The following is a 227,825-nucleotide window of genomic DNA, read 5'->3' on the forward strand; positions in this document are numbered from 1 at the left end:
TGCCCTTCCCACGGACCCTGCCTGAGCGTGACGAATCGTCTTGTGCCCCACCACGATGGGGGTGTGCAGCTGCGCAGCGTCCCGTTCGAGGACGCCGACGTCCAGCACCTCGTCGCCGAGGTACAGGCCTACTACGTGTCCATCTACGGCGGGCCTGACGAATCCCCCATCGTCGACGGCGAGTTCGCAGCACCCCGTGGCGCCTTCGTGCTGGCCACCGACGACACCGGGCCGGTGGCCATGGGTGGATGGCGACGCAGGGACGACCTCGTGCGCCTGTTCGACGCACCTGTTGCCGAGGTCAAACGGATGTACGTCAGCCCGCGGGCCCGGCGACGTGGTGTCTCCAGGCTCGTGCTCGCCGACCTCGAACGCACCGCTCGACTCGCCGGGGTCGCAGTCATGGTCCTCGAGACGGGAATCATCCAGGGGGACGCCATCGCGTTGTACGAGTCGTGCGGCTACTCCCGGACCATCGACTTCGGCCACTACGCCGACTCCGAGCTCTCCCGCTGCTACGCCAAGAGCCTCGTGCACGCAGGAGCGACCTAGGCTCGGCTGGCTCCCGGGCGCGACGTGCCGCTCGTAGGAAAAGGAACACTCTTCGCCGTTTCACTCCACTACCGTGCCGAACGTGTCGGACCAGAAGCTCATCGACTGGGAACGGCGGACCAGCGGACCCCTGCTGGTCGCCGCCCTCTCCTTCCTCGGCGCCTACGCCTGGCCCATCCTCCAGCCACAACTGTCGCGGGCGGCTCAGACCGCCTGCTCGTTCGTGTCCTGGACGGTGTGGCTGCTCTTCGGTGCCGACCTGCTGGTCCGCTTGGCGATGTCCGAGGAACGGCGGCTGTTCCTGCGCCGCAACTGGCTCGACGTCATCACGCTGGCCGTGCCAATGCTTCGCCCGCTCAGGGCCCTGCGAGCTGTCGTGGCGCTGAACATCATCGGTCGTCGAGGTCAGTCCTTCGTGCGCGGCAGGGTGGTCGCCTACGTCGCGGCTGCGGTCGTCGTGGTCGGGTTCGTCGCTGCGTTGGCCGTGCTGGATGCCGAGCGTGGCCATCAGGGCGCCAACATCACGACGTTCGGAGATGCCTTGTGGTGGGCCGCGACGACCGTGACCACCGTGGGCTACGGAGACCAGTTCCCCACGACGCCGGAGGGCCGGTTCGTCGGCGCCGGGTTGATGATGACCGGCATCGCCCTGCTCGGCGTCATCACGGCCTCATTGGCCTCCTGGTTCGTCGAGCGGGTGGCCGAGGTCCAGGCTGCGGAGGAACGGACAGGCGAAGGGGTGAGCGATCTCGCTGCCGAAGTGCGGGCGCTCCGCGCTGAAATCATCGCGTTGCGACAGGAACAGTCCTAGCGCGGGCCGAAGATCGGCGCGGCACCTCTGCACGGGGGTTCAGGACCGCGCGGACGTGACCCGTCGCCCGCTCAGGTCGTGGCGGGTATGGGGCGGGGCCGGGTTCGGTCGCGTCGGCGCCATTCGTCGAGGGCCTCGTCGTAGGAGCCGGTGGTCAGGTCCCACTCGACCCTGGGTCTGCCGCCCTCGTTGCTGGGCCGTCCGCCATACCGGTAGGTGTGCACGATGGTGTGGTGCGCCCGGCACAACAACGCGGCATTGTCGACGTTCGTGGGGCCACCATCAGCCCAGTGCACCAGGTGGTGCGCATCCGACCACGCCGCCGGTTTCGAACAGCCCGGGAACGTGCAGTGCCGGTCCCGCAGCCACAGGTGCCGTATCTGGGCTCGGTCGAACAACCGCCGACCCATCCCCTGGTCCAGGACCTCCCCACGGCTGCCGAGCACGACTGGGATCACCTGGGCGTCGCACGCCAACCGCCGCACCGCCCCCACCGTCAGGGACTCGTCGCCGGCCGTGAGCGCGGCGCCACGGCACCGCCCCTGCAGGGCGTCCAGCCCGACCGTCACCACCAGCGACGTCTTCGCCTGACGAGGCAGGCCTTCCGGCGCGGACACCGCTCGGGTCACCAGGTCCAGCAGGGCGTCCGCGCGCCGCGCGGCGGGGGTACGCAGATCCAGCTCGCCCGTGTCCTCGTCGCGCACCGGCCTCGCCAACGCGTCCACGGCGGCATCGACGACTGCGGCGCCTTCCTCGTCCAGCAGCAGCGTGTACCGCCACATCCCGACCGGGCCGGGCCCCTTGGTCAGCGAGCGGTGGTCCCGACGGATCTGCGCGTCGCGTTCCACCGCCCCGTCCGGGCGGGCCACCTCACCGGCGTGCCGCAGGGCCACCGCGAGCCTGGCCTCGGACAACCCGCCGGCACCACGGGCGCCGGACACCAGCACCGACACCGCCCCGTCCAGACCGACCGGCTCAGCCATGGCTCGCACCGTGCGGTGGAACCGGCAGATCTGCGCCGCCTTGCCCACCGCCAACGCCTCCGCCCGCACCCCAGGGTCCGACGTGCACGCCCCCACTACCGCCTCGACGACCTCGTCGAGGGGGTGGCCCACCGGCCCCACCGACCCCACCGACCCCACCGCTCCTCCCTCAGCCACGGCCGACGCCACGACGTCGGCGTCCAGCAGGTCCCTGGTCGCCAGCAACGGCGCGACCGACCGAGCCCAGTCCACCGGCCCCAACCCCCGCTCCACCCCCAGCCCGCGGCCCTTGGCCTCGGCCAGCACCAGGACCAGCTGCGCCCTCGCCGCCGACACGACCTCGCTCAACAGGGCCAGCGCGGCACCCACCTCAGCATCACCCAAAGACCACAACCGGTCAGGCTCCCCGTGGCACAACACCTCCAGCGCCACCGCGGCCGCATCCACCACAGGGCGTCGCTGCTCACCACCGAAGGTGGGAGGAGCAAGGTCCGCGCTGATCGCCATACCAGGAACACTATCGTCGACCACCGACAACGCCCCGCATTCATCGACAGACCCAATGCCGTTGCACAGCAACGCCATTCGGGTTCTGCGTCAACGGCCGATGACCTTGCGGCCGGGCTTGCGGATCGGTCCGCTGTCGGTCGGCATGACCGCTTGGTGGCTGGCCACCTCGAGCTCGCGGATCAGGCGCTGGGCATCGAGCAACAGGGCGCCGTACGCCGGCCAGGCTCGCGGGTCCTCCAGCTCGGTCTCGCGGATGTCGTGCCCCAGCTGGTCCAGGACGGCGCCCGCCGAGTGGAGGTAGTCGGTCACCGCTCCCACCTCCTCGTCGCCGGGGAGACCGAAGTGGCTGATGGCGCCGGCGACCTTGTCGAGCGCCTCGGCGTAGCGGTCGAGGAATCGCTTGGTGGGGGTCGGCTGGCTGTCGTCCTCGTCGGCCGCGTCGACCAGCGTGCGGGCGATGCCCGACAGCTGCCACTGCGCGCGACCGATGGCATCGACGGTCCGGGCGTACCCCGCCCAGTCCACCTCCATGCCGAGCAGGTTGTCGCGAGGGTTGAACCGCATGCTCTCGCGACCGGTCTCGATCTCCTCCTGGATGGTGGGCGCGAGGCCGACGATCTCCGAGCTCGTGTCGTACCACTTCCGAGCCGCATCGGTGTCCCAGCCCTCGCGCAGCCCCGCGGCGATCTCGTTGAGCAGTGCACAGACCCGGGTCGTCAGCGACCGGATCTGGTCGCGCGGCTGCTGCACGTGCAACGGTGCGAGGACGATCGCGTTCGTCGCCACACCGATGACCCCGCCGGCGATGGTCTCGATGATCGTCAGGTAGGTGAACTCCACGTCGGTCCCACCCACGGTCAGCAGGGAGAGCAGGACCATCGTCGGGACCTGGATCCCGTGGTCACCGAGTCGACGCCAGCGCGCGAGCAGCAGGGCCAGGTAGAGCACCGGGAGCATGCTCCACCAGTGCACCCCCAGCCACGAACCGACCAGCCAGGCCGCAGACATGCCGACGACCACCGCCACGACGCGTTGGGCGCTGGCGCCCAACGACCGCACCATGGTCCTGTCCACGACGAGCAGGGCGGCCATGGGCGCGTAGAACGGGTTGGAGCTGTGCAGGACCAGGACCGCGAACTGCCACGCGAGCACCGTCGCCAGCGCCGCCTTGGCCATGAGCAGCGCGGCGTCACGCTGAGGCCCTGCGACGCGGACCGCCTGCGAGGCGGTGGTCCACCACCCGGCGACGACGGCCCGGACCCGCTCGCCCGGGCGAGGACGGTCCCGCGCTGCTGTCTCCACGCCGTCGACCCTAGGTGGGGCTCTCCCGCCCCACCAATCCACGCCGGACGGGTCGGTACCAAGCCGGACGAATCACCCCGCCCGGCTCAGGCGCCTGCCTCCACGTCGAGGGTCAGCACGAGGTGCTCACGCACGCTCTCGCGGCCGGACCGGAGACCCACGACGGTGCGCGGCCCGCTGTCGTCGACCACGAGCTCCACCGTCGAGGGGAGCAGGACCGGCTTGCGGAACCACACCTCGGAGGTGGAGGGCCCGCTCGCCTCCGGCCCGAGGGTGGCGAGGGTCCGCGCCGCCGTCCACATCCCGTGCGCGATGGCGCGCGGGAACCCCATCGCCTTCGCGCTGAGGGCGTGCAGGTGTATGGGGTTCACGTCACCGGACACCGCGGCATACGCGCGGCCCAGTCCCTCGGGCAGGCGCAGGACGCCGGCGGGAGGCCCCTGCGGCATCGGTGGGCTCGACTGCGGCGCCACGGCGTTCGCGTCGCCTCGACCGCGTCGCAGGTAGGTGCTGCGCCCCTCCCAGACCCGCTCCCCGTCGACGTCCACCTCGGTCACGAGGTCGACGAGCTGCCCCTTGGCGTGCGGGCGCAGGTCGGCGGCGTGCACGGTGACGTCGAGGCGGTCGTCCGCGGTCAGGCGACGGTGCACGGTGATGCGGTTCTCGAGGTGCACCAGTCCCGGCAGCGGCAGCGGGAAGTCACGTCCGGCCATGAGCGCGACCTGGAGAGGAAACCCCAGCACGTGCGGGTAGGTGTGCGGCAGCACGTCTCCCCCGGCGAACCGGCACAGGTGCTGGTAGTCGAGCAGGTGCGCGCGGTCGACCTGGACTGCGGCGAGGTGCAGCCCGTGCGCGGGCAGCGCCCCGCCCCGTCCACGCTGGGTGAGCGCAGCCCGGGCGAACAGCGGTCCGAGGGCAGGTGTCGACGCGACCTCGCGCAGCTCCACGTCAGGCCCCCAACAGGCTCTGGCCGCAGACACGGACGACGTTGCCGGTCACTCCCGCGTTGGCGTCCTGGCTGAACCACGCGATCGTCTCGGCGACGTCGACGGGCAGGCCGCCCTGGCTCAGCGAGTTGAGCAGGCGCCCGACCTCCCGCGTCGCGAAGGGGACCTTGGCGGTCATCTCGGTCTCGATGAACCCCGGGGCCACCGCGTTGACGGTGATGCCCCGACGGACCAGGTCGGCGTCGACCGAGAGGGCGTCGACGAGGCCGATGACCCCGGCCTTGGACGCGGCGTAGTTGGTCTGGCCACGGTTGCCCGCGATCCCCGCGATCGAGGACACGAGGACGACGTGCCCACCGTCGCGGATCCCGTTCTCCCCCAGCAGGACCTCGTTCATCCGCAGGATCGAGCCGAGGTTGACGTCGAGCACAGAGTCCCACCGGGACTCGTCCATGTTGGCGAGCAGCTTGTCGCGGGTGATCCCCGCGTTGTGGACGACGATGTCGAGGCCCCCGTGGCGGCCGGTGGCGTCCAGGATCCGCTGCCCCGCGTCGGCCGCCGTGACGTCGACCTGCAGTGCGGTTCCGCCGACCCGGTTCGCGGTGCGGGCCAGCGACTCCCCCGCCGCCGGGATGTCGACGCAGACCACGTGCGCTCCGTCGCGGGCGAGCACGTCGGCGATCGACGCGCCGATCCCCCGAGCAGCCCCGGTCACGACCGCGACCTTGCCCGCCAACGGAAGGGCCCAGTCGGCCGGCTCGGCCGGGGCGCCCGGTCCGACGCGGACGACCTGGGCGTCGACGTAGGCGGAGCGGCCGGAGAGCAGGAACCGCACCGCGGCGTCGGTGTTGGCCTCGGCGCCCTCGGCGACGAGGACGAGGTTGGCCGTGGCCCCGAAGCGCAGCTCCTTGCCGACCGAGCGGGTGATCCCCTCGAGCGCGCGACGCGACGCCGCCTGGGCGACCGACGTGGCGGACGCCGGATCCGCACCCACGACGACCACCCGGCCGGAGGCCCGCAGCGCCTTCACCGCGGGGGCGAGGACGACGCGGACGAGGTCGAGGTCTCCGGGCTCCGTGACGGTCGTGAGGTCGAGGACCACCGCGCCGAGCCTGGATCCCGCCGGCACCGCGTCGACGACCTCCACCCCCTCGCCGGAGAGCAGCGTGCGGACGTGCTCGGCCACCGGGGCGTCGGCGAGCCCGGCGACGAGGACCGGACCCTCCACGAGCGGTGCGCCGGCGGTATACCGGCGCAGGCGCACGGGCCGAGGGAGGCCCAGCTGCGCGGCGAGCTTCGTGCCCACGGCACTGTTGACGAATCCTGCGTACGCGCCGGCCATGTCAGGCCGCCTCGAGGATCGCCATGACACCCTGTCCACCGGCGGCGCAGATCGAGATCAGGCCACGCGCGCCGGATCCCTTCTCCTGCAACGACTTGGCGAGGGTCGCAACGATCCGTCCACCGGTCGCCGCGAAGGGGTGGCCGGCGGCCAGGGACGATCCGTTGATGTTGAGCCTGGTGCGGTCCAGCGCGCCGATGGGCGCGTCGAGACCGAGCCTGTCGCGGCAGAACGCCTCGCTCTCCCAGGCCGCGAGCGTGCACAGCACGGTGGCCGCGAAGGCCTCGTGGATCTCGACGAGGTCGAAGTCCTGCAGCTTCATGCCCTGGCGTTCGAGCAGGTGGGGCAGCGCGTAGGCGGGAGCCATGAGCAGTCCCTCGTGGCCGGTGACGTAGTCGACCGCTGCGGTCTGCGCGTCGACGAGGTGGGCCAGGACGGGCAGGCCGCGCTCGGCCGCCCACTCGTCGCTGCCGAGCAGCACGACGGAGGCACCGTCGGTCAGCGGCGTCGAGTTGGCTGCCGTCATGGTGGCGCCGTCGCCCCGGCCGAAGACCGGCTTGAGCTTCGCGAGCTTGTCGACCGAGGAGTCCGCGCGCAGGTTCTGGTCCCGGGTGAGGCCGAGGTAGGGCGTCAGGAGGTCGTCGAAGAAGCCGCGGTCGTAGGCCGCTGCGAGGTTCCGGTGGCTCTGCACGGCCAGCTCGTCCTGGGCCTCACGCGTCACGCCCCAGTGCGCCGCCGTCTGGGCCATGTGCTCGCCCATCGACAGGCCGGTGCGCGGCTCGACGTTGCGCGGGATCTCGGGGACGACCTGGCCGGGGCGAAGGCGCGCGACTGCCTTGAGTCGCTGGCCGGGGGTCTTCGCCCGGTTGAGCGCCAGCAGCGTCTCGCGCAGCCCCTCGTTCACGGCGATGGGCGCGTCGGAGGCCGTGTCGGTACCGCCGGCGATGCCGGACTCGACCTGACCCAGGGCGATCTTGTTCGCCACGAGGACCGTCGCCTCGAGCCCGGTGCCGCAGGCCTGCTGCACGTCGTACGCCGGAGTGGTCGGCGCGAGGCTCGAACCCAGGACGGACTCACGGGTGAGGTTGAAGTCGCGGCTGTGCTTGAGGACCGCTCCGGCAGCGACCTCGCCGACCGGCTCCCCCGCCAGCCCGAAGCGGGCCACGAGGCCTTCCAGGGACGCGGTGAGCATGTCCTGGTTGGAGGCCTTGGCGTACGTGCTGTTGGCGCGGGCGAACGGGATGCGGTTGCCACCGATGACGGCGGCGCGGCGGGGCTTCGCTGATGCGGCCACGAGGTCCTCCTGGAGGTCGAGGGTTACTGATACCGACGGTAGCAGGTACGACTGGTACCTGCTACCGTCGACAGCGTGAGCACCACCACCGACGGTCGCAGCACCCGCTGGGACGAGCACCGCGCCAGCCGGCGCCGTGAGCTCGTCGAGGCCACCCTGCGCGCCATCCGGGAGCACGGTGCCGGGGTCGGCATGGACGACATCGCGGCGGCAGCCGGCACGTCCAAGACGGTCTTCTACCGCCACTTCACCGACCGCTCCGGCCTGTATGCCGCCGTGTCGGAGAGCGTGGACGCGCGGATCCTGCGCGACCTCGGGTCCGCCATGGGGGGCGGGTCGCCCGACCTCGCCCGCGCCGGGGGGTCGCCCCGGGCGATCATCGCCGCGGCGATCGACTCCTACCTCGCCCTCGTCGAGCGCGACCCGGAGGTCTACCGCTTCGTCGTCAACGCCCCCCTGCTCGACGCCCCGTCCGGTGGCGACCCCGCCCTGGCCGTGACGAGCCACATCGCCGACCAGATGTCCGCGCTGATCGGCGCAGCCCTCGCCTCGGTCGGCCGCGACACCTCGCCCGCCGCGGTGTGGGGGGCCGGCGTCGTGGGCATGGTCCGGGCGGCTGCCGACCAGTGGCTGGCGGACCCCTCGCTGACCCGCGCCGACCTCACCGCACACCTCACCGACCTGGCCTGGGGCGGACTGTCCGCCGCCTGGCCCGACCCGTCCTGATCGTCCAAGGAGCCACCATGACCGACCTCGCCACCGAGCTGCGCCGCGCCCTCGACGGGCGGTGGGCCCACATCAAGGACGAGGCCCGCACCGACCTGTCCCCCAGCGACTTCGCCGCCCCCGAGGCGGAGCTGACCATGGAGGAGTACCGCGCGCGGGTCGCCGACCAGGTCCAGAAGATCGCCGCGACCGGTCACCCCGCGCGCGGCTTCCCCAAGGAGGCCGGCGGCAACGGCGACCTCGGCGGGTCGGTGACGGCGTTCGAGATGCTCGGCCACGCCGACCTGTCGGTCATGGTCAAGGCCGGCGTGCACTGGGGCCTCTTCGGTGGCGCGGTGGCCAACCTCGGCACCGCCGCGCACCACGCGGCATACCTGCCTCGCATCATCGACGCCACGCTCCCGGGCTGCTTCGCGATGACGGAGACCGGGCACGGCTCCGACGTGCAGTCGCTCGGCACCACGGCGACGTACGACCCCGCGACCGACGAGCTCGTCGTCAACACGCCCGACCTGCGCAGCCGCAAGGACTACATCGGCGGCGCCGCCCGCGACGGCCGGCTCGCCGCGGTCTTCGCCCAGCTCATCACCGACGGTGAGAGCCACGGCGTGCACTGCGTCCTCGTGCCCATCCGCGACGAGGACGGCACGCCCCTGCCCGGCGTCACCATCGGCGACTGCGGGGCCAAGGCGGGCCTGGCGGGCGTGGACAACGGCCGGCTGTCCTTCGACCACGTCCGGGTGCCGCGCACCAACCTGCTCAACCGGTACGGCGACATCGACGACCAGGGGCGGTACACCTCCCCCATCGAGAACTCGACCCGCCGTTTCTTCACCATGCTCGGCACCCTCGTCCGCGGCCGGGTCAGCGTCGCCGGTGCCGCGGGCTCGGCCACGCGGACCGCGCTCACCCTCGCCGTGACGTATGCCGGTCACCGCCGCCAGTTCACCCCGCCCGGCGCCGAGGACGAGGTCGTCCTGCTCGACTACCGGGCCCACCAGCGCAAGCTCCTCCCGGCCCTCGCGAAGTCCTACGCCCTCCAGCTCGCCCAGAACGAGCTCCTCTCGTTGATGCACGACGTCCAGAGCGCTCCCGACGAGGTCGACGAGCACGGCCAGCGCGAGCTCGAGGCCCGTGCCGCCGGCATCAAGGCGGTCTCCACGGCCCACGCCACCACGACCATCCAGATGTGCCGGGAGGCCTGCGGTGGCGCGGGGTACCTCGCCGTCAACCGGCTGCCCGCGCTCAAGGCCGACACCGACGTGTTCACGACCTTCGAGGGCGACAACACGGTGCTGCTCCAGCTCGTCGCCAAGGGCCTGCTGACCGACTACCGCGACAGCTTCGGCAACCTCGACACCCTTGGGATGGTGCGCTTCGGGGCCCGCCAGTTCGCCGGGGCCGTCATCGAGCGCACGGCTGCCCGCGGGTTGGTCGAGCGCCTGGTCGCCGCGGCGCCGGGACGCGACAGCGAGAAGGGGCCCACCGACCGCGGTTGGCAGCTGGCGCTGTTCGAGGACCGCGAGCGGCACCTGCTCGAGACCCTCGCCCTGCGGCTGCGCAAGGCGGGCAAGCCGGGCGCCGACCTCTTCGAGGTCTTCAACCTCGCCCAGGACCACGTCGTCGAGGCGGCCCGCGCCCACGTCGACCGCACCATCCTCGAGGCCTTTGTCGCCGGCATCGACGCCTGCGAGGACCGCACGGCGGCGGCGATGCTCTCCACCGTGTGCGACCTCTACGCGCTGAGCCAGATCGAGGCCGACAAGGGCTGGTACCTCGAGCACGGCCGGATCACCCCGGCCCGGAGCAAGCAGGTGACCGCCGCGGTCAACGACCTCTGCGCGACCCTGCGACCGCACGCCCAGGAGCTGGTCGACGCGTTCGGCATCCCAAAGGAGTGGCTGGGGACCGAGCTGCTCGCTCCGCTGGACTAGGGGGCGCGCAGCAGCGTGCGGCCGTCGTCGGTGACGGTCCAGAACGGGTTGTGGGCGACCTCCCAGGGGTGGCCCTCGGGGTCGACGAAGATGCCGGAGTACCCGCCCCATACCGTGTCGGCGCCGCCGCGGCCGATGGTGGCCCCGGCTGCGCGGGCCTCCTCGAGGACGGAGTCGACCTCTGCAGGGCTGGCGACGTTGAGCGCCAGCGTCACCCCGCCCCAGCCGCCGTCATCGGTGACCACCGAGTCCTCGGCCAGGGCGGTGCGGTCCCAGAGCGCGAGGACGATGCCACCGCACTGGAAGAACGCCACCTCGTCCTCGTCGTTGCCCCGGCGCCAGCCGAGCGCCGTGTAGAACGCCTCGGCACGGGCGAGGTCGCCCACGCCGAGGGTGACCAGCGAGATCCGCTGGTCCATCAGCCGTCCCACCACGGTCGCAGCGGAAGACCTGCCGCACCCTTGTCACCGAGCTTGACCGCCAGCACCTGGTGGAGCTGGACGACGTTGCGCTCGAACCCCAGTCGCGACCCCGCCATGTAGAGGCCCCAGACGCGGGCCGTGGCCTCGCCCACCTCCGCCACGCAGGCGTCCCAGTTGTCCCGCAGGTTGTCGCACCACCCCGCGAGGGTGCGGGCGTAGTGCTCGCGCAGGTTCTCCTCGTGGCGCACCTCGAGCCCGCCGACGTCCTGGATCGCGGCGATGATCGTGCCGGAGCCGGTCAGCTCACCGTCGGGGAACACGTAGCGGTCGATGAACGCCCCGGTGGAGGTGCGCCTGTTGTCGGGACGGGTGATGCAGTGGTTGAGCAGCAGGCCACCCGGGCGCAGCCGGTCCTCGATGAAGCGGAAGTACGACGGGTAGTTGCGCACGCCGATGTGCTCGGTGAGGCCGATCGAGGAGATCGCGTCGAAGCCCGTCTCCGCGACGTCGCGGTAGTCGGTGTGGCGGACCTCGGCCAGGTGCGCCAGCCCCTCGCGCTCGATCGCCTCCTGGGCCCACTGGGCCTGCTCGGCCGACAGGGTGGCGCCGATGACGCGGACCCCGCGCCGCGCGGCATACCGCACCATGCCGCCCCAGCCACAGCCGATGTCGAGCAACCGGTCACCGGGCTTGAGCCGCAGCTTGTCGAAGACGAGGCGGTACTTGTTCTCCTGCGCCTCCTCCAGCGTCGAGGAGTCCTGCGGGTACGCCGCGCAGGTGTACGTCATCGACGGGCCGAGGACACGCTCGTAGAACGCGTTCGAGACGTCGTAGTGATGGTGGATCGCCTCGGCGTCACGGGTCCGGGTGTGCCGCAGCCCCTCGGCGACTCGACGCCACCTCGGCAGGGACTCCTGGGGCGGCGGCGGCGGGGGCTTGAGCAGCTCCACCCCGAGCGACCGGGCGATCGCCGCAGCGGTCTTCGGCGCCGGCATCTGGAAGTGCACCTCGCCCATCGCCGCGAGCAGCGGGTAGGGGTCACCGGGGTGGACCCCGATGAGGTCGAGGTCCCCGGCGACGTAGGCGCGCGCCATACCGAGGTCCCCGGGTGCCGTCGCGAGGTAGCTGGCACCGCGCGGGGTCCGCAGGTCGAGGCCGAACTCGGCGTCCTCGGGGCCGGTACGGGAGCCGTCGTAGGCGGTGAACCGCAACGGCATCTCCCCCGAGGTCACGGCATCGAGGATCTGGGCCATCGACAGCTTTGCCGGGAGGACGTCGGAGTCGGGTCGGTTGCTCTTGAGGATCGTCATGTGCGTCGCACCGCCTTGGAGTAGAGATCGAGCAGTCGGGAACGGGGGTCGTACCTGGCCTTGAGCGCCGCGTACGTCGCGCCGCCGTAGTGCTGCCAGAACTCACCCTCGTCGTAGTAGGAGTCGGAGTAGAGGGACTTGTGGCCGTCGAGCTCGGTGACCTTCGCCTCGATGAGGCGGTTGGTCGCGCCGGGGTCGTCAGGGTCGCGGGGGACGCTGGACCAGAACCCGACGTTGACGTACGTCTCCCCGGGCCGCAGGGGGTACAGGGGCCAGCTGCCGGAGCTGCGCACGGGGCAGAGCCAGATCGGCTCGATCGGCACCTCGCGCAGGAACCACTCGACGAACTCGGCCGTGCGCCCGAGCGGCACCTCGATGTCCTGCACGACGCGTTCGCGCGGTGGCCGGCCCTTCCGGGCCTCGAGCCGGTCGGCCACGTCGAACCGGTGGTCGAGCGCGATGAGCTTCCAGTAGGACGCGCTGTTGCGGAACCGCTTCGGCCACAGCCGACGGATGCCCGGCCGCTGCACCCCGAACGCCCTGCTGCACCAGAACCAGTCGGTGTCCCAGCGCCACAGGTAGTCGTGGGTGGTGAGCAGGTCGGTGTGCGGGCGAGCACCGTCGTGCTGGATCGACCGGTAGTAGACGTCCATGCCGGTGTAGTCGCTGGGCGCCCCCGTGAGGGGTGAGCGCCGCCCCAGCGTGAGGTAGGCCTCGGTGGCCGAGAACACCACGCCGTCGAGGTAGTCGACCCGCTCCCCCTTGTGCTCCCCGGTGTCGACGACGGCACCCATCGCCGTGACGAGCGACTCGAGGTCGTGGAACCGCAGGTGCCGCAGCGCCACCGCCGCATCGACCTCCTCCAGGGAGATGCGCAGCCGGGTGGCGTACCCGAGCGTCCCGTAGGAGTTGGGGAAGCCGTGGAACAGGTCCGCGTGCTCCCCCTCGGGGCGGGCGGTCACGATCTCGCCGCTGCCCGTGAGGATGTCCATCTCGAGCACGGACTCGTGCGGCAGCCCGCTGCGGAACGACGTCGACTCGATGCCCAGTCCCGTGACTGCTCCGCCGAGGGTGATCGTCTTCAGCTGCGGGACGACGAGCGGTGCCAGCCCGTGCGCGAGCGTGGCGTCCACGAGGTCGGCGTACGTGCACATGCCCTGGACGTCGGCCGTGCGGGCGACCGGGTCGACCGACAGCACGCCACCGAGCCCGGAGACGTCCAGGCCGGGGGCGTCGGTCCTGGCCCGGGCCCGGAACAGGTTGGACGTCTTCTTCGCGAGCCGCACCGTGGCATCGGCCGGTATGGCGCGGTAGCTCGCCGCCAGCCGTGCGACGGCGGCCTCGTGCGCGGCCGCAGGCACCATCGGAAGCGGTGCCGACCGCCCCTGCCCCGTTGTCGTCGTCAAGCTGACCACGGCTCGACCTTATGCCGCGCGTGCAACAGTCGTCACGCGGGTTCTTGATCCGTGGTCACGGGGTCCCCCACCCGCACCGTGCCGCGGCGGCTCACGGCGGCATACACCCCGGGGCAGCCGCCGGCGGGGCCGATGACGTCGAGCACGACCTCCCCCACGCGCAGCACCGAGCCCACGGTCGCGGCGAGGTCGGCCGAGGCCAGCGTGACGACCACGTTGGCCCGCGTGTCGTCGCGGACGTCCTCGGCGGCGATGACCTGAACGGGTGCCTTCTTGCGGCGGTCGCCCTCCAGACCCGCGTCGTCGACGACGACGGCCTCGAGCGTGAGGCCGGGCTCGCCCTTGACGGGGTACGTGTGCAGGCTCTGGACCGTCGGCGTCGCCATCAGACCCCCTCGGGTGCCGACGCCAGGGCGGTGTCGATGGCATCGCGGAGCCGGGTGGCCGACGCACGGGTCAGCTCGACCGCGACCCGCTGCCCCGGTCCTCTCGAAGGGTCGGCCAGGTCGATGTTGAGGGTGTGCTCGGCCATGGCGTGGACGGGGTGGTCGTAGTAGACGGTCGCGTCGCTGACGTGGAACCACTGGCCTCCCGGGCCCTTGGCGCTGCCGTCGACGGACTCGGTCACGGTGGCGTACGTACACACGTCAGGCCCCTTGCGTGGAGAGGTGGGTGGCGAAGAAGGCGGCGATGCGTTCCCAGCCGTCGTTGGCGGCCTCGGGCCGGTAGGACGGTCGGTCCACCGCGAAGAACGCGTGCGGCGCGCCCTCGTAGGAGTGGAACTCGTGCGGCTTCCCCAGCTCGGTCAGGCGCGTGTCGAGCTCGGCGACGTGCTCGGGGCTGGGGGTCTTGTCGTCCGCTCCGAAGAGGCCGAGCAGCGGGGCGCGCAGTCCGGGGAGCTGGTCCACGAGGTTGGTCACCTTGAGCGGGAACCCCTCCGGCGGCGTGCCCGTGACGAACGCCCCGTAGCAGTCCACCGCCGCGTCGACGTCGAGGTGGCAGGCGGCCAGGACGCTCTGGCGGCCGCCGGAGCAGTACCCGATGACACCGACCTTCCCGTTGCTGCTCGGGAGTGACCGCAGGTGTGCCGCGGCACCACCGACGTCGCCGACGAGCCGCGCATCCGGGACCCCGCCGTTCGCCCGGGCGGTCGCGGCCGCGTCGGACGGGTCGGCGCCGGGAGCCTCGCGCCAGTAGAGGTTCGGGCAGATCGCGTCGTACCCCAGCTCGGCGAACCGGCGCACGATCTCCTTGGTGGCCCGGTCGTAGCCGGGCATGTGGTGGATCACCACGACCCCGCCGCGGGGGGCGTCGCCGTCGGGCCGGGCGAGGTAGGCCTCGATCTCGTCGCCGTCGGCGCCGGCGATCCGGATGGTTGTGGTGTGCATCGAGTCGCTCACCCTCCGGATGCTATTCCTCGGTTGCTCGCCGCCGCGCCCCTCCCCTCGTCCGGACCGCCTCCACCGGAGGACCCGCCGTCAGGGGTGGGCGGCCTGCTGCGCCACCGCCTGGCAGCTCGTCCCCGTGGTCGTGCCCTCGAAGACCTGGTCGAGGTCGATCTCCTGCTTGACGGCCACCGCCCCGAGGAGCTGGCACATGGCCTGGACCTCGTCGAGGGTCGTGGTGCCGCTGCCGGTGTCCCCGGCCAGGCTGGCCGCTCGTCTCGCGCTGTCCGCGGCGTCGCTCGCGTCGCTGGCGGCCGAGCACGAGGTGAACAGGATGATCACCAGGGCGATGACCATCCACACCGGCAGCCGGAGGGGCTCGCGCGGGGGCGACCCGAGGTCCACCGTCCGGGTGGGTGGCGGCGTGGGTGGTGTGGCTGCAGGGTGCTGGGGCTCTGGTGCGGGTGTTCCTGGCTCGGTCATGGCTTCCCCCCCGGTTCGTGGCCGCTCCCTGCGGCGGCGACGAGTATGACGCCACGAGACCGCCCGGGGATCCGGAACCGCCGCGGAACCTGCCGCGGAACCCACCCGCAACGCGTCGAAGCCCTCCCCGGAACGGGAAGGGCTTCGACGGACGGCGTGGGCGGCTGGTGCCGACCTGGTGGACGTGAAGGGACTCGAACCCATGGCCTCTCGCGTGTGAAGCGAACGCTCTAACCAACTGAGCTACACGTCCAGGTGCCCTTGCGGGCCTGCCGAAGAATAGCGGGAGCGGGTGCGATGGGCGAAATCCGGGGGTCTGTCGGGGCGTCGCCGGCGGGTCAGAGGCCGGGCAGGGAGTTCAGCCAGTCCTCGATGACGTCCGGCAGGAACCCGGGCACGCCCGACAGGAGGAACAGCCCGTAGAACACGAGCGCCACCAGCGCTGCGGTCAGGAGCCCGACGAGCCCCTTGACCCAGAGAGGCTTGGGGCCGATCCAGTCGTTCCAGTCGGCGAGGCGCGCCTTGCCCCAGTCGAGCAGCCGCTGGGCCCACTCGAACTCCGACGCCAGGATGCCGATGCCGACGAAGACGATCAGCCAGCCGGGTCCCGGAGCGGGCACGGCGATCAGTCCGGCGATGGTGACGAGGGCGCCGACGATCCCCACGACCCACTTGTAGATGCGGTGGCTGTGGGGGTTCGAGCGGATCTTGCGCCGCCACTCCCAGTCCTTCTCCCGGTCGTTCTCCCGGTCGTTCTCCCGGTCTCGTGACCGGCGTCGTTCGTCGGAGGGCGACTGCTGCTGGTCCTGCCTGGCCTCGGGGGTGCGGCCCCGTGTCTGGTCGGTCACGGATCCATTCTCTCCTGACAGAGCCGGGCGAACACCTCGGCCGCGCGCCGGGTCACCGGCCCCACCTCGAGGGTGCGGTCGTCGACGGCGTTGATCGGCAGGACGTCCTTGGTGCTGCTCGTGATGAACACCTCGTCGGCGCTGTCGAGGACGTCCAGCGGCAGGGCCTCCTCGACGACCTCCATCCCGTCCTCACGGCACCACTCGATGGTGACCTCGCGGGTGATACCGGCCAGGCAGCCGGAGTCCAGGGGCGGCGTGCGCAGCACCCCGTCGACGACGACGAAGATGTTGGACCCGGTGCACTCGCACAGCTCCCCACGGGTGTTCGCGAACACCGCCTCGATCGCCCCGCGCTCCTTGGCGTACGCGAGGGCGACGACGTTCTCGGCATACGAGGTCGTCTTGAGGCCGGCGACGGCGGAGCGCTCGTTGCGCGTCCACGGGGTGACGGCGACCGAGGCGTTCGCCGGCGGTCGCGGTTGGGCGCCGGCGGTGACGATGTACGTGAGTGGGCTGTCGTCCCGGTCGGACCCGAGTGGGCCGGCTCCTCCGGTGACGGAGTAGCGCAGCCGACCGAACTCGATCGGGTCGCCCGCGGACAGCACCGCATCGATGCCTTCGGCGAGGCGGTCGTGGTCGGCCGGCGGCAGGCCGAGCCCGGCCATCGTGCGGTCGAGCCGACGGGCGTGGCGGGTGGCCGCGAACACCTGCCCGTGGTCGACCTTCGCGGTCTCGAACGCCCCGTCCCCGACGGTCACCCCGTGGTCGAGCGCCGCGATGGACGGCTCGTCCACCCCTGTCAGCCGACCGTTGACCCAGACCCTCACGCTGCTCATGCGTCCACCCTCCCAGATGCGAGCCCGACCAGCCGTGCGGCCTTGACCCGGGTCTCCTCCCACTCACCCGCGGGGTCCGATCCCCACGTGATGCCTGCCCCGGTACCGAACCGCAACCACCGTCGTCCGTCCGCACCCCGCTCTGCCCAGAACGTCCGGATGCCGACGGCGAGATCCGCCGTGCCCGCATCGGCGTCGACCCACCCGACTGCCCCGCAGTACGGACCGCGAGGGACCGGTTCGAGGTCGGCGATGGCCTGCAGGGCAGTGTGTTTCGGTGCGCCGGACACCGACCCGGGTGGGAAGGTGGCGGCCATGACGTCCTCCCAGCTCGCCCCGGGACGCAGCTCGCCGGAGACCGTCGACACGAGGTGCACGAGACCGGGGTGCTCCTCCGGTGCGCAGAGGTGGTCGACCCGCACGGTGCCGGGGCGGCTGACGTGCGACAGGTCGTTGCGGACCAGGTCGACGATCATGACGTTCTCGGCGTAGTCCTTGGGCAGCATCGCCTCGAGGTGGGTCGCGGTGCCCTTGATGGGCCGCGACTCCAGCTGGTCACCGTCGCGCAGCAGGAACGCCTCCGGGCTCGCGCACACGACGTCGAGTCCCGCGTCCGGCACGTGGATGCGCGAGGCGTATGGCGCGGGGTTGCCCCGCGCGAGCAGCTGCGCCAGGCCGTCGAGGTCGGCCTCCTCGGCCAGCTCGTGCGACATCACCCGGCAGAGGTTGACCTGGTAGACGGTGCCGGCGGCGATGCGGTCGCGGATCTCCCGCACCCCTGCGAGGTAGCCCGCCTCGTCGAGGCTGGTGCCCCACTCCCCGCGCAGCGGCACCCACGGCACGGTGCGCGCCTTCGGCGGCTGACGCGTCACGTGGGCGAACCGCACGGCAGTGACCGACCCCTCGAACTCGGCGACCACGGCCCAGAACCCCGAGCCCAGGCCGTCGAGCGCCTCCAGCCCGGACAGGTCCCGATGCACCTCGACGGGCCCGGTCGCGACGAGCGACCCGAACCGCCCATGTCCCGATGCGGCCGCCTCCACGATGGCGATCCTAGGGCGACCTACACTCGGCGCTCATGCGCCCACTCGCAGCGGTCACCGCTGCCGCCCTCGCGGTCACGCTCACGGCCTCCTGCTCCGCGGGCGCCTCCGACGGGACCGCCACCAGCCGGACGGGCAGCCCGAGCACCCGCCCCGGCGGGACCCCGAGTGCAAGCGGCACGTCCGCCACGACCACGACGCGCGCGCCCGGGACGTCGTCGACGACGGCGTCGCCCAGCTCCACCACGGCCGCCCGGCCGAGCGACCCGAACACCCTGACGATGGCGTTCGCCGGGGACGTCCACTTCGAGGACTACCTCGCCCCCCTGGCGTCACGTCCCGACGGCCTCGCCGAGCTGCAGGACTCCCTCGGCGCCGCCGACCTCGCCATGGTCAACCTGGAGACGGCGATCACGACGCGAGGGACGAAGATCGGCAAGGAGTTCCACTTCCGGGCCCCCGCCTCGGCGCTGAGGACCGTGCAGGGCGCCGGGGTCGACGCCGTGAGCATGGCCAACAACCACGGCGTGGACTACGGACCGGTCGGGCTGCAGGACACCCTCGCCGCGAAGCGGACGAGCCCCATCCCGGTCGTGGGCATCGGCGCCGACGAGGACGAGGCCTTCGCCCCGGCGGTCCTGTCGGCCAAGGGCCTGCGGGTCGCTGTCTTCGGCGCCTCCGAGGTCTTCGAGATGACCCTCTCGCGCTACTCGGCCGGACCGGGCAAGGGCGGCATCGCCAGCGCCGCCCCGGTGACCCGGCTGCGCAGGGCCGTTGCCGCAGCGTCCAGGAAGTACGACGTGGTCGTGGTCTTCCTGCACTGGGGACTGGACTACCAGAAGTGCCCCGACCCGCTGTCCGCGGAGACCGCGCAGGTCCTCGAGGAGGCAGGAGCCGACATCATCGTCGGCGGCCACTCCCACCGGGTCAACGGCGCCGGGTGGCTCGGGCGCTCCTACGTCGCGTACGGGCTCGGCAACTTCGTGTGGTGGCGCAGCAAGGAGCCGGACTCCCGGTCCGGCGTGCTCACCTTGTCCCTGGACGTCAAGGCCGCGAAGGGCACCGGGTCGAACGGCCACAGCGTGGTGCGCACCGCGAGCTGGACGCCCATGCTCATCGGCAGTGACGGCATACCCCGTCGTCCGGGGGCTGCGGACACCAAGCGGCTCCACGGGCTCTGGGAGCAGGCGAACGCGTGCACCGGGCTCGAGTCCCGGCCGAGCTGACGTGCGCCGCGCACCCCGTGCGCGGGGAATGGATGTGACACCTCGCGGGTTGATGTAGTTGAATTCGCAACTACCTACACGAGAGGCGAGACCGATGCAGTTCGGGATCTTCACCGTCGGCGACCTGACCACCGACCCCACCACGGGCACCACCGTCAGCGAGCACCAGCGCATCAAGGACACCGTCGAGCTCGCCAAGCACGTCGAGCAGGTCGGCCTGGACGTCTTCGCGACCGGTGAGCACCACAACCCCCCGTTCGTGCCGTCCTCCCCCACCACGACGCTGGGGTTCATCGCCGCCCAGACCTCGCGGCTGCTGCTGTCCACCTCGACGACCCTCATCACGACGAACGACCCCGTGAAGATCGCCGAGGACTACGCGACGCTGCAGCACCTCGCCGACGGTCGTGTCGACCTCATGATGGGCCGCGGCAACACCGGCCCGGTGTACCCGTGGTTCGGCAAGGACATCCGCGACGGCATCGCCCTCGCCGTGGAGAACTACGCGCTGCTGCGCCGGCTCTGGACCGAGGACGTCGTCACCTGGGAGGGCAAGTACCGCACCCCGTTGCAGTCCTTCACCGCCACCCCGCGCCCGCTCGACGGCATCGCGCCGTTCGTCTGGCACGGCTCGATCCGCAGCCCCGAGATCGCCGAGCAGGCGGCCTACTACGGCGACGGCTTCTTCCACAACAACATCTTCTGGCCGATGAGCCACACCCGTCAGATGGTCGCGCTCTACCGTCGCCGCTTCGAGCACTACGGCCACGGCTCGGCCGACCAGGCCATCGTCGGCCTCGGTGGGCAGGTCTTCATGCGGGCCAACAGCCAGGACGCGGTGCGGGAGTTCCGCCCGTACTTCGACAACGCGCCCGTCTACGGCCACGGCCCGTCGCTGGAGGAGTTCAGCCGGGAGACGCCCCTCACGGTGGGTTCGCCCCAGCAGGTCATCGAGCGGTATGCCGCGATGGCCGACTCCGTCGGCGACTACCAGCGCCAGCTCTTCCTCATCGACCACGCGGGGCTGCCGCACTCGACCGTGATGGAGCAGGTCGAGATCCTCGGCACGCAGGTCGTCCCCGAGCTGCGCAGGATCGCCGCCGCCCGCAGGCCGGCCCACGTGCCGGACGCCCCGACCCACGCCAGCCGCCTCGCCGCGGCCCGATCCCTGGAGGTCTCCCGATGACGAGTCCCCTGTCGTCCCAGTCGAGCCCACGCCGGGTCGTGGTGGTCCAGGCGGGCCTCGGACAGCCGTCGTCGACCCGCCTGCTCGGCGAGCGGCTCGCCGCCGCCACCCGCGACGCGCTGCTCGAGCGCGGGCAGGAGGCGACCGTCGACGTGGTCGACCTCCGTGAGCACGCCCACGACCTGGCGAACGCGCTCCTCACCGGCTTCCCCAGCGGTGCGCTGCGTGAGGCCGTCGACGCCGTCGCCTCGGCCGACGCCGTGATCGCGGTGACGCCGGTGTTCCAGGCGTCCTACAGCGGCCTGTTCAAGACCTTCTTCGACGTCCTCGACGAGGGTTCCCTGCGGGGCACCCCGGTGCTGATGGCGGCCACCGCAGGCACTGCCCGCCACTCCCTGGTCCTCGAGCACGCGATGCGTCCGATGTTCGCCTACCTCAAGGCCGTGACGGTCCCGACGGGTGTGTTCGCGGCGTCCGAGGACTGGGGCGGTGGCGACCCGGGCCAGGGGCTGTCCACCCGTGTCGAGGTCGCCGCGGCCGAGCTCGCCGACCTCGTGTCGGGGCGTGCTGCTGCGGCGGCACCGGCCCGCAACGGCACCGAGCTCGCCGACCCGGTGCCGTTCGAGGAGCTGTTGGCCCGCTGAACCCACGCCGGGATGTCGCTTGTGCCCCGGTAGCAGCACGGAAACGCCGGTATCCGCTACGTCAGATTGCTGATGCCGCCGCGCTGCCACCGGGCGCACCCTGAGTCATCCGCAGCGAATTCCTCCGACTCGTGCCGTGGACAGGATCACCACACGGAGGTGGGCAGAGATGGCAGTCGTCAGTGCGCTGCCGGAGCCGAACGAAGGCGACCGGCACGGACCACGTGGGGAGCCCGAGCTCCGGCTCGGCCCCGAGACGCTCGCACGCATCAGCGCGGTCGCGGCGCAGCCCGGACAGGCTTGGCGCAGCGAGCCGCTCGCCCGCAAGAAGGCGTTCGCCCGGCGCCGCGGGGAGCCGGTCGCCAAGGACGCCGCGGCGCCCGACGTCGATGCGGCCCTCGAGCGGATCTTCCAGAACGCCGACTTCCTCGCCGGGGCGTGGCTGAGCACCGGCGCGACCAAGGCCGACGCCGTGGCGAAGATCAACACCACCAGCGAGCTCGGCACGGGGTTCCTCGTGTCGCCCTGGCTGCTGATGACCAACAACCACGTCATCGACTCACCCGAGACGGCCTCCGGGTCGGTGGCGTGGTTCCGCTACGTCGAGGACGCCGACGGCAACATCACCCCGCGCAAGGTCGCCCTGCAGCCCGAGCGCTGCTTCGTGACGAGCCCCCGCGATGCCCTCGACTACACGGTCGTCGCCGTGGCGCCGCTGGACGGCCAGCCCCCGGGTCAGCAGTTCGGTTCGATCCCGCTGCACGGCGGCGTGGGCAAGATCGTGGTGGGCCAGAACGTCAACGTGATCCAGCACCCGTCGGGTCGCACACGGGAGATCTGCGTCCGCAACAACCTGCTGCTCGAGGTCGTCGACGACACCTTCGTCCTCTATGGCGCCGACACGGAGCCGGGCTCGTCCGGGTCACCCGTCCTCAGCGACACGTGGGAGCTCGTGGCCCTCCACCACGCCAGCGAGCAGAAACGCAACGCGCAGAACCAGTACGTCGACGCCGAGGGCAACCTCGCCACCGACGAGACGCCGGAGTCCAAACGGGTCTGGGTCGCCAACAAGGGAATCCGGGTCTCCGCACTGGTCGCCGACCTCCGCGCGCGGACCCTCGACGAGAGCAACGGCACCGAGGCCAAGGACCTCGTCGGCCAGATGCTCGGACTGGGAGGAAACATATGAGCACCGCCCTGCTCCTCATCCACGGTCGCAGCCAGCAGATGCCTGCGGGGAGCGACCGCAGCGACGCCGCGGTCGCCGACTACGTCGCCCGCAAGAAGCGCGAGTGGCTGGCCGGGCTCGCCAAGGGGGCGACCCTCGCCGGACGGGCCCAGCCCGACGCCGGCGCCGTCTACTTCCCCTACTACGGCAACGTCCTCGCGGACCGGATCGCCGCCCACGAGAAGGCCGGTGGAACGGCGCCACAGCTCGAGGGGCTCGACGTCGCCGCCCGGGCGAAGGCCACCGGGGAAGACCTCCTGCTCGACGGCGCCGCCGAGATCGGCTTCGTCGCCTCCCGCCGGCTGGAACAGACCGACCCCGAGCTGGCCGGTGCTGCCCGGGACGTGGAGAAGGCCCGGGCCAGCGGCGAGGAGGCGTCGTGGGGCGACCTGCTGCGCCCCAAGGTCGTGCGGGAGGCGTTGCGCTTCATCAGCGACAAGACCGGTGCGCCGCAGGCGATCATCACGAGGTTCCTGTCCGACGTGGCCTACTACCTCGAGGACGACGCCATGCGGGACGCCGTCCAGGAGGTCGTGTCCGCCGCCATCGCGCAGGCCTCGGCCGACGGCCACACCGACCTCGTCGTCGTCGGCCACAGCCTCGGCAGCTGTGTGGCCTACGACGCCCTGCAGCGCTACACCCCCGGACCTCGCGTGCGGCTGCTGGTCACGGCCGGCTCCCCTGACGGGTACGCGGTCGTGAAGCGGAACCTGTGGGGCGGCGCCGAAGGGGACGCGAACCGCGGCATACCGGGGGTGATCGAACCGGTCGGTGGAACGCTCAAGTGGCTCAACGCCTACGACGAGCACGACGTCGTGGCGCTGGTGCACCCGCTGACCCCCTTGTTCGCACCGGGCAGTGACGCGATGCGGGACGAACGGGCGCAGAACCCCTCGGACCCGCACTCCATCCAGGACTACCTGTCGGACCCCGACGTCGCGGCGGCCGTCCTCGACGCGGTCGGTGCGGCGCAGGAGGCTCCATGACCTCGACCGAGGGGACGGACGTCCACACCAACAGCCTCGGTGAGCCCGAGGACGAGCCCGTGCAGACCGACAACGGCCCCAAGGAGGGCGACGGCGAGGTCCCCGACCAGGACGCGGTCGAGCTCCCCTCACCCGGCGAGCACGAGGCCGCGGGCCTGGCCGGTGCGGTCCTCGCCGAGGCCCTGCGCCACCGCGGGACCATCGAGGACCCGGTCGGCAGCAACCGGCAGCCGTTCGGGGCGCAGTACGGCTGGAACGGTGTCGCCTGGTGCAACATCTTCGTGTCCCGCGTGGGGTTCGGGGTGGCCGGCGACTACGACCTGCTCGGCAAGTTCGCCTCCACCGTGGCGTGCGCGCGGTGGTGGGACGGCCAAGGGCGGTTCGGCCACGAACCCCGTCCGGGCGCCGCGGTGTTCTTCGACTGGGACGGCGGTCGCCGGATCGACGCCATCGACCACATCGGGCTCGTCGTCGAACCCCTCGCGAACGGACGCGTCCGCACGATCGAGGGCAACGCCGCCATCCCCGGCAAGAGCGACGGCGTCTGGGTCCACGACCGCGCGACCCGCTTCATCGTGGGCTATGGCTACCCCGCGTACTCGGGAGCGGTGCCACTCACCAAGGCGGCTGCCACGCAGGGCCGTGGTGACGCCGCGACGGCCTCCCGCGGGACCGCCCGAGCCCCGGTGGGGACGCCCCCGCCGTTCCCGGGACTGATGAGGAAGGGGTCCACCGGCCCGGGGGTGCTGGCCCTCCAGCGCCGCCTCGTCCAGCGCGGGTGGGAGCTCGACGCCGACGGCGAGTTCGGGCCCGTGACCGACCGGGTCGTCCGCGGGTTCCAGCAGGACAAGGGGCTCGAGGTGGACGGTGAGGTCGGGCCGAGGACGTGGTCCGCGCTCTGGACCACTCCGGTGACCTAGGGACGGACGACCCGTGATGAGGACGCACCGCGCTTCGCACCGCACGTCACGACCTGCCCGGTCGCACGCGGCGGCGGTGCTGGCCGTCGGGGTGCTCCTGCTGGGTGGGTGCGCGGCGAGCAGTGGCTCGGGTGGTGCGACCGCAGCCGGCGACCCCGGCAACGGCTCCTCGCAGGCGTCCGGGGACAGCGAGACCTTCGACTCCCCCGAACCCGAGCCCACGACCCCGGACAGCTCCGACAGCTCGACCTCGGACGACGCCCCGGCGATCGCGGTGGCCAGGCTCCCCATCGGCGGCGATGCGCAGGACGACGGTGACGACCCCCGGCTCCAGTGCGCCCACGTCACGTGGATCGCCAGTCCCGACGGGCAGATCCCGCGGGGAACCGGCATCGAGATCACCCGGGTGCTGTTCGACCCCGCGTCGTTCGAGGCGGTCGACCAGGGGTGCGGCTCGGAACGCCCGAGCTGCCTGCACTATGTCTTCCGGACATCGGCCCTGCAGTGCGACCTCCCCGTCCGGGCCACCGGCGACGTCGCCCAGGACGCGAACCCCTCGCTCGGCTTCGCCGGCCTCGTCTTCTGTCCCGACCCGACCTCGGCGACGTGCCGGCACTTCGTCGGCGCGCTCGCGAACGAGCAGCAGCTCTCGGTGTCGCTCAACGTGCCGCAGCTGCCGCCCGGGTCCGGCGATGCCAGCACCGACACGAGCAGCGACTCGGGCACCGACAAGGGCACGGACGCCACGACCGACGGCGGATGATGGCCGCCGACGAGCCGGGCCGCGGGGTCTCGTGGGACCGCGTCTACAGCGTGGCCGGCAACATCGTGGCGCCCGCCACCGCACTGAGCACCCTGCTGTTCTACTTCGGCTACGTCTCGACCCGGGCGCAGTACCTCTACTTCGGGCTGGACGTCGACACGATCGGGCTCTCGACCCAGAGCTTCGTCATGCGCAGCCCGGGTCCGCTGCTCGTGCCGCTGCTCGTCCTGGTCCTGCTGGTGGCCGGTGCCATCGCCGCGAACCGCTGGCTCGCGCCGCGACTGACGCGACGCGCCTCGCTCGCCCTCGCCGTCGGAATGGGGCTCCTCGCCGCCGGGCTCGTGCTGCTGTTCGCCTACGCCATGGTCGGCCGGTGGCCGTACTACCCCCTGGTCACGCCAGTCCTCATGGCGCTGGGAGGCACCGTCACGGCGTACACCCTGGGGTTGCGTGGGAGCTCGATCCGGCTGCGGGTCGCCCTCTGGATCACCGTGGCGGCAGCCGTCTTCTGGGCCAACGCCACCGTGGCCCAGTGGTCGGGGACGGGACTGGCACAGGAGCAGGCGGGGCACCTCGAGGACCTCCCGCGGGTCGTCGTCGACACCCGCGAACGGTTGTACCTGCGCAGCCCCGACATCACCGAGACGGCGTTGCCGGTCGAGGAGGGACAGACCTTCCGCTACCGGTACCGAGGGCTGCGCCTGCTGGTCCAGAACGGCGACCGGATGTTCCTCGTCCCCTGCTCCGAGCAGGTCTCCCCCTGCCCGCACCGGCCCGGCAGCGCGACCATCGTCGTGCGGTGGAACGACAGCACGCGGGTCCAGTTCCTCGCCCCCTGAACGCCCCCCGGCTCAGCGGTCGCGGTTGCGGGGGTGCTGCCGGGCCCGGCGCTCGTTGCCGCGCCGGTAGTTCCCGGTCACCCGCGCCATGAGCTCCTGCGGGTCACCGCGCTGCGCGTCCTCGAGGAACTCCGCCGCGCGACGTCCGCGCAGCACGGAGGCGAGTCGGCCGTGGTGCGTCACCACGACCTCTTCGCCGCGTCGCTCGAACGCGAACCCCTCCGGTCGTCCTGCCATGCCGTGAGGGTATGGCGCGTGGCCCCCGGTGTCGCGCGGGTTTCAGAGCTTGCCGAGGATCGTCATCGTCCGCTCCCACGCTCGTCGTCGTCGCCGTCACGAGACAGGAGGTCCACACCCCTCGCCCTGATACGCGCTGCCCCATAGATTGGCTCGCATGAGTGCACTGGAGCGTTTCTCCCTCGCGGGCCGCGTCGCCGTCGTGACCGGAGGGACGCGCGGGCTCGGTGCCGGGTTCGCCGAGGCGCTCGGGGACGCCGGCGCCAGCGTGGTCCTCGTCGGACGTGACGTGTCCGCAGCGGAGGGTGTGCTCGCGACGTTGCGCGCCAAGGACATCCGCACCGAGTTCGTCGAGGCCGACGTCACCGTGCCCGACGACGTCCAACGCGTGCTCGACGCGACGCTCGCAGCCTTCGGGCGGGTCGACATCCTCGTCAACAACGCCGGTGCCTGCGTCCACGCGCCCGCCCTGGACGTCACGCCGGAGGACTGGCGGGCCGTCATGGCGGTCAACGTCGACGCCGTGTGGACCTGCTCGCAGACGTTCGGTCGTCACTTCGTCGCCGAGGGGTCCGGGTCGATCGTCAACATCGGCTCGATGTCGGGCTTCATCGTCAACCGACCACAGTGGCAGCCCGCGTACAACGCCTCGAAGGCCGCGGTCCACCACCTGACCCGCAGCCTCGCCGCCGAGTGGGCGCCGCACGGAGTCCGGGTCAACGCCCTCGCCCCCGGCTACATCAAGACCGACATGTCACCGGTCGACGACCCGAAGTTCCGCCAGCACTGGATCGAGGACGCACCGATGCGGCGCTACGGCACCGTCGAGGAGCTCGCGCCCGCCGTGGTCTTCCTCGCCAGCGACGCGTCGTCGTTCGTCACGGGGTCGGTCCTCGTGGCCGACGGCGGGTACACCACGTTCTGACCCATCCCCATCCACCCACACCGTCAGGAGAAGTCATGGCCACCACCCGCAACGCCTCGGCCCACTGGGAGGGCTCCCTCATGGAGGGTGCCGGGAGCGTCACCCTCGACTCGTCCGGCCTCGGGACGTACGACGTGACCTGGCCCTCGCGCGCGGAGGAGGCGAACGGCAGGACCAGTCCGGAGGAGCTCATCGCAGCAGCGCACTCGACCTGCTTCTCGATGGCGCTCTCGCACGGGCTGGCCCAGGCGGGCACGCCGGCCACGTCGATCGACACCACCGCGGCAGTGACGTTCCAACCGGGCACCGGCATCACCGGGGTCGCGCTCACGGTCACGGGTGTCGTCCCCGGGCTGACGGCCGAGCAGTTCGACGAGGCCGCCCAGGCCGCCAAGGCGGGGTGCCCGGTGAGCCAGGCGCTGTCGGTGCCCATCACGCTGGAGTCCAGCTTCAGCGAGTGAGCCGGCACCGGTGGACACCTGGCTGGTGACGGCGGACGGGATCGAACCTCACCCGTCCTCGGACATCGCCGCGCTGCTGGCCCGCCCCGAGGGCTTCGTCTGGGTGGACGCCCCGGACTTCGACGACGAGGTGGAGCACGTCCTGCGGGACGTGCTCCACGCGCACCCGTTGGTGCTCAAGGCCTGCCGAGAGCGCAACTTCGTCCCGACGGTCCACGGGTACGAGGACCACACCTTCGTCGTCGTGCACACGCCACTCCCCGGGGAGGGCGGGCACGTCCACATGCTCGAGCTCGACCAGCTCGTCGGTGCCCGCTACCTCGTCACCGTCCACGGCCCACGCAACCCCGCCGTCCCCGCGTCCGAGGCCACCGCCCAGACCGATGCCGTCCGCGAACGCATCGCCGCGGGACGGCTCCGGCCCACCACTCCCGGGGACCTCTCGTACGCGATCGGGTCGGCCATGGCGCGGCGGCAGAGCGAGGTGGTGCGCTCGGTGGCAGCCCGTCTCCCCGCCCTCGAGATGCAGGTCATGGGATCGGACTTCCGGCAGCCGGAGGTGCTGCTCGAGCAGCTGTTCCTCCTCCGCCACGAGCTCCTGATCTCCCGGACGCAGGCGGGGCAGGCCCACGAGATCTTCGGCAGGCTCGCCTCGCTGGACCGCTTCTCCTCCACGCAGTCCCGGCGCCATGCCCAGGACCTGAGTGAGCAGTTCGACCGGGTGCGCAGCCTCGCCGACGGCGAGAGCGCGTTCCTGTTCGGCGTCATCGAGCTCTACCAGACCCGGGTCACGACGAAGATGACCGTGGCGATGGAGCGGCTGGCGGTCATCGCCGCGATCACGCTGCCGGTCACCGCCATCGCCTCGGTCTACGGGATGAACGTGATCGTCAACCAGAGCACCCACTGGGTCCAGCTCGTCGTCGTCCTCGCCGTGATGACGTCGATCAGCCTCTGGCTGCTGCGCTGGGCCCGCCGCCAGGGCTGGTGGTGACCTCGGTCAGTCCTCGTGGAGGGTGCGGTGACGACCGCCCCGCAGGCCGCTGAGGGCCAGCACGACCCCGACGACCGCGACGACCGGGCCGATGACGGCCCACAGGGTCACGCCGCTCATCACGCTGCCGCCGAGGACGTCGATGCCCTGGAGGAACCAGACCACCCCGATGAGGACGAGGAAGGCACCGAGGGCCACGCGCACAGGCTTCATACCGCGACCCTAACCCCGCACCGCCTCCGCGGCTGGTCGGGCGCCTCTCCCTCGCGAGGCGCCCGACCAGGGCTCAGAAGTCCTCGTCGAACCCGACCGAGCCGCTGACCCCCATCTGGTAGGCGGACACGCGGCGCTCGAAGAAGTTCGACAGCTCCTGCACGTCCTGGAGCTCCATGAACGCCAGCGGGTTCTTCGAGCCGTACTCCGGCGCGAGGCCGAGCTGCTCGAGCCGTCGGTCGGCGACCGACTCGAGGTACGTGCGCATGTCCGCGGTGGACAGGCCCGCCACTCCCCCGCCGAGCAGGTCCTCGGCGAACTGCGCCTCGGCGTCCACGGCGGCCCGGATCATCGCCCGCACCTGGTCGGCGAGCTCGTCGTCGAACAGGTCGGGCTCCTCGGCCCGCACCGTGTCGACGACGTCGAACGCGAACGCCATGTGCATCGACTCGTCGCGGAACACCCAGTTGGTGCCGCTGGCCAGACCGTTGAGCAGACCCCGGGACCGCAGGAAGTAGACGTACGCGAAGGCGCCGTAGAAGAACAACCCCTCGATGCACGCGGCGAAGCAGATCAGGTTGAGCAGGAACGCCCTGCGGTGCTCACGCGTCTCGAGCTGGTCGAGCTCGAACACGGTGTCGATCCACTCGAAGCAGAAGTCCGCCTTGGCCTTGATCGACGGGATGTTGTCGACCGCGGCGAACGCCTCGTGCCGCTCCTTCTCGTCAGGCACGTAGGTGTCGAGCAGCGTCAGGTAGAACTGCACGTGCACGGCCTCCTCGAACAGCTGACGGCTGAGGTAGAGCCGTCCCTCCGGTGAGTTGACGTGCTGGTAGAGGTTGAGGACGAGGTTGTTCGCGACGATCGTGTCGCCGGTCGCGAAGAACGCCACCAAGCGGCTGACGAGGTGTCGTTCGGCCGCCGTGAGCCGCTGGAGGTCCTTGAGGTCGCTGTGCAGGTCCACCTCCTCCACGGTCCAGGTGTTCTTGATGGCGTCGCGGTACCGCTCGTAGAAGTGCGGGTAGCGCATCGGCCGCAGGGTGAGGTTCATCCCGGGGTCGAGCAGCATCTTCGTGGCGGTCGGCCCGGTCGTGGTGGTGTCGGTCGTGGTGGTCATTCGCAGGCCTCGCAGCTCTCGGGGTTCTCGAGGGAGCACGCGATGGCTGCCTCGTCGGTGACGGTGGGTGGGGCGGCGGTCAGGCCGATCGTGGCCTGCTGGATGCGCGTGGCCGGGCGGGACCTCAGGTAGTAGGTCGTCTTGAGCCCGGCCTTCCACGCGTAGAGGTACATCGAGCTGAGCTTCCCGATGGTCGGTGACGCGAGGAAGAGGTTGAGCGACTGGCTCTGGTCGATGTACGGCTGGCGCGCGGCCGCCAGCTCGATGAGCGCCTTCTGCGGCAGCTCCCACGCCGTGCGGAAGAGGTGGCGGACGTCCTCGGGGATCGCCGTGATGCCCTGCACCGACCCCTCGCTGCGCTTGATCGCCTCACGCACCTCGGGGGTCCACAGGTCGCGCGCCTTGAGCTCGCGCACCAGCGCCGTGTTGACCTGGAGGAACTCCCCCGACAGCGTCTCCCGCTTGAACAGCGTCGACACCTGCGGCTCGATGCACTCGTACACCCCGGCGATCGACGCGATGGTCGCCGTCGGCGCGATGGCGATGAGCAGGGAGTTGCGAAGACCGTTCTCCTTGATGGCCTTCCGCAGCTCCGTCCAACGTTCCGCCTGCGTCGGTGTCACGTCCCAGAGGTCCGGCTGGAGATCGCCGCGAGCCGCGCGCGTCTGCTCGTATGCAGGGTGCGGACCGTGCACGGAGGCCAGCTCGGTCGACCGCTCGAGCGCCGAGAGGTAGACCTCCTCGGCGATGCGGGTGGACAGCTCCTTGGCCTCGTCGGAGTCGAACGGCAGGCGTAGGGCGAAGAAGACGTCCTGCAGCCCCATCACCCCGAGTCCCACGGGGCGCCAGCGCGGGTTGGAGGCCGCCGACTCCTCGCTCGGGTAGTAGTTGATGTCGATGACCCGGTCGAGGTAGGTCACGGCGGTGCGGACGGTGGCGCGCAGCTTCACCCAGTCGACGGCATCGCGGCCGGTGGTGAGGTGCTGGGCGAGGTTGACCGAGCCGAGGTTGCAGACCGCGGTCTCGTCGTTGCTGGAGACCTCGATGATCTCCGTGCAGAGGTTGGACAGGTGGACCACCGGTGAGCCGACCACCTGGTCGTCGCTGGTCTGGTTGCAGGTGCGGTTGCTGGCGTCCTTGAACGTCATCCAGCCGTTGCCCGTCTGGGCGAGGGTCCGCATCATCTTGCCGTAGAGCTCGCGCGCGCTGACGGTGCGCACCACGCGGCCGTCGCGCTCCGCGGCGGCATACGCGGCCTCGAAGGCGGGGCCCCACAGGTCGGGGAGCTCGGGCACCTGGTCGGGGTCGATCAGGCTCCACTGCTCGTCCGCCTCCACCCGGCGCATGAACTCGTCGGGGATCCAGTTGGCGAGGTTGAGGTTGTGGGTGCGCCGTGCGTCCTCGCCGGTGTTGTCACGCAGCTCGAGGAACTCCTCGATGTCGGGGTGCCACGGCTCGAGGTAGACGCAGGCCGCACCCTTGCGGCGGCCGCCCTGGTTGACGGCGGAGACCGACGAGTCGAGCGTGCGCAGCCACGGGACGATGCCGTTGGAGTGGCCGTTCGTGCCCCGGATCAGGGCGCCTCGCGAGCGGACCCGGGACCACGAGATCCCAATGCCCCCGGCGAACTTCGAGAGCTTCGCGACCTGGGCGTAGCGGTCGTAGATCGACTCGAGCTGGTCCTGCGGCGAGTCCACGAGGTAGCACGAGGACATCTGGGTGTGCCGCGTGCCGGAGTTGAACAGCGTGGGCGAGCTGGGCAGGTAGGCCAGCGATGCCATCAGCCGGTAGAAGGCGATGGCCTCCTGCGGGGTGTGCGAGAGGCCGCAGGCGACGCGCAGCAGGAAGTACTGCGGGGTCTCGATGACGCTGCGGGTCTCGGGGTGCCGCAGCAGGTAGCGGTCGTACACGGTCCGCAGCCCGAAGTACTCGAAGCGACGGTCGTTCGACACGTCGACGGCGTGGTCGAGCTTGCGGGCGTTGGCCTCCACGAAGGCGGCCGTCTCGTCGCCGATGAGGCCCTCGAGGTGGCCGAGGCGGACGGCCTGGCTGAACGACGCGATCTGCTGTCCGCGCACCTCCTTGTCGATGTAGTTGGACAGCAGGCGCGCGGCGAGCCGCGAGTACTCCGGCTCGCTCGCCGTCATCTCCGCAGCGGTCTGGATGGACAGGCGGTCGAGCTCGGCGGTCGTCGCACCGTCGTAGAGGCCGCTGATCGTGCGGGTGGCGATCGCCATGGGGTCGACCTCGCCGAGGTCGTCGCACCAGCGCTCGACGGCGCGGACGATCTTCATGACGTCGACGGGTTCGCTGTCGCCGTTGCGCTTGCGCACGGCCATGCTCGTCCGACGGGTGGGGGTGGTGCTGGTGGTCGACGGGTCGACCACGGGGGTCTGGGTCATCCTGCTCTCTCCTCGCGAGCGAATCGGTGCCGCGGGCGCGAGGGGGGACGACGACGCAGCCGTGCCGGCACACCGACACGGGACTGCAGAAGCCGGGTGACCCACCCTCGAGGCCACGACTCAACCGCGCACGGTGTGCGCGGCCGCTGGCAGGTCTTCGGACTCGTGGACCCGTCGTTGCCGGCTCCCCCGACCGTCCGTGGACGGTCCTGGGACCCGGCGAGACACCTACTGGCCGTCGCTTCCCACACGCCGAGGCGTGCAGTGCTTGGTGACGACTGTCGTTCCCACTCACCGCTGCGGGGCAGTCCCGGACTCGCACCGGGTTCCCTCTTGCCCCGGGTCCCGTGTGCACGGGACCCGGACCAGCGAGACACACCATATGCGGGTGACGGGGGCGATTGACAGCACCACATGTGGGGTCCGCGTGTCGCCGCCCTACGCTTCCTCCGTGCCCGCACTCCCCCGGCCCCGGCGACCGGTCCGCCACCCGTCGGCTGCCCCTTCGACAGCCCCGGCCACCGGACGGAGGCGAGTCCTCGCGCTGGTGCTCGCCACCACCACGCTGGCCGGGTGCACCGCGACGCCCTCGCGGACCGCCGGCGGGACCGGACCCCGGGTCTCGACGCAGGCGGCATACCCGCGGCTCACGCCCTCGTGCCCGGTGGTCACGGGCACGACCCCGCCGGCGGTGACGGTGGACGAGCTCAACCGCGTCGTCGCCGGGCTCGACCTGCCCCTGTGGCAGGCCGGTGACATCGGCGCCAGCACGAGGCTGCCGGACGGTCGGATCGTGTGGGTCTTCGGCGACACCGTCCGTCGCGATGACGTCCGTCCCCGGGTCGTCGCCAACTCGATGCTGGTGACGAGCGGCCTGTGCACCTCGCAGGTGCAGACGCGGGACAGTGGTCCGGTCATCCGCGACCGCGAGGACGGTGTCGTGCACTGGCCCATGTCCGTCGCCACCCTGCGACGCGGCGATCGGACCCTGCTCGTGGTCATCTCGGCGCGCATCCGCAGAGGCACGGCCGGCGCTCTCGACTTCACGTATCTCGGCAGCAGCGCAACGGTTTTCGACGCCACGACGGCCGGGTCTCCGCAGCTGCAGAGCCAGCTCGACATCACCCCGGACAGCACGGCGGCCGACCAGGTCAACTGGGGTTCGGCGATGACGGTCCAGGGTCGGTGGATCTACGTCTACGGCACGCGGTTGCCCGGGCGGACCTCCTTCGGACGAGCCCTGTACGTCGCCCGCGCCCCGGCGGCCGACGCGCGGGACCGCGGCACCTGGCAGTTCTGGGACGGCGTGCGCTGGTCGCTCGACCCCGACTCCGCGACGGCTGTGCTCCCGGCTGAGGGTGGGGTGTCGCAGACCCTGTCGGTCGACGTCGTGGACGGGCGTTTCGTCGTCGTCTCGAAGCGCGACGGCGACCTCGGCAGCACGGTCTACTCGTGGACGTCGGGCTCGCCCACCGGGCCGTGGACCCCGAGGCGTGGGGTCCGTGCCGAGTTCCGCGACCCCGCCGGGCAGCTGCGTTACGCCCCCCTGGCCCATCCCGGCATACGGCTGGCAGATGGACGGCTCCTCATCTCGATCTCGCGCAACACCACCGACTTCGGTCGACTGCTGTCCCAGCCCACCCTGGGGCGCCCGGTGTTCGCGGAGATCGACCGCCCCTGACCGCGGCAGGACCTCGCTGCGGCCCGCGGGAAGGGACCTAGGTCTCTGCCCGGGTGTCGCCACCGACGACGACAGTGGGGTGAGCACGGCTGCACCACCGCTCTCGAGCGAGGAGCCCGACCATGTGCCCGACCGAGTCCCCGACCATGTGCCCGACCGAGTCCCCGACGTCCGCGCCCCACACCTCCTCGCGGGGAGGGCGGGCCCTCCGGCTCGTGTCGTGCGCCGCCCCCTCTGCCAGCGTCCGTGACGTCGTCGACCTCACCCCCTCCTGCACGTCGACGAGCCTCGCCGCGGCCGTCGACGCCCTCGCCGACGACCCGGGCTGCGACGCCGTCCTCGTGGCGCTGGGGGCGCACGACCGCACCGTCGTGCGCAGCCTCGTCGGTGCGGTGGAGCGCGTCCGCCGGGACCACCCCGGGACGGCCGTGGCCGTGGTGTGCCCCTCGGCGTCGCAGTCCGCTGCCCACCGACCGGGCCGGCGGGCCGACCGATGACCACGGTGCTCACCTTCCTGGGTGCCGCGGGGACGGTCACGGGCAGCAGGACCCTGGTCGAGCACTCCGGGGCCCGAACCCTCGTCGACTGCGGCCTCTACCAGGGCGAACGCCAGTGGCGGCACCGGAACTGGGATCCCTTCCCCGTCTCACCCGCAGGCATCGACGACGTGGTGCTGACCCACGCGCACCTCGACCACTGCGGCTACCTCCCTGCCCTCGTGCGCCAGGGCCTGGACGGTCCGGTGTGGTGCACGCCCGGCACCGCGGACCTCGCGCCGATCGTCCTGCGCGACAGCGCCCACCTCCTCGAGGAGGAGGCGTCCTACGCCCGCACCAGTGGCTACTCCCGGCACGACCCGCCCGTGCCGCTGTACACCGCCGGGGACGTCGAGCAGGCGCTGCGACAGTTCCGGCAGACGGGGTATGGCGTGCCGGTGGCCCTGGAGGGGGCGGGCACCCTGGTCCTCGTCCGTGCCGGACACGTCCTCGGGTCCGCCAGCGCGCACCTGACCACCGCCGACACCACGGTGCTGTTCTCCGGCGACCTGGGGCGCCCGGAGCATCCCGTCCTGCGCCCTCGGGAGCCCGCGCCGGCCGCACGCACCGTGGTGGTGGAGTCGACCTACGGCGACCGCAGCCACCCCTCCCTCGACCCCGACCACCACCTGCTCGCCGAGACGATCCGTCGCACCGTCGCGCGCGGCGGCTCGGTGCTCGTCCCCGCGTTCGCCGTCGACCGCACCGAGCTGGTCCTCAACGCCCTGAGCCTGCTCTGGCACGAGCACCGGATCCCGCAGGTCCCCGTGTACGTGGACAGTCCGATGGCCCTGAGGGTCCTCGACGTCTACCGGGACCCCCGGCACAGGGACGAGCTCCGCCTCGGCGTCAGTGACGACCTCGTGCAGCTGCCGGGGCTGCGCACCCTCCCGACCGCACAGGAGTCGGAACGGGTCAACCGCCCCAAGGAGCCGAGCATCATCGTCTCCTCGTCCGGGATGGCGTCCGGCGGGAGGGTCGTGCACCACCTCCGCACCCTCCTCCCTGACCGCCGCAACACCGTCGTCCTGACGGGCTACCAGGCCGTCGGCACGCGGGGTCGGGCGCTCGCCGAGGGCGCGCACGAGGTCAAGATCGCCGGGGCGTACGTCCGGGTGCGGGCCGAGGTCGTCCAGGACCAGGGCTTCTCGGTGCACGCCGACGCCGACGAGCTGGTCGCGTGGGTCATCGGTCTCGTCCAGCCGCCCGAGGCGGTCTTCGTGACGCACGGCGAGCCGCAGGCCGCCGCCGCGCTGGCCGACCGGTTGCGTCGGGAGACGGGTGCCACGGTCGTCGTCCCGCGCCTCGGGGAGCGCGTCGTCGTCCCCTGAGGACCGGTGGGGATCAGTGCCGGCGGTCGGGTTCGACCGCGGCGGCCGCGACCTGGTCGGGTCGGGGCACCGGGACGGCGTCGGGCGCGACGACGTGGGGCGGGACGACCAGCACGTCGCAGGGCATCCGGTCGAGGACGCCACGGGCGACGGACCCGCTGATGAGTCCTGCGAGCCGACCTTCCCCGTGGGTCCCCACGACGACCAGGTCGTGGGGTCCGGCGTGGGACAGCAGCGCCGGCACCGGTCGTTCGACCTCGACGACGACCCGGGCCAGGGAGTGGTCGGGCGACCGCTGGGCCAACAGGAGGTCGCCGTGCCGCTCCCAGACACCCCGCGCGAGCAGGTGCAGCTCGGTGTCCGTCCGCGGGACGGCGTGCACGACCGTGAGGGCCCAGCCCCGGAGCTGGGCCGCCTCGACGGCGACACGCAGCACGACGGCGGCGCTCGGTTCGTCGTCGACGCCCACGACGACCACCGGGTGCGGCCCGCCGACCCGGTGGACCGCGCCAGCCCCGGGCCTCGGGCCGGCCACGAGCACGGGGCACCGAAGGCGGCGGACGAGCTGTTCGCTGGTCGAGCCGGAGGCGAAGGCCCCGAGTCCCCCGGAGCCGTGCCGGCCCACGACGAGCAGGGCCGTCCCCCCGGCGAGCCGGTCGAGCTGGGGGGAGTCCACCTCCGTAGCGGTGAGGGCCGTGACAGGGACCCGGTCGCCCACGCGCTCGAGCGCACGACACCCGATCGCACCGGCCCACAGCGCGCCTTCGGCGCTCGCCCGGGACCAGTCGCGCAGGTCGTGCAGCCCGGCGCCGCGACCGTCCTCGACGGTGAGGACGACCAGCGGGAGCGCTCGGCGCCGAGCCTCCTCGACGGCCACGTCGACCGCCTCGACGGACTCCCAGGACCCGTCGCACCCGACGACGACCGCCAGGCCCTCCTCCGGCCGCGCCGTCATGGTGTCGCCGGGCCGGACGGCTCGCTGCGGTGGACGCCGCCGGCGACGGCGAACCGACGCCCGCTGACCTCGTCCGCCTCGACCCGCAGGAAGTGCGGCTTCACCGAGTCGTGCCACGGGAACAGCGGCAGGGACATGGCCTCGAGGACGTCGTGCAGCCGGGACACCTCGGCCGCCCGGCCCTTGACGACGACGCTCCACGCAGTGGCGGTGGCCACGTCGTACCCGTCGACCTCGAACGCCACGAGGTGGCCCAGGGCGCTCTCGAGCTTGGTGCCGGCAGCGGTGCGGATGACGATCGACGCGTGGTCGACGACGTGGTTGACCGGGAAGATCTCCGGCTGGCCGTCGATGGCCGTCGCGAGCCGTCCGACGACGGCCTCGCGCAGCAGGGCCCAGCACTCGTGCCGGGGGATCTCGTGAGTGGTGGGTGCGGTGCTCGTGGTCATGACAGCAGCGTCCTCCCGGCCCGCAACAGCCGTATGGGGCGAAGGTCCCGTGCCCACGTCCGGGACCTTCGCCCCTCCCGCCGATGCCCCCTCAGGGCGACCGTGGGCAGGCAGGAGAGAGAGAGGAGCTGGTCATGAACAGGTTGGACGAACCACCGCGGCACGCCGTGGTCGTCGGGGTCGACGGGTCGGCGGCCGCCCACCGGGCGCTGGACGTCGCCGTGGAGGAGGCCCGTCGCCTGCGTCGGCCCCTGCACGTCCTGCACGCGACAGGTGTGGGGATCGTGCCCTGGACGACCGAGCGGCTGGAGGCGCAGGACCTCGTCGCCGAGGCGGCAGCCCGTCAGGCGCGCGAGGCCGCGCCCGACCTCGAGGTGACCCGCGGGACCGTCGTCGCCGACCCGGCTGCAGCGCTCGTCGACGCCAGCCGGACGGCCGACCTCGTCGTCGTCGACTCGGGTGGTCTCGGCCGCGCCTCCGGGCTGCTCCTGGGCTCGACCAGTCGCGCCGTCGCCGCGCACGCCCGCTGCCCCGTGCTGCTGGCTCCGCACCGGGGTGACTGGAAGGCCCACGGACCGGTCGTGGTCGGCGTGGACGCCTCGGAGCAGTCGATGCCCGCTGTCGCCTGGGCGTTCGCCGAGGCCTCCTCCCGCGAGGCTCCCCTGCTCGCCGTCCACACGTGGTGGTGGGAGGAGCCCGACCCGTTCCTGTCGGGGCGCGACTGGGAGGGCGAGTGGCGCGACGTCGCCGAGTCCCAACGGCTCGAGGTCGCCGAGATGCTGGCCGGGTGGCAGGAGAAGTACCCCGACGTCCACGTCGCCACCACCCTCGTCCGCGGCCACGCCGCGACGATCCTCGCCGAGGAGTCGGGCGACGCCCAGCTGCTCGTCGTCGGGACACGCGGCCGCGGTGGCTTCCGGGGCCTGCTCCTGGGTTCGGTGAGCGCGTCGCTCGTGACGCACGCCCGGTGCCCCCTGACCGTCGTGCCGTCCAGCCATCCGGGCACCCCCTGACCACCGGGGGCGGCACCCCTGCCACCACCCGTCCACCCTTTCGGACAAGGAGCTCCCATGAACGACCTCGACACCTCCCCCGCCGTCCCCGGCGCCGTCCCTCGGGAAGGGCCGGGCACCGCATACGCCACCGACCACACGGGCCTGCGGGTCCTCGACCTGGAGGACTGCCTGACCCGTCTGGGGGCGGCCCCCGTCGGCCGCCTGGCGTTCCCACTCGACGGTGAGATCGCGGTGCTCCCCGTCAACCACCTGCTCGACGGGGTGGACATCTGCTTCCGGACCGCCGGAGGCTCCAAGATCCAGGCCGCGCTGGACGGGGACGCCGTGTCCTTCCAGGTCGACGAGTGGGACGCGGCAGCCCGTTCGGGCTGGTCCGTGCTCGTGCACGGGACGGCCGCGGTCGTCACCGACGAGGCCGAGGCCGCCCGGCTGGTCTCGCTCGCCCGTCGTCCGTGGGTCAGGCTCGACGAGCGCGAGGCGCGCTGGGTCCGGGTGTCCACCCGCCAGGTCACCGGTCGGATGCTCCTGCCCGGCTGACGTCGGTGGTGGGCTCGAAGGTTGGCTCCGTGGTGGGCTCGAAGGTTGGCTCCGTAGTGGGCTCGGTGGTGGACCCGGCCCCGCGGGTGCCTTCCCGGTCGCCTACGGGACGGCGCGCCCGCCGCGACCACCGGCGCCGTGGGTGGCGACGTAGACGGCGGCCTGCGTGCGTCGCTCCATGTTCATCTTGGCCAGGACCGACGTGACGTAGTTCTTCACCGTCTTCTCCGCCAACGACATGGCCTCGCCGATCTGGCGGTTGGTCAGCCCTGCGGCGATGTGGTCGAGGATGCGGCGCTCCTGGGGGCTGAGGGACCGCAGCCGGGGGTCGGCGTCGTGGTCCTGCGACCAGTCGGTGCGCACCCGACGTGCCCGCTCGGGGTCCAGCAGGTTCTCGCCGCGGGCGACCCGCTCGATGGCCTCGACGAGACCGTTGCCACGGATGTCCTTGAGCAGGTACCCGGCGGCACCGGCCAGGATCGCAGCCGTGAGCGCGGTGTCGTCGTCGAACGACGTCAGGATGAGCCCGGCGATGGACGGGTCGACCGACCGCACCTGGCGGCAGGCCTCGATCCCGGACCCGTCGGGGAGCCGGGCGTCGAAGATCGCCACGTCGGGGCGCAGCGCCGGGATGCGACGGGCGGCCTCCTGGGCCGACCCCGACTCCCCGATCACCGTGAAGCCCGGTGTGCCCTCGAGCAGCTCACGCAGGCCACGGCGCACGATCTCGTGGTCGTCCAGGAGGAAGATCGTCGTCATGGTGCTCCTTCGGGCGTGCTGGTGGTGGCGGCGGTGACGCCGAGACCACGATGACACCTGGCGACGCTCACGCCCGGGACCATGGTCCCCCCGGTCGGGCAGCACGACCGGCAGGGGCCGCACCGCCGCCCGTGGGGACGCTCCACGTGAGGCGGGTGCCGCACGGGTGCGCGGCACTGACGGCGCACTGACCGCCCCGAGCCGCAGCGCGCTCGGCGAGGTTGGCCAGGCCGCTGCGCCGGCCGGTCGCCGGTGCGCCGACGCCGTCGTCGACGATGACGACCTCGAGGCTCGGCCCCATCGACACCCGGACCGTCGCCGAGGTCGCCTGCGCGTGACGGGCCACGTTGGCCAGGCCCTCGCGGACCACCGCCGCCACGTCCTGCTCCTGCTCCGGGGTGATGCCCACGGCCTCACCGAACAGCTCCAGCCGCGCCGCGAAGCCCAGCACGTCGGTGTAGCTGCCGACCAGCTCCTCCAGCCGACCCCGAAGGCCGGTCGGCGCCGGGAGGGGGGTCAGCTGGTAGATGGCCTGCCTGATGTCCTTGATGGCGAGGTCGAGCTCCCCCACCGCCTCCTCGAGCCGGGACCGCACCATCGGGTGCTGCGCCAGCCGCCCGCTCGCCTGGAGGGACAGCCCCGTGGCGAAGAGCCGCTGGATCACGTGGTCGTGCATGTCCCGGGCGATGCGCTCCCGGTCCTCCAGCAGGGCGACCACGGCCCGGTCCTTCTGGGCGCTGGCCGCCACCAGCGCGAGCCCCACGTGCTGGGCGAACTCCTGCAACGGCCCGAGCACCCCGGACGCCACGTCCTGGTCGGCCGACTCCCAGCAGACCAGCAAGGCCCCCACGGGGGTGGCTCCGGCGACGATCGGCACGAGCGCGGTCGGGCCGGAGCTCTCGACCCCGGTGATGGCCACGACGTCGTCGACGATCTCCGCGACTGCGGCCTGCTGCTCCCCCGGGATGAGCAGCAGGGGCTGGCGGACGTCACGCACCTGCTCCCAGTGCGGTCCGGTCAGGGTGCCGAAATCGCCTCTCTCGTCAGGGATCTCGACGGCACCGCTGTCACGCCGGTGCACCACTCCGACCACCGGCGGCAGCCCTTCGCGCTCCAGGGCGATGGCGCAGGCCCTGGCCCCGGCCACGCGGCAGACCTGGTCGGCGACGACCCCCAGGGCGGCGGTCTCGGTCTCCCCCTCGAGCAGCGCCTGGGTCACGTCGGCCACGGCCTGCGCCCACTGGCGCTGGACCTGGGTGCGTTCGTAGAGGCGGGCGTTCTCGATGGCCACACCCGCGGCAGCGGCCAGGGCCACGACGAGCTCCTGGTCCTCGTCGGAGAACTCGGGCGCCCCCTCCTTCACCGCCAGGTACAGGTTGCCGAACACCTCGTCCCGGACGCGGATCGGTGCGCCGAGGAAGCTGCTCATCGGCGGGTGGTTGGGCGGGAACCCGTACGAGTCGGGGTGGGACGTGATGTCGGCGATCCGGCGCGGACGCGGGTCGCGGATGAGCAGGCCGAGCACGCCGTGCCCGCGGGGTGGGTCGCCGATCCGTTGCCGTTCCTCCTCCCCGAGTCCGTGGGTGATGAACTCCATCAGGTGGTCGCGATCCGGTGCCAGGACCCCCAGAGCGCCGTACCGGGCGCCCACCAGCGTGCACGCGGACCGGACGATGCGCGTGAGCACCTCGGAGAGCTCGAGCCCGGCGCTGACCGCGATGACCGCGTCCAGCAGGCCATCGGTCTGCGGTGAGGACGGGACAGGGACTGCGTGGGGTTCGCCGGGGTCCATGGCCCGAGGATAGGCCGGGCCGGCGGCGCGGGACCGGTATGCCGCGAACGGCACCGCCGCGGTGGCACACCGGCCGTGCCCGGTGCCGGACCTCGACGGGCGACGGTGGGCGGGACCTTCGCCCGTGTCGGTCCGCGCGCAGGTTCGCAGAGACTGGCCCCATGACCAACGTGCCTCGACCCAGCCACCCCGACCCGACCGCGCGAGAGGTGGTCGTCGGCCTCGTCAACGACGGCATGGCACTGGGTGTCGCCGTCCGGGGGGTCGAGCTGGCCGCGAGCCTGGGCGCCTCGATCCGGTTCGTCCAGGTCGTGCCGGTGGGGCTCGACCCCACCGAGCGGGCCGAGGCCGAGAGCGCGACGTTCGCGGCCGGGCTCAATGCGTTGCGCCACGGGAAGCACCGTGGCGTGACCTTCGAGTCACCCACCGGCGACCCCGCGGTCGTCCTCGTCGAGCGCAGCTCCAAGGCCGTCGGGCTGGTCGTGGGGCAGGACCGGAGCAGCGACGACGCGGGTCCCGGTGGGAGGCAGGTGGGTGCCTACTGCTCGGCGCACGCACGGTGCCCGGTCCACGTCGTGCCGCGTGCCGCCACATCGAACGTCAGGGACCAAAGCCACTGGGAGACAGCGGCATCCGGCTCCTAACGTCATGACTGGGCCCTTGGCGCCACGGCGCCGAGGGAGGGGTCGCTCGACCCCGTCCCAACGGCCCCAGCCATGCCTGACAAGGAGAAGACGATGTCCACCATCTCGCGCCACCGCGGATCGACCAGTACCACCAAGGCGCCTCAGGAACCCTCCCAGCAGCAGGGTCTGGGTACCGCCCTCGGACTCCTTCGCCTCGCCCTGGGATGGGTGTTCCTGTGGGCCTTCCTGGACAAGCTGTTCGCCCTCGGGTTCGCCACCGGGAGGGACGCCAAGACCGGCGTGGTCGACCGGTTCGGCGATGCCGCCTGGGTCAACGGGGGCTCACCCACCAAGGGGTTCCTGACGTTCGGGACCGCCGGACCGCTCAAGGACTTCTACGGCAGCTTCGCCGGCGCGGCCTGGGCCGACTGGCTGTTCATGCTCGGCCTGTTCGGCATCGGCGTCGCGTTGGTCCTCGGCGTGGGGATGCGCATCGCGACCGTGGCCGGCTCGGCCATGCTGGTGATGATGTGGAGCGCCTACCTGCCCCCGGACAACAACCCCTTCATGGACGACCACCTCGTGTACGCCCTGGCCCTGGTCGTCCTGCTCGCCTCGGGTGCCGGGAAGCACCTCGGTCTAGGGAGGGCGTGGAACCGCCTGACCGTCGTGCGGCACCACCGCTGGCTGCGCTAGCACCAGCCGGCTCGAGGACGACCGCGGCACCACCTCCGGTGTCGCGGTCGTCCTCCGTCCGGCTCGCGTCAGGCGCCCGCACCACCCGGCTGACCGCCCGAGGGGTCCTGGTCACCGACCACGCCACCGGTGACGACCACGCGGCGCACCCCGGCGACCGCCGACGCCATCACCTGCGCGAGGCGGGCCTCGCGCCCACCCCGCGTGCCGGACACCGTCACCTCGCCCTCGGCAACGCTCACCGACCAGCGGGCCCGGCCCAGGGCTGCGAACTCCCTCGTGAGGTGCCGGCGGATCACGCTGTCCGACGTGGTCATCGACCGCAGGATGTCGCTGCGGCTGACCATCCCGACCAGGACCCGGTCCCGGGTCACGGGAACACTCTTCCAGCCGGTGTCGGCCAACAGCTGCCCGAGCTCCGCCACGTCCGAGGTCTCCAGCACGGTCACGGGGTCGGGGGTCATCACCTCGTCCACGAGCTGTGGCCACGGCCCGGCCTCGATCTCCATGGGGCGCAGGTGCGCCCGCGGGTCCGGGGTGAGGTGCAGCCGCAGGATGTCGGCCTCGCTGACGATGCCGACCACCCGGTGGTCGGCATCGACGACGGGGAGCGCGGACAGCTTGGCCCGGGCCAGCAGCTGGATCGCCAGCTCGAGGGTGCTCCCCGTGCGGACGCTGTGGGCCGGGACGGTCATGAGCTCGCGCACCAGCATGGAGTCTCCTTCGAGGGAAGTGGTGACCCCACCCTGTCGGTCGTCCATGGAGCGGCACAGGGACCAAGTGCCCTGTGCCGACAGGGATCTCGCAGCCAACGTGGACTCCACAGAGACGAGAACCAGGAGCATTCCATGGACACCAACCACCGCACCGTGGTCGTCGGCATCGACCTGTCCCACACCAGCGAGCTGGCCCTCGAGTGGGCTGCCGTCGAAGCCGCCCGCAGCCGCTGCCGACTGCTGGTCGTGCACGCCTACTCGCTGCCGACCTACCCCGCCGTCAGGGCCGGCGTGCCCGGGGGGACGGTCGTCACCGACCTCGACGACTCCGTCCGGAGGGCAGCCGTCGACGCCGCCACCCAGGCTGCGGCACGGGTCCGCAGTGCACACCCCGGGCTCGAGGTCGCCGTGGAGACGGGCGCCGGGTCGCCGGGAGAGGCCCTGGTGGGCGCCTCGCGCGACGCCGCCCTGGTCGTGGTCGGGGCGCGCGGGCTCGGTCCCCTCCGGGGCCTGCTCATGGGTTCGGTCTCCACCCACGTCTGCGCCCACGCGCACAGCCCGGTCGTCGTGGTCCACGAGGCGGCGACCCGTTCCGTCCCGGACGCGCGGGTCGTGGTCGGCGTCGACGGCACCGAGACCTCGGTGGCCGCACTCGCCTTCGCCTTCGAGCAGGCGGCCTCCCGCGGGGTCGGGATCACCGTCGTGCACACCTGGCAGCTCGACGCCGTCGAGGGCGCCTCGGCCTCCATGGCGTGGTCGGTCGACTGGGAGCAGGCCGGTGAGCAGGAGCGGTCGGTCACGTCGGAGGCCCTCGCCGGGTTCGGGGAGCAGTACCCCGACGTCGACGTCCGACGCTCGGTCGTCCAGGGACACCCCGTCGAGGAGCTGGCCCGGCTGAGCGAGAACGCCTGCCTGCTCGTGGTGGGCACCCGTGGGCGCGGCGTCGTCTCGGGTTGGGTCAAGGGTTCGGTGTCGCAGGCCGTCGTCAGGGCGGCCCACTGCCCCGTCGCCGTGGTGCACCCCTCCGGGAGCGAGGCGTCGGAGGAGCACCAGCGGCACGGCCACAGCCCCAGGGGCATCCGGCTCCCTGTGCCACCGGTGCGCGAACGCCTCTGACCGTCAGCCGGTCGGGGCGGTCAGCTCCAGCGCGACACCGTCGGGGTCGCGGAACTCCAGGATCGACATCCGGCCCAGGTCCTTGATGTCCTCGTGGGCGACGCCGAGCTCGTCGAGGGTGGCCGCGGCCGCCTCGAGCTCCGCCAAGGACGCGACGGCGAAGGCCACGTGGTCCAGACCCACGCGGTCCTCGGAGAACTCGTCGGACTCCGGCGCGACGGGACGCAAGCCGAACAGGCCCCCGCCGAACGTGTAGATCACTCCCCCGTAGAGGAACGCGAGCTGCTCACGGGTCTGCTCGTCGGCGCCCTCGGGCACCTCCAAGGCGACGTCCCACCCGAAGACGGCGTCGTAGAACTCCTTCGACCGGGCGAGGTCGGTGACGGTGAGGCGGACGTGGGCGAATCCTTCGACGGGTACAGGCACGTGACCACCCTCGCACACACCGACATCCGGCGTATGGATCGCGTCAAGGCCCCTTGACCCTCGCCGACCGGCGCGGCGTCATGGAGGTGTGACCACCATGACGGCGTCCTCGGGCCGCCCCCTCGTCCTCGGCCTCGCGGCCGGCCTCCCGCTGCTCGCGTGCCTCGCCCTCACCACGGTGCGTGCCGAGGTCGCCAACGCGCCGGCCGTCCTGGTCCTCGTGGTCCTCGTCGTCGCGGCGGCGTCCACCGGACTGCGCTCGGCCGGGTTGCTCGCTGCTGCCTCGGCAGCCGTCTGGTTCGACGTCCTGCTGACCCGACCCTACGGACAGCTCGCGATCCACGACCGCGAGGACCTCGAGGCGATGGCCCTGCTCATGCTGGTCGGCGTGGCCGTCACCGAGCTGTCCCTGTGGGGGCGGCGGCAGCAGGCCCGCGCGAGCCGGGCCTCGGGCTTCCTGGACGGCCTCGTCGCGAGCGCCGACGCGGCCCAGGGAGCGGACCGCCCCGTCGACGTCCTCGTGGCCGACGTGTGTGAGCGGATCACCGCCGTCCTCGGGCTGGACCGGTGCCGTTTCCAGGCCGGCCCGGCAGCACCGGGGGTGCCGCGGTTGTCGCGCACCGGCGCCCTGACCGGCCGCGGCAGCAGCCACGACGTCGACCGCGACGGCCTGCCCGTGGACACGGAGGTCGCCGTGGAGGTCACCGCCGCCGGCGAGGTCCTCGGCACCTTCCTGCTCACGGCCGCCTCGCGCGTCATCCGCCCGACCCGCGACCAGCGCCGCACCGCCGTGCTGCTGGCCGACCAGGTGGCGACCGCGCTGGTGACGCGGCCCCGCCCGGACCTCAGGCGGTCGTCGGCGGCGCAGTGAGGGGATGGTGGTAGGCCAGCGAGACGAGCTCGAGGACGATCGCTGCCGGGCTGCCCGGTTCGGCGACGATGACCAGCTGCTTGCGGTTGGCGAGCAGCTGCTCGCGAACCTCGAACAACGCCCGGACGCCCGCGCTGGCGAGCTGGTGCACCCTGGTCAGGTCGATCGTCAGGGAACGCACCCCACCACGCGCAGCCCCGAGCAGTGCCGCCCTCGCGCGCTCGGCGGTGTCGAGGTCGACGGTCCCGGTGAGGCGCACGACCGGCCCCTCGTCGCAGTCGTCCACGACCACCTCGAAGTCGGCCTCGGGGAAGTCACCCTCCCGCGTCTCGTCGTGCAGGAGGCTGCGGCCCGAGGCCATCACGGCGTCTCGGTGCGCCCGGTGACGAAGGACTACGGTCGTCCCGCGGTCCCCCTCCGGGGCGTTCGCGGACTGGGGCGGGTGCAGGACCTCGGCCTCGTCGACGACCTGCGACATGAGCAGCAGGCCCCGTCCTCCCGTCGCCGCCTTCGACGGCGGCGCCTGCCAGCGCCCCTCGTCGCCGACGCGCACCGCGATTCCTCCCGTCGGCAGGACCGAGGCGATGAGGTTGAGCACCCCCGGTCGTCCCACCGGGTAGGCGTGCTCGATGACGTTGGTGACGGCCTCGGTCACGGCCAGCTCGAGGGCGAACCGGTCCGCCGCCGACGGCCCGAGCGCAGCCAGCCACGCCCCGAACGCGGCGTTGACCTGGTGCAGGCTCTCTCGCGTCGCGGTCAGGCGCAGGTCGAGGTCCTCGACCCGCTGGGCGAGGCGCTGGGCGACGAGCACCGTCACGTCGTCCTCGTGGCCGCTCCGCGTCATCAGCTCCATGGTGAGCTCGGCCACGCGGTCGGCCGCGGAGGCTGCGGCGTTCACGGGCAGGCTGCGGTTGACCATGGCGTCGGAGGCCACCTTGCTCAGCTCCCGGACGCCGTCGTCCAGGGAGTGGCCGCTGCGCTCGACGAGGCCATCGCTGTAGAGCAGGACGACCTCACCCCGGGCCAGCGTGGTGTGCGCCAGCGACTGGATCGCCCCCGTCCCCAACGGTCCCCCGGCGCCGGCATCGAGCAGGCGGGTGGTCCCGTCCTCGGCCAGCACGAGCGGAGCGGGGTGGCCGCACCGGCCGTAGACCACCTTCCCCGTCTCGGGGTCGAGCAGAACCACTGCCACGGTGGCCGCACGCATGGTCGGGTTGTGCGCCGCATACGTGTCGAGGCGGCCGAGCACCGTGTCGAGCTCGCGTTCGGTGCGCAGCAGCTCCTCGAGCACCGCCCTCAGCTGGCCCATCGCGGCAGAGGCCACGACGCCGTGCCCGACCACGTCACCCACCACGAGCGCGAGCATGCCGGAGTCGAGGACGAAGGCGTCGAACCAGTCGCCGCCGGCGGCCTGGTCGTGCGCGGCGACGAGGTAGCGCGCGGCGATCGTGGCCGTGGGCAGGACCGGCAACGACATGGACAGCAGGGCGCGCTGCAGCTCCACGACGACGTCGTGCACCGCCTCGTACCGCTCCTGCGCGTGCGCGGTGCGCAGGGCCGCCTCGTGCCGTTCGTGGACGCGTTCGGTGACGTCGACCACCGAGCACACGGCGCCGATGGTCCGGCCGTCGGCGTCGCGCCGTGGGGTGACGGTGAAGTCGACGTAGATCTCGTGGAGCTGGTCGGTGTCGTCCCGCCGGATCTGGAACCGCCACTCCGAACCGACGTGCGTCTCGCCCGAGGAGTAGACACGGTCGAGGATCTCGAGGAACTGCTGCCCCTCGAGCTCCGGCATGACCCGGCTCCACGGCTGGCCGATGAAGGCCTCGCGGCCGACGTACTGGCGGTACGGCGCGTTGGCCGCGACCGCCACGTGCTCCGGTCCCTCCCACGCGACGACCATCACGCCGAGTTGGTCGAAGACGTCCCGGACGGTGTCGGCGGCGCCCACCCGGGCGTCCGCGGCCGCGCGTTCGCGAGCCTCGGCGCTGTCCCCGGTGACAGCTCCTCCAAGGTCCTGACCTGCGCGTACATGGTCCGATCGTGCATCCACGGGGCGACAGTACCTCCCCGAGGTGGCCGAGGGGGAACTGGTCCCGGACCACGACGACGACATCCGGGCCCGCATCGCCGGGCCGTCGTCCGGAATGGCCCGGATCCGGCCCTGTGTCCCGTCCCACTGCCACTTCGCGCTCACCTGCGGCCCGGACCACGCGGACCTAGTGTGGGGAGCACCCGACCCGAGAGGCACCACCATGACCGAGCTCCACGTCGTCGCCACCATCCCTGCCAAGCCCGGGTCGGAGGAGACCGTTCGAGCCCTGCTCACCACGCTCGCCGCCGCCACCCGCGAGGAGGAGGGCTGCCTGGCCTACGACCTGTTCGAGTCCGGGGCCGCTCCCGGGACGTTCGTCACGCTGGAGCGGTGGCGCGCTCAGGCCGACCTCGACGCCCACCTCACGACGCCGCACATCGCCGAGGCCATGACCGCGAGCGCCGACCACCTCGGCGGAGACATCGCCATCCACCCCCTGAGCCCGGTCGCCTGAGGCCGGTCGACCGGACCGCACCCCTCCCGGACGCGGCGGCGTCAGCCCGGACTGACCCAGGCCGTCGCGTCCGCCGGCAGGGCGCCGTCCTCGAGCGGGATGCTCGACAGGAGGACGGTGGAGCCCTCGAGCGGTACCGACTGTCCCGAGAGGTTCACGATGCAGCGCAGGGACGCCCCCCGCTCGAAGTCCAGCACCCCTGACGACGACTCCCGCCAGGCAAGTCCCGCCGCAGCGAGCCCGGGGAGCTCGTGCCGCAGCCGAAGTGCCTCGCGGTGCAACGACAGGGTGGAGCCGGGGTCGGCGAGCTCGGCCTCGACCGTGAGGTCGCGCCAGGACTCGGGCTGCGGGAGCCACGGGTCGACGCCCTCGGGCGAGAACCCGAACGGCGGCTCGGTGCCGGACCACGGCAGCGGCACGCGGCAGCCGTCTCGACCTCGCATCTCCCCGCCGCTGCGCAGGAACATGGGGTCCTGCAGGACCTCGTCCGGCAGGTCGTCGACGTTGGGGAGGCCGAGCTCCTCACCCTGGTAGATGTAGGCGCCCCCGGGCAGCGCGAGCATGAGCATCGCGGCGGCCCGCGCCCGCCGGGTGCCCAGCTCGAGGTCGGGGACCTCGCCCTCACCATCGGTGATGAAGTACGAGCTCGTCGTCGTCCGGCCGTACCTCGTCACCGGCCGGATCTCGTCGTGGCTCGTCAGCACCCAGGTGGCGGGGATGCCCATGGGGGCGAAGGACGCGAGCGTGTCGTCGATGACCGTGCGCAGCGCGGTGGCATCCCACGGACCCTTGAGGTAGGGGAAGTTGAACGCCGTGTGCATCTCGTCGGGGCGCAGGTACTTGCTCAGCCGTTCCGGGGTGCTGACGACGGCCTCGGCGACGAACACGCGCTCCCCGTCGTAGGAGTCGGCGATCGCGCGCCAGCGGCGGAAGATCTCGTGGACGGTCTCGACGTCCCAGTGGGGGTTGTCGTCCCAGTCCACGGTGCGGAACTGCAGCACCCCGCCGTAGTCGGCGTCGGGCAGGCCGGCCTTCTTGGACATGGCCGGGGCGGCGTCGATCCGCAGGCCGTCGACCCCTCGGTCGAACCAGAACCGCAGCACGTCGTCGAAGTCGTCGAGGACGTCGGGGTTGCTCCAGTCGAGGTCCGGCTGCTCGGGGGCGAAGAGGTGCAGGTACCACTGGCCCGGGGACCCGTCCGGCTCGGTGACCCGGCTCCACGCCGGTCCACCGAAGGCGCTGATCCAGTTGTTCGGCGGCTCGTCGCCACCGTCGCCGCGGCCGTCGCGGAAGAAGTACCGCGCCCGTTCCGGTGCGCCGCGTCCTCCGGCGAGCGCCGCGAGGAACCACGGGTGCTGGTCGGAGGTGTGGTTGGGGACGAGGTCGATGATGACGCGCAGTCCGAGGGCCCGGGCGTCGCGCAGCACCGCGTCGGCGTCCTCCAGGGTCCCGAACATCGGGTGGATGTCCGTGAAGTCGCTGACGTCGTACCCACCGTCGGCCATCGGCGAGGGGAACCACGGGGAGATCCAGAGCCCGTCGACACCGAGGTCGGCGAGGTAGGGCAGGCGCTCCCGCAGCCCGGGCAGGTCGCCCTCGCCGTCACCGTTCCCGTCGGCGAAGCTGCGCGGGTACACCTGGTACATCACCGCACTGCGCCACCACGCCTCGGCCCCGTCGGGGCCCGGCGACTCGGTGCCGGAGATGTCCGCGGCGCTGCTCATGGGCTACTCCTGGAACGGATCGGGAACGGATCGGTGACGGGCCGCCCACGGCTCGCCCTCGGCTGCGGAACCGAACCTAGTGGGCACGGTCCTGCGCGGACAGGGGTATGGCGCCGCCGCGCCATACCCCTGTCCCCCCACTGGTGCGGCGCGTTGGTGGGATAACGGGCCGCGTTCGTGCACAATCGCCCTCGTCCCCTCCCCCCGGCCGAGAGTCAGGTGTTCGCGTGTCCGTTGCGCGCGTCGTGCCCGTCCCGAGCCCGGGACGGACGCCGTGAGGTCCGGCAGCCACCGCCCCACACCCGCACGCCGAGCCGCCGACGGCCACCCGGACGTCCCGCAGGGCGCCAGCGCCACCGTGCACGTCCGCGAGCCCGTGGTCAGGGTCGGCCCGGACGGGGCCCTGCGCACCTGGTTCGACGGGCTGCCCGACGGGGTCCGCCCCGTCGTGGCCCTCACCGGCCTGCTGGGCACCGTCCTCGCGCTCACCAGCACCTCCGTGGTCCTGGCCCCGTCGGGATCCAGCGTGGCGGCGTGGTGGCCGGCCGCAGGGGTCTCCGTTGCTGCGCTCCTCTGGCTGCGCGGGCGGCAGCGCTGGGTGCTCGGCGCCGGGCTGTTCGTGGTCTCCGTCATCGGCAACCTCCTCGGTGACCGGTCCCTGCCCGTCGCACTCGGGTTCGCTGCCGCGAACCTCGCCGAGACCGTCGTCGTCACCGTCCTGCTCGTCCGCGCCGGCGGGGCCCGGACCGCACTCGCGTCGATGGCCGGACTCGGTCACTTCCTCAAGGCGTGCACGGCGGGGGTCGCGGTCATCGCCGTGGGAGCCGGTGTCACCGTCCAGCTCTCCGGCACCGGGGACTTCCTCGACGTGGCCCGCGCCGTCGGCGCCTCGCACGGGGCGGCCCTCCTGCTGGTGCTGCCGTGGTTCCTCGGCGCCTCTCCGACGCCGCGCCGGCGCCGGACCGAGCGCATCACCCAGTGGCTGGCCCTGCTGGCCGTGGTCGCGCTCGTCTTCGCCCCGGGACAGAGCCTGCCACTGGCCTTCGTCCCGTTCGTCCCGCTGATGTGGGGCGCGGTGCGGATGGGCCAGCGCACGGTCTGTGCGCAGCTCGTGACGGCAGGCATCCTCGGCACCGTGCTCAGCTCCCTGGGAGGAGGGCCGTTCGCGCACATGTCGGCGGGTCGGCCGCCCGAGGTCATCACGGCCCTGGTGCAGGCGTTCGTGGTCAGCGCGGCCCTCCTCGTCCTCCCCCTGTCCGTGGCCATCCGGCAGCGCCAGGTCGCGATGACCGAGCTGGAGCGCAGCGAGGCGTTGTTCCGCCACGGCTTCAACGGCGCGCGAGTCGGCATGCTGCTGCTGCGTAGACGAGAGGGTGCCCTGCGGGTGGTCGAGCTCAATGCCGTGGCCCTGCGCCTGCTCACGGGCGACGACGGACGCACCGAGGCCGACCTGCTGGACGAGAGCTGGTCGCTGCTGCTCGACCCCGTGAGCGCCCTCGAGGTCGACTCCGTGGTCCCGGGGTCCCCCGTGTCGGTGCTCAGCGACGACGAGGCCTCACCTGGCTGGCAGGGCGAGGTGCAGGTGGCGCGTCCCTCGCGGGCCTGGCTCGAGGTGACGCTGTCCCCCCTCGACGAGTACGGCGGCGACCTCTACACGGCCCAGCTCGTCGACGTCACCGAGCGGCGCGAGGCCGAGGCCCAGCTCCGCTCGGCCCTGGACAAGGAGCGTCGGGCGGTGGAACGGCTCACCGAGCTCGACCAGGCCAAGGACGACTTCGTCACCAACATCAGCCACGAGCTGCGCACGCCGATCACCAGCGTCATCGGCTACGCGGAGATGCTCACCGAGGGTGACGCCGGGGACCTCAACCGCCTCCAGCTGAGCATGGTCGAGAAGGTCGAGCGCAACGCCGGCCGCCTGCTGTCCCTCATCGAGGACGTGCTGGCGGTGTCGCGGGTCGATGCGGGCAGCTTCTCGTTCACCCCCACCGAGGTCGACGTCGTCCACTGCTCGTGGCAGGCGTGCGAGGCCCTCGAGAAGATGGCTCGCGACGCCGAGGTCACCCTGGCCGTCGTCGCGCCCCACGACCCCGTCCTCGTCGCCGGCGACGAGGGACAGCTGGAGCGGGCCCTGCTCAACCTGGCCTCCAACGCCGTGAAGTTCACCCCCGCGGGTGGTCGGGTGACCGTGCGCGTCGACGAGACCGACGACGACACCGTGCGGATCGCGGTCGAGGACACCGGCATGGGCGTCCCCGAGGCCGAGGCGCACCGCCTGTTCGAGCGGTTCTTCCGGTCCAGCACGGCCCAGGCCGAGGCCATCCAGGGCACGGGACTCGGCCTGACCATCGTCAGCTCCATCGCGCGAGCCCACCACGGCGAGATCGACTACGCGCCGCGGCCCGGCGGCGGGTCGGTCTTCACGATCACGCTGCCCCGCATCCACGCCACCGGTGTGCGGGCGCCGGCGCGGGGCCACCTCGGCTAGACGAAGGCGCCGATGCCGGTGATCTCGCGGCCGACGATGAGGGTGTTGATCTCGCGCGTGCCCTCGTAGGAGTAGATCGCCTCCGCGTCCGCCACGAACCGGCCGACCTGGTGGTCGAGCAGGATCCCGTTGCCGCCCAACAGCTCGCGGGCATAGCCCACGGTCTCGCGCATGCGCACGGTGCAGAACGCCTTCGCCAGGGAGGCCTGGGCGTCGGTGGCCTTCCCCGCGTCCTGCAGGTGGCTCAGCTGCACGCACAGGGCTGCCGAGGCCGTCGTGTTGCCGAGCATCTGGACCAGCAGGTCCTGGATGAGCTGGAACCCACCGATCTTCTGCCCGAACTGCTCCCGCTCGGTGGCGTAGGCCAGCGCGTGCTCGTAGGCACCCAGCGCACAGCCCACCGCCATCCAGGCCACCCCGGCCCGGGTCATGAGCAGGACCCGACCGGTGTCGTCGAAGGAGTTCGCGTGCTGCAGCCGGTTTGCCTCGGGCACCCGCACCCCGTCGAGCGTGATGTGCGCGTTCTGCACGACGCGCAGCGCGATCTTGTCGCCGATCGCCTCGGTGCTGAACCCCGGGGTGTCCTTCTCGACGACGAACCCGAGCACCTCGTCGCTGGTCGTGTCGCGCGCCCAGATGATCGTCAGGTCGGCGAAGGTCGCGTTGCCGATCCACTTCTTCTCGCCGTCGAGCACCCACTCGTCGCCGTCGCGGGTGGCGGTGGTGGTCAGCCCACCGGCGGCACCCGACCCGGCGTCGGGCTCGGTGAGCCCGAAGGCACCGATCTTCTCCCACCGCGCCATGGCCGGGAGCCAGCGCCCCTTCTGCTCGTCGGACCCGCAGAGCTGGATCGAACCCATGGCCAGGCCGCTGTGGACGCCGTGGAACGTCGCGATCGACGGGTCGACCCTGGCCATCTCCATCGCGAGCATCCCGTCGAGCAGGAACCTGCGCTTGCCCCCACCGGGTCCGTCGAACGCGAGGCCTGCCGTGCCCAGGGCCGCCAGCCCCGGGATGATCTCGAACGGGAAGGTCGCGTGCACCCAGTGGTCGGTGATGATCGGTGCCACCTCGCGAGCGAGGAACTCCCTCATCCCCAGCAGGACCTCGCGCTCGTCGTCGTCGAGGTGGCCTTCGAGGCCGTAGAAGTCAGTCGTCGGTGCGCCCATGCTCCAGCACGCTAGCCGCGATCGCCCGCACGTGCCGGTCGTCGGTGCCGCAGCAGCCCCCGACCACGTCCACGGCCGGCATCCGTTGCAGCAACGCGGCATACGCCCGGCCGAGCTCGTCCGGGTCGCCGGCGTCCAGCTCCTCGGCGGCGTCGAGCTCCGCGTGGCTCATCCGGGAGGCGTTGCCGCGGAACCCGACCAGTCGGCCGACCCAGTCCCCGTCGTCGAGGGCGGGCGCGACGTGGTCGGGGTGCGCACAGTTCACCATGAAGCCCGTCGCCGACCCGTCCGTCTCGTGGTCCACCACCTCCACGGCCTCCCGCAGGCCGACGCCGCCGGGAAGGCGACCGTCGGTCTCCACCGTGAACGACACCACTGCCGGGATCCCCACGTCGCGAGCCGCCCGGACGAACCCGACCGCCTCCGCGACGTACGTGACCGTCAGCAGGGCGACCTGGTCCGCGCCCGCCTCGGCGAGCACCGCGACCTGCGGCCGGTGGTAGGACTGCGCCCCTTCGACCGTCATCTCGTGGCCCACGACGTACCCGTCGCCCCGGGGGCCGAGGACGCCGTTGACGCTGGCCGAGGGCAGCTGGACGGCGAGCTCCCGGGCGAACTGCACGGCCTCCGTGTTGACCTCGCGCAGCGCCGCCTCGTCGTACCCCAGCCGGGTGCCCCAGTCCGGGTTCGCGCGCCACGTCACCGTGTCGACGAGGAAGTGGGCTCCCGTCCCGCGGGCCAGCTCGAGGTATGGCGCCCAGTACGTCCGGAGCGCGGCCCGCCCCTGCTCGTCGTCGAGCAGCGGGAAGGCGGCGAAGTCCGGCAGGTCGAGGCCCTGGTGGAAGATCAGCGAGGTCTCGAGGCCGCCGTCGGTGAGGCGCACCCGTCCACGGTAGACCGGCCCGTCGCTCGCGTCGACGGGCTCGCGCGTCCGTTGCTGCCCCGGTGCGGCAGGATGGGTGCGCTGCCGGGATCCCACGGACTCCCAGGGAACCCACGGGAACCCACGGAACCCCGGAGGGCACACCGGCGTTGCCACCACCGAGTGACCCTGTCCGCACCAGAGCACCCGACCACGGAGATCCATGGAACCCCCCAGTACGCCGGGACGCGCCCGGCGCGTCGGTCCCACCCCACCCCACGGGGGAGTTGACGCGTGACCGCGGTGCTGTCCCTCCTGCTCGGCATCCTCGTCGTCCTGCTCATCACCGCCCTCACCGGCTACTTCGTGGCCCAGGAGTTCGCCTACATGGCCGTGGACCGGTCCCGCCTGGCCTCCCGTGCCGAGGCCGGTGACCCGGTCGCCGCCCGCGCTCTTGCGGTCACCCGGCGCACGTCCTTCATGTTGTCCGGAGCCCAGCTCGGCATCACCGTCACCGGGCTCGTGGTCGGTTACGTGGCCGAACCGCTGATCGGTGAGTCCCTCTCGGACCTGCTCGGTGGCACGCCCGTGCCGACCGGTGTCGGACTGGCCGTCGGCACGGTGATCGCCCTCGGGTTCTCCACCGTGGTGCAGATGGTCTTCGGTGAGCTCTTCCCGAAGAACCTCGCCATCGCCCGGCCCGAGCCGATCGCGCGCTGGCTGTCGCGGTCGACGACGATCTACCTCACGGTCTTCGGGTGGCTGATCCAGGTGTTCGACCGGGCGTCCAACGTCCTGCTGCGTGCCCTGGGCATCCAGCCGGTCCACGACGTCGAGCACTCCGCGAGTGCCCGCGACCTCGAGCACATCGTCGCGGAGTCGCGCGAGAGCGGCGACCTCTCCCCCGAGCTGTCGCTGCTGCTCGAACGCGTCCTCGACTTCCCCCGGCGCGACGTCGAGCACGCGATGGTCCCCCGTCCGCGGGTGGACACGGTCGACCCGCGCCACACCGTCGACGACGTCCGCAGCCTCATGGCGGCCGGCCACTCCCGCTACCCCGTGCTGGCCGAGGACGGAAACAGCGTGCTCGGGGTGGTCGAGCTGTACGACGTGCTCGCCACCTCAGGCCTCGGCGCCCGGTCGGTCACCGAGCTCATGCAGGAGCCGGTCGTGGTGCCGACGACGATGGCCCTGCCCGACGCCGTCCGCGAGCTCGTGGGGCGACGGCGTGAGCTGGCCTGCGTGATCGACGAGTACGGCTCGTTCGCCGGCATCCTCACGCTCGAGGACATGGCGGAGGAGCTCGTGGGCGAGCTGACGGACGAGCACGACGACGCCGTGTCGGAGCCGGTCCCCGCACCCGACGCGGACGGTTCGTGGCTGCTCTCCGGCGACCTGCCCCTGGACGAGGCCGAGCGCCTGCTGGGCCGAGCCCTCCCCGTCGGTGACCACGAGACCGTGTCCGGCCTCGTCATCGCCCACCACGGGGCGCTGCCGGACCCCGGTGACACCGTGGTCGTCGAGCTGCCGATCGACCCGGCCGAGCTGGCCGAGGACGGCGAGCCGACGCCCTACGTCGCCGTCATCGAGGTGCTCGAGGTCGAACGGTATGTTCCCGCGAGCGTCCGACTGCGGGTCGAGCGGGCCCCCGAGCCGCAGAGCGGCGAGGCGGATGCCGCTGGACCGCACCAGCCCGAGGAGCAGTCATGAGCAACACCTGGGTGATCCTCGCGGCCACCGTCGCCATCATCGCGCTGTCCGCGTTCTTCGTCGCGATCGAGTTCGCGCTCATGTCGGCCAAGCGGCACCGGCTCCAGGACGCGGCGCACCACAGCCGGGCCGCACGTGCCGCGCTGCGCAGCTCGCACGAGCTGACCCTGCTGCTCGCCGGCTCCCAGCTCGGCATCACCGTCTGCACCCTGGCCCTCGGTGCGATCACCAAGCCGGCGGTCCACCACTGGTTCATGCCGCCGCTGGAGGCCACCGGCCTGCCGGTCTGGGCCGCCGACGTCGTCGCCTTCGTCCTCGCCCTGGTGGTGGTGACGTTCCTGCACCTCGTCGTGGGCGAGATGGCGCCGAAGTCGTGGGCGATCGCCCACCCCGAGCGTTCCGCCACGATGCTGGCGCTGCCGATGCGGGGGTTCATGTGGGCGACCCGGCCCCTGCTGCGGTCCCTCAACGCGGTCGCCAACTGGTGCCTGCGCCGGGTCGGGGTCGAGCCGACGGACCAGGTGGCCTCGGGCCGCAGCCCCGAGGACCTGCGGTCCCTGCTGGAGCACTCCACCAGCGTCGGGACGCTCGACACGGCGTACTCCGCCCAGCTCTCCGGGGCGCTGGACCTCCAGACGCTCACGCTGGCGGACCTGGTCGACGACCACGGGGCCCTGACCTCGGTCGGGGTCGATGCGACGGCGGCCGACCTCTGGGAGACCTCGCGGCGCACCGGCCACCTCCGGGTCCTGGTCCGCGACGGACGCAGCGTCCTGGGCGTCGTCCACGTCCGCGACGCCCTCACCTCGGATCCCGGGCAACCGGTGACCGTGATCATGCGCCACCCCGAGACGATGCCACCGGGTGCCCTGGTCCACCAGGCCCTGACCCGGATGAAGCAGACCAGCACCCAGCTGGTCGTCGTGGCCGAACCGGGCGGCCCTGCGCTCGGGGTGGTCGGGGTCCCCGACATCCTGCAACGCCTGATGCCCGAACCGGCCTGACCGGCTGCGGGCTAGAACCCCGCGGGGGCGTGCGGCACGTACGGTGCCTCGAGTCTCGCGACCTCGTCGTCGGTGAGCTCCAGGTCCAGGGCTGCCACGGCGTCCTCGAGGTGGCCCGCCCGGGTCGCCCCGACGATCGGTGCGGTCACGACCGGGTTCCGCAGCACCCAGGCCAGCGCGACCTGCGCCCTGGGCACGCCCCTGGCCGCCGCCACGTCGCCCACGGCGTCGACGACGGCCCGGTCGGCCTCGCCGTACAGGGTCCGGCCGAACTCGTCGGTCTCGCTGCGACTGGTCTGCTCGCCCCACTCCCGGGTGAGCAGGCCGCGCGCCAGTGGGCTCCACGGGATGACCCCCACCCCCTGGTCGGCGCACAGCGGCAGCATCTCGCGCTCCTCCTCGCGGTTGAGGAGGTTGTAGTGGTCCTGCATCGACACGAACGGCGTCCACCCGTTGGCCCGTGCGGTCTCCTGCGCCTTGGCGAACTGCCACGCCCACATCGACGACGCCCCGAGGTAGCGCACCTTCCCCGACCGGACGACGTCGTGCAGTGCCTCCATCGTCTCCTCGACCGGCGTGTGCGGGTCCCAGCGGTGGATCTGGTAGAGGTCGACGAAGTCGGTGCCCAGGCGCGCGAGGCTGGCGTCGATGGCGGCGAGGATCGCCTTGCGGGACAGCCCGGCGCCGTTCGGCCCGTCGTGCATGCGGCCGTGCACCTTGGTCGCGACGACGAACTCGTCGCGGCGCCCGTACTCCGCCAGGGCGCGTCCGACGATCTCCTCGCTGCTGCCTGCCGAGTAGACGTTCGCGGTGTCGAAGAACGTGATCCCCGCCTCCACGGCCTGACGCAGCAGTGGCCGGCTGGCCTCCTCGTCGAGGGTCCAGGAGTGGTTGCCCCGGTCCGGCTCGCCGAAGCTCATGCACCCCAGCACGATCCGTGAGACATCCAGTCCGGTGGATCCGAGCTTCACGTACTCCATGGCGTCCTCTCCGCAGGGGCCACGGCCGGACGGCTGTGGCAGGGTCGGTCCCATCGTCACCTCGGCTGCCCCGCACCGCCACCCGGCGCCAGCCCACCACCACCCGAACCACCACCTGGAGCACCGTGATCCACCACCTCCCCGTCAGCCCCGCCACCGTCGTCGAGACCGTCTCCCGGGACAGCCCCCCGGTGCTCACGGTGCAACCCGGTGACACCGTCGTCCTGGAGTCGCTCGACTCGGGCGGCCACCTCGAGCGCCAGACCTTCCCCGGTGAGGACCGCCCGCGGATGTTCACTCCCCGCCGTGGTCACTGCCTGACCGGGCCCGTGGCCGTCGACGGAGCGCGTCCCGGCGACGTGCTCGCGGTGCACTTCTCCGCCATCGACCCCGGTCCGTGGGGCTGGACCGCCTCCGGCGGCGCCGACTCGTGGCTCAACCACCGTCTCGGACTGGGCGAGGGGCACGGTGGGCACCTCCTGTGGGAGGTCGACACCGCCGCGGGCCTGGCCCGCAGCCACCTCGGGTATGCCGTGCCGCTGGCACCGTTCCTGGGCGTCGTCGGCGTGGCGTGCGACGTCGACGGAGAGCTGTCGACCGTGCCCCCGAGGCCGGAGAGCGGCGGCAACATGGACTGCCGCGACCTCGTGGCCGGTTCGACGCTGTTCCTGCCCGTCAACGTCCCGGGCGCCCTCCTCACGGCGGGCGACGGCCACGCGGCCCAGGGCCACGGAGAGGTCGGCGGGACCGCGATCGAGTGCCCGATGACGACGACGATGGCGCTCGACGTCGTCGTCGACCCGCCGTTGCGGACCGTGCACGCGCTCACCCCGACCGCCCGGCTGACCCTGGGGTTCGACACCGACCTCAACACCGCGACCGCTGCCGCCCTCGACGCGATGGTCACGTGGATGGAGTCGCTGCTCTCGGTCACCCGCGCCGAGACCCTGGCGCTGTCGAGCGCAGCGGTCGACCTGCACGTCACCCAGGTCGCCAACCAGACCTGGGGTGTGCACGCCTCACTCGGCCACGAGGCCTTGGTGCGCGGGTGACCCTCCCGGCCCTCAGTTGAGCTTGCGGGTGCCCTCCGGCAGTCCGCCACCGGCATACACGTCCTCGGCGAGCTCGGCCAGCGCCGTCAGGGCGACGTTCTGGCTCCACGGGCCGTAGGAGACCCGGGCGACGCCCAGCTCCTGGAGGCGGGCCAGCGGCACCGAACCGGGGATGCCGATGACGTTGACCTTCTGGGGGCCGAGCTCGTCGACGAGCCGGCTCACCATGGCCTCGTCCAAGGGTCCCGGGACGAAGAACGTCGAGGCTCCGGCGTCGAGGTAGGCGCGGCCGCGCGCAGCGGCCTCGTCGAGGACCTCCTGCGGGTCGCGGTCCCCGGCCTTGACGAAGGCGTCGGTGCGGGCGTTGAGGACGAAGGGGATGCCGGCCCTCTCCCCGGCGGCGACGGCAGCCTCGACCGCACGGACCGAGTCGGCCAGCGGCTTCATCTGGTCCTCGAGGTTCGCCCCGACGATGCCGACGTCGATCGCGCGGCTCACCGTCTCCCCCGCGTCGCCGTAGCCGCCCTCGAGGTCGGCGGTCACGGGCAGGTCGACCGCGGCCGCGATCCGGCCGACGGCCTCGATCATGAGGTCGCGCGGGATCTGCTCGCCGTCGGGGTAGCCGTAGGAGGCGGCGATCGAGTGGCTGGCGGTCGCCAGCGCCTTGGTGCCGGGGGTGTCCGCGACCACCTTCGCGGTGATGACGTCCCAGACGTTGACGACGAGCAGCAGTTCGGGGTCGGTGTGGAGTCGGAGGAGCTCACGGGCCTTGTCGGCATTGGAGGTCATGACTCGAAATTACCTGAGCCAGAACGAATCGGCCTTCCGAGCGCGAACCGGGACAAGGCGACGCCCACCCCTTCCCATGGCTGGCGCGGGGCGGCTGGGCGGCGCGAGGATGACCCTCGTGGACGACCGACCCGGGCGGCGCCGCCCGACCTCCGCACCCATGCGGGTCGTGTGGGCCGTGGTCGCCTTCGCCGGGGCCGGGGTGCTGGGACTGCTGCTGGTCCTGCCCCGGACCCGGGTCCTGCGCCCACGCCGAGTCCTGGCCTGCGACCTGTGCCAGCGTCGTCACCGCCGCCTGCTCGCGGCGATGGTCGTCCTCGCCCTGCTGTCGGTCGTGGGGCTCGGGCTCCGGGTGTCGCAGAAGGCGCGGGCACTGCCGGCCTGCGTGGCACCGATCTCGATCTCGGAGGGACGGACCATCGCCGACCCGGTCATGCCGGCTCGGTCGTCGGTGCGCTCGCGCGTCAGGTCGCTGCTCACCGCCCCGGTCAGCGGGCTGGCGCTGGGGTTCGCCGAGCTCAAGGGGCGTGGGCTGTGCAGCGTCGGCGACCCACAGATCACGCTGGCCTTCATCCCGGCCGCCAAGGACCTCCCCGGCAGCATGGTCGGCGAGGTGTTCCTCGCCTCCCCCACCCCCCGCGTGAACCCGGTCCGCGCCAGGCTCCTGGCGCAGCACGAGTCCCGCCACGTGGACCAGTGGGCGGTGTTCACCCTCGTCGGTGGCATCGCCCTGCTGCCTGTCGCGTACCTCGTCGACGACACCCTGTTCCCCGGGTCGGAGAACCACTTCGAGCAGGCAGCCGGACTCGACGACGGCGGCTACCGACCGGTGCCCGACCCACCCGTCGGGCCACAACGATGGGCCGTCGGGCTGTGGGTCGGCGTGCTGCTGCTCCTCGCGCGACGCCGGATCCGCTGGGCGGTGCGCACCGCGGTCCGGCGGCGCAGCACGCACAGCCCTGGGCGCTGCCCGGTCCACACGACCGGCTGGACCTGAGGGGCTGGAGCGGTGCTACCGTCGCAGGCCACGTCGGCACGAGCGGGCGTTGCTGACGCTCGGCGGAGGAAGCCATCGCAGGAACCGCCCGTCCGTGGATCGACGTCGTCCGATGCGTGCGCCCATGAGCCCTGCTACCGTCCGAGAATCGCCCCGGACCCCGGCGGGTCCTGCATCGACCCCGCCCGTGGAAGGTCCACCTCCGATGACCGCATCTGTCGACGCCACCTCGCCGGTCCCCTTCGACCCGGGTGCCATCACCTCCACCGTTCCCCCACTCGAGCTCGAGCTCATGACCGCCATCGCCGAGGACGCCGGCCGCGCCGCCGCCTCGGGGTCCGACGCATCCCCGTTCGACGCCTCACCCGCCATGCGCGTCGTGTGCCGAACCCCCGGGGGTGGGCGGATGGTCGCCGCCGCGCGGCTCTACCGGGCCGCGTACCAAGGCGCCCTCGAACCCGACCTGGACTGAGCCGGCGTCACCAGGACGTCGAGTGGTTGACGCACCCCTGCGCGCAGATGTCGCGGGACCGGTCAGAGCACGAAGGTCGCCATGAACTCCTCTGCACCCACGGGCAGCACCGCCACCGCGTCCCGGACCGGCACCTCGGTCCCGTCCAGGTCCACGCTCGCCGGGGCAGCCCCGTGCAGCACGAGGTGGAATGCGCGACGCCGGAACTGCGGATAGCCCTCGCCCTCCACCCCGGCCCGCAGCGACACCGAGGCACCGTCGCGCGTCAGCGTGAACGTCGTCCGCCAGGCAGCCCCCTGCACCGACGCGGTCGTCAGGCCGTCGTCCTCGACCAGTCGTGACGTGTGCACGCCGTCCGACCGGGGGACGAAGACGTGCAGCTCGACCGCCTCGGGGTGGTGGCCGGCGGTCGATGCCGGGGCCTCCACCCACATCGGCACGACCGCTCCTCCACGGGCGTAGACCGGGATGCGGTCCATCGGTGTCGCGGCCACGACGAACGAGCGGCCGGGCAGCACCTCGTCGGAGTGCCAGTCGTACCAGTCCCCTTCGGGCAGGTAGACCTGCCGGGAGGTCGTCCCGGCGTCGATCACCGGGGCGACGAGCAGGTCGGTCCCGAACAGGTACTGGTCGTCGATGTCGCGGACGGTGCCGTCGTACTGGTGGTCGAACACCAGGGGCCGCTGCACCGGTTCACCGGTCTCGGAGGCCCGGACGAATGCTGTGTAGATGTAGGGCAGCAGGCGGTACCTCAGGCGCACCGCCTCGCGGACGAGGTCCTGGACCACCGGCCCGAACGCCCAGGCGTACTGGTCGACGTTCCCCATCATCGAGTGGTTGCGGCAGAACGGTGTCAGCACGCCGTACTGCATCCACCGGGTGAAGAGCTCGGGGTCGGAGCTGCCCGCGAACCCACCCACATCTGCACCGACGAACGCCTGGCCCGACACCCCGAAACCAGAACCCATGGCGATGCTCAGCCAGAGGTGGTCCCACCGGGAGAGGTTGTCGCCCATCCAGTTCGCGGCATACCGCTGGATGCCCGCGAACCCGGCGCGAGACAGGATGAACGTGCGCAGCTCCGGCATCGCTGCCCGCAGGCCCTCGGTGGTGCCCATGGCCATGAGCAACGCGTACTGGTTGCGGTAGCGGTCGTGGGCGAACTCGCCGTGCCCGAACCGCATGCCGTCGGGCGCGATCGACCCGGTGGCCGGCTCGTTCATGTCGTTCCAGATCCCGGCCAGGCCGGACTGGACGTGCCTGGCGTTGAGCTCTCCCCACCACGCGCGCGCCTCGGGCGTGACGAAGTCCGGGAACGCGGTGTTGCCGGGCCAGACCTGGCCGATGTAGGTGTCACCGCCCTCGGTCCGGCAGAAGACGTCGCGCTCGAGCCCGTCGTCGAACACGGCGTACCCCGGGTCCCACTTCACGCCGGGGTCGATGATGGTGATCACCTTGAACCCCTGGTCGGACAGCCGCTCCAGCATCCCCGGGGCGTCGGGGAACTTGTCGGTGTCCCAGGTGAAGACGCGGTAGCCGTCCATGTAGTCGATGTCGAGCCACAGTGCGTCACACGGGATCTCGTCGTCCCGGTGCCGCTGGCCGAGCGCCTCGACCGCCTCTTGGGTGTAGTCGAACCAACGGCACTGGTGGTAGCCCAGCGACCACAGGGGAGGGAGCTGGGTGCGTCCCGTGAGCGCGGTGTACCGGGTGAGGATCGCGGGCATGTCCGGGCCCGCGAAGATGTACTCGGTCCACTGCCCGCCCCGGAAGGTCATGCGGTACTCGTCGTGGGCGGAGAACTCGTACTCACCCCGGTACCCGTTGTCCATGAACGACCCGGCCATCGTCCCCGCCGGGTAGGTCTGGTGGTAGAAGAACGGGATCGTCACGTAGAACGGGTCGAACTCGACGCTGGTGCGGTCGCCGCGCGGGTCACCCGCTTCCTTGCCGACGGTGAACTCCCCTGCCGCGTCAGGGCTGAGGACGTCGGTGTTCCACATCGTGAAGTCCCGACCCTTGCGGTTGTGCCGTCCCGACTTCTCCCCCAGCCCGAAGACGGCGTCCTCCTGCCGACAGCGCCGACGAACCGTGAAGGTGTCGTTGAGCGTGGCGTACCCCCAGTAACGGCCGTGCTCGTCGGCAGCGGTCTCCACCACCGCGGTGCCGTCGATGCGGTGCACGTCGAGGCGGAACGGCTCCAGCCACAACGACACGACCATCGCGGAGGTCGTGACGGTCACCCGCTGGTCGTCGCGGTCCACGGTGAAGTCGACCGGGCCCGACAGCGGGTCGACGCAGACCGCGAACGTCGGCTCCTCGTCGAACACCCCGCCACGGCTCATCTTCACGCGCACGACGTCGTCGCTGACGAGGTCCACCCGCAGCTGTTCGGTCTCCACCTCGGCGAGCAGCCCGCGGTCCGTGGCCGTCACCTCCCCGACCTTCTCGAAGCGGATGAAGTGGTCGGTCTGCAGCACGGGAGGACCTCTCGGCAGGTGTGGGGAGGGCGGGAAGGGCGGCCCGGTTCCGGGTCCGGGCACCGGACGGCGAGGTATGGCGCGCGCACCGGTCCGCCGTCGCGGGCGCCGCAACATTCTGGTGCCGGTGCCCCCGAGGAGTCCACCACCGCCCCCCGGCGAGACAAGTCGCCAGAAACCTGCCGACGCCCGTCCATACGGGCGTACAGTGCGAGGCGTGCTGTCCGGCGACCCGGTGGCCGCTCCCGACGACCATGCGGTGATCTTCTACGACCACGACTCCGAGATCGTCTCGGCGGTGGCCGGGTACGCGCATGAGGGCCTGCAGTCCGGGGAGGTCGTCCTCCTCATCGCCACGGCCACGCACGCACCGGTGATCCTCGAGGTCCTGTCGGCGCTCGGCTCCGACGTCGCCGAGGCCACCGCGCGTGGCACGCTCCACCTGCGCGACGCGGCCGCAACCCTGGCCCAGTTCCGGGCCGAGGGCGAGCTGGACCTCGAGCGGTTCGAGTCCCACCTGCGCGAGCTGCTCGCCTCCGTGACGACGAAGGACACCCGCGCCCGCGTCTTCGGTGAGCTGGTCGCCCTGCTCTGGGAGGAGGGTGAGGTCGCCGCCGCGATCGGGCTCGAGTCCGCCTGGAACACCGTGCTGACCGGTCACCGGACCGGCCTGCTCTGCGCCTACCCCACCGCCCTCCTCGCCTCCGCGGGCCTGCCGGGCATCCGCGAGACCTGCGTCCGGCACTCCGAGGTGCACGCACCACCCGGGTACGGCTCCCTCCGCCCCCTCCCGGAGGACCCCGGCGCCCTGGTCCACGACCTCACGACCGCCCAGCGCACCGAGGTCTTCGTTCCCACCACCACGGCCGTGATCGCGGCCCGCCGCTTCGTGGGCGCCACGCTCGAGCACTGGGACCTCGACCACGTGGCACCGGACGCCCTGCTGCTCGTCTCCGAGCTGGCCACGAACGCCGTGCTGCACGCCGAGTCACCGTTCCGGGTCTTCCTGCACCACAGCCCGGGCGTGCTGCACCTGTCGGTCCACGATGCCCAGCGCGGATGGTTCGAGCTGGGCCACCCCTCGGCCGGCGAGGTCAACGGGCGCGGCGTGAGCATCGTCGAGGCCGTCGCCGACCGGTGGGGCTGCGACGCGGTCTCGGACGGCAAGGTCGTCTGGGCCGAGCTGCCGACCGGCGCCTGACTGCCGGGCACCGACCGCGCGGGCGCACGTCACCCGGGCGTCGTGGCTCACGCCATACGGGCACCGCACCGGGAGCGGGCGCTCACCATCCGACGTCCGCGGCCTCGGCCGGCTCCTCGGGTCTGGCTGCCATCCGGCGGACGATGACGAGCATCACGAGCATCCCGGCCACTCCCATGACCACCGCCCAGGTGAGCTGGGACCGGGTGGCGCTGGTCCTCGGCGCCTCGCGGAGCCCGGACCGCGCGGCCTCGGCGGGAGCTCCCGGCACGACGACGGTCGCCGGGAGCGGTGACGGACTCACCACGTCGCTGATGGACCCGTCGTCGCCGACCACGAACCCGATGCTCTGCAGGCCCTTGCTCTTGCGGACGGCGTCGACCTCGAGCTGCCACCGCCCGGGGGTCGCGTGCACGGTGCCCTGCCACTGCCCACGGGCACCCTTGGTCTCGCTGAGCGTGAGCGGGCGGGACTCGGCCGTGTCGGGCAGGTACGCCACGGCACGGACGGTCTCACCGACGACGGGATCGCTGTCGGGGTAACGGATCGAGGCCGTGACCACCACGTCACCACCGCTGCCGGACACCTGCAGGACGATGGTCGAGATCGGTGAGTGGGCCGAGGCAGGCGCCTGCCCGAGCCACACCAGGTGGGCCACCACGAGCACCGCCAGCAGCAGCACGCGTGGCCACCGTGACGACGCGTGCATGGGACCTCCCGGGGCCGACGGACCGCAGCCGGTCCGCGTCCAGAGTCTAGGGTCGCCAGCCCGTCGACGGCGGAGATTTCTCCGCGGGTCCACCAGGTCGCGGCCTCGCCGAAACACCGGTCGCCGGGCACGTCCCGGCAGTACCGTTCAGGGACCGTCGCGCACGACGGCCGGCCCCCGGAGGAACCGCCCGTGACCCCTGTGCTGAACCCCGCCGCGTGGGTCGCGCACGGAGTGGGCAAGCGCGAGGACCTGCCGCTGCCGTTCCCCCTGGTCGTCGCCGGCGCGTCCGTCGCCCTCGTGGTCTCGTTCGTGGCCCTGGGAGCACTCTGGCGCACCCCGCGCCTGCACCCGGGTGGCGGCCACCCCCTCCCTGCCACGACGGCCAGGCTCCTGGACAGCCGGTGGCTGCGGGGCTGCGCCGTCGCCCTCGCGCTCGCCCTGTCGGCCTGGACCCTGATGGCCCTGGTCGCCGGGGCCGACAACGCCAACAACCCCACGCCGTACGTCGTCTACGTCTGGCTCTGGATCGGGCTGCCGTTCCTGTCCCTGGTGCTGGGTCCCGTCTGGAGGGTGCTCAACCCCCTCCGCGCGCTCTTCCTCCTCCTGTGCCGGGCGGGCGGACTGGACCCGCTCAACGGCATCCTGCGGTACCGGCTGGGCTACTGGCCGGCCGCCGTCGGGCTCTTCGCGTTCACCTGGCTCGAGCTCATCGCGCCCGACCGCACGACGCGAGCCGTCCTCCTGCCCACGATCCTCGGCGTCATGCTGCTCACCCTCCTGGGCGCGGTGGTGTTCGGTCCACGCTGGTTCGAACGGGCCGACCCCTTCGAGGTCCTGTCCTCCCTCTACGGCGCGCTCAGCCCGTTGGGGCGACGACCCGACCGCACGTGGGTCGTCCGCACCCCGCTGCACGGCGTGGACCGGATCGAGGCCGACCACGGGCTGCTGGCGACGGTGTCCGTCCTGCTGGGCGGCACGGCGTACGACGGCTTCTCCGGGCTCACCGCGTGGTTCAGCTGGACGCAGTCGTCGGCCTCCCCGGTGGCGGCGCAGACCCTGGGCCTCCTCGGGTTCTGCGTGCTGGTGGCCGGGACGCTGGCGGCCGCAGCAGGGCTGGCGGCCAGGATCGCGGGCGTGGTGTCGCTGCGCGGGTGCGCCACGGCGTTCGCCCCCTCGCTGGTGCCCATCGCCGCGGGGTACGTCGTCGCGCACTACTGGTCCCTGTGGGTCTACGGCGGACAGCTCACCCTCGCCCTGCTGTCCGACCCGCTCGGCACCGGGGCCAACTGGCTCGGGACGCGTGGACTGACCCCCGGCTCCGCCCTCATCGGCCCGACGTTCGTCGCCTGCCTGCAGGTGACGGCCATCGTCACGGGCCACGTCCTGGGCATCGTCCACGCCCACGAACGCGCCCTGGGCCTGTTCGACCGGAAGGCGGCCGTCCGCGGCCAGGTCCCCATGCTCGTGGTGATGGTCGGCTACACGTGTGGTGGCCTGGTCCTGCTGTTCGCGGCGTGACCCTGCGGCTCAGGTGTCGACGCAGAGGTGGACGGTCACCACGTCGCCGACCTCGATCTGCTCGGCCCGCAGCACCGCGAACTTGAGGGGCACGGCATACGCACCGTCCTTGGGGAACAACGAGGTCGTCCACGTCGTGGGCCCGATCCGGGCCCGCACGGGGATCATGCCCCAGCCGTAGCTCACGCGGGACGCGACCGCCTCGAGCGCCCCGCACTCCTCGTCGGGGACGGTGACGAAGTGCCACGGCGACGGCCCTCGCCAGAACCACACGTCACCGCTGAACTCGAGCTCCATCGCAGCAGGATAGGGAGCAGCCGGCTGCCCGGTCCGGAGCCGGTTCGCACCTGCGCCCGTCACGGTCGCCAGTCGCTGGGCGGGTCCTCGCCGACCAGTCCGTCGACGGCCTCCCGGAGGAGGTCGGCGTGCCCGGTGTGGCGGCCGTACTCCTCGACCAGGTCGAAGACCAGCCGACGCAGGCTCGCGTGCCGTCCGTCGGGGGCCGTCACATGGGCCTCCTGCTCCAGCCCACCCTCGGCGACCGCTGCGGCCAGGGTGGCCCGGGACCTCGCGACCGCGCCGTCCCACAGGGCGTACAGCTCCTCGGGCGTGTCGGCGGCGGCGGACCGGAAGTGCCACCCCTCGTCGTCGTCCTGGTCCATCTCCGTCCAGGGCGACCCCAGCGGCTCCCCCTTGAGCTTCGTCGTGAAGACGTGGTCCTCGCAGGCGGCCAGGTGCTTGAGCAGGCCTCCCAGGGTCAGGGACGACGCCCCGACGCTGGTGTCCAGGCCCTCGCGGTCGAGCCCGCCCGCCTTCCAGCGGAACGTCGTGCGCAGCCGGTCCAACGCTCCTGTCAGGTGCTCCAGCTCGGTGCCGGCGAACGGTGGTTCCCAGCTCGGCGGAACCCATTGCGCCGCAACGCCGTCCGGGGCGGCGGCCGGTCCGGTGTCGGTGCTCTGCTCGATCGTCATGGGTGCACGGTACGGCTGGTTCCGGACGGATCGCTTCCGCAACGTGTGCGAATCTGTTCACGTGGACACCACGAACCCGACCGCCCGGGCCCTGCTCTGCCTGGAGCTGCTGCAGGACTCACCGGGCATCACCGCGGACCGCCTCGGCGAGCGGCTCGGGGTCACGTCACGCGCGGCCCGCCGCTACGTCGGCATCCTCCGCGAGGCCGGGATCCCCGTCCAGTCCACCCGGGGCCCGTACGGCGGCTACCGCGTGGGTCGGGGTCTGCGGCTGCCCCCGCTGACGTTCAGCTCCGCCGAGGCGCTCGGTCTGGTCATGGCCGTTCTCGACGGTCACCACGACGCCGGCAACCCCGCCGACCCCGTCGGCAGCGCCCTGGCCAAGATCCTCCGGGCCCTGCCCGACTCCGTTGCCGCACAGGCGGATGCCGTCCGCCGCACGGCTGCCTCCGCACCCGACCGCGCTGCGGCCCGCCCGGACCCGACCACGGCCGCCACCCTGGTGGACGCCAGCGCGGAGCACCGCCGGGTCAAGGTGACCTACCACTCGGAGTCAGGTCGCACGTGGGACGTGGAGGTCGACCCGTGGGCGGTCGTCGTCCGCCACGGACGCTGGTACCTGCTCTGCCTCACCCGTCCCACGTCCGACGAGGCGGCGGTGCGGACGTACCGCGTCGACCGGGTCTCGGCCGTCGAGGTGCTCGACCTCACCTTCACCCCTCCCCCGGACCTCGACCCCGTCGCCCTCCTCGAGCAGCACCTCGCGACGGGCTGGGAGTATGCCGTCGACGTCCTGGTCGAGGCCCCGGTCGAGATCGTGTCGCACTGGCTCCCCCGGGCGCTGGGGCGGCTCGAGGCGGTCGACGAGCAGACGACGCGGCTGGTCGGGACGACGAGCAGCCTGTGGTGGTACGCCGAGCAGCTGGCGGTGCTGCGCGCACCGTTCCGGATCGTCGGGTGCACCGAGCTCCAGGAGGTGGCCCGGGCCGTCGGCGCGCAGCTGCTGGCCGCCGGCACGCCGGGCGGTGCGGGTCAGCCCCAGAGCGCCAGCTCGTCCTGACGCGGCCAGGTCGACACCTTCACGGCGGACACGTCCGACGAGGGCTCCTCCGGCGACGCGCCGAACGTCCTGACGAGCGGCTCGTCGGGCGCCCAGGACGGCCACCCCGGGTCGCCACCCTTGGCGAACTCGACCCAGGCCCGGTGCATCGCGTCCGCCACCGGCTGCGGCGCCGCCCCACCCGCCATCAGCGCCCCGGCGCCGAGCGTGTCGAAGACGAACGGCAGCTCGAGGGCGTGGCAGGCGCCGAGGTCGGCCAACGGTGTCCGCCAGGCGAACTCGTACACGTGCACCGGCGCCCCGACGCCGTGCTGGGCCGCGGCGAGCTGCGCCGTGGGGACCCGGAAACCGGCATCGGTGAGGATGGCCGCAGCGACGTCGCCCGCAGACGCCTCAGGACGGTTGCGCACGTACGTCTCGACCGCGTGCTCCGGCCAGCCGTAGCGTGCTGCGAGGAACGGCAGGGCCGGCTCGGAGATCGTGGCGGCGACTCCGGTCGGCACCATGAACAGACGCATCTCCTCGGTCGTCGTGCCGATGAGCAGCGGCACCCCCGCGGCCGACCCCGCCGCGATCCGGGTCGCCGGGACCTCGGGCACGACGTCACCGTCCACGACAGGGAACAGGCTCATGATGCCGAGACCGCCGCGCAGGACAGAGGAACCCCAGCGGGCCGGGTCGGGGTCGGCCTGGACCGCCAGCGTCAGGGCCCCCTGGGCCGCGGCAACGGCTTCGGGATCCAGCGCTGCGAACGCCTCCGCCGTGGCGGGCACACCGAGGATCGCAGCGAGCTCGACCCCCACCCGTCGGGCGTCCTCGAGTGCGCAGACGGCCGTGCCGCCTCCGGACTGGACGATGGCACGGTGGAAGAGACCTCCTGCAGCAGGCGAGGCCATCAGCGTCGCGACGCTCATGCCGCCCGCCGACTCACCGAAGACGGTCACGTCCTCGGGGTTGCCGCCGAACGCCGCGACGTTGTCGCGCACCCACCGCAGAGCGGCGACCTGGTCGCGGAGACCGAGGTTGGTGGGAGCACCGTCCAGCACGGCGAAGCCCGGCGCGCCGAGGCGGTAGTTGACCGAGACGAGGACGACCCCGTCACGGGCGAAGGCCGAACCGTCATACGTGGCAACGCTGTTCGCGCCTCGGACGAACGCCCCACCATGGATCCAGACCATCACGGGCAGGTCCGTCCCGCCCTCCGACGGCGCCCACACGCTGACGTTGAGGTACTCGTCCCCCGGGGCCACCGAGGCCGGCAGGAACTGGTCCATCGGGCTCGGGTACGCCGTCTGGGCTGCGCTCGGCCCGTGCACGCCCGCGTCGCGTTCCCCCTCCCACGGCACGACGGGCTGCGGCAGCCGGTACCGGTCGGCGCCCACGGCCGGCGCGGCATACGGGAGTCCGAGGAAGGCGTCGACACCGTCGCGGCTGGTGCCGCGAGCGAGTCCACCGGTGACGTTCACGACAGGGGCCATCTGCTCATCCAACCAGCCGTGGCCTGCCCCGGCACGGGAGCCGGTGGCTAGCCTGAGGCGGTGAGGCGCCCACCCGAGCACGACGACGTCATCGCCGGCGCGGTGGCCGAGGCCGACCGGCGCCGTGACCGGTCCGACCGCGACCTCAGGACGACCGTCGCGCACTTCCGGGCCACCGTCGGCCCCGTCTGCACCGCCTGGGACCTCACCGCCCGCGCGTGGTTCGACGGCGGAGCGGGGGCTCCGACGCTCGACGTGGTGCGCGTGGACGGCACCGGGGCGGTGCTCAAGATCGCGGACCCCGGCGCCCTCGACCGGGCTGCGACGGTCATGCTCGCCGCCGAGGGGCGTGGCTACGCCGAGGTCCTGGCCTGGGACGAGGCGGCCGGCGCCCTGCTGACCGAGCGGCTCGGCGCCGACCTCTGGACCGAGCACCGCACGGTGTCCGCGCAGGTCGAGGTGGTCGCGCCCCTGCTCCTCGAGGCGTGGCACGTGCCGGCCGGGGCAGGGAAACGGTTCGAGGGCAAGGCTGCCGGTCTCGTGGCCATCCTCGACGACCTCGGACCCAGGTACGGCGGCGGACACGAGGGTGCCCTCGCCCTGGCCTCGGCCCACGCGCGCGAGCTCGCGACGACAGAGCGACCGGAGGTGGTCTGCCACGGCGACCCGCACGGCGGGAACGTCCTGCGGCGAGGGACCGGCTGGGCCCTGATCGACCCGGACGGCTTCGTCGGGGAACGCGCCTACGACCTCGGGGTGGCGCTGCGCGACGCCTGCCACGAGCTGCGCGACCTGGAGGAGGCCGAGCCCGGCTCGGGCACCGACCTGTTGCGCCAGGGGTGCGAGCACGCCGCAGAGCTGGCCGGGGTGGAGGCGGAGCGCGTCTGGCGCTGGGCCTACGTCGAGCGGGTGACGACCGGGCTGTACCTCGCGTGGCACGGGTACCCGAACGAGGCCCGGACGTTCCTCGACACCGCGAGCACGATCGCGGCCGGGGGCTGAGGTCAGCCCTCGTGGTCGTGGGCGTACTCCACGTCGTACGCCGGTCCGAGCTCGAGCTGCAGGTCGCGCGACAGCCGGCGCCCGGAGCTGACCCAGTCCGAGTAGGAGTCCTGCTGCGGCGCGGTACGGGTGCGGTCGTGCAGCTCCTCCCAGCGACGCGCCCAGGCGAGCAGGTCCGCGGTCAACCGCGGCGAGAGCGGGAGGGTCTCGAGGTCGACCATGCCCTGCTTGGTCCAGACCGGGTCCGCGTTCCAGTCGGCCATGACGGTGAGCTCCATCCGGCAGACCATGTCAGGGTCGCAGGGTCGCCACCTGCCGTTATGCGTGCCCTTTGCCATCTCCTTGACGACTCCGGACCATGTCGAGGACCAGCCGTGGGGCGAGGGGCGGGGTCGGCGCTCAGGCGCCGGAGGACCGCCCGGGGGCGCGCCCGGCGGCGCCCCCTTCCTCCCGCAGCCGTGGCTCCGTCCGGCGCTCGGGGTGGATGCCCCTTTTGTCCCGGTAGAAGGCTCGGACCTGGTCCATGACCACCACGACGTCCTCGTCCGCCACGATGGTCGGCCCGAATCCCGCTGTGCGCGAGGGGCCGTCGATGAACGCCAGGGCGATCGGCAGCCGCGCCTCGCGGGCGATGCGCCAGAAGCCGGACTTCCAGTACTCGCCCTTCGTGCGGGTCCCCTCGGCGGCCAGGATCAGCAGGAACGGCTCTCCGCTGCGCGCCTCGCGCACGAGGTCCCGCACCACGGCACCGGGGTTCTCGCGGTCCAGGGAGACCCCTCCGAGCCGGGGCAGCAACCACCCCAACGGCCCCTTGAACAGACTGTGCTTGATGAGGACCCGCGGGGTGACCCCGCCGCGCCACATGATCAGCAGCATCATGACGAAGTCCCAGTTGGACGTGTGGGGGGCCCCGACGAGGATGCCGCTGCGGGGCACCTCGCCGACGGCGGTCCACCGCGAGAGCCGCAGCACCGCCCTGGCCAGTCGGCTCCTCATGGCACGTCCCTTCGTGGGGCTTGCTGCCCCGAGGGGACCAACCTACGGGGCGCGGGCCGGCGCAGGGCCCGGTGGTCACCGACCGCGCCCACCGTGCCCGGCGTCAGGACACGGCGTCCTTCACCAGCGCGACGACCTTCTTCTCGACCGCGGGGCTCCACCGCAGCAGGGCGAACGAGGCCGCCCACATGTCACCGTCGTCGAGGTTCGCAGCGTCCTGGAAGCCCAGGGTCGAGTAGCGGTAGTTGAACTTGCCCGAGTCCTGGAAGAAGAGGACGACCTTGCCGTCCGCGTTCGCGTAGGCGGGCATGCCGTACCAGGTCTTCGGCAGCAGGTCGGGCGCGGTCGTCGTCACGGCGACGTGGACGCGTTCGGCGAGGGCACGGTCGTCGGGCGCCATCGCCGCGATCTTGTCGAGCAGGTCCTGCAACCCGTCCGCCAGCTTCGCGCCCTTCTTCCCCTCGGCGCGCAGCTCCGCGGCCCGTTCCTTCATCGCGGCACGCTCCTGCGCGGTGAACCCGTCCGTGGTGCCGGCGGTCTTGGTGTCAGCGGTCTTGGTGTCAGCGGTCTTGGTGGCCATGTCATCGTCCCCTCGTGGTGTGATCCCGGTATGGCGCCCTTCCGGGCCCCTCGATGGAAGGCTAGGCCGCTCATCCCCGCCCGTGCTTCTCGATTCCTGACCGGATCGGCACGTCAGCACCGACCGGGTGTCGGGGCCCGCGAGTACCGTCGACACCGTGAAGGAGACGGCACGCGAGGTCGACGAGCTGCAGGTCCTGATGGACGCGTCCCACGCGGCCGGCACGAGCCACCTGCGCGAGATCATCACCGGCGACCGCCGTCTCACCGCCGAGCAGGTGGTGGCCGCCCTGGACGGGATGAAGGTGCTGAGCCTGGCCACCGTCACGGCCAGGGGTGAACCCCGGGTGAGTGCCGTGGACGGGCACTTCCTGCACGGGTGCTGGACGTTCGGCACCGACGGTCGGGCTGCCAAGGCCCGTCACCTCGAGGCTCGACCCGCGGTGAGCGCTGCCCACCTCGACGGTGAGCGACTCGGGGTCTTCTGCCACGGACGAGCCGTCCTGCTCTCCCCCGGCGACCCGACCTGGGACGAGACCATCGCGCACTGGACGGCCCACTACGGCTCGGACCCGACCACGTGGAGCGACGACATCCGGATGTACCGCCTCGAGCCCAGCTGGCTCGTCGGTTACGGGACGGTCGCCCCGCCCGACTGACCGGGGGCGGCTGCCAGCACGACACAGGCACCCAAGGCCAGCAGCAGCGCGAGCACCGCCGGTGCTGCCCAGCCCGGACGGACCGCGTCGCCGAGGACCCACACGCCGACGACGGCCGGTAGGGCGACCTCGACCACCCAGAGGATCGCGGTCGCCGGACCGACCGAGCCGTGCTCCAGCGCTCCCGTGTAGCCGATCATGCCGAGGGCCCCGTAGCCGAGCACAGCCCAGGCCAGGGGTTCGTGCAGCAGGCTCGCCCAGTCGCCGGACCCGTGGGCGGCGCGGGCGCACAGGGCCGCACCCGAGAAGGCGACGCCGCCGAGGACCGCCAGCTCCGTCGAACGGGCACGGCGCCCGGCGAGCACCGTCGCCACCGCCAACACCCCCAGGGAGACGAGCATGACCGGGCTGAAGGGCCGTGGCGGTCGCACCGCCGACAGCGGTCCGGCACCGGCGGCCAGGACGACGAGGGCGGCGGTGATGACGGCCGCCGCGACGCCTTCCCGGCGGCGGACCCGGACGCCGAGGACGAGGCGGGCGAGGACGACGGTCACGGCCAGCGAGCCCGCGAGCAGGGCCTGGACCGCGAACAGCGGCAGCTGGCGCAGGGCCACGAGCGAGCCCATCCACGCGACCGCGTCGAAGGCGAGACCGGCGACGTAGGTCGGTTGGCGCGCCACGGCGACGCCACTGGCCCGGGAGGCGCCCACGCTCTGCAGGACCGACCCCGCGCCATACCCGAGGGTGCCGACGAGGGCGGCGAGGAGGGCGAGGATCACAGGTGGACCCTACGTCGGCGGCCACGGGGCGCCGACGTGACGGCAGTCGTCCCCGGCGCCGGGGGCGGTGCTCGCCCCGGCCGGCTCAGCCGCGGTACTGCTCGACGAGTGGACAGCTGAAGGGATCACGGTTTCCCGGGCCGACGGAGTCGAGGTACCTGACGACGATGGCGTACGAGGCCATCAGGGTGGTCTCGGTGTACGTGACCCCGCGTTCGGCACAGAACTGCTGGACGAGGGGACGGGCGCGGCGCAGGTTGGCCCTCGGCATCGACGGGAACAGGTGGTGCTCCACCTGGTAGTTGAGCCCGCCCATGAGGAACGTGACGAGCCACCCGCCGCGGATGTTCCGCGACATGAGCACCTGGCGGCGCAGGAAGTCGATCCGGGCGTCCCGTGGCACGATCGGCATCCCCTTGTGGTTGGGCGCGAAGGCGGCACCGAGCAGGAACCCGAACAACCCCAGCTGGACCGCGAGGAACGCGAGCGCCTTGACGGGGTCGAGCACGAGCAGCAGGACCACGACGTACCCGGCCAACCGCACGGCGACCAGCCCGAGCTCGAGCCGGCGCCACGGGAGCTCACGACGCTGCAGCAGCACGCGCACACCGGCCTGGTGGAGGTTGAGTCCCTCGAGCAGCAGGAGGGGGAAGAACCACCAGCCCTGGTGGTCGGCGAACCAGCCGGGGAACCCCGTGCGGTCGGCGGCGGCCTCACGGGTGAAGGCGATCGCCCCCGGAGCGATGTCCGGGTCCCGACCCACCTGGTTCGGGGCGCTGTGGTGCCGGTTGTGCTTGTGGGTCCACCACGCGTAGCTGAGGCCGACCACGCCGCAGGACAGGCAGCGCGCCAACCACTCGTTGCCCTTCCTCGTGCCCAGCACCTGCTGGTGGGCTGCCTCGTGACCGAGGAATCCGAACTGGGCGAGGACCAGCGCGAGCCCGGCCGCGGTGCCCAGCTGCCACCACGAGTCGCCCAGGACGACGAGGAGCGCGCCGGTGCCGGTCAGCGCCGCACCCAGGGACACCAGCAGCACGAGGTAGGGCAACCGTCGGCGCTGCAGCAGGCCGGCCCCGCGGATCCGCTCGGACAGGATGGCGTAGTCGCTGGGGGGTCGCGGTCGCCGTGGGGCAACGCGCTGGGTCGCGGACGGTGCGCTGGTTGCCGCTGGTGGCTGTTCCATGGGACCTCGTGTCGGCGTCGTGCCGCCGGGTCCAGGGCAACTCTCGAGCTGGTCCTCCGACTGAAGCACGCACGGCGACGCGCCGCAACCCCGGGGGCGGCCACCTGGGTCGCGGCCGTGCCCCGGGGTGCGGACCGGTCACGCTCAGGCGCTGACCGGACGAGGTCTACCGCTTCACGACGACGACCTCGAACTGCGTCGCCGTGGGCGGGAAACCGGTGTCGAACTTGGCGTTCGCCAGGACGAGCCGGCCGCCGACACGGGCCACCGTGGTGGGTGTCTCGAAGAGAGGACTCGTGATGACCTTGCGCACCGTGGCCGACGACAGGTCCTTGGCCAGCCGGGCCTCGACGACCAGGTTGTCGTTGTTGCGCACCGACCACAGGGTCCGCCCGTCGAGGAGGATGCCGTCGACGTTCGGGACGCTCAACCCCGCGACGGCCCGGCTCGCCCCGGTGCGGGGGTCGACGACGTTGACGGCACCCTGGGCGCTGTGGGCGACGAGCAGTCGCCAACCGTCCTGCGTGGCCTGGATGCCGTTGTTGTTGAACGCGCCGGCGAGCTCTGCGGCGGGCCCGCTCAGGGAGAGGGTCCGGAAGGCGCCGGGCGTGCCGTGCCTGACGGGGACGAAGTACAGCACCGCCCGCGCGGAGTCGGTGAACCACGCACCCTTCTCCGTGAGCGCGACGTCGTTGATGAAGGTGGGGGCTGCAGCGAAGGTGTACGACGCCACCGGCATCCCCGTGGAGGTGCTGTAGACGTAGCCCTGGCCCGTCGGGCCTCCGGCGACGAACAGCAGGTGGTCGTCGCGGTCCACCTTCATGCCGGTGGCGAAACGGCCGGCCGGTGCATCGATGAACTTGGCCGCGGTGCCCTTGCCGACGTCTCCGCGGAAGACGTCGCCCGTGAGCAGGTCCCCGGCGTAGAAGGTCGAGCCGCCACCGCTGGCGACCCCCTCGGTGCCCGTGGCGCCGGGTAGGACGATCGCCCGGTCCACGTGGTGGCGGTGGTCGGCGTGGTCGTCATGGTCGGCCGTCGCCGGTGGAGCGGCGAGGGCCAGCGTGGCGGCCGCCGCGAACACGGCAGCCAGCAGGGACGTCTTCCTCAGTGCGGTCATCGGTGGTGCCTCTCTGGTCGCGCACCGCGACGGGTGCGGTCCTGCATGGTGGTCTGGCCGTCCCGGCCCCGCTCCCGGGTGGCAGGAGGTAGGACGACGGTCGCGGACCCCGCGTTCACCCACCCCCTCGGGTCGCGACGAGGGTGAGCTTGCGGATGCGCCCCTGCTCGAGCCAGTGGGTCCAGAGCCGGTGGGCCGTCAGCAGGTCGTCGAGGAAGGCGTCGCCGAGATGCGCTCGGATGTCCCCCGCGTGCTCCGAGAACGCGCGGGTCAGGGCTCGGGCGGCAGTGTGGTGGGCACGGGTGCTGTCGGTCTCCCACGTCACCCTCAGGCCGGCGTCCACCAGGGAGGACCTCAGCTCGGCCTCCGGCACCGGCCAGACCGTGTCGGACGCCGGCATGAGGGACCGTTCCGCCGCCGTGAGGGGCGCCCCGGTCTCGACGGTGCAGGCGAACCGGCCACCGGGGACGAGGGCGCCGGCGACCGCGCCCAGCAGGGGCGCCTTGTCGGCGAACGCGAGCATCGTCTCCAGGAGCAGGACCACGTCGAACCCGCCCTCGGGCACCGGGGGGACGTCGGCGACGGTGAACCGGCACCGGGGGCCGGCCCGCCTGCGTGCCACGGCGATCGCATCCGGGGAACGGTCGACCCCGAGGTAGGTGCAGCCGAGCGCCTCGGCGATGAGCCGGCCGGGACCCGCGACACCGCAGCACAGGTCCAGGACCGAGGTCCCCGCCCCGATGGCGGCCCTGGTGGCGAGGTCCCGGATCTCGGTCGCCCGCATGAAGCTCTCCTGCCCGACGTACTCGCCGGGCTCGTAGGCCTGGAGGCGGGCGGCGAGCAGCCCGGCCTCGACCACCTCCCGGCCGATGGTCCTCACCTGATGGCCCGGGTGGGTGGGGCGCTCGCGACGCCGGCCGCGGGAGCGGTCTGCCCGGCCGTGACCACCTTCGGCGACCGGTCGCCGAACGCGCCCAGGAACCGGTCCCTGAAGGCGTCCATGCGCCATACCGGCGCCCGGGGACCGGGGCGCAGGCCGTCCTGCCAGCCCCACGAGGAGATGCGGGCCAGGACGGAGGGATCGCGAGCCAGGACGGTGACGGGCACGTCGTGGTTGCCCCCGAACCCGCTGACGATCGTGGCGGGCTGGTGGTCGCCGAGGAGGACGAGCACGAGGGAGTCGCTGCCGTACCGCTCGACGAAGCCGAGCAGGGCCGTGAGGGAGTACTCGATCGAGCCCATGTAGGCCGCCGGGACCCGCTCGCGGTGGCTCCAGAGGTGGGACGCGGACTCGGCCCCGGCGTGCACGGCATCGAAGACCGTGCCGTCCCCCAGGTCGTCCCACCCCACCATGCGTGGCAGCGGCGCCCACGGCCCGTGGCTCGACGCGAGGTCGATCTCGGCCATGACCGGGGACGTCCGGCCCGGGCCGAGCTCGCGCCGCCCGAACGCGTCGAGGGCGTACTGGTCGGGCATCGAGGAGAACCCGAACGCGGGCCCGGCGTACCCGAGGTCCGAGCTGTCGTAGATGGTGTCGAACCCGTAGTACCGCTGCCCCTGCGGCCAGGTCCCCCGGTTCGAGGGGAGCAACCCCACGGTCCGCCACCCCGAGCGCGCGAACACGCTGGGCAGGGTGGTGTGGTTCCCCGCGAGGAGCGTGTCGTAGCTGGTCTGGTTGTCGACCCACACCCCCGACAGGAAGGTGGAGTGGGCCAGCCAGCTGACTCCCCCGAAGGTGGGGGACGTGAGGTAGGCACTCCGCGCGGCATACCCGGAGGCCCCCAGCCGGGCCGAGGCCGCGTCGAGCATCGTGCGGACGCCGGCCGACGCGTCACCCTCGACGGCCACCCGGCCGTAGCTCTCGACGAAGGCGACGAGGACGTCCTTGCCGGCCAGGCCCGCGAGGTCACCGGTCCGCCGGTCCGCGTATGCGTCGTGCCGCACCGCCGCGTCGAAGGCGCGCTGCTCGCGCAGCGACGTCGAGATGCCGCGCGCCTGCCCCACCGCGAAACCGAGGGCTGCCCTGGCCGCGACCGGCTCGTCCTTCCCGACCTGTGCCCCGGACACCGCCGTGAGCGCCCAGGCGACGGTCAGGGCGACGACGGCGAGAGCGGACCGCCTGCGTCGGCGCCGAAGCTGCCGCGCGAGACGACCCACCGAGGCGGTGACGCCCGCGACGAGGGCGAGCAGGAGCACCACCGCGCCCGCCTGCGCGCCGGTGGCCGCCCACGGACCGTAGGACGCACGGACGAAGTCGACCGCGGCCCCGAGGTGACCGGCGTCCGTCACGAGGTCGACCGGTCGGTCCAGCACCTCGACGAACGCCAGCTCGACCACCTCCAGCACCCCCAGCAGGCCCAGCGCGAGTCCAGCGACCCGGGCCACCACCCTCGAGGACCTCCCCGAGAGGACCACGACGAGGGCCGCCAGGGCGAGGCCCTCGACAGGGAGCCGCAGGAACGCCACCGGCGCCAGCCGGCCCGGCTCGACCGGGGCCACGAGGACGACCCAGACCAGCGCGACGGCGACGGTGTCGACGACGACGCCCCCGACGCGACGCCAGGACAGGCCCCGCATCCGCACGGCACCCACGGGGGCGGTGACGCGGTGCCGCCACAGCCACCAGACGTCACGGCCGAACGACTCGGCCAGCAGCACCAGCCCGCCAATGACGGCCGTGACCACGAACCAGTGCGGACCGGCATCGGCAGCCGCGACGGTCAGCACGATCCCCACGGACGCCGTCACCACCTTGCGCCAGTAGCGGAACGGCAGCTGCGCGCGGAGCCAGGGCAGTCCCCAGCCGGCCACCGCGAACAGGTACCGCACCAGGCCGGCGAGCAGGACCCACGGACCGAGGTCCGGTGCCACGTAGACGCTCAGCACGAGGATGAGGAACGCGTCGACCTCACCGTCGAAGCGGCCGCCGAAGGCCGACGTGGTCCCGGTGCGCCTGGCGACCCAGCCGTCGAGGGCGTCGAGCAGCAGGGCCACCACGGTGATCGGCACCAGCAGCGCGGTGGTGCGCCCGTGCAGCAGGGCATCGGCCGTCAGGGCGGCCACGGCACAGGTGATGACCGCGCGACCGAGGGTCACGGCGTCGGCCGGACCCGGGTCGACGCCGGCAGCCCGCAGGCCCTGGGCGACGACGAGGTTGACGGTGACGCCGCACAGCAGGCCGACGGCCCACCCGGTGGCGGTCAGGCCGACGCTGTTGTTCCCGACCACGGCCAGCAGCACGGCCACGCCGACGACCCCGGCCCCGGTGAGGCGACGCACCGTCAGCACAGCGCCTCCCCATCTGGACGTGGAACCGTTCTGGGCGTACAGCATTACTACGGTCGTCGTCGGTGGTCGGTTCACCGGCCGGATCCACGAGCAGGAATCCACCGGCGGTGGGTCCGCCGACCGCGACGCGAGGAGGTGCGGTGGAGGACGGACACGGTCGGGCGACCCCGACCTGGCTGGCGCTGCGCGAGCCTGCCGATGCCGCGGCGAGATCGAGCGAGCTGGTCGACGCACTGGTCGACGCCCTGGCTGGCACCGACGCCGACCTGCCGGCTGCAGGTCGTCGGCGCGAGCGGAGGGCACCGGGGCGCCGGCTCGTCGTCCATGACCTCGGGTGCGGGACGGGGTCGATGTCCCGGTGGCTTGCCCCGCTGCTCCCCGGACCGCAGCACTGGGTGCTGCTCGACCGCGACGCCGACCTGCTCGCCGTGGCCGCGACGAGGGTGCCGGAGCGGGCGGCCGGCGGAGCTGCCGTGACCCTCGAGAGCCACCAGCGGGACATCACCCGACTCGGCCCCGACGGGCTCTCGGGGAGCGACCTGGTCACGGCCTCGGCCCTGCTGGACATGCTGACCGGTGCCGAGCTCGACCGCTTCGTCCGCTCGTGCGCGGCAGCGCGCTGCCCGGTCCTGGTCACCCTGAGCGTCGTCGGGAGGGTCTCCCTCGAGCCCGCTGATCCCTTCGACCGGCAGGTGGCGGCGGCGTTCAACGCCCACCAGCGCCGGTCGGTGGGCGGCCACCGGCTGCTCGGTCCCGACGGCGCCCGCGCCGCGGTCGACGCGTTTGGTCGCCTGGGGTTCGACGTGCTGCGGCGGCCCAGTCCGTGGCTGCTCGAAGCGCAGGACCGCGAGCTCGTGCGCGAGTGGTTCACCGGCTGGCTCGGTGCCGCACTGGAGCAGGACCCGTCCCTGGTCGCACGGGCGGGCACCTACGCGGAGCGTCGCCTCGCCGAGGCCTCTGCGGGCCGACTCGCGGTCACGGTGCAGCACGAGGACGTGCTCGCCCTGCCCCGGTGAGCTGCGCGAGGTCCAGGGTGTGGTCACCGTGGCGCGCCTTCGCGGCGAGGTAGCGCACGTTGGCGTCGCTCACGTGCAGCCCCGTGGGGACCTGGGTGACGACGTCGATGCCGAGGCGCCGCAGCTGGGCGACCTTGTCCGGGTTGTTCGTCAGCATCGCGACCCGCGGCTGCCCGAGGGCCAGGAGCATCTGCGCAGCCACCGTGTAGTTGCGCTGGTCCACGGCGTACCCGAGCGCGACGTTGGCCTCGTAGGTGTCGAGCCCCACGTCCTGCAGCACGTAGGTGTCCAGCTTGGCGTAGAGGCCGATGCCGCGTCCCTCCTGCCGGAGGTAGAGCAGGAAGCCCCCCTCGGTCGCCAGCTGCCCGATGGACTCACGCAGCTGCGCACCGCAGTCGCAGCGCTGGCTGCCGAAGACGTCCCCGGTGAGGCACTCACTGTGCAGCCGGACCGGCGTGGCGGGCGAGCTCCCCACTGCCGTATGGCGTTCCGCGTACCTCCCGAGCCCGAACGCGAGGTGCTCGAGCCCGTCGACGAGTCCGTTGAAGGTGACCACCCTCGCCGTCGTCGTGGAGCCGTCCGGGAGCGCCAACGGGACCTCGACCTGGGTCCGGATCGACGCAGGGGGTGGGGGCGACGGCAGCGGCACCAGCATCTCGACCCTCACCCCTCGCCGTACCGGGGGGACAACGCGTACCTCAGCAGGGCCACGTCGTCGATCTGACGCACCTCGGCCAGGGTCGCCCGGCGGGCGACGCTCCACGGGAACGCCCCGTCGCCGACGAAGCGCGGCGCGGCCGACTCCCCCACGAAGAAGGGCGCCACCACGAGCTGCAGCTCGTCGCCGAGACCCTGCGTGAGCATCTGCGTGTGGACGGTGCCCCCGCCCTCCACCATGAGTCGGCGCACCCCTCGCGCGTGCAGCTGCTCGGCCACCCACCGGAGCTCCACCGGCTCGCCCGCGTCGATCACCGTGGCCACGCCTGCGAGTCGTTCCCGCGTCGTGGCGAGGGCCGGCCCCGCACAGAACACCAGCTTCTCGCCGTCACCGCTGGCGAAGAACTCCGCAGCGGGGTCGAGGCACCCGTGTCTGGTCACGGTCACCTTGACCGGGGAGGGCGACCACCCGCGGGCCACCCGCTCGGCCTGTCGCTGCTGCGACCGCACCAGCAGCCGCGGGTCGTCGCAGCGGATCGTCCCTGCACCGACGAGGATGGCGTCGGAGTCGGCGCGCTCACCGTCCACCCGGTCGAAGTCCGCGAGGTTCGACAGCTGCAGCCGCCCGCGCGAGGCGCTGCCGAGGTACCCGTCCAGCGACATGCAGCAGCTCAGCAACGTGTACGGGCGGTCAGCCACGGCGCCCTCCCCGTACCCGTCCGGCCGCCGACACCAGCAGGACGACCGCACCCGGGAGGGCCCCGACGAAGACGATCACGCCGTAGACGACGGCCGTCGTGACACCCTGCTGTGCGCCCATCCCCGCTGCGCCGAAGCTCCACGCCGCGACGCCCTCGCGGGGTCCCCAGCCCGCCACGTTCGGCAGTCCCATGGCCAGCAGGACCACGAGCGCGAGCGGGAGGACAGCCGCGGTGGCCGCGCTCGCCCCCGCCGTCCGTGCCGCGACCAGGAACGTCAGCACGTGCCCCGCCAGGGCCACCACCGATGCGAGCAGCACGCGCGACGAGGTGTGCCGGGTGAGGAGCACCGCACGGAGGTCACCCGACCCCGGGATCGCCGACCACCGGCGGCTCCTGTCGCCGGTGGGTCTCGAAGATCCCCCACGACGTGCAGCCAGGGTGACCAGGGTGACGACGAAACCCGTTGCCAGCACGGCGATCGCGACCAGGCGCACCTGATCCCTCACCGGCGAGGGCAGGACGGTCAACCCCGCGATCGCCACCGCGACGAGGACGACCTGGCCGGCCACCCGGTCCCAGACGACCGACCGCACGACCCGGCCCGTGTCCCCCACGGCGCTCCCACGGCGCAGGGCGCGATCGACGTCCCCGACCACGCCGCCGGGCGTCGCGACGTTGAGGAACTGCGACCGGTAGTAGGCGGCCACCGCCGCAGTGAGCGGCACCGGCACCCCGAGGCTCCGGGCCACGAGGGTCCACCGCCACGCGCAGCAGACGGTGGTGACGAGGGCGACGCCGCAGCCCACGGCGAGGGACCGTGCGTCCACCCGGGACAGCCCGGCAAGGAACGCGTCCGTCCCGACCCGCCAGCCCACGGTCGCGAGGACGGCCACCGCCACGGCAGCGCGCACCCAACCCCACCGACTCAGGCGTCCGGCTCGGGCCGTGGCGGGACGACGATGATCCCTGTCCACTGGCGGACACCACCTTCCCTCGGAGGGCGCTCAGTGGGTACACGGAGGAGCCGCCCCGGAGGTTCACGCCGACAGGGCGGCGGGCTCCAGGACGGCGGAGACCGTCCGGGCCGTCGCCGTCCACGACGGCAGCGTGGCTCGGCGGCCGAGGGCCGCCCGGCGCCACCGGTCCCGCAGGTCCGGGTCGCCGAGCCAGTCCCGGAGCGCACCGGTGAGGGCACGGGCGTCGCCTGCGGGCACGAGGCGTCCGGGCACCTCGCCGTCGGGAGCCGTCCCCAGTGCCTGCGCGACCCCGCCCACGGCGGTCGCCACCACCGGCAGCGCCCTCGCCAGCGCCTCGGTCACCACCAGCCCGTACGTCTCCAGCCGGGAGGGGTGGACGAGCAGGTCGGACGCGGCATACGTGTGCTGGAGCCGACCGGCCGACTGCGGGCCCACGAAGCGGACACGGTCGCCGATCCCCTTCTCCTCGCACCGGCGGGCCAACCGCCGCACGTGCCCCGGGTCGAGGTCGACGGCGCCTGCGCAGGTCATGCGCCAGGGAAGATCACGGACACCCGTCAGGGCCGTCACCAGCTCTTCGTGCCCCTTGGCCGGCACCACCGCCGCGACGGACAGCAGCTCGCGCCCCCCGGGGGCCCCGGGCGCGACGGGCGCGGGGTCCGACCCCGGTTCGGCGACCTGCACACGCTGTGGGGAGATCGCGTAGTGCTCGAGCAACCACTCCCGGCTCCAGTCGCTGGTCGCGACGACGGCGGCGGCACTGCGAAGGACCGCCCCCTCGGCATCGCGTCGGGTCCGGACGGGCACCGCGCCGCTCACGGTGTCAGCCGCACCGAGCGGAAGGTGCACGAGCACCACGACCCTCAGCCTCGACGACGCGGGCACGAGGAGCTCCGCCGTGCCCGAGGCGACGAGGCCGTCGAGCAGCACCGTCGCGCCGTCCGGCAGCTCGGCAAGGACTGCCGCCAGCCCGGCACGGGCCGCCGGGTCCGCGTCCGGCCAGGCTCCGGGCAGCAGGTGCCGGTGAACGCCCCAGCCGAGCTCGGCCAGGGCCGCACAGACCTTGGTGTCATAGGTGTTGCCCCCGCTGGGGTGCAGCGGGTCGTCGACCATGTCGGGCAGCACGACGTGGACGGTCCTCACAGGTCGAGCTCGTAGCTGGCCCAGGCGAGGTGGGACTCCCGCAACGTCACGGTGATCCCCGCCAGCCGACGTGCCCCCTCCCCGAGCCCGCCGGCACGGATGCGGACGGCGAGGGCGTCCGCGACCACCCGGGCCAGTGCCTCGGTCGTGGTGTTGAGCCCCGCCAGGGCGGGCACCTCGTCGAGGTTCCGGTAGCCGAGCTCCCCGAGCACCTCGTGCAGCTGCTCGGTTGCCCGCCCGATGTCGACGACGACGGAGTCCTCGTCGAGGGACGCGCTGCGAAAGCTCGCGTCGACCACGTAGGTGGCTCCGTGCAGGCGTTGGGCCGGCCCGAAGACCTCACCCCGCAGGCTGTGCGCGACCATCATGTGGTCCCGGACGGTCACGGTGAACATGGCGCCTCCGCGTCGTAGGTGATCGTGTGGCAGATCGCGGGGAGGCTGCCGTCGGCCAGCCGGCCCATGACCTCGGGCAGCGCGTCGAAGTCCGAACGGCCCGTGAGCAGCACGTCGAGGGCCGGGTCCCGCAGCAGCTCCAGCGCGAGGGCGCGCCGGTCGGCGGGCGAACGCCTCGGGCGTCGGGCCGCGGCCACCGCGCCGACCTGGCTGGCACGGATGGACAGCCGCCCCGAGTGGAACGAACCGCCCAGCGACACGGTGACCTCCTGGTCGCCGTACCAGCTGAGCTCCAGCACCTGACCCTCGGCGCCCAGCAGGTCGACGGCCAGCTGGAGCCCGGCCGACGTCGCGCTGGTGTGCACGGTGAGGTCGCAACCGCCGGCGAGGTCGCGGGCCCGGGCGGCGAGGGCGAAGCCGACCCCCAGGGCCGACGCCACCGCCTCCCGGGTGGGGTCGACGTCGACGAGCGTGACGCGGCTCCCCGGGACCCCTGCGAGCAGCCGCGCGACGCAGCACCCCACCATGCCCGCGCCCACCACCGCGACCCGGTCGCCGATGCGCGGTGCCGCGTCCCACAGGGCGTTCACGGCCGTCTCGACCGTGCCCGTCAGCACGGCCCGCTCGGGTGGGACGTCATCGGGCACCACCGACACCCAAGCCACCGGGACGACGTACGCGGTCTGGTGCGGGTGGAGCGCGAACACGCTGCGCCCCACCAGTTCTCGTGGCCCCTCCTCGACGACGCCGACACTGAGGTACCCGTACTTCACCGGCCACGGGAAGTCGCCCTCCTGGAACGGTGCCCGCATCGCGGCATACTCCCCGGGCGGCACCCGACCCTCGAAGACGAGGCGTTCGGTCCCCCGGCTCACCCCCGAGTGGGTGGCCCGGACGAGCACGTCGTCGGGCCCCACCGACGCCAGCCCGACGGGCCGGATCTCGCCCGTCGAGGGGCCCACCGTCCAGAAGGCGCGCGCAGCTCGGTGCACGCCAGCGACTGTAGCGGCCGGGCTGGCAGGATGACCCCATGGAACGTGTCCTCGGCATCGGCGGATGGTTCGTGCGGGCGACCGACCCGGAAGCCCTGGTGGCCTGGTACCGCGAGTGCCTCGGCCTCGACCTCGACGAGCACGGTTCGTGGCAGCCGCAGGCCGGGCCCACCGTCGTCGCGGCGTTCCCTTCCGACACGGACTACTTCGGCTCCCCCAGCCAGCAGGTGATGCTCAACTTCCGGGTGAGTGACCTGGACGCCATGCTGGCGCAGCTGCGGGCCCACGGCGCCGCGGTCTCCCCCGAGACGCAGGACATGGACGGGGTCGGCCGGTTCGGCTGGGTCACCGATCCCGAGGGCAACCGGGTGGAGCTCTGGCAGCCCGCCTGATCCCGGGCCACCCGTGCCCTAGGGTCGGGATCGTCGCCGCGAGAAGAGTGAGGTGACCCGTTGCCGACTCCCCTCGTCCGCACCAAGCTGCACGTCCCTCCCGCGCGCGACGACCTGGTCCCCCGGCCACGGCTGTCCTCCCGGCTGTCGGCCCCCTCCGCCGGCCACCCCGACCGACGCTCCGTGGGTCTCCACGGCTCCGTAGGCCCGCGGCTGGTGCTGGTGTCGGCGCCACCCGGCTTCGGCAAGTCCACGCTCCTCGCGACTTGGGCGGCCACGGCAGCGGCCGCCGGGCGCGCCGTCGCGTGGGTGTCGTTGGAGTCCTCCGAACGCCACCCCGACACGTTCTGGGCCTACGTCGTCGCAGCCCTCGAGCAGGCCGCCCCGGGGGTCGGTGCGGGGGCGGCGACCCTGCTCGACGACGGACGTACCTCGGTCCGTGCCGCGATCACCCTGCTGCTCAACGAGCTCGCGGCCCACCCCGACGGGATCGACCTCGTCCTCGACGACTACCACCAGGTCGACGGCCCGCAGGTCGCGGCCGATGTCGAGTTCCTGCTCCAGCACCTGCCCCCGCAGGTGCGGCTGGTGATCGGCACGCGTGCCGACCCCGACCTCCCGCTGGCCCGGTTGCGGGCCCGCGGCGAGCTGCTCGAGGTCCGGGCCGCAGACCTGCGCTTCACCGGCGACGAGGTCACCGCCTACCTCAACGGCGTCGTGGGCCTGGGTCTGCGGGCCAGCGACATCGCGGCCCTCGAGGGCCGGACCGAGGGGTGGATCGCGGCCCTGCAGCTGGCGGCCCTGTCGCTGCAGGACCGTCCTGATCCCACCGCCTTCATCGCGGGTTTCGCCGGCGACGACCGGTACGTCGTCGACTACCTCGTGGAGGAGGTGGTGGCCCGCCAACCCGAGGAGGTGCGCCGGTTCCTGCTCGACACCTCGGTCCTCGACCGCCTCAGCGGTCCGCTCTGCGATGCCGTCACCGGGGGCGACGACGGCCGTTCCGTGCTGCAGCAGCTCGAGCGGTTGAACCTCTTCGTCGTCCCCCTCGACGACACCCGGCAGTGGTACCGCTACCACCACCTCTTCGCCGAGGTGCTGCGCTCCCACCTCGACGACGAGGCGCCGGGGCGCGCCGTCGAGCTCCACGGGCGCGCAGCCCGCTGGTATGCCGCCCACGGCGAGCCCGAGGCGGCGGTGCGTCACGCCGTGGCCGGCCACGATGTCGAGCTCGCGGCCGACGTCGTCGAGGGGTGCGTGATCGGCATGCTGCGCGACCGCCGGGAGAGCACCGTCCGACGCTGGATCGCCGACATCCCCGCGGCGGTCGCGCACCGGCGCCCGGTCCTGGCGCTCGGGCTCATCGGGGCCCTCATGTCCAGCGGCGAATTCGCCGATGTCGAGGAGCGCCTGGGCGACCTCCAGTCGGTCCTCGACGACCCCCCACCGGACACGCGCGTGCTGGTCGCCTCAGAGCTCCCACGCCTGCCGGGGGCGATGGAGACCTACCGGGCGGCGCTCGCCCTGGTCCGCGGCGACCTGGCCGGCGCCACCGCCCACGCCGACCTCGCGGTGGCGCGGGCAGCGCCCGGTGACGACCTCACCGTGGCTGCCGGGTCAGCCCTGTCCGGTCTGGCCTCCTGGGCCACGGGGGACCTCGACACCGCCCACCGCGGCTACTCCGCCGCGGTCGCGGGTCTGCGCCGGGCCGGCAACCACTCCGACGTGCTGGGCTGCTCGATCACCCTGGCCGACCTGCGCATCACCCAGGGACGTCTCGGGGATGCGGTGGACACCTACGAGGGGGCCCTGCGCCTGGCGGAGCAGCACTCGGAGGGCGGCGCCCTGCGTGGCAGCGCGGACATGATGGTGGGCCTGGCCATGGTCGCCCTCGAGCGCGGTGAGCTGTCGGCCGCCGCGGAGCACCTCCGTCGCGCGGACGAGCTCGGCGAGCCCAACGGGCTGCCCCAGCATCCCTACCGCCTGCGCGTCGCCCGGGCCGGCCTGCTCCGGGCGACGGCAGACCCGGCGGGGGCGGTCCGCCTGCTCGAGGAGGCGGACCGCGTCTACGTCGGGGACTTCTCACCGAACGTCCGGCCCGTCCCGGCGCAACGGGCCAGGGCGCTCCTCGCCGTGGACCGTCTCGCCGACGCCCTCGACTGGGTGCGCGAGCAGCACCTCGGCGCGGACGACGAGCTCCACTACGTGCGGCAGTACGAACACCTCACTCTCGCGCGGATCCTGTTGCGCCAGAACGCACTCGAAGGTTCGACCCGCATCCTCGGAGCGGCCGAGGACCTCCTCGGCCGGCTCCACGAGGCGGCCCAGGGCGGTGGGCGGACCGGGACGGTGATCGAGACCCTGGTCCTCCAGTCCCTCGCCCACCGGGCCCGGCACGGCCGTCGGGACGAGCCCGGCGCCATACGCGTCCTCGAACAGGCCGTGCGCCTGGCGGAGGTGGAGGGCCACGTCCGCGTCTTCGTCGACGAGGGGTCGCCGATGCGCAGCCTGATGGAGGCGTTGGTCCGCGCGAACCCGACGTGGGGCCATCCCCGTCGAGTCCTCGACGGATTCCGTTCTGTGCCAACACCTCCCGCCCCGGCAGTGCAGCAAGGGCTGGTCGACCCCCTGAGCGGGCGAGAGCTCGACGTGCTCCGGCTGCTGGCGAGCGACCGCGACGGGCCTGCCATCGCGCGCGAGCTCGTGGTGTCGCTCAACACCGTCCGCACCCACACCAAGAGCATCTACGCCAAGCTCGGCGTCAACAGCCGGCTCACCGCCGTGACGCGCGGCCGAGAGCTCGGCCTGCTCCCCGACCGACGCTGACGGCCCCACCAGGGCGCGCCGCCCGGGACCACCCCCTGCGACCACCAGGCAGGACCACCACACGGTTCACCAGATGTGGTGAGGCCAGGCCGCCACCGGCGCTCCTAGGTTTCGGGCATGGACACCGCACCGACCAGCCGCCCGGACGAGTCCGGGTGGTACGAGATCCGCCTCCGCGGCCGTCTCGAGCCGCGGTGGGCGACCCGGTTCGAGGGCATGGCCCTGACCACCCGTGACGGCTTCAGCCAGCTCAGCGGTCCCGTCGCCGACCAGGCCGCCCTGCACGGCCTGCTCCAGCAGCTCCGCGACCTCGGGCTGCCCCTGGCCTCGGTCACGCAGCCCGACCACGGGACCCACCCGGTACACCACGGCACGACCCCCACCCACAGGAGCCTGACATGACCACCACCGCCGCAGCACCGCCCGTCCTGACCGGAGGGGCGCCCATCGACGCCACGCGCAACCACACCCGACTGGCAGGCATCTTCTACCTGCTCACGTTCGCGTCCTCCATCCCCGCGCTCATCCTGCTCGGGCCCGTCCTCCACGACGCCGACTACATCACCGGCGGCGGACAGGACACCCGCGTCATCTGGGGCTGCGTCCTCGACGTCGTGAACGCCCTGACCGCCGTCGGGTCCGCGGTCGCCCTGTTCCCGGTGCTGAAGCGGCGCAACGAGTCCATGGCACTGGGTTTCGTCACCTCCCGCCTGATGGAGGGCGCCGTCGTGATGATCGGGGTGGTGAGCCTCCTGGCCGTGGTCACCCTGCGCCAGGACGCGGCCGGCCTGGCCGGTGACACGACGGCCCTGACGGCCACCGGGCAGGCGCTCGTGGCCGTGCGGAACTGGACCTTCCTGCTCGGGCCCGGGCTCATGCCGGCCCTCAACGCCATCCTCCTCGCCACCGTCCTGCACCGCGCACGGCTCGTGCCCCGCCTGATCACCACCGTGGGGCTGGTCGGTGCACCGCTGCTCCTGGGCTCGGTCCTCGCCACGCTGTTCGGTGCCTTCGACCAGGTCTCCCCCGTCGCCTCGGTCCTGGCCCTCCCGATCGCGGCGTGGGAGCTCGCCCTCGGCTGCTGGATGACCTTCAAGGGCTTCGACCGCAGGGCCGTGGCCGCCCTGCCCGCCCGCAGCGACGCCTGACCGGTCACGCATCCCGGGCCACGCCCGACCCATCGCCCCGAGGGCGGCGCCGCAGCTGCGGCGCCGTCCTCGGGGCACGACCCGTGTCGGTGGCCCGTGGCACCATCTCCCTCGTGAGCGAGGAGCGCCGGACCGCCTACCGCACCGCACCCCTGACCATCGAGACGTGGCCGGACTTCAGCGCGCTCGTCGAGGCCAACAACGGCGTATGGGGCGGGTGCTGGTGCATGGGGTTCCATCCCGAGGGCGTCGGCGCGGGCCACACGCGCGAGGGAAACCGGCAGGCGAAGCTAGGGCACGTCGAACGCCGCACGGTGCACCAGGTGCTCGTCTACGACGACGCGACCTGCGTGGGCTGGTGCCAGTACGGCTCGCCGGTCGAGCTCCCCAACATCCAGAACCGCGCGAGGTACGAGCGCGGTGCGGACGTCCTGCCCGACTGGCGCATCGGGTGCATCTTCACCGGTGCGAAGCACCGTGGCGCGGGGGTCGCCCGGGCTGCCGTCGACGGCGCCCTCGAGGCCATCCGGGCGGCCGGGGGCGGTGTGGTCGAGGCCTACCCCGAGCAGACCGCCGAGCGTCCTCCGCAGCGAGGCGCCTACCTGCACACCGGCCCGGAGGAGCTCTTCGAGCAGTTCGGCTTCGTCCGTGACCGGCAGATCGCCAAGTGGCGCTGGGTCATGCGCACCACGGTCTGAGCCACCTGCGGCCGTTCAGGGGGACGTCGGTGCCCCGGCGTCCTGGTAACGGGGAGTGAGCTCGGACCACCGTGCGTGCCAGGCCGGGGCGGGCTGCTCGGCGGACCACCCCGTGGCGTGGACGGGCCCGTCGCCCCGCAGGGACCGTCCGAGGTCCTCGAGGTGGGCCTGCCAACCGGCGCCGTAGAAGGCCAGCGCGCCCACCGGCAGCCCGCGCTCCTCCACCACGAGACGGGTGCCGGAACCCTCGACGGTGAACCAGGCCTCGATCGTGGACGCCTCGTCCGACCCCGGCTCGGAGCTGATCAGGAGGTGGTGCGGTGCGTCGCAGACCTCGATCCGCACCGGCCCCGCCCACGAGCTCGTGAACACCGCCTGCGCGGTGCCGCCCTCCCGCAGGTCGCCGGACACCTCGGCGATCCAGCGCGCCAGCCGCTCGGGGACGGTGCACGCGTCCCACAGGTCGTGGATGTCGGTGTCGTAGACGTCCTCCACGCGTACTGCTCCCCTGGTCTGGTCCAGGGCCCTCATCGTCCCGTTGACGGTCATCTGCGTGCCTTCCTTCCTCGAGCGATCTCCGTGTGCAGCGCACCGAGGCGGTTCTGCCACAGGGCGCGGTAGTCCTCCAGCCACTCGTCGACCTCGACGAGCGCCTCGGGCCTCAGGCTGTAGATCCGGCGCTGCGCGTCCTGGCGGACCTCGACCAGCCCGGCCTCCCGCATCACCCGCAGGTGCCGTGACACCCCGGGCCTCGCGATGGGCAGGGCGTCGGCGAGCTCGCCCGCGGTGGCCGGGTGGTCCCGAAGGATCCCCATCACCGTGCGCCTGCTCGGGTCCGCCAACGCCTGCAGCACTGCATCCATGAAGCGAGAGTACCCGGTCGGTTACGTACCCGCAAGGGTACTCATCGAGGAACCCTGAGCCCGCCTCAGGGTGCGCTCAGGGACGGGCAGGGGTTCCTCCCCGATGTGGCGGGCACCCGTGCGGCGACACGATGCTCGTCATGATCACCGTCGAATCACTCACCAAGACCTACGGACGCGCGATGACCGCCGTCGACGACGTCTCGTTCACCGCGGCCACCGGTCGGGTGACCGGCTTCCTCGGCCCGAACGGCGCCGGCAAGTCGACCACCATGCGCATCATGGTCGGCCTCACCCCTCCCACCTCCGGGACCGTCACCATGGACGGGCACCGGTTCGCCGACCTGCCGAACCCCGGTGCCGAGGTCGGCGTCCTGCTCGACGCGTCGGCGCAGCACGCCGGCCGGACCGGGCGCGAGATCCTCACCCTGGCCCAGCGGACGATGGGGCTGCCTCGCACGCGGGTCCAGGAGATGCTCGACCTGGTCAGCCTGACCTCCGCGGAGGCAGACCGCCGGGTCCGCGACTACTCGTTGGGCATGCGTCAACGGCTCGGGATCGGCACCGCGCTCCTCGGCGACCCGCGCACCCTCATCCTGGACGAGCCGGCCAACGGGCTCGACCCTGCCGGGATCCGCTGGATGCGTGACCTCCTGCGCGGCTTCGCGGACCAGGGCGGGACCGTCCTGCTCTCCTCCCACCTCCTGCACGAGATCGAGGTCATCGCCGACGACCTCGTCGTCATCGGGCACGGGCGGATCGTGGCCCAGGGAACCAAGGCCGACCTCCTCGCCGCTGCGGGCACCCTCGCCCGCACCCGTGACGCCGCGGCCCTCGCCCGCGCGATGGAGCAGGCCGGACTCACCGCCACCGTGCACGCCGACGGCAGCGTGCGCACCGACGCCTCGCCCGACCGGGTCGGTGAGGCGGCCCTCGCCGCACGTGTGGTGCTCACCGAGCTCCGTGCCGCCGAGGGGGCAGGGCTCGAGGAGATGTTCCTCGAGCTCACCGCAGACACCCAGCGCGAAGGAGCAGCAGCATGACCACCACGACCCTGACCCCGTCGACCCCGACCGCGGGCCCGCCCCGGTCCACGAGCGGCACCGTCGCGCCCCGTCCCCGGAGCACGCAGACGCGCATTCCTCTGACCCGTCTCGTCGGGGTCGAGCTGCGCAAGATGTTCGACACCCGCGCCGGGTTCTGGCTGATGGCGAGCCTGGTCATCACGAACCTCCTGGCCACCGCCGCGATCATCGTGTTCGCGCCCGACGACCAGCTGACGTTCGACAACTTCGCCGCGGCGATCGGCGCACCGATGACCGTCATCCTGCCCATGATCGGCATCCTCGCCGTGACGAGTGAGTGGACCCAGCGCAGCGGTCTGACCACCTTCACCCTCGTCCCCCACCGCGGCCGGGTGCTGGGCGCGAAGTTCCTCGCCGCCACCGGTGTGGGGGTCGTGTCGATGTTCGTCGCCCTGGCCGTGGGCGCGGTCGGCACGCTCGTCGGCAGCGCCGTCGCCGGGGTCGACCCCGTCTGGAACGTCTCGGTGGCCCACTTCGCCCTGATCGTCCTCGGCAGCGTCCTCGGCATGCTGTTCGGCTTCATGCTCGGGCTGGTCATCCGCAACTCCGCCGGGGCGATCGTCACCTACTTCGTCTACACCCTGGTGCTGCCTCCCCTGTTGGGCCTGCTGGCCGCCAACCAGAAGTGGTTCGCCGACCTGCAGCCCTGGGTGGACTACAGCTACGCGCAGCGGCCGCTGTTCGACGGCAGCCTGAACAGCCAGCAGTGGCAGCAGCTCGGGGTGTCCGGGGCGCTGTGGTTCCTCCTGCCGATGGCTGTCGGACTCCTCGTCGTCCGTCGCACCGAGGTGAAGTGACCCGTACGGACGCAGGGCCCCCGAGTCGCCAGGCGACCCGGGGGCCCTTCCCGTGCGTGGGTATGGTCCTCGCATGGGGCACCGAGCGTCAGGCGACCGCTGGGCCGGGGCGGCTCTACCGGTGCTGGACCAGGAGGGCGCTCGCCGCCTCGTCGCGGCCTACCTCGCGCAGCAGTGCGCCGCCCTCGTGGTCGGCGACCAGCGCCTCGGTGCCGGCGACGACTCCGCGGTCCACGACACGCGGGTCGCCGGTCGTCGGATCCGCAGCACGTTGCGGGTGTACTCACCGCTGTTCGACAGGGAGGCGGCCGATGCCCTCGATGGCGAGCTGCGTTGGTGGTCGGGGCTTCTCGGCGCCGTGCGCGACCTGCAAGTGCTCCAGGGCCGACTCGACACGCTGGTGTCCGGGGTCGACCCGGCACTGCCGCGGGACCGTGTCAGGGCTCGGATCGATGCCGCGCTGGAGCGGGACAGGCTCGAGCACTGGACCCGGGTCCGGGAGGCGCACGCCGGGGTGAGGCACCGCGCCCTCCTCGTTGCCGTCACGAGCTGGGGTGCCCGTCCGGCCTGGAGCGGCGGCGTCCTCCGGTCCTCCTCCGCCGTGGCCACGATGGTGGACAGGGCCGACCGGACGGTCGACCGGACGCTGCGCCGGGCGGCCGCCTCAGACGACCTCGACGAGCTGCACCGTGCCCGCAAGGCGGCGAAGCGGGCCCGGTATGCCGCAGAGGTGCTCTTGCCGGTCGTGGGACCGGCGGCCGCGAAGTCGGCACAGCGCCACGAGCGGCTGCAGGAGGCGCTGGGAGAGCACCGGGACTGCACCGTGGGTGCCGAGCTGCTGCTGAGGCTCGGCTCGGCCGCAGGCTCCTCGCCGGGCGAGAGCTTCGTGTTCGGCGTCCTCCACGAACGCGAGCTGCGGAGGGCGCAGGCCCTCCGCGCGGAGGTGCAGGGCCTGGTTCGCCGACGCCGTCGACCCAGCGGCTCGCACGGGCCCGAGGTGAGGGGCAGGCACCCTGACCGCAGTGTGGACTAGTCCCTGACCCGAGGAAATCCCGAGGTCCCGGCGGGACGGTGACCTCATGAACGACGTGACCATCGACCCAGGCGAACCGCTCGGGGGAGCCGACCCCGTCGGCACCGCCACGAAGGACAATGACAGCGCCGGGGTGACGCGACGAACCGTCCTGCGCCTCGGGGCCGCCGGCAGCCTCGGCCTCGCCGTCGCGGCCGCCCAGGGACCGGGGAGCCTCTTCCTCTCCCAGCGGGGGCTGCTCTCGCCGAGCGGCGCCTTCGCCGCCACCTCCACAGCCCTGGCCGACCTCGTCTACATCGAGGCCTTCCCCACGAGCCCACTGATCCTGTCGCCGTTCACCGACGTCCTGCCGGTGCCCAAGGCCCTCGCACCCGTGCCCGTGTCGGAGTTCAGCTCGTGGTCCAAGCCACCCGGTCCCGGTTCAGGCCAACAGAACTCGATGCAGAACGAGCGCCACCAGATCTGGTCGAGCGACATCGGGTGCCCGGACCCGCTCGTCTACAAGATCGACCTGCTGGTTCGCCAGCACGCCTTCACGACGTCCATGGTCCTGCCCATCGACAAGAACGGGCGTCCAACGCTCTCCTTCGACCAGCAGGGGCACCCGGTCGCCGCCGGGACGAAGCGGTTCCTCCCCCTCAGCACCATCTACGGCTTCAACGGCGCCTTCCCCGGTCCCATGATCAACGCCGAGTACGGGCGGCCCGTCCTCGTGCGGTTCGAGAACCACCTCGACGAGAACCCGCTCGGGCTGGACCGCCAGGACTTCGGCGCACCCGACTGGTCCTTCCTGACCCACCTGCACAACGGGCACACGGCCCCCGAGAGCGACGGCAACCCGCACTACTCGATGACGGCCGGTCCGAAGTACCACGGCTATCTTCCGCAGACCTTCTGCGACAACCTCTACCTCAACTGGCCGGCGGGCAACGACGACCGGGAGAAGCAGAGCTTCTTCTGGTTCCACGACCACCGGATGGACCACACCGGAGCCAACGTCTACAAGGGCATGGTCGGGCTCTACCCCATCTACGACCCGAAGAACGGGATGGACATGGGCGACGAGCGACAGGGCCTTCGGCTGCCCGGCGTCCGCACCGACCACCCTGACGGCTCCTTCGACGTGGACTACGACATCCCGCTGGCCTTCTACGACTGCCGGCTCGACGACGGTGTCACGATGCACAAGGACATGCACGACACTCTCGGTGAGTTCCCCGCGGCCAAGAACCCGTCGGTCCACCCGGAGTGGTGGGGCAAGACGTTCTTCAAGCACTTTCCCAGCCACGGGTTCGTCGGCGACATCTTCACGGTCAACGGCACCGCATACCCGGTCCTGGAGGTGAAGCGCCGCAAGTACCGCTTCCGCTTCCTCGACTGCTCGGTCGCCCGGATCTACGAGTTCAAGCTGATGGCCTCGACCCAGGGCCCCCGGACGGCAGCCTCGCTCGGCTACACCGATGACGAGCTCGAGGGCCAGTACCGCATCCCGGACGGCCAGCAGTGCATGCAGTTCACCCAGATCGCCTCCGACGGCGGGCTGCTGCCGTTCCCCGTGAAGCGCGACTCGTTCGAGCTCTGGCCGGCCAAGCGCCGCGAGGTCATCATCGACTTCACCCGGTACCAGGACGGGACGCCCACCACCAAGGGCGACGTCATCTACCTCACCGACGTCATGAAGATGCCGAACGGCCGGATGTGGTCGAACTCCTCGAGGTTCTCCCCCGACCCGAACTACAAGGTGCCGGTGCTCAAGTTCGTCATCGGCGACAGCGCCCCCGACGACAGCCAGGTCCCCACGGCCATGCGGCCCCTCCCCCCTCTGCCCAGCAACTGGAAGACCATGCTGGACAACCGCTTGATCTTCGAGGTCCAGCGAGGCAGCGCCGGCGGCGAGATCGAGTGGTTGATCAACGGCAGCCCGTTCACCCCGGACGTCGTCGCCACGAGCCTGAAGAACAACGCCGGCAAGACCCCCCTCGCCCAGCAGCGGAAGAACAGCTTCAACCTGTGGGAGATCCGCAACGGCGGAGGCGGCTGGGTCCACCCGTTCCACCTCCACATGGAGGAGCACCGCACCGTGATGCGCGGCGGCAAGGACGTCACTGCCGGAGGCGACAAGGGCCATCCTGACGACGTCTCCCGCGAGGACCTCGCCGCCCTCGACCCCGGTGAGTCGGTGATCGTCTACCGAGGGTTCCGCGACTTCGTGGGCCCGTACGTCGCCCACTGCCACAACCTCGCCCACGAGGACCACGCCATGATGTTCGGCTGGGAGATCACCTCCTGACCGGCGACAGCCGAAACGAGAGAGTGCGCCGTGTCCACCTCCATGTCCACCTCCATGTCCACCTCCATCGCCACGAACCGTCCCGCGGTCGCCGGCCGCGCAGCCGTCCCCTGGCTGACCGTCCTGCCGCTTGCCGTGCTGATGTCGTTCGCGGACGGGTACTGGATGACGTCGCTGCGGGGCGCCTTCGGAGCCATCCAACGCACGCAGGACCTGTTCGGCAGCTGGGTGCGTGACTCCACCGTCCTCGTCCCCGCCTTCGTGCTGGCCGTGCTCGCAGCGCTCGTCCTCTCGGCCCGGCTGTACGGCCCGGTGCTGCGAGCCCGGCCCTCGGTCCCCGTCACGGCCCTGCTCATCGCCCTCGCCGGGACCGTCGCCGGACTCCTCGCCCTCGGGGCCAGCACGGCCTACGACTACGAGCTCGAGAGCAGCCAGCTCGGCCTCATGGCCACGATGCAGGGCCGGTGCGTGGCCGGAGACTGCCTGGGCATCCAGCGCCGGGCGACGCTCGCCCTGCAGGAGCGTTCGGTCGTCATGGGGATGGGGCTGATCCTGCTCACCAACCTCGTCCTGGTCGGCTGGGTGGTGGCGGTGCGCGGGGGAAGGCTCCGGGTCAGCGCGCCCCGGCGGGCCGAGGGCGCGGCACGCTCCCGCGCGGACGACCTGCGCCGCCTGCTCGCCGTCGGACTGGTGTGCAGCGCGGTGATCCACGGCGCCGTGGTACCCGAGCACCTGGTCGAGTGGCCCGCGGCCGGCGCCTTCTTCGTCGCACTCACCGGCGTCGAGCTCGCCGCCGCGATCCTCGTCATCCGACGACCCCGGGCATCCACCCTGGTGGCCGCGGCGGTCGCCTCGCTGGGACCACTCCTGGTGTGGCTCTGCTCGCGGACCGTGGGGCTGCCGTTCGGGCCCGAGCCGGGCACCGCCGAGGCCGTAGGGCTGGCGGACGTCTCCGCCTGCCTCCTCGAGCTCGCCACCCTGGCGGCAGCAGTCGTCCTCGTCCTCGCGCGACCAGGGCTGGGGTCCCGGCCAGGGACCGGGCCACACCGCGGCTGGATCGCCGTCATGGCCCTGCTCACGGTGACCACGGTCGGGTTCTCCGGCACCGGGCTCGCGGGCTTCGACGGCTTCGGCGTCGCCCCCGCCCACGGCTCCACCGTCGCGGGGCACCACCACTGAGAAGTGTTGTGCTCAGGTCACCGGGCTCGCCGCCCGGACGGCCGCCAGCAACGACTCCGGCCCGTCTCCCTTCATGACGAAGACGGTGGCCCCCGCCTCCAGAGCCGCCTTCTCCGAGCGAGCGCGGGAGCGTCCGGTCAGCACGACCACCCGGACGTGGGGGGCTGCTTCGAGGATCTGGCGGGTGGCCTCCAGGCCGTCGAGTCCGGGCATCGAGAGATCCATGACGACCACGTCGGGGGACGTGGTCGTGGCCATGAGCACCCCTGCGTGGCCGTCCCGTGCATCCCCGCAGACCACGAGGTCGTGCTGCGAGGCGAACAGGGCCAGCAGCCCCAGCCGCACCGGGGCCGAGTCGTCGACGACGAGGACCCGGATCACCTCGACCTCCTTGTCGTAGCGGGAGGGCCACTGCACCAGGCCCGTGGATGCATCGTCGCCGAACGGCCTCGGGCTGACCTCGGGCCCGACGAACACCTGCTAGTCACGGCGGGACGCCGGATCGGAGCGCACGGTGTCCAGCGAGGTCAGCCGCGGGTCGAGGGTCAACGGGATGGTCGCCCGGACCTCGACCCCGCCACCCTTCGGGGTGCCCAGCTCGAGGCCGCCCCCGAAGTCGACCAGGGTGTCCGCGAGCAGGCGAAGGCCGACATGACCGCGCTCCGTGGCACCCGGCGCCATACCCAGTCCGTCGTCGGCCACCGTCACCCGGGCCACCGGCCCTTCCACCCACGCCTCCACCCACGCGGACGAGGCGTGGGCGTGACGCACGACGTTGCGCAGCGCTTCCCGCACGACCCGGTAGACGAGCTGGACCGACTCGGCGGAGGCGCGCGGGATCTCGGGATCGATGCGCACGTGCACGTCCAGCCCCTTCTCGCGTGCTCGTTCGGCCAGCTCCTCGACGGCGACGAGCAGCCCCTCGTCGGCCAGGTCCGCAGGGTAGATGTCGGTCAGCAGACCACGCAGGGCGATGACGTCCCGGTCGAGCCCCTCACGCACGGCGACCAGCACCCGCCGTGAGTCGGCGTCGGACTCCGGGATCGCCCGGATCACCGCCGGGAGCGTGTACGCCAGCCCCGTCAGGTCCTGGACGAGGCCGTCGTGGAGGTCCGCGGCGATCCGGCGCCGCTCCAGGTCCGACGCGGACAACGCGTGGCGCACCATGACGTTCCGCTCGTCCCGGGCCTTGTCGACCCTGCGCACGAGGGTGCGCACCAGGGGCAGCAGCGCGAGCTGGAAGAGGGCCAGGGCACCCAGGGCGAGCAACGACAGCTTGACGACGATGTCGCGGTTGTCGGCGCGCATCCGGTCGGTCGACCAGTAGGACTCGAACACGATCGGCTGCCCCTCGGCGTCGTGCGCACCGGCGTACACCTCGAGCAGCTGGCGGCTGGGGCGGTCCTCGACGTTCTCGACCTTGGTCAGGTCGGACACTGCTGCGGTGACCTTCTCGGTGCCGAACAGCTCCGCCACGTCGGCGTCCAGGGGGTAGCGCTCGCCGATCAGGGCGGACTCGTCGGACCAGATGACCTTCCCGTCCGGCCCCCAGAGCTTCACGTGGACGATCGACCCGTCCTGCAGTCGCGCCCGCATCACGTTGGCGAACACCGTGGTCCGCGCCGGGTCACCCCTACGCACGGCGGCGTCGACGAGGGGCGCGGCGACGGTGTGGGCGAAGGCCGCACCGCGCACGCGCGCCTCACCCAGCGCGATGTCGGCGGCCAGGGTGCGGGCGACGAGCACCACCGCGATGCCGACGGCCACGAGGACCACCGCGCTGGAGAGGAGGTACCGCGTCACGGCGAAGGCCAGGGACCGGCCCCCGACCGGTCTCCTCCACCGCGCCAGGAGGCTAGTCGGGGTCATCGAGCTGGATGAGTCCGCGGCGGTGCGCCGTCACGACCGCCTCGAGCTGGGTGTGGGCACCCAGCTTGGACAGGATGTTCTTGATGTGGCCCCGACACGTCAGGAGCGAGATGCCGAGGCCGCGGGCGATCCCGCCGGCGTCCTCGCCCGCCGCCAGGCGCGCGAGGACGTCCCGCTCCCGGGAGGTGAGGGGGGTGGTCGGGGGGTGCTGCTCCCCGGCACCACCACCGACGAGGAGCCGCACCAGGCTGGGGTGCACCATGAAGTCGTCCCGGCGCGACGACCGGACCGCGGCCAGGAGGTCGTCGAGCTGCCCGTCCTTGGGCATGAGCCCGCAGGCGCCCGCAGCGACGGCACGCTCGAGCAGCCCACGTGTGACGAACCCGGTGAGGATGATGACCCGCGTCGCCGGTACGGTGGCGAGCAGCCGCGACGTCGTGTCGATCCCGTCCGCGTCGCGGAGTCGGACGTCCATGACGACCACGTCCGGGCGGAGCTCGCCGGCCAACCTCAGCGCCTCGTCCGCGTCGCCCGTGGTCGCGATGCACTCGAGGTCGTCCTCCCTCGAGATGGCGACGGCCACGGCGTCGGCGACGGTCCCGTGGTCGTCGACGACGAGCACGCGCGTCATCACCTCGCCCACCAGAGCCGCCACCTCCCCACAGGTCACCCCCGATGCAGGGCGCGGCGTCCCCCACGCCGTGGACCCCCGCCCAGCAAGCCCAGTATCCGCGCGGCCCGTCGCCCGGGCCATAGTCCGTGCGAACCATCGTGGCCACCCGATGGTGTCGTCAACCACGGCAAACCGCAGCGAACCATCGCGACCGGCGTGCGCGCGTGGATCCCACCGCCCCAGATTGGGGGTCGTTCGACCCCGAGGCTGCCGGAGCCCTGGATCGCCGCTCGGCGCGAGCATGGTCGTGGCGGAAGGGGAACGGCCATGACCGGTGGGGATGGGGTCGACGACATCACAGGCACCGCGGTGCTGCGGGCCACGCTGTGCGGACGGGTGACGGTCACGGGGCACGGATCGGTGCTCGGTCCGCGCGAGCTCGGGGGGACGAAACCGCGCCACATCCTCATCGCGCTGCTCCTGCGGGCCGGCCAGCCGGTCACGAAGGCGCGCCTCGTCGAGGCGCTCTGGGGAGACGCGCCGCCGTCGGGGGCGACAGGCACGCTCGAGGGCTACGTCAGCCTGCTGCGCAAGCGCATCGAGCCCCTGCACCCGGGACAGGACAGCCCGGTCCGCACCGTGCCCGGGGGGTACCTCGCGGACCCGTCGTTGGTCGAGGTGGACGTCGAGCGCTTCCGTGCCCTCGTGGCAGCCGCGCGACGCCCCGGGAACCCTCCGACGCGGGCGCTGGTGGACTACGCCGCCGGCCTCCTGCTCGTGGAGGGTGGCCTCGTCCCGGACGAGCTCGCCCCGTCGTGGCTCGAGGAGGAGCGCCGAGCGCACGACGCCCTCGTCGGCAAGGTGGTGGACGAGGCCGGGATGCTGGCGCTCGACGCCGACCAGCCCGTCCTCGCCGAACACTGGGCCCGTCGGGCCCTGGATCGTGACGCCTTCGACGAGACGGCCTGGAGGGTGCTGCTGGAGTCGTTGGAGGTGCGCGGCCTGCACGCTGACGGTGTGCGCGCCTACGACACCTGCCGGCGACTCTTCGACCGAGAGCTCGGCTGCGCCCCCGGTCCCGGGATCAGGGCGGCCTTCAGCCGACTGCTCGCCGGGACCCGGGGTGACGACGGGGGGCTGGGGAGCCTGCTGCAAGCGGTCCTGCGCGTGCACGCCGAGCTCTCTCCCCCACCCCTTCGTTCCGTCGAGCGCACCAGCGACGCCACGGGCCTCGAGGAGGCCTGTCGGGCCCTCGACGCCCTCATCGCCACGGCCCGGCACCGCTGCGGCCTGAGGGTGGCCAGCTCCGCCTGAGCAGGTCCCCCATCTGAGGGGGCTGGCGGCCCGAGGTGACCCCGAGGTCACGCAGAGACGATGCATCGGTACGACACATCCGGTGTCGACGAACAGGGACGGGATCCCTCGGACCACCGCCTGAGACCACGGAGGACGAAATGAGCACACAGCCTCGGAGGCAGAGCTGGGGGCAGGCTGGCCTCGCGGTTCCGGTCCCACCAGCAGCGAGCACGGTCGGGAGCAGGCGTCGCAAGGCGCTGGGCGCCGTCGCGGTCGCGTCCCTGCTGGCGGTCGCGGGTTCCGCGACGCTGGCCACCACGGCCCAGGCAGCCCTCGTCACGGGCACCCTGGTGGCGCAGAACCTCACCCGACCCGGCGGCGGGGTCTTCCTTCCCGGGGGAGGCGGCCACTTCTGGGTCAGCGACGGGGTGCTGGGTCTGTGCGAGACCCTTCCCGCGACGGCCGGCACCACCAAGTGCAACGGCACGGCAAAGGGCGGCCAGGTGGCCTACGACTCCACGAAGAACCTTGTCTACCAAGCGGACTCGTCGAGCAAGACCAACCAGGTCCTCCGCTTCACCTACACCGCTGCCTCCGACGGGCTGGGCGGTGCCACGGCGCTCCAGGTGCCGAACGTGACGGCAGTCGGCGGCGGATCGGGTGGTGGACGTGCCCAGGGCATCGCCCTCGGCACCGGACCCGACGGCGCCGAACGGCTCTACGTCGGCTACCTCAAGTCCGGCGACATCATGCAGGTGCTCAACCCCTCCGGGAAGGACCGCACGGGCGCCACGGTCACGCCGACGGTGACGAAGATCGGCTCGACCTCTGACGGCCGCGGGGTCAACGCCCTCAGCCTGATCTCCCTGACGGGGTCCGACGGGGTCACCCACCACGACCTGTACGTCGCGGAGCTCGGTGGTGCGGGGATGTCGGTCATCAAGGACGTCGACGGCACCGGCGGGCGGCCCGCCTGTGGCGCCTCGGCGTGCACGGCCACCACGGTGGCCAGCGCCAACGGCGCCGCGCTCTTCAGCTTCCCGGGCGGCCTGGCCAACGACGGCAAGGTCCTCTACATCGCCGACGCACCGCGGAACACGCCGTCGCAGGTCCTGACGTACAACCCCCGCACGGGCGCGACGGACGTCCTGTCCACCGACATCAGCCCGGCGTACACCTCGACGTTCGACGGGGTCCGCCGCACGCAGTACCAGAACATCACCGGCGTGGCAGTCGACCCGGCGACACTCGACGTGTACGTCGGGGACGACCCCAGCTTCCCCCTCGCGACCCCGGTCAACGCCCAGGCGCACGAGTGGAAGGTGGCGGGCGCCGCCTCACAGCCCAGTGTCACCGGTGTCTCCCCCGCCACGGGCGACGTCGCCGGTGGGCTCGCGGTGACCGTCACGGGCAAGAACCTCGTGAACTCCGTCGCAGGGTCGGCGGACCCGGTCGCCTTCGGGACCACCATCAGCTTCGGCACCCTGCACGCAACGGCTGTGTCGTGCCTGGCCGACGGGACCTCCTGCACGGCGACCTCGCCGGCCTCGACCGGTTCCGGCGTCGTGGACGTGCGGGTGACCAACGTCGAGTCGCAGACCAGCGCCAGGGTGGGGGCCGACCAGTTCACCTACACGGCGACGGCCCCCGCGCCCGGGAGCCCGGTCGTGACCGGCATCAGCCCGACGACGGGCCTCGCCAAGGGCGGGACGGCGGTCACCGTCAAGGGCACGGCCCTGGTCAGCCCCGACGGCACCGCGACGATCAGCTTCGGGACGGCGTCCGGAACGGGCGTCAGCTGCCTGGCCGACGGGTCCCAGTGCACCGTGGTGAGTCCCGCCGGCACCGACGGCTCCGTGGTTGACGTCCAGGTCACCACCACCGCCGGCACCAGCGCCGCCGTGGCCGCCGACCGGTTCACGTATGCCGCGCCGATCGGCACGCTGTACAGCTCCGGAGTGACCGCGCCCAAGGGTGGGGTGACCTGGATCCCCGACGGCACCTCGTCCGGTGGGCACTACTGGGTCTCCGACCACGGCAACGGGCTGTGCCGTCTCGACCCCGTGCCGGGGACCAAGGTGAACGCGCCCAACGTCGCAGCCTGCGACCCCGGCTTCACCATCGGCTCCCCCGGCCAGGCCGTCTACGACCCGCGCGCCAGGGCCGACGGGACGCACTGGGTGTACGTGCCCGACAACGCGGTCCGGAGCCCCGGCGTCTGGCGACTGACCTTCCACCCCGACACCGCGACGATCGATGCGCCCGTCGGCATGGCCCCCGGGCTGCTGGACAACCTGAAGACCAACTCCTTGGCCCTCGACGCCGCCCACGACACCCTGTACGTCGGCGACCTGGTGGACGGGAACATCCGCCGCATCAACGGCATCGCGGGTGACCCGAGGTCGCAGACCGTGGACGTCGTGGCGGTGACGCAGGCGCAGAAGGTCGGCGCTGCCAGCCGCGGGATCAACGGGACGATGAGCCTCCTCGGCAACCGGCTCTTCCTGCCGGAGAACAACGCCGCGACCTACTTCGACACCACGGCCGCCTGCGCCAACCCCACCGCCAGCCCCAACCCGGCACCGTGCCAGACGACCACGGTCGACTTCCTGCCGACCCCCGCGCCGGTCTTCATCGCCGGGGTGGCTGCTGACTCGAAGCACAACCTGGTCTACATCTCGGAGTCGCCCGGCACCGCGAACGCCACGATCTACCGGTTCGACGCCTCGACCCTGACGGCCGCGCTGCCCGGTGGGTCCGCGGGCAGCGTGTACGTCACCGCTGGCAAGGTCCCGGCGGCCGGGTCACCCGAGGCGACGGTGTACTGCTCCCTCACCTGCACCCGTCCGGCAGACCCGAGCCTGACGCCGGGAGGCACGACCGGGTTCCCGTTCGCCCAGGGTCTGTTCGTGGACCCCACGAGCTCGGACCTCTACGTCACCGAGGACGTCACGGCGGGTGCCAGGTCCGGCAGGGGCCACGTGTGGGTGGTGCCGTACATCCCCTAGGTCGACAGGCACCGCCCGATCGACAGGCGTGGCCCCGCACCCTCCCTCACGGGTGCGGGGTCACGTCGTGCCGGTCTGACCCCGGCCCGGGCGGAGGAACCTCACGAGCCAAGCGTGCGCAGCAGGCGACGTCGCTCCTCCGACGACAACGGCACGGCCAGCGTCGTCAGCCACTCATCGACCTCGTCGACCGCCAGGGGGCGGTGCTGGGTCGGTTCGCCGGGAGTGCGGATGGTCAGCGCCTCGTGGGTCACCGCGACGTGGCGGCCCGGCAGGTGCTTGGTGACCATGAGGCCGCGGGTGAAGTGCGAGCCCGGGAAGGTGCTCGTGAAGTGGTGCCCCATCACGACGTCGACCGGCCGGACCTCGAGCTCGTCGGTGGTGTGCGTGACCTCCCAGTCCTGTCCGTGCCGGCGGTCCAGGGCCCAACCTCCCGGGGTGTGCCGCACCCGGTAGTCCCAGCCCGGCTCCTGTTCGGCGCGGGCGCCGTCCTCCAGCGGGATCGGCCGCAGCAGGCTCATCCCGAACCCGGTGTCGCACAGCAGCCGCCGCCCGTCCAGGACGACCTCGACGACCATGTGGGTGCGCCCCTGCTGGGTCCCGGCCGCGGGATCGCCGACCCGACCGAGGTGCCGGCGCACGGCATACCCCAGTCGGTGCAGGACGGCGGCGAAGATGGTGCTGTGCTCGAAGCAGTACCCACCCCGTCCCCGGCCGACGAACTTCTCCTGAACTGCGTCGAGCGAGACACCGGGGTGCTGGCCGAGCAGCACGTCGATGTTGTCGAACGTGAAGGTGCGGACGTGGGCCTCGTGCAGCTCCGCCAGCGCCACGACGCCCGGGGCCCTGGGAGGCAGCCCGACCCGAAGCAGGTACCCCTCGAGGTCGAGCGAGTCGGTGTGCCAGTCATCGGTCGGCATGCGCACAGTCAAGCAAACCCCGACCCCCTGCGGACGCCAGGCGAGACGGAGCCGGCAAGCCTTGCGGAGCACAGGCGCGAGGAGGACGCTGCTGGACGTGTCCAGCATTCATGAGGCCAGCGCCCTCGAGCAGGTCGTCAGCCAGTTGGTGTCGAAGTTCCCGTCCGTGGACCCCGAGACGGTGCGAACGGTCGTCGACGAGGTCTACCGCACGTTCGACGGACCGGTCCGTGACTACGTCCCGCTGCTCGTGCAGCGGGTGAGCACCGACCGGCTCCGCGCCCTGGCGACCGGGTCCACAACACCGGCTTCACCGACGTCATCCGCGTCACCGGCGTCACCGGCGGCAACGGCTCCGCACGCGCGCCGGACGCGTGTCTCGGCCTGAACCCAAGCGCCTGCTGACGCCGGGTCAGGTCCTGCGGCGAGGCACCTCCGAGCCGCTCTGGTCTCAGGCTCCGGCGACGTACACCTTGCGCAGGACCTCGTGCACCGTCCACGTCGTCCGGTCCCCCGCCCGCAGGTGGACGGTGACGCCGGGCCCGAGGTCGATCACCTCGCCGTCCTCGAAGCTGACGGTCGCGGACCCGCTCAGCACCACGAACACCTCGTCGACCTCGACGTCGGTGACGGTGCCAGCCGTCAGCTCCCACACGCCGACCTCTGTCCCGACGACCTCGGCGAGCGGCCGCGCACCGGCCTGAGGGCTGCCCTCGACGACGGTGGTGGCGGGAACAGGCTCCAGGGTGACGGGCGCCGTGGTGTCGAGGAGTCGAGTCATGCCCCCATCCTGCCCGTCGAGGGCCAGGCGTCGCCCCCGTAATCCGCCGGGTCCGAGGCCTCAGGTCGCGGCTCCCCCGGCCGATGGGAGTCAGTACTCGATGACTCCGTGTCGAGACTCTGGCGAGGGAACGGCGTGGATGCGATGAGAGCCGCACAGGGATGGCGGCTGCGTGCTGGACCCGTGCCCGGGCACCGGGCGTTCCGGGTGGTCCTGCTCCAGCTGAGCGTGTTCGCCGCGGCGTGGCTGGTCCTGGGCGATGTCGACGCGTCGAGCCGGGTCCCGGCCGTGTGGCCCGCTGTGGGGCTCATCGCGGGATTCCACCTGACCTCGTCCCGGGTCTGGCGACCCCGGCTGCTCGCGGCGGGTTTCGCCGTCATGGTGGTCGCCTACCTCCTGCGCGGCTACCCGTTGGCCATCGCGACGGGGTTCAGCGCCAGCTCGGTGGTGGCAGCGCACGTGGTTCGGCAGCGGCTCATCCGCAGCAGCGGACGGGCTGCCCTGCTCGACAAGGGTGACGTGTCCACGATGATCGGCTCCACGGCCATGGGCGCCGCCGTGGCGGGCCTGGGGTATGGCGCGGTGTGCGCCGTCACCGGCACCGGCAACCCCCTGCTGGGTGCGCTGGCCGCCTTCGGTTCCCACACGGCCTCACTGATGGTCCTGCTGCCGCTGTTCCTGAGGACCCCCAGGTTCCAGCCGCTGGCCGGTCAGCGCGAGCGCCTGGTGCAGTCGGTGATCCTCCTCGCCACGACCGTGGTGGTGTTCGTGGTGGCCGACGCGCCACCGATCATCTTCGTGGTGATGCCGATGTTCGCCTGGCTGGCGTTCCGCGGAACCCTGCGGGAGGCCACTCTGCTCCTCACCGCGGTCGGGGTGATCGGCTCCGGCCTGACAGCGGCCCACCTCGGGCCCATCTGGGACATCCGGGCGCGCTACGACCTCTCACCCGAGCTCGCCGCCGGCGTGCTCCAGCTGTTCCTCATCGACTCGGGACTGATCCTGCTGCCGCTGGCCGTCATGGCCACCCAGCAACGGATGTCGGCGGCGAGCGCGGCTCGGGAACGCGAGACCCGGGAACGGCTCGTGGCCCAGGCCACCGGCACCGCGGTCGTCACCACGGACCGCGACGGCAGGGTCGTCCTGTTCAACCCCGGCGCGGAGACGATGCTGGGGCGCAGGCCCGAGGCCGTGGTCGGGAGCCTGCTGGACGCCTACCTGTCCCCCGACGAGCTCCGTCGCCACGCCTCGGACCTGAGCGCCGAGCCCACCTTCGCCGGCATCTGTCGGGCCTCGGTCGGGCTCGGCGACACCCACCGGCTGTGGTCGTTCCGGCGCAGCGACGGTGAGGAACGGTCGGTCCGGATGACCCTCAGCGCCATCCCTGACGAGGACGGCGGGGTGTCCGGCTTCCTGGCGACCGCGGAGGACGTCACCGAACGCGAGGCCGCCCACGAGGCCCTGATGATGAGCCTCCAGCACGAGCGGGAGGCGGCTGAGCGGCTGCGTGAGACCGACCGGGTCAAGGCCGACTTCCTGGCCACGGTGAGCCACGAGCTGCGCACCCCCATCACCAACATCATCGGCTACACCGAGGTCCTCGACGACGGCGTGGCCGGGGAGCTCACGACCCGCCAGCACGACATCATCGGCCGGGTCGAGCGCAACAGCCGCCGACTGCTGCTGCTCGTCGAGGACCTCCTGACGCTGTCGCAGATCGAGTCCTCCGAGCTGCAGCTCAAGCTGGTCCCCACCGACCTGCGCCGCACGGTGAGCGGGGCCCTCGAGTCGCTCGCGCCGGTACTGGCCTCTCGCTCGCTCGAGATCTCGACCGTCGTGCCCGAAGGGCCGCTGGTCAGCCACGTCGACCCGGTGCAGCTCGAACGGGCACTGCTCAACCTGTTGACCAACGCGGTGAAGTTCACTCCGGACGGTGGCTCCATCGAGGTCCGGCTGGCCCACACCACGTCGGGCAGCGAGATCGTCGTCCACGACACGGGCATGGGGATCCCCGAGGCCGAGCACGGTCAGCTGTTCCGGCGATTCTTCCGTTCCTCGACCGTGACCGAGCAGGCGATCCAGGGCACCGGTCTCGGGCTTAGCATCGTCCATGCCATCGTCGCCCAGCACCAGGGCCACATCGAGGTGGCGTCGGCCCAGGGCAGGGGCAGCACGTTCACGGTCAGGCTGCCCCACGTGGTCGGCGAGCAGGCCTAGTCGACGGACTCCGGAGGGTGCTGCGACGCCCGACGGGTCCCTGCTCGCCCAGCCGGACGCTAGATCCCGCGGCCCGGCGAGAGGATGCCGAGCGGGTCGAACGCCTGCTTGACGAGCCGGTGGGCCGCCAGCGTGGGGGCGTCGAGCTGCTTGGGCAGCGCGTGCCGCTTCAGCGAGCCGATGCCGTGCTCCCCGGTGAGGGTGCCGCCCAGGGCGAGGGCCGCGTCGCTGACCTCGTCGAGGACCATCTCCCCCATGTCGCGGGCCTCGGCGTCGTCGGGGTCGACGATGACCGAGGGGTGCAGGTTCCCGTCACCGGCGTGGGCGAAGGTCGGGATCGAGACCCCGTGCGCCATACCGATCTGCTCGATCGCGGCGAACATGTCGGCGAGGCGAGAGATCGGGACCGCGATGTCCGAGGACACCCGCAGCCCTTCGGCCGAGAGGGCCCGGCCGGTCACCCGACGCGCCTCGAGCAGCACGTCGCCGTCGGCCTGGTCGACGCCGAGCGCGTTCTGTCGGCGGCAGATCTCGGCCACCGCGACGACGTCCTCGCGTGCCCCCGGTCCGATGAACTGGCCCACGAGCACGGCGGCGGCACCCTCGACGACGGCCCCCGTGGGTTGGAGCCGTTCGACGGCCTCGACGCTGAGGCGGTCCATGAGCTCCATGACGTCGGGCGGGCTCGGGCGACGCATGATCGCCGTCACCGCCTCCCCCGCGTCGACGAGGGAGGGGAAGGCCGCCCGGAAGGTGATGGTGTCGCCCGTGGGCCGGGGCAGCAGCCGGACCGTCGCAGACGTGACGACGCCCAGTGTGCCCTCGGAGCCGACGAACAACCGGGTCAGGTCGTACCCCACGACGTCCTTGCGGGTCTGGCCACCGGTCCTGATGACCTCGCCGGTCGCGAGGACGACCTCGAGGCCCGCGATGCTGTCCGCCGTCACGCCGAACTTCACGCACCTGAGCCCACCGGCGTTGGTGGCGATGTTCCCGCCGATGGTCGACTCCTGGTAGCTGGCCGGGTCGGGTGCGTACATCAGGCCGTGCGCCGCGGCAGCGCGGTCGATGTCGGCCGTGATGACGCCGGCCTGGACGTGGGCCAGGCGGTTCGCGGGGTCGACGGCCTCGATGGCGTCCATGCTGGCGAGGGAGATGACCAGGCCCGCGGGGTAGGCGACGGCGCCCCCGGTGAGCCCGGTGCCGCTGCCACGCACCGAGACCGGCACCTGGTGGCGGCTCGCCCAGCGCAGGGCCACGCTGACGTCCGACGTCGACGTCGCCGTGACGACCGCAGCCGGGGGGCCCACCAGGACGGCGCGGGACGCGTCGGTCGAGAAGGCCTCCATCGCGATGCCGTCGGTGACCACCCGTCCGGGCAGCAGCTCGGCGAGCTCCTGCAGCGCGGCGGTGTCGGTCATGCCCGGCTCCCCCGGCCCGGCGTGCACGGACCGCTCAGACGGCCCATGACCGGATCCAGATCGTGTTGTCGAGCTGGCGCAGGCGTTCGGCCGTCTCCTCGGGGACCGGGGTGTCGGTGTCGGTGACGACGTAGCCGTACTCCCCGCGGGTCGACAGGGACTGGCCGGTGATGTTCGTGCCGGCCTCGGCGAAGATCTGGTTGATCGAGGCGAGCACGCCGGGGACGTTGTGGTGCAGGTACCCGAGCCGCTGGACGCTGTCGACCGACGGTGCGGCGACCTCGGGCAGGTTCACCGACAGCGACGTGGAGCCGCCCTCGACGAACCCCAGCAGCTTGGTCGAGACGAAGCCGGCGATCTCCTCCTGCGCCTCCTGCGTCGAACCGCCCACGTGGGGGGTGAGGATGACGTTGTCGAGGCCGCGCAGCGGCGAGTCGAACGGGTCGCCCTGCGCCTTGGGCTCGGCGGGGAACACGTCGATGGCAGCACCCGAGAGGTGTCCCGACAGGATGTGGTCGCGCAGGGCGAGGTCGTCGACGACCATCCCGCGGGAGGCGTTGATGAGCACCGCCCCCGGCTTCATCTGTGCGAGCTGCTCGGCGCCGAACAGGCCGGCGTTGCCCGGCCGACCGTCCACGTGCAGGCTCACGACGTCCGACTGTCCGAGGAGCTCCTCGAGCGTGTCGACCCGTCGGGCGTTGCCGTGGGCCGGACGGTCCGCGGTGTCGTAGAACACGACGCGCAGGCCCACCGCCTCGGCCACGTTGGACAGCTGGGTGCCGATGTTGCCGTACCCGATGATGCCCAGCGTGCGACCGCGGATCTCGCGGCTGCCCTTGGCCGACTTGTCCCAGATGCCGTCGTGCATGCGCTGGGTCTTCTCGGGCAGGCGGCGCGCCAGCGCGATCAGCTCGCCGAGCACGAGCTCGACGACGCTGCGGGTGTTCGAGAAGGGCGCGTTGAAGACCGCCACCCCGAGCGTGGAGGCCGCGGCGACGTCGACCTGGTTGGTCCCGATGCAGAAGCAGCCCACGGCCAGGAGGTCGGGCGCCGACTCGAGGACCCGCCGGGTCACCTTGGTGTTCGACCGTATGCCGAGCAGGGACACTCCCTCGAGCGCCTCGACGAGCTCGTCCTCGGTCATGGAGGCGGCCCGCAGGTCCACCTCGTGGCCACTCCTGCGGAACGCCTCGGCAGCACGTGCGTGCACGTTCTCCAGCAGCAATACCTTCACGCGATGTCCTCCGGTTGAGCCTTCGTTCGAGTGGTCGCCTCATGCTGCCATCCCCGCCGAGGTGGACGTCGAGCAGCCCGTACTGCGGATCACCCAGCCCTCGAGGGGCTTCTCAGACGCGGCTCAGGACAGCCGACGGAGACTCAAGGCGTGACCCTCGTGGCGACCTCCATCGCCGTCCTCCGGCAGCGGGCTGCCGGCCCGACGTCGAGCGCGCCGTGTTGGCGCACCGTGGTCCTCGCCGTCTGGGCTGCGGGCTGGTTCGCCGCCCTGGCGGTGCACGGCGGCGGCTCGTGGCACTTCTTCGCCACCGGTGGCCGGGTTCTGGCCGACCTCGACGACGGCACCACGGCGGGACTGCACGTGTATGCCGAGCACCCGCTGCTCCAGATCGGCCCCGTGGCGCTCGGCCTGGCCTGGGCGCTGACCCAGCTGTCGGCCGGCCACGGCTTGCTCGCCGCAGAGGCCCTCGGAACCGCGTCGGGCGCCGCCGTGGTGGTCCTCGTCCACGGCATCGACGCCCGTCTCCGCCGGCAACGCGGCGCAGCGGCCCGCAAGGGCGCCGAGGGTCCCCTCCTGCTGGCCACATTGTGCTTCACGCCTGTCTGGCTGTACGCCGCGATCAGCTCGGCCCACCTCGACGACGTCCTGGCCCTGACGTTCTGCGTCATCGCCCTGTCGTGCGTTCTCTCCGACCACCCCGTCTGGGCTGGAGTGGCCGTTGCCGCGGCGGTCGACTCCAAGCCCTGGGCCCTCCCGGTGACGGTCGTGCTCCTGGCCCTCCCCGGCCTGCGCTCCCGAGCCATCGGCGTCGGCGCGGCGGTGGTCGGCGTGACCGCGGGGTGGCTGCCGTTCTTCGTCGCCGACCCGCAGACGATCCGCGCCATGCACTACACGATCGTCAACCGCCCCCTGTCCGGGTTGCACCTCCTGGACCCCCGCGCGGCCCGGACGCCGTTCTGGGACCGGCCTCTCCAGACCGCCATCGGCCTGGTCCTCGGCGGGGTCGCGGTGTGGCGCCGAAGGACGACCGGGGTCCTGCTGCTCGTCATGGCCAGCCGGCTGGCCCTCGACCCGGGCACCAACCGCTACTACACGGCCGGACTGGCGGCAGGGGCGCTGCTGTGGGACGTAGCGGGATCGCGAAGGCGTTGGCCCTGGTGGAGCCTGACGGTCGTCCTCGCCCTGCACCTGGCGCGCTGGGTCCCGGCCCTGGACCCACTCCACGGTCCGGCGATGATCGCCTTCGCCGTGGCGGCGGCCGGGGTGATCCTCGTCGGCGGCCGGGGACCGCGCAGCCCTCTGGACCCCGAGACCGGTGCTACGCCGTGGCGGCGCTCAGCTGGTGCGCCGTGGCGACGACGCCGAAGACCGTCTCCAGCTCCTGCGGGGTCCGCGGCCCGAAGACCATGACGAAGCCTGCGGCCAGACGCGTACCCGCCCACGGGTGCGGGGCGCCCCAGCCGTGCGCGACGAGGTCGGCGGCCAGTTCGGCGGGGAGGGCGAGGTGCAGCGAGCCGTCGTACCCCGGGTGGAGGTGGGCGAACTCCCCCACCTGGGGAACGAGGTAGGCCTCAGCCGGACCACCAGGATCCGCGAGGAGGAACGCGCGGGCCCCCGGCACAGAGATCATGGAGTCCGCGACGGTCACGCCCTCCAGCGCGCTGATCCTGCTGAAGAGGGCCTCCTGGAGGTCCAGCGGAGCGTTCTGCGACACCTGCTGCTGCGGGATGGACCAGGACACGTCCGGCCGTCCGCCAGACCGCTGCGGCAGGACTCCCCCAGGAACGAGTGACCAATGGGGGTACACCGGCACACCGACCAGCGCGGCGGGGTGGTGCTGCAGGTGGTCGCACCGATCTGCGATCCAGCCGGACAGCCGCTGCAGGCTGGCGGCTGTGATCCCGTGACCGCCCGGGGCCCGGTGCGCCACCGTCGGCGCCCCGGACTCGCCCAGCAGATAGGTCCAGGTGGCATCGAGGAGCTCGCGCGGGATGACCTGGTCCGCCTCGCCCTGGGCCACGAGGACGGGGAGGTTCGCCAGTCGGCCCGTCGTGACGGGGACACCGGCGTCGAACGGCAAGGTGCCGTAGAGGATCGCCGCTCCGGAGTAGCGGGAGGGATCCGACAGGACGAGACCGCCGGCGAACGCGGCGCCACCACTGAACCCGACCAGGATCACGGGCCGCCCGGCAGGGGCGACCTCGTCGAGCCACGTTTCGAACCAGCCCATCGTGGCCTCGAGCGACGAGGCCACGGGACGGCCGATCCCCCGGTTGGCGAACCACGCGAACCCTCCGCCCTCGGCGATCGGAGCCCGCACCGCGGCATACGACGCTCCGTGCGGGAGGTGGGGAGCCAGCGAAAGGATCTCCCGCTCGGTGGAACCACGTCCGTGCAGCAGGACGACGAGCGGAGCGCTCGGGTCGGTCGAACCGGACCAGGCCACCACGGGGCGGCCGAACGGCTGGGTCGGTCCGGTGGTCGGGCTGACGGGGGTGCTCACGGGTGCTCCAAGGGGGTGGGTGGTGTGGCGCTCGCGGGACGGTGAGGCACCAGGGGCGCCCCTGCGTGTCAGGCGGGGACGACCCCGAAGCCGCCGGTCCAGGCGATCTTCTCGCCGGCGGCCAGGGTGATCTGCAGGAAGCCGATGGCCTCGAGCTTACGGGCCCGCGAGAGCTGTCCGGCGTCGATGGCCTTGAGGCCGCCCGACGTGACGATGCCGGCGAGCGTGGACTTGGCGTCGGCGTCGTCACCGGCGATGAGGACGGTGGTCGGCAGGTCTCCGACCGTGCCGCCGGCCAGCGTCGCGGCGAAGTTGGTGTTGAACGCCTTCAGCACGTGCGACTGCGGCAGGGCGGCAGCGATCTCGGCCGCGGCCGAACCGTCGGGGGCTACCGTGAGCGAGTCGAACGTCTCGAAGTTGAGGGGGTTGGTGATGTCGACGACGACCTTGCCGGCGAAGGACTCCCCGCGCTCCGCGATGACCGCGGCGACGGCCGGGTAGGGGACGGCGAGCACCACGATGTCGCCCGTGATCGAGGTGCTCGCGTCGGACTGCCCGAGCAGCTGGACGGTGTGGCCGCCGCGACCCGCGACGGCCGCGATGGCCTGACCCATGGTGCCGGTGCCGATGATGCTGAGGTGTGCCATGACGCTCTCCCGGGGGTAGGTGATTGGTTGATGCTTCAAGTAAGAGCCTACACCAATTAGTTGTTCCATCAAGTATTCATCTAGCATCGGCCCATGGAACCGAACTGGCTCGAGCCCGACGAGCGGGCGGCCTGGCTGCGCCTCATGGCGGTCGTCGAGCTGCTGCCCGCGGCGCTCGACTCACAGCTGCGCCGCGAGGCCGGGGTGACGCACTTCGAGTACTTCGTCCTGGCCATGCTCTCCGAAGCCGACGACCGGACGCTGCGCATGACGGCCCTGGCCCAGCGCACCAATGCCACCCTCCCCCGGTTGTCCCACGTCGTGCGCCGCCTCGAGGACCGCGGCCTGGTGGAACGGTTCCCCTGCCCCCAGGACAAACGGGCCACCAACGCGCGCCTGACGCCCGAGGGAATGGAGGCCGTGGTGGCGGCGGCACCCGGGCACGTCGGCGCGGTGCGGCGGCTGGTCTTCGACGCGCTCGACGCGCGACAGGTCGCCCAGCTCCGCGAGCTCGGTGACGCCCTGTTGTCGACGCTGGACGCCGACGGCCAGATGACGAGCCTCTACGCGGGTTCCTGAGCCCGTATCCGTCCCCGAGGAACCGGTCGGACCGGCGGTTGCGGGACCAAGGACCTGACTCGACGACGCTCTCTCAGGAACCGCTCAAGTCGACCCACCTAGCGTGGGCGGTTGTGGAGCAGCGCCCGGACCCGGTCACCGAAACCTCCCCGCCCGCGCCGACCCGTCGGGCGGTCCTGGGCGCGGCCCTCACCGGCGCGTCCGCCCTGGCCGTCGCGAGCTGCTCCACCCCGTCAGGCCAGCCGCAGGCCTCCCCCACATCGCCTGCGAGGCCCGCGTCCGCAGGCAGCCCGACGTCCTCGACGAGCGCTCCGACCACGACGGCCGCCCACGTCGCGGGGCCCGGTTCGGGTCCGCCGGCGATCGCCCTGACCGCCGGCGACGACATCACCCACGGCCCGTCGTCCACCCACCAGGTGGCCCTCACCTTCCACGGCCAGGGACCGGCAGAACTGGCCCACGAGATCCTCCGGGCGTGCGCCGACGCGGAGGCAGGGATCACCGTCTTCGCCGTCGGCACGTGGCTGGAGCAGAACCCGCACCTCGGTCGGCAGGTGGTGGCGGCGGGCCACGAGCTCGGCAACCACACGTGGAGCCACCAGCAGATGAAGCAGCTGAGCGCGGCGCAGGCCGTCGACGAGGCCGTCCGTGGCGCCGCCGCCCTCAAGGCAGCAGTCGGGACCCCGGGTTGGTGGTTCCGTCCCTCGGGGACGCAACGCAGCACCGCGACGATCCGCGCGGCCGCCGCGGCCGCCGGCTACCACCGGTGCGTCTCCTACGACGTGGATCCCGAGGACTTCCGTGACCCGGGCGCGGCCGCCGTCCGCGACCGCACCCTGAAGGCCGTCGCGGCCGGGTCCATCGTCAGCCTCCACTTCGGCCACCAGGGCACGGTGGACGCGCTGCCCGCCATCCTCGCGGGCCTGCAGCGCAAGGGTCTCCGGGCCGTCACCCTCTCGACGATGCTGCGTGACGCGTGAAGGCCCGTGAGCCGGCGTCCATCCGCGAGCCCGTCCCGCCGCGACCCGCGGCGCGCGTCCGGCCGCGAGCGGTGAGGACGACGGCCCTCGCCCTCCTGCTGGCTGTGGGCGCGGGAGGCTGTGCCGCGGGCCCTGGCCCGCGGCACACCGCGTCGTCGTCGACCACCACGTCCGCCGGCTCCGGCGTCGCACCCGTGGCTGCTGCCGGCACCACCACCACGCCCGACGTGTATGCCGCCGCCGGCGCCCAGGCGCTCACCACCGTCACGCGCCGCGCGCGACCGATGGTCTACGTGCCCGACACCCTGAGCAGCACGGTGCAGCTCATCGATCCGCGCACCTACAAAGTCGTGGGGCGCTTCCACACCGCGCGGGAGCCCCAGCACGTCGTGCCCTCGTGGGACCTGAAGACGTTGTGGGTCAACGCCGACAAGGGCAACACGCTGACCCCGATCAACCCGGTGACCGGTCACGCGGGCAGGCCGGTGGCCGTCCAGGACCCCTACAACCTGTACTTCACCCCGGACGGCGCCCACGCGCTGGTGATGGCCGAGCGCCTGCACCGCATCGACGTCCGCGACGCGCACACGATGAAGCTGCAGCGTTCGCTGTCGGTGCCCTGTTCGGGCATCAACCACGCCGACTACTCGGCCGACCAGTCCTTCCTCGTGGCGAGCTGCGAGTTCAGCGGCAAGCTCCTCGTCATCGACAGGGCAGCGACGAAGGTCCGCAAGGTCATCGACCTCAACGCGGTGAGGACACCTGGAGCAACCTCCCCGGCCGAGGCGATGGCCATGCCGGGCAGTCCCAAGAACGGCCTGGCCCCCGGCGCCAGCGCGATGCCCCAAGACGTCCGGCTGGCCCCCGACGGCAGGCACTTCCTGGTCGCGGACATGCTGCGCAACGGCGTCTGGGTCGTCGACGCACGCCGCCTGACGGTGACCAGGTTCATCCGCACCGGGCTCGGCGCCCACGGCATCTACCCGTCGCGCGACGCCAGGCAGGTCTATGTCTCCAACCGCGATGAGGGCACCATCACCGTGCTCGACTCCACCACGCTGGCCAGGACGGCTCTGTGGAGGATCCCCGGCGGAGGGTCGCCCGACATGGGCGGCGTGACCGCCGACGGGTCGCAGCTGTGGCTCGCCGGACGCTACGACGCCGTGGTCTACGTGTTCGACACCACCACGGGCAGGCTCCTGCACAAGATCCCCGTCGACTCCGGCCCGCACGGCCTGTGCGTGTGGCCCCAACCCGGACGGTTCAGCCTCGGCCACACCGGCAACATGCGCTGAGCGGTCGCACCTCCGACGCCGCCTACTTGAGCAGGCTGACCCCGCGCGCGATGACCAGGACCGACAGCATCAGCGCCGACACGGACTCCAACGCCATCAGGATCTTCGCCCGAGGTGACAGGGGCATCGTGTCGGTCGGGCTGAACGCGGAGGAGTTCGTCACCGACACGTAGAGGTAGTCGATGTAGCCCGGGACCCAACCCGACCTGGCCGACGAGCGGGCCGCCACTTCGCCGATGGCGTCGTGGTCCTCGTCCTGGGGGAAACGGAAGTCCGCGACCGGCAGGCCGGGGCGGGAGGTCTGGGTGCGGGCCACGGGACCGCCACGGTCGAGCTCCCAGAAGGCGAGCGCGAAGATGAGCACGTTCGTCAGCCACACCTGCAGGGCCGCCAGCAGCAGGCTGCTGCCTTGCTCGGCCTGCCCGGACACCAGGGCGCGGACCAGCAGGACCAGGGCGCAGCCGTTCGTGATGGCGATCAGCAGGACCAGGCCGATCGACACCCTGCGCAACCCGCGGTTGTCGCGGGTCATCCTCCGCGGGTTGGCAGCCACGAGCGGGATGAAGAGCAGCGCCTCCAGGCCCGGGACCACGAGCCGCGGCGCGAACAGGAGGCTCTGCGGCAGGGCGGCATACAGGCCGATCGCCGTCACCACCGCGAGCGCTGCCGGGAGCCGCACCTCCCCTGGGTGCTGTCGACGGTGGATCTGTGTGCTCACGGCCTTGGTCTACTCCCCCGGTGAGCCGGTTGCCTGTTGCCACACCGCTCGCGCGTCGGTCTCATCCCCCACGCCCCGTTCGCGGGGGTTTGGGACGGCGGTGGACGGGGCACTGCACTGACGGACGACGCGTCCGGTTCGGACGCGCGACGTGGGAAAGGACCTCACCGATGAAGGCACTGACGTGGCAGGGAAAGCGTGACGTGCGTGTGGAGGAGGTGCGCGACCCCGAGCTCGAGGCGCCCACCGACGCGATCATCAAGGTCACCTCCACAGCCATCTGCGGCTCCGACCTGCACCTGTACGAGGTGCTCGGCGCGTACCTCACGCCCGGCGACGTCCTCGGTCACGAGACGATGGGCATCGTCGAGGAGGTCGGGCCCGAGGTCACCAACCTCAAGCCGGGCGACCGGGTGGTCATCCCGTTCAACATCTCCTGCGGCCACTGCTGGATGTGCGAGCGGGGCCTCTACGCCCAGTGCGAGACGACCCAGGTCCGCGACCAGGGAAAGGGCGCGTCCCTGTTCGGTTACACCAGCCTGTACGGCGCGGTGCCGGGTGGACAGGCCGAGTACCTGCGGGTGCCGCAGGCCCAGTTCGGGCCGATCGTCGTGCCGGAAGGACCCACGGACCAGCACTTCCTCTACCTCTCGGACATCCTCCCGACCGCGTGGCAGGGCGTGAAGTACGCCGAGGTGCCCAAGGGCGGGACGCTGGCCGTGATCGGGCTCGGGCCGGTCGGCCAGCTGGCGACCCGGATCGGCAAGCTCCTGGGTGCTGGCCGAGTCATCGGCGTGGACCTCGTCGACGAGCGCCTGGCCCTCGCCCGGGAGCACGGGATCGAGACGCTCGACCTGCGCGAGGTGGACGACGTCGCCGCCGCGCTGATCGAGATGACCGGGGGTCGCGGGCCCGACGGCGTCCTCGAAGCCGTCGGCATGGAGGCCCACGGCAACCCCGTCGCCAAGACCGCCCAGGCTGCTGTCGGGCTGCTCCCCGATGCCCTCGCCAAGCCGCTCATCGACCGGCTCGCGGTCGACCGGCTCGACGCGTTGCTCACCGCCCTGAAGGCGGTTCGTCGAGGCGGCACCGTGTCGATCAGCGGCGTCTACGGTGGAGAGGTCGACCCGCTGCCGCTCATGGAGATGTTCGACCGCGGGATCTCGCTGCGGATGGGTCAGTGCCACGTCAAGCGCTGGATCGACGAGATCATGCCGTTCGTGCTCGACCCCGCCGACCCGCTCGGCACGGCGAAGCTCGCGACGCACATCCTCCCGCTGTCCGACGCGGCCCGTGGCTACGAGCTGTTCCAGGCCAAGGCCGACGGCTGCGTCAAGGTGGTCCTGCAGCCGTGAGGTCCTGGGCCGGCAGGACCGTGCTCGTCACCGGCGCCTCCAGCGGCATCGGGCGGGCGACCGCACTGCTGCTCGCCTCGCAGGGCGCCGACCTCGTGCTCGTCGCCCGGTCCCAGGCGTCACTCGAAGCCGTGCAGGCCGAGTGCGTGGGCGCAGGGGCACGAGCACGAGTGGCTGTGGCGGACGTGGGTGACGACCAGGCCGTGGCGGCCGCCTTCCGCTCGGCGGAGCGGGTCTTCGGCCGGGTCGACGCCGTCGTGCACTCGGCTGCGTCGCTGGCCTACGGCCGGTTCGAGGACGTACCGGTGGAGGTGTTCGACGCAGCCGTGCGCACCACGCTCCTGGGAACGGCGAACGTGGCCCGCAGCGCCCTGTCGGCTTTCGCGCGATCCCCCGGGGGAGGCTCGCTCGTCGTGGTCGGCTCCCTGCTGGGCAAGATCAGCACCCCGTGGATGAGCTCCTACGTGACCGCGAAGTGGGGGGTGCACGGACTGGTCCGCACCCTCCAGGTCGAGGCCCGCAGCACGCCCGGCATCCACGTCAGCCTGGTCTCCCCCGGTGGGGTCGACACCCCGGTCTACCTCCAGGCCGGCACGTACCTCCGTCGGCACGGTCGTCCGCCGCCCCCGGTGGACCCGCCCGAGAAGGTCGCTCGGGCGATCGTCCGAGCGCTGGGGCGCTCACGGCGCGAGGTCTCCGTCGGAGCGGCCAACCACCTGGCGGTGACCGGGTTCCGGGTGTTCCCCGGCCTGTTCGACGCCCTCGTCACCCCGTTGATGCAGATCGGCGGCCTGTCCCACTCGGCCACGGCCAACTCTGCGGGCAACGTCCTGGAACCGCAGCCCGCGGGCGAGGCGCTGCACGGTCGCTGGGGACGACACTGGATGCGTCCGGCCGCAGCGGCGGCGACCCTCGCGGCAGGCGCCGTCGCGGCGCGCTCCGCCCACGTCACCTGGCGCCGGTCGGGGTGACGTCGTCCGTGGACCCTGTGCTGACCGTGCCCGCAGGCATCGTCTTCGACCTCGACGGCACCTTGGTCGACACCACCTACCTCCACGCGTTGGCGTGGTGGCAGGCCCTCGAGCTCTCGGGCTACGTCGTCCCGATGGCGCGACTGCACCGTGCGATCGGCATGGGTGCCGACCGCCTCCTTCCACACGTCCTCGGCGACGGACGTGACCCCCGGCACGACGAGGACATGGTCAACGCCCACGACGTCATCTTCGCCACCTGGCACGACCGCGTCGAGGAGCTGCCGGGCGCCTGCCACCTGGTGGGTCTGTGCCACCGGATGGGTCTGACCACCGCCCTTGCCTCGTCGTCCGCGGGCCGGGACCTCGAGGCGATGTTGCGGGTCCTCGACCACCCGGACTTCGACGTGGTCGTCACCATCGACGACGTCCGGGACTCGAAGCCGAGCCCGGACCTCGTGGCCGTCGCCCTGTCGCGCATGGGGTTGGAGCCGAGCGAGATCCTGGTCGTGGGTGACTCGGTGTGGGACGTCAAGGCGGCCCATGCGGTCGGCGCGCGATCCGTCGGGCTGGAGTGCGGCGGCACCAGCAGGTGCGAGCTCGACGAAGCCGGGGCGACGTGGGTCCTCGCCAACCCTGACGAGCTGTGCCGGGAGCTGACGCGGGCCGCGTCGAGCCGGCGCGACAGCCAGTCGGCCGACAGCGCGTGACCGAGCGGTTCCGGGCCGCAGAGGAGGCCGTGCTGCGCACCGCCACGGCCTCGAAATGCCCTGGGCCCGGTTCCTTCTGCACCGCGAGTCGAGCGACGCCCCGGTGTGTTGGCACCGGTCGCTGCCCGTCGTACCATCGGGATCGGTCAAGGAGTGGCCTTCTCGCTTGAGAGATCCCCAGGGTCGTCACGTAGGAGGAAACGGTGGCCCGGCACGCAGTGCAGCCTGACGGACAGGCGATGTTCTTCGAGTACCAGGTGGAGGGGCGCCGCTGGTCGTGGTCACAGGGGCTTCGTGACCTGCACGGCCTCGACGAGGGTGAGGAGCCCACCACGGAGGCGATGCTTGCCCGCATCGTCCCCGACGACCGGGCCGCGATGCTGTCCCGGTTCCAGCACCACCTCGAGGACGCCGGTCCCTACTCGTGCGTCTACACGATGACCGACGCGCACGGGCGAGCCCGTCGGCTGGTCCTCGTGGGTCGCAGCGAGGCAGTGGCGGGAACGGTCAAGCGACTGACGGGGTTCGTCGCGGACATCACCGAGGCGATGCGCGAGGGGGCCCGGGTCGCGGTCGCGGCGTCAGCCGAGAACCGGGCCGCCATCGAGCAGGCCAAGGGCGCCCTGATGGTCACCTTCGGCGTCGACGAGGACGTGGCCTTCGACCTCCTCCGCACCTATTCGAGCCAGCACAACATCAAGCTGGCCGCCGTCGCCGACCGGATCGTCGATGGACTCGGTGATCCGGCCTTCTGCCGCGAAGAGCCGGCGCGAAGCCTGCTGGACATCGTCATCGGGCTCGCGGCCGAGGCGGGTGACGGCACTGGTGTGGTCACCCGAAGCCCTGCCGGTGGTCGGCTCTCGGGGGCCTAGCTCGAGAGGTGTGGTTGCAGTCCGCTGCCGTGTCGGCGGAGGGCCACCGCGGCGACGTCGTCGTCCTGGGTGTCGTCGCGCACTCGCCCGACCAAGCCGTCGAGGCCACTGCTGAGGTCGTCGCCGCGGAGGCCGGACAGCGCCTCCTCGAGTCGAGCCCTACCCGCGTCGATGTCCTCGGTGCGCCGCTCGATCAGGCCGTCGGTGAACACGACGATCGTGTCACCGGGGCAGAAGCTGAACGTGCTCCGGCGACGCCGCGGCCCGACGATCCCGAGCGGGGCCCCGTCAGCGCAGGGGAGGTGCTCGACCACCCCGCCGTCGCGCAGCAGGGTCGGCGCCGGGTGTCCTGCGTTGGCCACCACGATCTCGTTCCGGCTCGGGTCGGCCACCAGGTAGGCGAGGGTGACGAGCTGGTCCTCCCCGTACGCGGCCATCATCATGTCCAGCTTGGTGAGCACGACGTCGGGTCGCGGGTCCACGGCGACATACGCGCGCACGGAGGCACGCATCTGGGCCATGGAGGCTGCGGCCTCCACCCCGCGGCCCATCACGTCCCCGACGAACACGGCCACCCGTCCGTCGGGCAGGGAGAGCACGTCGTAGAAGTCTCCACCGACACCGGTGCGACCGGAGGGCGAGTAGTGCGCCGCTGCATCACAACCCACCAGCACCGGCAGGGCGCGTGGGAGCACGGCGTGCTGGAGACGTTCCGCCACTGCCGACGTCTGGCTGTGGAGGTCGGAGTTGTCGATGGAGACGGCGGCCCGGCGCGCGAGCTCCTCGGCGAGCTCGACGTCGGCCTGGTCGTAGCGGACCCGGGACTCGGCCCTGACCCAGGTCATCACCCCGAGGGTTCGTCCACGGGCGATCAGCGGCACGGTGATCGCGCTGTGGAGCGCCAGCTCCCGCGCGATCCGGAGGTGCTCGTCGTCGCGGGCCGCGGCGACGAGCATCTCGTCCGTGATCTCGGGGATGAGCTCGCTGCGTCCCGTGCGCATCACCTGCCACGGTCCGTTGCCCGAGTCCGGGTCGCTCGGGTACCGCTGTGCCAGCTCGTGGGCGTACTCGACCTTCGCAGGATCGACGTGGGCCACCGCGAGGCGTCGAAGTCGGTTGTCCTTGACCAGGTCGATGGCGCACCAGTCGGCGCGGCTCGGGACAGCAAGCTGCGCGACCCGAGCCAGCGTGGCCTCGTAGTCGAGGCTGCTGGCGAGCTCGGCCGACGCCTCGACCAGGAAGGAGAGCTGGGCCTGTCGTTCAGCAGCCTGCCCCTCGGCCCGGATGCGCAGCAGCGCCTGCGCGCAGCTGTCGGCAAGGATGTCGAGGAAGTTCAGCTCGGCGTTCTCGAAGTGCCGGCGTCCGGGAAAGGACAGTCCGACCGCACCCAGCGTGCCGTCCGCCGTGTTGAGCGGCAGGACCAGGATGGAGCGTTCCCCTCGGTCCATCCGGGGCACCGTGGGGTACGCCTCGAGGATCGCCTCACGCCCGACCAGCACCATCCGTCGTCCTGAACGGATGACGTCCGCCGCTGGAGTCGCGGTGGCGAGCGGATACGAGGCGAACACCTCCGCGTCCCCGTCGAGCCCGCCGAACAGACCCGCGAGTCGCACCTCGTCGTCCTCGGCACGCAGCGTCAGGGACGCGATGGTGGCACCGACCGCGACCGCACTGTGTTCGACCACCACCTTCGTGACCGCCTCCGAGGTCCTGGCCTCGATCAGCTCGGCGGTCACCCGGGCCAGCCCCGTCAGCCGGGCGTCCAGGGCGGACTCGTCGCCGGTGCCGGGTCTCATGTCGGCATGATGGCAGGAGCCCCTTCGAAACTTCTTCGAAACGCCCGAACACCACGGACGCTGGCCAGCCGGCGGGCACGAGCTGACACGCCCACCGGCTGGCTGTGCCGTCACCTCCCGACGCGGGGCCGAGACGCGCCCGGAGGTGAGCGCTGTCGACGGCGACCTCCGACGGGTCGTGGCTGCGGTCGCGCGGGGGTGGCGGCCCGGAGCCATACGGACCGTCGTGGGTTCGGCCGGTCGCCCGGTGCCGTCGCCCCTCTCGCGCTCCCACGTCCCGCTGGGGGTTTCGCCCATGCCTCGCCGATGATCGCGTCGAACTCCTCGCGCAGGAAGTCCTCATCGGCCAGCACGAGGTCGAAGAAGTCCTCGCACGATCCAGTGGCGAGGTCGCTGCGTTCAGCGGGGCTCGCGGCCATGGTCACCACCACCCGCGGCTCAGGCGCTGATCGCCTGCTGTCCTTCGTGCCTGCTGGCGATCTCGACCTTGCGGGGCTTGGCCTGCTCAGCGACGGGGATCCGCAGCGAGAGCACTCCGGTGTCGTAGCTGGCCTCGATGTGGCCGGTGTCGAGGTTGTCGCCCAGCACGAGCTGCCGGCTGAACACCCCACGCGGTCGCTCTGCGGCGAGGAGCTCGGCGTCGCTGGCCCTGGCCGGACGTTCGGCTTTGACCGTGACGACGTTGCGCTCCACGTCGATGTCGATCGCCTCCTGGCTCACGCCGGGCAGGTCGAACTCGACGTGGAACACGTCTCCCTCACGCCAGGCATCCATGGGCATGACCGAAGGGCGGGCCAAGGTGCCGTCCGGGCCGAACACCTGCTGGGTGAGTCGGTCCAGCTCACGGAACGGGTCGGTGCGCATCAGCATCGTCTTCACCTCCGTTGTGTTGTTCTGATGCTCCCCACAGCGGCATCATCCAGAGCAACATCTGATGCCGCTGCTATAGATTTCTTGTAGCACCACTGGCCATACTGTCGCAAGTGGCCAGACAGGATTCCTCAGCAGGGCGCGCGCCCGCAGCGACACCGGCCCCCGACGGCGACCGCGGCGTCTACGCGATCTCCGTGGCCGCCGAGCTGGTCGGGATGGGCGCGCAGAACCTGCGCCTGTACGAGGCGCGTGGGCTGATCGAGCCCAACCGCACCGACGGAGGCACCCGCCGCTACAGCGCCAACGATCTGGACCGGCTGCGCCGGATCGGCGACCTGCTCGATGCGGGCCTCAACCTCGCGGGGATCGGGATGGTCCTCGGGCTCGAGGAGGAGAACGCCCGCCTGCGCCTGGCACGCAAGGGCCGTCACCCGTCCACGGGCTGACGGCCCTGACCTCTCAGGGCCCTGGTTGCGGTGGGACGCATGCGGCGGCCCCCCTCATCCGACGATGAGAGGGGCCGGGGCATCGACGCGGTCGCCGGGTCCGGCGACCAGTCGACCGGATCAGGGCCGGGTGATCCGCAGGACGGTGCCGGTCGTCCCGGACAGAACCCCGGTGGTGTTGCCGAGGACGTAGAGCTCACCCCTGCGGTCCTGGGCGAACCCGAACACGGCGATGCCGGGGTCCTGCAGCGAGGTGACCGCCGAGCCCTTGTTGACGAACAACCGCCCCAGCGGTTGGGCGAAGGCCCGTGAGTAGTCACCGAAGACGTAGTGCCCACGAAGGGCCTTCACGTCGTGGCCGCGGTAGACGTAACCGCCCACCACGGCGATGCCCTGGCACGCGCTGGCCGGCGCCCCACCGCCGCACCGCGTCCCACCGGGCGCGGTGTGGTCGTACTCGAGCACCGGGTCGACCAGCCCTGCGGGGCTGCCCGGCGAGTGTGCCGTCACGAAGCCGGGGCCGTCGCCGCCGTTGTCGAACAGGAAGCTGCCCTCCTTGACCGGCCAGCCGTAGTTGCGGCCCGGGCGAACCACGTCCACCTCCTCGATGTCGTTCTGGCCCACCTCACCGACCACGAGGCGACCGGAGCGGGAGTCGAAGGAGAACCGGTAGGGGTTGCGGAAGCCGTAGGCCCAGATCTCGTCCGCACCCTCGCGACCGACGAACGGGTTGCTCCTGGGGATGCCGTACTGCCCGTTGGCCGAGTTGTGTCCGTGCGGGTCGATGCGCAGCACCTTGCCGAGGACGTTGCCCGCAGCGAGGCTCTGCGCGTTGCCACCCGCGACGTGCCCCGGACCCTGGTCGTCCGCAGCGCCCCCGTCACCGATCGCGATGTAGAGCTTGCCGTCGGGACCGAAGGCGATCTCACCGCCGTTGTGGTTGAACTGCGGCTTGTCGATCCGCATCAGCTCGCGTCGCGTGCTCGGGTCGACCACCGGGTGCTCGGCCCGCGCGTTCCGGACCTTCCACTGCGCGATCACGGTCTGTCCTCCCCCGGGCGTGACCCCGGGCTGCGTCGTGAAGTCCGGTGAGGGAGTGGGGTTCTCGGACGTGAACGTGTAGAGCAGGCCGTTGTGCTTGTACCCCGGGTCGAAGGCGAGGCCGAGCAGGCCCCGCTCGTCGTAGGGCAGTCCGGGGATCACCTTGGCGAGGTCCGAGACGAGCCGCGCGGACAGGTCGGCGACCAAGGTCTTCGGTGACCTCCCGCGGACGTCGACCTGCCAGATCTGGCCGCCCTGGTCCGCGATGTAGAGGTGGTCGTGATCTCCGGGAGCCACGGCGCCGGTGACGGGAGCCACCAGACCGGTGGCCACGGGCTTGAGAGCGATGCGGGTGTTGCTGACCGGGATGGGTGAAGGGATGGGATCTGCGAGGGCAGTGGCCGCAGCCACCGGGGCGGCGACGGCGATGACCGCGACCGCGGCCAGAGCGATGGATCTGTGAACTCTCATCAGACTTCCTCTGCTCGAGCGCGCTTGAGCACGCGTGGTCGGATACTGCTCACCACGAGCCCCGCGCACACAGAGTTCACCTTGGCGGCCAATCTCTGGCGCAGACAGGGCGATCGCCACCTTTCGGACACGCGGCGGGCGTCGGCCGCTTCGCCCGGCACGCAGGTACGTCGTGGCCGGTCCGTCGCTCTGGCCCGGTGGCTCGTGAGGGTGTAGGCAGGGGGTGGGCGCGACCTTCGCGTTCGTCACCGAGGAGGACCCCGTGGCCGCCACACTCGACAGCGCCCAGTTGCTCGCCGCACTCGAGCCGGTGGTCGAGGAGAACCTCAACCGTCACCTCGAGGCCGCCCAGGACTGGATGCCGCACGAGTACGTGCCGTGGTCGATGGGCCGCGACTTCGCTGAGCTGGGGGGCGACCCGTGGTCACCGGACCAGTCGCAGCTCTCGCCGATCGCCCGGACGGCCCTGGAGGTCAACCTCCTCACCGAGGACAACCTGCCCAGCTACCACCGCGTGATCGACCAGGCCTTCGGCCGCGACAGTGCCTGGGGCACCTGGGTCAACCGGTGGACCGCCGAGGAAGGCCGACACGCGTTCTGCATCCGCGACTACCTGCTCGTCACCCGGGGCGTCGACCCCGACGAGCTCGAGCGGGCCCGCATGGACACGATGGAGACCGGCTACGACTCAGGTGACAAGGCGCTGCTCAACATCTGCGCCTACGTCTCGTTCCAGGAGCTGGCCACCCGTGTCTCGCACCGGAACACGGGCCGCTACACCGAGGAGCCGATCGCGGAGAAACTGCTCACGCGGGTCGCCAAGGACGAGAACCTCCACATGATCTTCTACCGGAACCTCGTCCAGGCGGCCCTGGAGCTGACGCCGAACCAGACCATGCGGGCGATCACCGACGAGGTCGTGACGTTCCAGATGCCCGGCTCGATCATCCCCGGCTTCGGGCGCAAGGCGGTGCAGATGGCGATGGCCGGCATCTACGACCTGCGCATCCACCACGACGACATCGTGACCCCGATGCTGCGCCAGTGGGGTGTCTGGGACCTCGAGGGCCTGGACGCCTCCGGCGAGCAGGCCCGGGAGGAGCTCGCGACCGCGGTCGCCTCCCTCGACGAGGAGGCTGCTCGCTTCGTCGCCCGCCGCGAGGAGCGAGCGGCCAAGCAGGCGGCGCGCCAAGGATCCTGACCCCGCCCCGCCGGAAGCGCGGCGGGCCACCGGACCTGTGTGCCGGGTGGCCCCGGCCGTGGCGTCCACCGGCGTCACCGTCGGGCGTGCACCCGCCGGATCGTCACCACGCTCGCGACGGCGCAGAGGGCCCAGGTGCCACACAGCGCCGCGGTCGCGGCCACGCCGACCGCGGTGACGAAGGGGTGGCTCGTCGAGCTGCCCAGGAGCCGCGTACCGAGGGCCAAGGTGCCGATGGGGAAGGTCAGCGCCCACCATCCCGGGCTGAACGGCATACGCGCGCGGAATCCTCGAACGGTCATCGTGACGGCGTGGGCGACCACCGGCAGGGCGACGGCGAGCATCACGTAGCCGTAGGCGTCGGCCAGCCGTCGAGCGGCATCGGCCGCTGAGGGCGTGAGGAGCGGCGAGCTCCGGCTCGCGATCACCTGGGCCGCGGCCATCGACTGACCGACCATGCCCAACGGGATCCAGGCCGAGGCCGAGGCTGCGATCGGTAGGGCCGCTCTCCGGAAGTGGTGGTGGTAGGCCGTCGCGAAGACGAGCGTCCCGAGGAACAGCGCGAGGAAGAAGCAGGCGACGACGGCCACGAGGAGGGCCATGCGGACGTGGGGGCCGACCTGGGGGATCAGGGCCGCGCCGGTCGTCGCGGACACCATCGGCGGCACCAGCGGGAGCCCCCACGCGGGGACCGGGTCCCGGAGGTTTCGCCTGAGCAGGACGGTGGCGAACCCGAAGGCGGTGACGACACCGAGGCCCGTGCCCACCACCCAGCACCCTGCATCGGTGACCACCACCCATCGGGCGGGGACGCCGGAAGCGGCGTGCGCCCCGAGCTGTGGCAGCACGGTGAGCAGCGCTGAACCGATCGAGAGGATGCCCATCGACACGGTGCCCCATGTCGGCACCACTGCTGGGTCGCGGAGGGTGCTCGTCAGGACGGCCGGGTCGCGAGCGGCACGCCCACCGAAAGAAACCGTGAGCCCGATGAGCAGCAGCACGCCGACCAGCGTCAGCAGCGACGCCGGCACCAGCAGGACCGGGACCTGGGAGGCGTCACGTGCAAGGAGGGTCGCCAGGATCCCCGTTCCCATGACGGAGGAGAACCACACCGGTCCCGCCGGAGGCAGGACGGGTCGAGCCGAGCGCCCACTTCGCTCTCGGGGCAGGCGTGTGGCGACCTGGTCCACAACGGTTCTCATGAGCCTCACTCTGGGCCCGCGAGGCGACGTGCGGTACCCGGCCCGATGGTGTCGCGCCACAAGAGATGCTTGTGAGCCCCTAGGGTGCAGGGGTGCAGAGCCTCCATCGCATCCCGTCGCTCGAGCAGCTGTCGGCCCTGACTGCTGCCGCCGCCCACGGCAGCATGGGGGCTGCTGCCCATGAGCTGGGAATCAGCCAGCAGGCAGTCAGTGCACGGATATCCGCCGCAGAGACCTTGATGGGCCTCGCGGTGCTCGAGCGGTCGAGCGGCGGCGTCAGGCCGACGGGGCAAGGACAGCTGGTGCTTGCCTGGGCAGAGCGGGTGCTGGAGGCAGCCCGGGACCTGGGCGACGGCATACAGGGGATGGACGCCTCTGGGCGCACCCTCCTCGTGGCGGCGAGCAACACGATCTCCGAGGCGCTCCTCCCCCAGTGGGCCACCCGGCTGCGCCGCGCGCACCCCGATGTCGCCCTCCAGGTCGAACCGGGCAACTCCCGGTCCGTCATCGAGGCCGTCACGAACGGTGCGGTCGACCTGGGCTACGTCGAGACGCCGCAGATCCCCCGAGGGCTGCGCTCCAGGACCGTCGCCCACGACGAGCTCATCGTCGTGGCGCCACCGGACCACCCCTGGGCGCGGAGGCGGCGAGGCATCGACACGGCCGAGCTGTCGAGCACCCCGCTCATCCTGCGGGAGGACGGTTCCGGGACCCGCACCCACATCCAGCAGGCACTGCCGGGCCACGCCTCGCCCCTGCACACCCTCGCCTCCACGGCAGCCGTGCGCGACGCGGCCCGCACCATGGGCGTTCCCACCATCCTGTCCTCCCTTGCCGTCGTGGACGACCTCGCGACCGGACGCCTGGTGCGCGTGAAGGTCACCGACCTCTCCATGCCGCGCGCCCTGCGAGCGATCTGGAACCCCCACCAACGACCCCGCGGGCCGGCTGCCGAGCTGCTGCGCATCTCGACCCAGCCGTCGCGCTCCCCACGAAGGGGCCCACGAGTGCCGCCGGCCTGAGTCCGGGGTCCCTGCAGGCGCGAGCCGACCAGGCCGTCAGCCGACCACCTCGTGGAGGTGGACCCCGTGGTCCGCGGCGATGAGCTCGGCGGCCTTCTCCCCGATCATGATTGCGGCGGCGTTGGTGTTGCCGCTGACGACGTTCGGCATCACGCTCGCGTCGGCCACGCGCAGGGCCTCGATGCCGTGGACCCGCAGCCGCGGGTCGACGACGTCACCGATCCGACAGGTCGACGTCGCGTGGTAGACGGTCAGCGCGTAGTGGCGGGCAAGGTCCTCGAGCAGCTCGTCGCTCGGCTCGGCGCCGGCGACATGGCCGTGTGCCTGAGCCAGGTGCGGCGGGATGACCGGCTCGCCGAGGCCGCCGCCGGGCCATGCCTGCGCGACCTCGAGTGCTCGGCGCATCACGGCGATCATGACCGTCACGTCGTGCGGGTCGCCGAAGTAGTTGAAGTCGATCGTCGGCGGTACCGCGGGGTCCGCACTGGCCAGCGTCACCGAACCCTCGGAGTGGGGTTGCACGGGATTGGGCAGCACCACGACCTGCCCGCGCGTCGGGTCCAGGAAGGTCTCCGGGTCCTCGAAGAAGGCAGCCGGCGGCAGCCGAAAGACGCCCTCCCAGATCGCCGGTGTGTAGCCGGTCGCGAGGAAGCCGATCTGCGCGTCGTGGGTGTGCTCGTCGCCCAGTCCGGTCGAGAAGAACGCGACCGCGTCGTAGAGGGAGGACGAGGCGAGGCCGCTGCCGGTCGTGAACCACTCGCCGATGCGGCGCTCGGCCTCGGCCTTGGCGGCTGCGAGGGGCTCGGGAAGGTCGTCGTCGTCCGCGGGGTCGGCCGGCAGCGGTCCGGCGGGGGCCCGTAGTGCATCCGGCCCGAGCGACATCGCCACCTCGGTCATCGTCTCCCCGATGCCGTCGGCGGCGAACATCAAGGGTGTGTGCAGGTGGTCCTTGAGGTGGCGTCCCACGGCCGGGAGGTCCACGACGCAGGCCACCCCGACGTCCGTGAGCTCTTCTCGGGACCCGACCCCTGAGAGCAGGAGCAGGTGCGGCGACCCGATGGCGCCTGCGCACAGCACCACCTCGGTGCTCGCGGCCACCGTCTCGGACGTGCCGTGCTCGGTGCGGTAGGCGACCCCGGTGGCGCGAAGCACCTCACCGGCCGTCTCGAACAGGACCCGCTCGACGAGGGCGCCGGTGACCACCGTCAGGTTGTCCCGGTCCATCGCCGGCTCGAGGTAGGCGTGGAAGGTCGAGCTCCGCCTGCCGTCCTTCGTCGTCGTCTGGAAGAGCGAGGCAACCCCGTCGGGGTTGAGGCGGTCACGACCGTTGTAGTCACCCTGCTTCAGTCCTGCGGCGCCCGCGGCCTCCACGAACTGCACCGAGGCACGCAGGATCGGCTGACGCACCGACACCCCCACCGGGCCGTCGTGGCCGTGGGCGTCGGGGTCGGCGTGGAGGTCGGGGCTGCCCACGAACCCCTCGGCCTTGAGGAAGTACGGAAGGACCTCCTCGTAGGACCAGCCGACCGCGCCCCCTGCGGCCCACGAGTCGAAGTCGCCCGGGTGCCCACGCACGTACGCCATGTAGTTCAGTCCGGAGGAGCCGCCGAGCATCTTCCCGCGGGGCACCATCATCCGACCGCCGACCAGGCCCTTGCCGACCCCGCCGGGATCACCGTTGTACATCCAGTCGGTCGCGGGGTCGTTCTGCAGGCTGGCGACGGCGGCCGGCACCAGCTCTGCGGGAGGTGGCGGCCCGCCGGCCTCGAGCAGGCAGACCCGGACGTCCGGGTCCTCGCTCAGCCGGGCAGCGACCACGGCGCCCGCCGATCCCGCCCCCACGATGACGTAGTCGTACGAGTCCATCGATCCCACCTCGCTGTGGCACCTCGCCGGACGGCGGGGACGGTCTCGCCACGCAACCACACTCGGGAAGGCGAAACAAGGGAGCCGGGGCCGCTGCTTCTCCCAGTCGGGGGGGCCGGACGCATGATGGTCGGGTGCTCTCTGCCCTCGCCCCGGCCAGACGGCGCCTGACCCTTGCTGTCGGCGGCCTGGTCCTCGTCGCGATCGCTGCCTCAGGGGTCGCCGTCGTCGTGGGACGCGACGGCGCGGCCAGGCCGGTCGACCAGGCCGTGCCGGGACCGGTGCTGCTCGTTCCCGGGTACGGCGGCTCGACCTCCGCGTTCGGCCGACTCGCCTCGACCCTGCGCTCGGCAGGCCGGGACGTCACGGTCGTCCAGCTGCCTGACCAGGCCCTCGGCGACCTGCAGGGCCAGTCCGACGAGCTCGCCCACGTCGCAGCCGGCGTCCTCGCCCGCACCGGGGCGACCTCGGTGGACGTCGTCGGCTACTCCGCGGGAGGTGTGGTGGCTCGGCTCTGGGTGCAGGAGGGCGGCGGAGCCGGCTCCGTGCGTCGGCTGGTCACCCTCGGGTCGCCCCACCACGGGACCCAGCTCGCCGCCCTCGGCTCGCTGGTCGCCGGCGCCTGCCCGGTGGCGTGCCAGCAGCTGGCCCCGGAGAGTCCCGTGCTGGCCCGGCTGAACAGCGCTCCACTCCCCCGCGGTCCCCGTTACCTCGCGGTGTGGACGACCCAGGACGACGTGGTGGTGCCCGCGGCGTCGGCCGAGCTCGACGGCGCGACCAGCGTCTCGGTCCAGCAGGTGTGTCCCACGGACGGGGTGCGCCACTCGGGTCTGCCCGAGGACGTCGTCGTCGTGGGCCTGGTGGCCGGGTCCGTCGGCGCGGAGCCCATCCCCGCGTGGGGTCCGTCGGACTGCGCCCGACTCAGCTCGTGATGTCCTTGGTGGCGAAGTTGGCCCATGCAGCCCCGAGGAGCACGGCGACGTAGACGGCCTGCAACCCGACGCCCCGCTCGACCCCGCTCAGCAGGAGTGGGTCACGGTAGAGGTCGACGAACGTCAGCCAGTACCGCGTCGGCAGGTAGGGCTGCAGGGGACGGGCCGCGTCGATCGTGAGCAGCAGGGAGGACCCGATGAGGAAGGCGAGTGCGCCCAGGGTCGCCGTCTGCGGTGAGTCGGTCAGCGTCGACAGGAACAGCGCCATCGCCGCCACCCCGAGCATCGAGAAGGTGATGAAGGTGATCGCCAGCACGGTGCGCCAGGCGATCTGACCGGGAGTGAGCAGGGTGCCCGAGACGCTGACCATGGACTGCGACAGCGGTGCGTTCCCGAGCGTGAGCCGCCCCACGACGAACCCGACGGCAGCCACGGTGAGCACCGACACGAGGACGTATGCCGTGCTCGCGACCAGCTTGGCCACGAGCAGCCGCGTACGGCCGACAGGGCGGATCAGCAGGTACCGCAACGTTCCTGCCTGGGACTCACCCGCCACCGCCTCCCCGGCGACGACGGCAACGGAGATCGGCAGGAACAGCGGGAGCACGATGGCCAGGGCCGCGATCGCGAACAGCGACCCGTTGGCCACGACGGCCGAGAGGAAGGCGGGCCCCTGACCCGGACGCGGTGCGATACCGGTCACCGCGAGCAGCACCGCCACGATCGTCGGCAGCAGGTTGAGCAGGGCGATGGTCAGCCACGTGCGGCGGCGGCGGAAGAGCTTGCCGAGCTCGACGACGATCACCGGGCCACCTCCCCCGGAGCCCGCGCGCTGGTGCGCTCGGCGATGACGTCCTCGAGGCGGCGGCGCTCGGGTCCGAGCTCCACGACGCGCAGTCCCGCGGCCACGAGCCGTGCGTTGATCTCAGCGGCGTCGGCGGTGCGGACGAAGAGCAGGTCGTCCTCCCGCACCTCGACGCGGCCGTCGAGGAGGCGGTGCGCCTCGTCGGCGTCGGGGGTGCGCACCACCACTCTGCCGGTGGGTGCCCGCAACGTGGCGAGGTCCTCCTGGACGACCAGCCGGCCACGGTCGAGCAGCCCGATGCGGGTGCAGAGCTCCTCGACCTCGGCGAGCAGGTGGCTGGAGAGGAAGACCGTCGTGCCGGCGGCGTTGAGGGTCTGCAGGAGGGTCCTGACCTCGAGGATGCCCTGGGGGTCGAGCCCGTTCGTCGGCTCGTCGAGGACGAGGAGCTCGGGCTGGCGCAGCAGGGCACCGGCCAGCCCCAGCCGCTGACGCATGCCGAGCGAGTAGGCACGCACCGGACGACGGCCCACGGACGCGAGGCCGACGAGCGAGAGGGCCTGCGCCACCCTGTCCCGGCGGCCGCGACGGCCACCACCCAACGGACCCTGGGGCGCGGGACCGCTCGCGTCGAGGATGGTGAGGTTCGCCGCACCGGAGAGGTGGCCGTATGCAGCCGGGCCCTCGACGAGGGCCCCGACACGGGGCAGCACGCTGGCCGCGTTCTTGGGCATCGGCTGTCCGAGGACCCGGACCTCCCCCGAGGTCGCCAGGACGAGCCCGAGCAGGCAGCGCACCGTCGTGGTCTTGCCCGATCCGTTGGCACCGAGGAAGCCGTAGACGTCACCGGGACGCACGTCGAGGTCGATCCCGTCGACGGCCGCGACCGCGCCATACCGCTTGACCAGGCCCTCGGTGCGGATCACGACGGGGCCCCTTGACCGTGGAGCAGCTCGTCCGCGGCCTCGGAGAGGCCCGCGGGGGTCATCGTCCCGGTGAGCAGCCACTGGATCCCCGACCGGTCGGGCCGGGTCAGGAGGAGGGCGAGGGGGCCGACGTCGACGGCGGTGCCGGCCGGTACGGCGTGCGAGCCCGCTGCGAGCTGCAGCTGCTGGTCGAGGGACCGCGCCCTACGGCCCGGGAGTCCGGCCACCGCCAGCTGGGTGACTCCGCTGCCGTACAGGCCCACGCCGCGGGTGCCTGCGAGCGGATCCTGGCGTGGGTACCTGCGCAGGACGTCCGGGGGCTGGGCCGGTGAGAACCGCGCGATCGCGTCGACGAGGTCGAACCGGCTGCTGATCCGCACCCGCGCCGACGGCGGCGGGGTGAACGAGATCGCCGCCTCCGGGGGTCGCCCGGGGGCGAAGTCGAGGAAGGTCGTCGACATGGCTGCGCGGGAATCGCCCCGGCCGTAGACCTCGACCGACACGGGGATGCCGGACTCACGGTCGGCCCAGACGTCCACGCGGTCGATGCTGCTCTGCGGGTCCTGCGGCCGGATGCGCAACCCGTCGGCGGCCCGACCCGCGACCCGGCGGGCCGCCAGCATCGACGCCTGGGCACCGGTGGCCCCACTGAGGAGGCGTGCAGCCAGCGCCGGGGGAAGACCGTCGTCGGCCCTCGGCAGTCGGACCGTGCCCGCGGGGGCGTCGGCGGCCCGTGTGGCCCGGTTGTCCTCGAAGTCCCACGACCACGACCCGGAGGGGCTGACCCGCAGACTCCGCTCACCGCCCGGGTCGAGGGTGTCCACGCGCCACTCGTCGTCGTCCCGCCACCAGACGCGCAGCTCGGTGCGACCACCGAGCAAGGTCGACACGTCGTTGAACTCGTCGCCGACGGGCAGGGCCAACGCACCGGTCGACTCGGCGTACCCCGAGTAGGCCGCCCCCCTGGCCGACACGATCCGCTGGAGCAGAGCAGCAGCATCATCGTGCTCCCCGCCGACCGGCAGGACACGGAGCACCAGCGGCACCGCCGCGATGGTCAGCGCCGAACCCACCACCACCGGCCATCGCCACGAGCGGATCACCCCGCCCACGGTACGTCGCGGAGCCGGGAGCCGCGATGGCCTGCCAGCCTCGGTTCGGTCACGTGAACGACGCCCGTCGGGCGCGAAGACCGTCCTTCGCGGGCGGCACCGGTCCGTACCAACGGTGCCCACCCCGAGGAGCGGACACCGTTGGTGTCGACGTCCGTCAGTCGGCACTCAGGCCCGAGGTTCCGTATGCCGTGCCGGCAGCGGTGCCGGTGGAGGTGAGCCCTCCCTGGGCACCGACCCAGAAGGAAGACACCGAACCGTCACCCAGACGCACCGACAAGGTCCGTCCGTCCGACGACACCGCGGCGTCCGTGGGACCGGCGCCAGTCGTCGCAGCAACGGCCGCTGCCAGCGACAGCGAGCCGTCGTGGGAGATGCGGTAGGCCGAGATGGAGGTGCTGGCCGCGTTCACGACGTACGCCCAGTCGCCCGCGACGACCAACCAGCAGGCCGCCTTCTGCGTGTCGGCCATGGCGCTGGTGATGGGCCGCAGAGGCCGGACCCGATACGAGGATGCGGATCCGGTCGCCGCCTCCGACACGATGAGGTGTCCGCGTCGGTCGAAGTCGAAGCCGTAGGGCGTCGTACCCGCCGACGCGTGTGGCCTCGCGTCCCCGGCGTAGCCGCCGACGACTCGGAACGTCTCGATCCGGTTGGCGGCCTTCTCGGTCACGATGAGTGAGTGCCCATCGGGGGTGAAGGAGACCTGCGCGGCGTCGGTGGTGCCGCCTGCCGGGTTGGGGGTGAGGCTTCGCGTGGAACCGGGCAGGCTGTGCAGATCTCCGTCGGCGTCGTAGCGGAAGCCTCGGATCGTGTCGTCGCCCTGGTTCAGCACGTAGCCGACCCCATCCCGCACCGTGACACTCACCGGGAAGTCGCCGCCGGAGCTGATCCGGTCTCGCAGGACAAGACCGCGGCGGGTCGAGACCAGGGCCGACACCGAATCGTCGCCGGCGTTGACCACGAACAAGATCCGGCCGTCCCGGGCGACACCCCCCTGGGAGTGCAGCGACGCGCCGGCGCCGAGACCTCCGGTAGCGACTGTTCCAGCTGCGCGGAGCGAACCGTCCTGCGTGCGGTCGAAGACGGCGACAGCGTTCCCTGCCGCTGCGTTCGTGGCCTCGTACACGTGGCCGACGACCGCGTCGCCCGCCCTGGCTTCATGGGCGGAGGCGCCGCCCGCAGTCGCGGCGAGCATCAGTGCAGCCGCCGTGGCTGCAGCTGCAGCGAGGACTGAGGTGCGTGTGGTGTTCATGAGGTTCTCCCGTTGAGTTGGTGGATGCGATGACCTCGAAACCACCCCTCAGGTGCCCGTGCTTCCCGGTTTCGGGGTCCGTAAGGAGGACGAAAGAATTGCGTTGTCCGACAACAGGTCTGCCGTCACGAATGTCGCCACGCACCCACGCTCAGAGTTCCCCCAGCACCTCAGCGAGTTCGAGCAGTGATGTCACCTCCACCTCGGGGCGCGCGAAGCAGGTCGGGTAGGTGGCACCCGTCCGGTTGATGAACGCCGTCCTCAGGCCGGCGTGGTGCGCGCCGTGGATGTCCCAGGGATGGACGGCGGCCAACATCGCCTCATCGGCAGCCACCCCGCAGACGTCCAACGCGTACTGGTAGGCGGCCCCGGCCGGCTTCCACAGGGGCGCCGCCTGCACGGACAGGAGTCGCTCGAACGTGGTCGTGAGGCCGTTGCGGTGGAGGAGACCCTCCGCCACGGCGGTCGAGCCGTTGCTCAGGGTCACGAGTCGGATCTCCAGGGCTGCCAACGCCGGGATCCCGGTCAGGACATCGGGGTGAACAGGCAGGGTGGCGAATGCAGCCATCACCCGATCGACCGCCAGGTCGACGTCATCGAGCTGCAGCGGCCGCAGCACCGTTGCCAACGACGTGGCGGCCAGGTCGGCGAAGTCGGGGTTGACCCCAGTGACGGTCAGGGCGAACCCATCGCGCAGCAGCGACGCGAACCACGTCCCGGCCAGGGCGGGCGGGGCGCCCATTTCGGCGAAGGTCTGCTGCAGCCCGCTCATGTCCGACAAGGTCTCGTTGACGTCGAAGACGACCAACCCTGGCCGGGGCCTGATCTCTGTGCTCATCGATGACTCCTTGCGCGATTTCGTCTCCACTGGTGCGATGTCAGCCTGTCGCACCAGCGTCCTCATGTGCTGGACCTTCGCCCGGAACCGAAGGCGGCCGACACCTTCGTGAGGGACCGAACCCACCTGACGGGAACACCATGAGCCACCCAGCGGGTTCCCGGGGTGTGCCCGAACCCCGACCGGACGTTGACGCGCAGGCGTCGGCCCGCGCGTTCCGTGAGCATGTCGAACCACAGCTCGAGGTGCTCCTGCGCGTGGCTCAGTCGCTGACGGGCAACGCTGCCGACGCCGAGGACCTGACCCAGGAGACCCTGATCCGCGCCTACAACGCGGTCAGCCGCTTCGACGGACGTCATCCCCGGGCGTGGCTGCTGACCATCCTTCGACACACCCACCTGAACATGCACCGTCGCCAACGGCCCGAGACGGTGGCGGACTGGGAGTCGCTGCGCAGGACGCGACCGGCCTTCGGAGCAAGCGCGCCGCACAGCGCCGAAGAGGAGGTCATCGGCCAGGAGCTGCATGACCACCTGGAACGCGCTCTGGCCGAGCTGGACCCGCGCTTCCGTGCGGTCCTGTGGCTGGTCGACGTCGACGACCTCAGCTACGCCGAAGCAGCCGCGGCGCTCGGCGTGCCTGTCGGCACCGTGATGTCGCGGCTCAGCCGTGCCCGAGAACGCGTCCGCCACCACCTCGGCCCGACCATCCTCACCGCAAGGAGGCTTCCATGATCCGCTCGCTGCGTGCCGTGGTCACCTGCCACTGGAGCGCGCGACGCATCCAGCGGTACCTCGACGCCGATCCAGCGGCACTGCTGACGCCCGGCGAGGTGTCCCGGCTCGAGTCGCATCTGGCGACCTGCGAGACCTGCGCCCAGGTGGCCAACGAGCACCGGACCCTGCACCGGGCCCTGTCGCGCTGGCCGGGACGACCGGTGCCCGACCCCGTTGCCGTGGCGCGCCTGCGCGGGTTCGTCGATCAGCTCGTGGGCGAGGAACAGTGATGAGTCCCGACAGCAGCGTGGTGGGCGGGGCTGGGCTGTCCCTTGACGGACCAGATCGATCCGTACCGGCCGGGGCGTTCACGCGCGGAGCGGGTCCCGGGCGAACCGCGCCAGCCCCTCCTTCGGCCCCACCCGGGCGGTGAATCCGAGCTCGTCGGCTGCACGGGCCGGTGAGGCGACGACGTGTCGCACGTCGCCCAGCCGGTACTCCCCGGACACGACCGGGCTGAGTGCGGCCGCCGAGCCGGCGGTGACCATCCGGGCCACGTCGAGAATGGTCACCGGCTCACCGGAGCACACGTTGTAGGCCGCGTGGCTGCCCTGGTCGCGCCCGCCAACGGCCTCCACCGCGGCCACGTTGGCGCGGGCGACGTCCTCGACGTGGACGAAGTCGCGCACCTGACCGCCGTCCTCGAAGACGACCGGAGCCCGCCCGGCCTCCATGGCCGACCGGAAGATGGCGGCCACACCCGAGTACGGCGTGTTCCTGGGCATCCCCGGCCCGTACACGTTGTGGTAGCGCAGCGAGATGGCCGCGCCGGGAGCCTGGCGTGCCCACGCGGTCGCGTAGTGCTCCTGGGCGACCTTGCTCGCGGCGTAGCTGCTGCGCGGGTCGAGGAGGGCGTCCTCGGTCACCGTCTCCCAGTCCAGCACCCTGCCGCAGCGCGGGCACGCGTTGTCGAACCGGCCCGCGTCCAGGTCCTCCACGGTGCGGGGTGCCGGCGTCTGGTGACCGTGGTCCGGACACCGGTAGCGGCCTTCGCCGTAGACGACCATCGACGACGCCTGCACGAACCGTGGCACCCCGGCCCTGGCCATGGCGGCAAGGAAGGAGGCGGTACCGAGGTCGTTGTGTGCGGCATACAGGGGAAGGTCGGCGACCGTCACGCCGGCGCCGACCATCGCGGCAAGGTGGCACACGACATCGACGCCGCGCAGGAGCCCGACCCAGTCGTCGGCGGCGCGGACGTCGAGGACGTGCACACCCTCCGGTGCCGTCGCTGGACGGACATGGGCCTGCGGCACCATCGCATCCACGGCCACGACGTCGTGTCCTGCGGCGCGCAGGGCCGTTGCTGTCGCCGTGCCGATGAACCCCGCCGCGCCGGTCACCAGCACGGTCATCGAAGCCTGCGTCACCACGGCGTCACCAGCAGCGACTGGACCAGCAGCCCCAGCGCAGCCTGGCCCACGAGGGCCCACCGCCGTGCCCGTACGGGGACCATGACCGTGGCCAGCAGCAGCCACGGGACGAAGGGGAGCCAGATGCGCTCCACCTCGGCCTTGCTCATCAGCGACAGGTCCGCGACCACGATCGCAAGGACGGCACCGACCACGAGTGTCAGCACAGGGTCGCCGTCGGGTCGGTGGGCAGTGGCCCGCAGGCGTCCGGCGGACGCGGCGAGGGCGCCGAACAGGACCGGCCCGGCGCACACGGCCAGCAGGGCCAGGTTGGCCCAGACCCAGTACCAGGCGGGCCGGGCGGAGGCGAGGCCGTCCCAGTACCGTTGGTGCAGAACCGGATACGCCTGCCAGTACGCGAACCCTGACCAGGCAGAGGCACCCACGACGACGCCTGCCCCGACGGCAACCACTGACGCCAGCGCAACCACGTCACGGTGCCAACCTCGGGCGGCGACCAGTGCCGCGAGGACCAGCACCACCACGAGGGGCAGCCCGTAGGACAGCATGGCGCAGCCACCCAGGCCGAGTCCCGTGGCGACCGCCAACGCCGAGGACCTCACGCGGGTGGGCGCGGTACCGGCCAACGCAGCCACGGCAACGGTCCAGGCCGCGACGGCGGCGAACACCGCATCAGCCGAGACGGCCTGCCAGACGGCGAACGGACCCAGCACCAGGAAGGGCAGCACTCCCCTGGCCCGGGCCTCGTGGCCGAGGGCCCGGCAGGTCACGGCGACCGCGACCGGGACGGTCCCCGCGACGGCGACCACGACCAGGCCGGCGGCCAGCCCGGAGCCGAGTCCCAGGTGGACGAGGGCGACGAAGAAGAGCAGTGCGCCCGGTGGGTGCCCGGCCACGTGCACCGGCCAGTTGTCGTTGGCAGTCAACGGGATCCGACCGATGAACGAGCGAAGCAGCTCGCCGGTGTCACCGACGCCTCGAGCGCTGACCAAGTACTCGGTGTCATGGTCGAGGACTGTGCCGATCCCGTCCACACCGTCCACGAGAGCGAGGGACACCATCCAGGCGACCGACAGTGCCCACACCGCCAGCAGGAGCCTGCCCCAGCCCAACCGCGCCATGACCGTCCACGGGTGCGGGGTCGCGGCCCACCCGAGCAACCCCAGCGCCGGGAGGGTGCCCACGCCGACCCGTGGGGACCACGCGGCCTGCAACGGCGCTGCCGCGCCGGCGTGCACGTTCACCCCTGGCAGGTGCGCCACCACGACCGCGGCGGTGATGAGCGAGATCGCCACCAGGACACCCCGCAGCAGTGCCCGCCCGGTCCGGGACCCGCCGTCCGCGCGCGGTTCGTGGTCCGTCGACGTCGACGTCGACGTCGACGTCGCCGACTGGGCGGTTGCCTGCGTGGGAGCCGTGGCTGCACGTGGTGTGGTCACGTCGCTGACCCTCGCACGCCCCGGGCACCGGTGACGGGCCACGGGCTCACTGGTCAGACTTCCGTAATGTTTGGCCCCGCAACGCGATCGGTGGCCGCCATAGCGTCGTCGCATGGTCCTGGACTGCGAACTCATCCTCCCGTGCCGCAACGAGGCGCGAGCCCTGCCGGCCCTGCTCGCCAGGGTTCCCGCGGGCATGTCCGTCCTGGTCGTCGACAACGGCTCGACCGACGGAACCGCCGACGTCGCCCGCGGGCTGGGGGCGAGCGTGGTGGTCGAGCACCGGCCCGGGTACGGCGCAGCGGTCCAGGCCGGGGTGGCCGCGGCCCGAGCGAGGTACGTCGCCGTGATGGACGGCGACGGTTCGCTGGACCCGGCGGAGCTGCTCCCCCTGCTCGAGGACGTCGCCGGAGGCCGGGCCACGATGGCCGTCGGGCGACGCCGCCCCGTCACCAGAGCCACCATGGGCTGGCACGCGAAGGTGTTCAACGTGGTGGCGGCGTGGTGGATCGGCAGACGCACCGGGATGCGGCTGCATGACATCCCCTCCGTGCGGGTGACGCGCCGCGCAGACCTGCTCGCGCTCGGGGTCCGGGACCTGCGCTTCGGGTACCCGGTGGAGGTCCTGGTGAGGGCACACCGAGCAGGATGGTCCGTCGTCGAGCACGACATGACGTACCGGCCGCGGGCCGAGGGCACGACCTCCAAGGTGTCCGGGTCCTTGCTCGGCTCGGCCAGGGCTGCGCACGACCTCGTCAAGGCCCTCCCGTGACCGGCGCCACGATCCTCGTCGTGGCCAAGGCCCCGGTCGCTGGTGAGGTGAAGACCCGTCTCGCAGCCACCGTGGGAGCACACCACGCCGCACGCCTGGCGCAGGCGGCCCTGCTGGACACGCTGGCCGTGTGCGAGTTCGTCTTTCCGCGGGGACGTCGCGTGCTCGCGCTGGCCGGGAGCCTCCACCGTGCCGTCGACCCCGCCCAGCTGCTCGAGGCGCTGACCGGTTGGCACGTGGTCGGCCAGGACGGTCCGACGTTCGCGCACCGGCTCGCCACCGCGCACCGGAACGTGCACGCCACCCACGGCGGCCCGGTCGTCCAGCTCGGGATGGACACGCCCCACGTCACCGCCCGGCACCTCGAGCACGTCATCGCGGCCACACGTGGCGGTCGCCCCGTCCTGGGGCGTGCGCCTGACGGAGGCTGGTGGGTGCTGGCCACCACCTCGCCCGGGGACGTGGCCGGGCTGCCCCTGGTGCCGATGTCCCACCCGGACACGTGGGTGCGCACCCGGGCCGCCGTGGAGGGCGCTGCCGGGACCGTCCTGCACACCGCCGAGCTCGGAGACGTCGACACCGCCGCCGACGCCCACGCAGTCGCCGCAGCAGCACCGCACACCAGGTTCGCCCACGCGTGGCGGCAGCTGGACACCACCCCGGAGAGCAGGACCGCATGAGCACCGTCACCAGCCCGGGAGGCACCACCGCGGGGGCTGCTCGCGTCGGCCCGTTCACGGACGCGGAGGCGGGGGGCCGTCCCGGTCATGCCTCACCTGCGCGGGTGTTCGCCACGGCCCTCGCCCTGGGGACGCTCACGGCGGTGATCGAGGGGCACGCCACCCATCGCGACCTCCCCGTCCGGAGCTGGACGGGCAAGGCCTCCCGCAGCGACAGGTTCCTGCTCGACCACTGCCACGGCTCCACCATCGACCTGGGGTGCGGTCCCGGTCGCCTGGCGGCCGAGCTCCGCACCCGGGGCCACGACGTCCTCGGCGTCGACACCTCCCGAACAGCGCTGGTCGAAGCCAGACGACGTGGCGTGCCCGTCGAGTGCGGCAGCCTGTTCGACCCCCTGCCGGGTGAGGGAACGTGGGAGACCGTCCTGCTCGCGGACGGCAACATCGGCATCGGCGGCGACCCCACCGCCCTCCTCGCCCGCGCCAGGCACCTCATCCACGACCACGGTCGTGTGGTCGTCGACCTCGCGAAGGCGGGCACCGGCCTGCGCGTCCACCAGCTGCACCTGCGCGCGGGCGGCCTCGCGTCCACGTCGTTCCCGTGGGCCGAGCTCGGCCCCGACGCCTTGCCGCAGGCTGCCTCGGCGGCCGGCCTCGTCGTCGCTGCCGTCACCCAACGACACGGACGCACGGTCGGCGTCCTGGCCCCGTCCACCGGCGTGAAGTCGTGAGCGGCACCCGTTTCACCGACTCCCTCACGAGCCTCCTCGACCGAGCCCCCACGCCGGAGGACTTCACCAGCCCTGCCCGCAGCCCGCAGCTCACGGCGCGGGTCGGGACCTGGCTCGGCGTCTGCTTTCTGGTGGCCTTCCTCACCGGTGTCTGGAGCCACCTCGCACAGCTGCCGAACCCGCTGGTCCCCCTGCCGACCCGACCCATCTGGCTCTACCGGGTCACCCAGGGCGTGCACGTCGCGGCGGGGACCGCGGCCGTGCCGTTGCTGCTGGTCAAGCTGTGGTCGGTGTTCCCCCAGCTGTTCCGGCGCCCACCGACGCCGACCCGAGCCAGGCTGCTCGACGCCGTCGAACGGTTGTCCATCCTGGTGCTGGTCTCCAGCGCGTCGTTCCAGCTCGTCACCGGTCTGGCGAACTCCGCCCAGTGGTACCCGTGGTCGTTCTCGTTCCGGTCCACTCACTTCGCCCTCGGCTGGGTAGCCATGGGCTCCCTGCTCGTCCACGTCGCGGTGAAGCTGCCCGTCATTCGCAGCGCCTGGCTGGGGCCAGAGGTGGCACCCGTGCCGGGTGCTGTGTACCGGCGCACCATCCTGCGGGCCACCTGGGCGGCGGCCGGCGTCGCCGTGGTGACCAGCGCCGCCTCCGGGGTCCCGGGCGTCAGGCGCCTGTCGGTCCTCGCCCCACGCTCCGGCACAGGGCCCGGCAACGTGCCGATCAACAAGACCGCCGCCGCCGCAGGCGTCACGACCGCCGCGGCCGACCCCGGGTTCACCCTCACCGTCAGCCTGGGCGGTGCCCACCGACAGCTGACCCGAGCAGACCTGGAGTCCATGCCGCAGACCACTGCCACCCTGCCCATCGCCTGCGTCGAAGGGTGGAGCGCCACCGGCACCTGGACCGGGGTGCGCATCACCGACCTCATGGCCCTGGTCGACGCGCCCACCGGCTCGGCCGTCCTCGTCGAGTCCCTCCAACGCGGCGGTGCGTCGAGTCGCAGCCGCCTGCCGGCCAACGTGGCTGCCGATCCGCAAGCCATCCTCGCCCTCACCCTCGACGGCGAACGACTGTCCCTCGACCACGGGTACCCGTGCCGGATCATCGCTCCCAACCGCCCCGGCGCGCTGCAGACGAAGTGGGTCAACCGGATCGAGGTGCAGGCATGACCGGCACCCTGCGCGGAACGCGCACCGTCATCGGCGCGGTGGGGCTCGTGCTCGGTCTGTATGGCGTCGTGCGCCTCCTCGGCCTCGGATGGGGCAACCTCCTGGCGACCGTCCCCTGGCTGGCCGGTGTCGTGGTCGTCCACGACGGGCTCGTCGCCCCCGTGGTCGTCCTCGTCGGGGTCGCAGCGGCGCGCGTCCTGCCGACCTGGAGCCGTCGTGCTGCACTCCTGGTCCTGGTCGTCCTCGGCCCACTGACGCTGCTGGCGGTGCCGGTGCTGGGCCGGTTCGGCGCGAAGGCCGACAACCCCACCCTCCTCGACCGTCCGTATGCCGCAGGATGGGCCGCGGTCGTCGCCGTAGTCTTGGTCGCAGCGGCAGCTGTGGCCGTCCACGACCGACGCGAAGGAGTACCCCGTGGCTGAGGTCCTCGTCGTCGACGACGACCTCACCGTCCGCGAGGTCGTCGTGTCCTACCTGCGGGCCGGTGGACACCGCGTACAGGAAGCCGGTGACGGCGAGGGTGCGCTGCAAGCCATGCGCGGCCGCGGTGCCGACCTGGTCGTCCTCGACCTGATGCTCCCCGGCGTCGACGGGCTCGAGGTGTGCCGCCGGCTGCGCGAGAGCAGCGACGTCCCGATCATCATGCTCACCGCCCTCGGCGCCGAGACCGACCGCCTCGTCGGGCTACGGCTCGGTGCCGACGACTACGTCACGAAACCGTTCAGTCCCCGCGAGCTCGCCCTGCGCGTCGACTCCGTCCTGCGTCGCGTCGGGCAACGACACCCCAAGGGCGCAACCGTGACCGACGGCGACCTCGTGGTCGAGCCGTCCGAGCACACGGCGACGCTGGCCGGTGCCGTCCTCCCGCTGACGGTGCGCGAGTTCGACCTGCTGCACTTCCTGGTCGCCAACCCCCGACAGGTCTGGTCCCGCGACGCGCTGCTGCGCGAGGTGTGGGGCTGGTCGTTCGGTGACCAGTCCACCGTCACCGTCCACGTCCGCCGCCTGCGCGAGAAGGTCGAGACCGACCCCCGTCGCCCGGCCCGGCTGCTCACCGTGTGGGGCGTCGGCTACCGGTGGGAACCGCAGTGACCGGCGACCAGGTCACCGTGGTCCTCATCGCCGCCGGGTGGTCCCTGGGCGTCGGTGTCGTCGGTGCGCTCATCGGGTGGCGCATCCGACGCGCGCCCATCCGCTGGTCCGCCGGGCTCATCGCCGTCGTCGCCGTCGGCGGTGTCGTCGCCGGTGTCGTCGGAACTGCACGGGCGATGTTCCTCTCGAGCCACGACCTGGGCGTCATCGTCCTCGTCTGCGGTGTCTCCGGTGTGGTGTCGGCAGCGTTCGCGCTCCTGCTGGCCCGCACCCTGGCCCTGTCCGCGCGAAGACTCCGAGGCATGGCCGCTGCTGTCGGTGCGGGGCAGGACGTGGACGCGCCCGCCGGAGACCCGTCAGAGATGCGCGAGGTCGCGGACGAGCTGGCACGCAGCAGTGAACGGTTGCGTACCTCCCAGGCGCGCGAACGCCAGCTCGAGCAGTCCCGCCGCGAGCTCGTCGCCTGGGTGTCCCACGACCTGCGGACCCCGTTGGCTGGGTTGCGTGCCATGGCCGAGGCGCTCGACGACGGCGTGGCCAGCGACCCCCGGCGCTACCACCGGCAGATGCTGACGGAGACGAACCGGATGGCCGGCATGGTCGACGACCTGTTCGAGCTGTCCCGCATCCACGCCGGCGCGCTCAACCTGACCTTGGAACCCATGGTCCTGCGGGACGTCGTCAGCGAGTCCATCGCCGGCGCCACCCCGGTGGCCACCACCCGCGGTGTCGAGCTCGGCGGGAACGTCGTGCCCGACGTCGAGGTCCGCGCCGACGCCACGGCGCTGTCCCGGGTGGTGGGGAACCTCGTCATGAACGCCATCCGCCACACCCCGACCGACGGGGTCGTCCTCGTCGAGGGCCGCACGGCCGGGGACACCGTCGAGCTCACCGTGAGCGACGGCTGTGGCGGCATCGACCCCGACGACCTCGAGTCGGTGTTCGAGGTGGGCTGGCGCGGCACCCGCGCCCGGACACCGGGTCCGGACACCGGCGCCGGCCTCGGCCTGGCCATCGTGCGAGGGCTCGTCGAGGCACACCAGGGAACCGTGACCGTCAGCAACCACGGCAACGGCTGCCGCTTCGTCGTCCGCCTGCCCGCCTAGTCAGACGCCCCAGCAGCGGTCAGGGGGAAGTCGTTCACAGGAGTTCGGCGTCCTGCTCGACACACAGCAGGACCGGGCCGTCGGTGGCGAAGAGCTCGGTCATCGCCGCGTCCAGCTGTTCGCGATGCGTGACGCGGATCCCGTGCGCACCGCAGAGCACGGCATACGCGGCCCAGTCCGGGTTCGTCAGTGAGGTGTGCCACACCGGGTAGTCGGCGGCCAGCTGTTCCTTGCTGATCTTGCCGAGCGCGTTGTTGTTGAGGAGGACGTGCTTGACCGGTATGCCGTGGTGCACGGCCGTGGTCAGCTCCATCGCGTACTGGCCGAAGCCAGCGTCGCCGGTGACCGCCACGATGGTGCGGCTGGGGTCGGCGGCCCACGCACCCATCGCCGCCGGGTAGCCGAAGCCGATCGAGCCGAGGTATCCCGACATCAGCACCGGCTGCCCCTTCGACTCGAGGTAGCGGCCGAGCGAGTAGGCATGGTTGCCGACGTCGACGGTGACGACGGCGTCGGCCGGGAGGTGCTCGGAGAGGGTGGCGAAGACGGCTGCGGCCGACACGCCCCGACCGCGGTCGTCGGCGACGCGACGGGCCTTCTCGGCGCGCCAGATGGCCCAGCGATCCGCCACGTCGCCGCGCTGGTCCTGGGCCTTCGTGCCGGCCGCCCTCACGGCGTCGGCCAGGGCGGGGAGGACGACAGCTGCATCGCCCAGCACCTCGGCGGTCACCGCGTCGAACCTTCCGATGGCTGTGGGGGTGTCGTCGATCTGCACGATCCGCTGCCATGGCGCGATGCCGGTGTGGTTCGAGAACGATGCGCCCACGACCACGAGCAGGTCGGCCTCGTTCATCAGCCAGCTGGCGACGGGGGTCCCGCTCCGCCCGAGCACTCCGGCGCCCAGGGGGTGCGTGTCGGGCACGAGACCCTTGGCCTTGAAGGTCGTGAGCACCGGCGCGCCGAGCTGCTCGGCCAAGGCGACGACCGCGTCCCTGGCGTCGCGAGCACCGTGTCCGACCACGAGCACGGGCCGGACTGCCGAGGCGACGAGCGCGGTCGCGCGGGCCAGCGCATCGGGATCGGGTCCGACGGGTCGACGGGAGTAGCGGCCGTCCGGCGACCCGGCCGGCGCGGACGACGGCTGCACCTGGACCTCGTCGGGCAGCACCAGGTGGGCAACCCCCCGGCCGTCGCGGGCATGCTTGACCGCCAGCGCGGCGAGCTCGGCGTGGTCGCTGCCGGACTGGACGGTGGTCGTGGAGATCGCGACGTCGCGGAACACGGCCCCGAGGTCGAGGTCCTGGAAGGCTCCGCGGCCCAGCACCTTCGACGGCACCTGCCCGGAGATCGCCACCACGGGGGCACTGTCCAGCTTGGCGTCGTAGAGACCGGTCAGGAGGTTGGTGGAGCCCGGACCCGCGATGGCGAAGCACGCTGCGGGTCGACCGGTGAGCTTGCCGTAGGCGCTGGCGGCGAAGGCGGCCGCGCCCTCGTGCCGGATGCCGACGTACCGCAGCCCACCCCGCTGCTCCGCGCGCCGGAGGGCGTCCGCAAACCCCAGGTTGGAGTGGCCCACCATGCCGAAGACCGTGTCGATCCCATGGGCGACAAGGGTTTCCACCAGGACGTCCGCCACGGTGCGCCCCGGGGGCACCCGGTCCGGGAGCCGGATCTGGACTCCTCCGGGGCCTTCCTCCACCTCGTAGGCCGCCACCCGGTCATCCAGGTGGTCGGCGAGCTCTCCGGGCGGCGCCCCCGAGATGGGGTCGTAGTCGTAGCCGTGCCAGGGGCAGCGAAGCAGTCCGTCCTCGATGGACCCCTCCCCCAGCGGGCCACCCTGGTGCGGGCAGTGGTTCTCGAGCGCACCGAGCCGCCCGCCACAACGGGTCAGGGCGATGGAGCGCCCGTCGACGGTGACGCTCCGCACCCGCCCCTCCTCCGGGACGTCCTGCGGTGGGACCTCGTGCCACGACTCCGTGGTGGTGTCCATCTCACGCTCCTCGTGCCCGTGCGGACCGGTAGGAGCATCAGTACACACCCTCTGCCCTAGCGTGACATCGCATCGGAGAAGTACGTTCCTGTGCCAGGGAGTCGATCGGAGAACGACGTGGACCTCACCCAGACCCGCACCAGCCTGCACGCGGTGGCCGAGCTCCTCCTCGCGGGCCCTCAGTACGACGCCTGCGGCGACATCCGCCTGCGCGTCGTCCCCGGCGGCATCGCGACCGTGGCCCGGCCCGACCTGCGGCTGCTTGGCTCCGAGCTGGTCGGACCGGGCGGGCGGCACCCGTTGACCGGGACCTATGCCGCGGCGGCCGCAGTCCTCGGGGTGACGCCCCGCGGGCTGGGCGACGTCTACAGCGACACCGTCGACGTCGCTCCGGAGGACTCGATCGTGACCGACCCCGACCACGTCGGCGTGCTGCTCGACGCGTTCGCCCGGGGCGACGCTGCACTGCGCACGTTCGCGACGTCCGAGGAGCCGGTGCTCTGGCCCGAGCACTTCGACATCGGCATCTCGCTCGGCGAGGTCAACTACGGGGTCTCCCCCGGCGATGCGGTCATCCCCGAGCCCTACGCCTACGTCGGTCCGTGGCGGCGGCGACAGGGCGACTTCTGGAACCAGTCGTTCGGGGCGGCCAGGCCAATGGCAGAGCTGGACGACGTGGCGGCCTTCTTCGCCGAGGGCGCAGAGCGAGCCGTCACTGATTCCTGAGGGCGCTGTGAAGGCGCACGGCTCACGGACGGAACCGCCCGGTGGGTGCTCTTTCAGCCGCGGCCGGCGCCACCGCCGTTGCGACCGTGCGTGGCCGGGTGGCGCTCATCGACGTCGTCAGCTGCGACCTCACCCACGTGACGCTTGGCGTATGCCGCGTCCTCGGCTCCCGCTTCGACGTGCGTCGGGTCGAGCACGCGCTGCAGGAAGACCTTGGTCCGCTCCTCGGTGGGCTCTCCGATGACCTGCTCGGGCGCGCCCTCCTCGACGATGACGCCACCGTCCATGAAGATCACGCGATCGGCGACATCGCGGGCGAAGGCCATCTCGTGGGTCACGACGAACATCGTCATTCCCTCGCTGGCGAGCCGGCGCATGACTGAGAGGACGTCACCCACCAGTTCGGGGTCCAGGGCGGATGTCGGCTCATCGAAGAGCATCAGCTTGGGGTCCATCGACAGCGCTCGGGCGATGGCGACGCGCTGCTGCTGACCACCCGAGAGCTGCGCGGGGAAGGCGTCCTCTTTCTCGGAGAGGCCGACCTTCTCGAGGTTCTCGCGGGCCTTGGCCTGGGCCTCGTCCTTGCTCCGCTTGAGCACCGTGGTCTGGGCGACCGTGCAGTTCTCGAGGACCGACAGGTGCGGGAAGAGGTTGAACTGCTGGAAGACCATGCCCATGTTGCGACGGATGGCGTCGATGTCGCAGTCGGGGTCGTTGACCTCCTCCCCTCCCACCTTGATCGAGCCGCTCGTGGGGCTCTCGAGGAGGTTGATGCAGCGCAGGAAGGTCGACTTGCCGGAACCTGAGGGACCGATGACACAGACGACCTCGCCCTGGCGGATGGTGGCACTCAGCCCGCGCAGGACGTCGTTGGCGCCGAACGACTTGTGGAGGTCGGTGACCTCGACGATCGGGGCGGCCGGGGTGGGTGCGGTCACGGCTCAGCGCTCCTTCTTCTGTCGGGCTTCCATGCGGCGCACGATGATGGAGAGCGGGAGGGTGATGATCAGGTAGCAGAAGCCGGCCACCACGAGAGGTGTCAGGCTGGCGTTGTCGCTGGAGAGCTGCCGCCCGTACTTGGTCAGCTCGTACCCCGAGGCCGACAGCCCCAGGACGTAGACGAGCGAGGAGTCCTTGACGAGGAGGATGAGCTCATTCGTCAACGGCGGAGTGATGACCCGGAAGGCCTGCGGCAGGACGATCTTCCGCGTGGCGACGCCGGACGGCATACCGAGCGAACGAGCAGCTTCGATCTGTCCGGGCGGTACGGCCTGGATTCCCGCTCGAATCGTCTCGGCCATGTAGGCGGAGGCGACGAGGCCGAGGGCGACCCACACCGTTCCGTAGGGGTCGTACGGAATGACGAACCCCTCGAAGGCCAGCGACATGAGGCCGAACGCGATGAAGACGATGATCGCCGGAAGGCCTCGGAAGAACTCGATCCAGATGGTCGCGATCCACCGGTAGGGGGCGACCGACGACAGTCGCATGAGGGCCAGCACCGTGCCCAGCAGGAGGCCGATGACGAAGGCGCCGGCTGTGTAGACGATGGTGTTCTTGAGCGCACCCCCGACGCCCTCGGTCAGGGTGGTCCTGATCAGGTCGCTGCGGAAGAACTGCTGCTGGATCTGCCCCCAGTCCGCGACGAACGCGATGACCAGCGCCACGCCGACGAGAACTGCGTACTGCACCCACCGGATCCGCTGGGCGCGCCTGCGCGGGGACAGCTTCTTCTTCGGTGGCGCTTCGGTGTGGGTGGCGCTCATCAGCTCTCCTGCCGACCTGCGGGGTCATGGGCCGCAACGCCGAGGGGCGACGGCCGGTCGAAACCGTACTGCCGCCCCCCACGCTGCGCGAGGTCACTTCGGGGCGTCGACTCCGAACCACTTCTTGTAGATCGTGTTGTAGGTGCCGTCGGCGACTGCAGCCTTGAGTACCTCGTTGGTCAGCTCGGTGAGCTTCTGACCGTTGGCGTCCTTCTTGAACATCAGGCCGTACTGCTCGCCGGTGTCGAACTCCTTGACGACCGCGGTCGTCGGGTTGTCCTTCACGTAGTCCAGGAGGGGCCCGTTGTCGTTGATCGCGGCGTCCACCCGACCGGCGAGCACGGCCGCGAGCTGGGTCGGCAGGTCATCGAAGACCACCGGCGTGAAGCCGTTGGCTCCCTTTTCCTTCTCGGCGAACTCCTGACCCGTGGTGTCGGTCTGGACGCCGATCTTCTTGCCCTTGAGGCTGGCGAGGTCGGTGACACCCGAGTCCTTCTTGGTGATGAGTGCCGCCGTCGAGTCGAAGTACGGGTCCGAGAAGCTGATGGCCTGCTTGCGCTTGTCGTTGATCGTCGTCGCACCGTAGCCGGCGTCGCACTTCTTGGCCGCGAAGGCAGCACCCGACGTGATCGTCGCGAACTCGATGTCGACGACCTCCTGCTCGACCCCGAGCTTCTTGGCGACGAGGTCCATGAGGTCCACGTCGAAGCCGACGACCTTGGAGCCTTCCTTGAACTCGAACGGCTTGTAGGACAGGTGGGTGCAGGCCTTGAGCTTGCCCCCCGTGATCAGCGCCACGCCAGCGGAGTTCGTGGCGGCGGGGGCGGCATCGTCACCGGAACCGCACGCGGCAAGGGCCAACGTGGACGTGAGCGCGACGACAGCGAGGGCGCTGGCGCGGCGTGTGCGTGAGGTGGTCACCGGAGTACTCCTAGGCGGTAGTGAACGTGGTCGACCCACGTCTGACTGCCGCCGACAGTACCCAGCGCTGGGCGGCATACACCGCCTTGACTTCAGGCAACCCCGAATCGTGACCTGCTGCGCGGGGACCGCGGCTCAGGGCCGCCCGAGGCCCTGACGTGCGGGTACTCCTCGTCGCGGGACTGGAAGGCGAGGATCGCGGGGTTGCCGATCACGCCGTCACGGACCTCGACGGCGCGCTTGATGGTCTCGTCCGAGTCCCACGCGGCGGACCCCGCCAGCACCGTCGCCACGTGGGGAAGCAGCGCCTCGCTGATCTCCCAGGTCGCGGAGTCCCAGAGGTAGGACGGGCTGTGGTCGACCCCGTAGTAGCGGACGTGCTCACCCACGGTGAACATCGGGTCCTCGAACGTCGTCGGTCTGGCCCAGCTGAAACCCATGCCCTCGTCGCACGAGACATCGATGACCAGCGTGCCGGGCGCCAGCGTCGGCAGGTCCGCGTCGTGGAGGAACACCATCGGCGCGTTAGGGTCCTGCAGCACGCAGTTGACGATGATGTCGTGCTCGGCAAGGTAGGTCGCCAACGGCACCGGGCCGTTCTCCGTGTAGGCGACGCTGCCGCTCCCGCCCTCGGGCCGGTCGAAGTTGACGATGTTCGCCGAGTGGATGGGCGACGCGATCTCGGCGACCTCCCGCAGGCTGAGGACGTCCACCTGGTTGAGGCCCAGGGCGCTGAGGGCGGTCACTGCGCCACGGGCCGTGGCACCGAAGCCGATGACGGCGGCACTCAGTCGACGTCCGTAGTCACCTGTCGATCCCACCAGCGAGAGCGCGTGCAGCACGGACGCGTAGCCGGCGAGCTCGTTGTTCTTGTGCAGCACGTGCAGGTTGAAGGCACCGTCGGGGCGCCAGTGGTTCATCGCCTCGAACGCGATGAGCGTCAGCCGCTTGTCGATCGCCAGCTGGGTGATCTCGGCGTCCTGGACGCAGTGCGGCCACCCCCAGAGGACCTGGCCCTGCCGCAGCTCCGCGACGTCGGCCGCGAGGGGCTTGGGCAGCATGATGACGTCGCACACGTCCACCAGCTGCTGGCGGGAGAGGATCCCGCCGACGAACGGGCGCAGCTGCTCGTCCGAGATCCCGAAGTTCTCGCCGTACCCCTGCTCGAGGAAGACCTGCCCCCGCAGTGCCGGGTCGAGGCGTTCCAGGTGCCGCGGGTGGATGGGAAGTCGGCGTTCGTTCTCCTTGCGTGAGCGAGAGACGATTCCAAGGCTGAGCTGCTGCACGGATACCCCTTCGAGTGGGTCCACTGTCTAACACACTAGACGCGTCGTCCCTCGGGTCGTCGCGGTTCCTCCGTGATCGGTGCCGACGACCGAGCTCCGCATCGACCATCGCCGGCACGAACCCGTCGCCGGCCGTCGAGGGCGACAACGACGCAGCATCCGACCGCGCTTCCGCGTGTCAGGGGCTGTTTCGTACTGGTGGGCGGTACTGGGTTTGAACGAGTGACCTCTTCTGTGTCAACGACTCTCACACCGTCCGTGGCCGTGCGCCGGGGTCCGTCTGAGCACGAACTACTCCCCCACAGTCCCCTGGCGTCCGTCCAAATCCGCAGCGATTGTCACTCACTCAGTCACTCGCCGGTGGAGGGCCGCTCGGAGCCAAGCTCGGACTGTGGCGCCGCCTACTTCTGCCGCCCATCAGAACGAAGCAACATCCGCACATGCCGATGGGCGGACATTGGCGCGCGACGAGGTTGGACGGCAGCTCCACTGTCAGCGCGGTGTCGCTGATGGTTGGGGGGGCCAATGGACTACACACCGCCACATCCACATTCCTACTCGCAAGCATATTTGCGCAAATACGCTTGCGCTTCCCATCGCTGTGCGCCAAGGTTGACGTCGTGCCTGACGACTCTCCACGAATGTCACCGACCAAAATCTCTGACCCCAAAGCCGTGCTCGCCGTCACGCACCCGCTGCGCATGCGACTTCTGGGGGAGTTGTCCCGGCGGGGAACGGCTCGCGTCGTGGACCTGGCCGGTGGTCTAGGTGAACCGGCGAACTCCGTCAGTTTCCATCTCCGGCAGCTGGCCCGGTATGGGTTGATCGAACAGAACCCAGAGCAATCCGGGAACGGGCGTGAGCGCTGGTGGCGAATGACGTCCGACCGGGGGTTTGAGGTCGACTTCGATGCGATGCGGGAGCTCGAGGGCGGGGTGGCGGCGGTAGGGGTCTTTCGCCGCGTTGCTGAAGGACACGTGCTCGCACTGCACCGCGCCATACAGGAACCGCCCTCCCTGGCCGACGTCTCCGGCAGCGAGCAACGCACGATCAGCGACGACTTCGCTGTGCGGCTCAGCGACACCGAGCTGCAGCAGATGCGCCACGAGTTCGTACAGCTCCTCGACCGCTGGACCGAAACCTCACGCTCCCTGAGCGACGCCGACGACGGTGTGGAACGCCGTGCCTACTACGGCGTCGTCATGGCCGCGCTCGTCCAGGACATCAGCGCCACTACAGACAGATCTCGTAAGGAACATCAGTCATGAGCGGTACCGACATCAGCACCCATGACCGTCCCGACTACGACGACTTCGCGGCCACGTACGCCGCGGCGAACGACAACGGTCTGTTCAACGCCTGGTACACCCGACCCGAGATGCTCCGCCTCACCGGGGACGTCACAGGGCAACGAGTCCTGGACGCAGGTTGCGGGCACGGTCCCCTCATGGTCGCGCTGCGCGACCGTGGCGCCGACGTGGCCGGGTTCGACCTCAGCCCCGCCATGATCAAGATCGCTGCGGACCGCCTCGGCAACACCGCCGACATCCGGGTCGCAGACCTCGCCGCACCCCTTCCCTACGACGACGACCAGTTCGATGTCGTCACCTGCTCATTGGCTCTGCACTACGTCCAAGACTGGGCGTCGGCCCTTGCCGAACTGCGGCGGGTGCTCAAGCCCGGCGGTCGGCTGGTGGCGTCGATCATCCACCCCTTCGTCTACGCGTTCACCTACCAGGACAAGGACTACTTCGCCCTGACCCGCTACTCCGAGGACTACCAGCACGACGGCAACGACTTCACCCTGACCTACTGGCACCGACCACTGCAGGACGTCATCAACGCCTTCCTCGACGCCGGCCTCGTCATCACCAGTACCACCGAACCTGCCGCGGACCCTGACACACCCGCCGAACTCCTCCCGCCCGAGGGTCGGCGCTTCATCTGCTTCCTATTCTTCGCCCTCGAGTCGCCATGACGGTTCCAGTCGTGGTCGACCTCGACGACCTCGACCCGGGTGTGCGGGCATGGGTAGAAAGCCTGGACATGTCCGCGCCGGTGATCCTTCGCCGCGACGGGCAGACCATCGGCACCCTCACCTACTCCCCGTCAGTCCTCGAGGGAACCATCACCACCGACCCCGCAACCGACGACGCACCAGTCCTGCGCGAGGGCACCAAGGTCCTGGCCACGACGATGCGCCTCAGTTGTGCCGCACGCGACCTGCTGCGCAACTCCTTCGGCCCGGACTGGGTCATCCTCGATTTCCACGACGCGCCAGACACCGCCGATGTCGTTCTCACCAGTGCGCACAGTCCTCAGCTCACCCACCGCTGGACGTTGCTGTTCCCCCACGCCCAGATCATCGTCAGCGAGATCCTCGACCCCGAGCTCGGCATCGACATCTCCGGCCCTGTCGGCCGACTGCTCGATGCCGGCGCCCACGCCTATCTGCCGCCAAGGCCGCTCGATCAGATCGCCGACGGCGTCCAGAGGTACCTGGCACGCCACGCGCTCGGCGCCCTGGGCTCATCGCCACCCATGACCCACCAACTGAGCTCCTGACCTCAACTCCGGGTAAGAGGGCGACCGGCCATGTCCTGCCTACCAGAGCGACCGAGCTGGCCGTCCCGCGGTCCGCTCATGCCGCTGAGCGAGATCTCGCTGTACTTCCGAGCACCGGTGAGGGAGCCGGCCTCGATGGACATCTGGGACTTCCTCGAGAGGCGGATCGAGCAAGATGAAGAGATCGCTTGGCTGACGATCGAGCAGGTCGCCGTTCAGGACTCACGGTTAACGGTCACCTCTGATGGTCGGGCGGGCATGACCGGTCGGCGTTTGCTTGCCGAGGCGGCAATGAAGCGCGACCTTTTCGACATTCACGGCGATTACCTCCCGCTTCCAGAGGAAGGGCGGGGCTCCCTCCTGCACTGCGTCACCTGCAAAGAGCTGTACCCATGTCAAAGTCTGCGCATCACCGCCTGATCGGCTGCCGCTCCCGAAGACTCGCCCGATCTCAGGTGGTCGATCTGACTGTCGAACAACGTGCGCCCGCAGCCGCCCTCGGTGCGGCCCCGCGTCAGGGCCGTCCCCCCACCCTCATGAGGCCTCGACCCCGTTCATGCATCGGGGGAGTCCTCGACCTGCGTCCACTGCATGTAGATCCGGCGTACCCGGGACCTCTACCAGCGAGGAGTTCTCGACTCGGGTGCTCATGTCATCTCCCTCGCTTGCCTCGTCTCCTCGGGTGGCGGGCCAGGCACTCGCCACCCCCACCCTGGCCATCAAAGATGACGAACTATCGAACGGCTCCATGTCGATTCCATGACAGGGCAACGGCCGGACGCGCGCCTGCGGATGCCCGTCGCCGTGGGGGGAGGACTCAGCTTGACGCCGGCAAGGAACGCCGGCCGAGGCGGCGGTAGGGGTCTGCTGCACGAACAGGTGACGCTCATGACCTGACCCCTAGTGTGAGGCGTCAACGCGATCGGTGTCAGTAGGGCGGGCGCATGACGAGTTCCAGCACCAGCGTCCCCTCGACCAGCGCCACTGACTTCTTCCCTGCGAGGGAAGTGCGTGGCCCTCCTTCGGACGTCCACGCACGTCAGGCGAACGTGCAGGGACCGGCACCAAGCCCGAGAAGAGGCCGCTTAGTTGAGCAGTTAGTCACGCAGGATCCACGGACGCCAGGCAACGAAGAAGCCCCTGACCGGCGTTCCGCAGGTCAGGGGCTGTTTCGTACTGGTGGGCGATACTGGGTTTGAACCAGTGACCTCTTCCGTGTCAAGCATTCTCATGCCGTGCGTCACTGTTCGTCGACGTCCTGCTGCGCACGAACCAGTACCCCGATGTTCCTCGACATCCGGTCTAGCACGCCGGCGTTGTCAAGCAGTTAGTCAAGCAGACGTTATGCGACTGTCACGGGAACCGGGGGTCGGCCGGGGCGCGACCTTGGGTGGTTTCGTGCTGACGCGTCCGTGGCCGTCGCCACCCCAGACACGTTGCGATCTTTCGTTCCGCCGACCCGGACGAGCTAAACGGCCAGTCGATAGCCAGGCCCCTCCTCTGCACCTCCAAGGTGCTCAGCCTTCTCTTGATCGGAGCGCAGTGAAGGAGGGTATGCGGTCGTGCTCAATATGGGTGTAGGCGAGTGCCTCAGCCAGGCGCTCGTTGCCCGAGCGAATCGCATCAGTCAGATGCACGTGATCGTTGAACGCCTCGTCGGCATCGAGCTGCGAGGTCAGGTAGAACAGCCAGAGGGCTCGTTCCGAGACTGACCGCATCAACGTGGCCATCAGGTCGTTACCCGCCAGCTGAACGATTGCCTCGTGGTAGCGGGTGCTGGCCTCCGCGATCTTGTAGGGGTCACCCTCGTGCACGACATCTTGAGCTAATTGCAGTGCCGCATCCAGTGGCTCTGTCGACGCCCCGGCAGCGACCCGTGCGGCGGCGTAGCGCGCAGCCCCGACTTCGAGGCTCAGCCGCAGGTCGAACAGGTCGTTCACCCGCTTGGCGTCCCACGTGGCCACCACGGCACCTCTGCGGGGAGACGTCTCCACAAAGCCGTGCATCTCCAGCTGCGGAACTGCCTCCCGGAGTGGAACCCGGGAGACTTCGAGCTCTTCGGCAAGGCGTTGCTCGATCAGACGCGAACCTTGCGGGTAGGTCCCGAGGATGATTCCTTCGCGCAGCGCCAAGTAGACCTGCCGCGCCAACGAGTCCTTCTGAGCAACCTCGACCAGTTCCCGTTCCTGGGTGGCCATGTGACTCCTTCATTTGGGTACGTGCGGCACTCGTGCGGTGACCCGATCTCGCCTGGGGGCCAGCAGTCAGTCTGCTGGCCCCCGCTGTCGCGGGCGTGTCTATTTCTTGATGGACAGCATGCTGAAGTTGAGCTCATTGGCGCCAATATTCTGGGACTCCGGCACGCCTGTGAGCCACTTCTGCGCCACCACCCAGTCCTTGTTGTAGGACAGGTTCATCCAGCAACCCGTGGCTGAGTACGTCTGGGCGGCCTTGGCGAACAGCGCCTTGTCGCCGGTCTTTAGCGCGGCGTTGAGGTCGGCGTCCGTGGACGGGTCGTCGCACTTGAAGTAGTTGATGCCTCCGGTCTTGTCCCAGAACACGTGGCCCCACATGTACGGGCTGCCTCCGTCAGGTCCGTTGTTGCCGTCGAAGAAGACGTCTGGGCCCTTGGTGGGGTCGTTGGGCCAGTTGAAGACCTGCGACGTCGGATAGCTCTGAGCGCTGGCCTTGATCCCGAGGGCCTGCAACTGCGCAGCCACGATGTTGGCCATCTGCTGAGCGTTGACATTGTCAGAAGCATGTCCGATCACCATTGCCGTCCCGGCGGGCAAGCTTTTCGCATACTTGCTCAGCACGGACGGGTCGTACGTGATGTTCTGCTTGTCTGACCCGTCGTCGATCATTCCCTTGGCGTAGATCGTCGTCGCGGGTGTCGACCGGGCGCCCAGCACCTGTTCGACGAGCTGCTTCTGGTTGATGGATTGGAGGAATGCGGTCCGGGCCTCCTGCTTGGCGAAGAAGTCCTTGCTGGGGTTCATGAAGATCATCGCGGACTGGATGGTCGGCAGGAAGTAGCTGGCAACGGTCTGGCTGTCTTGGTACTTCTTCAGGCTCGAGGACGGCAGGTTAGCCACGCTGACGGATACGTCGCCGTTGTCGATTGCCAGTTGCAGCGACGACACGTCGTCGTAGACCGGCATGTTGATGGTCTTGAACGGCGAGATCGTCCCCCAGTAGTCCTTGTACTGGCTCAGGACGTACTTCGATCCCACCTGCACGTCACTCAACTCGTAGGGGCCTGTGCCAAGGTCGTGGGTGGACAGGTACGTCTGGGCGTTGTCCGAGCCCGCGTTCTTCTTCACACCGTCGGGCGAGACCATCTTCGGGCCGAAGGGGGATGCCAGATAGTCCAGGAAGGCGGAGTTCGAGGACTTGAGCTCGACGACGGCCGTGGCTGCGTCGGGGGTCTTAACCGACGCGACATCCTCGACCATGTAAGCAGCGCCACCCTTGACCGCCGCGCGGCGGGCGAAGGACGAGCGGACAGCGTCCGAGGTGAACGGGGTGCCGTCGTGGAAGGTGACGCCCTTGCGCAACTTGAAGGTATAGGTCTTGAAGTCCGGTGAAACGGTCCAGGACTCAGCCAGACGCGGCGCGACCTCTACCTTGTCGAGGTTGTTCTTGTACTGCACCAAACCTTCGTAGACGTTGAGGATGATGGCACAGCCATTGTTGGCGTAGTACACATCGGGGTCGGGTGGCTGTCCGATGTCACCCAGCAGTCCAACCGTCAACACGCCGTCGGTAGGGGCCGCCTTACCGCCCGCGGACCCCTGGGAGCTGGTCTTGCCAGCACAGCCGGCGACTGCGAGCAGAGGAAGGATGGCGACGGCGACCAACGCCTTCAGAGCCCTCTTCCCACCTAGTTGATTCATCACGCGCTACTCCTTAGTTGTGATCCGGCAGACTTCTTGTGTTCAAGCTGGGGGCACGCGCGCCCTTTCGGGGCAGCACGGCGGGTCATAGGTTCAAGCGTGGGTCGGCGGCCGCCTGAAGGAGATCTACCAGCGCGTTGGCGATGATGTAGATCGTGCCGAGGACAAGCGTGACCGCGGCGATGGCCGGGAAGTCTGATACCGGAATGCTCCGAGCCAGGTAGTTCCCGATGCCGGGCCAACTGAAGATCTGCTCGACGACGACCACGCCCGCAAACATGAAGCCGAGTTGCAGGCCGGCCATCGACAGCGCTGGTCCGATCGAGTTACGAACTACGTGGCCTCCCAGAACCGCCCCTTCGCTGAGGCCCTTGGCACGCGCGGTGCGGACGTGGTCGGCATTCATCGTGGTCTCTAGGCTCGCGCGCAGGATGCGTCCGATGGCGATGGCCGGGGCGATCGCCAGGGCAAGGGCGGGCAGAACCAGGTGCTGAAGGGCTGTCGCCCACTGCGCTACGTCTCCATGGAGGAGACTGTCGATCATCAGGAACCCGGTCGGGCCCGAGGCGTTGGCGCCGCGGTCGCCGCCCGGGAGCCAGCCGAGACGAGAGTAGAAGAGGACGATGCCGCCCAGGGCCAGGAGAAAGGACGGGCCGGTGGCCAGCACGAGCAGCAGGCCGCGTAGGACCGAGGTTCCCCACCACCGCAGTGCCCCCGATACGGCGAACAGAATGCCCAGCACAAGGGCGAACACGAACGCCACCGTCACCAGCTCGGCCGTCGCTGGCAGGAAGTCGCCTAGGTCGGAGACGACCGACCTGTGAGTGCGGAAGGAGACGCCAAGGTCACCGTGTAGGAGGCGTCCCAAGAAGTGCAGGTAGCGCAGGGGAAGTGGGCTGTTCAACCCGAGAGACTCCCGGGCCGCCGCAACGGCTTCCGGCGAGGCGTTCAGTCCGATGTAGGCCCTGACAGGGTCCCCGGGGGTGATCTCTTGGAGAAGGAAGATGATTGCTGACAGCACGAGGATGAGAACGAGGCTCGACCCTAGGCGACGCACGATGAACTTGAGCACGGTCGTCCCCTTATCGCTTTGAGTTCAGTAGTTGCCGGACGGCGTCCCCGCCCAGGTTGGCGATCAGGCTCATTAACAACACGGCGATGCCTGGAGTGATGGGAATCCACCACTGGGTCAGCAAGAGCTGCAGACTGCGGGCAGTGTCTGCTCCGAGCTCGGGGGCAGGGGCGGACTGGCCGAGCCCGAGGAATGACAGACCTGCCAGGAGCAGGATGACGTTCCCGATGTCCAGGCTGGCCGTCACCAGGGCCGTGGGCACGGCTCCGGGGACGATGTGTCGCAGCACCAAGCGACCGCGCCCGACACCGGCGAGCCGCGCCGCCTCCACATGCGGTCTCGATGCGAGGGACTTCACCTCGGCACGGATGATGCGGGCGTAGTAGGGCCACCAGACGATCATGATTCCGATCAGGGTGTTCTTGAGTCCGGGTCCGAGCGCAGCGACGATGGCGATGGCCACCAGAGCGCCGGGTAGCGCCAGAAACAGGTCGGTGAACCGCATCAGCAGGTTGTCGATCCAACCGCCACACACCCCTGCCGTGACGCCGATGGCACCGCCAATGACCAAGCCGGAGGCCACGACGACCAGTGAGGTGAACCAGCTGATTTGGATGCCCCACAGGGTTCGGCTGAGCAGGTCACGGCCGATCGAGTCGGTGCCGAGAAGGTGGTCGGGAGACCCTGGCGGCAAGTTGAGCATCCCCACCGGCTGGACTGGGTCGTAGGGCGAGAGGACGCGACCGAGAACGGCAACGATGGTGACGAGCAGAAGCAGTGAGGCGACAGCCGTACTGGCCCGTGACCCCGAGGGGGTGCGAGACGTGAACGCCAGCACGCGCATTCGTGACGCAGGGATCTTCGCAACAGTCATGACGTCGTCACCTCGATCGTCGGGACCGAGGCAAGAAGAGAGCGCGTATAGGAGTGCTCCGGTCTCTCGATGACATCCGTCGCCGGTCCCATCTCGACGATCTGCCCTTGGGTCATCACGGCGATCTGGTCGCCCATGAGGCGAGCTACCGACAGGTCGTGCGTCACGAAGATGACGGTCATCGCGAATGCGCTGCGCAGCTCACGGATGAGGTTGAGCACACTGGCCGCCAAGGAGGCGTCGAGGGCACTGGTCGGCTCGTCGCACAACAGCACGGACGGTGGGATGACGGTGGCACGAGCGAGGGCGACACGCTGCTTCTGGCCGCCGGACAGCTCGCTCGGGCGGGCGTTGGCAATACCAGCCGGGAGACCGATCGTGGTGAGCGCCAAGTCCAGCCGGCGCTGCACCTCAGCCGAACCCAGGCGCAGCGGGCGCAGGCGCTCACGGAGGAGTTCACCCACCGTCAACCAGGGCGTGAGAGATGAGCCGGCATCCTGGAAGACCATCTGCGCTCCCTTGTTGCCCACGTGCACGGCACCGGAGGTGGGGGGAATCAGTCCCGCCACCACGCGCAGCAGGGTGGACTTCCCCGACCCGCTCTCACCCACGATCGAGAGTGATTCGCCGGCTCCGACCGTCAGGTCGACGCCACGAAGGGCATGCACCTCCTCGCGATGGCGCGCCCCGGACTTCAGGACGAACCGCACGTGCACGTCGTCGAGGCGTACCGACTCCCCTGCCTCCGAGAGCTGACGGCTCTCGGACCGCAGCACCGGATCGACGGGAGCCCGCGAGTGGGCAAGAGCCTGCACCTGAGCCACGGATCGCCAGCACGACCGTTCGTGCAGGAGGGTCGCATCGGCGCCCGAGGCGACGGGAGCTAGCGGCGGCTGTTCGCGCGAGCACTGTTCGTCGGCGAGGGGGCACCGCGAGTGGTAGGCGCAACCCAGCATGCGCTCGGCCGGGGTAGCCGTCTCCGGCTTCAAGGTCGTCAGTGGCAGGTTGCGTGGTGTCTCGAGGGAGAGCCGGGAACTCAGCAGCCCCACGGTGTACGGGTGCGTGGGACGTCGCAGCATCTCCGCGACGGGACCGAGCTCAGCCACCCGTCCGGCGTAGAGAACAGCGATGCGATCGGCGATCTGGGCAGCGACGGCGAGGTCGTGGGTGATCAGGACGACACTGCAGCCAAAGGTGTCACGGAGGTCGGCGAGCAGTTCCAGCACTTGGGCCTGCACCGTGACGTCCAGGGCGGTGGTTGGTTCGTCGGCGATGATCAAGGAGGGTCGCCCTGCTACAGCGATGGCCGTCATCACCCGCTGGCGCAGTCCGCCTGAGAGCTCGTGGGGGAACACCCGGAAACGTAGTTCGGGATCAGGGATCCCGACCGACGTCATCAGCTGGAGCGACGTGTCCCGGTCGTGGCTGACCTCACTGATCTGCGTGCCCACCCGCATGGTCGGATTGAGCGAGGTCATTGGATCCTGGAAGATCACACCTAGCTCGTGGCGGCGCAGGTCACGCAGCTCAGATGGCGCGCTGTTGAGGACGTCCACGCCCGCGATCTCAATCGAACCGTGCGTGCGCGGTCGGGACGCCTGGGGCAGCAGGCCCATCATGCTCAGCGCAAGCACGCTCTTGCCCGATCCGGACTCGCCCACCAGTCCTACGATCTCGCCGCGTCCGACGTTAAGGTCGACACCACGCAGCACCTCGCTGCGTGCACCGTCGCGTTCCAGGCTGACCGTGAGCCCATGGATGGAGGCAGCCAAACCCTCAGCGGGGTGCGGGTCGGGCCGGTCCCCGGTCGACCGCTTCGAGCGAACGTCAGCGAACTTCATCAGTCACGTCCATTCCGGTTGCTGCGGATCGTTCGTCAGCCATGACGCGGTAGATCTCCCGCGGTTGGGTGAACCAGACTTGGTCTCCCCTGCCGGCGAGGTGCTCCAGCGCGCGAGCGAGCTGCCGAAGTCGGAACGGCGCGCCCGAGATGAACGAATGGATCACGATGCTCATGACCAGTCGCTGTTCCCCTGCAGCCAGCAGCAACTCCTCGAACTCGTCGATGATCATGTCCGCGAACTCGCGGGCGCCCACGTTGCGACCGATGATCGACGTGCTGTCGTTGAGTTCGAGGGCGTATGGAATCGCCAGCAACGGAGCCGAGCGAGTGTTTAGCCAGACGGGCTGGTCGTCCAGGCGGAGGTCCAGCACGTACCGGTAGCCGCTCTCCCCCAGCAGGTCGAGCGTGTTGCTGGTCTGGGTCAGCCATGGGCTTGACCAGCCGAGGGGGGCTGCACCCTCCTCGTCATGGATCCGCGCAGCCACCTCCTTGAGGTACAGGAGCTCTTCGGGCTCGCTGAAGGAACCCAGAGAGTGTGAGTTGGACACTCCGTGGCCCACCACCTCGGCGCCGCTTCGACGCACGGCCTCGAGCAGCTGAGGCGCGCTGTCATAGAGCGCCGTGTTGAGCAGGACCGTAGGTGCGATGTCGAAGGTCTCCATGCGCCGTAGCAGCCTGAAGGCGCCCACGCGGTTGCCGTAGTCGCGCCAGCTGGCGTTCACCAGATCGGGCGCCGAGACTCCTTCAAGGAGGTCCTCGGTCTGGCCCACTCCGAAGGTGTAGTGCTCCACGCCCATGGCCACGTAGACGGCGAGCTTCTTACCACCGGGCCAGCAGGCGGATGGGCGGTCCAGGATGGGTGAGTAGTCGTAACGCTCGTCAGGCCTTGGCACGCATGTCATGCAGATCCCACCCATCGGTTCATGCCGACGTCGGCGAGCGCCGCGTCGTGGACGAGCCCCTTGTAATGGGGAAGGAAAGCCTCGGCGTCATGGCGGGCGCGCTCGACCGCTGGCCGCTTCCGGGCGAAGAGGTCGCGCGCTTCGTCCAGGAGGGCGGATTCGTCGACGGTCGAGATGGCGCCGTCCTCGAAGACGATGCGCCCATCCACCATGGTCAGTTCCACGCTATTGCCGGACTCGCAGTAGACGAGCTGACCGCGCAGGTCGTTGAAGGGCGTGAAGGCCCGGCTATGAAGGTCAAGGACGACCAGGTCGGCCAAGAACCCCTCTCGCACCGCGCCGAGCTCATCAGACCTCAACAGGGCCGCCGCGCCGCCCACCCAAAGACTGTCGAGAACCTCATGAGGCGATGGCCACTCATCGCTCTCGAGTCCGGACACGTTGTGGATCAGGCCGGCCATCTTGACGACTCCCCACAGGTTGCACGAGTCGTCGCAAATCGCCTCGTCAATCCCCAGGCAGGTGGTGATCCCGCGATCCTTGAGCTTGCGGAAGGGCGCCACGCCGCTTCCCAGCCGCAGATTGCTGACCGGGTTGTGGGCGACGATGGCTCCAGAGGATGCGATGAGGTCCAGGTCGTGGTCATCGACCCAGACAGCATGGATGACGTTCATCCGCTCACTCAGCAGGCCGAGGTCCGCGGTGTACTCCACCAGGGACCGGCCAGCGAACCGTGGCTGGGTCGTCGCCAACGTCCGTTGCAACTTCGTCTCGAGCATGTGCGCGAACAGAGGGATCCGGTGGACACGACTCAGGTCGTCCAGCGCCGCAAAGTACTCAGGGCTCACTCGTTGCGGCGCCGACACGGACACGGCGGCAGTGAGGCGACCGCCCTCGGAGCCGTGCCAGCGGGAGATCAAGTGGTCGTACATGTCGAGCAGCGCCGCCGCGCCCATCGGGGGCGACGCCGACAGGGCGGCACGGACGTGGGAGTCTGCCGTCTGGGAGAGGGGGAGCTTGTCCGCCTCCCTGACCTCGGGCTGGTCCAGCGCCACGCTGGCACGCATGCCGGAATCCGCGTAGGCCTTCATGACGGCGTCGATGATCTCCGAGGTGGGAAAGGGCATGAGGAACGCGTCGTCCTGCACCGTGGTCACACCCGTGCGAAGCATCTCCAGAGCCGCCAGCATCGTGCGCACGTACGCTTCCCGCGGCGTGGGGACGAGCTGCTCGTCCGCCGGTGACTCGAAGAGCATGAACATTTCCAGTGGCAGGCTGCGCAGCGAACCCTTGAGGTGGTTCGCGGGCGAATGGAAGTGAGCGTTGACCAGACCGGGGACGATGAGCTTCTGTGCCCTGCCGTCGATGACCCGGTGCGGGCCGTCCTGGCCGAGCCCTTCGTCGAAAAGCCGTCGAGCGTCAGCCCCGATCGAGGCCACCCGGTTGCCGAGGACCAGAAGGTCGGTGGGGCCCACCAACCCTGCAGGGTGGTCGCAGTCGTAGACCAAGACATCCGTGAACAGGACGCTCATGATCGGTCCCCCGTCGTCGGTCGGTCGGGCCGAGCCCAGGTACCCGCACGGGAGGTGGCCACGCCCTGCGCGACCAGCCCCTCGGCCAGCACGACTGCTGCTGCTACTCCCTCGATCACCGGGACGCCGAGGCGCGCCTGCAGCGGAACGACGAGATCAGCCAAGCCGGCGCAGCCGAGAATGATGGCCTCGCTCGATTCCTGTTCGATGGCGATCCTGCCCTGCTCTACGAATGCTTCGAGCAGGTGGCTGGATCCGTCAGCCAGGTCGCTAACCGGCACGTCGATCGCACGAACCGTGCAGCGGTGCCCCAGCCCCAGGGCGCGCACGACCCGGTCAGACTGGGCCAGCGTGCGCCGCGGCATCGTGATCACCGTGAACCGGTGCGCCACCAAGGTCGCGGTGAGCAGCGCGGCCTCGGTCATCCCCACCACCGGGCCGAGTGCGACTTCGCGGGCCGCCTGCAGTCCCGTGTCACCGAAGCAGGCGATCACGTAGGCAGCCGGCGGCTCGTCCGTCGCCTCCGCCTTCTCGACCTCCTCGAGGACGCTGAGGGCAGCGGTGACCTCATCCGTGTGGCTCTCCACCGTGGCCACGCCATGTCCCGGCGTGACACCCACCAATTCTGTCCCCGGCCGGGTCGCCAAGGAAGCACGAGCCACCACCCCAGCAGTCATCGACTCGGTGGTGTTGGGATTGACGACCGCGATCCGCAGTACGTCCTTCATCTGCCGACACCTCCATCCCCAGCGCCTGGCTCAAACATCTGACCGGAACTTTCGACCTGTTGAGCTGCTGACACGAGGGCGTCGACGCCGTAGGCACTGATCGCGACCCTCGCTGCCGTGGCTCCGGCACGGGCGGCCGTCGCGGCGTCACCGGTGCGCAGGTGGACTGCCGCGAACGCTCCGCAGAAGGCGTCTCCCGCCCCGGTGCTGTCGATCGCGGGAACAGGCGCGGTCGGCACTTCGAGGACGCGGCCTTCCTCGACCACGAGGCTCCCCCGCTCGGCCCGCTTGATCACGACCGTCCGCGGCCCAAGTCCTCGGAACTGTTGCGCGGCCGCCACCAGGTCCGTGGTGCCGGCCAAGGCGACAGCTTCCACCTCACTGGGCAGGAACACGTCGCAGCACGAGATCATCGCGTTGATCGACTCCCGGTTCCCCTCCAGGTAGTCCTCCTGGAGATCCAGGTAGAGGCGGGCACCGCTGTTCTTCTTCAGCCACGGCGTGAGCGCGAGCTGCGAGGCCAAGCTCATGGCCAACAGGACGATGCCGTCGGCGCCCAACGCTGCGCGCGGGACGTCCACTGGGTAGACCGACATGAGGTCGAAGTCCTCCTCGGTCGACAACATGTCCCAGGTGCGGGTCCCGTCCGCGTGGTAGGTGATGATGTTGCGGATGGTCGCGCTGTTCCTCTCGGGGAGGTGATCGGCGCGGACGCCTGCCGTAGCGAGGGCGCTGAGGAGCTCCTGCGGGACGTCGTGCCCCACCGGGGCCAGCATCCTGACGTTCTCGGTGAACAGACGGGCGGCCAGCGCCGCATACGCCGCATCACCACCGAGCGCCGGTCTGCCCCGCTCTCCGCCGTACCTTGCTTCGTCGATCGTCAAGTTGCCGACGCAGACCAACGAGCGGTCCGACGTCCCGTCAGTCACCGAGGGCCGCCTCAGCAAGGGCGAACTTCGCCATCCCGAGGTGATAACCGATCATCTGGGCCGGCACCAGGTACAGCAGGGGGCTCAGGGTCTCCGAGACCGCAGGCATCTCCACAACCTGGTTGGCGTCCGCGTCGAAGGCTCGTTCTCCTTCGGTACTGATGGCGTAGAGCGTGCCGCCGTACCGTCGAGCGTCCCGCCCGGTGTATGTGGCCCGAGCCACCGAAGGTCCTGTGGGCGCGAAGAGGAACAACGGCTCGTGCGGCTTCTGGGAGTTGTAGTGGTGGTACTCCTCGACCTGGATCTCCACCGCGTGGTCTGGAGTCGTCTCCTTGACCTTGGCGGCACCGACGATTGCAGCGGCCCAGTTCGGGCCTGCCGCCGAGAACAGGTACATCTGCCGTGCTGCTTCGGCAGCAGCGATCTGGGCGATGGGCCCGTCCACTCGATCAAGCACACGGGCCATCAGCTCGGGGGCACCAGCGAGTTCACGACTCAGGTCGGCCGCCCCCGTCGCGCCACGCTGGATACCGACCTTGCTCGCCAATCGGAGCAGGAGCGCGAGAGCGGCTGTGGACGACTGCGTGGGCCAGCCCACTCTCGTGGCCTCGATGATCAGGGAGTGCTGGCTTTCCTGGTCGATCGAGGAGTCGGGTGTGTTTGTCAGCGCAAGGGTGTAGGCGCCAGCGTGCTGGGCCACCAGCACTGCCTCGACCGTGCGAGTCGTCTCTCCCGAGCTGGACAGGGCGATGACCATGGAGCGGTTGGTGACGAGGTGTTGCTGGTAGTAGGCGAACTCCATGCACTGCACGGCCTCGCAGGGCACGCCGGTCATCAGCTCCAGTGCCTGTCGCGCCGCGATCATCACGGCCAGGGAGTCACCGGCGCCGACCAGGAAGATCCGGTCGAACGACCGGGTAGCCATGTGCTCGCTCACCGAGTCGAGACCAGCGACGTTCCGCTCCCACGTGTCGAGGATGGCTTGCGGCTGGCCGAACATCTCTCCTCGGGTGACCTCGACGCGGTGTCGACGCTTCGGGTCCAAGGGGTCGTCGGTCGGCAGCGCGAGAATGCTCGCGCGTTCCGCTTCGGAGACACGCGCGACGACAGACTGCTGGCGCGCATCGAGGGGGCTGCCCGGCCCCAGGAGGGGACTGTCGAGGGTCATTGGCAGGTGCCTTTCAGGTCAGGGGTCACACCGGGTCACAGGGGCCGACGACGTCAGCGCGGAAGGGAGTCGCGATACAGCGACCCCAGATGATCGGCCCTCGCGGCGTCGATCCGCGGCGCGGACCCGCCGGAGGTCTTGAGCACGCTTCCTAGGATCGCTCCGTCGGCTCCCCGAAGAACCGCAGGCAATGACTCGGCAGTGACTCTGCCGCCAACAAGCACGTCGATCCCGGCGCCCAACTCGGCCTTGACGCGAGCGATGTCGTCGATCGCGTCGCCGACTCCGCTGTCTCGGGTCACGATGAGCTTGTCAGCCCCGCCGAAAGCCACGGCCTGCGCTGCCGCCCAAGGGGTGTCGCCAAGGAGGGATGCACTGGTCGCCTCGTGGGCGTCTGCCCAAACTTCCACCTCGCTGCCGAGAAGCCGCTTCATCTGTGCAACCTGCAGCGAGCAACCCTGGATGAACCCCGTCGGGCCCGCGGAGACGCCAGTGAGGACCTTGACACGGACAAACTGCGCGCCAACAGCATGGGCGACCGCAACGGAAGCGGCTCCATCGTTGTGGCCCACGATCACACCCAGCCCCAAGCTGGTGGCAGCGCGCACGGCCGCTCCAACCACGGCCAATGCCGCGACGGTCGGGGCCCCCACCAAGGAAGGCTGAGGATTGTCACTGGCGTCTTGCACCATCACGTCGGTGAATCCCGCGGCCTCCAATATCTTGGCATCGGCCGCGGCGGCCTTCGCCATCTCCCGGACGCAGGCACCACCATAGTTGGCGGCCCCCGGCAGCGGCGGGAGATGCAGCACCCCTACAAGGCGGAACGCGCTCATTAGCACCTCTCGGTCGGTAGATCTCGGACGGTATACAATCGGTTGCGACACGTCAATGGTTCGCAGGAGCTGAAATCTCGGTTCTTGGACGAGCGGAGCGCTGAACGTCCCTCATTCCAACGACTTTGCCTCGATGACGGCACCGATCGACTCCTAGAGCCCATGGACTCCGAACTACTCGCGCCCAGTTCGGTATACATCGCGTGGGGAGCGTGGGCGACGTCCACCTGCCTGTTGATGACGCACCGCCTGGGCCACGTTTCAGACGTCATGGACGTGACAGTGGATGCGTCGGCCAATAGACCGGGGATTGCCCCGGCAGGATGCCGCTCTGCGGGGAAGTCCCCTAGTCCCAATCCTTTGAGGTGGTCGACCCACACCGAGATGATGCGGCCCAGCTCCGCGGCACGTCAGGCCGCTCAGCCGCTCAGAGGGCGGACGTACTCGTCCAAGGTCCACAACACGATCGCCATGGCCGTGAGGTCGGTCTCAGGAGACTCGAGCGACGGCCTTGAGACGCAGCGACTGACCTCTTCCCTGCGCGGGAAGTGCGTGGCCCCCCTTCGGATGTCCACGCACGTCAGCGAACGTGCAGGGACCGGCACCAGGGCCGAACCGCGACGTCTTAGTCAAGCAGCTGGTCAAGCAGTGGTCCCTGACGCAAGCCAACGAAACAGCCCCTGACCGGCGTTTCCGCAGGTCAGGGGCTGTTTCGTACTGGTGGGCGATACTGGGTTTGAACCAGTGACCTCTTCCGTGTCAAGCATTCTCAGACCATTCGCGTACGTGCCCAGACGTCCAGCTGAGCACGAAGCATTCCCCCAACGTGCGCCTGCATCCACCCGGACGTGCTCTCGTTGTCAAGCAGTTAGTCAAGCAGCGCCACTCCCCCGCTCGCTCAGCGTGAGAGTGGTGACCTACTACCACAGGGTCGAAGTCAGGTTCAGTGGTTGATGCGTTCCACCAACTCGTACAGGTGACCATCCGGTGCAGCGAAGTGCACGTACCGCTCCCTGCTGTTGGCCGCGGGCGCATCCGTGGCCACGCCAGCGGCGTCCAGCTCGGCGATTGCTTCGTCGAGGCTGGCCACGAGGAACCCCAACGAGCGGGCGCTGTCCCCCATGCCACCCGGCGAGGCGACGGCGAACGAGCTTCCGTCAGGGAGCGCGAACAAGTCCGCTTCCACGCCGTCGAGGGTTCGAACTGGCAAACCCAGAACGTCGCCGACGAAGGCGCTCATCGAGGGGCGTTCTGTCGTTGACGTCCCGGCAAAGCAAATCCCCAGTACTCTCACCCACCGAGCGTACGGCCTGCTGCCGGCTCTGGCGGGGCCGAATTTGATGCCTCGACACCATCTGGAGGTGCGGTCATCCCTTCGTCAGCAGCGCTTGACCGACCAGACAAGTTCGAGCGCTCGGACCCTTGGTGGGGTCCGAGCGCTCGAGCTTGGTGCGGCGAGTTTGCATCAGTGGTGCATGTGCATTCCGGCGCCGCTCTCGACGCGCCGGGCGGGCATTCGCAGGTAGGTGAACACGGCCAGGACGAGGGCGATGCCTGTTGCGGCGAGGAACCCACGGTCGAAGCCGACGACGGCACCGGTGGCGCTGGTGAGGCTGCCGGCGGTGCTGGCGACGGCGGACAGGACGGCCACGCCGAGTGCGGCTCCGACTTCGTGTCCGGTCATGAGGAATCCTGACGCCATCCCGGAGTGCTGCGGCGGGATGCCGGCCATGGCGGTGACGGACACCGGGGGGAAGACCATGCCGACGCCCAGACCGAGGATGGCCAGACCGGGCAGGACCCCGGTGCCGAAGGCGGACACTGCGGACGCCTGCGAGAGCATGAGTGCTCCAGCCGCGACGATGACCAAGCCGATGGCGGCGATGCCGCGCGGACTGCCGTGACCCATGGCGTGCCTGGCAACGACGGTGCCGGCAGTGATGGCCAGAGCGAACGGGACGAACGCGACGCCCGCCTGGATGGCGGAGAACCCGATGACCGTCTGGACGAATATGGAAGCGAGGAACACGGCCCCGACCAGGATGCCGCTGACCCCGAGCATGACGGTGGTGCCGGACACGAGAGACCGGACCTTCCAGGTGTGCGGCGGGACGAGCGGGTTCGCGGCCTTGCTCTCGCGCACCTTGAAGGCCACGGCGAGAACCGTTGAGACGGCGAACGCGGCAAGGACGCGGGCGGACAACCAGCCGTGCTGCTCCGTCTCACCCAAGCCGTAGACGAGGGTGGCGAGACTGCCGATGACGGCGGCGGCGCCGGCGACGTCGAACTGCTTGAGGGTGACGGGGCGGGTAGTGGCGGTGGGGATGACTTCGAGCCCGGCGACCAGGGCGACGGCGCCGATGGGGGCATTGATGAAGAAGATGGTCTGCCAGCCGGCCCAGGTGGTCAGGGCTCCGCCGAGCAGGACACCAGCGGCGACGCCGAGGGACCCGACGGCACCCCACAGGGTCAGCGCCAGACGGCGCTGGGCGCCGGAGTACGTCATCATGATGATGGACAGCGCCGCCGGGGTGGTCAGCGCTGCGGCGAGGCCCTGACCGGCGCGCGCCGCGATGAGCTCGGTTGCGGTGCCGGCGAATCCGCTGAAGATGGACGCGGTGGTGAACACGGTCAGGCCGGTCAGGAACACCTTCTTGCGGGACAGAAGGTCAGCGACGCGGCCGCCGAACAGCAGTCCGCCGCCGGACATCATCAGGTACGCGGTGACGACCCACTGCATGGCCGACCCGTCCAGGTGCAGGTCCCGTCCGATGGACGGCAGCGCGGTGTTGACGACGGAGATGTCGAGGACGACAAGGATTTGCGCGGCGAGGGCGAGGGCCAGGACGGTCCAGGGCTTGCGTGGTCCGTCGGTGTCGTCGTGGGTGGCGGCAGGGGCGTGTCCGTGGACGGTGGTGGCGGTTGTGGTGCGGGGTGCGGCGTCGGTGCCGGCCGTCGCGGTGTGGACCGCGACCGGTTCGGCGGTGGGCTTGGTGGGCATGACAACTCCTTGCGCGGTCTCGGCTTGTGGTCCACCATCTGGGCGATCTGTTGGTGGTGTGATGCCTACCGTCGTCTGAATGCCGCGCGCTCGCGCCGGTCAAATGGCCGGGGTGTGCAAAGGCAGACGCGCCGAGCGCAAGGAGTCACGCGCCCCGCGGGGATGAGGTGGCTTGCGGAGTCCGTGTGAGTTTGAAGCAGGCGCACGGCTGCCGGCGCCACCCGCCTGCTGCACTCGTTGGCCGTCGAAGTTCGCCGTATGTGTCAGGCGGGGTTGGTCGCCAGTCCCTCGCTGACCTGGTCGACGGCCGCCCGGACGTCTTCGTCGACGAGGTCGGCGTTGATGGCTATGGCCGCTGCTGACCCTTCGCCTGCTGCGGTGATGACTTGGGCACGCGGGTTTGCGACGTTCCCGGCGACCCACACGCCGGGAACGGTGGTGGCTCCGGCCATCGCGGCGGTGACCCAACCGTCCTGGTCGAGCTCGGCACCAAGCCCGGCAAGGAGCTCGCTGTGCGGCACGAGGCGCGGTTGCACGAATAGGACCTGCCTGGCAATGAGCGACCCGTCAGCCATGGCGACACTGGTCAAGACGTCGTCCTCCACGACGAGGCGGTCGATGGGGCCTTCGACGAGGCTGATCGCGCGGGCAGCCAGCTCGGCGCGGGCTGGCGCGGTGAGCGCCCCGTTGGGTGCGAACAGGACGAGGTCGCGGGTCCACTGGCGGACGATCTGGACGTACCGGGTGGTCTCAGGGCCGTTCCAGATGACCCCCGCGGCGCGGTCGCGGACCTCCCACCCGTGGCAGTAGGGGCAGTGCAGGACGTCGTTGGCCCAACGATCACCCAGACCGGGGACGTCGGGCAGCTCGTCCCTCAGCCCGGTCGTGACGAGCACGCGCCTCCCTCGGACCCTTGACCGTCGACCAGCACCGCATGGAAGGTCCCTTCGTCGCCTCGGGCAAGTTCGTCCACTCGGCCAGCGATGATGGTTCCGCCGTACCCGGTGACCTCCGCGCGGCCCGTCGTCAGCAGGTCTGAGGGAGGCAAGCCGTCGCGGGAGAGGTAGCCGTGCATGTGGGCGGCCGGCGCGTTGCGGGGTGCCCCGGAGTCGACGACCGCAACGGTGCGGCGGGCACGGCTCAGCACGAGGGCTGCGGACAGGCCGGCGGCCCCACCGCCGACGACGAGGACGTCAAAGGTGTTCATGCCTTCGAGAATGATCCGACGACCCGAACCGGGGCAACACTCGAGACCTATGGGAAACGTGGAGCGGGACGAATTGTCAGCATGGCTGGCGGTTTTGGGGTCCGACGAAGTTCTCGGTGGGCCAGTGGTCGCGGTCCGTCCTGGAAAAGAGCCGCCAGGTCCAGCTGGTCGAATGGGTGTCAGGTGAAGTCGAGCTGAGCGAGTTCGGTGCGTGAGCTGACGCCGACTTTGGTGAACACGTTCCGCAGGTGGAACGCGACCGTGCGCGGTGACACCCAGCACTGGGCGGCGACGTCCTTGTTCGACAAGCCGGTGCTGACGAGCTGGGCGACCTTGAGCTCCATCGGTGTCAGGTTCAGCAGTGTGGAAGGATCGCGTTTGCGTGCGGTCTCACCGGAGGCTCGCAGCTCGCTGGTGGCGCGTTCGACCAGTGGTGCCGCGCCCAGTTCGGTGAAAGTCTCCAGTGCAGGCCGTAGCTGGGTACGGGCGTCGACGCGGCGGTTGTTGCGGCGCAGGAACTCGCCGTAGGCGAGCTGGGTGCGTGCAAGGTCGTAGGGGCGGCCGGCGTTTCGGTAGTGGGCGACGGCTCGGTCGAACGCCGCGGTGGCGTCGGTGAGGTCAATAGCGCTGAGGGCGCGTCCGAGCTCGAGCGCGCCGAGAGCCCAGGGGTGGCCGGTGCCGGTGGCGAACTCGGTGAGCTCCTCGACCCACGCGTGGGCTTGGTGGGCGTCGCCGGCGCGCACGGCGGCTTCGAGGCGGTCCAAAGTGGCCATCCGGTACAGGGCAGGGACGCGCATCCCAGACAGGTGGTGCAACGCTGCTGCCGTGTCTCCCTGCGCTGTGGCGCGGGCACCCTTGGCCCAGCGGGTGATGTCCTGGGCGGGGCCGGCCATGATGCCCAACGGGTGGTCGGTGATGACGTCTTCGAGGGACGCGAGGTGCTGGTCGAAGTCGTCGCTTCCGGTCAGGGCAGCAAGCAGGGCCAGGCACGCCAGAGGAGGGGCAGTGAGAGTCGGTTGTCCGACGCTGCGCGCCAAAGTCAGTGCTTCGTCCGCGGCGCCGGCCGCTGCTGTCCATGGGCCCGTGGGCAGCTGGGCGAACATGAGCCGTTCGAGGGCGTAGACGACGACCATGCCGGCGCCGGCCTGCCGGGCGGTGGACTCCATTGCCGTGTAGTAGAAGCGGGCTCCTTCGTCGTGGCCCAGGTGCAGGGCAGTGTTGCCGAGGTTGCCCATGACGTCCAGGTCCTCAACGCGACGCCCAGCGTCCAGCGCGAGCGCCAAGGCGGGGGCGGCGCGGGCCCAGTCTTGGTCTCCGCACGCGGTCAAGGTGCCCAACAGCAGGCGCAGGCAGGTGGTGCGTTCGGTGTCCTGCGGCGAAGGAGTGAGCAGCTCCGTGAGCACGTCGTCACCCAGGGTGGCTCCGCTGTCCGCGCCGTAGGTGCGGTTCAAGGCGGCGGCACACGCCATCTCCAGCGCTCGGCCAGTGTCGTGGTCGGCGACCGTGCGGGCGGCGTTGGTGAAGATGCGGTGAGCGTCGACGGCGGACCCGACGTTGACCTCAATGCGGGCGCGGAGGCGGTCGATGTCGGCGCGCTGCAGGGGGTCGACGGCTTGGTCGCGGGCGGCCGCAGCGAGGGTGCGGGCGCGCAGTACCTGTCCTGCTGCCCACCCGGTGCGGGCAGCACCGAACAGGCGGGTGGCGCGGTCTGCGTCGGCGACGGTGAGTCCGGCTGCGCGTTCGAAGGCGTCCGCTGCGGCAACGTGGCCGCCGCGTTGCTCAGCGCGAACGGCGACGGCGTGGAGCTCCGCGGCGACGTCGACGTCGGGGCCGTCAGCGGCGGCGGCACGGTGCCAGGTGGCACGGTCGGGGTCGTCGGCACCAACTGCTTGGGCGAGGGCTCGGTGCACTTGGCGCTGCTCGAAGCTGGTCGCGGCCTGGTACACGGCGGAACGGACCAGTGGGTGCCTAACCGCCACGACATCACCGGCGACGGTGAGCAGACCAGCTCGTTCCGCTTCGTCCCACGACGCCGGGTCCACACCGAGGGTGGCAGCTGCCTGCCGGACGGTGGCGACGCGTCCCGTGGCGTCGGCGGCGGCAACGAGCAGCAGCGTCTGCACCTGTGAGGGCAGCCGGCGACACCGGTCCAGGAAGGCGCGTTCCACTCCCGCGGTCAGCGCGAGTCGTGGTGGGAGTGGCGCCTGCCCGTGGAGCTGTTCGCTGCTCAGCCCGGTTGGCAGCTCGAGCAGGGCGAGCGGGTTGCCGCCCGTCTCGCGGAGCAAGCGCTCGGCGACGTCGCCCGAGACGGGGTCTCCGCCACGCTCGTCCAGGAGCTGACGGGCAGCAGCGTCGTCCAACCCGTCGATCTGCAGGACTGGCAGCCCGGGCGGGGCGAACTCGCGGCCGGCTGTTTCACCGGTTCGGGCGGCGAACACCATGGCCACCGGGTCCGCAGCAAGCTGTCTGGCGGCGAACAGCAGCGCGTCCGCGGACGCGGAGTCGAGCCAGTGCGCGTCATCGACCACCACGAGAAGCGGGCGTTCGGGTTCGGCAACGTCGGTCAGAACCGACAGGGTTGCGACGCCAACGAGGAAAGGTTCGACAGCTGGTCCGTCCTCGAGACCGAACGCGACACGTAGCGCCCGCGCCTGCGGACCTGGCAGGTGGTCGAAGTTCACGACGGGTCGCAGCAGCCGGTGCAGGGCCGCGTACGGCAGCGGTGACTCCGACTCCACGCCGGCGGTGCGCAGCACCCGAACGTCCTCACCCCCACGGGTTGGTCCGTCGGGGGTGGTCAGGTCGTGCAGCAACGCGCTCTTGCCGACGCCCGGCTCTCCGAGCACGACCACCACGGCTCCGGCGCCGGCGCGTGCCTGTTCCACGAGGGCGGCAAGGCGGGCGCGTTCGGGCTCACGGCCGTGTAACACCTGCCGACAGTACCGCCGGAGGGTGCAGCCCTCCGCGGCATCCCGGCACATTGACCGGGGCGAGCCCTGAGGCACTGAGCCCATCGTGGACTTACCGAACATCTCGACCTACTGAAGGACTGCGCATGACCTCCTCCACCGTTCCCGTGGACCCCGTCGAGAGGGCCACGAAGCACATCGGCATCTTGCTGTTCGACGATGTCGAGGAACTCGATGCCGTCGGTCCTTGGGAGATCTTGGCGAACTGGACGCTGACCTACCCCCAGGACGGGTGGACGGTCTCGTTCGTGTCCAAGGACGGCCAGCCGGTCCGGGCAGCCAAGGGCTTGGTCCTGGGTGCGCACCACTCGTTCGCGGACGTCCCACTGCTCGAGGCACTGATCCATCCCGGGGGTCAGGGCACCCGGACCCTGATGCGCGACGAGACCCACCTTGCCTGGATCCGCGGGCAGGGCGCCACCGTGCCGCTGACGGCCAGCGTGTGCACAGGAGCGTTGGTGTACGCCGCGGCCGGGCTGCTCACTGGCCGGCCAGCCACCACCCATTGGGAGTCCCTCGAGCTCCTGTCCGCGGTGGACCGTTCGATCGACGTGCGCCCCACGGCCCGCTTCGTCGACGACGGGGACCTCATCACCAGCGCGGGCGTCAGCGCCGGCATCGACATGGCACTGCATCTGGTTGCTCGGCTCGTGGGTGCCAACCGTGCTCGGGCTGTGCGTCCTGACGTGCAGTACGACCCGCAGCCACCCGTCTGAGCCGGCCTTCGTCACCCTGTCTGGGACGCCTGGTCCATTACGCCTTCATGCTGCTCACTGACCGGACATGACCGCATCGCCGTCGAGTGCCCCAAGAGTGTCGAAGCACTCGACGGCGAGCTACAGGCAGCTCGGAGCGTGTGACGGCCGAACCACCAGAGCAGCAGACCGAGCGTGAGCATCACCAAGCCGGCGGTCATAACGGCACCCCATCCGCCGGCTGACCACAGCCCGCTGCCCAGTGCCGAGCCACCAGCGCCGCCTGTCAAGCCACTGGTCACGAACGCCGTGTTGATGCGGCCCCGAGCTTCGGCGTCGACGTTGACCAGCCGCGTCTGGTGAAGCACGTTCCCAGCTTGGACTGCAACGTCCAGCAGCAGCACGGCGATCAGGATGGCAAGCAGGCTGTGGGGCCTTGCCGTACTGATGGCGAGCGCGAGGACGGCGACGCCGCTGGCGGCACCGGTTGCTGGGGTGGACTTACCCATGTCGTGGACGCGGCCGACTCGTCGAGCCGCGAGAGCCCCGCCGAGCCCGACCAACCCAACCAGCCCGATTTGAGCTGCACTGTACGAGTAGGGCTGGCTGCTGAGCAGGAACGTCAACGCGGTCCAGAACAGCGAGAACACGCTGACATTCAGCGCGCCGAGCGCCAGGGTCACCTGCACGACCCGGTCGCGGCGCACCACAGCTAACACCGAACACATGAGGGCGACGTAGCTGGTGGACGCTCGGGCAGGGGTAGCGGGCAGGAGCCGCGCGACCACGAGAGTAAGGCTGGCGGTGATGCCAGCCGCAAGCAGGTAGATGGCGCGCCAGCCGAAGGCATCAGCGAAGATGCCACTGATGGTGCGCGAGAGCAGGACGCCAGTGAGCAGACCGGACACGATGGTTCCGACGATTGCGCCGCGCTGGTCGTCGCTGGCGAGGTCTGCGGCGAGCGGGATGAGCAGCTGCGCGGCCACGGTCGTGAAGCCAAGCAGGGTCAGCGTCACAACGAGGACTGGGTAGGTCGGGGCCAGACCCGCGGCGGCGAGGGCAGCGGCGCAGGCGGCCATCACCCCTGGGACCAGACGTCGAGGGTTGAACCGGTCGCCGAGCGGAACGAGCAGGAAGACACCGAGCGCGTAGCCGACCTGGGTCACGGTGATGAGCAGGCCGGCGGCACCGATGGGCACGTCCATCGTCTCTGCGATGTCACGCAGTAGAGGCCCGGCCCAGTACGTGTTGGCGACCGCGGCGCCGCCGGCGACGGCGAATAGCACCGTCATGGCGCGGCTCATGCCGACCGGGGGCGCGGCAGTGGGCTGCGGGGCTGTGGTGGTGTCGGACACGGTTGCGCTCTCTCGTTCCGGGTGCCGGGTCAGAGGCCGAGCATGGTGGCGTTGCGAACGGCGTCGTTGATGGCGTGCGCCAAGGCAGGGCCGCCGAGGTTTCGAGTACGGCGCCACGCGAACGACAGCCAGACCCCGAGGGCGACGTGGACGACGACCAGTTCGAGGACCATCCAGGGCAGCGGGAAGCCGGCGGAGACTGGCAGGTGCCACAGCCCCCACAATGCGGACACGAATACGGCGGACTGCCAGCCGCGCGCGTCGCCGTCGTGGTGCACGTGCGCGTCGATGGCTCCTCGGAATGCGACTTCTTCGAGCAGGAACGTGGCCGGGTAGTACAGGGCGGTGTACTTGGCGAGGGCGCCGAGGGCGGCCAGGGCGGGCAGCGGCGCACCAGTCGCGATGTGCACTGCGCCGAAGACGGCGGCCATGCCGGTGGCACCGACAGCGATTGGGACGGCAGCTGAGTGCAGGGTGGCGACGATGGAGCTGGCGCGCAGGGAGAACGCGGCAGCGACGGCCCCAACCATGGCCGCCAGGTACCAGCCGAACGTGGTCCAGTCGCCGGCTGTGAATGCCCCGGCCGCGTAGTACCCGGGGGTGATGGCCAGGACGGCCGCAATGGCGACGCCATCGCGGTCCAACGCGAACCGGGTGGTGCCGGCGGCGATGAGCTCATGCAAAGGGCGGCGTCGAACGCCCAACTGGAACGCGGCGGTCAGCGGGATGCCGAGCAGCAGGTATGCGTTGCTGCTGAGCCCCAGCAGGTACCCGGCGCTCATCCAAACGGCCACGAACGCGACCGCCCCGAGGACGCGCCGCCGCTGGGACGTGCCCGGTAGCTGCCCGGGTGCGCGGCCGGCGTTGCTGATGCGGAAGCTGGTGTGCGCGGTCATGGGGTTGGTCTCCGTCCGGTGGTGTTCGAGCGTGGAGCGGGTGGTGTTGGGCGTGCACCACGGTTCTCCTGAGTGGACTCGCTCGCCCCGGTACAACAGCCGGGATTTCACGGCGCCGCAGGGTGGGGTCGGCGGCCGGCCAAGGCAGACCGTTACCGACGACGTGTGGTCTACACGGCGTTGTTTGCGTCGCTGGCTCCGTGCACCGGTTTCTCGGGTCGACACGTGCGGTGTCGACCCGAGGAGGGGCGCGGGGGTCAGATGGTCAGCACGAGACGGTCCGCGCTTGCGCCCTTGTCGACGGCGTCAACAGCGCTGGCGGCGTCGACGAGGGGGTGGATACGGGTTGCCGGGGGCTGGACCTTTCCGCTCGTGATGAGGTCGGTCATCCGTTCGAGGGTGCTGGTGTTCTCCTTTGCGACGAACGTGCGCAGGCTCTGGCTGATGAATGGGGTGAGGATGGCGGCGCCGATCTGGCGGTGGATGCCACCGGTCCATCGGTCGCCTTCGCCGCCGACGATGACGAGCCGGCCCTTGGGTGTCAGGGCGCGGCGCAGCCGTCGAATGGAGGTGCGGCCGAAGACGTCGATGATGACGTCGTAGGTGCGGGCGCCGTCGGTGAAGTCGTGGCGGGTGTAGTCGACGGTGTGGTCGGCGCCGAGGGACTTGGCGTGGTCCTGGTGGCGCGCTCCGGTGACGGCGGTGACTTGGGCGCCGACGGCCTTGGCGGCTTGGACGGCGACGGAGCCGACGGCGCCGGTGCCACCGACGACCAGGACGTGTTCGCCGAGTTGCACCTTCGCGTGGTCGTGGACTGCCTGCAACGCTGCGAAGGTGGCGTACGGCAGGACGGCGGCCTGTTCGAAGGTGAGCTGGGCAGGCTTGTGCGCCATCTTGGTCGGGGATGCGACCACGTACTCGGCGTACGCGCCGCGGGCTGCGCCGTACACCTCGTCGCCGACGGTGAACGCGGTGACGTTGGCTCCGACGGCTTCGATGCGTCCGGCAAAGCTGACGCCGGGGACTCGCACCTTGGGGGTGCGCAGCCCGGTGCCGAGGCGCATGAGGTAGGGCTCGCCGGTCATGAAGTGGATGGCGCCGCGGTCGACGCCACCGGCGACGACCTGGACGAGGACCTTGTCGTTAGGCACCTGGGGGCGGTCGATGTCGTCGAACCGCAGCGCGGAAGCGTGTCCGTAATGGTCTTGCACGATGGCTTTCATCTTCGAGGTTCCTTTGTGTGGGGTGGTGTGTTTTGAGGTGGTGGGAGTGGTTCAGTCGTTGAACGGGGCGAGGGTGATGGCGGCGGTGAACGCGCCGTGGCGGCATAGGAGCCGGGCACGCCCGTCGGGGACGCGCGCTGCCTCGTTGGCCCAGGCATGGGTGAAGTACTTCTTGAAGCCGTCGCGGGGGTGGTTGCGAACGGTGGCTGTCAGGACTGCGGTGGGGAGCTGCCAGGTGCGGACGCCGGCGACGTCGGCTGCGGCGCCGGCGGCGAGCAAATAGGCGACGGGGCCGGCGGTCAAGGGGACGCGGGGGTTGTGGTGCATGGTGATAGCCGTCTGCAGCGTGTTGGTGGCCGCGGTGGACAAGCCCACCTGCTCGGCCACGTCAAGGGCGAGTCGGGCTGAGGTGAGGGTGAAGTCGTCGCGGCCGGTGGCGGTGACCAGGCCGGTGTCGTGCAGCAGGGCTGCGGCGTACAGGAGTTCGGCGTCGACGTCGACTCCTTCGAGCTCGCCGATGGCCTTGCCGAACTGGTACGTGCGCATGCTGTGGTTCAGCAGTGGGGCGGGCAGGACGTTGGTGGCAGCGTCGGTCGCGGCCCGGGTCAGGGCCGAGGTCGGTGGGACGAGCCGCATCGGATCCACCCACGCAATTCGGCCGGGGTGCAGGTGCACCAGGCGGGTGAGTCGTCCGACAGCGTTGGTCGCATGGGTGCGAGCGAGGTCAAGCAGCAGCCGGCGCGTTTCCGGCGGCTGGAGGTGTCCGCCGGTGCGCACCGTCCAGGCGTGCGTTCCGACGGTGGTGTCGGGGTTCATCGGGGTCTCCTTGTTCCGGCAGTGTCCCGCTGCGGCGATGCCTTCGGGTCCACCTCGAGAGTGACCCCAGCGGCGGATGGCTCGCCCCGGTCAACTGACCGGGTTCTGGCACCTAACGCGCGGGGGCGGGAGTGGCCAGGGGGCGTACGCGTGCCGTCCCCGGCAGCGGTCGGGCGCCCGCGACGCAGGTGCAATCCCGGCCATGTGACCGGGGCGAGCAAACGCGCTCACGACGACGGTTGTGCCTGTGCCCGTCCACCTCGGACGGTCAGGAAAGGGGAACCGTCATGAGCACCACAACCACCACCCACAGCCCGGTCGGGAGCACTGCGGCTAGTACCCGAGTCGGCCCGATGGGCCGGATCACGTTCGCGTCCATGGCCACAGGTGCGTTCGTCGCCGTCGGCCTCATCGTCGGGGTCGTCCCGGACGCATCCGAAGCGCGCGTCATCGGCGCAGTCCTTGTCGCGTTGGCGACCGGGTGGGCCATGCTCGGATTTCTCACCAGTCGGTGGACTACCCGACCGCAGCGCTGGGCGTACTTGCCCGCCGCGCTGATGGCCACCTCCGGCGTCGTCCTGGCAGTCGCCAACCCGGTCGAGCCGACCATGTCCCGCCTGGCGTGGGTGTGGGCACCTGGGCTGCTGGCCCTCGGCGTGTGGGTGTGGCGGCAGGCACGTCGCACCATGCCCGTGCGGGGACGGGTCTTCGTCTACCCGGTCGCGGCGGCCATGGTCGTGGCCGGCCTCGGTGGCCTGTACCAGGCCAGCACCCCGTCCCCGACCGCTGCGGCCGGGCGGATGCCCGGCAAGCTCGTCGACGTCGGCGGGTACCGCCTGCACCTGAAGTGCACCGGTACCGGTTCACCGACCGTGGTCCTGCTCAACGGGCTCGGGGAGACCTCGCCGCTGTGGGCACGCATCCAGCCCGCCGTCGCCGCCACGTCCCGGGTGTGCTCGTACGATCGGGCCGGACAAGGCTGGAGCGACGACTCACCGAAACCCGCCGACGCCACCACCGCCGCCACCGACCTGCACAAGCTCCTGACCGAAGCCGGTGAGTCCGGCCCATTCCTTCTCGCAGGGCACTCCAGCGGCGGCGTGCACGCCCTCACGTACACGCACCTTTACCCCTCGGACGTCGCTGGCGTCGTCCTTCTCGACAGCGCCAGCCCCCGCCAGGTCGAGCTCGTCACCACCTTCAACGGCGAGTACCAGGTCATGCGCCGCGGCCTCGCGCTGGCACCGACCCTGTTCAGGTTCGGTATCGGCCACGTCCTCGCAGCAACTACGCCCCCGGCGCTGCCGGGGCAGGCGGGCGAGCAGGTGTCCGCGTTCTCGAACAGCCCGCGAGGCTGGGCGAACCAGCGCGCCGAACAGGCCGCACTGCCCGTCGCGTTCCGACAGGCTCAAGCGCTCACCACTCTCCGTGACGCCCCGCTGGTCGTGCTGTCCGCGACAGCCAACGTCGACGCCAAGCCGGGCTGGGGTACCACGCAGGACCAGATGGCGGCCTTGTCGACCAACTCGCGGCACACCGTTGAGGACCAGTCCCACGTCGGTCTCCTGACCGACCCGACCGGCGCCTCCCACAGCGTCACGGCCATCACCGACGTCCTCACCGCCGTGCGCACCCACAGCCTGCTGCCCACCCGCTGACCCTCCGCCGGCTCAGCACTGACTCAGCACCCAGCTCCCGGTCACCTCAATCCCCTTCCGGGTGACCGCCGAGGCCCGCCGCCAACCCCCCTGCGCGGTGGCGACGGCCCGGGGAGCGGCCCGCCACCCTTGGCGGGCCGCTCCGGACCTACCCGAAGACCGCGCCGACCCCGGCGACAGAGCCATCCAAGCAGAACGGAAGAACAGCCATGTCCAACACCACCCGCCGCGCCCTACGCGTCGCCGCCTCCAGCGCCCTGGCGTTGCTGACCCTGACGGGCCTCGCCGTGGCGGGAACCAAGGTCACCAGCGCCGAAGCGCACACGCCGGCACCCACCCGTCTCACCGAGCCCCAGCCGGTGAACCGGCCCTCGTCGCAGGGCCCCATCGTGGTCGCCGTCGCCCTCGGTGCATCAGGCACCGTCGGCAGTGACGCTCTGGCCCCCTACGAGGTGTTCGCCAGCTCACCGCAGTTCTCCGTGTACACGGTCGCCGCCCACCCCGGTCTCGCCTCGACGCAAGGCGGTCCTGCCATTGCCCCCACGTACACGTTCGCCGACACCGCCTCCGGGCGTGCACCGCACCCTGACGTGGTCGTCGTGCCAGCCGTCGGCAGCCCCGACGGTCCGCAGGAAGCGGAGCTACGCGCGTGGGTCAAGGATCAGGCCAAGGGCGGCGCGCTCATCTTGGGTGTGTGCAACGGAGCCGCAGTCTTGGCTGACGCCGGGCTGCTCGACGGACGCACCGCGACCGCTCACTGGTCCAGGCTCGGCGCCTTCGCGAAGCAGTACTCACACGTGAACTGGGTTGGTGGGCAACGGTTTATTCAGGACGGACCGGTCACGACCACCGCCGGCGTCACCTCCGGCATCCCCGGAGCGCTACGCGTCATGGCCGACCTCGCCGGCCCAGCCGAAGCCACCCGCGTCGGCCGACTCCTCCGATACCCGAACTGGTCACTGACCGGACCCACCAACATTCCCACCCAGTCCATGACCGTCCACGACCTACCTGTCGCACTGAATGCGCTCGTCCCGTGGGGCCGGCCCACCCTCGGAATAGCCCTGGATGACGGCGTAAGCGAGATCGACCTCGCCAGCAGCTTCGAGGTGTACGACGTGTCCTACGCCGCCCGCCCCATCCCGCTCAGCGCCACGGGCACCGTGACCACCAAGCACGGCATGGTCCTGCACACGAACACCGTGGCCGACGACCCCACCCCGACCACGCTGGCCGTACCCGGACCGGCCGGCACCACCAACCTGAACCCTGCGCTGCGTGCTTGGGCGAACCGTCACCACGTTCGGGTTGACGCCGTCCACGGGGCCGGCAACTCGCCCGGCTTCGACGGTGCCTTGCAGTACCTGTCGCGTCACGCAGGCCGGGCGACCGCAGTCTCAGCAGCCAAGATGATCGACTACCCGTCCGCGCAACTGCGCCTGGACGACGCCGACGGCGGCGGCCGCATCTGGTTGCTCCTCGGGCTGGGCCTGGCGCTGGTCGCCGCGGCAGCGGCGTTGCCCACCATGCTGCGCCGAGCACGCAGGAGCTCGATTCCCACGACCTGAGGAACGAGCACCCCCTCGGTTGCTCTTTCGCCCACCTGATGACCTCAGGTGGGCGACATGAAGCGGACGGCGGCCCGTGCGGACCAACAGCATTGGCAGGGACGAGATCCGACGTCAGCCCGCCGCCGCGACAACCACGGTCAGCGCGCACAGCAGCACCGCGACGGGGGTCATGACGAAGCGCTCGGAGCGGCTCCTCGAGACCAGGTTGCCCACAGCCCCCAGCAGGAAGAACCCCGCGATGACCCACGTGACTACGGCCAAGATGCCATGGCCTCCGCCGTCCTGCCCGGCGCGAGCCAGAAGCACCCACCCGATGACGACGTAGATGACCAGGGAAGCGAGGCTGCCTACCCGCAACCGCGTCGCCAGGACGTCCTGCTGACCACCCCAGGCGAACCGGCCCAGCGGCAGGCCGCAGGCCAACAGGGCCTGGAACACCGCCAGAGCCCCCAGGAGAACACAGGCGGCAACAGCGGCTGAAGAGGTCACATCGGGTGAGCGTACGGTGCGCGGCGCGGCGGCACGCCGACTTCGCTGGGACAGAACCCCCTTCCCGTGCCGCACAGCGAGGCTGACCCTAAGGTGTGGTCCGACCTGATGAGGGACCCGCTGATCACCTCGACAGCAGCGACCGCCAGAAGTGCGGCGGTCACCGCCACGGCCCCACGCTCAGGGCGCGCCAGCTATGCCGCGCTCCAAGCCGCGACCAGGTCAGGCCACGCATGGCCTTCATGATTCGGCCTCGCGCATCCCGGCCATTTCGCCGGCGCGAACCCCACGGCCCCAGCGGCACCTTGGACGTGCACGAGAACCCGTGCCGCACTCAAGGAGCCCACCGTGTCCGCCACCCTCGAAACCAGCACCCGCCCAGCAGACCCAACCAGCACAGCCGCCGACGCCACGGAGCGAGCCCGTCAACGCGGGTGGGTCGCCCTCGGGCTGCTGGTGTCCGCCCAGTTCGTCGTCATGCTCGACACCTCCATCGTCAACGTCGCCCTGCCCTCCATCCAGACCGACCTGCGGCTCAGCGCCACCGCCATCACCTGGGTCGTCAACGCCTACGTCCTCGCCTTCGGTGGCCTGCTGCTCCTGTCCGGCCGTGCCGCAGACCTGTTCGGCCGCCGCCGCATGTTCGTTGGAGGCTCAGCGCTGTTCACCGTTGGCACCCTGCTCGCCGCCTTCGCAGACAACCAAGCGCTCCTCATGGGCGGCCGCGTCATCCAGGGCGCCGGCGCCGCAGCGCTTAGCCCAGCCGCCATGTCCCTGCTGCTGCTGACCTACCCCGGACCCCAGCGAGCCCGCGCCATGAGCATCTGGGGCGCGGCCTCAGCCCTCGGCGGAGCCACCGGCGTCGTGGCCGGTGGAGTGCTCGTCGGCACCTTCGGCTGGTCCTCGGTCTTTTACGTGACCGTACCCGTCTCCATCGCCGCAGTCACCCTCGCCCGATACGTCCTGCCCGAAGGAGCCCACGGCGCCCGCCGCCGCTTCGACTGGCACGGAGCCACAGCCATCACCGGAGCCGTCGTCGCCGTGGTCCACGGCGCCCTCGGCATCGCCGAACGCGGTCTCACCTCCCCCACCGTCCTCGCAAGCCTCGCCGCCTCCGCCGCCCTGCTCGCCATCTTCATCGCCGTGGAACGTCACACCGCCGACCCACTCGTGCCCCTCGAGTTCTTTGCGTCCAGAACCATGAGCACCGGCGTAGCCCTCGCCATCCTCGGCGGCGCCGCCCGAGCCTCCACGTTCGTCCTCGTCGCCCTCTACCTCCAGCAGGCCCTCGGCATGGCCCCACGGCAGGCCGGGCTGGCGATGGTCCCCACGTCACTGACCGGCTTCGCGTTCTCCCTGGCCGTGCTGCCCCGCATCCTGCGCACCTTCGGCCCGCAGCGCACCCTCGTCCTCGGGCTGGTCGTCCTCGCCGCCGGTCACCTGTGGCTCGCCTACGCTCCGCGAGCGAACGGGTATGCCGTGGCAGTCCTGCCCGGGCTCCTGCTCGTCGCCATCGGTGTCGCGCTCAGCTTCACCCCCACCACCATGGTCATCGCCTCAGCTGCCCCTGACACCCCCGCTGGACTCGCGTCCGGCCTGGCTGGCTCAGCAACCCAGGTCGGCGCCGCACTCGGCACCGCCAGTTTCACAGCCATAGGCATCTCGGTGGCCAGCTCCAGCTCCGGCCAGCTCGGCGCAACGGGCTTCGCGGCGTCCTTCACTGCGGCCGCCTTGGTCGCACTGTTGACCGCCGCCGTCGGGTCCACCCTGGTCCGAAAGCGTCCATGAACACATTCACCAGAGCCCGGCCCCCTCGCTTGGCGTTGCGCGTAACTGGGGCGAAGAGCCACCACCCGGCATGACCACAACGACGACTGACCTCTTCCCTGCACGGGAAGTGCGTGGCCCCCCTTCGGACGTCCACGCACGTCAGCGAACGTGCAGGGACCGGCACCAGGGCCGAAACGCGACGTCTTAGTCAAGCAGCTGGTCAAGCAGTCGTCCCTGACGCGAGCCAACGAAACAGCCCCTGACCGGCGTCTCCGCAGGTCAGGGGCTGTTTCGTACTGGTGGGCGATACTGGGTTTGAACCAGTGACCTCTTCCGTGTCAAGCATTCCCAGACCATCCGCGGACGTGCTTCGACGTCCGTTTGAGCACGAGCCAGTCCCCCGACATTCCCCTGCATCCACCCGGACGCGCTCTCGTTGTCAAGCAGTTAGTCAAGCATCCTCGGTCCTTCACTCTGTCGCTCGAGCGGCCTCGCGCACTCGCCATGTCTACCGACCTGCCAGCACACCCTCGCCCGGGACATCCCCGAAACAAGGGACCTTCGGCACTAATCATGCCCAGCCCTGCCCCCTGTGATTGGTTCCGTGTGGCGCCTGCCGCCGATGGACATCAGGAGACTGGACATGGCGAAGGAGGTTGTCGCACCAGCCGGTGCTGGCGTCAAGGTAGGTGCAACGCGACCGTCGGCCGGGACACAGGTCCCCACCTCCCGGACCTCTGCGCATTCCACCGACACAGGCACCGCGTCACCGTGGGTGATGCTGGCGATGGCCACCCTCGGTTTCGCCGTCAACTTCTGGGCCTGGGCGCTCATCAGCCCCTTGGGTCCACTGTTCCGGGCGACCGGATCACTCGGTGAGCTCAGCGAGTCCGACGTCGCACTGCTCGTCGCCGTGCCTGTCGTCGTGGGTTCGCTGGGACGCATCGTCGTCGGCGGCCTCACCGACCGGTACGGCGGCCGGGTGATGTTTCCCATCGTCTCGGGCGTGACGATCGTGCCGATCCTGTTCATCGCCTTCTTTGCCCTCGAGTCCTACGCGCTCCTCCTGGTCGGTGGTTTCTTCCTGGGGATCGCAGGCACGGCGTTCGCCGTGGGCGTCCCCTTCGTCAACGCGTGGTTCCCACCGGACCGGCGCGGGCTCGCCATCGGCGTCTTCGGCGCAGGGATGGGTGGCACGGCGATCAGCGCCCTGACGACGGTCAAGCTCACAGCCCACCTCGGCGCGAGGTCTCCCTTCCTCATCACGGCCGCCGTGCTCGCGGCCTATGCGGTGGCAGCCTGGCTGGTCCTGCGTGACGCACCCGGCCGGAACGTGCCCACCACCTCCCTCGCCTCACGGATCTCCGCGAACGCTCGGCTCCCGATCACCTGGCAGGCATGCCTGCTGTATGCGGTCGCGTTCGGCGGGTACGTGGCGTTCTCGGTCTACCTCCCCGCCTACCTCAAGACCGCACACCACCTCACCCCCGACAGCGCCGCGAGCCGGATGGCGGGATTCGTGCTCGTCGCGGTCGTCATGCGTCCGGTCGGCGGCTGGCTCGCCGACAAGGTGGGGGCGATCCCGGTGCTCGCGGCCGGATTCGGCGTGGTCGTGGTGTGCGCAGGGATCTCGGCGGGGACCCCGCCCCTGCGTGGCACCGGTACCGTCGCCTTCCTCGCCATGGCCGCCGCACTCGGATCCGGCAGCGGGGCCACCTTCGCCCTCATCGCCAAGGTCACCGAGCCGTCACGGGTCGGCGGCGTGACCGGGCTCGTCGGAGCCGCCGGCGGCCTCGGCGGCTTCGTACCGCCCCTGGTCATGGGCTACGTCTACGGCCGCACCGAGTCCTACGCCATCGGCCTGTGGATGCTGTGCGCCACGGCCGCTCTCGCCCTGATCCTCACCGTCACCGTCGTCCGAAGAACAGCCACCCAAGGTCAGGAAGCGCATTGAGCCCCCGGAACAGCTCCACGCCCGACATCGGCATGGACGGCCCCCTCGTGGGGGCACTCGTTCGCAGCAGGAGGTTCTTCACCCGCGGGACCGTCTCTGGCGACCTGCGCACCATCTCGCAGGTGGGCGGTCGCCAGGCCGATGACTTCTACCGCGACCGGTGGAGCCACGACAAGGTGGTCCGGTCCACGCACGGCGTGAACTGCACGGGCTCCTGCTCGTGGAAGGTCTACGTCAAGGACGGAATCATCACCTGGGAGACCCAGCAGACCGACTACCCCTCCGTCGGTCCGGACTCCCCCGAGTACGAACCGCGCGGTTGCCCTCGAGGGGCGGCGTTCTCCTGGTACACCTACTCACCCACCCGCGTGCGCTACCCCTACGTCCGCGGCGTGCTGCTCCAGATGTTCCGCGAGGCCAAGGCCCAGCACGACGGCGACCCGGTCAAGGCCTGGGAGCACATCGTCGAGAATCCCTTGCGGGCCAAGGCCTACAAGTCCGCCCGTGGCAAGGGCGGACTCGTCCGGGCCACGTGGGACGAGGCCAGCGAGATCATCGCCGCCGCCCACGTCCACACGATCAGGAAGTACGGACCCGACCGCGTCGCGGGGTTCTCCCCCATCCCCGCCATGTCGATGGTCTCCCACGCGTCAGGCGCTCGGTTCGTCAACCTCATCGGCGGCTCGATGCTGAGCTTCTACGACTGGTACGCAGACCTGCCCGTCGCCTCACCCCAGGTCTTCGGGGACCAGACCGACGTCCCGGAGTCCGGTGACTGGTGGAACGCGGGCTACCTGATCATGTGGGGTTCCAACCTCCCCGTGACCCGAACACCCGACGCGCACTGGATGACCGAGGCCCGCTACCGCGGACAGAAGGTCATCGCGGTCGCCCCCGACTACGCCGACAACGTGAAGTTCGCCGACGAGTGGCTGGCAGCCCGACCCGGCACCGACGGTGCGCTCGCCATGGCGATGGGCCACGTCGTCCTCAAGGAGTTCTTCGTCGACCGACAGACGCCCTACTTCACCCAGTACGTCAAGACCTACACCGACCTGCCCCACCTCGTCCGGCTCGAGGAATCAGCCGACGGGGAGTACACCGCTGGCAAGTTCCTCACCGCAGCAGACCTCCCGGCCCACGCCGCGGAAGAGAACGCAGCCTTCAGGACCGTCCTCCTCGACACGGTCACCGACCAACCCGTCGTCCCCAACGGATCACTCGGCCACCGCTACGGCGAGAGCGGCATCGGGTCCTGGAACCTGGACCTCGGCGAAGTCGAGCCGCACCTGTCCCTGCTCGACTCCGCGACCGAGTCCGTCGTGGTCCGTATGCCGCGGTTCGACACCGCCGACGGCGCAGCCGCCGACCTCCCGCGCGGCGTGCCCGTGCGTCGTGTGGGCGGCCACCTGGTCACCACCGTCTTCGACCTGCTCCTCGCCCAGTACGGCGTGGGACGCACCTTTCAGGGGCAGCCGCTCCCCGGAGCATGGCCCACGGGGGATGACAAGGGGTACGGCGACGCGACCGCGCCATACACGCCCGCCTGGCAGGAGAAGATCACCGGCGTTTCGGCGGCCACGGCCGCACGGATCGGGCGCGAGTTCGCCCAGAACGCCGAGGAGTCCAAGGGGCGCTCGATGATCGTCATGGGCGCGGGGACCAACCACTGGTTCCACTCCGACACGATCTACCGTGCCTTCCTCACCCTGACCAACCTCACGGGCTGTCAGGGTGTCAACGGTGGCGGTTGGGCGCACTACGTCGGCCAGGAGAAGGTCCGTCCGATCACCGGCTACACCCAGGTCGCCAACGCCCTGGACTGGAACCGGCCGCCTCGCAACATGATCCAGACGGCGTACTGGTACCTGCACACCAACCAGTTCCGCTACGACCAGTTCGGTGCCGACACCCTCTCGGCCACCACGGGCAAGGGGCAGCTCGCCGGCAAGTCGACCGCGGACGTCATCGCCCAGAGCGCGCGCATGGGATGGATGCCCTCCTACCCCACGTTCGACCGCAACCCCCTCGACCTGAGCGACGACGCGGCCGCCGCCGGGAAGCCGGTGGGCGAGTACGTCGTCGACCAGCTCAAGTCGGGCGACCTGGAGTTCGCCGGCGAGGACCCCGACGCCCCGGGCAACTACCCCCGCATCCTGTCGATCTGGCGCGCCAACCTGCTGGGCTCCTCGGGCAAGGGAAACGAGTACTTCCTCAAGCACCTGCTGGGCACCGACTCATCGGTCCGCGCCACCGAGACACCGGTGGACCAACGCCCCGTCGACGTGACGTGGCGAGACACTGCGCCCGAGGGCAAGCTCGACCTGTTGATGACGATCGACTTCCGCCAGACCAGCACCACGATCTTCTCCGACGTCGTCCTGCCTGCCGCGACCTGGTACGAGAAGCACGACCTCAACACCACCGACATGCACCCCTTCGTGCACTCGTTCAACCCTGCCATCGCACCGCCGTGGCAGACCCGCACCGACTGGGACGCCTGGCAGACGATCGCCGAGAAGTTCAGCGAGCTCGCGGCCACCCACCTGGGCGTCCGCAAGGACGTCGTCGCGGTGCCGCTGACGCACGACACCCCGGACGCCATGGCCAACCCGCACGGCGTCGTCCGCGACTGGAAGAAGGGCGAGTGCGAGCCGATCCCGGGCGTCACGATGCCCAGGCTGGTCGAGGTCGAACGTGACTACGGCGCCGTGTTCGAGAAGATGAATGCCCTCGGTCCCCTGGTGGACACCCTCGGCGCGACCACCAAGGGCGTCACCTTCGAGCTCAGCAAGCAGGTCGACTACCTCCGAGCCAAGAACGGAGCCGTCCGCGGCGGTGTGGCCGACGGCCGACCCTCCCTGAAGAAGGACGTCAACGTCTGCGAGGCGATCCTCGCCCTCTCCGGGACCACGAACGGACACCTGGCCACCCAAGGTTTCAAGACCCTCGAGAAGCGCACCGGTGTCCAGCTCGCGGACCTCGCTGCCGAGCACGAGGGAAAACAGATCACGTTCGCCGACACGCAGGGGCCACCCGTCCCCGTGATCACGTCTCCCGAGTGGTCCGGCTCCGAGACCGGAGGACGGCGCTACTCCCCCTTCACCATCAACGTCGAACGGAAGAAGCCGTGGCACACCCTCACGGGACGGATGCACTTCTACCTCGACCACGACTGGATGACCGAGCTCGGTGAAGGCCTCCCCGTCTACCGACCACCACTCAACATGGCCGCACTGTTCGCCGAGCCCGCCCTCGGGACGCTGTCGGACGGGTCCGACGGCCAGGTCGAGGGACTGACCCTGCGCTACCTGACACCCCACAACAAGTGGTCGATCCACTCCGAGTACCAGGACAACCTGTTCATGCTCTCGCTGTCCCGCGGAGGCCAGAACATCTGGATGAGCGACCGAGACGCGGTCAAGGTCGGCATCAACGACAACGACTGGATCGAGGCGGTCAACCGCAACGGGGTCGTCGTGGCCAGGGCGATCGTGTCCCACCGCATGCCGGAAGGAACCGTGTACATGTACCACGCCCAGGACCGGCTGATCGACGTGCCGCTGGCAGAGACCTCGGGCAAGCGCGGAGGCATCCACAACTCGCTGACCCGGCTGCTCGTCAAGCCCTCCCACCTCATCGGCGGCTACGCCCAGCTCACCTTCGCGTTCAACTACCTCGGCCCGACGGGCAACCAGCGCGACGAGGTCACCATCATCCGCAAGCGCAGCCAGGACGTGACGTACTGATGAAGGTCATGGCCCAGATGGCGATGGTGATGAACCTCGACAAGTGCATCGGCTGCCACACCTGCTCGGTGACCTGCAAGCAGGCATGGACCAACCGGTCCGGCACGGAGTACATCTGGTTCAACAACGTCGAGACCCGGCCCGGCCTGGGCTACCCACGCACCTACGAGGACCAGGAGAAGTGGAAGGGCGGCTGGGAACTCGACAAACGCGGACGGATGAAGCTCAAGGCGGGTGGACGCCTGAAGAACCTCATGACGATCTTCTCCAACCCCGTCCTGCCCTCGATTGGTGAGTACTACGAGCCGTGGACCTACGACTACTCGACCCTGACCGACGCCCCGGCCCAGGAGCACACCCCCGTCGCTCGACCCAAGTCGCTCATCAGCGGCAAGAACATGAAGATCGAGTGGTCGGCCAACTGGGACGACGACCTCGGAGGATCGACTGCCACCGCGCACCGCGACCCGATGCTCAAGAAGATCGCCGACAAGGTGAAGTTCGAGTTCGAGCAGACCTTCATGTTCTACCTGCCCCGGATCTGCGAGCACTGCCTCAATCCCTCGTGCGCGGCATCGTGCCCCAGCGGGGCGATCTACAAACGTGAGGAGGACGGCATCGTCCTGGTCGACCAGGACAAGTGCCGCGGCTGGCGCAAATGCGTGTCAGGCTGCCCCTACAAGAAGATCTACTTCAACCACCGCACCGGCAAGGCCGAGAAGTGCACCTTCTGCTTCCCGCGCATCGAGGTCGGGCTGCCGACCGTCTGCGCGGAGACCTGCGTCGGGCGCCTGCGCTACATCGGGCTGATGCTCTACGACGCCGACAAGGTCCTCGCCGCCGCGTCGACCACCGACGACGCGGGTCTCGTCGAGGCCCAGCGCGACGTGTTCCTCGACCCCTTCGACCCCGAGGTGATCCGCGAGGCAGAACGGGCCGGCATCGCGCGTGACTGGGTCGACGCCGCCCAGCGCTCACCGATCTACGCCCTCATCAACACCTTTCGCGTCGCCCTGCCCCTGCACCCGGAGTACCGCACCATGCCCATGGTCTGGTACATCCCACCGCTGTCCCCGGTGGTCGACGTTGTCGCCGAGACCGGCGAGGACGCCGAGGACACGGGCAACCTCTTCGCTGCCATCGACGCGCTCCGGATCCCGGTCGAGTACCTCGCAGAGCTGTTCACCGCTGGTGACGTCGGGCCCGTCGACGCGGTGCTCAAGAAGCTCGCTGCCATGCGCTGCTACATGCGCGACATCAACATGGGGCGCGACCCGGATGCGTCCATCCCCGCCGCGGTAGGGATGACCGAGGAGCAGATGTACGACATGTACCGCCTCCTCGCGATTGCCAAGTACGACGAGCGGTACGTCATCCCACCTGCCCATGCCGAGCTGGCGCACTCCTTGGAGGAGCTGTCGACGGAGTGCTCCGTCTCGGACTACAGCGGCGGGCAGCAGGACGTCTTCGGCGAGGGGTCCGGAACGCCCACTCCGGTGGCGGTCGAGAACTTCCAGATGCTCCAGGCCCGCCAGACCTCCGACTCCCTTGCGGGACCGGTCAACAAGGCAGGACGCGTCAACCTGCTCAACTGGGACGGCAAGGGCTCGCCCCCCGGCATGTTCCCGCCGAACGGGTCCGACTCATGAGCGAACGCAGACCTGCTCCGACGCTGCCCCCCGACCAGCTGACCCTCGTGTGGCAGTCGGTCTCCCTGCTGCTCGACTACCCCGATGACCGGCTCCCGGACCGGGTCGCGCTCGTCCGCTCGGCATCGCGCGACGTGGCCCCTGTCATCCGCGACTCCCTCACAACCTTCCTCGACCACGTCGAGCAGACACCCCTGCCTGAGCTCCAGGCCGACTACGTCGAGACGTTCGACACCCGTCGCCGCTGCAACCTGTTCCTGACCTACTTCGCCCACGGCGACACCCGCAAGCGTGGGATGGCACTGCTGCGCTTCAAACAGACCTACCTCCAAGCAGGGTTCGAGCTCGATGACGCGGAGCTGCCCGACCACCTCTGCGTCGTCCTCGAGTTCGCCGCCACGGTCGACCAGGGACTCGGCCGGGACCTACTGCTCGACCACCGGGCCGGCCTGGAGCTGTTGCGACTCTCGTTGCGCGACATGGGTTCTCCGTGGGCCAACCTCATCGACGCGGTCACCACCACCCTGCCCAGGCTGCGGGGCGACGAGCGCGACGCAGTACGCCGCCTGGCCGCCGAAGGGCCTCCCGAGGAAGAAGTCGGGCTGGCCCCCTTCGCCAACCCACAGTTCAGCCCCGGAGCAGCCGCCGGCGCAGCCCCGCCATCGATCCCGCTGCCCATGCCCTCGTTCCCCGGAGCCCGGACATGAGCGTGTTCTTCTTCGTCATCTTCCCGTACGTCTGCATGACGACCTTCGTCGTCGGACACCTGTGGCGCTACCGCTACGACAAGTTCGGCTGGACCACCCGGTCGTCCCAGCTCTACGAGAACCGACTGCTGCGGATCGGGAGCCCGCTGTTCCACTTCGGCATGCTCGGGGTCGTCGGTGGCCACATCATCGGTCTCCTCGTGCCGGAGTCCTGGACCGAGGCAGTGGGGATCAGTGAACGCGGCTACCACGTGGTGGCCGTGGCCGGAGGCCTCCTGGCCGGGCTGGCGGCCCTCGTGGGCATGGTCATCCTCATCTACCGCCGCCGCACCGTGGGACCGGTGTTCTCCGCGACCACCGTGATGGACAAGGTGATGTACGCGTTCCTGGCCGTCGTCATCGTCCTGGGCATGTGGAACACCATCGCCGGGTCGATCCTGACCATCGGTGGCGAGTACAACTACCGCGAGGGGGTGTCTGTCTGGTACCGCTCTTTCCTGGCCTTCCAGCCCGACGCATCCCTGATGGCAAGGGCACCACTGGGCTTCCAGTTGCACGCGCTCGTCGCCTTCGCGCTCTTCGCACTGTGGCCCTTCACCCGGCTCGTGCACGTGTTCAGCGCGCCAGTCGGCTACCTCACGCGACCGTACATCGTCTACCGCAGCCGCGACGACGACCAGCTCGGCAGCCACCGGGACCGGCGAGGCTGGGATCGCGTCGGCTGACCACCCACCCGCGGGACACGGCGATGTCGCGCACCCATCCCTAGCTCAGGAGCAGACGTGCAGAAGCAGTCACTGACGGCGCTGGCCCGACACCAGCTGCAGGCGGCATCGACCGCCTCCAGCGGTCGCAGTGCCCACACGGTCTACGGAGGCAACGGACACGTCCTCCGCCAGACCCTCATCGCGCTCGCGGCCGGAAGCAGCCTGGACGAGCACGAGAACCCAGGCGAAGCCACCCTGCAGGTGCTCCAAGGACGGGTCACCCTCGTCGCCGGCCAAGACAGCTGGAACGGATCGCCAGGCGACCTCCTGTTCATCCCCGACTCCCGACACGCCCTCCACGCAGTCGAGGACTCGGTCATCCTGCTGACAGTGGCCAAGAAGACGTGACACGGGTACCGACTGACAGCGTCATGATCGCTCGACCGGGGACGAGGACCTAGAGATGTGCCACTACTGCGGATGCCGCGACATACCGCTGATCCGGGACTACATCGCCGAACACGAACGCGCGACCAACCTGGGAGGCGACGCAGTGCGTGCGCTCGACCGCGGTGAGCTGACCGTAGCCACCGCGCTGCTGCGCGCCATGGCCGCCGAGCTGCGTTCCCACTGGCAGGGAGAGGAGAACGGCCTGTTCGCGGTGATGCGTCGTGACGAGCTCTTCGCCAAGCACATCGGGCCACTGGTGAAGGAGCACCGCGAGCTCGAGACACTGCTCGATGCATGTGATCTCACCAAACCCTCCGATCAGTTACGCGTCCGCACTGCGGTCTTCGACCTGCACGAGCACATCGCCAAGGAAGAGGACGGACTCTTCCCCGCGTCGCTGGTCGCCCTCACCGGCGATGAGTGGGACGCCTCCATGCGCGCCTGGCACGAAGCCCACCCCGAGGACCTCATGATCGGCGAGTGACGCGGCACGGCTTGCACCTGACGGGTGCGTACGTGGCCAGTACGCGAGCTACCTCAGCAGTCGCAGGTCATCCAGCGGCACGTCGGTGTCCGTGAGCAGGGCGAGTGGTGGATGGACACCCCCACGAATCAGCGCTTCGACGTCCTTGGTCTGGCCCCAGCTGTTCACGCTCAGGCCGGCCGCGACCTTTCCTTCCTGCAGCCAGAAGGCGGTGAACTTTCCTGACGTCTCGTCGCCTCGGATGACCACCTCGCAGGGAAGGACCGGGTCCGGGTGGCCGACGTACTCCAGGCCGAGGTCGTACTGGTCGCTGAAGAAGTAGGGCAGGGCGTCATAGTGCTCGCCCTGACCGGTGATGGCCGCGGCTACGGTCTGGGGCTGGTTGAGCGCATTGGCCCAGTGCTCGACCCGCAGGCGACGGCCGAGGGTCGGGTGCCAGGCGTTGGCGATGTCGCCGACCGCGAACACGTCGGGGTGCGAGGTCTGCAGGTGCGGGTCGACGACGACGCCGTTCGCGACCTTGAGACCAGCCTGCTCGGCGAGTGCGGTGTTGGGGAGGGCGCCGATCCCGACGACGACCGCATCGGCCTCGAGATGGGTACCGTCGGCGAGCTCGACCCCCGAGACGTGACCTCGTCCGTCGTTGACCAAGGCAACCACGTGGGCCTGCGTGCGGACTTCGACTCCGTGGGACCGGTGCGCGTCGAGGAGCACGGCGGCGACGCGTTCACCCAGCAGGGGCGCCATGGGCATCGGTCCGGCCTCCAGGACCGTGACGGTCGCACCCATCGTGCTGGCGGCCGCGGCAACCTCGAGGCCGATCCAGCCACCGCCGATGACCACGAGGCGGGGACCGGTCGCGAGCACGGCGTGGAGCGCGTTGCTGTCCTCGAGGGTGCGCAGGTAGTGCACCCCGGGCAGACCGGAGCCCGGCACGGGCAGCTTGCGCGGGGAGGCACCTGTGGCCAGGACGAGCAGGTCGAACGGGACCGTGCGAGTGCGCTCGCCCGCGCCGACGGTGATCTGGTGCGCCGGGAGGTCGAGGCCGAGGACAGGGCGACCAGTGCGCAGGTCGACGTCGTTGTCGTCGTACCAACCGGGGTCGTGCACGAACAGCTCGTCTTCGGCCACGGTGCCGAGTGACAGGTTGGCCTTGGACAGCGGTGGGCGCTCGTACGGCCGGTGGCCTTCCTGTCCGAACACGGTGATGGGCCTGTCGAAGCCGCGGGTGCGCAGCGCCTCGGCGGTCTTGGCGGCGGCCAGGCCGCCGCCGACGATGACGACCCGCTTCGCGTCTGTCATCGCGTCGACCTGGTGAAGGCGAGGAACTCCGCGCGCGTGCCGCTGTCCTCGCGCAGGGCGCCCAGCAGGCTCGACGTCACGGTGGTGGTACCGGGCGCCTGGACGCCGCGCAGCGTCATGCACAGGTGCTCGGCCTCGATGACGACGCCCACTCCCGCTGCTCCCAGCTGGTCACGCAACCAGGTGGACACCTGGGTGGTCAGCCGTTCCTGCACCTGTGGTCGCCGGGAAAAGTGCTCCATGACCCGAGCAAGCTTGGACAGGCCCACGATGCGGTCGCCGGGCAGGTAGCCGATGTGGGCGGTGCCGATGAACGGCAGCATGTGGTGCTCGCACATCGACTTGACAGGGATGCTACGGGCGACGATGAGCTCGTCGTAGCCGCCGTCGTTGGGGAAGGTCGTCATCTGGAAGGGTCGGGGACGCAGGAGCTCCGCGTATGCCGCCGCCATCCTCTCGGGCGTCCGCGCCGTGGACTCCTGACTGACGTCCACTCCCAGCGCGGTGAGCAGGGCCCTCGCAGCCGGCGTAGCCACAGCCAGGTCTGCCTCCTCCACCAGACCGGGTACCGACCGTGGATGGGCAGGTTGGTGGGTGCGCGCCGCGATACTCATGCCGTTGTTCCGGCGGTCGGGGCGGCAGATGCCGCCACGTGCCCAGAACCCTGTTCCACGGCCAGTCCGTCCGCCGGCGCTGTCACGACCCGGTGCAGGGGCCACAGGACGCCTCGGTTGTCATACGCTGTCGCAAGGCGTTGCAGCGCAACGGCGGCCAGCAGGAGACCGAAGTCCCGTAGGGCCACGTCGTAGTAGCCCGGGATGAGCAGAAGGTTGACGATGATCCCTCCCAGCCAGGCCGCGACAACCACTCCACCAAGACGCGGGTGCAGCAGGACCAGAACTCCAGCGAGGACCTCGACCACACCTACGGCATACATCGCCTGATGGGATGTGACAGGCAACGGGTCGGACAGCGCCGGGGCGAGATACTGATCCCACTGGACGAGCAGGTTGGTGAACTTGTCGATCCCGAAAGCGATGGGAGCGATGGTGAAGGCACCGCGAAGAACCACGTACGCCTGATAGACCGGGTCCCGCTGAAACCCAGTCCCGGGGCGGGTGTCGATGTGGTGCCGGGTGAGGTGTGTTTCCACGATGACTCCTTGGGCAGAGACGCTGTCCACTCACGAACCCGACGGAGCCGAGACACGTTCAGTGCCCGCTGACGGTGCTCCGGACGTGGTGAGAGGCTGACCTCGTGTTAGACGTGACCCCGCTCGGAGTTCTTACCGACAACGCCATCGGCAGGAACGACCAGACTGTTGGCGGTAAGACGGGGGCGGCCGCGCGCAGCAAACACGGCATGAGTACCCGCAACAGCCACCCCACCCCAGCCTGTCTCGCAGCAGGCCCGCCGGTCGACGTCATCGCCTGGCGGACCTGTCGACTGCGCGAGGTCGGATTCTCGCCCGCGCTCGCCGAGGTGCTGGCTGCCGGGCGCGTCGACCTTCACGCCCTGCTCCAGCTCGTCGATGCCGGCTGCCCGCCGCAGCTCGCCGCCCGCATCTTGTCCCCCGTCGGCGATCCGAGGGTCTCGTGATGAGCGCACCCAGCCGCGACGACCGGGCGGCACGCACCGTTGCGCCCGCGGACAGCATCGGGCGGACGAAGGCCGACACCCGAAGCGACCGCGGCGAGCCAGTCGACTGGGTGCACGCGTTGAGCACGCCCGGGCCCGAACAGGCCGCGGCGATGCGGCAGCTGCATGACCTTATGCTGCGCGCCGCCGGCCACCAGGTGGCCAGGATGCGAGGGGCACTGCCAGACGACTCTCCCGCCACGGTCGACGTCATCGTCAACCAAGCGGCCGACGAGGCCATGACCGCCCTGCTCGGCAAGCTGCACACCTTCGAGGGACGCAGCAGGTTCACCACCTGGGCATTCAAGTTCGCCATCCTGCAGGCCGCGACAGACGTCCGGCGTGTCCAGTGGCAACACCGTGAGGTGGAGCTGCGCGACCTCGACCTGGCCACCAAGCCGGGCCCGCACCACGAGAGCCCCGAGAACCACACCGAAGGCGTCGACCTCGCCGCCGCCGTCGCGGCGTCGATGCACGCGGTCCTCACCCCGCACCAGCGACGGGTTGCGGTGGCCTTGCTCGTGGACGGCGTTCCCATCGACGTCCTCGCCGAACGTCTCGGCGCCACTCGCGGGGCCTTGTACAAGACGGTCCACGACGTCCGGGGCCGTCTGCGCGCCGATCTCGTCAGCAAGGGCTACCTCACGGCGGAGCCCAGCCGCGCCGGGTCCTCCCGCACCACAGCCACTCCAACCACGACAGGTCTGTCATGAACACCACCCCCGCGCAACCATCGCCACCGGACTCGGGCCTCGGCCCTGAGGCGGTCCAGGCCCTGCTGCTCGACACGACGCCCTGGCTCTCCTGCGACGACTGCTTCGCACGCATGGACACCTACGTCGAGGCGCTGCTGCACGAGGACGCCCCACGCGACCTAGCCATGGCTGCTCACCTTCACGGCTGTGCCGCCTGCGACGAAGAGGCCCACGCGCTCGCGTCCCTCCTGAGTGGGGGTCCATGACCCCTGGCGGCGGTGTCACGGCAGGTTTCCACGCTTCATGGATGGCCCTCGGCCCAGTCACTGGCGCCCTTGCTGCGCGGCGGTGTCAGACAACGACCGGACCCAGTCTGTAGCGGCGACATCTCATGCAGGCTCGCGGGCCGCGGGATTCGCCGTCGGACTGCGGCGGAGCCGACACAACGACGAGCTCGAGCGTGGACTCGTCGTGTGAATGGGGCTCGCGTGGCTAGGGGTGGCCGTCCTCGTGGGAGCCGAAGTGACCTGAGCCGCTCACTTCAGGCCACACGCCGACGGACGGCCGAAGGCGTCCGTCCTGAAGTGTTGGTGCGGTGGCCAGGACCGCGGCGGACCCTACCCGCCCGCTTGCTGGGCGATGCTGGTCTCGGCGGCGCCGGGAGCTACGGGCTGTGGTGACTTCGACGGATGAGTCCACGTCGGACCCCGGTGGCGACGGCAGCGGTCCGGGAGTCGGCGCCGAGCTTGGCGAAGATGTGCACGAGGTGGGACTTGATGGTTGCCTGGGACACGAACAAGCGCCCAGCGATCTGTTCGTTCGACAGGCCGTCGGCGACCAGTGTCAGCACCTGCGACTCCCGGGCGCTCAGGGACGTCGACGGGGTGCGCATTCGGTCCATGAGGCGATCGGTGACGGCTGGTGCGAGAGCGGACTGGCCCGCCGCCGCGGTGCGCACGGCCGCGATGAGCTCTTCGGGTGGGGCGTCCTTGAGCAGGTATCCGGCGGCGCCGGCCTCGACGGCCGCGATGATGTCCGCTTCGGTGTCGTACGTCGTCAGCACGACCACTCGCGGAGGTGTGACCATGCTGGCGATCTGCCCCGTGGCTGCGATGCCGTCCAGACCCGTCCCGAACTGCAGGTCCATCAGGACGACGTCGATGTCCCCGGTCGGGGCCCGCGCGATGGCGGCCTCCGCGGTGGCGACGTCCTCGGTCACAACGATGTCGGGCTCGGACTCGAGCACGGCACAGAGCCCCGCGCGCACCACAGGATGATCGTCGGCAAGGAGCAGTCGAATGACGGTCATCGGACCAGCCTCGTGATTGCACGTGGATGGTCCGCCGTCGACCTCTGAGGTGGGCGCTCGAAGTGGACCGACACCGCGGTGCCGCGTCCGGGGTGGGACTCAACGCTCAGGACGCCACCAAGGTCATCTGCCCTGGATCGCATGGAGCGCAGGCCGAAGCCTCCCTGGCCGGGCCCAGCTGGCCTCATGGGGAGCTGCGTGTCGGTATCGAACCCGGTGCCGTCGTCGACGACGTCCAACGTCACCGCGGTGTCCATGCCGGTCAGGGTGATATCCGCACGGGTGGGCTTGGCGTGCTGGGTGACGTTGCCGAGCGCGGCCTGTGCGATGCGCAGCAGTGCGACCTCCACGGGCGTGGGAAGGGTCGGCACGTGTCCGACTTCATGGAACGTCACCGGGATGCCGGTGCGGGTTGTGGTGGTGCTGCACAGCCGCTGGAGGGCCGCCGGCAGGGTGGACTGCTGCAGGTCGCCAGGTGCCAGTGCGTGAACGAACCGGCGAGCCTCGGCCAGGTTCTCCTGCGCCATGAGTCGAGCCTGCTCGACCAACTCTGCCGCCTTGAGCTGCTCGGCCGTCTGCGCTGCGGTCAGGGACCTCTGCGCGGCAGCGAGCAGGAGCTGGATGCTGGTCAGGCCTTGGGCAAGGGTGTCGTGGATCTCGCGGGCCAGGCGTTCGCGTTCGTCCAGGACCCCGGACTGGTGTTGTGCCCGGGCCAGGTCGGCTCGGGTGCGGTCGAGCTCGATGATGAGGCGCCGGCGTTGCTCGGACTCTTCCTGCAGCGTCTGGTACCCGAAGACGGTGGCGATGGCGGCAGCGGCTCCGAGCGCCGGCCCGATGACCATGGCCACGGCGAACTTGTCCTGATGCCAACCGAACCCGGCCACTGCCGCCGCTGTCGTGAAGAGGACGGCGGTCAGCCCCACGCGTCGGGGCAGTAGGTACAGCAGGAGGAAGAACCATGGAAACGCCAGGTAGATGGCGTCCGGCGTCAGGACCAGCAGGGCTACCCACGCAGCGAGCAGCACCGCCAGCCACACCCGAGCCTCGACCGCTGAGGTGGACACCGCCGTCCAGCGTGCCCCGAGGGCATAGATGGTGGCAACCACACCGGAGCGGGCCACGGCCGCCCAGTCCGCAGGGCCGGCCATACCGCTGCGGACGGCAGCCAGCACGAGCAGAACCGCCACGAGCAGGTGAACCCCCCACCGCAACGGGCCCGGAACGGGCGCCGACGCAGATTCCGGGGCGGAGGCAAGGGCGGTCGACTGGCTTGACGCTGGATGGGACATGTCACTGGCAACACTACGGCGCACCTCCCTGGGCGGCATCCATCGAAAGTTTGACGTGGGACGGCCCCCTTCGACGCCGGCGAACCGATCCTGGGCGTGATGCCCGAAAGAGCCCAGGCAAGGACCGTAGGTGGTGGGGCGGCAACCGCTGCGCAACAGGCCACGGCCGCACCCCAGCTCCACGAGAGCACCGGGTCGCCACCGGGCCACCTATGGAAGGAAGCCATCGGCGTGTTCGTCGCCATTCGAGATCTGCGCTTTGCCAAGGGACGGTTCGCCCTCATGGGCTCGGTCGTCACGCTCATCACCCTGCTGGTCGTCCTGCTCTCTGGACTCACTGCCGGCCTCGGGCGCGGCAACACCTCTGCCATCACCGACCTACCGGCCGACCACCTGGTGTTCTCCGCACCCGCCGCCGGGCAGAAACTCACCTTCACCGACTCCTCCATCACCCCGTCGGCGCAAGCCGGGTGGGCACGCGTGCCGGGTGTGCGTCGAGCTGATCCCGTGACCGTCGCCATGACCCGTGCCAGTGTCGGCGATCGCACCGCCGGCGTCGCGGCCTTTGCGATCGCCCCGGGCTCCCCGCTGGCGCCCACGGTCGGCGCCGACGAGGTGATCTTGTCGACCAAGGCGGCCGCCTCGCTGGAGACCGCCGCTGGAGCCCGCGTCGCCGTGGCCGGTCGGCAGCTGACCGTCGCACGCGTGTCCGGCAACGACGAGTTCTCCCACGCCCCCGTGATCTGGGCAGCGGCCGCGAACGCCCCTGTGTCCGGCCAGCCCCCGGGCAACGCGACATTTCTGGCGCTGCGCACCGACGAGGGCACCGACCTCACCGCTGCCGACCAGCAGCTGGGGACACTGACGCTCACCCCCGAGAAGTCGCTGTACGCCATCGGGTCCTACACCTCCGAGAACGGATCGCTGCAACTGATGCGAGCCCTGCTCTTCGCCATCTCCGCCCTGGTCATCGGCGCGTTCTTCACCGTTTGGACCGTGCAACGCAGCGGCGAGATCGCCATCCTCAAAGCGCTGGGCGCGTCGAACGGCTACCTGCTAAAGGACGCCCTCGGCCAAGCGGCGGCACTGCTCGCCCTGGGCACCGCCCTCGGGACCGGCATCGGAGCGGGAATCGGGGCCGGCATCACCGCTCTGGCTGGAACCGCAGTGCCGTTCGTGCTGAACCTGCCCACCCTGCTGCTGCCCGCCCTCGTCATGAACGTGCTCGGCCTCGCAGGTGCAGCCGTCTCCCTGCGCACCGTCACCACGGTCGACCCCCTCACAGCCCTGGGAAGTGCCCGATGACCCTGCACCTGAACGACATCACCCTCACCTACCCCGACGGCGACCAGCGCCTCACCGCGCTCGACCACGTCGACCTCACCGCCGAACCCGGCACCCTGACCGCCATCGTCGGACCATCCGGCTCAGGCAAGTCCAGCCTCTTGGCCGTCGCGGCCACCCTGATCACGCCCGACTCCGGACGCGTCGTGCTCGACGGGATCGACCTGGCCCAGCTCAACCGCGGCGAGACCGCCCGGGTTCGCCGCGAAGAGATCGGGATCATCTTCCAGAGCTCGAACCTGCTCGCCTCTCTCACCGCCATGGACCAGCTGCTGGTCATCGCCCACATGAACGGCATCGATCAAGGGGCCGCACGGCGCCGGGCCGTGCAGCTGCTCGACGCGGTCGGGCTTGGCGCCCAAGCCGACAAGCGTCCGCACCAGCTCTCCGGAGGTCAGCGGCAACGCGTCACCATCGCGCGTGGCCTGATGAACCAACCGTCCCTCCTCCTGGTCGACGAACCAACCAGTGCCCTGGACAGCCAACGCGGCGAAGCGATCCTGACCTTGCTGCGTGAACTGACCGTCGACCGCAACCTGACCACCCTCATGGTCACCCACAACCACGACCACCTCGCAGGCGCCGACCGAGTCAGCAAAATCGTCGACGGCAGGGTCCACCAGCTCGCGACCTGGTGACGTGATGCCCGAGGCTTACACCGAAGTCCACACAGGTTCCGCGCGTCACGGTGACTACCGAGTGCCACGGCGTCACCCACGGTCGTTGGCCTGGTGCGTTGACGTGAATCCGACCCAGAGTCAACGCAGGCATCAGCCACCCAGGGTGGTGCCAACCCGTCGCCAGCGTGCTCGCCAGGCGGAGGTCGGACGCACGTCAGGAGGCAGCCCCGTAAGGTCCCGGAGGAGGATCGACCTCGGCAAGGTCGAATCTTCGCCGCAGACGTCACCGACGAGGACGACGTGTCGAACTTCATCCGGCGTGGGCTGGACCGGTTCGGTCGGCTCGACCACGCGTTCAAGAACGCCGCGAGCACCGAGGCCGGCGCCGCCGATGACAGTTTCACCCCCATGACGTTGCCCGGGTTCGAAGGAATCGTCGCGCAAGCTTGACCAGCGTGTGGCTGTGCTTGAAGTACGAGCTCCCCACCTTGCTGACACAAGGCGGCATCATCGTCAACACACATTCTCCATGGAGCCGTCCTGCGCATGCCTGGCACGGGCAGCTACGCCGCCGCCAAGTCCGGCGTCGAGGCACTGACGGTCACAACGGCAAAGGAGTTCGCCGCGCATAGAGTGCAAATCAACGCTGTCCGTCCTGGTGCCATCCGCACCCCATGCTCGAGAAGAACCTGCACGGCGCACGCGAGCCGGAGTTCCGGGAGCGTCTTGACCTGCACAACTCGATGATCTCGATGCGACGCATCGGGGAACCGGTGGAGATGGCAGACGCCGTCCTGTGGCACTCGTCGCCACACTCGTCCTACGTCACTGGCCAGGTCATCACCGTCGACGGCGCGCTGGGAGTTTGACGCGGCCCGGGGGGCCGCTGTCCTGACGAGGGGTATTGGTTGAGTTTTTCCACTGACCGGTGGTCGCGTGGCTTCGACGCGGTTGGCGCCGATGAGCCACATGAGGAGTTCTAGCACCCGCGTGCCGTCCACGAAGGCGACTGACCTCTTCCCTGCGCGGGAAGTGCGTGGCCCCCCTTCGGACGTCCACGCACGTCAGCGAACGTGCAGGGACCGGCACCAGGGCCGAAACGCGACGTCTTAGTCAAGCAGCTGGTCAAGCAGTGGTCCCTGACGCAAGCCAACGAAACAGCCCCTGACCGGCGTTTCCGCAGGTCAGGGGCTGTTTCGTACTGGTGGGCGATACTGGGTTTGAACCAGTGACCTCTTCCGTGTCAACGACTTTCGCACCGTCCGCAGCCGTCCGCCAAGGTCCGTCTGAGCACGAGCCACTCCCCTACAGTCCCTCGACGTCCGTCCAAATACGCACCGATTGTCACTCACTTAGTCACTCATCCCTCCGAAGCGAGCGGCGCGTCGGGCACACCAACGAACGAGCGTCACAGCGCCGCCTTTGCGTCAACTCTCCCAAGGGCGAGGCCGACCCGGACGCGGGGACCAAGCGCTGCCGCGAGCATGACGAGTCTTGGCTCCGGCGTGTGCATCACGCTTGGCTTGATGGCTCCGGAGGATCTCGTTGGGCTCCTTTGCCCGGGCAGCGTTGATGCCACCGTCGTTGCAGTGACGGAGCCATTCGTCCGCGGCGGCGACGCCTTCGGCCACCTGTACGTCGTCCACGACCGCCCAGTCGTTCTGTAGCTGTCGCGCGCCTAGTCCCCAGATCATCAGCACCGCCTCGACAGGTACGTCCCGGACGCCTTGGGAGCGAAGGATCGATCGCACGGATCTGGCACTAACGAGCATCATCCATCGCCGCCTCGCGATAGCGATCCGTCGCCCACTGCCGGCCCGCACCCACAAACTTGGTCTCGATCGCCAGCACCTCCCGCGGACTTACCGCGACGTGATCGATGTTGCGCTTCTCCATCGGGACGTCGTCCAGGAACAGCCAGCCGAACTCGCGGCTAGCGAGGACCACCCGATGTGCAGATCGCCAACGGCGATCAGGCCGTCCTCGACCAACTCATCGGTGCATCGAGGTTAAGGCAGGTGTGCGGCAATGCCCGTAACGACGGTGTTACTTACAGCCGCTGTACCCGCGACCACGACTGCGTGTGCCGCTTGGAGTCGTTCGATCTCTTGGGTCACAGTTCCGGGTAGCGCTGACGGCGTCGTCAGCAGGAGGGGGACGTGCCGGATGCCGGCAACCGCTGCCGCCCCCAACGCGTCCGGGAACGACGTACCCGAGGCCACAAAGAGTCCCGGGAGTGGCAGGGCGCTCGCTGGAAAGGCTTGCTTCGAGACAGCACTCGAGGTCGAGTATCGGTCACTTCCGCTGATCCGCAGCGCCGTGGCTCCTGGGGCTGCGGCCAGCGCCGCGTTGCGCACGGTGTCGGGCAAAACCGCAGTGCCCCCGACAAGGTAGATCTGCTTCGGCTTCAGCCTGACGATCTCGGCGCGAACCGAAGGGTCGAGCGCCGAGTCTGCGAGCAGCATCGGGCATCCGCGCATGCCTGCAACCGGTGCGGCCGATAGGGCATCTGGGAAGCTGAGGCCGGACGAGAGATAGACGCAGCTGGCGGTCGGGAATGCCTGCTTGGCGATCTGGGCTGACGTCTGGTATCGGTTGGCCCCCTGCCACCGTGTGACGGTGGGGCTGTACGCCGCCAGTGCGGTCTGAACGGCCGCGGACACCGAACCCGCACCGCCGAGGATGACGATCTTGGCAGGCTGAAGCCGAGCAAGTTCGCGACGTACCGCCGAGGGGAGCTGATCGCGTGACGTGAGAAGCACCGGCCCCTCCTTGATGACTGCGACAGGAGCACCGGCAAGAGCGTCGGGAAACGTCACGCCGGAAGCGACGAATGCGACGGGGACATGCGGCGCGAACGCATGCGACGAGACAGCGGCCGCGGTGCTGAACCGGTCCGCTCCAGCCCATCGCTCGACCGGGTTGACGACAGGACTGGTTGGCCCAGCCGTCTTCGGGATTGATCCTCCAAACGAGTCAAAACCCTTGAGTGCTGCCGAAATGGTCTTCCCGGCGTCCTGGGCCACCAATCGATACGTGCTCGATGTCGCACCTGCGATGGCTACGCCGTTGCGCATCCACTGGAACTTGTACTTCTGGTCCCAGGCGCCCCAGTACCCGAAGGCGACGCCCAGCGTCTGACCCACGGACGGTTTGCCCGTGATCGCGGGGGTGTCTGCGTATCCCGCGGCGGGGTAGGTGAACCACCAGAAGGGATATGCCTGCGTCAACTGCCAATCGTTCAAGTTGGGCGTGTAACGGAACGTGCCGTAGACGCCGTGGTTGCTGACGTCAGCGGCCGTCGCGCTGTAGGTGAGCGTGCACGTCACTACGTCGCCATTTGCCATCGTGGCTGGAAGCGACGCACTGACGTCGTCTTCACTGTAGTTCGAGTTGGGATCTCCCCACCCGTCCGGATGACACGGTCCGGACCAACTTCCCTGAGGGTCCTGCGTCCAGTGGTGATCGAAGGTGACCGACAGGCCATTGTCGGGTGTGAAGCTGAGAGTCTTGCCTGTCTTGTTGGTCGCGGTGAAGCGCAACTGGATCGTGTCCCCCGCGGCGAACCCCGACGGCGTCAGCTGCTCGATCTTCAGCTCCAGTGGGGAGGTGAGCGCCGCGGCTGACCCACCCGAGAGGACTAGTCCTCCAATGGCCATGGTCACGCAGACCAGAGCTCCGACCCCGGACTTGATCCGCTGAAGGACGACGTGATTCATGCTCTGCGCTCCTCTTGGGTTGCCCACTCTGGGGCGGCGACGGCAGGCTATCGGCTCCCCCATGACTGTGTGACTGATTCGCTTCGAAATGATCATGGGCAGTGGTCTCACCACGCCCTTGCCGGCATGCCGCCGAATTGCTTGTGGTCGCCATTCGCCTGGCATCGCCGTGCGCCAAGGCGTCCAACTGGTGGATAAAACGAACGTCATGTTCGCATGGTCCGCGTGCGGTATTACACGGAAGTTGATCGCCCCCACGGTCAGCGTTGTTAGCACGCGCTGCAGGAACTCTTCACGGCCCAGCTTCAGGCGATGCCGCCGCTCTTGAGGGCTCTGCCACATAACTTGCAGCTGGATGGCACTGGCGACACTCCACCCGGTCGAAGCCGCGGCGAGCCGGCTGCCATCGCACCTGCGTCACACCGCCGCCTTTGCATCAACTCTCGCTAGAGCGAGGCCGACCCGGACGTGAGGAGCCGGCGCTCTCGTGAGCCTGACGAGTCTTGGCTCCGGCGTGTGCATCACGCATGGCCTGATGGCTCCGGAGGATCTCGTGGAGCTCCTTGGCCCGGGCATCGCTGATGTCACCGACGTTGCACTAACGGAGCCAAGCATCTGCGGCGGCGACACCTCTGACCACGTGGACCTCGTCCACGACCGCCCAGTCGTTCTCCAGCTGTCGCGCGCCGGGCCCCCAGATCATCAGCACCGCCTCGACAGGTACGTCCCTGACTCCTTGGGAGCGAAGGATCGCTCGCACGGACCTGGCACTCGCGCGGGCACCATTCATCGCAGCCTCGCGATAGTGATCCGTCGCCCACTGCCGGCCAGCACCCACGAACTTGGTCTCGATCGCCAGCACCGCCCGGGGACTGACCGCGACGTGATCGATGTTGCGCTTCTCCATCGGCACGTCGTCCAGGAACGGCCAACCCAATTCCCGGCTCGCGAGGACCTCCCGCGTGAACGACTCACCCCACTCCCCCATCGTCACCGGATACGTCCTGATCAAAGACGTCACGAAGACCATCCACGCCCAGCTCGTCATCAGCGTCCCAGCGAAGAAGCCTCGGACCATCGTTGACCCGAGCGGCAGCACGAGCACCACCACGGCCGCACCCAACATTCAGGCTGCTGCCGCGGCGATATTGCGACGCCCGCTCCACAGCTCGGTCCGCGCCAGCTTCCAGCGGCGCCGCTGCTCGAACGTCCTCCTCCCGCGCCTCAACACCCCCACAGTCTGAGGCAGACAGTCATCGACCACGGCTGGAATGCGCTCAGCCCACGGAAGAAGTCAGCAATGAGTCGCCAGCGATCCGCCCGGCCGGCGCCGGCCGCCAACGCACGGCCACGGACGACGGCGGACCCGACGGATGACCACCGCGAGTGAGCGAGAGGGACTTGGTCACTCAGTTAGTCACTCACCAGCACGGAAGAGGTCAGAATCGGCCCTCGGAACCGGACAACGAAACGGCCCCTGATCTGCGTTTTCGCAGGTCAGTGGCTGTTTCGTACTGGTGGGCGATACTGGGTTTGAACCAGTGACCTCTTCCGTGTCAACGACTTTCGCACCGTCCGCTGGAGTGCGTCGAGGTCCGTCTGAGCACGAACCACTCCCCCGAGGTCCCGCGACGTCCGCCCAAATCCGCATCGGTTGTCACTCACTTAGTCACTCACCCCGATACCGGGGCCGGTGCCCTCAAGCCACGGCAGACCACCCGCATCGACTATCGGCTGCCAGGGGCACTTTGGCGAATCGGCATCGCGCAGCCCGGACATGGAGGGCCAGTGAACCCGTGTCTTCCCGCCCACTATGGGGAAGTGTCACAGCGCGGCGCTCTGGGATCGAAAGATTGGCCGAGTCGATTGATGGTCACCCAGACTGGCAGGAGTAGGACGCAGGTCCACAGGGCAATGTGTTCGGGCGTCGTGAGGAAATCCCAGGGCCCGAAATGGACGGACCGCACTTGGACCGGGCAAGGTCGCGTCGCTTTGATCGCAACCAAGGCGGTGGTGCGCGTTCCCTGATCACGCCATATGCCCCCTTTAGTTGCTGAGCAGGCCTCCGGCCTTGACCAGGTAGGGGACGAGGGGGAGCGTGCGGGTGGTCGAGGGCGTCAGCAGGGCCACACTGAGCTGGTCCTTCTCGAAGGCGACGAGGATGGACCGATAGCCGACCTGCTCGCCTTCGTGCCCGACGCCCGGGCTGCTGCCGAACAGGGGTCCGAAGTCCATCAGTCCAAGTCCGTAGCTGTCGCCATCCCTGACGTCCAGCATTTCCTTGAGCATCGCCTCAGAGAGAACATGGCCGCCGTAGAGCTCGTAGCCCCACCGTGCCGTGGTTGGGGCTTCGGAGGCGATGCCGCCGGCAGCGCCTCCGTACGTGGCCATGGAGCGGAACGGCACGTAGCCATCGGGCTTGACCGGGATGGGGATGCCCCGGTCCTCGGCCGGGAGAGCGAGCGGCGGCGACAACGGTCGCTCGGTCTGGAGCGAGATCCGCTCCAGGCCCGCGCGCTGGAACGGACCCTGCGCCAGTGCAGCGCTAAGACTCACGCCCCGGACCTTCTCGATGAGCAGCCCCAGGAGCCAGTAGTTCGCATTGACGTAGTCGTATTCGACCCCGGGCTCGGAGAGCCGTACGGGGACGCCCGCCAACGCCCGCTGCGCAGTCCACGGTTCGGTCGGGTCACCGATCTCGTCCACGAGGTCCTGCGGTATACCGCTGCGCATGCCCAGCAGGTCACGGACGGTGGCCCCCTTGGCCAGCAGCGGGCTCTGCACGTACGCGGACGCGGGACCGTCCAGCTGCACCTTTCCTTCCTCGACCAGGTCGAGCACCTCAGCCGCCACGAACGTCTTGGTCACGCTGGCGATGGCGAGACCGGTCTGTGGGGTCAACGCGGTCCCGGTTCTGTCGACTCCCGCAGCACCAGACCAGACGCGGCCATGACTGACGACGCCGGCGGTGACCCCGGGGATCAGCCCGGTGCTCACCCAGCGCTCGATCTCCTTCTGCAGCGCTGTGGCCTTGGCGTCCTCCAGAGCCACACCACTGATCTGTGGGAACGGCCGCCCGCCTGCTGCCCGACTCGACGCGGAGGCGCCGGGGCTCGGCGCGCCGCCCCGCTCGCCGGCACACGCACCCCCCGACGCAAGGGCCAGCGCCACCACCAGCGCCACCGCCTTGGTCGCGCGTGCACGGTTCCGGAGCGGTTCTCCCATCATGACTCGAAACTAGACCTCCGTCGTCCACCAGGACAGGCACGAATCGGACCGCTTCTGGCGTGTCCACCCTCCACGCTCCTAGCCTTAAAGCATGAGCCGATTCAAGTTCGGTAAGCACGACCAGCGTGGTGAGTCCGGCGGCGGTAAAGAGGATCCCGTGGTCCGCCAGTACCGCTACCTGCTCCGGACCGCTCCGGCGGACGCCCTCGAGGCCGCGCACACCGAGGCCATACCGCTCCTGTCCACTGCCCAGCAGCAAACCCTCCTGCGTAGCCTCCAGGACAGCCTTCTCGTGGGTGGCCGGCTGGGCGCCGGCGACCACGCCAAGATCGCTCACCTGGTGACGGGCGGCGAACGCACGTCCCCTGGTCGGCTACTGGCGGCTCTCCCCGCGGACGTCCTGCAACGCCTGGCCACCTCCGTGTTGGCGGCAGAGGCGTCGTTCGGGCTGTTGGGCGGGTACGCCCACTGGGACGGGGCGGAGCCCGCGTCGGCCGACGCGGCACACGAGGGACACGGCTTCGACCCCGACGCGGGCGACGCGAAGACCAAGCGTCTGGGTGCCGACGGTGGCGCCGCCTTCGGGATCCTCCCCTAGGTGTTGCGTCTGAGAACGTTTCCCGACACCAGCCGCGGAGGAAGGCCGTAGGCGAGCGCTGCGCGGATTACGTCGACTTGCTTCAGCACCCCGTCGACGAGCTTGGAGGCCGCTTGCGGCCTGCGGCACATCAGCCCGCACTCGCTGCGGCACGCCGCCAACACCAACGCCCTCCACGCCGGCGCCCCACTACGCGACGCTCAGATCCTTGCTCGGCCCGCCGACCCGAGAACCACAGAGCATTACGACCGCGCACGAGGCAACCTCGACCGCCACGGCGTCCACTTCCTCACCGCCTACGTGGGCAGGTGTCTGAGGGCTCTGTGACGTGGATGGTCGCTGAAGGGACTCACCGATTGCGCGTGCGACCGGTGGCTTCTCGTCTGCTCTTCTCCCACGGAGGCGTCCGCACCCCAGCTCTGGAGGTCAGGTGCCAATATCGACACGAGCCGCAGAAGTACGCGCCCCTTGGGCCGGTGCCTCCGCGCCGCCGATAAGCACGGGCGATGACACGCATCGCGAACAGAGCCTCGCCGCGACTGCAGTAGGAGACCTTCAAGCATTCCGACACGTCGACGTCCTCGACTTGTCGTACTCGACTGGCTCACATCCTGCCCGGTACGCGGTTCACGCCTGATGGCGATCGGCCACGAAGAAACCTGACGGCTCCGCTTGCTGCCAACAATACCCAACCTCTGGCCATAGCCTCGAGATACTGAGTCATTCCGCCGCCTACGCAGCCGAAGGGGAGTCGACAGAGTTCGTCCCTAGAGTCGCGCTGGAGCCGTGCTGGATAAGGCCGTTCAGTCGGATTCGCACCAATTAGTGCCTGGTCGAGTTGCTCGCTGCGTATCGTCATGCGTCCGTCGTGCCACCGCGGTGCGCCTCAGATCCCCGGAGTGCCGCATGAGTTCGACCGCCACGACCGAAGACCGACCCCGACGGCTGTTGCCGCTGATCATCGCGGGAGTGGCCGCGGCCGCCGTCTTGGCCGTCGCAGCTTGGTTCGCCGCGTTCAGCCCCAAGGATTCGCGCGTCCAACTAGAGCCAGTCGCAGCGGTCGTAGCCGGCATGCCGACGACCCTCTCGGGCACCGTTACTCCTGCGCGCTCAGCGCGGGCAGTCCGCGTGACTTTCTCCGCAAGCTCGAACGGGCCGTGGCTCCCTGGACCTGACGCCGTGACGGACTCCACGGGGCACTTCGCCTTCGCGCACACTCCCACTGAGGCAGGGAAGTTGTGGGTACGGGCCACGGCCGTGGAACTCGCACGCGACCAAGAGGCGACGTCTACTCCCTTGCAGTTGACAGTGCGCTCCGTGAGCTCCCTGAAGTTCACCACAACCACACCAGTCACCCGGAACGATCAGACAATCTCCTTTACTGGCGTGCTCAAACCCAGCGGGGGCCTGGTGAACTTGGAGAAGTCGAAGGACGGAACAACCTGGACCATTGCTCAGCGAGGTGTGAAGAGCGGGGCAGATGGTGCCTTCAAAACCAGCGTGAAGGGCACTCCGGCAGGAACGTGGCATTTCCGTGCCGGCGTCGAGGCAACGAGCCTGGCCACCAGCGCGGATTCGTCTGCGGTCAAGGTGATCGTCGAGGACTATAAGGCCGCAGGCGCGAAGTACCTCGCCATTATCTCGGAGCTCAACGGGACGATTAACGCCAGTAACGACGCAGTCAATGCCTACAACGCGAACAACTCCTCGGCCAATGAGCGCGCCGTTCGGGCAACGGACGCTGCGGAGTCGTCCGCCGCTGGCTCTGCAGCCAAGGCTCTCCGCGCATACAAGGGGTGGCCCCGCCAGGTCGCACCGATCGTCGAAGCAATGGCCAAATCACTTGTTCTGGAGTCGGACGCATTGAACCTGATGGCGAAAGCAGCGGGTATAGACGAACGCAATGCGCTATATCCGATGGCAGATAGCGCCCACCTCGAGGGCAATAAGGCAGCGGCGACCATCAGAGAGGCACTAGGGCTCCCGCAGCGTCCGGCCAACTAGCAGGCGCCACTACGGGCATGCCGCGATCTCGTGACACTGAAAACTTGGCCGTGTTTCAAGCATGCCTACAGGGCGGGGATGACGTGGCTCCACGACCGTGCGAGCCAGCCGCTCAAAGTGCCTTTTAGAGGATCCTTTACGGCCTTGGCGGTCCTTTGGCGGCTCATCCCAATCGGGGGTGTAGGGGTTGGGGTCTGAAGCCGCCGGTCTCGAGCAGGCTTCGGGCGATGTAGTTGGTCAGGTTGCGGAACCCGAGTGCGGAGCCGCGCAGGTGTTCGAGCCGTCCGTTGAGCGCCTCGGTCGGCCCGTTGCTGGTGCCGGGTCGTTCGAAGTAGGCGAGCACGTCAGCGGCTCGCTTCTTCAGGGTCCGGCCCAGGGTGGTGAGCTCGGTGAGCACCTTGGGGACGCCGGCGCTGAGGTCGGTGATCAGCTTCTCCATGAGCTCGCGGCCACGTTGCCGGTCCTCGTGGCGATAGGCGGCGATCATGCGCTGGTAGACACCCCAGGTCGCCTCGACCTCGACGTGAGCGTCATCAACGAACAGCGCGCGTAGCCTGTCGCTCTGCTTGTCGGTGAGCAGGTCCGCGCCGGTGTGCAGCGTGCGCCGCGACTTGTAGAGCGGGTCGTCCCTGAACCCACGGTGCCCGTGGATCGCGAGTTGGACCCGGCGCCGGCACCTGTCGAGGGCGTCACCGGCCAGGCGCACGACGTGGAAGGGATCCATCACCGTGACCGCGTCCGGGATCTCCTCTGCAGCGGCGGTCTTGAACCCGGTGAAGCCGTCCATCGCGACCACCTCGACCGCGTCACGGAAGGCGTCGTCGCGGTCGGCGAGCCAGGTCTTGAACGCCGCCTTCGACCGGCCCTCGACCATGTCCAGCAGCCTTGCTGGGCCGGCGCCATCGCGGACCGGGGTGAGGTCGATGATCACGGTGACGTACTTGTCGCCACGCCTGGTGTGGCGCCAGACGTGCTCATCGACGCCAATGACCTTCACGCCCTCAAACCGCGTGGGGTCGTTGATCAGCAGCCGCTTGCCTTCAGCCAGGACCGCGTTGTTGGCGGTGTCCCACGCGACCCCGAGTCCCTCGGCGACACGGGCGACGGTGAGGTGTGCGACCACGATCCCTTCCAGCGCCCACCGCAGCCCGGTGCGCGAGAGCTTCGCGCGTGGCTCCGCCGCGGCGCTGGTGTCTTGGCGCCACACGTGTCCGCAGTCGGCACAGCGGTAGCGGGCACTACAACTTCCAGCACGGTCGGTCGCCAGCCCAGCGGCTCGTGGGCCAACCGCCGGATCACGGTGTCACGAGCAGCGCCTTCGCTGCCGCACCGTCGGCACCACTGATCTGGTTCCACCACGCGGCACGCGAGGACCGCACGATCCGGTTCAAGTCGTTGTCCGGTCACGCTCAGACCGAGGCCGTCGAGTCGAGCGAAGGCGGTCAGGTCAGGGCGGCCGAAGCCGGCCGGCGGGGTAGCGTCGGACACGTCGAGGTCTTTCGGATGGATGGCGTAGGAACCTCCGTCGTCGGGAGACCTCGACGTCTATCGGCGGACCGACGCGCCCGGCCGACCTACACCGTCATCTGAGAAGACCCCTGAAACGTCTTCGACGACGACGGGACCGGCGAGGAGGAGGGTGCGGTGAGCTAAAGGAATGGAGCTTGCTCGGCTTCGACGCCGCCGCAAGCTCCGGTGAAACGGTCGGTACTGGTCGGTCGTCGTCGGTCACCACCGGATGGCGGCGTCCCCCACGCTCGGCGTTTGCGCAGGTCAGCGGCTCGTTCGCCCAGTGGGCGCATCAAGCGATAGACGCAAAGCCGACGTGATTAGGTCGTCGGTTCGATTCCGACAGGCGGCTCCGGCGAACAGCCCCTGACCTGCGGAAACGCAGGGCAGGGGCGGTTCGGTTCTGGTGGTCGCGCGATGCGCTGGCCTCACGGCTCTGCCCGACACCGACGTCGCTCTCCTCTGCGACGGACCCCTAGCCGGCTGAGCGCTCGCGGCCGGCATCCTGTCCGTGTGCCGATAGGCCTCGCACCGCTCGGCAACGCAGCGTGGCGTTGCGTCGCGACCTGGCGACGGCTCGGCGGGGCGCGATCGTCTCGTGCGTTGGCGGACTACGGGAGCTTGGACGCGAGGACGTCGGCCGCCAGGATCTCGGGTGCTGCGCCGAGGAGGTGCTGGTTGGCCATCAGGGCTGCGACGATGGCGCCGTTGGCGTGGGCGTCGCGAGCGGCCTCGTCGGGGAATGCATCGAAGATCCAGAAGGTGTCGGCGTGGGTCCTGACCGCGAACCAGACAATCGTTCCTACTTCTTCGTTGGCGAGCGCGACAGCGCCGGCGAGCAGATCGGCGAGCGCGTCGTGCTGTCCATCGGCCGCGACGATCTTGGCGACGAAGGCATACGGAAGTGATGCGGGTGTGGACATGAGGGGTTCTCCTAGGTGTCGAGGTTTCTTGGTGAAGCGAGTTCAGCGTATGACGAGCAAGGGCATGTGAGAAGTGGCGTATACGGCAGTATTGCTATTGTTCGCGCCATGCGTATCGGACTGATCGCGATCGACGGCTGCTTCGGTTCGGCTGTCGCGTCGGTCATCGACATCGTGCGGGTGGCCGACGGAGCCCGCGGCGATGTCGACCCGCGGATCGACCCGATCGAACTCGCCATCCTCGGACCGAAACGGAGAGTGACCACGACGGCATCGATGACCCTGTCGGTGGACCACCCGCTGTCGGAGTCCGCAGAGTTCGACGTGGTCGTCGTCCCTGCGCTTGGAACCCTCACGGCCGCCGCTACCAACGACGCCCTCCAGAGCCGAGATGCTCGTTCGGTCATCGCCTCGCTCGGGCGCCTCGACGACGCGACCACCCGGATCGCCGCGGCGTGCACCGGCGTGTTCGCTGTCGCCGAGACCGGACGGATGCATCATCGGCGGGCGACGACCAGCTGGTTCCTGGGGCCGGAGTTCCTGAAGCGCTATCCGACCGTCGCCCTCGATCTCGACACCATGGTCGTGGTCGACGGGAACCTCGTCACCGCCGGCGCCGCGTTCGCCCACATCGACCTCGCGCTCTCACTCGTGCGATCGATCAGCCCCGACCTGGCCCAACATGTCGCCAAGCTCCTCATCATCGACGAGCGTCCGTCGCAGGCGGCCTTCGTCGCCTACGAACATCTCCGGCACGAGGACCCGATCGTCGTCGAGTTCGAACGCTTCGTGCGCGCCCGCCTGGACGAACCGTTCAACGTCGCCTTCGTCGCGCAGTCGCTCGGCACCAGCCGGCGCACCCTCGAACGACGAGTCCGTGCGGCGCTCAACCTCACTCCGCTCGGCTTCGTCCAACGGCTTCGCATCGAACGAGCTCGGCACCTCTCAGCAACCACGGACCTTACCTCCGCCGAGATCGCGCTACGGGTCGGCTACGCGAACGCCGAGACTCTGCGCTCCCTCCTGCGTAGGGAGCGACGCCGTTCCTGACCTAACGCCATGCCTGTAGCCGGTGTCCTAGTGCTCGACTGGAACCACCTCTCAGCACGTCGCGTCGACGCTCCTGCGTCGCCCCTGGACGACCCACTCGACACGCCCGCAGCACAGGCCATGTGACGTGTCCCGGCTTCCCGGACGGTCGGGGTTGGGTGGCTGTGATGTCGCTGTGTTCTCGTCGAGGGGGTCAGCAGACTCGATCAGGGTCGATTGGGATGAGACGCGAAGGCGGTCAGGTCAGGGCGGCCGAAGCCGGCCGGCGGGGTAGCGTCGGTCACGTCGAGGTCTTTCGGATGGATGGCGTAGGAACCTCCGTCGTCGGGAGACCTCGACGTCTATCTGCGGACCGACGCGCCCGGCCGACCTACACCCTCATCTGGGAAGAGCCCCTAGGCTCCAACCTTTCCGGAATCCAACGACCGTCGCGAATGTGGCTGGCCGGCGTTGGCGGGTGGCCGCCGCCGGTCTCGGACGGAGACCCAAATATGAGGCCTAGAGGGTCGTAAGACCTTCGTCTCATTGCCGCTAACACTCGGGGCGAGGACGCTGGGCGTACAACAGTTCGATCTAGGAGCCTCCCATGAGCAGTGACTCCCGCTCCCCCTCGGCACGCAGGGACCGGCGTCCCCGTGAAACACCACCGTATGGAAGGGACGAGCTAGGCGACCTCGTCGAAGCCGTGGTCCTACTGCACTTCGAGGTGTCGGCGCCGCCGGCCCCCTTGCACTGGGTGAGCCCGACCGTGTCACACACCGCCTCAATCCAAGAGGCGTTGAATTCGATCGACTCGCTCGTTACGGCCGCACGTCAGGTTCGTCGACTCCACGTCGTCGCCATCGTATGAGGGTGCGGCACTGAGTTGTCGTTAACCTCGCCTCAACTCCGCACCGCTAGAAAGCCCTGCCCACCCACTGGTTCTGGCGAGCGTGGCGATTCCTCCCGTCGCCCGTGCTGCTCGGGACCGGGCGGCTCCTCGACATTTCCAGAGGCCTCAGCCAGCCGATCGCACTCAAAGCGGTGCGGTCTGCAAGCGCTGTGCGTAGCCCTCGTAGAACACCGCCGCCGATGCCTCGAAGTCGTGGGTCCATGACCGGCGGTTGAAATTGTCCGACCCTACGGTGGCCCAGGTGTCGTCGATGATGCACACCTTGGCGTGCACGTAGACGGGTACTCCGGCGTGGTTCTCCAGACCGTAGAAGGCGACCCGGTCACCACCCGCCTGCCGCAGGATGTCGACCGTACGTTCTCGACCAATCAAGTTCGGCGGCTGGCTTAGGTACCCGTCCTGGTCCGGGTGGTGCGGCAAGACAGCTATCAGCCTCAGCTCGTCGTTGTCGCGCAGCGCCTGCGCGAAGGTCTCCGCGACGTGCCGGGACCACAGGTACTGGTCCTCGAGATAGATCAGCCGACGGGCGCGTCGGATTGCCTTCGTGTAGCCGCGCGCGACGCTCCGCTCGCCCTTCGGTGCGAAGCGGTACCCCGGGAGACGCTTCGGATAGGTCCGCAGCAGTTGCACCGGCATGACGCCGGTCGGCCCGCCCTGCGCCGGGGAAGGCCAGGCCGCGACGACAAGAACTGGCTGCCACCCATCAAGACTGCACCCTCTGAACACAACACCGTGATGGCCCGAGTTGGGCTGTCCGACTGGTTGATGGACGCACCCGACACCGCGGACATAAGGGTCAAAATGCCACGATGGGACTCAGCCAGGGCCCAAGGTCCGCGCACCCCTTGGCTTGCGACATCTGTCGTGTGACCATCGAGTCATGGTCCGAGACTCAGAGGCCTGCCCCAGATGCGCATCGCCCAAGTGGACGATCGTCACCGTACCTCGGGCCCAAGACGACACACGTCCCGCCAGAACTCATCATGTAGCTCGGTGTCTTTCGTGCGGTCATCAGTGGGATCCCGCACCAAGCGTGACCGCACCCGGTAAAACGGACGATTGACGCATCGAGGTGCGGCCCGGGGCCACCTCCTAAGGGCGCGTCGCCCAGTCCGTTCCCGAATCACTCGCGCCGACCCGCAAGCAACCGCCATGAGTGGCTATGTCCAAGACCCGCCGTTCCCCCAGCCGGCGCCCGGATGGACGTGGACTTCGTCGTCCTGCCACGCCTCGTTTCGACGACCGCGGATGCGGTTGACCACTCCGTAGGCCACCAGCGCGACGAAAGCCGCCGCACCGATCCCAAAGAGGATGTACAAGACGTACTGCATCCGAACTCCCGATCCCCAGCTGCCATTAGCGTTGCAACAACGGTACGTCCATGATGCTCGCAGCAAGCTCAAATCAGCCAGGTGGAGGCGGCCTCGACGGACGAGTGAACCCGGCTTCGGGCGAGTTGGGGTCCAGCCCCCTCCCCCCCCGGCCGATCCCACGCTTCAAGCTTGTTGTACCTGTGCGTTCGGAACGGTCAAACGCCGTGTCTCAGAGCGGTCGAGCCTCCGAGGAGAGCGCCGTCTACGTTCAACCCCGAGCGCGAAGAGCCGTATAAGGATGGTGGTGGTCCGGGCCATGCCCTCACTGACTGTTTAGGAGGGCTCCATCGTCCCGTCGCCCCGTCACGCCGCTGACCGCAGTCACGATGTCGAGCAGGCACCGGACGGGCTCGTCTCGGCTGAAGGACGGGTCCGCCAGTCCCACAACGATCTGCTCAGCCACCGATGCGAGCTTGATGTTGTTGATGCTCGAGTAAGCCTTCAAGAGCTCGAAGGCGATCTCGTCGTCGACACCAAATGTGATCATCAGGGCACCCTTGGCCTGCTCGATCGCGGCGCGGTGCTTGGAAGAAGCCTCCACCGCCTGCCTTGCGCCCTCGCGCACAGGTTCAGTGATGTCCACGACAAACCCGGTGAGCCGCTTCACGATGCCGGCGACTGCCTCGCTCTGACCGACGAACACGAGGCGTCGCGTTTCACCGATCGGATCAGTCATCCGGTAGACGCAGGAGTACGGCCCCTCGTTCTCGAGGTGGTGCTGGAATCGCGCCAGCATCAGCGGCCGGTCCTCGGCGACCATCTTGTTCAGCAGCACTTGTGTCGTGGGATGTTCACCGTCAAGAAGTCCGTGCAGGTCGCGAAGGCCCTGCGACCAGGACCATCGTCCGCTGTCGGCCTGGTACTCGAAGGCCAGCGTCTGCCGATCGCTCTGCATGGTCTGCGGATCCACAGTCACCTCCTACGTGACGATCCAAAAGGATCTCCCAAGCGAGAAGGCCACTCCTTGACCGCGATCAGGATATGACAACCTCCGCGCCAACAACAGCGCCTGTTGGCGATCCGTTGACCTCTGCACCTCGCAACCCCGGAGCAGTCCCAGCACGTGGTTGACCTGCGACCAAAAGGCAGTCGGAGCACCCCCCCGGCGCTGGTCTCATTCGTCCCTCGGGGTCCCCGAAGTCTTTCCAGGGCCCTGACCTGCGCGTACCTTAAACACAGGACCATCAGGGGCCGGTGCCCAGTGTGAATCCCGAGTAGTCGGCAGGTCCCAGGGCGACCACCTTGCGGGGGCACAGCGGTCGCCCGTCAATGCTGCCGGGTGACCTGTAACCGGTGCTCTTTCACTACCCGATCGAGGTAGTCCCGGGGTGGCGTCAGGGGCGGATCGACGCCATGCGACCCATGAAGCTGGCCTTTGATTTCCCGCGAGACAGTCTCTGCGCGTTGCGCAACCGGGAGGTTCCCTGTGAGGGACCGCTTGATTCTCGCTGGGACGATGACGTGGCGGCCGCCTCTGCCTAAGGACACGCGGCATTCTGGGGGCTCGTCGCCGGGGGGAGGGAGCACGTCCGCCATCGCCTCGGTGGGGATATGTGTGGTTGGAGGCAGTGAAGGATGACCATTAGCTCAGCCCATCTGCCTCCCAAGGGGACGACGTTCCGGTCTGTGATGCCGGGCCCCCGGGCCCCGCCTTCGTATGTGGACCCGGTCGTCTCGGAGTGCCAGGCGGTCTCGCCGAAGGCAGAGAGTCTCCGGAAGCGCACTCTCAGGACCAGTAGGCGCCGCCGCCTCCCCACGCTGCTGGAGGGGACGACGTCGCTGCCTGTTCAGGTACCCGGCAGGGCCCGTTCCATTCGACTAGGCAGCCTTACTTCGCTCTAAGCGGTGGTCGGCTCGCATGCGCGTCAACGCGCCCGTCGCGGCTCAGTGATTGCGCACACGCAATCATTGCGTGGTAGAAACAGGTATGACGAGCCGCTCTCCCTGCGCCCTCCCGCCGCACGTCTTGCGCGAGTACGCGCTCTTGGCCGACGGCGAACGGGGCGCCCTCGTCGGTCCTCGTGGAGACATCGCCTGGATGTGCGCCCCTCGCTGGCACGACGACGCCGTGTTCGCCTCGCTGCTGGGTGTGCCGAGCGCGTATGCCGTCACGCCGACAGACGACCGGAATGTCTGGGGAGGACGCTACGAGGACGGCTCCTTGATCTGGAGAAGCCGGTGGGTGACGAGCGGCGGAGTCATCGAGTGTCGTGAAGCGCTGGCCTTTCCTGGCGCTGCTGAGACTGCCGTCCTGCTGCGTCGGGTGCATGCGACGTCGGGGCCCGCGGCCGTCCGGGTGACGCTCTGCCCACGTGCCGAGTTCGGTCGGTTCGGCATGTCCCGGTTGGTTGGGCACGACGGGGTCTGGACCGGCCGTCTGGGTTCCCTCTACGTCCGGTGGTCCGGTGGGGGCGACGCCCGCTCGGTCGACGGGGGCGGTCTCGAGCTCGACCTGGTCGTCGCCCAGGGCGACCATCACGACCTGGTCCTCGAGGTCTCTACAAAGTCATGGGATGGACCTCCGCCGTCCCCGGATGTGGCATGGGACAGCACCGAGCACGCATGGGCGTCCGCCGTACCCGCGATGGACCTGACCATCGCGGCGGACGACGCCCGGCAGTCTGCGGCGACGTTGCGTGGCCTGACCAGCAGCAGCGGAGCCATGGTGGCTGCCGCGACCCTGGGCCTTCCCGAGCGGGCTGCCCAGGGTCGCAACTACGACTACCGCTACGCGTGGATCCGCGACCAGTGCTACGCCGGACAAGCCATGGCCGCCAGCGGCGACCTGAACCTGCTCGACTCCGCCGTGCGGTTCGTCAGCGAAAGGGTGCTGGCTGACGGTGACCGGCTCGCGCCTGCATACACGGTGACCGGTGAACCGGTCCCCGCGGAGCGCCAGCTCGACCTACCCGGGTATCCCGGCGGTAGGAGCACCGTCGGCAACTGGATCAACGATCAGTTCCAGCTGGACAACCTTGGCGAGGTCTTGCTCCTGCTGGCGGCGGGTGCCGGGCGTGACCGGCTGGATGTCGAGCACTGGCGCGCCGCCGAGGTCGCCGTCGCGGCCATCCACGACCGGTGGCAGCAACCAGACTCCGGGATCTGGGAGCTCGAAGGCCGCCGCTGGACCCACTCACGACTGATGTGCGCGGCCGGGCTGCGTGCCTTGGGGCGGCACGCGCCAGCGCGTCAAGGGTCAGCATGGAGCTCTTTGGCTGACTCCATCGTCGCGGACGCCGCGCGAGACTGCCTGCACCCCTCAGGACACTGGCAGCGCTCACCGGACGATGCGCGGGTCGACGCCAGCCTCGTGCTACCCGCGATTCGCGGCGCCGTGCCCGCCTCAGACCCACGGACGGTGGCCACCGTCGACGCCGTGGCGAGACAACTGGGTTCCCGGGGCTACGTGTACCGGTTTCGCCAGGATGAACGACCTCTGGGTGAAGCGGAGGGCGCCTTCCTGCTGTCCGGATTCCACATGGCCTTGGCGGTCCATCAACAAGGACGGCACACCGAGGCCATGCGCTGGTTCGAGCGCAACCGCGCCGCGTGCGGCGCACCAGGACTGTTCAGCGAGGAGTACGACGTCGAGCAGCGCCAACTGCGGGGCAACTACCCGCAGGCCTTCGTCCACGCACTGCTCATCGAATCAGCCGCGAGGCTCGCCGGGCCAAGCACCGGGCCCATGACCTGATCAACCGCGGGAAGGGCCCAGCTGGCCGAGCCGCCGACGAAAGGAGAAGGAGCTCATGACAGAGCAACACAAGGAAAGTAGACAGCCCCTGGAGCCTGCAGCGCGAAGTCGCGTCGTCGCGGTCACAGGAGCCTCCGGAGGAATTGGTCGGGCGACCGCGGTCGAGTTCGCCAGGAAAGGGGCCGCGGTCGCGCTCGTGGCGCGCGGTGAGCGGGGCTTGGAGGCGGCAGCCGAGCAGGTGCGGGCCGCAGGCGGCGTGGCACTGGTCGTCCCCACAGACATGGCTGACCCTGAACAGGTGCAGGAGGCAGTCACTCGGATCGAAGCCGAACTGGGAGCCATCGACGTCTGGGTCAACGTGGCGTTCACGTCGGTCTTCAGCCGCTTCGAACACATCACGCCTGCGGAGTTCACCAGGGTGACCCAGGTGAGCTACCTCGGATACGTCTACGCGACGATGGCGGTGCTCCCGGGGATGAAGGCCCGCGGCAGGGGCACCATCGTCCATGTCGGTTCGGCGTTGGCCTACCGCGGGATCCCGCTGCAGACCGCGTACTGCGGGTCCAAGCACGCGATCCAGGGCTTCCACGAGTCGCTCAGGTGCGAGCTCCTTCACGACAAGAGCCCGGTCAAAGTCACCATGGTGCAGATGCCCGCAGTCAACACACCGCAGTTCTCCTGGGTGCTCTCACGCCTGCCCCGCAGACCGCAACCGGTGCCACCCATCTACCAACCCGAAGTGGCTGCACAGGCGGTCGTCCACGCTGCGGATCATCCCCACCGACGTGAGTTCTGGGTCGGGGGCAGCACCGTCGGCACCCTCATCGCCAACGCCGTCGCCCCCGGGATCCTCGACCGCTACCTGGCCCGTACAGGGATGTCGTCGCAGCAGACGCAGGAGCCACAGCCGCCGGACGCCCCGGTCAACCTGTGGAACCCGGCAGACCAGGACCACGACTTCGGAGCACATGGCAGGTTCGACGTGCGGTCGACCCCCCGCAGCCCGCAGGTCTGGGCCTCCCAGCACCACGGGGTCGTCGGGGCGGGAGCCACACTGGCCATCGGCCTGGTCGTCAGCATCCGAGCCCGGCGAAGGTGAGGACCACGGAGTTGGGCACCGCGCGGACCCGGGCTCGTCGATGAAAGCCCGCGACACGGTGCGCCTGGGGTACGGAGTCCTGCTCCTGACTCGTCCCGACCACGTGGCGAGAGCGCTCACCGGGGGCGGCCTTGACCGCCGGGCCCGTCTCACCGCGCGCATCCTCGGCGGCCGGCACATCGCCCAAGCCCTCGTGGTCGGGCGCGACGGCCGAACCTCCGTCCGCCGGATGGGCCGCGCCCTCGACCTGCTGCATGCCGCGAGCATGCTGCTGCTGGCTGCTTGGGCCCCGGGGCGGACCCGCATGGCCCTGGCGGACGCCGCCATCGCCACCCTCTTCGCCGGCAGCTCGAGTCCCACCGAAGACAACACGAACACCCGCTCCGCACGTCGACCGCCCGCCACGCGGACGCCGCAGCGGTTGCTGGACCTCCCCGCCCCACACCACCCGGACAGTGAGTTCGTGATGACGGACCAGGATCTGGAGAGTGGGGCCTCGCGACGAAGGCGGCACCGGCAGGAACGTCAGGATGCGCTGCGCGAGGTGCTCGCGAATGCGCGGGGCCTCACCCTGGAGGAGACCCGAGCGGCCCTGGTGAGCGCCTTGCGGGCCCGAGGTCTCACGGTGCCACCCGGGCCGTGGCTGGACGCCGCCGCCATCGACCTGGTCAACGGCAAAATCTACGTGGTGAATGGTCCGGCCATGCAGGACACGGGGCTCGAGCTTCCCCCTCACGGCCCCACCTGATCGCGGTCAACCGGTCAGCTGGGAAGCCCCAGCACGTAGGCGTCCTCACCCTCGGACGGTTCTCCCGCTGCCTCCGCGAACGACTCCAGCGCTCGTGCGAGGGCACGGCGCCCGGTGACACTCATGTTCTCCATCGCCGCCAGGATCGACGCACGGCGATGGGCCATCACGCGCTCGACCACGTCATGCCCGCCCTTGGAGAGCTCCAAGGCGAGATAACGACGGTCCGTGGGGTCCTCGGTGCGCTCGAGAAGCCCTGCAACCACCAACCGTTCCACCGTCCGAGTTGCGTTGGACGGGTGGACACCCAGAGCCTCGGCGACCTGCCCGAGGTTCAGTGTCCCGCGACTGGCGACCAGGACCAGGACGCGCAGCTGCGGCAACGACACGATGTCCTCCACCTCAGCCACGGACCGTGCGATCACCCCTACCAGCACCCGCGCCGCACGCATGACGGCGTCGGCCTGCCGGTCAGGGTCATTGACGCTTGCCACCGAATCACTCCTCATGACACGAGTATGGCAGCCGTTGCAGCCAGCCAATTGTTGCGCTTGTGGATTCATTTTGCGCGTGCCATCCTGAATGGTAGTTGCACATACGCAATCGTTGCCTTGGAGCACAGATTGATCAGGAGTCCTTTGTGTCCTCACGTCACGGCCACCACTCAGCCAGTGCGGCCCACGGGATTGATC

Annotated in this window: 215 protein-coding genes, 1 tRNA gene, 2 pseudogenes and 1 riboswitch (1 of these 219 only partly in view); of the genes and pseudogenes, 103 read left to right on the plus strand and 115 right to left on the minus strand. The window is 70.5% G+C overall.

Annotated elements, in window-relative coordinates; translation table 11 throughout:
* From ACYVKF_RS17180 to ACYVKF_RS17190, 3 genes are all read left to right on the plus strand, one after another.
* Positions 1-25: the 3' end of an NAD(P)-binding oxidoreductase gene (locus ACYVKF_RS17180; protein ID WP_460968005.1), read on the plus strand. Its footprint begins 641 nt before the window's first position; 25 of the gene's 666 nt are visible here — the last part of the coding sequence; its start codon lies off the left edge, out of view; it ends in the stop codon at positions 23-25.
* 38 nt (positions 26-63) lie between these two features.
* Positions 64-552: a GNAT family N-acetyltransferase gene (locus ACYVKF_RS17185; protein WP_460968007.1), complete on the plus strand. Its 489-nt coding sequence runs from the start codon at positions 64-66 to the stop codon at positions 550-552.
* Positions 553-634: 82 nt separating this feature from the next.
* Positions 635-1,363, plus strand: a complete 729-nt coding sequence (locus ACYVKF_RS17190; protein WP_460968009.1) for a potassium channel family protein — start codon at positions 635-637, stop codon at positions 1,361-1,363.
* A 71-nt stretch (positions 1,364-1,434) separates the two neighbouring features.
* Here ACYVKF_RS17190 and ACYVKF_RS17195 read toward each other — a convergent pair whose 3' ends face one another.
* From ACYVKF_RS17195 to ACYVKF_RS17215, 5 genes are all read right to left on the minus strand, one after another.
* Positions 1,435-2,853, minus strand: coding sequence for an HNH endonuclease signature motif containing protein (locus ACYVKF_RS17195; protein ID WP_460968011.1), 1,419 nt, complete (start codon positions 2,851-2,853; stop codon positions 1,435-1,437).
* Positions 2,854-2,943: 90 nt separating this feature from the next.
* Positions 2,944-4,158 (minus strand): FUSC family protein, encoded by a 1,215-nt coding sequence (locus tag ACYVKF_RS17200; RefSeq protein ID WP_460968013.1) that lies wholly within the window; start codon positions 4,156-4,158, stop codon positions 2,944-2,946.
* 86 nt (positions 4,159-4,244) lie between these two features.
* The gene (locus ACYVKF_RS17205; RefSeq protein ID WP_460968015.1) at positions 4,245-5,105 is read right to left on the minus strand and encodes a MaoC/PaaZ C-terminal domain-containing protein; all 861 of its coding nucleotides are present in this window, start codon (positions 5,103-5,105) and stop codon (positions 4,245-4,247) included.
* Between the two features lies 1 nt (position 5,106).
* Positions 5,107-6,447 (minus strand): 3-oxoacyl-ACP reductase, encoded by a 1,341-nt coding sequence (locus ACYVKF_RS17210; RefSeq protein WP_460968017.1) that lies wholly within the window; start codon positions 6,445-6,447, stop codon positions 5,107-5,109.
* Position 6,448: 1 nt separating this feature from the next.
* Complete coding sequence (locus ACYVKF_RS17215; RefSeq protein WP_460968019.1) at positions 6,449-7,741, minus strand: acetyl-CoA C-acetyltransferase; 1,293 nt, start codon at positions 7,739-7,741, stop codon at positions 6,449-6,451.
* Positions 7,742-7,816: 75 nt separating this feature from the next.
* On the opposite strand from ACYVKF_RS17215, the gene ACYVKF_RS17220 reads away from it, so the two are divergent.
* Both ACYVKF_RS17220 and ACYVKF_RS17225 read left to right on the plus strand, forming a co-directional pair.
* Positions 7,817-8,467, plus strand: coding sequence for a TetR/AcrR family transcriptional regulator (locus ACYVKF_RS17220; protein ID WP_460968020.1), 651 nt, complete (start codon positions 7,817-7,819; stop codon positions 8,465-8,467).
* Positions 8,468-8,484: 17 nt separating this feature from the next.
* Positions 8,485-10,401 (plus strand): acyl-CoA dehydrogenase family protein, encoded by a 1,917-nt coding sequence (locus ACYVKF_RS17225; protein WP_460968022.1) that lies wholly within the window; start codon positions 8,485-8,487, stop codon positions 10,399-10,401.
* On the opposite strand, the gene ACYVKF_RS17230 is transcribed toward ACYVKF_RS17225, so the two are convergent.
* The 11 genes from ACYVKF_RS17230 to ACYVKF_RS17280 all read right to left on the minus strand — a co-directional run bounded on the left by ACYVKF_RS17230 (position 10,398) and on the right by ACYVKF_RS17280 (position 18,146).
* Entirely contained in the window at positions 10,398-10,820 is a 423-nt protein-coding gene (locus tag ACYVKF_RS17230) for a VOC family protein (RefSeq protein ID WP_056917087.1), read from the minus strand. The genes ACYVKF_RS17225 and ACYVKF_RS17230 overlap by 4 nt on opposite strands.
* Positions 10,820-12,133, minus strand: coding sequence for a class I SAM-dependent methyltransferase (locus ACYVKF_RS17235; RefSeq protein ID WP_056914525.1), 1,314 nt, complete (start codon positions 12,131-12,133; stop codon positions 10,820-10,822). Before ACYVKF_RS17235 ends, ACYVKF_RS17230 begins: the two co-directional genes overlap by 1 nt.
* The gene (locus ACYVKF_RS17240) at positions 12,130-13,548 is read right to left on the minus strand and encodes an FAD-binding oxidoreductase (protein ID WP_460968025.1); all 1,419 of its coding nucleotides are present in this window, start codon (positions 13,546-13,548) and stop codon (positions 12,130-12,132) included. The genes ACYVKF_RS17235 and ACYVKF_RS17240 overlap by 4 nt, the downstream gene beginning before the upstream one ends.
* Before the next feature lie 32 nt (positions 13,549-13,580).
* Entirely contained in the window at positions 13,581-13,934 is a 354-nt protein-coding gene (locus tag ACYVKF_RS17245; protein ID WP_460968027.1) for a hypothetical protein, read from the minus strand.
* Positions 13,934-14,194, minus strand: a complete 261-nt coding sequence (locus tag ACYVKF_RS17250; protein WP_056914528.1) for a DUF6295 family protein — start codon at positions 14,192-14,194, stop codon at positions 13,934-13,936. The genes ACYVKF_RS17245 and ACYVKF_RS17250 overlap by 1 nt, the downstream gene beginning before the upstream one ends.
* A 1-nt stretch (position 14,195) precedes the next feature.
* On the minus strand, positions 14,196-14,948 hold the full coding sequence (locus tag ACYVKF_RS17255) for a dienelactone hydrolase family protein (protein ID WP_460968029.1): 753 nt from the start codon (positions 14,946-14,948) through the stop codon (positions 14,196-14,198).
* 78 nt (positions 14,949-15,026) lie between these two features.
* On the minus strand, positions 15,027-15,416 hold the full coding sequence (locus ACYVKF_RS17260) for a hypothetical protein (protein ID WP_460968030.1): 390 nt from the start codon (positions 15,414-15,416) through the stop codon (positions 15,027-15,029).
* 176 nt (positions 15,417-15,592) lie between these two features.
* Positions 15,593-15,669: transfer RNA gene (locus ACYVKF_RS17265), tRNA-Val, on the minus strand.
* A gap of 85 nt (positions 15,670-15,754) precedes the next feature.
* Positions 15,755-16,264 carry a TIGR02611 family protein gene (locus ACYVKF_RS17270; RefSeq protein WP_460968032.1) on the minus strand — a complete coding sequence of 170 codons (510 nt, stop codon included), beginning with the start codon at positions 16,262-16,264 and terminating at the stop codon, positions 15,755-15,757.
* Positions 16,261-17,103 (minus strand): aminotransferase class IV, encoded by an 843-nt coding sequence (locus ACYVKF_RS17275; protein WP_460968034.1) that lies wholly within the window; start codon positions 17,101-17,103, stop codon positions 16,261-16,263. Before ACYVKF_RS17275 ends, ACYVKF_RS17270 begins: the two co-directional genes overlap by 4 nt.
* Positions 17,100-18,146, minus strand: a complete 1,047-nt coding sequence (locus ACYVKF_RS17280) for a chorismate-binding protein (RefSeq protein WP_460968036.1) — start codon at positions 18,144-18,146, stop codon at positions 17,100-17,102. Before ACYVKF_RS17280 ends, ACYVKF_RS17275 begins: the two co-directional genes overlap by 4 nt.
* Positions 18,147-18,181: 35 nt before the next feature.
* Between ACYVKF_RS17280 and ACYVKF_RS17285 the strand changes: the two genes are divergently transcribed.
* The 8 genes from ACYVKF_RS17285 (at position 18,182) to ACYVKF_RS17320 (ending at position 25,938) form a co-directional block, all read left to right on the plus strand.
* A complete protein-coding gene (locus ACYVKF_RS17285; RefSeq protein WP_460968038.1) occupies positions 18,182-19,372 on the plus strand; it encodes a CapA family protein in 1,191 nt (396 codons plus the stop codon).
* A gap of 94 nt (positions 19,373-19,466) precedes the next feature.
* On the plus strand, positions 19,467-20,558 hold the full coding sequence (locus ACYVKF_RS17290) for a CE1758 family FMN-dependent luciferase-like monooxygenase (RefSeq protein ID WP_460968040.1): 1,092 nt from the start codon (positions 19,467-19,469) through the stop codon (positions 20,556-20,558).
* Positions 20,555-21,202, plus strand: coding sequence for an FMN reductase (locus ACYVKF_RS17295; protein ID WP_460968042.1), 648 nt, complete (start codon positions 20,555-20,557; stop codon positions 21,200-21,202). The genes ACYVKF_RS17290 and ACYVKF_RS17295 overlap by 4 nt, the downstream gene beginning before the upstream one ends.
* Positions 21,203-21,371: 169 nt before the next feature.
* Complete coding sequence (locus ACYVKF_RS17300) at positions 21,372-22,391, plus strand: trypsin-like serine peptidase (RefSeq protein WP_056914535.1); 1,020 nt, start codon at positions 21,372-21,374, stop codon at positions 22,389-22,391.
* A complete protein-coding gene (locus ACYVKF_RS17305) occupies positions 22,388-23,416 on the plus strand; it encodes a lipase family protein (protein WP_460968044.1) in 1,029 nt (342 codons plus the stop codon). Before ACYVKF_RS17300 ends, ACYVKF_RS17305 begins: the two co-directional genes overlap by 4 nt.
* Positions 23,413-24,336 (plus strand): peptidoglycan-binding protein, encoded by a 924-nt coding sequence (locus tag ACYVKF_RS17310; protein WP_460968046.1) that lies wholly within the window; start codon positions 23,413-23,415, stop codon positions 24,334-24,336. The genes ACYVKF_RS17305 and ACYVKF_RS17310 overlap by 4 nt, the downstream gene beginning before the upstream one ends.
* A gap of 16 nt (positions 24,337-24,352) precedes the next feature.
* Complete coding sequence (locus tag ACYVKF_RS17315) at positions 24,353-25,099, plus strand: hypothetical protein (protein ID WP_460968048.1); 747 nt, start codon at positions 24,353-24,355, stop codon at positions 25,097-25,099.
* The gene (locus ACYVKF_RS17320; RefSeq protein ID WP_460968049.1) at positions 25,096-25,938 is read left to right on the plus strand and encodes a hypothetical protein; all 843 of its coding nucleotides are present in this window, start codon (positions 25,096-25,098) and stop codon (positions 25,936-25,938) included. Before ACYVKF_RS17315 ends, ACYVKF_RS17320 begins: the two co-directional genes overlap by 4 nt.
* Positions 25,939-25,950: 12 nt before the next feature.
* On the opposite strand, the gene ACYVKF_RS17325 is transcribed toward ACYVKF_RS17320, so the two are convergent.
* Positions 25,951-26,175, minus strand: a complete 225-nt coding sequence (locus tag ACYVKF_RS17325; RefSeq protein ID WP_056914540.1) for a hypothetical protein — start codon at positions 26,173-26,175, stop codon at positions 25,951-25,953.
* A gap of 157 nt (positions 26,176-26,332) precedes the next feature.
* Here ACYVKF_RS17325 and ACYVKF_RS17330 point away from each other — a divergent pair, with 157 nt between their 5' ends.
* The 3 genes from ACYVKF_RS17330 to ACYVKF_RS17340 are packed head-to-tail and all read left to right on the plus strand — an operon-like array spanning position 26,333 to position 28,555.
* Positions 26,333-27,100 (plus strand): SDR family NAD(P)-dependent oxidoreductase, encoded by a 768-nt coding sequence (locus tag ACYVKF_RS17330; RefSeq protein WP_056919079.1) that lies wholly within the window; start codon positions 26,333-26,335, stop codon positions 27,098-27,100.
* A 35-nt stretch (positions 27,101-27,135) separates the two neighbouring features.
* Positions 27,136-27,561: an OsmC family protein gene (locus ACYVKF_RS17335; RefSeq protein WP_056914542.1), complete on the plus strand. Its 426-nt coding sequence runs from the start codon at positions 27,136-27,138 to the stop codon at positions 27,559-27,561.
* A 10-nt stretch (positions 27,562-27,571) separates the two neighbouring features.
* Positions 27,572-28,555 carry a magnesium transporter CorA family protein gene (locus ACYVKF_RS17340; RefSeq protein ID WP_056919080.1) on the plus strand — a complete coding sequence of 328 codons (984 nt, stop codon included), beginning with the start codon at positions 27,572-27,574 and terminating at the stop codon, positions 28,553-28,555.
* A gap of 6 nt (positions 28,556-28,561) precedes the next feature.
* Here the strand turns inward: ACYVKF_RS17340 and ACYVKF_RS17345 are convergent, their stop codons facing one another.
* The 3 genes from ACYVKF_RS17345 to ACYVKF_RS17355 form a co-directional block, all read right to left on the minus strand.
* Entirely contained in the window at positions 28,562-28,768 is a 207-nt protein-coding gene (locus ACYVKF_RS17345; protein ID WP_056914544.1) for a hypothetical protein, read from the minus strand.
* A gap of 73 nt (positions 28,769-28,841) precedes the next feature.
* A complete protein-coding gene (locus tag ACYVKF_RS17350; RefSeq protein ID WP_056914545.1) occupies positions 28,842-29,885 on the minus strand; it encodes a ribonucleotide-diphosphate reductase subunit beta in 1,044 nt (347 codons plus the stop codon).
* On the minus strand, positions 29,882-32,287 hold the full coding sequence (locus ACYVKF_RS17355) for a ribonucleoside-diphosphate reductase subunit alpha (RefSeq protein WP_460968052.1): 2,406 nt from the start codon (positions 32,285-32,287) through the stop codon (positions 29,882-29,884). The genes ACYVKF_RS17350 and ACYVKF_RS17355 overlap by 4 nt, the downstream gene beginning before the upstream one ends.
* A 130-nt stretch (positions 32,288-32,417) precedes the next feature.
* Positions 32,418-32,672, minus strand: a riboswitch (cobalamin riboswitch).
* A gap of 66 nt (positions 32,673-32,738) precedes the next feature.
* Here ACYVKF_RS17355 and ACYVKF_RS17360 point away from each other — a divergent pair.
* The 3 genes from ACYVKF_RS17360 (at position 32,739) to ACYVKF_RS17370 (ending at position 35,835) form a co-directional block, all read left to right on the plus strand.
* A complete protein-coding gene (locus tag ACYVKF_RS17360) occupies positions 32,739-33,968 on the plus strand; it encodes a DUF4185 domain-containing protein (protein WP_460968054.1) in 1,230 nt (409 codons plus the stop codon).
* Between the two features lie 122 nt (positions 33,969-34,090).
* A complete protein-coding gene (locus ACYVKF_RS17365; protein ID WP_460968056.1) occupies positions 34,091-34,465 on the plus strand; it encodes a hypothetical protein in 375 nt (124 codons plus the stop codon).
* Complete coding sequence (locus tag ACYVKF_RS17370; protein WP_460968058.1) at positions 34,462-35,835, plus strand: MBL fold metallo-hydrolase RNA specificity domain-containing protein; 1,374 nt, start codon at positions 34,462-34,464, stop codon at positions 35,833-35,835. The genes ACYVKF_RS17365 and ACYVKF_RS17370 overlap by 4 nt, the downstream gene beginning before the upstream one ends.
* A gap of 13 nt (positions 35,836-35,848) precedes the next feature.
* On the opposite strand, the gene ACYVKF_RS17375 is transcribed toward ACYVKF_RS17370, so the two are convergent.
* Positions 35,849-36,790 carry a universal stress protein gene (locus tag ACYVKF_RS17375; protein WP_460968060.1) on the minus strand — a complete coding sequence of 314 codons (942 nt, stop codon included), beginning with the start codon at positions 36,788-36,790 and terminating at the stop codon, positions 35,849-35,851.
* Positions 36,787-37,239: a pyridoxamine 5'-phosphate oxidase family protein gene (locus tag ACYVKF_RS17380; protein WP_460968062.1), complete on the minus strand. Its 453-nt coding sequence runs from the start codon at positions 37,237-37,239 to the stop codon at positions 36,787-36,789. Before ACYVKF_RS17380 ends, ACYVKF_RS17375 begins: the two co-directional genes overlap by 4 nt.
* Positions 37,240-37,373: 134 nt before the next feature.
* On the opposite strand from ACYVKF_RS17380, the gene ACYVKF_RS17385 reads away from it, so the two are divergent.
* Both ACYVKF_RS17385 and ACYVKF_RS17390 read left to right on the plus strand, forming a co-directional pair.
* Entirely contained in the window at positions 37,374-38,252 is an 879-nt protein-coding gene (locus tag ACYVKF_RS17385; RefSeq protein WP_460968063.1) for a universal stress protein, read from the plus strand.
* A 57-nt stretch (positions 38,253-38,309) separates the two neighbouring features.
* The gene (locus ACYVKF_RS17390; protein WP_460968065.1) at positions 38,310-38,792 is read left to right on the plus strand and encodes a pyridoxamine 5'-phosphate oxidase family protein; all 483 of its coding nucleotides are present in this window, start codon (positions 38,310-38,312) and stop codon (positions 38,790-38,792) included.
* Positions 38,793-38,894: 102 nt separating this feature from the next.
* On the opposite strand, the gene ACYVKF_RS17395 is transcribed toward ACYVKF_RS17390, so the two are convergent.
* On the minus strand, positions 38,895-39,551 hold the full coding sequence (locus ACYVKF_RS17395; protein WP_056914554.1) for a response regulator: 657 nt from the start codon (positions 39,549-39,551) through the stop codon (positions 38,895-38,897).
* A 67-nt stretch (positions 39,552-39,618) separates the two neighbouring features.
* Positions 39,619-41,343 carry a GAF domain-containing sensor histidine kinase gene (locus ACYVKF_RS17400; RefSeq protein ID WP_460968067.1) on the minus strand — a complete coding sequence of 575 codons (1,725 nt, stop codon included), beginning with the start codon at positions 41,341-41,343 and terminating at the stop codon, positions 39,619-39,621.
* A gap of 161 nt (positions 41,344-41,504) precedes the next feature.
* Here ACYVKF_RS17400 and ACYVKF_RS17405 point away from each other — a divergent pair, with 161 nt between their 5' ends.
* Positions 41,505-41,987, plus strand: coding sequence for an adenine nucleotide alpha hydrolase family protein (locus tag ACYVKF_RS17405; protein WP_460968069.1), 483 nt, complete (start codon positions 41,505-41,507; stop codon positions 41,985-41,987).
* Between the two features lie 72 nt (positions 41,988-42,059).
* Complete coding sequence (locus ACYVKF_RS17410; RefSeq protein WP_157598415.1) at positions 42,060-42,665, plus strand: hypothetical protein; 606 nt, start codon at positions 42,060-42,062, stop codon at positions 42,663-42,665.
* Positions 42,666-42,733: 68 nt separating this feature from the next.
* On the opposite strand, the gene ACYVKF_RS17415 is transcribed toward ACYVKF_RS17410, so the two are convergent.
* Positions 42,734-43,378, minus strand: a complete 645-nt coding sequence (locus ACYVKF_RS17415) for a CBS domain-containing protein (protein WP_460968071.1) — start codon at positions 43,376-43,378, stop codon at positions 42,734-42,736.
* A gap of 135 nt (positions 43,379-43,513) precedes the next feature.
* Here ACYVKF_RS17415 and ACYVKF_RS17420 point away from each other — a divergent pair, with 135 nt between their 5' ends.
* On the plus strand, positions 43,514-44,497 hold the full coding sequence (locus ACYVKF_RS17420; protein WP_056914558.1) for a universal stress protein: 984 nt from the start codon (positions 43,514-43,516) through the stop codon (positions 44,495-44,497).
* A 3-nt stretch (positions 44,498-44,500) separates the two neighbouring features.
* Here ACYVKF_RS17420 and ACYVKF_RS17425 read toward each other — a convergent pair whose 3' ends face one another.
* Positions 44,501-44,923: a VOC family protein gene (locus tag ACYVKF_RS17425; RefSeq protein ID WP_056914559.1), complete on the minus strand. Its 423-nt coding sequence runs from the start codon at positions 44,921-44,923 to the stop codon at positions 44,501-44,503.
* 97 nt (positions 44,924-45,020) lie between these two features.
* Between ACYVKF_RS17425 and ACYVKF_RS17430 the strand changes: the two genes are divergently transcribed.
* A complete protein-coding gene (locus ACYVKF_RS17430) occupies positions 45,021-45,794 on the plus strand; it encodes a DUF4118 domain-containing protein (protein ID WP_235530744.1) in 774 nt (257 codons plus the stop codon).
* Here the strand turns inward: ACYVKF_RS17430 and ACYVKF_RS17435 are convergent.
* Positions 45,769-47,847 carry a SpoIIE family protein phosphatase gene (locus ACYVKF_RS17435; RefSeq protein WP_460968073.1) on the minus strand — a complete coding sequence of 693 codons (2,079 nt, stop codon included), beginning with the start codon at positions 47,845-47,847 and terminating at the stop codon, positions 45,769-45,771. The two genes, ACYVKF_RS17430 and ACYVKF_RS17435, sit on opposite strands and share 26 nt — an antisense overlap.
* Before the next feature lie 202 nt (positions 47,848-48,049).
* Between ACYVKF_RS17435 and ACYVKF_RS17440 the strand changes: the two genes are divergently transcribed.
* Complete coding sequence (locus ACYVKF_RS17440) at positions 48,050-48,343, plus strand: putative quinol monooxygenase (RefSeq protein ID WP_056917090.1); 294 nt, start codon at positions 48,050-48,052, stop codon at positions 48,341-48,343.
* A gap of 41 nt (positions 48,344-48,384) precedes the next feature.
* Here ACYVKF_RS17440 and ACYVKF_RS17445 read toward each other — a convergent pair whose 3' ends face one another.
* The gene (locus ACYVKF_RS17445) at positions 48,385-50,067 is read right to left on the minus strand and encodes a glycoside hydrolase family 13 protein (RefSeq protein WP_460968075.1); all 1,683 of its coding nucleotides are present in this window, start codon (positions 50,065-50,067) and stop codon (positions 48,385-48,387) included.
* Between the two features lie 274 nt (positions 50,068-50,341).
* Here ACYVKF_RS17445 and ACYVKF_RS17450 point away from each other — a divergent pair, with 274 nt between their 5' ends.
* A complete protein-coding gene (locus tag ACYVKF_RS17450; protein ID WP_460968077.1) occupies positions 50,342-52,555 on the plus strand; it encodes an ATP-binding protein in 2,214 nt (737 codons plus the stop codon).
* Here the strand turns inward: ACYVKF_RS17450 and ACYVKF_RS17455 are convergent.
* The gene (locus ACYVKF_RS17455) at positions 52,552-53,724 is read right to left on the minus strand and encodes an acyl-CoA dehydrogenase family protein (RefSeq protein ID WP_460968079.1); all 1,173 of its coding nucleotides are present in this window, start codon (positions 53,722-53,724) and stop codon (positions 52,552-52,554) included. The two genes, ACYVKF_RS17450 and ACYVKF_RS17455, sit on opposite strands and share 4 nt — an antisense overlap.
* Positions 53,705-54,607 (minus strand): homocysteine S-methyltransferase family protein, encoded by a 903-nt coding sequence (locus ACYVKF_RS17460; RefSeq protein ID WP_460968081.1) that lies wholly within the window; start codon positions 54,605-54,607, stop codon positions 53,705-53,707. The genes ACYVKF_RS17455 and ACYVKF_RS17460 overlap by 20 nt, the downstream gene beginning before the upstream one ends.
* Before the next feature lie 273 nt (positions 54,608-54,880).
* Between ACYVKF_RS17460 and ACYVKF_RS17465 the strand changes: the two genes are divergently transcribed.
* Together ACYVKF_RS17465 and ACYVKF_RS17470 are read left to right on the plus strand one after the other, a co-directional pair.
* Positions 54,881-56,296 (plus strand): hemolysin family protein, encoded by a 1,416-nt coding sequence (locus tag ACYVKF_RS17465; RefSeq protein ID WP_056919093.1) that lies wholly within the window; start codon positions 54,881-54,883, stop codon positions 56,294-56,296.
* Positions 56,293-57,300 (plus strand): CNNM domain-containing protein, encoded by a 1,008-nt coding sequence (locus tag ACYVKF_RS17470; protein ID WP_056919094.1) that lies wholly within the window; start codon positions 56,293-56,295, stop codon positions 57,298-57,300. The genes ACYVKF_RS17465 and ACYVKF_RS17470 overlap by 4 nt, the downstream gene beginning before the upstream one ends.
* 11 nt (positions 57,301-57,311) lie before the next feature.
* On the opposite strand, the gene ACYVKF_RS17475 is transcribed toward ACYVKF_RS17470, so the two are convergent.
* Positions 57,312-58,280, minus strand: a complete 969-nt coding sequence (locus ACYVKF_RS17475; protein ID WP_460968084.1) for an aldo/keto reductase — start codon at positions 58,278-58,280, stop codon at positions 57,312-57,314.
* Between the two features lie 125 nt (positions 58,281-58,405).
* Here ACYVKF_RS17475 and ACYVKF_RS17480 point away from each other — a divergent pair, with 125 nt between their 5' ends.
* Entirely contained in the window at positions 58,406-59,332 is a 927-nt protein-coding gene (locus ACYVKF_RS17480) for an acetamidase/formamidase family protein (protein ID WP_460968086.1), read from the plus strand.
* Positions 59,333-59,344: 12 nt separating this feature from the next.
* Here the strand turns inward: ACYVKF_RS17480 and ACYVKF_RS17485 are convergent, their stop codons facing one another.
* On the minus strand, positions 59,345-60,121 hold the full coding sequence (locus ACYVKF_RS17485; RefSeq protein ID WP_056919096.1) for an isocitrate lyase/PEP mutase family protein: 777 nt from the start codon (positions 60,119-60,121) through the stop codon (positions 59,345-59,347).
* 118 nt (positions 60,122-60,239) lie between these two features.
* Here ACYVKF_RS17485 and ACYVKF_RS17490 point away from each other — a divergent pair, with 118 nt between their 5' ends.
* Entirely contained in the window at positions 60,240-61,118 is an 879-nt protein-coding gene (locus tag ACYVKF_RS17490; RefSeq protein ID WP_056914570.1) for a hypothetical protein, read from the plus strand.
* Positions 61,119-61,323: 205 nt separating this feature from the next.
* Entirely contained in the window at positions 61,324-61,590 is a 267-nt protein-coding gene (locus ACYVKF_RS17495; protein WP_056914571.1) for a hypothetical protein, read from the plus strand.
* Positions 61,591-61,652: 62 nt separating this feature from the next.
* On the opposite strand, the gene ACYVKF_RS17500 is transcribed toward ACYVKF_RS17495, so the two are convergent.
* Positions 61,653-64,070 carry a glycoside hydrolase family 31 protein gene (locus tag ACYVKF_RS17500; protein WP_460968089.1) on the minus strand — a complete coding sequence of 806 codons (2,418 nt, stop codon included), beginning with the start codon at positions 64,068-64,070 and terminating at the stop codon, positions 61,653-61,655.
* 217 nt (positions 64,071-64,287) lie between these two features.
* Here ACYVKF_RS17500 and ACYVKF_RS17505 point away from each other — a divergent pair, with 217 nt between their 5' ends.
* Positions 64,288-65,271, plus strand: a complete 984-nt coding sequence (locus ACYVKF_RS17505) for an MEDS domain-containing protein (protein ID WP_056919097.1) — start codon at positions 64,288-64,290, stop codon at positions 65,269-65,271.
* An 82-nt stretch (positions 65,272-65,353) separates the two neighbouring features.
* Here ACYVKF_RS17505 and ACYVKF_RS17510 read toward each other — a convergent pair whose 3' ends face one another.
* Positions 65,354-65,953, minus strand: coding sequence for a hypothetical protein (locus ACYVKF_RS17510; RefSeq protein WP_460968091.1), 600 nt, complete (start codon positions 65,951-65,953; stop codon positions 65,354-65,356).
* A 219-nt stretch (positions 65,954-66,172) separates the two neighbouring features.
* Between ACYVKF_RS17510 and ACYVKF_RS17515 the strand changes: the two genes are divergently transcribed.
* Complete coding sequence (locus ACYVKF_RS17515) at positions 66,173-67,501, plus strand: hypothetical protein (protein ID WP_460968093.1); 1,329 nt, start codon at positions 66,173-66,175, stop codon at positions 67,499-67,501.
* Between the two features lie 9 nt (positions 67,502-67,510).
* Here the strand turns inward: ACYVKF_RS17515 and ACYVKF_RS17520 are convergent, their stop codons facing one another.
* Together ACYVKF_RS17520 and ACYVKF_RS17525 are read right to left on the minus strand one after the other, a co-directional pair.
* Positions 67,511-67,798 (minus strand): DUF1905 domain-containing protein, encoded by a 288-nt coding sequence (locus ACYVKF_RS17520; RefSeq protein ID WP_056919098.1) that lies wholly within the window; start codon positions 67,796-67,798, stop codon positions 67,511-67,513.
* A gap of 59 nt (positions 67,799-67,857) precedes the next feature.
* Positions 67,858-68,472, minus strand: coding sequence for a mycothiol transferase (locus ACYVKF_RS17525; RefSeq protein ID WP_460968095.1), 615 nt, complete (start codon positions 68,470-68,472; stop codon positions 67,858-67,860).
* A 61-nt stretch (positions 68,473-68,533) separates the two neighbouring features.
* On the opposite strand from ACYVKF_RS17525, the gene ACYVKF_RS17530 reads away from it, so the two are divergent.
* On the plus strand, positions 68,534-69,532 hold the full coding sequence (locus tag ACYVKF_RS17530) for a helix-turn-helix transcriptional regulator (protein ID WP_460968097.1): 999 nt from the start codon (positions 68,534-68,536) through the stop codon (positions 69,530-69,532).
* Here the strand turns inward: ACYVKF_RS17530 and ACYVKF_RS17535 are convergent.
* A complete protein-coding gene (locus ACYVKF_RS17535) occupies positions 69,505-71,010 on the minus strand; it encodes a carboxylesterase/lipase family protein (protein ID WP_460968099.1) in 1,506 nt (501 codons plus the stop codon). The genes ACYVKF_RS17530 and ACYVKF_RS17535 overlap by 28 nt on opposite strands.
* Before the next feature lie 60 nt (positions 71,011-71,070).
* Between ACYVKF_RS17535 and ACYVKF_RS17540 the strand changes: the two genes are divergently transcribed.
* Complete coding sequence (locus ACYVKF_RS17540; protein ID WP_460968101.1) at positions 71,071-72,012, plus strand: aminoglycoside phosphotransferase family protein; 942 nt, start codon at positions 71,071-71,073, stop codon at positions 72,010-72,012.
* A 2-nt stretch (positions 72,013-72,014) separates the two neighbouring features.
* Here the strand turns inward: ACYVKF_RS17540 and ACYVKF_RS17545 are convergent, their stop codons facing one another.
* The 3 genes from ACYVKF_RS17545 to ACYVKF_RS17555 all read right to left on the minus strand — a co-directional run bounded on the left by ACYVKF_RS17545 (position 72,015) and on the right by ACYVKF_RS17555 (position 73,588).
* Positions 72,015-72,290, minus strand: coding sequence for a hypothetical protein (locus tag ACYVKF_RS17545; protein WP_056914578.1), 276 nt, complete (start codon positions 72,288-72,290; stop codon positions 72,015-72,017).
* Positions 72,291-72,411: 121 nt separating this feature from the next.
* A complete protein-coding gene (locus ACYVKF_RS17550) occupies positions 72,412-73,008 on the minus strand; it encodes a 1-acyl-sn-glycerol-3-phosphate acyltransferase (protein WP_460968103.1) in 597 nt (198 codons plus the stop codon).
* A gap of 103 nt (positions 73,009-73,111) precedes the next feature.
* A complete protein-coding gene (locus ACYVKF_RS17555) occupies positions 73,112-73,588 on the minus strand; it encodes an iron chaperone (protein ID WP_460968105.1) in 477 nt (158 codons plus the stop codon).
* A gap of 157 nt (positions 73,589-73,745) precedes the next feature.
* On the opposite strand from ACYVKF_RS17555, the gene ACYVKF_RS17560 reads away from it, so the two are divergent.
* Positions 73,746-74,246: a pyridoxamine 5'-phosphate oxidase family protein gene (locus tag ACYVKF_RS17560; RefSeq protein ID WP_460968107.1), complete on the plus strand. Its 501-nt coding sequence runs from the start codon at positions 73,746-73,748 to the stop codon at positions 74,244-74,246.
* On the opposite strand, the gene ACYVKF_RS17565 is transcribed toward ACYVKF_RS17560, so the two are convergent.
* The 5 genes from ACYVKF_RS17565 to ACYVKF_RS17585 form a co-directional block, all read right to left on the minus strand.
* Positions 74,219-75,025, minus strand: a complete 807-nt coding sequence (locus ACYVKF_RS17565) for a hypothetical protein (RefSeq protein ID WP_056919102.1) — start codon at positions 75,023-75,025, stop codon at positions 74,219-74,221. The genes ACYVKF_RS17560 and ACYVKF_RS17565 overlap by 28 nt on opposite strands.
* 85 nt (positions 75,026-75,110) lie before the next feature.
* The gene (locus ACYVKF_RS17570) at positions 75,111-76,208 is read right to left on the minus strand and encodes a fatty acid desaturase family protein (RefSeq protein WP_460968110.1); all 1,098 of its coding nucleotides are present in this window, start codon (positions 76,206-76,208) and stop codon (positions 75,111-75,113) included.
* Positions 76,209-76,374: 166 nt separating this feature from the next.
* On the minus strand, positions 76,375-77,325 hold the full coding sequence (locus ACYVKF_RS17575) for an SMP-30/gluconolactonase/LRE family protein (protein ID WP_460968112.1): 951 nt from the start codon (positions 77,323-77,325) through the stop codon (positions 76,375-76,377).
* Between the two features lie 115 nt (positions 77,326-77,440).
* Complete coding sequence (locus ACYVKF_RS17580) at positions 77,441-78,205, minus strand: class I SAM-dependent DNA methyltransferase (RefSeq protein WP_460968114.1); 765 nt, start codon at positions 78,203-78,205, stop codon at positions 77,441-77,443.
* Positions 78,202-80,688, minus strand: coding sequence for a CDP-alcohol phosphatidyltransferase family protein (locus ACYVKF_RS17585; protein ID WP_460968116.1), 2,487 nt, complete (start codon positions 80,686-80,688; stop codon positions 78,202-78,204). The genes ACYVKF_RS17580 and ACYVKF_RS17585 overlap by 4 nt, the downstream gene beginning before the upstream one ends.
* Positions 80,689-80,753: 65 nt before the next feature.
* Here ACYVKF_RS17585 and ACYVKF_RS17590 point away from each other — a divergent pair, with 65 nt between their 5' ends.
* Positions 80,754-81,629: a class I SAM-dependent methyltransferase gene (locus ACYVKF_RS17590; RefSeq protein ID WP_460968118.1), complete on the plus strand. Its 876-nt coding sequence runs from the start codon at positions 80,754-80,756 to the stop codon at positions 81,627-81,629.
* Here ACYVKF_RS17590 and ACYVKF_RS17595 read toward each other — a convergent pair.
* The 6 genes from ACYVKF_RS17595 to ACYVKF_RS17620 form a co-directional block, all read right to left on the minus strand.
* Complete coding sequence (locus ACYVKF_RS17595) at positions 81,589-82,296, minus strand: GTP cyclohydrolase II (protein WP_369796218.1); 708 nt, start codon at positions 82,294-82,296, stop codon at positions 81,589-81,591. The two genes, ACYVKF_RS17590 and ACYVKF_RS17595, sit on opposite strands and share 41 nt — an antisense overlap.
* A complete protein-coding gene (locus tag ACYVKF_RS17600; protein ID WP_082580522.1) occupies positions 82,293-82,985 on the minus strand; it encodes a RibD family protein in 693 nt (230 codons plus the stop codon). The genes ACYVKF_RS17595 and ACYVKF_RS17600 overlap by 4 nt, the downstream gene beginning before the upstream one ends.
* Positions 82,978-83,898 carry a lysylphosphatidylglycerol synthase transmembrane domain-containing protein gene (locus ACYVKF_RS17605; protein ID WP_460968121.1) on the minus strand — a complete coding sequence of 307 codons (921 nt, stop codon included), beginning with the start codon at positions 83,896-83,898 and terminating at the stop codon, positions 82,978-82,980. The genes ACYVKF_RS17600 and ACYVKF_RS17605 overlap by 8 nt, the downstream gene beginning before the upstream one ends.
* A 126-nt stretch (positions 83,899-84,024) precedes the next feature.
* The gene (locus ACYVKF_RS17610; protein WP_460968123.1) at positions 84,025-85,107 is read right to left on the minus strand and encodes a glycosyltransferase family 4 protein; all 1,083 of its coding nucleotides are present in this window, start codon (positions 85,105-85,107) and stop codon (positions 84,025-84,027) included.
* Positions 85,104-85,502 carry a 6-pyruvoyl trahydropterin synthase family protein gene (locus tag ACYVKF_RS17615; RefSeq protein ID WP_056914587.1) on the minus strand — a complete coding sequence of 133 codons (399 nt, stop codon included), beginning with the start codon at positions 85,500-85,502 and terminating at the stop codon, positions 85,104-85,106. Before ACYVKF_RS17615 ends, ACYVKF_RS17610 begins: the two co-directional genes overlap by 4 nt.
* On the minus strand, positions 85,490-86,494 hold the full coding sequence (locus ACYVKF_RS17620) for a zinc-dependent alcohol dehydrogenase (protein WP_460968125.1): 1,005 nt from the start codon (positions 86,492-86,494) through the stop codon (positions 85,490-85,492). Before ACYVKF_RS17620 ends, ACYVKF_RS17615 begins: the two co-directional genes overlap by 13 nt.
* A 38-nt stretch (positions 86,495-86,532) precedes the next feature.
* Between ACYVKF_RS17620 and ACYVKF_RS17625 the strand changes: the two genes are divergently transcribed.
* From ACYVKF_RS17625 to ACYVKF_RS17645, 5 genes are all read left to right on the plus strand, one after another.
* Positions 86,533-86,886, plus strand: coding sequence for a VOC family protein (locus ACYVKF_RS17625; RefSeq protein ID WP_460968127.1), 354 nt, complete (start codon positions 86,533-86,535; stop codon positions 86,884-86,886).
* Positions 86,887-86,946: 60 nt separating this feature from the next.
* Complete coding sequence (locus ACYVKF_RS17630; protein ID WP_460968129.1) at positions 86,947-89,712, plus strand: LuxR C-terminal-related transcriptional regulator; 2,766 nt, start codon at positions 86,947-86,949, stop codon at positions 89,710-89,712.
* Positions 89,713-89,829: 117 nt separating this feature from the next.
* Positions 89,830-90,114, plus strand: a complete 285-nt coding sequence (locus tag ACYVKF_RS17635; protein WP_460968131.1) for a hypothetical protein — start codon at positions 89,830-89,832, stop codon at positions 90,112-90,114.
* Complete coding sequence (locus tag ACYVKF_RS17640) at positions 90,111-90,860, plus strand: DUF4386 domain-containing protein (protein WP_056917099.1); 750 nt, start codon at positions 90,111-90,113, stop codon at positions 90,858-90,860. The genes ACYVKF_RS17635 and ACYVKF_RS17640 overlap by 4 nt, the downstream gene beginning before the upstream one ends.
* Before the next feature lie 113 nt (positions 90,861-90,973).
* Positions 90,974-91,558, plus strand: coding sequence for a GNAT family N-acetyltransferase (locus tag ACYVKF_RS17645; RefSeq protein WP_460968133.1), 585 nt, complete (start codon positions 90,974-90,976; stop codon positions 91,556-91,558).
* Positions 91,559-91,573: 15 nt separating this feature from the next.
* Here ACYVKF_RS17645 and ACYVKF_RS17650 read toward each other — a convergent pair whose 3' ends face one another.
* A complete protein-coding gene (locus ACYVKF_RS17650) occupies positions 91,574-92,107 on the minus strand; it encodes an SRPBCC domain-containing protein (RefSeq protein ID WP_460968135.1) in 534 nt (177 codons plus the stop codon).
* Positions 92,104-92,421, minus strand: a complete 318-nt coding sequence (locus ACYVKF_RS17655) for an ArsR/SmtB family transcription factor (protein ID WP_460968137.1) — start codon at positions 92,419-92,421, stop codon at positions 92,104-92,106. Before ACYVKF_RS17655 ends, ACYVKF_RS17650 begins: the two co-directional genes overlap by 4 nt.
* 140 nt (positions 92,422-92,561) lie before the next feature.
* Here ACYVKF_RS17655 and ACYVKF_RS17660 point away from each other — a divergent pair, with 140 nt between their 5' ends.
* The 5 genes from ACYVKF_RS17660 (at position 92,562) to ACYVKF_RS17680 (ending at position 98,805) form a co-directional block, all read left to right on the plus strand.
* Entirely contained in the window at positions 92,562-93,464 is a 903-nt protein-coding gene (locus ACYVKF_RS17660) for an ABC transporter ATP-binding protein (RefSeq protein WP_460968139.1), read from the plus strand.
* Complete coding sequence (locus tag ACYVKF_RS17665) at positions 93,461-94,303, plus strand: ABC transporter permease (RefSeq protein WP_460968141.1); 843 nt, start codon at positions 93,461-93,463, stop codon at positions 94,301-94,303. Before ACYVKF_RS17660 ends, ACYVKF_RS17665 begins: the two co-directional genes overlap by 4 nt.
* A 73-nt stretch (positions 94,304-94,376) precedes the next feature.
* Positions 94,377-95,336 (plus strand): CHAD domain-containing protein, encoded by a 960-nt coding sequence (locus ACYVKF_RS17670; RefSeq protein WP_460968143.1) that lies wholly within the window; start codon positions 94,377-94,379, stop codon positions 95,334-95,336.
* A 46-nt stretch (positions 95,337-95,382) separates the two neighbouring features.
* Positions 95,383-97,626: a multicopper oxidase family protein gene (locus ACYVKF_RS17675; protein ID WP_056914596.1), complete on the plus strand. Its 2,244-nt coding sequence runs from the start codon at positions 95,383-95,385 to the stop codon at positions 97,624-97,626.
* A 30-nt stretch (positions 97,627-97,656) separates the two neighbouring features.
* Positions 97,657-98,805, plus strand: a complete 1,149-nt coding sequence (locus tag ACYVKF_RS17680; RefSeq protein WP_460968145.1) for a hypothetical protein — start codon at positions 97,657-97,659, stop codon at positions 98,803-98,805.
* 12 nt (positions 98,806-98,817) lie between these two features.
* Here ACYVKF_RS17680 and ACYVKF_RS17685 read toward each other — a convergent pair whose 3' ends face one another.
* Genes ACYVKF_RS17685 through ACYVKF_RS17695 form a run of 3 tightly spaced genes read right to left on the minus strand, consistent with a single transcriptional unit; the run spans position 98,818 to position 101,305 of the window.
* Positions 98,818-99,282, minus strand: a complete 465-nt coding sequence (locus ACYVKF_RS17685; RefSeq protein ID WP_460968147.1) for a response regulator — start codon at positions 99,280-99,282, stop codon at positions 98,818-98,820.
* A gap of 3 nt (positions 99,283-99,285) precedes the next feature.
* Positions 99,286-100,608, minus strand: a complete 1,323-nt coding sequence (locus ACYVKF_RS17690; RefSeq protein ID WP_460968149.1) for a sensor histidine kinase — start codon at positions 100,606-100,608, stop codon at positions 99,286-99,288.
* A gap of 52 nt (positions 100,609-100,660) precedes the next feature.
* Positions 100,661-101,305: a response regulator gene (locus ACYVKF_RS17695; RefSeq protein WP_460968151.1), complete on the minus strand. Its 645-nt coding sequence runs from the start codon at positions 101,303-101,305 to the stop codon at positions 100,661-100,663.
* A gap of 309 nt (positions 101,306-101,614) precedes the next feature.
* Between ACYVKF_RS17695 and ACYVKF_RS17700 the strand changes: the two genes are divergently transcribed.
* Both ACYVKF_RS17700 and ACYVKF_RS17705 read left to right on the plus strand, forming a co-directional pair.
* Positions 101,615-102,601, plus strand: a complete 987-nt coding sequence (locus tag ACYVKF_RS17700; RefSeq protein ID WP_460968153.1) for an AfsR/SARP family transcriptional regulator — start codon at positions 101,615-101,617, stop codon at positions 102,599-102,601.
* A gap of 140 nt (positions 102,602-102,741) precedes the next feature.
* Positions 102,742-105,591: an IPT/TIG domain-containing protein gene (locus ACYVKF_RS17705; protein ID WP_460968155.1), complete on the plus strand. Its 2,850-nt coding sequence runs from the start codon at positions 102,742-102,744 to the stop codon at positions 105,589-105,591.
* Between the two features lie 101 nt (positions 105,592-105,692).
* On the opposite strand, the gene ACYVKF_RS17710 is transcribed toward ACYVKF_RS17705, so the two are convergent.
* Positions 105,693-106,511: an arylamine N-acetyltransferase family protein gene (locus tag ACYVKF_RS17710; RefSeq protein WP_460968157.1), complete on the minus strand. Its 819-nt coding sequence runs from the start codon at positions 106,509-106,511 to the stop codon at positions 105,693-105,695.
* 97 nt (positions 106,512-106,608) lie between these two features.
* On the opposite strand from ACYVKF_RS17710, the gene ACYVKF_RS17715 reads away from it, so the two are divergent.
* Entirely contained in the window at positions 106,609-106,899 is a 291-nt protein-coding gene (locus ACYVKF_RS17715) for a three-helix bundle dimerization domain-containing protein (protein WP_460968159.1), read from the plus strand.
* A 63-nt stretch (positions 106,900-106,962) separates the two neighbouring features.
* On the opposite strand, the gene ACYVKF_RS17720 is transcribed toward ACYVKF_RS17715, so the two are convergent.
* Positions 106,963-107,292: a cupin domain-containing protein gene (locus ACYVKF_RS17720; protein WP_056914604.1), complete on the minus strand. Its 330-nt coding sequence runs from the start codon at positions 107,290-107,292 to the stop codon at positions 106,963-106,965.
* 144 nt (positions 107,293-107,436) lie between these two features.
* On the opposite strand from ACYVKF_RS17720, the gene ACYVKF_RS17725 reads away from it, so the two are divergent.
* Positions 107,437-109,509, plus strand: coding sequence for a sensor histidine kinase (locus ACYVKF_RS17725; protein WP_460968780.1), 2,073 nt, complete (start codon positions 107,437-107,439; stop codon positions 109,507-109,509).
* Positions 109,510-109,568: 59 nt separating this feature from the next.
* On the opposite strand, the gene ACYVKF_RS17730 is transcribed toward ACYVKF_RS17725, so the two are convergent.
* Complete coding sequence (locus ACYVKF_RS17730; protein WP_460968162.1) at positions 109,569-110,930, minus strand: FAD-binding oxidoreductase; 1,362 nt, start codon at positions 110,928-110,930, stop codon at positions 109,569-109,571.
* A gap of 34 nt (positions 110,931-110,964) precedes the next feature.
* A pseudogene (gene serA, locus ACYVKF_RS17735) lies at positions 110,965-112,167 on the minus strand (phosphoglycerate dehydrogenase); the annotation flags it as partial.
* 147 nt (positions 112,168-112,314) lie between these two features.
* Between serA and ACYVKF_RS17740 the strand changes: the two are divergent.
* On the plus strand, positions 112,315-113,577 hold the full coding sequence (locus ACYVKF_RS17740) for a hypothetical protein (protein ID WP_460968164.1): 1,263 nt from the start codon (positions 112,315-112,317) through the stop codon (positions 113,575-113,577).
* Here the strand turns inward: ACYVKF_RS17740 and ACYVKF_RS17745 are convergent.
* Positions 113,486-114,670, minus strand: a complete 1,185-nt coding sequence (locus ACYVKF_RS17745; RefSeq protein WP_460968166.1) for a luciferase domain-containing protein — start codon at positions 114,668-114,670, stop codon at positions 113,486-113,488. The two genes, ACYVKF_RS17740 and ACYVKF_RS17745, sit on opposite strands and share 92 nt — an antisense overlap.
* A 68-nt stretch (positions 114,671-114,738) precedes the next feature.
* Positions 114,739-115,317: an NADPH-dependent F420 reductase gene (locus tag ACYVKF_RS17750; RefSeq protein WP_460968168.1), complete on the minus strand. Its 579-nt coding sequence runs from the start codon at positions 115,315-115,317 to the stop codon at positions 114,739-114,741.
* A gap of 93 nt (positions 115,318-115,410) precedes the next feature.
* Between ACYVKF_RS17750 and ACYVKF_RS17755 the strand changes: the two genes are divergently transcribed.
* The 3 genes from ACYVKF_RS17755 to ACYVKF_RS17765 all read left to right on the plus strand — a co-directional run bounded on the left by ACYVKF_RS17755 (position 115,411) and on the right by ACYVKF_RS17765 (position 118,171).
* Positions 115,411-115,896, plus strand: a complete 486-nt coding sequence (locus ACYVKF_RS17755; protein ID WP_056914610.1) for a MarR family winged helix-turn-helix transcriptional regulator — start codon at positions 115,411-115,413, stop codon at positions 115,894-115,896.
* Between the two features lie 113 nt (positions 115,897-116,009).
* Positions 116,010-116,876, plus strand: coding sequence for a polysaccharide deacetylase family protein (locus ACYVKF_RS17760; protein ID WP_460968169.1), 867 nt, complete (start codon positions 116,010-116,012; stop codon positions 116,874-116,876).
* Positions 116,873-118,171: a YVTN family beta-propeller repeat protein gene (locus tag ACYVKF_RS17765; protein ID WP_460968171.1), complete on the plus strand. Its 1,299-nt coding sequence runs from the start codon at positions 116,873-116,875 to the stop codon at positions 118,169-118,171. The genes ACYVKF_RS17760 and ACYVKF_RS17765 overlap by 4 nt, the downstream gene beginning before the upstream one ends.
* A 22-nt stretch (positions 118,172-118,193) precedes the next feature.
* On the opposite strand, the gene ACYVKF_RS17770 is transcribed toward ACYVKF_RS17765, so the two are convergent.
* Positions 118,194-118,889 carry a hypothetical protein gene (locus ACYVKF_RS17770; RefSeq protein ID WP_056914612.1) on the minus strand — a complete coding sequence of 232 codons (696 nt, stop codon included), beginning with the start codon at positions 118,887-118,889 and terminating at the stop codon, positions 118,194-118,196.
* Positions 118,890-119,059: 170 nt separating this feature from the next.
* Between ACYVKF_RS17770 and ACYVKF_RS17775 the strand changes: the two genes are divergently transcribed.
* From ACYVKF_RS17775 to ACYVKF_RS17790, 4 genes are all read left to right on the plus strand, one after another.
* Positions 119,060-120,244, plus strand: a complete 1,185-nt coding sequence (locus ACYVKF_RS17775) for a zinc-dependent alcohol dehydrogenase (protein WP_460968173.1) — start codon at positions 119,060-119,062, stop codon at positions 120,242-120,244.
* A complete protein-coding gene (locus tag ACYVKF_RS17780) occupies positions 120,241-121,215 on the plus strand; it encodes an SDR family NAD(P)-dependent oxidoreductase (protein ID WP_460968175.1) in 975 nt (324 codons plus the stop codon). Before ACYVKF_RS17775 ends, ACYVKF_RS17780 begins: the two co-directional genes overlap by 4 nt.
* Before the next feature lie 26 nt (positions 121,216-121,241).
* Complete coding sequence (locus ACYVKF_RS17785) at positions 121,242-121,925, plus strand: HAD family hydrolase (RefSeq protein WP_460968177.1); 684 nt, start codon at positions 121,242-121,244, stop codon at positions 121,923-121,925.
* A gap of 203 nt (positions 121,926-122,128) precedes the next feature.
* Positions 122,129-122,797, plus strand: coding sequence for an ANTAR domain-containing protein (locus tag ACYVKF_RS17790; protein ID WP_460968179.1), 669 nt, complete (start codon positions 122,129-122,131; stop codon positions 122,795-122,797).
* On the opposite strand, the gene ACYVKF_RS17795 is transcribed toward ACYVKF_RS17790, so the two are convergent.
* Together ACYVKF_RS17795 and ACYVKF_RS17800 are read right to left on the minus strand one after the other, a co-directional pair.
* Positions 122,794-124,593, minus strand: a complete 1,800-nt coding sequence (locus ACYVKF_RS17795; RefSeq protein ID WP_460968180.1) for a GAF domain-containing SpoIIE family protein phosphatase — start codon at positions 124,591-124,593, stop codon at positions 122,794-122,796. The two genes, ACYVKF_RS17790 and ACYVKF_RS17795, sit on opposite strands and share 4 nt — an antisense overlap.
* A 438-nt stretch (positions 124,594-125,031) precedes the next feature.
* A complete protein-coding gene (locus ACYVKF_RS17800; protein WP_056914618.1) occupies positions 125,032-125,463 on the minus strand; it encodes an Hsp20/alpha crystallin family protein in 432 nt (143 codons plus the stop codon).
* Between the two features lie 113 nt (positions 125,464-125,576).
* Here ACYVKF_RS17800 and ACYVKF_RS17805 point away from each other — a divergent pair, with 113 nt between their 5' ends.
* Complete coding sequence (locus ACYVKF_RS17805; RefSeq protein WP_460968182.1) at positions 125,577-125,912, plus strand: MerR family transcriptional regulator; 336 nt, start codon at positions 125,577-125,579, stop codon at positions 125,910-125,912.
* Between the two features lie 120 nt (positions 125,913-126,032).
* On the opposite strand, the gene ACYVKF_RS17810 is transcribed toward ACYVKF_RS17805, so the two are convergent.
* Positions 126,033-127,424, minus strand: coding sequence for a PQQ-dependent sugar dehydrogenase (locus ACYVKF_RS17810; protein WP_460968183.1), 1,392 nt, complete (start codon positions 127,422-127,424; stop codon positions 126,033-126,035).
* A gap of 262 nt (positions 127,425-127,686) precedes the next feature.
* On the opposite strand from ACYVKF_RS17810, the gene ACYVKF_RS17815 reads away from it, so the two are divergent.
* Complete coding sequence (locus ACYVKF_RS17815) at positions 127,687-128,625, plus strand: acyl-ACP desaturase (protein WP_056917105.1); 939 nt, start codon at positions 127,687-127,689, stop codon at positions 128,623-128,625.
* 74 nt (positions 128,626-128,699) lie between these two features.
* On the opposite strand, the gene ACYVKF_RS17820 is transcribed toward ACYVKF_RS17815, so the two are convergent.
* Positions 128,700-129,827 carry a TDT family transporter gene (locus ACYVKF_RS17820; protein ID WP_460968185.1) on the minus strand — a complete coding sequence of 376 codons (1,128 nt, stop codon included), beginning with the start codon at positions 129,825-129,827 and terminating at the stop codon, positions 128,700-128,702.
* A gap of 92 nt (positions 129,828-129,919) precedes the next feature.
* On the opposite strand from ACYVKF_RS17820, the gene ACYVKF_RS17825 reads away from it, so the two are divergent.
* Positions 129,920-130,849 carry a LysR family transcriptional regulator gene (locus ACYVKF_RS17825; protein WP_460968186.1) on the plus strand — a complete coding sequence of 310 codons (930 nt, stop codon included), beginning with the start codon at positions 129,920-129,922 and terminating at the stop codon, positions 130,847-130,849.
* Positions 130,850-130,885: 36 nt separating this feature from the next.
* Here ACYVKF_RS17825 and ACYVKF_RS17830 read toward each other — a convergent pair whose 3' ends face one another.
* Positions 130,886-132,715: a GMC family oxidoreductase gene (locus ACYVKF_RS17830; protein ID WP_460968188.1), complete on the minus strand. Its 1,830-nt coding sequence runs from the start codon at positions 132,713-132,715 to the stop codon at positions 130,886-130,888.
* Positions 132,716-132,849: 134 nt separating this feature from the next.
* Between ACYVKF_RS17830 and ACYVKF_RS17835 the strand changes: the two genes are divergently transcribed.
* Positions 132,850-133,647, plus strand: a complete 798-nt coding sequence (locus tag ACYVKF_RS17835) for a lipase family alpha/beta hydrolase (protein WP_460968189.1) — start codon at positions 132,850-132,852, stop codon at positions 133,645-133,647.
* Here the strand turns inward: ACYVKF_RS17835 and ACYVKF_RS17840 are convergent.
* From ACYVKF_RS17840 to ACYVKF_RS17860, 5 genes are all read right to left on the minus strand, one after another.
* On the minus strand, positions 133,637-134,452 hold the full coding sequence (locus tag ACYVKF_RS17840) for an ABC transporter permease (RefSeq protein ID WP_460968191.1): 816 nt from the start codon (positions 134,450-134,452) through the stop codon (positions 133,637-133,639). The two genes, ACYVKF_RS17835 and ACYVKF_RS17840, sit on opposite strands and share 11 nt — an antisense overlap.
* Positions 134,449-135,375: an ABC transporter ATP-binding protein gene (locus ACYVKF_RS17845; protein WP_056919132.1), complete on the minus strand. Its 927-nt coding sequence runs from the start codon at positions 135,373-135,375 to the stop codon at positions 134,449-134,451. Before ACYVKF_RS17845 ends, ACYVKF_RS17840 begins: the two co-directional genes overlap by 4 nt.
* Entirely contained in the window at positions 135,372-136,478 is a 1,107-nt protein-coding gene (locus ACYVKF_RS17850; RefSeq protein ID WP_460968194.1) for a LolA family protein, read from the minus strand. Before ACYVKF_RS17850 ends, ACYVKF_RS17845 begins: the two co-directional genes overlap by 4 nt.
* A 166-nt stretch (positions 136,479-136,644) precedes the next feature.
* A complete protein-coding gene (locus ACYVKF_RS17855) occupies positions 136,645-137,742 on the minus strand; it encodes a lactonase family protein (RefSeq protein WP_460968196.1) in 1,098 nt (365 codons plus the stop codon).
* Positions 137,743-137,893: 151 nt separating this feature from the next.
* Positions 137,894-138,580: a haloacid dehalogenase type II gene (locus tag ACYVKF_RS17860; protein WP_460968198.1), complete on the minus strand. Its 687-nt coding sequence runs from the start codon at positions 138,578-138,580 to the stop codon at positions 137,894-137,896.
* 140 nt (positions 138,581-138,720) lie between these two features.
* Here ACYVKF_RS17860 and ACYVKF_RS17865 point away from each other — a divergent pair, with 140 nt between their 5' ends.
* Together ACYVKF_RS17865 and ACYVKF_RS17870 are read left to right on the plus strand one after the other, a co-directional pair.
* Positions 138,721-139,314, plus strand: a complete 594-nt coding sequence (locus ACYVKF_RS17865) for an RNA polymerase sigma factor (protein WP_460968200.1) — start codon at positions 138,721-138,723, stop codon at positions 139,312-139,314.
* Positions 139,311-139,586: an anti-sigma factor family protein gene (locus tag ACYVKF_RS17870; RefSeq protein ID WP_460968202.1), complete on the plus strand. Its 276-nt coding sequence runs from the start codon at positions 139,311-139,313 to the stop codon at positions 139,584-139,586. Before ACYVKF_RS17865 ends, ACYVKF_RS17870 begins: the two co-directional genes overlap by 4 nt.
* Positions 139,587-139,664: 78 nt before the next feature.
* On the opposite strand, the gene ACYVKF_RS17875 is transcribed toward ACYVKF_RS17870, so the two are convergent.
* Both ACYVKF_RS17875 and ACYVKF_RS17880 read right to left on the minus strand, forming a co-directional pair.
* Positions 139,665-140,711: an NAD-dependent epimerase/dehydratase family protein gene (locus ACYVKF_RS17875; protein WP_460968203.1), complete on the minus strand. Its 1,047-nt coding sequence runs from the start codon at positions 140,709-140,711 to the stop codon at positions 139,665-139,667.
* An 11-nt stretch (positions 140,712-140,722) separates the two neighbouring features.
* On the minus strand, positions 140,723-142,168 hold the full coding sequence (locus ACYVKF_RS17880; RefSeq protein ID WP_460968205.1) for a hypothetical protein: 1,446 nt from the start codon (positions 142,166-142,168) through the stop codon (positions 140,723-140,725).
* 112 nt (positions 142,169-142,280) lie between these two features.
* Between ACYVKF_RS17880 and ACYVKF_RS17885 the strand changes: the two genes are divergently transcribed.
* From ACYVKF_RS17885 to ACYVKF_RS17915, 7 genes are read left to right on the plus strand one after another with little or no spacing between them, the layout of a single operon-like run.
* The gene (locus ACYVKF_RS17885; RefSeq protein WP_460968207.1) at positions 142,281-142,940 is read left to right on the plus strand and encodes a glycosyltransferase family 2 protein; all 660 of its coding nucleotides are present in this window, start codon (positions 142,281-142,283) and stop codon (positions 142,938-142,940) included.
* Entirely contained in the window at positions 142,937-143,620 is a 684-nt protein-coding gene (locus tag ACYVKF_RS17890; protein ID WP_460968209.1) for a TIGR04282 family arsenosugar biosynthesis glycosyltransferase, read from the plus strand. The genes ACYVKF_RS17885 and ACYVKF_RS17890 overlap by 4 nt, the downstream gene beginning before the upstream one ends.
* The gene (locus ACYVKF_RS17895) at positions 143,617-144,351 is read left to right on the plus strand and encodes a methyltransferase domain-containing protein (RefSeq protein ID WP_460968211.1); all 735 of its coding nucleotides are present in this window, start codon (positions 143,617-143,619) and stop codon (positions 144,349-144,351) included. The genes ACYVKF_RS17890 and ACYVKF_RS17895 overlap by 4 nt, the downstream gene beginning before the upstream one ends.
* Positions 144,348-145,517, plus strand: a complete 1,170-nt coding sequence (locus ACYVKF_RS17900) for a molybdopterin-dependent oxidoreductase (protein ID WP_460968213.1) — start codon at positions 144,348-144,350, stop codon at positions 145,515-145,517. Before ACYVKF_RS17895 ends, ACYVKF_RS17900 begins: the two co-directional genes overlap by 4 nt.
* On the plus strand, positions 145,514-145,939 hold the full coding sequence (locus tag ACYVKF_RS17905; RefSeq protein ID WP_460968215.1) for a hypothetical protein: 426 nt from the start codon (positions 145,514-145,516) through the stop codon (positions 145,937-145,939). The genes ACYVKF_RS17900 and ACYVKF_RS17905 overlap by 4 nt, the downstream gene beginning before the upstream one ends.
* A complete protein-coding gene (locus tag ACYVKF_RS17910) occupies positions 145,932-146,609 on the plus strand; it encodes a response regulator transcription factor (RefSeq protein WP_460968216.1) in 678 nt (225 codons plus the stop codon). Before ACYVKF_RS17905 ends, ACYVKF_RS17910 begins: the two co-directional genes overlap by 8 nt.
* Positions 146,606-147,715 (plus strand): sensor histidine kinase, encoded by a 1,110-nt coding sequence (locus ACYVKF_RS17915; protein ID WP_056919144.1) that lies wholly within the window; start codon positions 146,606-146,608, stop codon positions 147,713-147,715. The genes ACYVKF_RS17910 and ACYVKF_RS17915 overlap by 4 nt, the downstream gene beginning before the upstream one ends.
* A gap of 34 nt (positions 147,716-147,749) precedes the next feature.
* On the opposite strand, the gene ACYVKF_RS17920 is transcribed toward ACYVKF_RS17915, so the two are convergent.
* Positions 147,750-149,705, minus strand: a complete 1,956-nt coding sequence (locus ACYVKF_RS17920; protein WP_460968218.1) for a thiamine pyrophosphate-binding protein — start codon at positions 149,703-149,705, stop codon at positions 147,750-147,752.
* 117 nt (positions 149,706-149,822) lie between these two features.
* Here ACYVKF_RS17920 and ACYVKF_RS17925 point away from each other — a divergent pair, with 117 nt between their 5' ends.
* Positions 149,823-150,431 (plus strand): hypothetical protein, encoded by a 609-nt coding sequence (locus ACYVKF_RS17925; RefSeq protein WP_460968220.1) that lies wholly within the window; start codon positions 149,823-149,825, stop codon positions 150,429-150,431.
* A 53-nt stretch (positions 150,432-150,484) separates the two neighbouring features.
* Here ACYVKF_RS17925 and ACYVKF_RS17930 read toward each other — a convergent pair whose 3' ends face one another.
* The 4 genes from ACYVKF_RS17930 to ACYVKF_RS17945 all read right to left on the minus strand — a co-directional run bounded on the left by ACYVKF_RS17930 (position 150,485) and on the right by ACYVKF_RS17945 (position 154,404).
* Positions 150,485-151,369 carry an amino acid ABC transporter ATP-binding protein gene (locus tag ACYVKF_RS17930; protein WP_056914636.1) on the minus strand — a complete coding sequence of 295 codons (885 nt, stop codon included), beginning with the start codon at positions 151,367-151,369 and terminating at the stop codon, positions 150,485-150,487.
* A gap of 3 nt (positions 151,370-151,372) precedes the next feature.
* Entirely contained in the window at positions 151,373-152,197 is an 825-nt protein-coding gene (locus ACYVKF_RS17935; protein ID WP_082553133.1) for an amino acid ABC transporter permease, read from the minus strand.
* Between the two features lie 93 nt (positions 152,198-152,290).
* On the minus strand, positions 152,291-153,118 hold the full coding sequence (locus ACYVKF_RS17940) for an ABC transporter substrate-binding protein (protein ID WP_460968223.1): 828 nt from the start codon (positions 153,116-153,118) through the stop codon (positions 152,291-152,293).
* Positions 153,119-153,210: 92 nt separating this feature from the next.
* Entirely contained in the window at positions 153,211-154,404 is a 1,194-nt protein-coding gene (locus ACYVKF_RS17945) for a N(5)-(carboxyethyl)ornithine synthase (protein ID WP_460968225.1), read from the minus strand.
* Positions 154,405-155,024: 620 nt separating this feature from the next.
* Here ACYVKF_RS17945 and ACYVKF_RS17950 point away from each other — a divergent pair.
* The 4 genes from ACYVKF_RS17950 to ACYVKF_RS17965 all read left to right on the plus strand — a co-directional run bounded on the left by ACYVKF_RS17950 (position 155,025) and on the right by ACYVKF_RS17965 (position 157,389).
* The gene (locus ACYVKF_RS17950) at positions 155,025-155,672 is read left to right on the plus strand and encodes a helix-turn-helix domain-containing protein (protein ID WP_460968226.1); all 648 of its coding nucleotides are present in this window, start codon (positions 155,025-155,027) and stop codon (positions 155,670-155,672) included.
* The gene (locus ACYVKF_RS17955) at positions 155,669-156,382 is read left to right on the plus strand and encodes a class I SAM-dependent methyltransferase (protein WP_460968228.1); all 714 of its coding nucleotides are present in this window, start codon (positions 155,669-155,671) and stop codon (positions 156,380-156,382) included. The genes ACYVKF_RS17950 and ACYVKF_RS17955 overlap by 4 nt, the downstream gene beginning before the upstream one ends.
* The gene (locus ACYVKF_RS17960; protein ID WP_460968229.1) at positions 156,379-156,969 is read left to right on the plus strand and encodes a hypothetical protein; all 591 of its coding nucleotides are present in this window, start codon (positions 156,379-156,381) and stop codon (positions 156,967-156,969) included. Before ACYVKF_RS17955 ends, ACYVKF_RS17960 begins: the two co-directional genes overlap by 4 nt.
* A gap of 78 nt (positions 156,970-157,047) precedes the next feature.
* The gene (locus ACYVKF_RS17965; RefSeq protein WP_460968231.1) at positions 157,048-157,389 is read left to right on the plus strand and encodes a hypothetical protein; all 342 of its coding nucleotides are present in this window, start codon (positions 157,048-157,050) and stop codon (positions 157,387-157,389) included.
* A 1,097-nt stretch (positions 157,390-158,486) separates the two neighbouring features.
* Here ACYVKF_RS17965 and ACYVKF_RS17970 read toward each other — a convergent pair.
* The 16 genes from ACYVKF_RS17970 to ACYVKF_RS18045 form a co-directional block, all read right to left on the minus strand.
* Entirely contained in the window at positions 158,487-159,167 is a 681-nt protein-coding gene (locus ACYVKF_RS17970) for a GntR family transcriptional regulator (RefSeq protein WP_056914673.1), read from the minus strand.
* Positions 159,168-159,266: 99 nt separating this feature from the next.
* Positions 159,267-160,865, minus strand: coding sequence for an ABC transporter substrate-binding protein (locus ACYVKF_RS17975; RefSeq protein ID WP_056919287.1), 1,599 nt, complete (start codon positions 160,863-160,865; stop codon positions 159,267-159,269).
* Positions 160,866-160,950: 85 nt separating this feature from the next.
* Positions 160,951-161,937 (minus strand): ABC transporter permease, encoded by a 987-nt coding sequence (locus ACYVKF_RS17980; RefSeq protein ID WP_056919168.1) that lies wholly within the window; start codon positions 161,935-161,937, stop codon positions 160,951-160,953.
* A 10-nt stretch (positions 161,938-161,947) separates the two neighbouring features.
* Positions 161,948-162,811, minus strand: coding sequence for an ABC transporter permease (locus tag ACYVKF_RS17985; protein ID WP_056914676.1), 864 nt, complete (start codon positions 162,809-162,811; stop codon positions 161,948-161,950).
* Positions 162,808-164,652: an oligopeptide/dipeptide ABC transporter ATP-binding protein gene (locus tag ACYVKF_RS17990; RefSeq protein ID WP_460968234.1), complete on the minus strand. Its 1,845-nt coding sequence runs from the start codon at positions 164,650-164,652 to the stop codon at positions 162,808-162,810. The genes ACYVKF_RS17985 and ACYVKF_RS17990 overlap by 4 nt, the downstream gene beginning before the upstream one ends.
* Positions 164,639-165,445 (minus strand): polysaccharide deacetylase family protein, encoded by an 807-nt coding sequence (locus ACYVKF_RS17995; protein WP_460968236.1) that lies wholly within the window; start codon positions 165,443-165,445, stop codon positions 164,639-164,641. Before ACYVKF_RS17995 ends, ACYVKF_RS17990 begins: the two co-directional genes overlap by 14 nt.
* A 107-nt stretch (positions 165,446-165,552) precedes the next feature.
* Positions 165,553-167,088, minus strand: a complete 1,536-nt coding sequence (locus ACYVKF_RS18000; protein WP_460968238.1) for an amidohydrolase family protein — start codon at positions 167,086-167,088, stop codon at positions 165,553-165,555.
* On the minus strand, positions 167,085-167,816 hold the full coding sequence (locus ACYVKF_RS18005; RefSeq protein ID WP_460968240.1) for an aspartate/glutamate racemase family protein: 732 nt from the start codon (positions 167,814-167,816) through the stop codon (positions 167,085-167,087). Before ACYVKF_RS18005 ends, ACYVKF_RS18000 begins: the two co-directional genes overlap by 4 nt.
* Entirely contained in the window at positions 167,813-168,745 is a 933-nt protein-coding gene (locus ACYVKF_RS18010; protein ID WP_460968242.1) for a carbohydrate kinase family protein, read from the minus strand. The genes ACYVKF_RS18005 and ACYVKF_RS18010 overlap by 4 nt, the downstream gene beginning before the upstream one ends.
* Complete coding sequence (locus tag ACYVKF_RS18015) at positions 168,738-169,913, minus strand: SIS domain-containing protein (RefSeq protein WP_460968244.1); 1,176 nt, start codon at positions 169,911-169,913, stop codon at positions 168,738-168,740. The genes ACYVKF_RS18010 and ACYVKF_RS18015 overlap by 8 nt, the downstream gene beginning before the upstream one ends.
* Before the next feature lie 53 nt (positions 169,914-169,966).
* On the minus strand, positions 169,967-170,749 hold the full coding sequence (locus ACYVKF_RS18020; RefSeq protein WP_460968245.1) for a BtpA/SgcQ family protein: 783 nt from the start codon (positions 170,747-170,749) through the stop codon (positions 169,967-169,969).
* A gap of 943 nt (positions 170,750-171,692) precedes the next feature.
* Positions 171,693-171,989, minus strand: a complete 297-nt coding sequence (locus tag ACYVKF_RS18025) for a VOC family protein (protein ID WP_460968247.1) — start codon at positions 171,987-171,989, stop codon at positions 171,693-171,695.
* 225 nt (positions 171,990-172,214) lie between these two features.
* Positions 172,215-173,750: an MFS transporter gene (locus ACYVKF_RS18030; RefSeq protein WP_460968249.1), complete on the minus strand. Its 1,536-nt coding sequence runs from the start codon at positions 173,748-173,750 to the stop codon at positions 172,215-172,217.
* Between the two features lie 263 nt (positions 173,751-174,013).
* The gene (locus tag ACYVKF_RS18035) at positions 174,014-174,646 is read right to left on the minus strand and encodes an NAD(P)/FAD-dependent oxidoreductase (RefSeq protein WP_460968251.1); all 633 of its coding nucleotides are present in this window, start codon (positions 174,644-174,646) and stop codon (positions 174,014-174,016) included.
* The gene (locus tag ACYVKF_RS18040; protein WP_460968253.1) at positions 174,625-174,957 is read right to left on the minus strand and encodes an FAD-binding protein; all 333 of its coding nucleotides are present in this window, start codon (positions 174,955-174,957) and stop codon (positions 174,625-174,627) included. The genes ACYVKF_RS18035 and ACYVKF_RS18040 overlap by 22 nt, the downstream gene beginning before the upstream one ends.
* A gap of 179 nt (positions 174,958-175,136) precedes the next feature.
* Complete coding sequence (locus ACYVKF_RS18045; RefSeq protein ID WP_460968255.1) at positions 175,137-177,887, minus strand: helix-turn-helix transcriptional regulator; 2,751 nt, start codon at positions 177,885-177,887, stop codon at positions 175,137-175,139.
* Positions 177,888-178,012: 125 nt separating this feature from the next.
* Between ACYVKF_RS18045 and ACYVKF_RS18050 the strand changes: the two genes are divergently transcribed.
* The gene (locus ACYVKF_RS18050) at positions 178,013-178,642 is read left to right on the plus strand and encodes a DJ-1/PfpI family protein (RefSeq protein ID WP_460968257.1); all 630 of its coding nucleotides are present in this window, start codon (positions 178,013-178,015) and stop codon (positions 178,640-178,642) included.
* Between the two features lie 11 nt (positions 178,643-178,653).
* On the opposite strand, the gene ACYVKF_RS18055 is transcribed toward ACYVKF_RS18050, so the two are convergent.
* The 4 genes from ACYVKF_RS18055 to ACYVKF_RS18070 all read right to left on the minus strand — a co-directional run bounded on the left by ACYVKF_RS18055 (position 178,654) and on the right by ACYVKF_RS18070 (position 182,911).
* Positions 178,654-179,976 (minus strand): MFS transporter, encoded by a 1,323-nt coding sequence (locus ACYVKF_RS18055; protein ID WP_460968259.1) that lies wholly within the window; start codon positions 179,974-179,976, stop codon positions 178,654-178,656.
* Between the two features lie 29 nt (positions 179,977-180,005).
* On the minus strand, positions 180,006-180,872 hold the full coding sequence (locus ACYVKF_RS18060; protein WP_460968261.1) for a CPBP family glutamic-type intramembrane protease: 867 nt from the start codon (positions 180,870-180,872) through the stop codon (positions 180,006-180,008).
* Between the two features lie 257 nt (positions 180,873-181,129).
* Entirely contained in the window at positions 181,130-182,095 is a 966-nt protein-coding gene (locus ACYVKF_RS18065; protein WP_460968263.1) for an NAD(P)-dependent alcohol dehydrogenase, read from the minus strand.
* A 51-nt stretch (positions 182,096-182,146) separates the two neighbouring features.
* A complete protein-coding gene (locus ACYVKF_RS18070; protein ID WP_460968265.1) occupies positions 182,147-182,911 on the minus strand; it encodes an HD domain-containing protein in 765 nt (254 codons plus the stop codon).
* A 287-nt stretch (positions 182,912-183,198) separates the two neighbouring features.
* Between ACYVKF_RS18070 and ACYVKF_RS18075 the strand changes: the two genes are divergently transcribed.
* Positions 183,199-184,569, plus strand: coding sequence for an alpha/beta fold hydrolase (locus tag ACYVKF_RS18075; protein WP_460968267.1), 1,371 nt, complete (start codon positions 183,199-183,201; stop codon positions 184,567-184,569).
* 209 nt (positions 184,570-184,778) lie between these two features.
* Positions 184,779-186,137, plus strand: coding sequence for a DJ-1/PfpI family protein (locus ACYVKF_RS18080; RefSeq protein WP_460968269.1), 1,359 nt, complete (start codon positions 184,779-184,781; stop codon positions 186,135-186,137).
* A 114-nt stretch (positions 186,138-186,251) separates the two neighbouring features.
* Here ACYVKF_RS18080 and ACYVKF_RS18085 read toward each other — a convergent pair whose 3' ends face one another.
* Positions 186,252-186,629, minus strand: a complete 378-nt coding sequence (locus ACYVKF_RS18085) for a hypothetical protein (RefSeq protein ID WP_460968271.1) — start codon at positions 186,627-186,629, stop codon at positions 186,252-186,254.
* Between the two features lie 348 nt (positions 186,630-186,977).
* Here ACYVKF_RS18085 and ACYVKF_RS18090 point away from each other — a divergent pair, with 348 nt between their 5' ends.
* The 8 genes from ACYVKF_RS18090 (at position 186,978) to ACYVKF_RS18125 (ending at position 198,099) form a co-directional block, all read left to right on the plus strand.
* Entirely contained in the window at positions 186,978-188,417 is a 1,440-nt protein-coding gene (locus ACYVKF_RS18090) for an MFS transporter (RefSeq protein WP_460968273.1), read from the plus strand.
* 769 nt (positions 188,418-189,186) lie between these two features.
* The gene (locus ACYVKF_RS18095) at positions 189,187-190,353 is read left to right on the plus strand and encodes an MFS transporter (protein ID WP_460968275.1); all 1,167 of its coding nucleotides are present in this window, start codon (positions 189,187-189,189) and stop codon (positions 190,351-190,353) included.
* Between the two features lie 32 nt (positions 190,354-190,385).
* Positions 190,386-194,102: a nitrate reductase subunit alpha gene (locus ACYVKF_RS18100; RefSeq protein WP_460968783.1), complete on the plus strand. Its 3,717-nt coding sequence runs from the start codon at positions 190,386-190,388 to the stop codon at positions 194,100-194,102.
* Positions 194,102-195,751, plus strand: coding sequence for a nitrate reductase subunit beta (gene narH / locus ACYVKF_RS18105; RefSeq protein ID WP_460968277.1), 1,650 nt, complete (start codon positions 194,102-194,104; stop codon positions 195,749-195,751). Before ACYVKF_RS18100 ends, narH begins: the two co-directional genes overlap by 1 nt.
* Positions 195,748-196,458 (plus strand): nitrate reductase molybdenum cofactor assembly chaperone, encoded by a 711-nt coding sequence (narJ, locus tag ACYVKF_RS18110; protein WP_460968279.1) that lies wholly within the window; start codon positions 195,748-195,750, stop codon positions 196,456-196,458. Before narH ends, narJ begins: the two co-directional genes overlap by 4 nt.
* Complete coding sequence (narI, locus tag ACYVKF_RS18115) at positions 196,455-197,183, plus strand: respiratory nitrate reductase subunit gamma (RefSeq protein WP_460968281.1); 729 nt, start codon at positions 196,455-196,457, stop codon at positions 197,181-197,183. The genes narJ and narI overlap by 4 nt, the downstream gene beginning before the upstream one ends.
* A gap of 57 nt (positions 197,184-197,240) precedes the next feature.
* A complete protein-coding gene (locus ACYVKF_RS18120) occupies positions 197,241-197,573 on the plus strand; it encodes a cupin domain-containing protein (RefSeq protein ID WP_460968282.1) in 333 nt (110 codons plus the stop codon).
* 55 nt (positions 197,574-197,628) lie between these two features.
* Positions 197,629-198,099, plus strand: a complete 471-nt coding sequence (locus ACYVKF_RS18125; RefSeq protein WP_460968284.1) for a hemerythrin domain-containing protein — start codon at positions 197,629-197,631, stop codon at positions 198,097-198,099.
* A 48-nt stretch (positions 198,100-198,147) separates the two neighbouring features.
* Here the strand turns inward: ACYVKF_RS18125 and ACYVKF_RS18130 are convergent, their stop codons facing one another.
* From ACYVKF_RS18130 to ACYVKF_RS18140, 3 genes are all read right to left on the minus strand, one after another.
* A complete protein-coding gene (locus ACYVKF_RS18130) occupies positions 198,148-199,401 on the minus strand; it encodes an NAD(P)/FAD-dependent oxidoreductase (RefSeq protein WP_460968286.1) in 1,254 nt (417 codons plus the stop codon).
* Entirely contained in the window at positions 199,398-199,937 is a 540-nt protein-coding gene (gene folE, locus ACYVKF_RS18135) for a GTP cyclohydrolase I FolE (protein WP_460968288.1), read from the minus strand. The genes ACYVKF_RS18130 and folE overlap by 4 nt, the downstream gene beginning before the upstream one ends.
* A 74-nt stretch (positions 199,938-200,011) precedes the next feature.
* On the minus strand, positions 200,012-200,554 hold the full coding sequence (locus ACYVKF_RS18140; protein WP_460968290.1) for a hypothetical protein: 543 nt from the start codon (positions 200,552-200,554) through the stop codon (positions 200,012-200,014).
* Positions 200,555-200,763: 209 nt separating this feature from the next.
* Here ACYVKF_RS18140 and ACYVKF_RS18145 point away from each other — a divergent pair, with 209 nt between their 5' ends.
* From ACYVKF_RS18145 to ACYVKF_RS18155, 3 genes are read left to right on the plus strand one after another with little or no spacing between them, the layout of a single operon-like run.
* Positions 200,764-201,000 carry a hypothetical protein gene (locus ACYVKF_RS18145; RefSeq protein WP_460968292.1) on the plus strand — a complete coding sequence of 79 codons (237 nt, stop codon included), beginning with the start codon at positions 200,764-200,766 and terminating at the stop codon, positions 200,998-201,000.
* The gene (locus ACYVKF_RS18150) at positions 201,000-201,752 is read left to right on the plus strand and encodes an RNA polymerase sigma factor (RefSeq protein ID WP_460968294.1); all 753 of its coding nucleotides are present in this window, start codon (positions 201,000-201,002) and stop codon (positions 201,750-201,752) included. The genes ACYVKF_RS18145 and ACYVKF_RS18150 overlap by 1 nt, the downstream gene beginning before the upstream one ends.
* Complete coding sequence (locus tag ACYVKF_RS18155) at positions 201,749-202,000, plus strand: hypothetical protein (RefSeq protein ID WP_460968296.1); 252 nt, start codon at positions 201,749-201,751, stop codon at positions 201,998-202,000. The genes ACYVKF_RS18150 and ACYVKF_RS18155 overlap by 4 nt, the downstream gene beginning before the upstream one ends.
* A gap of 398 nt (positions 202,001-202,398) precedes the next feature.
* Here the strand turns inward: ACYVKF_RS18155 and ACYVKF_RS18160 are convergent, their stop codons facing one another.
* Positions 202,399-203,043, minus strand: coding sequence for a response regulator (locus ACYVKF_RS18160; RefSeq protein WP_460968297.1), 645 nt, complete (start codon positions 203,041-203,043; stop codon positions 202,399-202,401).
* Positions 203,040-204,230 (minus strand): sensor histidine kinase, encoded by a 1,191-nt coding sequence (locus ACYVKF_RS18165; RefSeq protein WP_460968299.1) that lies wholly within the window; start codon positions 204,228-204,230, stop codon positions 203,040-203,042. Before ACYVKF_RS18165 ends, ACYVKF_RS18160 begins: the two co-directional genes overlap by 4 nt.
* Positions 204,231-204,563: 333 nt before the next feature.
* On the opposite strand from ACYVKF_RS18165, the gene ACYVKF_RS18170 reads away from it, so the two are divergent.
* From ACYVKF_RS18170 to ACYVKF_RS18190, 5 genes are all read left to right on the plus strand, one after another.
* Positions 204,564-205,637 carry an FtsX-like permease family protein gene (locus tag ACYVKF_RS18170; protein ID WP_460968301.1) on the plus strand — a complete coding sequence of 358 codons (1,074 nt, stop codon included), beginning with the start codon at positions 204,564-204,566 and terminating at the stop codon, positions 205,635-205,637.
* Positions 205,634-206,314 carry an ABC transporter ATP-binding protein gene (locus ACYVKF_RS18175; protein WP_460968303.1) on the plus strand — a complete coding sequence of 227 codons (681 nt, stop codon included), beginning with the start codon at positions 205,634-205,636 and terminating at the stop codon, positions 206,312-206,314. Before ACYVKF_RS18170 ends, ACYVKF_RS18175 begins: the two co-directional genes overlap by 4 nt.
* A 282-nt stretch (positions 206,315-206,596) precedes the next feature.
* Complete coding sequence (locus ACYVKF_RS18180) at positions 206,597-206,746, plus strand: hypothetical protein (protein WP_460968305.1); 150 nt, start codon at positions 206,597-206,599, stop codon at positions 206,744-206,746.
* 96 nt (positions 206,747-206,842) lie between these two features.
* The gene (locus ACYVKF_RS18185) at positions 206,843-207,043 is read left to right on the plus strand and encodes an SDR family NAD(P)-dependent oxidoreductase (RefSeq protein WP_460968307.1); all 201 of its coding nucleotides are present in this window, start codon (positions 206,843-206,845) and stop codon (positions 207,041-207,043) included.
* Positions 206,971-207,165 carry an SDR family oxidoreductase gene (locus ACYVKF_RS18190; protein ID WP_460968309.1) on the plus strand — a complete coding sequence of 65 codons (195 nt, stop codon included), beginning with the start codon at positions 206,971-206,973 and terminating at the stop codon, positions 207,163-207,165. Before ACYVKF_RS18185 ends, ACYVKF_RS18190 begins: the two co-directional genes overlap by 73 nt.
* Before the next feature lie 892 nt (positions 207,166-208,057).
* On the opposite strand, the gene ACYVKF_RS18195 is transcribed toward ACYVKF_RS18190, so the two are convergent.
* The 4 genes from ACYVKF_RS18195 to ACYVKF_RS18210 form a co-directional block, all read right to left on the minus strand.
* Entirely contained in the window at positions 208,058-208,243 is a 186-nt protein-coding gene (locus ACYVKF_RS18195; RefSeq protein WP_460968311.1) for a nuclease-related domain-containing protein, read from the minus strand.
* 62 nt (positions 208,244-208,305) lie between these two features.
* A complete protein-coding gene (locus ACYVKF_RS18200; RefSeq protein WP_460968313.1) occupies positions 208,306-210,015 on the minus strand; it encodes a cell wall-binding repeat-containing protein in 1,710 nt (569 codons plus the stop codon).
* A 598-nt stretch (positions 210,016-210,613) separates the two neighbouring features.
* Entirely contained in the window at positions 210,614-211,126 is a 513-nt protein-coding gene (locus ACYVKF_RS18205; RefSeq protein ID WP_460968315.1) for a nuclease-related domain-containing protein, read from the minus strand.
* A 935-nt stretch (positions 211,127-212,061) separates the two neighbouring features.
* On the minus strand, positions 212,062-213,066 hold the full coding sequence (locus tag ACYVKF_RS18210; protein WP_460968317.1) for a serine hydrolase domain-containing protein: 1,005 nt from the start codon (positions 213,064-213,066) through the stop codon (positions 212,062-212,064).
* A 268-nt stretch (positions 213,067-213,334) separates the two neighbouring features.
* On the opposite strand from ACYVKF_RS18210, the gene ACYVKF_RS18215 reads away from it, so the two are divergent.
* Positions 213,335-213,841, plus strand: a complete 507-nt coding sequence (locus ACYVKF_RS18215) for a hypothetical protein (protein ID WP_460968319.1) — start codon at positions 213,335-213,337, stop codon at positions 213,839-213,841.
* A gap of 1,317 nt (positions 213,842-215,158) precedes the next feature.
* The gene (locus tag ACYVKF_RS18220) at positions 215,159-215,845 is read left to right on the plus strand and encodes a hypothetical protein (RefSeq protein ID WP_460968321.1); all 687 of its coding nucleotides are present in this window, start codon (positions 215,159-215,161) and stop codon (positions 215,843-215,845) included.
* A gap of 163 nt (positions 215,846-216,008) precedes the next feature.
* Here ACYVKF_RS18220 and ACYVKF_RS18225 read toward each other — a convergent pair.
* Both ACYVKF_RS18225 and ACYVKF_RS18230 read right to left on the minus strand, forming a co-directional pair.
* Positions 216,009-217,333, minus strand: a pseudogene (locus ACYVKF_RS18225) (ISL3-like element ISPfr2 family transposase).
* Positions 217,334-217,965: 632 nt separating this feature from the next.
* On the minus strand, positions 217,966-218,277 hold the full coding sequence (locus ACYVKF_RS18230; protein ID WP_003941073.1) for a putative quinol monooxygenase: 312 nt from the start codon (positions 218,275-218,277) through the stop codon (positions 217,966-217,968).
* A 108-nt stretch (positions 218,278-218,385) separates the two neighbouring features.
* On the opposite strand from ACYVKF_RS18230, the gene ACYVKF_RS18235 reads away from it, so the two are divergent.
* A complete protein-coding gene (locus ACYVKF_RS18235; protein ID WP_003941078.1) occupies positions 218,386-219,327 on the plus strand; it encodes a GlxA family transcriptional regulator in 942 nt (313 codons plus the stop codon).
* Between the two features lie 1,015 nt (positions 219,328-220,342).
* On the opposite strand, the gene ACYVKF_RS18240 is transcribed toward ACYVKF_RS18235, so the two are convergent.
* Together ACYVKF_RS18240 and ACYVKF_RS18245 are read right to left on the minus strand one after the other, a co-directional pair.
* A complete protein-coding gene (locus ACYVKF_RS18240) occupies positions 220,343-220,855 on the minus strand; it encodes a phospholipase D-like domain-containing protein (protein ID WP_460968323.1) in 513 nt (170 codons plus the stop codon).
* 999 nt (positions 220,856-221,854) lie between these two features.
* On the minus strand, positions 221,855-222,502 hold the full coding sequence (locus ACYVKF_RS18245) for a PAS and ANTAR domain-containing protein (protein ID WP_460968325.1): 648 nt from the start codon (positions 222,500-222,502) through the stop codon (positions 221,855-221,857).
* A 1,017-nt stretch (positions 222,503-223,519) separates the two neighbouring features.
* Between ACYVKF_RS18245 and ACYVKF_RS18250 the strand changes: the two genes are divergently transcribed.
* The 3 genes from ACYVKF_RS18250 to ACYVKF_RS18260 are packed head-to-tail and all read left to right on the plus strand — an operon-like array spanning position 223,520 to position 227,133.
* The gene (locus ACYVKF_RS18250) at positions 223,520-225,286 is read left to right on the plus strand and encodes a glycoside hydrolase family 15 protein (RefSeq protein WP_460968327.1); all 1,767 of its coding nucleotides are present in this window, start codon (positions 223,520-223,522) and stop codon (positions 225,284-225,286) included.
* A 55-nt stretch (positions 225,287-225,341) separates the two neighbouring features.
* A complete protein-coding gene (locus ACYVKF_RS18255; RefSeq protein WP_460968329.1) occupies positions 225,342-226,385 on the plus strand; it encodes an SDR family oxidoreductase in 1,044 nt (347 codons plus the stop codon).
* Between the two features lie 40 nt (positions 226,386-226,425).
* Complete coding sequence (locus tag ACYVKF_RS18260; protein WP_460968331.1) at positions 226,426-227,133, plus strand: hypothetical protein; 708 nt, start codon at positions 226,426-226,428, stop codon at positions 227,131-227,133.
* Positions 227,134-227,147: 14 nt separating this feature from the next.
* On the opposite strand, the gene ACYVKF_RS18265 is transcribed toward ACYVKF_RS18260, so the two are convergent.
* Positions 227,148-227,642 carry a MarR family winged helix-turn-helix transcriptional regulator gene (locus ACYVKF_RS18265; protein WP_460968333.1) on the minus strand — a complete coding sequence of 165 codons (495 nt, stop codon included), beginning with the start codon at positions 227,640-227,642 and terminating at the stop codon, positions 227,148-227,150.
* Between the last annotated feature and the right edge of the window lie 183 nt (positions 227,643-227,825).

This window comes from Pedococcus soli, from assembly GCF_054782575.1.

Bases quoted from the DNA above. Each gene is read 5' to 3' on its own strand.
- ACYVKF_RS17345 (WP_056914544.1), bottom strand. From the start codon at position 28,768: ATGAAGCCTGTGCGCGTGGCCCTCGGTGCCTTCCTCGTCCTCATCGGG.
- ACYVKF_RS18240 (WP_460968323.1), bottom strand. From the start codon at position 220,855: ATGCCGGTGCAACTGCTGCGGACCTATCCGAAGCGTCTCCCGGGGTAC.
- ACYVKF_RS18075 (WP_460968267.1), top strand. From the start codon at position 183,199: ATGAGCACCACAACCACCACCCACAGCCCGGTCGGGAGCACTGCGGCT.
- ACYVKF_RS17390 (WP_460968065.1), top strand. From the start codon at position 38,310: ATGAACGACCTCGACACCTCCCCCGCCGTCCCCGGCGCCGTCCCTCGG.
- ACYVKF_RS17575 (WP_460968112.1), bottom strand. From the start codon at position 77,325: ATGACCGCACTGAGGAAGACGTCCCTGCTGGCTGCCGTGTTCGCGGCG.
- ACYVKF_RS17410 (WP_157598415.1), top strand. From the start codon at position 42,060: ATGCCTGACAAGGAGAAGACGATGTCCACCATCTCGCGCCACCGCGGA.
- ACYVKF_RS17290 (WP_460968040.1), top strand. From the start codon at position 19,467: ATGCAGTTCGGGATCTTCACCGTCGGCGACCTGACCACCGACCCCACC.
- ACYVKF_RS17320 (WP_460968049.1), top strand. From the start codon at position 25,096: ATGATGGCCGCCGACGAGCCGGGCCGCGGGGTCTCGTGGGACCGCGTC.
- ACYVKF_RS17830 (WP_460968188.1), bottom strand. From the start codon at position 132,715: ATGGACTCGTACGACTACGTCATCGTGGGGGCGGGATCGGCGGGCGCC.
- ACYVKF_RS17445 (WP_460968075.1), bottom strand. From the start codon at position 50,067: ATGAGCAGCGCCGCGGACATCTCCGGCACCGAGTCGCCGGGCCCCGAC.
- ACYVKF_RS17310 (WP_460968046.1), top strand. From the start codon at position 23,413: ATGACCTCGACCGAGGGGACGGACGTCCACACCAACAGCCTCGGTGAG.
- ACYVKF_RS17625 (WP_460968127.1), top strand. From the start codon at position 86,533: ATGGAACGTGTCCTCGGCATCGGCGGATGGTTCGTGCGGGCGACCGAC.
- ACYVKF_RS17455 (WP_460968079.1), bottom strand. From the start codon at position 53,724: ATGGGCGCACCGACGACTGACTTCTACGGCCTCGAAGGCCACCTCGAC.
- ACYVKF_RS18065 (WP_460968263.1), bottom strand. From the start codon at position 182,095: ATGAAAGCCATCGTGCAAGACCATTACGGACACGCTTCCGCGCTGCGG.
- ACYVKF_RS18215 (WP_460968319.1), top strand. From the start codon at position 213,335: ATGAGCCGATTCAAGTTCGGTAAGCACGACCAGCGTGGTGAGTCCGGC.
- ACYVKF_RS17440 (WP_056917090.1), top strand. From the start codon at position 48,050: ATGACCGAGCTCCACGTCGTCGCCACCATCCCTGCCAAGCCCGGGTCG.
- ACYVKF_RS17380 (WP_460968062.1), bottom strand. From the start codon at position 37,239: ATGACCACGAGCACCGCACCCACCACTCACGAGATCCCCCGGCACGAG.
- ACYVKF_RS18095 (WP_460968275.1), top strand. From the start codon at position 189,187: ATGGCCACCCTCGGTTTCGCCGTCAACTTCTGGGCCTGGGCGCTCATC.
- ACYVKF_RS17400 (WP_460968067.1), bottom strand. From the start codon at position 41,343: ATGGACCCCGGCGAACCCCACGCAGTCCCTGTCCCGTCCTCACCGCAG.
- ACYVKF_RS17990 (WP_460968234.1), bottom strand. From the start codon at position 164,652: ATGAAGTTCGCTGACGTTCGCTCGAAGCGGTCGACCGGGGACCGGCCC.
- ACYVKF_RS18015 (WP_460968244.1), bottom strand. From the start codon at position 169,913: ATGACCCTCGACAGTCCCCTCCTGGGGCCGGGCAGCCCCCTCGATGCG.
- ACYVKF_RS17230 (WP_056917087.1), bottom strand. From the start codon at position 10,820: ATGGACCAGCGGATCTCGCTGGTCACCCTCGGCGTGGGCGACCTCGCC.
- ACYVKF_RS17800 (WP_056914618.1), bottom strand. From the start codon at position 125,463: ATGCTGATGCGCACCGACCCGTTCCGTGAGCTGGACCGACTCACCCAG.
- ACYVKF_RS17870 (WP_460968202.1), top strand. From the start codon at position 139,311: ATGATCCGCTCGCTGCGTGCCGTGGTCACCTGCCACTGGAGCGCGCGA.
- ACYVKF_RS17525 (WP_460968095.1), bottom strand. From the start codon at position 68,472: ATGACGATCGAGCAGAGCACCGACACCGGACCGGCCGCCGCCCCGGAC.
- ACYVKF_RS17985 (WP_056914676.1), bottom strand. From the start codon at position 162,811: ATGACTGTTGCGAAGATCCCTGCGTCACGAATGCGCGTGCTGGCGTTC.
- narJ (WP_460968279.1), top strand. From the start codon at position 195,748: ATGAGCGAACGCAGACCTGCTCCGACGCTGCCCCCCGACCAGCTGACC.
- ACYVKF_RS17710 (WP_460968157.1), bottom strand. From the start codon at position 106,511: ATGCCGACCGATGACTGGCACACCGACTCGCTCGACCTCGAGGGGTAC.
- ACYVKF_RS17555 (WP_460968105.1), bottom strand. From the start codon at position 73,588: ATGGCCACCAAGACCGCTGACACCAAGACCGCTGACACCAAGACCGCC.
- ACYVKF_RS18040 (WP_460968253.1), bottom strand. From the start codon at position 174,957: ATGAACACCTTTGACGTCCTCGTCGTCGGCGGTGGGGCCGCCGGCCTG.
- ACYVKF_RS17470 (WP_056919094.1), top strand. From the start codon at position 56,293: ATGAGCAACACCTGGGTGATCCTCGCGGCCACCGTCGCCATCATCGCG.
- ACYVKF_RS18265 (WP_460968333.1), bottom strand. From the start codon at position 227,642: ATGAGGAGTGATTCGGTGGCAAGCGTCAATGACCCTGACCGGCAGGCC.
- ACYVKF_RS18030 (WP_460968249.1), bottom strand. From the start codon at position 173,750: ATGCCCACCAAGCCCACCGCCGAACCGGTCGCGGTCCACACCGCGACG.
- ACYVKF_RS18070 (WP_460968265.1), bottom strand. From the start codon at position 182,911: ATGAACCCCGACACCACCGTCGGAACGCACGCCTGGACGGTGCGCACC.
- ACYVKF_RS17695 (WP_460968151.1), bottom strand. From the start codon at position 101,305: ATGACGCGCGTGCTCGTCGTCGACGACCACGGGACCGTCGCCGACGCC.
- ACYVKF_RS17420 (WP_056914558.1), top strand. From the start codon at position 43,514: ATGGACACCAACCACCGCACCGTGGTCGTCGGCATCGACCTGTCCCAC.
- ACYVKF_RS18255 (WP_460968329.1), top strand. From the start codon at position 225,342: ATGACAGAGCAACACAAGGAAAGTAGACAGCCCCTGGAGCCTGCAGCG.
- ACYVKF_RS17495 (WP_056914571.1), top strand. From the start codon at position 61,324: ATGACCGCATCTGTCGACGCCACCTCGCCGGTCCCCTTCGACCCGGGT.
- ACYVKF_RS17670 (WP_460968143.1), top strand. From the start codon at position 94,377: ATGGGGCACCGAGCGTCAGGCGACCGCTGGGCCGGGGCGGCTCTACCG.
- ACYVKF_RS17635 (WP_460968131.1), top strand. From the start codon at position 89,830: ATGGACACCGCACCGACCAGCCGCCCGGACGAGTCCGGGTGGTACGAG.
- ACYVKF_RS18020 (WP_460968245.1), bottom strand. From the start codon at position 170,749: ATGAGCGCGTTCCGCCTTGTAGGGGTGCTGCATCTCCCGCCGCTGCCG.
- ACYVKF_RS18155 (WP_460968296.1), top strand. From the start codon at position 201,749: ATGAACACCACCCCCGCGCAACCATCGCCACCGGACTCGGGCCTCGGC.
- ACYVKF_RS17865 (WP_460968200.1), top strand. From the start codon at position 138,721: ATGAGCCACCCAGCGGGTTCCCGGGGTGTGCCCGAACCCCGACCGGAC.
- ACYVKF_RS17675 (WP_056914596.1), top strand. From the start codon at position 95,383: ATGAACGACGTGACCATCGACCCAGGCGAACCGCTCGGGGGAGCCGAC.
- narH (WP_460968277.1), top strand. From the start codon at position 194,102: ATGAAGGTCATGGCCCAGATGGCGATGGTGATGAACCTCGACAAGTGC.
- narI (WP_460968281.1), top strand. From the start codon at position 196,455: ATGAGCGTGTTCTTCTTCGTCATCTTCCCGTACGTCTGCATGACGACC.
- ACYVKF_RS17860 (WP_460968198.1), bottom strand. From the start codon at position 138,580: ATGAGCACAGAGATCAGGCCCCGGCCAGGGTTGGTCGTCTTCGACGTC.
- ACYVKF_RS17855 (WP_460968196.1), bottom strand. From the start codon at position 137,742: ATGAACACCACACGCACCTCAGTCCTCGCTGCAGCTGCAGCCACGGCG.
- ACYVKF_RS17350 (WP_056914545.1), bottom strand. From the start codon at position 29,885: ATGACCACCACGACCGACACCACCACGACCGGGCCGACCGCCACGAAG.
- ACYVKF_RS17235 (WP_056914525.1), bottom strand. From the start codon at position 12,133: ATGACGATCCTCAAGAGCAACCGACCCGACTCCGACGTCCTCCCGGCA.
- ACYVKF_RS17395 (WP_056914554.1), bottom strand. From the start codon at position 39,551: ATGACGACGATCTTCCTCCTGGACGACCACGAGATCGTGCGCCGTGGC.
- ACYVKF_RS18230 (WP_003941073.1), bottom strand. From the start codon at position 218,277: ATGTCCACACCCGCATCACTTCCGTATGCCTTCGTCGCCAAGATCGTC.
- ACYVKF_RS17335 (WP_056914542.1), top strand. From the start codon at position 27,136: ATGGCCACCACCCGCAACGCCTCGGCCCACTGGGAGGGCTCCCTCATG.
- ACYVKF_RS17730 (WP_460968162.1), bottom strand. From the start codon at position 110,930: ATGACCGACACCGCCGCGCTGCAGGAGCTCGCCGAGCTGCTGCCCGGA.
- ACYVKF_RS17775 (WP_460968173.1), top strand. From the start codon at position 119,060: ATGAAGGCACTGACGTGGCAGGGAAAGCGTGACGTGCGTGTGGAGGAG.
- ACYVKF_RS17895 (WP_460968211.1), top strand. From the start codon at position 143,617: ATGAGCACCGTCACCAGCCCGGGAGGCACCACCGCGGGGGCTGCTCGC.
- ACYVKF_RS17640 (WP_056917099.1), top strand. From the start codon at position 90,111: ATGACCACCACCGCCGCAGCACCGCCCGTCCTGACCGGAGGGGCGCCC.
- ACYVKF_RS18175 (WP_460968303.1), top strand. From the start codon at position 205,634: ATGACCCTGCACCTGAACGACATCACCCTCACCTACCCCGACGGCGAC.
- ACYVKF_RS17225 (WP_460968022.1), top strand. From the start codon at position 8,485: ATGACCGACCTCGCCACCGAGCTGCGCCGCGCCCTCGACGGGCGGTGG.
- ACYVKF_RS17375 (WP_460968060.1), bottom strand. From the start codon at position 36,790: ATGACGGCGCGGCCGGAGGAGGGCCTGGCGGTCGTCGTCGGGTGCGAC.
- ACYVKF_RS17260 (WP_460968030.1), bottom strand. From the start codon at position 15,416: ATGACCGAGCCAGGAACACCCGCACCAGAGCCCCAGCACCCTGCAGCC.
- ACYVKF_RS17920 (WP_460968218.1), bottom strand. From the start codon at position 149,705: ATGGACACCACCACGGAGTCGTGGCACGAGGTCCCACCGCAGGACGTC.
- ACYVKF_RS17305 (WP_460968044.1), top strand. From the start codon at position 22,388: ATGAGCACCGCCCTGCTCCTCATCCACGGTCGCAGCCAGCAGATGCCT.
- ACYVKF_RS18080 (WP_460968269.1), top strand. From the start codon at position 184,779: ATGTCCAACACCACCCGCCGCGCCCTACGCGTCGCCGCCTCCAGCGCC.
- ACYVKF_RS17285 (WP_460968038.1), top strand. From the start codon at position 18,182: ATGCGCCCACTCGCAGCGGTCACCGCTGCCGCCCTCGCGGTCACGCTC.
- ACYVKF_RS17705 (WP_460968155.1), top strand. From the start codon at position 102,742: ATGAGCACACAGCCTCGGAGGCAGAGCTGGGGGCAGGCTGGCCTCGCG.
- ACYVKF_RS18060 (WP_460968261.1), bottom strand. From the start codon at position 180,872: ATGACCGCGCACACCAGCTTCCGCATCAGCAACGCCGGCCGCGCACCC.
- ACYVKF_RS17405 (WP_460968069.1), top strand. From the start codon at position 41,505: ATGACCAACGTGCCTCGACCCAGCCACCCCGACCCGACCGCGCGAGAG.
- ACYVKF_RS17475 (WP_460968084.1), bottom strand. From the start codon at position 58,280: ATGGAGTACGTGAAGCTCGGATCCACCGGACTGGATGTCTCACGGATC.
- ACYVKF_RS17520 (WP_056919098.1), bottom strand. From the start codon at position 67,798: ATGGAGCTCGAGTTCAGCGGTGACGTGTGGTTCTGGCGAGGGCCGTCG.
- ACYVKF_RS17795 (WP_460968180.1), bottom strand. From the start codon at position 124,593: ATGAGACCCGGCACCGGCGACGAGTCCGCCCTGGACGCCCGGCTGACG.
- ACYVKF_RS18235 (WP_003941078.1), top strand. From the start codon at position 218,386: ATGCGTATCGGACTGATCGCGATCGACGGCTGCTTCGGTTCGGCTGTC.
- ACYVKF_RS17415 (WP_460968071.1), bottom strand. From the start codon at position 43,378: ATGCTGGTGCGCGAGCTCATGACCGTCCCGGCCCACAGCGTCCGCACG.
- ACYVKF_RS17325 (WP_056914540.1), bottom strand. From the start codon at position 26,175: ATGGCAGGACGACCGGAGGGGTTCGCGTTCGAGCGACGCGGCGAAGAG.
- ACYVKF_RS17970 (WP_056914673.1), bottom strand. From the start codon at position 159,167: ATGGCCACCCAGGAACGGGAACTGGTCGAGGTTGCTCAGAAGGACTCG.
- ACYVKF_RS18100 (WP_460968783.1), top strand. From the start codon at position 190,386: ATGGACGGCCCCCTCGTGGGGGCACTCGTTCGCAGCAGGAGGTTCTTC.
- ACYVKF_RS17365 (WP_460968056.1), top strand. From the start codon at position 34,091: ATGTGCCCGACCGAGTCCCCGACCATGTGCCCGACCGAGTCCCCGACG.
- ACYVKF_RS17660 (WP_460968139.1), top strand. From the start codon at position 92,562: ATGATCACCGTCGAATCACTCACCAAGACCTACGGACGCGCGATGACC.
- ACYVKF_RS17725 (WP_460968780.1), top strand. From the start codon at position 107,437: ATGAGAGCCGCACAGGGATGGCGGCTGCGTGCTGGACCCGTGCCCGGG.
- ACYVKF_RS17975 (WP_056919287.1), bottom strand. From the start codon at position 160,865: ATGAATCAACTAGGTGGGAAGAGGGCTCTGAAGGCGTTGGTCGCCGTC.
- ACYVKF_RS18250 (WP_460968327.1), top strand. From the start codon at position 223,520: ATGACGAGCCGCTCTCCCTGCGCCCTCCCGCCGCACGTCTTGCGCGAG.
- ACYVKF_RS17750 (WP_460968168.1), bottom strand. From the start codon at position 115,317: ATGGCACACCTCAGCATCATCGGCACCGGCACCATGGGTCAGGCCATC.
- ACYVKF_RS17655 (WP_460968137.1), bottom strand. From the start codon at position 92,421: ATGGATGCAGTGCTGCAGGCGTTGGCGGACCCGAGCAGGCGCACGGTG.
- ACYVKF_RS17330 (WP_056919079.1), top strand. From the start codon at position 26,333: ATGAGTGCACTGGAGCGTTTCTCCCTCGCGGGCCGCGTCGCCGTCGTG.
- ACYVKF_RS17960 (WP_460968229.1), top strand. From the start codon at position 156,379: ATGACGGTTCCAGTCGTGGTCGACCTCGACGACCTCGACCCGGGTGTG.
- ACYVKF_RS17955 (WP_460968228.1), top strand. From the start codon at position 155,669: ATGAGCGGTACCGACATCAGCACCCATGACCGTCCCGACTACGACGAC.
- ACYVKF_RS18200 (WP_460968313.1), bottom strand. From the start codon at position 210,015: ATGAATCACGTCGTCCTTCAGCGGATCAAGTCCGGGGTCGGAGCTCTG.
- ACYVKF_RS17245 (WP_460968027.1), bottom strand. From the start codon at position 13,934: ATGGCGACGCCGACGGTCCAGAGCCTGCACACGTACCCCGTCAAGGGC.
- ACYVKF_RS17650 (WP_460968135.1), bottom strand. From the start codon at position 92,107: ATGACCGTCAACGGGACGATGAGGGCCCTGGACCAGACCAGGGGAGCA.
- ACYVKF_RS18130 (WP_460968286.1), bottom strand. From the start codon at position 199,401: ATGACAGACGCGAAGCGGGTCGTCATCGTCGGCGGCGGCCTGGCCGCC.
- ACYVKF_RS17720 (WP_056914604.1), bottom strand. From the start codon at position 107,292: ATGACTCGACTCCTCGACACCACGGCGCCCGTCACCCTGGAGCCTGTT.
- ACYVKF_RS18125 (WP_460968284.1), top strand. From the start codon at position 197,629: ATGTGCCACTACTGCGGATGCCGCGACATACCGCTGATCCGGGACTAC.
- ACYVKF_RS17355 (WP_460968052.1), bottom strand. From the start codon at position 32,287: ATGACCCAGACCCCCGTGGTCGACCCGTCGACCACCAGCACCACCCCC.
- ACYVKF_RS18185 (WP_460968307.1), top strand. From the start codon at position 206,843: ATGCCTGGCACGGGCAGCTACGCCGCCGCCAAGTCCGGCGTCGAGGCA.
- ACYVKF_RS18000 (WP_460968238.1), bottom strand. From the start codon at position 167,088: ATGAGCGTCCTGTTCACGGATGTCTTGGTCTACGACTGCGACCACCCT.
- ACYVKF_RS17430 (WP_235530744.1), top strand. From the start codon at position 45,021: ATGACGGCGTCCTCGGGCCGCCCCCTCGTCCTCGGCCTCGCGGCCGGC.
- ACYVKF_RS18145 (WP_460968292.1), top strand. From the start codon at position 200,764: ATGAGTACCCGCAACAGCCACCCCACCCCAGCCTGTCTCGCAGCAGGC.
- ACYVKF_RS17300 (WP_056914535.1), top strand. From the start codon at position 21,372: ATGGCAGTCGTCAGTGCGCTGCCGGAGCCGAACGAAGGCGACCGGCAC.
- ACYVKF_RS17550 (WP_460968103.1), bottom strand. From the start codon at position 73,008: ATGAGGAGCCGACTGGCCAGGGCGGTGCTGCGGCTCTCGCGGTGGACC.
- ACYVKF_RS17545 (WP_056914578.1), bottom strand. From the start codon at position 72,290: ATGGAGCTCACCGTCATGGCCGACTGGAACGCGGACCCGGTCTGGACC.
- ACYVKF_RS17210 (WP_460968017.1), bottom strand. From the start codon at position 6,447: ATGGCCGGCGCGTACGCAGGATTCGTCAACAGTGCCGTGGGCACGAAG.
- ACYVKF_RS17755 (WP_056914610.1), top strand. From the start codon at position 115,411: ATGGAACCGAACTGGCTCGAGCCCGACGAGCGGGCGGCCTGGCTGCGC.
- ACYVKF_RS18150 (WP_460968294.1), top strand. From the start codon at position 201,000: ATGAGCGCACCCAGCCGCGACGACCGGGCGGCACGCACCGTTGCGCCC.
- ACYVKF_RS17700 (WP_460968153.1), top strand. From the start codon at position 101,615: ATGACCGGTGGGGATGGGGTCGACGACATCACAGGCACCGCGGTGCTG.
- ACYVKF_RS17385 (WP_460968063.1), top strand. From the start codon at position 37,374: ATGAACAGGTTGGACGAACCACCGCGGCACGCCGTGGTCGTCGGGGTC.
- ACYVKF_RS17820 (WP_460968185.1), bottom strand. From the start codon at position 129,827: ATGAGAACCGTTGTGGACCAGGTCGCCACACGCCTGCCCCGAGAGCGA.
- ACYVKF_RS17485 (WP_056919096.1), bottom strand. From the start codon at position 60,121: ATGACCTCCAATGCCGACAAGGCCCGTGAGCTCCTCCGACTCCACACC.
- ACYVKF_RS17885 (WP_460968207.1), top strand. From the start codon at position 142,281: ATGGTCCTGGACTGCGAACTCATCCTCCCGTGCCGCAACGAGGCGCGA.
- ACYVKF_RS17370 (WP_460968058.1), top strand. From the start codon at position 34,462: ATGACCACGGTGCTCACCTTCCTGGGTGCCGCGGGGACGGTCACGGGC.
- ACYVKF_RS18160 (WP_460968297.1), bottom strand. From the start codon at position 203,043: ATGACCGTCATTCGACTGCTCCTTGCCGACGATCATCCTGTGGTGCGC.
- ACYVKF_RS18005 (WP_460968240.1), bottom strand. From the start codon at position 167,816: ATGAAGGACGTACTGCGGATCGCGGTCGTCAATCCCAACACCACCGAG.
- ACYVKF_RS18050 (WP_460968257.1), top strand. From the start codon at position 178,013: ATGACCTCCTCCACCGTTCCCGTGGACCCCGTCGAGAGGGCCACGAAG.
- ACYVKF_RS17810 (WP_460968183.1), bottom strand. From the start codon at position 127,424: ATGAGAGTTCACAGATCCATCGCTCTGGCCGCGGTCGCGGTCATCGCC.
- ACYVKF_RS17935 (WP_082553133.1), bottom strand. From the start codon at position 152,197: ATGAGCGCCACCCACACCGAAGCGCCACCGAAGAAGAAGCTGTCCCCG.
- ACYVKF_RS17965 (WP_460968231.1), top strand. From the start codon at position 157,048: ATGCCGCTGAGCGAGATCTCGCTGTACTTCCGAGCACCGGTGAGGGAG.
- ACYVKF_RS17535 (WP_460968099.1), bottom strand. From the start codon at position 71,010: ATGGCCCCTGTCGTGAACGTCACCGGTGGACTCGCTCGCGGCACCAGC.
- ACYVKF_RS17315 (WP_460968048.1), top strand. From the start codon at position 24,353: ATGAGGACGCACCGCGCTTCGCACCGCACGTCACGACCTGCCCGGTCG.
- ACYVKF_RS17570 (WP_460968110.1), bottom strand. From the start codon at position 76,208: ATGGAACAGCCACCAGCGGCAACCAGCGCACCGTCCGCGACCCAGCGC.
- ACYVKF_RS17295 (WP_460968042.1), top strand. From the start codon at position 20,555: ATGACGAGTCCCCTGTCGTCCCAGTCGAGCCCACGCCGGGTCGTGGTG.
- ACYVKF_RS17875 (WP_460968203.1), bottom strand. From the start codon at position 140,711: ATGACCGTGCTGGTGACCGGCGCGGCGGGGTTCATCGGCACGGCGACA.
- ACYVKF_RS17665 (WP_460968141.1), top strand. From the start codon at position 93,461: ATGACCACCACGACCCTGACCCCGTCGACCCCGACCGCGGGCCCGCCC.
- ACYVKF_RS17275 (WP_460968034.1), bottom strand. From the start codon at position 17,103: ATGAGCAGCGTGAGGGTCTGGGTCAACGGTCGGCTGACAGGGGTGGAC.
- ACYVKF_RS17905 (WP_460968215.1), top strand. From the start codon at position 145,514: ATGACCGGCACCCTGCGCGGAACGCGCACCGTCATCGGCGCGGTGGGG.
- ACYVKF_RS17615 (WP_056914587.1), bottom strand. From the start codon at position 85,502: ATGTTCACCGTGACCGTCCGGGACCACATGATGGTCGCGCACAGCCTG.
- ACYVKF_RS18025 (WP_460968247.1), bottom strand. From the start codon at position 171,989: ATGAGCGCCTTCGTCGGCGACGTTCTGGGTTTGCCAGTTCGAACCCTC.
- ACYVKF_RS18260 (WP_460968331.1), top strand. From the start codon at position 226,426: ATGAAAGCCCGCGACACGGTGCGCCTGGGGTACGGAGTCCTGCTCCTG.
- ACYVKF_RS18190 (WP_460968309.1), top strand. From the start codon at position 206,971: ATGCTCGAGAAGAACCTGCACGGCGCACGCGAGCCGGAGTTCCGGGAG.
- ACYVKF_RS17195 (WP_460968011.1), bottom strand. From the start codon at position 2,853: ATGGCGATCAGCGCGGACCTTGCTCCTCCCACCTTCGGTGGTGAGCAG.